The sequence below is a fragment of the Tenacibaculum sp. SSH1-16 genome (genome assembly GCF_040104435.1).
GTDB lineage: Bacteria > Bacteroidota > Bacteroidia > Flavobacteriales > Flavobacteriaceae > Polaribacter > Polaribacter mesophilus.
The window spans coordinates 1-230,686 of record NZ_JBECOV010000005.1; the positions used below are offsets into that span (position 1 = coordinate 1).

At 31.2% G+C, this 230,686-nt stretch carries 218 protein-coding genes, 12 tRNA genes and 1 pseudogene (1 of these 231 cut by a window edge); 116 read left to right on the top strand and 115 right to left on the bottom strand.

The window, feature by feature from the left end; genetic code table 11:
- Window positions 1-180 precede the first annotated feature (180 nt).
- Genes pta through ABMY20_RS08225 form a run of 3 tightly spaced genes read left to right on the top strand, consistent with a single transcriptional unit; the run spans window position 181 to window position 4,271 of the window.
- A complete protein-coding gene (gene pta / locus ABMY20_RS08215) occupies window positions 181-2,274 on the top strand; it encodes a phosphate acetyltransferase (RefSeq protein ID WP_349265054.1) in 2,094 nt (697 codons plus the stop codon).
- A gap of 22 nt (window positions 2,275-2,296) precedes the next feature.
- Window positions 2,297-3,478 (top strand): acetate kinase, encoded by a 1,182-nt coding sequence (locus ABMY20_RS08220; protein WP_281980559.1) that lies wholly within the window; start codon window positions 2,297-2,299, stop codon window positions 3,476-3,478.
- A gap of 1 nt (window position 3,479) precedes the next feature.
- Window positions 3,480-4,271 carry a tRNA pseudouridine(38-40) synthase TruA gene (locus ABMY20_RS08225; RefSeq protein WP_159616322.1) on the top strand — a complete coding sequence of 264 codons (792 nt, stop codon included), beginning with the start codon at window positions 3,480-3,482 and terminating at the stop codon, window positions 4,269-4,271.
- 13 nt (window positions 4,272-4,284) lie between these two features.
- Here the strand turns inward: ABMY20_RS08225 and ABMY20_RS08230 are convergent, their stop codons facing one another.
- From ABMY20_RS08230 to ABMY20_RS08245, 4 genes are all read right to left on the bottom strand, one after another.
- On the bottom strand, window positions 4,285-5,937 hold the full coding sequence (locus tag ABMY20_RS08230) for a glycosyltransferase family 39 protein (protein WP_349265055.1): 1,653 nt from the start codon (window positions 5,935-5,937) through the stop codon (window positions 4,285-4,287).
- A gap of 3 nt (window positions 5,938-5,940) precedes the next feature.
- Window positions 5,941-6,810, bottom strand: coding sequence for a lysylphosphatidylglycerol synthase transmembrane domain-containing protein (locus ABMY20_RS08235; protein ID WP_349265056.1), 870 nt, complete (start codon window positions 6,808-6,810; stop codon window positions 5,941-5,943).
- Complete coding sequence (locus tag ABMY20_RS08240) at window positions 6,803-7,753, bottom strand: glycosyltransferase family 2 protein (RefSeq protein WP_159616328.1); 951 nt, start codon at window positions 7,751-7,753, stop codon at window positions 6,803-6,805. Before ABMY20_RS08240 ends, ABMY20_RS08235 begins: the two co-directional genes overlap by 8 nt.
- 102 nt (window positions 7,754-7,855) lie before the next feature.
- Window positions 7,856-8,998, bottom strand: a complete 1,143-nt coding sequence (locus tag ABMY20_RS08245; RefSeq protein WP_047790258.1) for an acyl-CoA dehydrogenase — start codon at window positions 8,996-8,998, stop codon at window positions 7,856-7,858.
- 92 nt (window positions 8,999-9,090) lie between these two features.
- Between ABMY20_RS08245 and ABMY20_RS08250 the strand changes: the two genes are divergently transcribed.
- The 30 genes and pseudogenes from ABMY20_RS08250 to ABMY20_RS08395 all read left to right on the top strand — a co-directional run.
- Entirely contained in the window at window positions 9,091-10,155 is a 1,065-nt protein-coding gene (locus ABMY20_RS08250) for an anhydro-N-acetylmuramic acid kinase (RefSeq protein ID WP_349265057.1), read from the top strand.
- A 180-nt stretch (window positions 10,156-10,335) separates the two neighbouring features.
- Window positions 10,336-11,562 carry a Glu/Leu/Phe/Val dehydrogenase dimerization domain-containing protein gene (locus ABMY20_RS08255; protein ID WP_253680846.1) on the top strand — a complete coding sequence of 409 codons (1,227 nt, stop codon included), beginning with the start codon at window positions 10,336-10,338 and terminating at the stop codon, window positions 11,560-11,562.
- Window positions 11,563-11,734: 172 nt separating this feature from the next.
- Window positions 11,735-12,418: a MotA/TolQ/ExbB proton channel family protein gene (locus tag ABMY20_RS08260; protein WP_047790255.1), complete on the top strand. Its 684-nt coding sequence runs from the start codon at window positions 11,735-11,737 to the stop codon at window positions 12,416-12,418.
- The gene (locus tag ABMY20_RS08265; protein ID WP_047790254.1) at window positions 12,418-12,810 is read left to right on the top strand and encodes a biopolymer transporter ExbD; all 393 of its coding nucleotides are present in this window, start codon (window positions 12,418-12,420) and stop codon (window positions 12,808-12,810) included. Before ABMY20_RS08260 ends, ABMY20_RS08265 begins: the two co-directional genes overlap by 1 nt.
- On the top strand, window positions 12,811-13,629 hold the full coding sequence (locus ABMY20_RS08270) for an energy transducer TonB (protein WP_253680844.1): 819 nt from the start codon (window positions 12,811-12,813) through the stop codon (window positions 13,627-13,629).
- Window positions 13,630-13,660: 31 nt separating this feature from the next.
- Window positions 13,661-14,869, top strand: a complete 1,209-nt coding sequence (locus tag ABMY20_RS08275; protein ID WP_349265058.1) for a folylpolyglutamate synthase/dihydrofolate synthase family protein — start codon at window positions 13,661-13,663, stop codon at window positions 14,867-14,869.
- A gap of 70 nt (window positions 14,870-14,939) precedes the next feature.
- Window positions 14,940-15,014 (top strand) — tRNA-Val (locus tag ABMY20_RS08280).
- 28 nt (window positions 15,015-15,042) lie between these two features.
- Window positions 15,043-15,117, top strand: a tRNA-Val gene (locus ABMY20_RS08285).
- A 108-nt stretch (window positions 15,118-15,225) separates the two neighbouring features.
- Complete coding sequence (locus ABMY20_RS08290; RefSeq protein ID WP_349265059.1) at window positions 15,226-16,506, top strand: nucleotide sugar dehydrogenase; 1,281 nt, start codon at window positions 15,226-15,228, stop codon at window positions 16,504-16,506.
- Window positions 16,506-17,438, top strand: a complete 933-nt coding sequence (locus ABMY20_RS08295; RefSeq protein WP_349265060.1) for a Gfo/Idh/MocA family oxidoreductase — start codon at window positions 16,506-16,508, stop codon at window positions 17,436-17,438. The genes ABMY20_RS08290 and ABMY20_RS08295 overlap by 1 nt, the downstream gene beginning before the upstream one ends.
- A gap of 31 nt (window positions 17,439-17,469) precedes the next feature.
- The gene (locus ABMY20_RS08300) at window positions 17,470-18,795 is read left to right on the top strand and encodes a UDP-glucose/GDP-mannose dehydrogenase family protein (RefSeq protein WP_349265061.1); all 1,326 of its coding nucleotides are present in this window, start codon (window positions 17,470-17,472) and stop codon (window positions 18,793-18,795) included.
- On the top strand, window positions 18,795-19,811 hold the full coding sequence (locus ABMY20_RS08305) for an NAD-dependent epimerase (RefSeq protein WP_159494521.1): 1,017 nt from the start codon (window positions 18,795-18,797) through the stop codon (window positions 19,809-19,811). Before ABMY20_RS08300 ends, ABMY20_RS08305 begins: the two co-directional genes overlap by 1 nt.
- A gap of 94 nt (window positions 19,812-19,905) precedes the next feature.
- Window positions 19,906-22,260 carry an SLBB domain-containing protein gene (locus ABMY20_RS08310; RefSeq protein WP_349265062.1) on the top strand — a complete coding sequence of 785 codons (2,355 nt, stop codon included), beginning with the start codon at window positions 19,906-19,908 and terminating at the stop codon, window positions 22,258-22,260.
- A 13-nt stretch (window positions 22,261-22,273) separates the two neighbouring features.
- Window positions 22,274-23,365: a Wzz/FepE/Etk N-terminal domain-containing protein gene (locus ABMY20_RS08315; RefSeq protein WP_349265063.1), complete on the top strand. Its 1,092-nt coding sequence runs from the start codon at window positions 22,274-22,276 to the stop codon at window positions 23,363-23,365.
- A gap of 404 nt (window positions 23,366-23,769) precedes the next feature.
- Window positions 23,770-24,834 carry an acyltransferase gene (locus tag ABMY20_RS08320; protein ID WP_349265064.1) on the top strand — a complete coding sequence of 355 codons (1,065 nt, stop codon included), beginning with the start codon at window positions 23,770-23,772 and terminating at the stop codon, window positions 24,832-24,834.
- Window positions 24,815-26,077, top strand: coding sequence for a flippase (locus tag ABMY20_RS08325; protein ID WP_349265065.1), 1,263 nt, complete (start codon window positions 24,815-24,817; stop codon window positions 26,075-26,077). Before ABMY20_RS08320 ends, ABMY20_RS08325 begins: the two co-directional genes overlap by 20 nt.
- Before the next feature lie 108 nt (window positions 26,078-26,185).
- Window positions 26,186-27,094, top strand: coding sequence for an ATP-grasp fold amidoligase family protein (locus ABMY20_RS08330; RefSeq protein ID WP_349265066.1), 909 nt, complete (start codon window positions 26,186-26,188; stop codon window positions 27,092-27,094).
- Between the two features lie 37 nt (window positions 27,095-27,131).
- Window positions 27,132-28,358: an O-antigen ligase family protein gene (locus tag ABMY20_RS08335; protein ID WP_349265067.1), complete on the top strand. Its 1,227-nt coding sequence runs from the start codon at window positions 27,132-27,134 to the stop codon at window positions 28,356-28,358.
- Window positions 28,355-29,089 (top strand): glycosyltransferase domain-containing protein, encoded by a 735-nt coding sequence (locus tag ABMY20_RS08340; RefSeq protein ID WP_349265068.1) that lies wholly within the window; start codon window positions 28,355-28,357, stop codon window positions 29,087-29,089. The genes ABMY20_RS08335 and ABMY20_RS08340 overlap by 4 nt, the downstream gene beginning before the upstream one ends.
- Before the next feature lie 9 nt (window positions 29,090-29,098).
- A complete protein-coding gene (locus ABMY20_RS08345) occupies window positions 29,099-29,977 on the top strand; it encodes a glycosyltransferase family 2 protein (protein ID WP_349265069.1) in 879 nt (292 codons plus the stop codon).
- Between the two features lie 140 nt (window positions 29,978-30,117).
- Window positions 30,118-31,200 carry a CapA family protein gene (locus ABMY20_RS08350; protein ID WP_349265070.1) on the top strand — a complete coding sequence of 361 codons (1,083 nt, stop codon included), beginning with the start codon at window positions 30,118-30,120 and terminating at the stop codon, window positions 31,198-31,200.
- A 124-nt stretch (window positions 31,201-31,324) separates the two neighbouring features.
- Complete coding sequence (locus tag ABMY20_RS08355; RefSeq protein ID WP_349265071.1) at window positions 31,325-32,170, top strand: ATP-grasp fold amidoligase family protein; 846 nt, start codon at window positions 31,325-31,327, stop codon at window positions 32,168-32,170.
- A 2-nt stretch (window positions 32,171-32,172) separates the two neighbouring features.
- Complete coding sequence (locus ABMY20_RS08360; RefSeq protein ID WP_349265072.1) at window positions 32,173-33,276, top strand: glycosyltransferase family 4 protein; 1,104 nt, start codon at window positions 32,173-32,175, stop codon at window positions 33,274-33,276.
- Window positions 33,273-34,148, top strand: coding sequence for a glucose-1-phosphate thymidylyltransferase RfbA (gene rfbA / locus ABMY20_RS08365; RefSeq protein ID WP_349265073.1), 876 nt, complete (start codon window positions 33,273-33,275; stop codon window positions 34,146-34,148). Before ABMY20_RS08360 ends, rfbA begins: the two co-directional genes overlap by 4 nt.
- A 2-nt stretch (window positions 34,149-34,150) precedes the next feature.
- A complete protein-coding gene (gene rfbC / locus ABMY20_RS08370) occupies window positions 34,151-34,705 on the top strand; it encodes a dTDP-4-dehydrorhamnose 3,5-epimerase (protein ID WP_349265074.1) in 555 nt (184 codons plus the stop codon).
- Between the two features lies 1 nt (window position 34,706).
- Window positions 34,707-35,573, top strand: coding sequence for a dTDP-4-dehydrorhamnose reductase (gene rfbD / locus ABMY20_RS08375; protein ID WP_349265075.1), 867 nt, complete (start codon window positions 34,707-34,709; stop codon window positions 35,571-35,573).
- Window position 35,574: 1 nt separating this feature from the next.
- Window positions 35,575-36,627 carry a dTDP-glucose 4,6-dehydratase gene (rfbB, locus tag ABMY20_RS08380; protein ID WP_349265076.1) on the top strand — a complete coding sequence of 351 codons (1,053 nt, stop codon included), beginning with the start codon at window positions 35,575-35,577 and terminating at the stop codon, window positions 36,625-36,627.
- Window positions 36,628-36,692: 65 nt separating this feature from the next.
- On the top strand, window positions 36,693-37,814 hold the full coding sequence (locus ABMY20_RS08385; RefSeq protein ID WP_349265077.1) for an MraY family glycosyltransferase: 1,122 nt from the start codon (window positions 36,693-36,695) through the stop codon (window positions 37,812-37,814).
- Between the two features lie 136 nt (window positions 37,815-37,950).
- A complete protein-coding gene (galE, locus tag ABMY20_RS08390) occupies window positions 37,951-38,958 on the top strand; it encodes a UDP-glucose 4-epimerase GalE (protein ID WP_349265078.1) in 1,008 nt (335 codons plus the stop codon).
- A gap of 46 nt (window positions 38,959-39,004) precedes the next feature.
- Window positions 39,005-39,244, top strand: a pseudogene (locus ABMY20_RS08395) (GDP-mannose 4,6-dehydratase); the annotation flags it as partial.
- Window positions 39,245-39,301: 57 nt separating this feature from the next.
- Here ABMY20_RS08395 and ABMY20_RS08400 read toward each other — a convergent pair.
- The 5 genes from ABMY20_RS08400 to porV form a co-directional block, all read right to left on the bottom strand.
- Window positions 39,302-41,131 (bottom strand): LysM peptidoglycan-binding domain-containing protein, encoded by a 1,830-nt coding sequence (locus tag ABMY20_RS08400; RefSeq protein ID WP_349265079.1) that lies wholly within the window; start codon window positions 41,129-41,131, stop codon window positions 39,302-39,304.
- Window positions 41,132-41,161: 30 nt separating this feature from the next.
- Window positions 41,162-42,697 carry a glutamine-hydrolyzing GMP synthase gene (gene guaA / locus ABMY20_RS08405; RefSeq protein WP_047790235.1) on the bottom strand — a complete coding sequence of 512 codons (1,536 nt, stop codon included), beginning with the start codon at window positions 42,695-42,697 and terminating at the stop codon, window positions 41,162-41,164.
- A 71-nt stretch (window positions 42,698-42,768) separates the two neighbouring features.
- Entirely contained in the window at window positions 42,769-43,833 is a 1,065-nt protein-coding gene (locus tag ABMY20_RS08410) for a 3-oxoacyl-ACP synthase III family protein (RefSeq protein WP_159615358.1), read from the bottom strand.
- A gap of 175 nt (window positions 43,834-44,008) precedes the next feature.
- Window positions 44,009-44,491 (bottom strand): cytidine deaminase, encoded by a 483-nt coding sequence (cdd, locus tag ABMY20_RS08415; protein ID WP_047790233.1) that lies wholly within the window; start codon window positions 44,489-44,491, stop codon window positions 44,009-44,011.
- Window positions 44,492-44,572: 81 nt separating this feature from the next.
- Window positions 44,573-45,667: a type IX secretion system outer membrane channel protein PorV gene (gene porV / locus ABMY20_RS08420; protein ID WP_073184702.1), complete on the bottom strand. Its 1,095-nt coding sequence runs from the start codon at window positions 45,665-45,667 to the stop codon at window positions 44,573-44,575.
- Between the two features lie 375 nt (window positions 45,668-46,042).
- On the opposite strand from porV, the gene gldJ reads away from it, so the two are divergent.
- The gene (gldJ, locus tag ABMY20_RS08425; protein WP_047790231.1) at window positions 46,043-47,743 is read left to right on the top strand and encodes a gliding motility lipoprotein GldJ; all 1,701 of its coding nucleotides are present in this window, start codon (window positions 46,043-46,045) and stop codon (window positions 47,741-47,743) included.
- A gap of 63 nt (window positions 47,744-47,806) precedes the next feature.
- Window positions 47,807-49,060, top strand: a complete 1,254-nt coding sequence (murF, locus tag ABMY20_RS08430; RefSeq protein WP_349265080.1) for a UDP-N-acetylmuramoyl-tripeptide--D-alanyl-D-alanine ligase — start codon at window positions 47,807-47,809, stop codon at window positions 49,058-49,060.
- On the opposite strand, the gene ABMY20_RS08435 is transcribed toward murF, so the two are convergent.
- The 13 genes from ABMY20_RS08435 to ABMY20_RS08495 all read right to left on the bottom strand — a co-directional run bounded on the left by ABMY20_RS08435 (window position 49,057) and on the right by ABMY20_RS08495 (window position 61,687).
- A complete protein-coding gene (locus ABMY20_RS08435; RefSeq protein ID WP_159615364.1) occupies window positions 49,057-49,908 on the bottom strand; it encodes an N-acetylglucosamine kinase in 852 nt (283 codons plus the stop codon). The two genes, murF and ABMY20_RS08435, sit on opposite strands and share 4 nt — an antisense overlap.
- Window positions 49,909-49,982: 74 nt before the next feature.
- Window positions 49,983-50,498 (bottom strand): DUF2892 domain-containing protein, encoded by a 516-nt coding sequence (locus tag ABMY20_RS08440; protein ID WP_349265081.1) that lies wholly within the window; start codon window positions 50,496-50,498, stop codon window positions 49,983-49,985.
- Between the two features lie 61 nt (window positions 50,499-50,559).
- Window positions 50,560-53,706, bottom strand: a complete 3,147-nt coding sequence (gene ccsA, locus ABMY20_RS08445) for a cytochrome c biogenesis protein CcsA (RefSeq protein ID WP_281980528.1) — start codon at window positions 53,704-53,706, stop codon at window positions 50,560-50,562.
- 105 nt (window positions 53,707-53,811) lie between these two features.
- Window positions 53,812-54,690: a phosphatidylserine decarboxylase gene (locus ABMY20_RS08450; protein ID WP_253680826.1), complete on the bottom strand. Its 879-nt coding sequence runs from the start codon at window positions 54,688-54,690 to the stop codon at window positions 53,812-53,814.
- Complete coding sequence (locus ABMY20_RS08455; protein WP_253680825.1) at window positions 54,687-55,910, bottom strand: IPT/TIG domain-containing protein; 1,224 nt, start codon at window positions 55,908-55,910, stop codon at window positions 54,687-54,689. Before ABMY20_RS08455 ends, ABMY20_RS08450 begins: the two co-directional genes overlap by 4 nt.
- A 10-nt stretch (window positions 55,911-55,920) precedes the next feature.
- Window positions 55,921-57,984, bottom strand: a complete 2,064-nt coding sequence (scpA, locus tag ABMY20_RS08460) for a methylmalonyl-CoA mutase (protein ID WP_349265082.1) — start codon at window positions 57,982-57,984, stop codon at window positions 55,921-55,923.
- The gene (locus ABMY20_RS08465; protein WP_349265083.1) at window positions 57,977-58,624 is read right to left on the bottom strand and encodes a hypothetical protein; all 648 of its coding nucleotides are present in this window, start codon (window positions 58,622-58,624) and stop codon (window positions 57,977-57,979) included. Before ABMY20_RS08465 ends, scpA begins: the two co-directional genes overlap by 8 nt.
- Window positions 58,617-59,963 carry a methylmalonyl-CoA mutase subunit beta gene (locus tag ABMY20_RS08470; RefSeq protein WP_349265084.1) on the bottom strand — a complete coding sequence of 449 codons (1,347 nt, stop codon included), beginning with the start codon at window positions 59,961-59,963 and terminating at the stop codon, window positions 58,617-58,619. Before ABMY20_RS08470 ends, ABMY20_RS08465 begins: the two co-directional genes overlap by 8 nt.
- Window positions 59,963-60,280, bottom strand: coding sequence for a septum formation initiator family protein (locus ABMY20_RS08475; protein ID WP_121148165.1), 318 nt, complete (start codon window positions 60,278-60,280; stop codon window positions 59,963-59,965). The genes ABMY20_RS08470 and ABMY20_RS08475 overlap by 1 nt, the downstream gene beginning before the upstream one ends.
- 1 nt (window position 60,281) lies before the next feature.
- Window positions 60,282-60,887 (bottom strand): uridine kinase, encoded by a 606-nt coding sequence (gene udk, locus ABMY20_RS08480; RefSeq protein ID WP_047790269.1) that lies wholly within the window; start codon window positions 60,885-60,887, stop codon window positions 60,282-60,284.
- A gap of 98 nt (window positions 60,888-60,985) precedes the next feature.
- Window positions 60,986-61,059, bottom strand: a tRNA-Thr gene (locus tag ABMY20_RS08485).
- A 175-nt stretch (window positions 61,060-61,234) separates the two neighbouring features.
- A tRNA-Pro gene (locus tag ABMY20_RS08490) sits at window positions 61,235-61,309 on the bottom strand.
- A gap of 147 nt (window positions 61,310-61,456) precedes the next feature.
- Window positions 61,457-61,687 (bottom strand): hypothetical protein, encoded by a 231-nt coding sequence (locus tag ABMY20_RS08495; protein ID WP_047790221.1) that lies wholly within the window; start codon window positions 61,685-61,687, stop codon window positions 61,457-61,459.
- Window positions 61,688-62,053: 366 nt separating this feature from the next.
- Here ABMY20_RS08495 and ABMY20_RS08500 point away from each other — a divergent pair, with 366 nt between their 5' ends.
- Window positions 62,054-62,665, top strand: coding sequence for a DUF1684 domain-containing protein (locus tag ABMY20_RS08500; protein ID WP_349265085.1), 612 nt, complete (start codon window positions 62,054-62,056; stop codon window positions 62,663-62,665).
- Between the two features lie 26 nt (window positions 62,666-62,691).
- Here the strand turns inward: ABMY20_RS08500 and ABMY20_RS08505 are convergent, their stop codons facing one another.
- From ABMY20_RS08505 to ABMY20_RS08520, 4 genes are all read right to left on the bottom strand, one after another.
- Window positions 62,692-63,396 carry a crotonase/enoyl-CoA hydratase family protein gene (locus tag ABMY20_RS08505; protein WP_073184674.1) on the bottom strand — a complete coding sequence of 235 codons (705 nt, stop codon included), beginning with the start codon at window positions 63,394-63,396 and terminating at the stop codon, window positions 62,692-62,694.
- A gap of 54 nt (window positions 63,397-63,450) precedes the next feature.
- Window positions 63,451-63,843, bottom strand: coding sequence for a fluoride efflux transporter CrcB (gene crcB / locus ABMY20_RS08510; RefSeq protein WP_047790268.1), 393 nt, complete (start codon window positions 63,841-63,843; stop codon window positions 63,451-63,453).
- Window positions 63,844-63,991: 148 nt separating this feature from the next.
- On the bottom strand, window positions 63,992-64,963 hold the full coding sequence (locus tag ABMY20_RS08515) for a BT_3928 family protein (protein ID WP_253057100.1): 972 nt from the start codon (window positions 64,961-64,963) through the stop codon (window positions 63,992-63,994).
- A 16-nt stretch (window positions 64,964-64,979) separates the two neighbouring features.
- Window positions 64,980-65,525, bottom strand: a complete 546-nt coding sequence (locus ABMY20_RS08520; RefSeq protein ID WP_349265086.1) for a DUF1599 domain-containing protein — start codon at window positions 65,523-65,525, stop codon at window positions 64,980-64,982.
- A gap of 80 nt (window positions 65,526-65,605) precedes the next feature.
- Between ABMY20_RS08520 and folP the strand changes: the two genes are divergently transcribed.
- Both folP and cdaA read left to right on the top strand, forming a co-directional pair.
- Window positions 65,606-66,424, top strand: coding sequence for a dihydropteroate synthase (gene folP / locus ABMY20_RS08525; RefSeq protein WP_349265134.1), 819 nt, complete (start codon window positions 65,606-65,608; stop codon window positions 66,422-66,424).
- An 80-nt stretch (window positions 66,425-66,504) separates the two neighbouring features.
- Window positions 66,505-67,287, top strand: coding sequence for a diadenylate cyclase CdaA (gene cdaA / locus ABMY20_RS08530; RefSeq protein ID WP_047790215.1), 783 nt, complete (start codon window positions 66,505-66,507; stop codon window positions 67,285-67,287).
- 48 nt (window positions 67,288-67,335) lie between these two features.
- Here cdaA and ABMY20_RS08535 read toward each other — a convergent pair whose 3' ends face one another.
- The 3 genes from ABMY20_RS08535 to truA form a co-directional block, all read right to left on the bottom strand.
- Window positions 67,336-67,779 carry a hypothetical protein gene (locus tag ABMY20_RS08535; RefSeq protein ID WP_047790214.1) on the bottom strand — a complete coding sequence of 148 codons (444 nt, stop codon included), beginning with the start codon at window positions 67,777-67,779 and terminating at the stop codon, window positions 67,336-67,338.
- Between the two features lie 68 nt (window positions 67,780-67,847).
- Entirely contained in the window at window positions 67,848-69,614 is a 1,767-nt protein-coding gene (locus ABMY20_RS08540) for an ABC transporter ATP-binding protein (protein ID WP_349265087.1), read from the bottom strand.
- A complete protein-coding gene (truA, locus tag ABMY20_RS08545; protein WP_047790212.1) occupies window positions 69,614-70,348 on the bottom strand; it encodes a tRNA pseudouridine(38-40) synthase TruA in 735 nt (244 codons plus the stop codon). Before truA ends, ABMY20_RS08540 begins: the two co-directional genes overlap by 1 nt.
- A 142-nt stretch (window positions 70,349-70,490) precedes the next feature.
- On the opposite strand from truA, the gene ABMY20_RS08550 reads away from it, so the two are divergent.
- On the top strand, window positions 70,491-70,988 hold the full coding sequence (locus ABMY20_RS08550; RefSeq protein ID WP_159494549.1) for a metallophosphoesterase family protein: 498 nt from the start codon (window positions 70,491-70,493) through the stop codon (window positions 70,986-70,988).
- Here the strand turns inward: ABMY20_RS08550 and ABMY20_RS08555 are convergent.
- From ABMY20_RS08555 to ABMY20_RS08570, 4 genes are all read right to left on the bottom strand, one after another.
- Window positions 70,971-72,770 carry a tetratricopeptide repeat-containing sensor histidine kinase gene (locus ABMY20_RS08555; protein WP_073184665.1) on the bottom strand — a complete coding sequence of 600 codons (1,800 nt, stop codon included), beginning with the start codon at window positions 72,768-72,770 and terminating at the stop codon, window positions 70,971-70,973. The two genes, ABMY20_RS08550 and ABMY20_RS08555, sit on opposite strands and share 18 nt — an antisense overlap.
- Before the next feature lie 9 nt (window positions 72,771-72,779).
- Entirely contained in the window at window positions 72,780-73,448 is a 669-nt protein-coding gene (locus tag ABMY20_RS08560) for a hypothetical protein (protein ID WP_073184662.1), read from the bottom strand.
- Window positions 73,449-73,709: 261 nt separating this feature from the next.
- Window positions 73,710-74,366: a response regulator transcription factor gene (locus ABMY20_RS08565; RefSeq protein ID WP_073184660.1), complete on the bottom strand. Its 657-nt coding sequence runs from the start codon at window positions 74,364-74,366 to the stop codon at window positions 73,710-73,712.
- A 219-nt stretch (window positions 74,367-74,585) separates the two neighbouring features.
- Window positions 74,586-75,020, bottom strand: a complete 435-nt coding sequence (locus tag ABMY20_RS08570) for a DUF4293 domain-containing protein (RefSeq protein WP_349265088.1) — start codon at window positions 75,018-75,020, stop codon at window positions 74,586-74,588.
- 199 nt (window positions 75,021-75,219) lie between these two features.
- On the opposite strand from ABMY20_RS08570, the gene rho reads away from it, so the two are divergent.
- A complete protein-coding gene (gene rho, locus ABMY20_RS08575) occupies window positions 75,220-76,839 on the top strand; it encodes a transcription termination factor Rho (protein ID WP_047790207.1) in 1,620 nt (539 codons plus the stop codon).
- 48 nt (window positions 76,840-76,887) lie between these two features.
- On the opposite strand, the gene ABMY20_RS08580 is transcribed toward rho, so the two are convergent.
- Genes ABMY20_RS08580 through ABMY20_RS08595 form a run of 4 tightly spaced genes read right to left on the bottom strand, consistent with a single transcriptional unit; the run spans window position 76,888 to window position 78,971 of the window.
- Window positions 76,888-77,436: a 5-formyltetrahydrofolate cyclo-ligase gene (locus tag ABMY20_RS08580; protein ID WP_349265089.1), complete on the bottom strand. Its 549-nt coding sequence runs from the start codon at window positions 77,434-77,436 to the stop codon at window positions 76,888-76,890.
- Between the two features lies 1 nt (window position 77,437).
- Window positions 77,438-77,998 (bottom strand): hypothetical protein, encoded by a 561-nt coding sequence (locus ABMY20_RS08585; RefSeq protein ID WP_047790205.1) that lies wholly within the window; start codon window positions 77,996-77,998, stop codon window positions 77,438-77,440.
- Window positions 77,995-78,360, bottom strand: a complete 366-nt coding sequence (locus ABMY20_RS08590; protein ID WP_349265090.1) for an MmcQ/YjbR family DNA-binding protein — start codon at window positions 78,358-78,360, stop codon at window positions 77,995-77,997. The genes ABMY20_RS08585 and ABMY20_RS08590 overlap by 4 nt, the downstream gene beginning before the upstream one ends.
- The gene (locus ABMY20_RS08595) at window positions 78,360-78,971 is read right to left on the bottom strand and encodes a DUF4230 domain-containing protein (protein ID WP_047790203.1); all 612 of its coding nucleotides are present in this window, start codon (window positions 78,969-78,971) and stop codon (window positions 78,360-78,362) included. Before ABMY20_RS08595 ends, ABMY20_RS08590 begins: the two co-directional genes overlap by 1 nt.
- Before the next feature lie 148 nt (window positions 78,972-79,119).
- On the opposite strand from ABMY20_RS08595, the gene ABMY20_RS08600 reads away from it, so the two are divergent.
- From ABMY20_RS08600 to ABMY20_RS08625, 6 genes are all read left to right on the top strand, one after another.
- Complete coding sequence (locus ABMY20_RS08600) at window positions 79,120-80,217, top strand: HAMP domain-containing sensor histidine kinase (protein ID WP_173359692.1); 1,098 nt, start codon at window positions 79,120-79,122, stop codon at window positions 80,215-80,217.
- 5 nt (window positions 80,218-80,222) lie between these two features.
- Window positions 80,223-81,548 (top strand): sigma-54 dependent transcriptional regulator, encoded by a 1,326-nt coding sequence (locus ABMY20_RS08605; protein WP_349265091.1) that lies wholly within the window; start codon window positions 80,223-80,225, stop codon window positions 81,546-81,548.
- A gap of 183 nt (window positions 81,549-81,731) precedes the next feature.
- Window positions 81,732-81,899, top strand: a complete 168-nt coding sequence (locus tag ABMY20_RS08610) for a hypothetical protein (protein WP_156167091.1) — start codon at window positions 81,732-81,734, stop codon at window positions 81,897-81,899.
- Between the two features lie 44 nt (window positions 81,900-81,943).
- Window positions 81,944-83,245: a Glu/Leu/Phe/Val dehydrogenase gene (locus tag ABMY20_RS08615; RefSeq protein ID WP_047790200.1), complete on the top strand. Its 1,302-nt coding sequence runs from the start codon at window positions 81,944-81,946 to the stop codon at window positions 83,243-83,245.
- Between the two features lie 11 nt (window positions 83,246-83,256).
- Window positions 83,257-83,676 carry a GreA/GreB family elongation factor gene (locus ABMY20_RS08620; RefSeq protein ID WP_047790199.1) on the top strand — a complete coding sequence of 140 codons (420 nt, stop codon included), beginning with the start codon at window positions 83,257-83,259 and terminating at the stop codon, window positions 83,674-83,676.
- Between the two features lie 10 nt (window positions 83,677-83,686).
- Window positions 83,687-84,073: a hypothetical protein gene (locus tag ABMY20_RS08625; protein ID WP_047790198.1), complete on the top strand. Its 387-nt coding sequence runs from the start codon at window positions 83,687-83,689 to the stop codon at window positions 84,071-84,073.
- A 99-nt stretch (window positions 84,074-84,172) separates the two neighbouring features.
- On the opposite strand, the gene ABMY20_RS08630 is transcribed toward ABMY20_RS08625, so the two are convergent.
- On the bottom strand, window positions 84,173-85,171 hold the full coding sequence (locus ABMY20_RS08630; RefSeq protein WP_349265092.1) for an AraC family transcriptional regulator: 999 nt from the start codon (window positions 85,169-85,171) through the stop codon (window positions 84,173-84,175).
- A gap of 182 nt (window positions 85,172-85,353) precedes the next feature.
- On the opposite strand from ABMY20_RS08630, the gene ABMY20_RS08635 reads away from it, so the two are divergent.
- The 5 genes from ABMY20_RS08635 (at window position 85,354) to ABMY20_RS08655 (ending at window position 91,364) form a co-directional block, all read left to right on the top strand.
- Window positions 85,354-85,686: a hypothetical protein gene (locus ABMY20_RS08635; protein ID WP_239180025.1), complete on the top strand. Its 333-nt coding sequence runs from the start codon at window positions 85,354-85,356 to the stop codon at window positions 85,684-85,686.
- Between the two features lie 2 nt (window positions 85,687-85,688).
- Window positions 85,689-85,982, top strand: a complete 294-nt coding sequence (locus ABMY20_RS08640) for a hypothetical protein (RefSeq protein ID WP_073184632.1) — start codon at window positions 85,689-85,691, stop codon at window positions 85,980-85,982.
- Between the two features lie 20 nt (window positions 85,983-86,002).
- Window positions 86,003-87,574 carry a PepSY-associated TM helix domain-containing protein gene (locus tag ABMY20_RS08645; RefSeq protein ID WP_349265093.1) on the top strand — a complete coding sequence of 524 codons (1,572 nt, stop codon included), beginning with the start codon at window positions 86,003-86,005 and terminating at the stop codon, window positions 87,572-87,574.
- A gap of 130 nt (window positions 87,575-87,704) precedes the next feature.
- On the top strand, window positions 87,705-90,068 hold the full coding sequence (locus tag ABMY20_RS08650; protein WP_349265094.1) for a TonB-dependent receptor: 2,364 nt from the start codon (window positions 87,705-87,707) through the stop codon (window positions 90,066-90,068).
- A 48-nt stretch (window positions 90,069-90,116) separates the two neighbouring features.
- On the top strand, window positions 90,117-91,364 hold the full coding sequence (locus tag ABMY20_RS08655) for a DUF4374 domain-containing protein (protein ID WP_159495272.1): 1,248 nt from the start codon (window positions 90,117-90,119) through the stop codon (window positions 91,362-91,364).
- 124 nt (window positions 91,365-91,488) lie between these two features.
- Here ABMY20_RS08655 and ABMY20_RS08660 read toward each other — a convergent pair whose 3' ends face one another.
- The 7 genes from ABMY20_RS08660 to ABMY20_RS08690 all read right to left on the bottom strand — a co-directional run bounded on the left by ABMY20_RS08660 (window position 91,489) and on the right by ABMY20_RS08690 (window position 98,093).
- On the bottom strand, window positions 91,489-92,901 hold the full coding sequence (locus tag ABMY20_RS08660; RefSeq protein ID WP_349265095.1) for a DUF3526 domain-containing protein: 1,413 nt from the start codon (window positions 92,899-92,901) through the stop codon (window positions 91,489-91,491).
- A 2-nt stretch (window positions 92,902-92,903) separates the two neighbouring features.
- On the bottom strand, window positions 92,904-94,307 hold the full coding sequence (locus ABMY20_RS08665) for a DUF3526 domain-containing protein (protein WP_349265096.1): 1,404 nt from the start codon (window positions 94,305-94,307) through the stop codon (window positions 92,904-92,906).
- A 2-nt stretch (window positions 94,308-94,309) separates the two neighbouring features.
- Window positions 94,310-95,026 carry an ATP-binding cassette domain-containing protein gene (locus tag ABMY20_RS08670; RefSeq protein ID WP_047790177.1) on the bottom strand — a complete coding sequence of 239 codons (717 nt, stop codon included), beginning with the start codon at window positions 95,024-95,026 and terminating at the stop codon, window positions 94,310-94,312.
- A gap of 591 nt (window positions 95,027-95,617) precedes the next feature.
- Window positions 95,618-96,319, bottom strand: coding sequence for a DUF2490 domain-containing protein (locus tag ABMY20_RS08675; protein WP_073184619.1), 702 nt, complete (start codon window positions 96,317-96,319; stop codon window positions 95,618-95,620).
- Between the two features lie 3 nt (window positions 96,320-96,322).
- Window positions 96,323-96,958: a class I SAM-dependent methyltransferase gene (locus ABMY20_RS08680; protein ID WP_349265097.1), complete on the bottom strand. Its 636-nt coding sequence runs from the start codon at window positions 96,956-96,958 to the stop codon at window positions 96,323-96,325.
- Between the two features lie 80 nt (window positions 96,959-97,038).
- Complete coding sequence (locus ABMY20_RS08685) at window positions 97,039-97,902, bottom strand: AraC family transcriptional regulator (RefSeq protein ID WP_047790173.1); 864 nt, start codon at window positions 97,900-97,902, stop codon at window positions 97,039-97,041.
- Window positions 97,903-98,018: 116 nt separating this feature from the next.
- A tRNA-Pro gene (locus ABMY20_RS08690) sits at window positions 98,019-98,093 on the bottom strand.
- A gap of 224 nt (window positions 98,094-98,317) precedes the next feature.
- On the opposite strand from ABMY20_RS08690, the gene trxB reads away from it, so the two are divergent.
- Window positions 98,318-99,256 (top strand): thioredoxin-disulfide reductase, encoded by a 939-nt coding sequence (gene trxB, locus ABMY20_RS08695; protein ID WP_047790172.1) that lies wholly within the window; start codon window positions 98,318-98,320, stop codon window positions 99,254-99,256.
- 54 nt (window positions 99,257-99,310) lie between these two features.
- Here trxB and ABMY20_RS08700 read toward each other — a convergent pair whose 3' ends face one another.
- From ABMY20_RS08700 to ABMY20_RS08765, 14 genes are all read right to left on the bottom strand, one after another.
- Window positions 99,311-99,922 (bottom strand): aspartyl/asparaginyl beta-hydroxylase domain-containing protein, encoded by a 612-nt coding sequence (locus tag ABMY20_RS08700; RefSeq protein ID WP_349265098.1) that lies wholly within the window; start codon window positions 99,920-99,922, stop codon window positions 99,311-99,313.
- Window positions 99,923-100,039: 117 nt separating this feature from the next.
- Window positions 100,040-100,960, bottom strand: coding sequence for a hypothetical protein (locus ABMY20_RS08705; RefSeq protein WP_349265099.1), 921 nt, complete (start codon window positions 100,958-100,960; stop codon window positions 100,040-100,042).
- A gap of 210 nt (window positions 100,961-101,170) precedes the next feature.
- Complete coding sequence (locus tag ABMY20_RS08710; protein WP_047790170.1) at window positions 101,171-101,581, bottom strand: nuclear transport factor 2 family protein; 411 nt, start codon at window positions 101,579-101,581, stop codon at window positions 101,171-101,173.
- A 5-nt stretch (window positions 101,582-101,586) separates the two neighbouring features.
- Window positions 101,587-102,111, bottom strand: coding sequence for a TetR/AcrR family transcriptional regulator (locus tag ABMY20_RS08715; RefSeq protein WP_349265100.1), 525 nt, complete (start codon window positions 102,109-102,111; stop codon window positions 101,587-101,589).
- A gap of 316 nt (window positions 102,112-102,427) precedes the next feature.
- Complete coding sequence (locus ABMY20_RS08720; RefSeq protein WP_253057082.1) at window positions 102,428-103,222, bottom strand: cation transporter; 795 nt, start codon at window positions 103,220-103,222, stop codon at window positions 102,428-102,430.
- A gap of 1 nt (window position 103,223) precedes the next feature.
- Entirely contained in the window at window positions 103,224-105,407 is a 2,184-nt protein-coding gene (locus tag ABMY20_RS08725) for a TonB-dependent receptor (protein ID WP_173359715.1), read from the bottom strand.
- Between the two features lie 67 nt (window positions 105,408-105,474).
- A complete protein-coding gene (locus tag ABMY20_RS08730) occupies window positions 105,475-105,885 on the bottom strand; it encodes a transcriptional repressor (protein ID WP_073184592.1) in 411 nt (136 codons plus the stop codon).
- 958 nt (window positions 105,886-106,843) lie between these two features.
- Window positions 106,844-107,272: an META domain-containing protein gene (locus tag ABMY20_RS08735; protein WP_349265101.1), complete on the bottom strand. Its 429-nt coding sequence runs from the start codon at window positions 107,270-107,272 to the stop codon at window positions 106,844-106,846.
- A gap of 11 nt (window positions 107,273-107,283) precedes the next feature.
- Complete coding sequence (locus tag ABMY20_RS08740; RefSeq protein WP_349265102.1) at window positions 107,284-108,285, bottom strand: PliI family lysozyme inhibitor of I-type lysozyme; 1,002 nt, start codon at window positions 108,283-108,285, stop codon at window positions 107,284-107,286.
- A gap of 275 nt (window positions 108,286-108,560) precedes the next feature.
- On the bottom strand, window positions 108,561-110,369 hold the full coding sequence (locus ABMY20_RS08745) for an acyl-CoA dehydrogenase family protein (RefSeq protein WP_125344665.1): 1,809 nt from the start codon (window positions 110,367-110,369) through the stop codon (window positions 108,561-108,563).
- Window positions 110,370-110,403: 34 nt separating this feature from the next.
- A complete protein-coding gene (locus ABMY20_RS08750; protein WP_349265103.1) occupies window positions 110,404-110,760 on the bottom strand; it encodes a four helix bundle protein in 357 nt (118 codons plus the stop codon).
- 33 nt (window positions 110,761-110,793) lie between these two features.
- Complete coding sequence (locus ABMY20_RS08755; protein WP_125344664.1) at window positions 110,794-111,984, bottom strand: acetyl-CoA C-acyltransferase; 1,191 nt, start codon at window positions 111,982-111,984, stop codon at window positions 110,794-110,796.
- Between the two features lie 85 nt (window positions 111,985-112,069).
- On the bottom strand, window positions 112,070-114,475 hold the full coding sequence (locus tag ABMY20_RS08760) for a 3-hydroxyacyl-CoA dehydrogenase/enoyl-CoA hydratase family protein (RefSeq protein ID WP_125066917.1): 2,406 nt from the start codon (window positions 114,473-114,475) through the stop codon (window positions 112,070-112,072).
- 17 nt (window positions 114,476-114,492) lie between these two features.
- On the bottom strand, window positions 114,493-114,957 hold the full coding sequence (locus ABMY20_RS08765; RefSeq protein ID WP_159613799.1) for a MarR family transcriptional regulator: 465 nt from the start codon (window positions 114,955-114,957) through the stop codon (window positions 114,493-114,495).
- A 189-nt stretch (window positions 114,958-115,146) separates the two neighbouring features.
- Between ABMY20_RS08765 and ABMY20_RS08770 the strand changes: the two genes are divergently transcribed.
- The 5 genes from ABMY20_RS08770 (at window position 115,147) to ABMY20_RS08790 (ending at window position 120,264) form a co-directional block, all read left to right on the top strand.
- On the top strand, window positions 115,147-116,076 hold the full coding sequence (locus tag ABMY20_RS08770) for an ABC transporter ATP-binding protein (RefSeq protein ID WP_159493713.1): 930 nt from the start codon (window positions 115,147-115,149) through the stop codon (window positions 116,074-116,076).
- 3 nt (window positions 116,077-116,079) lie between these two features.
- A complete protein-coding gene (locus ABMY20_RS08775) occupies window positions 116,080-117,399 on the top strand; it encodes an ABC transporter permease (protein WP_173359721.1) in 1,320 nt (439 codons plus the stop codon).
- 81 nt (window positions 117,400-117,480) lie between these two features.
- On the top strand, window positions 117,481-118,422 hold the full coding sequence (locus tag ABMY20_RS08780) for a mechanosensitive ion channel domain-containing protein (protein ID WP_073184568.1): 942 nt from the start codon (window positions 117,481-117,483) through the stop codon (window positions 118,420-118,422).
- 185 nt (window positions 118,423-118,607) lie between these two features.
- Window positions 118,608-119,771, top strand: coding sequence for a sigma-54 dependent transcriptional regulator (locus tag ABMY20_RS08785; protein ID WP_047790067.1), 1,164 nt, complete (start codon window positions 118,608-118,610; stop codon window positions 119,769-119,771).
- Window positions 119,772-120,045: 274 nt separating this feature from the next.
- Window positions 120,046-120,264 carry a hypothetical protein gene (locus ABMY20_RS08790; protein ID WP_349265104.1) on the top strand — a complete coding sequence of 73 codons (219 nt, stop codon included), beginning with the start codon at window positions 120,046-120,048 and terminating at the stop codon, window positions 120,262-120,264.
- A gap of 306 nt (window positions 120,265-120,570) precedes the next feature.
- Here ABMY20_RS08790 and ABMY20_RS08795 read toward each other — a convergent pair whose 3' ends face one another.
- The 4 genes from ABMY20_RS08795 to katG all read right to left on the bottom strand — a co-directional run bounded on the left by ABMY20_RS08795 (window position 120,571) and on the right by katG (window position 123,883).
- Window positions 120,571-120,774 carry a hypothetical protein gene (locus ABMY20_RS08795; protein WP_047790069.1) on the bottom strand — a complete coding sequence of 68 codons (204 nt, stop codon included), beginning with the start codon at window positions 120,772-120,774 and terminating at the stop codon, window positions 120,571-120,573.
- A complete protein-coding gene (locus ABMY20_RS08800) occupies window positions 120,758-121,120 on the bottom strand; it encodes a phage holin family protein (RefSeq protein WP_159493717.1) in 363 nt (120 codons plus the stop codon). The genes ABMY20_RS08795 and ABMY20_RS08800 overlap by 17 nt, the downstream gene beginning before the upstream one ends.
- Entirely contained in the window at window positions 121,120-121,479 is a 360-nt protein-coding gene (locus ABMY20_RS08805; protein ID WP_047790071.1) for a YtxH domain-containing protein, read from the bottom strand. Before ABMY20_RS08805 ends, ABMY20_RS08800 begins: the two co-directional genes overlap by 1 nt.
- A 211-nt stretch (window positions 121,480-121,690) precedes the next feature.
- The gene (gene katG, locus ABMY20_RS08810) at window positions 121,691-123,883 is read right to left on the bottom strand and encodes a catalase/peroxidase HPI (RefSeq protein WP_253057077.1); all 2,193 of its coding nucleotides are present in this window, start codon (window positions 123,881-123,883) and stop codon (window positions 121,691-121,693) included.
- A 288-nt stretch (window positions 123,884-124,171) separates the two neighbouring features.
- Here katG and ABMY20_RS08815 point away from each other — a divergent pair, with 288 nt between their 5' ends.
- The 3 genes from ABMY20_RS08815 (at window position 124,172) to ABMY20_RS08825 (ending at window position 125,474) form a co-directional block, all read left to right on the top strand.
- Complete coding sequence (locus ABMY20_RS08815; RefSeq protein ID WP_047790073.1) at window positions 124,172-124,813, top strand: peroxiredoxin; 642 nt, start codon at window positions 124,172-124,174, stop codon at window positions 124,811-124,813.
- 92 nt (window positions 124,814-124,905) lie between these two features.
- The gene (locus ABMY20_RS08820; RefSeq protein ID WP_047790074.1) at window positions 124,906-125,214 is read left to right on the top strand and encodes a thioredoxin family protein; all 309 of its coding nucleotides are present in this window, start codon (window positions 124,906-124,908) and stop codon (window positions 125,212-125,214) included.
- Between the two features lie 2 nt (window positions 125,215-125,216).
- Entirely contained in the window at window positions 125,217-125,474 is a 258-nt protein-coding gene (locus tag ABMY20_RS08825) for a hypothetical protein (RefSeq protein ID WP_047790075.1), read from the top strand.
- 61 nt (window positions 125,475-125,535) lie between these two features.
- On the opposite strand, the gene ABMY20_RS08830 is transcribed toward ABMY20_RS08825, so the two are convergent.
- Window positions 125,536-126,429, bottom strand: coding sequence for a LysR family transcriptional regulator (locus ABMY20_RS08830; protein WP_047790076.1), 894 nt, complete (start codon window positions 126,427-126,429; stop codon window positions 125,536-125,538).
- 109 nt (window positions 126,430-126,538) lie between these two features.
- On the opposite strand from ABMY20_RS08830, the gene ABMY20_RS08835 reads away from it, so the two are divergent.
- The gene (locus ABMY20_RS08835) at window positions 126,539-127,162 is read left to right on the top strand and encodes a LysE family translocator (RefSeq protein ID WP_159613818.1); all 624 of its coding nucleotides are present in this window, start codon (window positions 126,539-126,541) and stop codon (window positions 127,160-127,162) included.
- A gap of 45 nt (window positions 127,163-127,207) precedes the next feature.
- Here ABMY20_RS08835 and ABMY20_RS08840 read toward each other — a convergent pair whose 3' ends face one another.
- The 5 genes from ABMY20_RS08840 to ABMY20_RS08860 form a co-directional block, all read right to left on the bottom strand.
- On the bottom strand, window positions 127,208-128,560 hold the full coding sequence (locus ABMY20_RS08840) for a potassium transporter TrkG (RefSeq protein ID WP_073184557.1): 1,353 nt from the start codon (window positions 128,558-128,560) through the stop codon (window positions 127,208-127,210).
- A 187-nt stretch (window positions 128,561-128,747) separates the two neighbouring features.
- Complete coding sequence (locus ABMY20_RS08845) at window positions 128,748-129,248, bottom strand: cupin domain-containing protein (protein ID WP_047790079.1); 501 nt, start codon at window positions 129,246-129,248, stop codon at window positions 128,748-128,750.
- On the bottom strand, window positions 129,226-129,399 hold the full coding sequence (locus ABMY20_RS08850) for a hypothetical protein (protein WP_164505159.1): 174 nt from the start codon (window positions 129,397-129,399) through the stop codon (window positions 129,226-129,228). The genes ABMY20_RS08845 and ABMY20_RS08850 overlap by 23 nt, the downstream gene beginning before the upstream one ends.
- Window positions 129,392-130,987 (bottom strand): sodium:solute symporter, encoded by a 1,596-nt coding sequence (locus tag ABMY20_RS08855; protein WP_083574845.1) that lies wholly within the window; start codon window positions 130,985-130,987, stop codon window positions 129,392-129,394. Before ABMY20_RS08855 ends, ABMY20_RS08850 begins: the two co-directional genes overlap by 8 nt.
- A gap of 63 nt (window positions 130,988-131,050) precedes the next feature.
- The gene (locus tag ABMY20_RS08860) at window positions 131,051-131,683 is read right to left on the bottom strand and encodes an NAD(P)H-dependent oxidoreductase (RefSeq protein ID WP_167714198.1); all 633 of its coding nucleotides are present in this window, start codon (window positions 131,681-131,683) and stop codon (window positions 131,051-131,053) included.
- Window positions 131,684-131,896: 213 nt separating this feature from the next.
- Here ABMY20_RS08860 and ABMY20_RS08865 point away from each other — a divergent pair, with 213 nt between their 5' ends.
- Together ABMY20_RS08865 and ABMY20_RS08870 are read left to right on the top strand one after the other, a co-directional pair.
- Complete coding sequence (locus tag ABMY20_RS08865; protein WP_349265105.1) at window positions 131,897-133,168, top strand: DUF2851 family protein; 1,272 nt, start codon at window positions 131,897-131,899, stop codon at window positions 133,166-133,168.
- A gap of 64 nt (window positions 133,169-133,232) precedes the next feature.
- Window positions 133,233-134,003 carry an SH3 domain-containing protein gene (locus ABMY20_RS08870; protein ID WP_047790082.1) on the top strand — a complete coding sequence of 257 codons (771 nt, stop codon included), beginning with the start codon at window positions 133,233-133,235 and terminating at the stop codon, window positions 134,001-134,003.
- 82 nt (window positions 134,004-134,085) lie between these two features.
- Here ABMY20_RS08870 and ABMY20_RS08875 read toward each other — a convergent pair whose 3' ends face one another.
- The 22 genes from ABMY20_RS08875 to uvrA form a co-directional block, all read right to left on the bottom strand.
- The gene (locus tag ABMY20_RS08875; protein ID WP_159613824.1) at window positions 134,086-136,539 is read right to left on the bottom strand and encodes an alpha-ketoacid dehydrogenase subunit alpha/beta; all 2,454 of its coding nucleotides are present in this window, start codon (window positions 136,537-136,539) and stop codon (window positions 134,086-134,088) included.
- A 117-nt stretch (window positions 136,540-136,656) separates the two neighbouring features.
- Window positions 136,657-139,479 (bottom strand): aminopeptidase, encoded by a 2,823-nt coding sequence (locus tag ABMY20_RS08880; RefSeq protein ID WP_349265106.1) that lies wholly within the window; start codon window positions 139,477-139,479, stop codon window positions 136,657-136,659.
- A gap of 109 nt (window positions 139,480-139,588) precedes the next feature.
- Window positions 139,589-140,299, bottom strand: coding sequence for a TIGR00730 family Rossman fold protein (locus ABMY20_RS08885; protein WP_047790084.1), 711 nt, complete (start codon window positions 140,297-140,299; stop codon window positions 139,589-139,591).
- Between the two features lie 507 nt (window positions 140,300-140,806).
- Window positions 140,807-140,950 carry a hypothetical protein gene (locus tag ABMY20_RS08890; RefSeq protein ID WP_159432124.1) on the bottom strand — a complete coding sequence of 48 codons (144 nt, stop codon included), beginning with the start codon at window positions 140,948-140,950 and terminating at the stop codon, window positions 140,807-140,809.
- Between the two features lie 18 nt (window positions 140,951-140,968).
- Entirely contained in the window at window positions 140,969-141,148 is a 180-nt protein-coding gene (locus ABMY20_RS08895) for a hypothetical protein (RefSeq protein ID WP_047790085.1), read from the bottom strand.
- A 244-nt stretch (window positions 141,149-141,392) separates the two neighbouring features.
- Window positions 141,393-141,584, bottom strand: a complete 192-nt coding sequence (locus ABMY20_RS08900) for a hypothetical protein (RefSeq protein WP_047790086.1) — start codon at window positions 141,582-141,584, stop codon at window positions 141,393-141,395.
- Window positions 141,585-141,656: 72 nt separating this feature from the next.
- Entirely contained in the window at window positions 141,657-142,946 is a 1,290-nt protein-coding gene (locus ABMY20_RS08905) for an HlyD family efflux transporter periplasmic adaptor subunit (protein WP_349265107.1), read from the bottom strand.
- 63 nt (window positions 142,947-143,009) lie between these two features.
- On the bottom strand, window positions 143,010-143,240 hold the full coding sequence (locus tag ABMY20_RS08910; protein WP_349265108.1) for a hypothetical protein: 231 nt from the start codon (window positions 143,238-143,240) through the stop codon (window positions 143,010-143,012).
- An 18-nt stretch (window positions 143,241-143,258) separates the two neighbouring features.
- The gene (locus ABMY20_RS08915; protein WP_349265109.1) at window positions 143,259-143,465 is read right to left on the bottom strand and encodes a hypothetical protein; all 207 of its coding nucleotides are present in this window, start codon (window positions 143,463-143,465) and stop codon (window positions 143,259-143,261) included.
- Window positions 143,466-143,483: 18 nt separating this feature from the next.
- Window positions 143,484-143,666, bottom strand: a complete 183-nt coding sequence (locus ABMY20_RS08920) for a hypothetical protein (protein ID WP_349265110.1) — start codon at window positions 143,664-143,666, stop codon at window positions 143,484-143,486.
- Between the two features lie 105 nt (window positions 143,667-143,771).
- The gene (locus ABMY20_RS08925) at window positions 143,772-143,990 is read right to left on the bottom strand and encodes a hypothetical protein (protein ID WP_349265111.1); all 219 of its coding nucleotides are present in this window, start codon (window positions 143,988-143,990) and stop codon (window positions 143,772-143,774) included.
- A 14-nt stretch (window positions 143,991-144,004) separates the two neighbouring features.
- A complete protein-coding gene (locus ABMY20_RS08930; protein ID WP_349265112.1) occupies window positions 144,005-144,232 on the bottom strand; it encodes a hypothetical protein in 228 nt (75 codons plus the stop codon).
- Window positions 144,233-144,587: 355 nt separating this feature from the next.
- Window positions 144,588-144,773, bottom strand: a complete 186-nt coding sequence (locus ABMY20_RS08935; RefSeq protein ID WP_239180074.1) for a hypothetical protein — start codon at window positions 144,771-144,773, stop codon at window positions 144,588-144,590.
- A gap of 2 nt (window positions 144,774-144,775) precedes the next feature.
- Window positions 144,776-144,991, bottom strand: a complete 216-nt coding sequence (locus tag ABMY20_RS08940) for a hypothetical protein (RefSeq protein WP_159613842.1) — start codon at window positions 144,989-144,991, stop codon at window positions 144,776-144,778.
- A gap of 83 nt (window positions 144,992-145,074) precedes the next feature.
- Window positions 145,075-147,261, bottom strand: coding sequence for a peptidase domain-containing ABC transporter (locus ABMY20_RS08945; protein WP_349265113.1), 2,187 nt, complete (start codon window positions 147,259-147,261; stop codon window positions 145,075-145,077).
- 57 nt (window positions 147,262-147,318) lie between these two features.
- A complete protein-coding gene (locus tag ABMY20_RS08950; protein WP_156167083.1) occupies window positions 147,319-147,507 on the bottom strand; it encodes a hypothetical protein in 189 nt (62 codons plus the stop codon).
- 11 nt (window positions 147,508-147,518) lie between these two features.
- Entirely contained in the window at window positions 147,519-147,755 is a 237-nt protein-coding gene (locus tag ABMY20_RS08955; protein ID WP_047790091.1) for a hypothetical protein, read from the bottom strand.
- A 13-nt stretch (window positions 147,756-147,768) separates the two neighbouring features.
- Window positions 147,769-147,924, bottom strand: coding sequence for a hypothetical protein (locus ABMY20_RS08960; protein ID WP_349265114.1), 156 nt, complete (start codon window positions 147,922-147,924; stop codon window positions 147,769-147,771).
- Window positions 147,925-147,926: 2 nt separating this feature from the next.
- The gene (locus ABMY20_RS08965) at window positions 147,927-148,088 is read right to left on the bottom strand and encodes a hypothetical protein (protein WP_349265115.1); all 162 of its coding nucleotides are present in this window, start codon (window positions 148,086-148,088) and stop codon (window positions 147,927-147,929) included.
- A 115-nt stretch (window positions 148,089-148,203) separates the two neighbouring features.
- Window positions 148,204-149,802, bottom strand: coding sequence for a thioredoxin domain-containing protein (locus ABMY20_RS08970; protein ID WP_159493728.1), 1,599 nt, complete (start codon window positions 149,800-149,802; stop codon window positions 148,204-148,206).
- A gap of 116 nt (window positions 149,803-149,918) precedes the next feature.
- Window positions 149,919-150,602, bottom strand: a complete 684-nt coding sequence (locus ABMY20_RS08975; RefSeq protein ID WP_047790093.1) for a response regulator transcription factor — start codon at window positions 150,600-150,602, stop codon at window positions 149,919-149,921.
- 139 nt (window positions 150,603-150,741) lie between these two features.
- Entirely contained in the window at window positions 150,742-153,567 is a 2,826-nt protein-coding gene (gene uvrA, locus ABMY20_RS08980) for an excinuclease ABC subunit UvrA (protein ID WP_349265116.1), read from the bottom strand.
- A 113-nt stretch (window positions 153,568-153,680) separates the two neighbouring features.
- Here uvrA and ABMY20_RS08985 point away from each other — a divergent pair, with 113 nt between their 5' ends.
- The 24 genes from ABMY20_RS08985 to ABMY20_RS09100 all read left to right on the top strand — a co-directional run bounded on the left by ABMY20_RS08985 (window position 153,681) and on the right by ABMY20_RS09100 (window position 175,082).
- Complete coding sequence (locus ABMY20_RS08985; RefSeq protein WP_047790095.1) at window positions 153,681-153,908, top strand: hypothetical protein; 228 nt, start codon at window positions 153,681-153,683, stop codon at window positions 153,906-153,908.
- Window positions 153,905-154,909 (top strand): potassium channel protein, encoded by a 1,005-nt coding sequence (locus ABMY20_RS08990; protein WP_047790096.1) that lies wholly within the window; start codon window positions 153,905-153,907, stop codon window positions 154,907-154,909. Before ABMY20_RS08985 ends, ABMY20_RS08990 begins: the two co-directional genes overlap by 4 nt.
- Window positions 154,909-155,808: an SDR family oxidoreductase gene (locus ABMY20_RS08995; RefSeq protein WP_253680769.1), complete on the top strand. Its 900-nt coding sequence runs from the start codon at window positions 154,909-154,911 to the stop codon at window positions 155,806-155,808. The genes ABMY20_RS08990 and ABMY20_RS08995 overlap by 1 nt, the downstream gene beginning before the upstream one ends.
- Window positions 155,809-155,893: 85 nt before the next feature.
- Window positions 155,894-157,585 carry an alanine/glycine:cation symporter family protein gene (locus tag ABMY20_RS09000; protein ID WP_047790098.1) on the top strand — a complete coding sequence of 564 codons (1,692 nt, stop codon included), beginning with the start codon at window positions 155,894-155,896 and terminating at the stop codon, window positions 157,583-157,585.
- Between the two features lie 12 nt (window positions 157,586-157,597).
- Window positions 157,598-158,497, top strand: a complete 900-nt coding sequence (locus ABMY20_RS09005) for a helix-hairpin-helix domain-containing protein (protein ID WP_073184518.1) — start codon at window positions 157,598-157,600, stop codon at window positions 158,495-158,497.
- A gap of 31 nt (window positions 158,498-158,528) precedes the next feature.
- Window positions 158,529-159,695 (top strand): acyl-CoA dehydrogenase family protein, encoded by a 1,167-nt coding sequence (locus tag ABMY20_RS09010; RefSeq protein WP_159493732.1) that lies wholly within the window; start codon window positions 158,529-158,531, stop codon window positions 159,693-159,695.
- A 232-nt stretch (window positions 159,696-159,927) separates the two neighbouring features.
- On the top strand, window positions 159,928-160,125 hold the full coding sequence (gene rpsU / locus ABMY20_RS09015; protein ID WP_028892869.1) for a 30S ribosomal protein S21: 198 nt from the start codon (window positions 159,928-159,930) through the stop codon (window positions 160,123-160,125).
- A gap of 82 nt (window positions 160,126-160,207) precedes the next feature.
- Window positions 160,208-161,095 (top strand): tyrosine-type recombinase/integrase, encoded by an 888-nt coding sequence (locus ABMY20_RS09020; RefSeq protein ID WP_349265117.1) that lies wholly within the window; start codon window positions 160,208-160,210, stop codon window positions 161,093-161,095.
- Window positions 161,096-161,109: 14 nt separating this feature from the next.
- Window positions 161,110-161,418: a ribosome-associated translation inhibitor RaiA gene (gene raiA, locus ABMY20_RS09025; RefSeq protein ID WP_047790102.1), complete on the top strand. Its 309-nt coding sequence runs from the start codon at window positions 161,110-161,112 to the stop codon at window positions 161,416-161,418.
- Between the two features lie 97 nt (window positions 161,419-161,515).
- A tRNA-Thr gene (locus ABMY20_RS09030) sits at window positions 161,516-161,589 on the top strand.
- A gap of 40 nt (window positions 161,590-161,629) precedes the next feature.
- A tRNA-Tyr gene (locus ABMY20_RS09035) sits at window positions 161,630-161,712 on the top strand.
- A gap of 21 nt (window positions 161,713-161,733) precedes the next feature.
- Window positions 161,734-161,806: transfer RNA gene (locus tag ABMY20_RS09040), tRNA-Gly, on the top strand.
- An 11-nt stretch (window positions 161,807-161,817) separates the two neighbouring features.
- A tRNA-Thr gene (locus tag ABMY20_RS09045) sits at window positions 161,818-161,890 on the top strand.
- Between the two features lie 75 nt (window positions 161,891-161,965).
- Window positions 161,966-163,153: an elongation factor Tu gene (tuf, locus tag ABMY20_RS09050; RefSeq protein ID WP_047790103.1), complete on the top strand. Its 1,188-nt coding sequence runs from the start codon at window positions 161,966-161,968 to the stop codon at window positions 163,151-163,153.
- A gap of 58 nt (window positions 163,154-163,211) precedes the next feature.
- A tRNA-Trp gene (locus ABMY20_RS09055) sits at window positions 163,212-163,284 on the top strand.
- Window positions 163,285-163,336: 52 nt separating this feature from the next.
- Window positions 163,337-163,528 carry a preprotein translocase subunit SecE gene (secE, locus tag ABMY20_RS09060; RefSeq protein WP_073184511.1) on the top strand — a complete coding sequence of 64 codons (192 nt, stop codon included), beginning with the start codon at window positions 163,337-163,339 and terminating at the stop codon, window positions 163,526-163,528.
- A 2-nt stretch (window positions 163,529-163,530) separates the two neighbouring features.
- A complete protein-coding gene (nusG, locus tag ABMY20_RS09065) occupies window positions 163,531-164,079 on the top strand; it encodes a transcription termination/antitermination protein NusG (RefSeq protein WP_047790161.1) in 549 nt (182 codons plus the stop codon).
- Window positions 164,080-164,143: 64 nt separating this feature from the next.
- The gene (gene rplK / locus ABMY20_RS09070) at window positions 164,144-164,581 is read left to right on the top strand and encodes a 50S ribosomal protein L11 (RefSeq protein WP_047790105.1); all 438 of its coding nucleotides are present in this window, start codon (window positions 164,144-164,146) and stop codon (window positions 164,579-164,581) included.
- 20 nt (window positions 164,582-164,601) lie between these two features.
- Window positions 164,602-165,291, top strand: a complete 690-nt coding sequence (gene rplA / locus ABMY20_RS09075; RefSeq protein WP_047790106.1) for a 50S ribosomal protein L1 — start codon at window positions 164,602-164,604, stop codon at window positions 165,289-165,291.
- A gap of 21 nt (window positions 165,292-165,312) precedes the next feature.
- Entirely contained in the window at window positions 165,313-165,831 is a 519-nt protein-coding gene (gene rplJ, locus ABMY20_RS09080; RefSeq protein ID WP_047790107.1) for a 50S ribosomal protein L10, read from the top strand.
- Window positions 165,832-165,881: 50 nt separating this feature from the next.
- Entirely contained in the window at window positions 165,882-166,256 is a 375-nt protein-coding gene (gene rplL / locus ABMY20_RS09085) for a 50S ribosomal protein L7/L12 (protein ID WP_047790108.1), read from the top strand.
- A gap of 239 nt (window positions 166,257-166,495) precedes the next feature.
- Entirely contained in the window at window positions 166,496-170,305 is a 3,810-nt protein-coding gene (gene rpoB, locus ABMY20_RS09090; protein WP_047790109.1) for a DNA-directed RNA polymerase subunit beta, read from the top strand.
- Between the two features lie 98 nt (window positions 170,306-170,403).
- Window positions 170,404-174,678 (top strand): DNA-directed RNA polymerase subunit beta', encoded by a 4,275-nt coding sequence (gene rpoC / locus ABMY20_RS09095; RefSeq protein WP_047790110.1) that lies wholly within the window; start codon window positions 170,404-170,406, stop codon window positions 174,676-174,678.
- A gap of 92 nt (window positions 174,679-174,770) precedes the next feature.
- The gene (locus ABMY20_RS09100; RefSeq protein WP_047790111.1) at window positions 174,771-175,082 is read left to right on the top strand and encodes a DUF3467 domain-containing protein; all 312 of its coding nucleotides are present in this window, start codon (window positions 174,771-174,773) and stop codon (window positions 175,080-175,082) included.
- Window positions 175,083-175,116: 34 nt separating this feature from the next.
- Here the strand turns inward: ABMY20_RS09100 and ABMY20_RS09105 are convergent, their stop codons facing one another.
- Window positions 175,117-175,803, bottom strand: coding sequence for a Crp/Fnr family transcriptional regulator (locus ABMY20_RS09105; protein WP_159493735.1), 687 nt, complete (start codon window positions 175,801-175,803; stop codon window positions 175,117-175,119).
- A 104-nt stretch (window positions 175,804-175,907) separates the two neighbouring features.
- Between ABMY20_RS09105 and ABMY20_RS09110 the strand changes: the two genes are divergently transcribed.
- The 11 genes from ABMY20_RS09110 (at window position 175,908) to ABMY20_RS09160 (ending at window position 187,416) form a co-directional block, all read left to right on the top strand.
- Complete coding sequence (locus ABMY20_RS09110) at window positions 175,908-178,280, top strand: heavy metal translocating P-type ATPase metal-binding domain-containing protein (protein ID WP_349265118.1); 2,373 nt, start codon at window positions 175,908-175,910, stop codon at window positions 178,278-178,280.
- Window positions 178,281-178,284: 4 nt separating this feature from the next.
- Entirely contained in the window at window positions 178,285-178,950 is a 666-nt protein-coding gene (gene deoC, locus ABMY20_RS09115) for a deoxyribose-phosphate aldolase (protein ID WP_349265119.1), read from the top strand.
- Between the two features lie 39 nt (window positions 178,951-178,989).
- Entirely contained in the window at window positions 178,990-179,688 is a 699-nt protein-coding gene (deoD, locus tag ABMY20_RS09120) for a purine-nucleoside phosphorylase (protein WP_159613869.1), read from the top strand.
- A 50-nt stretch (window positions 179,689-179,738) separates the two neighbouring features.
- Window positions 179,739-181,103 (top strand): oxygen-independent coproporphyrinogen III oxidase, encoded by a 1,365-nt coding sequence (gene hemN, locus ABMY20_RS09125; RefSeq protein WP_349265120.1) that lies wholly within the window; start codon window positions 179,739-179,741, stop codon window positions 181,101-181,103.
- Window positions 181,104-181,226: 123 nt separating this feature from the next.
- Window positions 181,227-181,391 (top strand): cbb3-type cytochrome oxidase assembly protein CcoS, encoded by a 165-nt coding sequence (gene ccoS, locus ABMY20_RS09130; RefSeq protein WP_073184498.1) that lies wholly within the window; start codon window positions 181,227-181,229, stop codon window positions 181,389-181,391.
- Window positions 181,392-181,424: 33 nt separating this feature from the next.
- The gene (ccoN, locus tag ABMY20_RS09135) at window positions 181,425-183,626 is read left to right on the top strand and encodes a cytochrome-c oxidase, cbb3-type subunit I (protein WP_073184496.1); all 2,202 of its coding nucleotides are present in this window, start codon (window positions 181,425-181,427) and stop codon (window positions 183,624-183,626) included.
- Window positions 183,627-183,631: 5 nt separating this feature from the next.
- On the top strand, window positions 183,632-183,799 hold the full coding sequence (locus tag ABMY20_RS09140; protein WP_047790117.1) for a cytochrome c oxidase subunit IV: 168 nt from the start codon (window positions 183,632-183,634) through the stop codon (window positions 183,797-183,799).
- A 14-nt stretch (window positions 183,800-183,813) separates the two neighbouring features.
- Window positions 183,814-184,737 (top strand): cbb3-type cytochrome c oxidase N-terminal domain-containing protein, encoded by a 924-nt coding sequence (locus tag ABMY20_RS09145; protein WP_159493739.1) that lies wholly within the window; start codon window positions 183,814-183,816, stop codon window positions 184,735-184,737.
- A gap of 36 nt (window positions 184,738-184,773) precedes the next feature.
- Window positions 184,774-186,195 (top strand): cytochrome c oxidase accessory protein CcoG, encoded by a 1,422-nt coding sequence (ccoG, locus tag ABMY20_RS09150; protein WP_159613875.1) that lies wholly within the window; start codon window positions 184,774-184,776, stop codon window positions 186,193-186,195.
- 76 nt (window positions 186,196-186,271) lie between these two features.
- Window positions 186,272-186,718, top strand: coding sequence for a FixH family protein (locus ABMY20_RS09155; RefSeq protein ID WP_047790120.1), 447 nt, complete (start codon window positions 186,272-186,274; stop codon window positions 186,716-186,718).
- A complete protein-coding gene (locus tag ABMY20_RS09160) occupies window positions 186,718-187,416 on the top strand; it encodes a sulfite exporter TauE/SafE family protein (protein ID WP_073184492.1) in 699 nt (232 codons plus the stop codon). Before ABMY20_RS09155 ends, ABMY20_RS09160 begins: the two co-directional genes overlap by 1 nt.
- Before the next feature lie 30 nt (window positions 187,417-187,446).
- Here the strand turns inward: ABMY20_RS09160 and ABMY20_RS09165 are convergent, their stop codons facing one another.
- The gene (locus ABMY20_RS09165) at window positions 187,447-188,742 is read right to left on the bottom strand and encodes a hypothetical protein (protein ID WP_349265121.1); all 1,296 of its coding nucleotides are present in this window, start codon (window positions 188,740-188,742) and stop codon (window positions 187,447-187,449) included.
- A gap of 129 nt (window positions 188,743-188,871) precedes the next feature.
- Between ABMY20_RS09165 and ABMY20_RS09170 the strand changes: the two genes are divergently transcribed.
- Window positions 188,872-189,708 carry a universal stress protein gene (locus ABMY20_RS09170; RefSeq protein WP_173359748.1) on the top strand — a complete coding sequence of 279 codons (837 nt, stop codon included), beginning with the start codon at window positions 188,872-188,874 and terminating at the stop codon, window positions 189,706-189,708.
- 67 nt (window positions 189,709-189,775) lie between these two features.
- Here the strand turns inward: ABMY20_RS09170 and ABMY20_RS09175 are convergent, their stop codons facing one another.
- The 7 genes from ABMY20_RS09175 to ABMY20_RS09205 all read right to left on the bottom strand — a co-directional run bounded on the left by ABMY20_RS09175 (window position 189,776) and on the right by ABMY20_RS09205 (window position 199,113).
- A complete protein-coding gene (locus ABMY20_RS09175; RefSeq protein WP_047790124.1) occupies window positions 189,776-190,480 on the bottom strand; it encodes a DUF4369 domain-containing protein in 705 nt (234 codons plus the stop codon).
- Window positions 190,481-190,520: 40 nt separating this feature from the next.
- A complete protein-coding gene (locus ABMY20_RS09180; protein WP_159613885.1) occupies window positions 190,521-191,828 on the bottom strand; it encodes a DUF819 family protein in 1,308 nt (435 codons plus the stop codon).
- Between the two features lie 42 nt (window positions 191,829-191,870).
- Window positions 191,871-192,530: a DUF2490 domain-containing protein gene (locus ABMY20_RS09185; protein ID WP_047790162.1), complete on the bottom strand. Its 660-nt coding sequence runs from the start codon at window positions 192,528-192,530 to the stop codon at window positions 191,871-191,873.
- A 140-nt stretch (window positions 192,531-192,670) separates the two neighbouring features.
- The gene (locus ABMY20_RS09190) at window positions 192,671-194,590 is read right to left on the bottom strand and encodes an alpha/beta fold hydrolase (protein ID WP_349265122.1); all 1,920 of its coding nucleotides are present in this window, start codon (window positions 194,588-194,590) and stop codon (window positions 192,671-192,673) included.
- Window positions 194,591-194,634: 44 nt separating this feature from the next.
- Entirely contained in the window at window positions 194,635-197,829 is a 3,195-nt protein-coding gene (locus ABMY20_RS09195; protein WP_349265123.1) for a hypothetical protein, read from the bottom strand.
- A gap of 96 nt (window positions 197,830-197,925) precedes the next feature.
- On the bottom strand, window positions 197,926-198,093 hold the full coding sequence (locus ABMY20_RS09200; protein ID WP_073184483.1) for an Arc family DNA-binding protein: 168 nt from the start codon (window positions 198,091-198,093) through the stop codon (window positions 197,926-197,928).
- 159 nt (window positions 198,094-198,252) lie between these two features.
- On the bottom strand, window positions 198,253-199,113 hold the full coding sequence (locus tag ABMY20_RS09205) for an SPFH domain-containing protein (RefSeq protein WP_349265124.1): 861 nt from the start codon (window positions 199,111-199,113) through the stop codon (window positions 198,253-198,255).
- Between the two features lie 122 nt (window positions 199,114-199,235).
- Here ABMY20_RS09205 and ABMY20_RS09210 point away from each other — a divergent pair, with 122 nt between their 5' ends.
- The 4 genes from ABMY20_RS09210 (at window position 199,236) to ABMY20_RS09225 (ending at window position 203,907) form a co-directional block, all read left to right on the top strand.
- Window positions 199,236-200,024 carry a S1/P1 nuclease gene (locus ABMY20_RS09210; RefSeq protein ID WP_349265125.1) on the top strand — a complete coding sequence of 263 codons (789 nt, stop codon included), beginning with the start codon at window positions 199,236-199,238 and terminating at the stop codon, window positions 200,022-200,024.
- A 129-nt stretch (window positions 200,025-200,153) separates the two neighbouring features.
- Entirely contained in the window at window positions 200,154-200,666 is a 513-nt protein-coding gene (locus ABMY20_RS09215; protein WP_173359752.1) for a TlpA disulfide reductase family protein, read from the top strand.
- A gap of 6 nt (window positions 200,667-200,672) precedes the next feature.
- The gene (locus tag ABMY20_RS09220; protein WP_173359753.1) at window positions 200,673-201,293 is read left to right on the top strand and encodes a thioredoxin family protein; all 621 of its coding nucleotides are present in this window, start codon (window positions 200,673-200,675) and stop codon (window positions 201,291-201,293) included.
- Between the two features lie 115 nt (window positions 201,294-201,408).
- A complete protein-coding gene (locus tag ABMY20_RS09225) occupies window positions 201,409-203,907 on the top strand; it encodes a M14 family metallopeptidase (RefSeq protein ID WP_349265126.1) in 2,499 nt (832 codons plus the stop codon).
- An 84-nt stretch (window positions 203,908-203,991) separates the two neighbouring features.
- Here ABMY20_RS09225 and ABMY20_RS09230 read toward each other — a convergent pair whose 3' ends face one another.
- Window positions 203,992-204,897 (bottom strand): hypothetical protein, encoded by a 906-nt coding sequence (locus tag ABMY20_RS09230; protein WP_349265127.1) that lies wholly within the window; start codon window positions 204,895-204,897, stop codon window positions 203,992-203,994.
- Window positions 204,898-205,162: 265 nt separating this feature from the next.
- On the opposite strand from ABMY20_RS09230, the gene ABMY20_RS09235 reads away from it, so the two are divergent.
- Window positions 205,163-205,318, top strand: coding sequence for a YqaE/Pmp3 family membrane protein (locus ABMY20_RS09235; protein WP_073184478.1), 156 nt, complete (start codon window positions 205,163-205,165; stop codon window positions 205,316-205,318).
- A 113-nt stretch (window positions 205,319-205,431) separates the two neighbouring features.
- Here the strand turns inward: ABMY20_RS09235 and pafA are convergent, their stop codons facing one another.
- Entirely contained in the window at window positions 205,432-207,069 is a 1,638-nt protein-coding gene (pafA, locus tag ABMY20_RS09240; RefSeq protein ID WP_173359756.1) for an alkaline phosphatase PafA, read from the bottom strand.
- Window positions 207,070-207,188: 119 nt separating this feature from the next.
- On the opposite strand from pafA, the gene ABMY20_RS09245 reads away from it, so the two are divergent.
- The 8 genes from ABMY20_RS09245 to ABMY20_RS09280 all read left to right on the top strand — a co-directional run bounded on the left by ABMY20_RS09245 (window position 207,189) and on the right by ABMY20_RS09280 (window position 217,040).
- Window positions 207,189-207,929 carry an ABC transporter permease gene (locus tag ABMY20_RS09245; protein ID WP_047790134.1) on the top strand — a complete coding sequence of 247 codons (741 nt, stop codon included), beginning with the start codon at window positions 207,189-207,191 and terminating at the stop codon, window positions 207,927-207,929.
- On the top strand, window positions 207,929-208,693 hold the full coding sequence (locus ABMY20_RS09250) for an ATP-binding cassette domain-containing protein (RefSeq protein ID WP_047790135.1): 765 nt from the start codon (window positions 207,929-207,931) through the stop codon (window positions 208,691-208,693). Before ABMY20_RS09245 ends, ABMY20_RS09250 begins: the two co-directional genes overlap by 1 nt.
- A gap of 133 nt (window positions 208,694-208,826) precedes the next feature.
- Window positions 208,827-208,899: transfer RNA gene (locus ABMY20_RS09255), tRNA-Lys, on the top strand.
- 47 nt (window positions 208,900-208,946) lie between these two features.
- Window positions 208,947-209,029, top strand: a tRNA-Tyr gene (locus ABMY20_RS09260).
- Window positions 209,030-209,143: 114 nt separating this feature from the next.
- Window positions 209,144-211,543, top strand: coding sequence for a TonB-dependent receptor (locus tag ABMY20_RS09265; RefSeq protein WP_173359757.1), 2,400 nt, complete (start codon window positions 209,144-209,146; stop codon window positions 211,541-211,543).
- A 70-nt stretch (window positions 211,544-211,613) separates the two neighbouring features.
- Window positions 211,614-212,726, top strand: coding sequence for a C1 family peptidase (locus ABMY20_RS09270; protein ID WP_173359758.1), 1,113 nt, complete (start codon window positions 211,614-211,616; stop codon window positions 212,724-212,726).
- A 213-nt stretch (window positions 212,727-212,939) separates the two neighbouring features.
- Window positions 212,940-215,441 carry a hypothetical protein gene (locus tag ABMY20_RS09275; protein ID WP_349265128.1) on the top strand — a complete coding sequence of 834 codons (2,502 nt, stop codon included), beginning with the start codon at window positions 212,940-212,942 and terminating at the stop codon, window positions 215,439-215,441.
- 150 nt (window positions 215,442-215,591) lie between these two features.
- Window positions 215,592-217,040, top strand: a complete 1,449-nt coding sequence (locus tag ABMY20_RS09280) for a DUF389 domain-containing protein (RefSeq protein WP_047790139.1) — start codon at window positions 215,592-215,594, stop codon at window positions 217,038-217,040.
- A gap of 132 nt (window positions 217,041-217,172) precedes the next feature.
- Here the strand turns inward: ABMY20_RS09280 and ABMY20_RS09285 are convergent, their stop codons facing one another.
- Genes ABMY20_RS09285 through pdxH form a run of 3 tightly spaced genes read right to left on the bottom strand, consistent with a single transcriptional unit; the run spans window position 217,173 to window position 219,244 of the window.
- Complete coding sequence (locus tag ABMY20_RS09285) at window positions 217,173-218,069, bottom strand: exopolyphosphatase (RefSeq protein ID WP_073184470.1); 897 nt, start codon at window positions 218,067-218,069, stop codon at window positions 217,173-217,175.
- Window positions 218,070-218,077: 8 nt separating this feature from the next.
- Entirely contained in the window at window positions 218,078-218,566 is a 489-nt protein-coding gene (locus ABMY20_RS09290; protein ID WP_125066999.1) for a histidine phosphatase family protein, read from the bottom strand.
- 30 nt (window positions 218,567-218,596) lie between these two features.
- Window positions 218,597-219,244: a pyridoxamine 5'-phosphate oxidase gene (pdxH, locus tag ABMY20_RS09295; RefSeq protein ID WP_047790142.1), complete on the bottom strand. Its 648-nt coding sequence runs from the start codon at window positions 219,242-219,244 to the stop codon at window positions 218,597-218,599.
- Between the two features lie 235 nt (window positions 219,245-219,479).
- On the opposite strand from pdxH, the gene ABMY20_RS09300 reads away from it, so the two are divergent.
- The 3 genes from ABMY20_RS09300 to ABMY20_RS09310 all read left to right on the top strand — a co-directional run bounded on the left by ABMY20_RS09300 (window position 219,480) and on the right by ABMY20_RS09310 (window position 222,890).
- Entirely contained in the window at window positions 219,480-221,636 is a 2,157-nt protein-coding gene (locus ABMY20_RS09300) for a TonB-dependent receptor (RefSeq protein WP_349265129.1), read from the top strand.
- 120 nt (window positions 221,637-221,756) lie between these two features.
- Complete coding sequence (locus tag ABMY20_RS09305; RefSeq protein WP_239180124.1) at window positions 221,757-222,176, top strand: DUF2141 domain-containing protein; 420 nt, start codon at window positions 221,757-221,759, stop codon at window positions 222,174-222,176.
- A gap of 87 nt (window positions 222,177-222,263) precedes the next feature.
- Entirely contained in the window at window positions 222,264-222,890 is a 627-nt protein-coding gene (locus ABMY20_RS09310; protein ID WP_349265130.1) for a hypothetical protein, read from the top strand.
- On the opposite strand, the gene ABMY20_RS09315 is transcribed toward ABMY20_RS09310, so the two are convergent.
- The 7 genes from ABMY20_RS09315 to ABMY20_RS09345 all read right to left on the bottom strand — a co-directional run bounded on the left by ABMY20_RS09315 (window position 222,887) and on the right by ABMY20_RS09345 (window position 226,561).
- Complete coding sequence (locus ABMY20_RS09315; protein ID WP_349265131.1) at window positions 222,887-223,468, bottom strand: SGNH/GDSL hydrolase family protein; 582 nt, start codon at window positions 223,466-223,468, stop codon at window positions 222,887-222,889. The two genes, ABMY20_RS09310 and ABMY20_RS09315, sit on opposite strands and share 4 nt — an antisense overlap.
- A gap of 19 nt (window positions 223,469-223,487) precedes the next feature.
- Complete coding sequence (locus tag ABMY20_RS09320; protein WP_349265132.1) at window positions 223,488-223,763, bottom strand: hypothetical protein; 276 nt, start codon at window positions 223,761-223,763, stop codon at window positions 223,488-223,490.
- 239 nt (window positions 223,764-224,002) lie between these two features.
- Window positions 224,003-224,638 carry a nitroreductase family protein gene (locus tag ABMY20_RS09325; protein ID WP_349265133.1) on the bottom strand — a complete coding sequence of 212 codons (636 nt, stop codon included), beginning with the start codon at window positions 224,636-224,638 and terminating at the stop codon, window positions 224,003-224,005.
- An 11-nt stretch (window positions 224,639-224,649) separates the two neighbouring features.
- Window positions 224,650-225,072, bottom strand: a complete 423-nt coding sequence (locus ABMY20_RS09330) for an organic hydroperoxide resistance protein (RefSeq protein ID WP_047790147.1) — start codon at window positions 225,070-225,072, stop codon at window positions 224,650-224,652.
- Window positions 225,072-225,500 carry a MarR family transcriptional regulator gene (locus tag ABMY20_RS09335; protein WP_047790148.1) on the bottom strand — a complete coding sequence of 143 codons (429 nt, stop codon included), beginning with the start codon at window positions 225,498-225,500 and terminating at the stop codon, window positions 225,072-225,074. Before ABMY20_RS09335 ends, ABMY20_RS09330 begins: the two co-directional genes overlap by 1 nt.
- Window positions 225,501-225,615: 115 nt before the next feature.
- Window positions 225,616-226,173 (bottom strand): hypothetical protein, encoded by a 558-nt coding sequence (locus tag ABMY20_RS09340; RefSeq protein WP_083574841.1) that lies wholly within the window; start codon window positions 226,171-226,173, stop codon window positions 225,616-225,618.
- A gap of 10 nt (window positions 226,174-226,183) precedes the next feature.
- The gene (locus ABMY20_RS09345; protein WP_253057024.1) at window positions 226,184-226,561 is read right to left on the bottom strand and encodes a nuclear transport factor 2 family protein; all 378 of its coding nucleotides are present in this window, start codon (window positions 226,559-226,561) and stop codon (window positions 226,184-226,186) included.
- 307 nt (window positions 226,562-226,868) lie between these two features.
- Here ABMY20_RS09345 and ABMY20_RS09350 point away from each other — a divergent pair, with 307 nt between their 5' ends.
- Window positions 226,869-227,468 (top strand): leucine-rich repeat domain-containing protein, encoded by a 600-nt coding sequence (locus ABMY20_RS09350; protein ID WP_073184449.1) that lies wholly within the window; start codon window positions 226,869-226,871, stop codon window positions 227,466-227,468.
- A 27-nt stretch (window positions 227,469-227,495) separates the two neighbouring features.
- Here ABMY20_RS09350 and ABMY20_RS09355 read toward each other — a convergent pair whose 3' ends face one another.
- The 3 genes from ABMY20_RS09355 to ABMY20_RS09365 form a co-directional block, all read right to left on the bottom strand.
- Window positions 227,496-228,074, bottom strand: coding sequence for a sugar O-acetyltransferase (locus tag ABMY20_RS09355; RefSeq protein WP_073184447.1), 579 nt, complete (start codon window positions 228,072-228,074; stop codon window positions 227,496-227,498).
- Window positions 228,071-229,969 (bottom strand): family 20 glycosylhydrolase, encoded by a 1,899-nt coding sequence (locus ABMY20_RS09360; protein ID WP_047790152.1) that lies wholly within the window; start codon window positions 229,967-229,969, stop codon window positions 228,071-228,073. The genes ABMY20_RS09355 and ABMY20_RS09360 overlap by 4 nt, the downstream gene beginning before the upstream one ends.
- A gap of 261 nt (window positions 229,970-230,230) precedes the next feature.
- Window positions 230,231-230,686, bottom strand: partial view of a hypothetical protein gene (locus ABMY20_RS09365; RefSeq protein WP_253057023.1) — the 3' portion only. It continues 477 nt past the right edge of the window; the window shows 456 of its 933 coding nt (coding positions 478-933); its start codon lies beyond the right edge, outside the window; the stop codon is at window positions 230,231-230,233.

The following is a 230,686-nucleotide window of genomic DNA, read 5'->3' on the forward strand; positions in this document are numbered from 1 at the left end:
GATGGTACTGCCAATGGTGGGAGAGTAGGTCGTTGCCTTTCTTTATCAAACCTCAATCTTTTAAAGATTGAGGTTTTTTTTTGATCTTATTTTTAGGATTGCTGTATCTCGTAGTTTTTAATCCTTTGCCCGTTATTTTTATAATTATAAAAGAAGTAATTTTGCTTTAAAAGCAAGAATATGAATAAAGCAATTTATATCGCAGCGAGTGATGCAAACTCTGGAAAATCTATGCTAAGTTTGGGTTTGATGCAGCTGTTACTTCGTAAAAAACCTAAAGTAGGATACTTTAGACCCATAATTGATAATCCGATAGGTAATAAGAGAGATAATCACATAAACACAGTTCTTAATTATTTCAATTTAAAAAGTGAGTATGAAGATTGTTATGCTTTTACACGCTCAGAGCTTATTAGAAAATTGAATGATGACAGAGAGGATGAAATAATTAATATAATCATTGAAAAGTATAAGAAACTAGAAGAAGAAAATGATTTTGTAATTATTGAAGGAACTGATTTTTCTGATCATGGAGCTGTAATAGAAATGGATTTAAATGTACTTATTGCCAAAAATATTGGAGCGCCTGTAATTATAGTTTCAGGAGGAGTGAATAAATCACTTGAGGACTTTATTCAGAGCTTACGATTAACTTATGATTCTTTTGTAAACAAAGATGTACAGGTTATTACGGTTGTGGCAAACAAAGTACAAGAAAAGAATATTCCAACGATAGTACAAGAAGTAGGTGTAAATTTACCAAAGTCAGTTTCAATAAATGCCATTCCGATAGATCAAAAATTAAATAACCCAACAATTAAGGAGTTCTTAATGGAAATTGAAGGAAAAGTTCTATTTGGAGAAGGATTGCTAAATAATACTACAGGTGATATTAAAGTTGGAGCTATGCAACTATCTCATTTTTTGCATCATTTGACAGATGATAGCGTTGTGGTAACACCAGCAGATAGATCTGATATATTATTAGGTACCTTACAAGCCAATATTTCTAGTAATTATCCATCTATAGCTGGGATTATTCTTACAGGAGGAATGGAGTTAAATTCTTCAATCATTAAACTTATTGAAGGTCTAGAAAAAGTGGTGCCTATTCTTTGGGTTAAAGATGGAACATTTAGTATTGCTTCTAGATTAGGAGCTGTTCGTTCTCATATTTATGCCGAGAATATTGATAAAATAAAAATGTCTATCAATATGTTTGAAAAACATGTTGATGTTGCAAGCTTGAATGAAAAGTTAGTTAGTTATAAAGGATCAGAAGTGTTAACTCCAAGAATGTTTCAATATAACTTATTAAAAAAAGCTAAAGAAGTGCGTAAACACATTGTATTACCTGAAGGAAACGATGATAGGATTTTGATAGCCGCTTCTCAACTACAAAAAACAGATGTTGTTAAGTTAACAATATTAGGTAAAAAAGTAAATATAGAAGCTTCAGTTAAACGATTAAATATTCCTTTTGATTTCGATAAAACTGTAATTATTAATCCAATAGAATCTGAATACTTTTCAGATTTTTCCAATACGTTATATGAATTAAGGAAACACAAAGGATTAAGTCCTGCTATGGCAGAAGATTTGATGGCTGATGTTTCTTATTTCGGAACTATGATGGTATACAAAGGGTTAGCTGACGGAATGGTTTCTGGAGCAGCACATACTACTCAACATACTATAAAACCAGCTTTACAGTTTGTAAAAACAAAACCAGGATTTTCAGTAGTTTCATCAATTTTCTTTATGTGTTTGGAGGATAGAGTTTCAGTGTTTGGTGATTGTGCTATTAACCCAAATCCAACAGCAGAAGAATTAGCAGAAATAGCAATTTCTTCAGCAGATTCAAGTATTGCTTTTGGTATAGCCCCTAAAATAGCGATGTTATCATATTCATCAGGTGCTTCAGGTAAAGGTGAAGATGTAGATACTGTAAGAAGAGCTACTGAAATTGTGAAGGAAAAACGTCCAGACTTAAAAGTAGAAGGACCAATTCAGTATGATGCAGCAGTTGATCCTTCCGTAGGAAAAAAGAAATTACCAAATTCGGAAGTAGCGGGGCAAGCCAATGTGTTAATCTTTCCTGATTTGAATACAGGAAATAATACTTATAAGGCAGTACAGCGAGAAACAGGAGCTTTGGCTATTGGACCAATGTTGCAAGGGCTAAATAAGCCTGTAAATGATTTAAGTAGAGGTTGTACCGTTGATGATATTTTTAATACCGTAATTTTAACTGCAATTCAAGCACAAGAATAGCTTGTTTATTAATAAAAAATAGATGAAAGTTTTAGTCATAAATTCAGGAAGTTCCTCAATAAAATATCAATTATTTCAAATGCCTCAGCAAGAAGTACTTTGTTCAGGGTTGATAGAAAGAATTGGTTTAGAACTTGGAAAAGTTCACTATAAATCTAACAATATAAAAGTAGAAAAAGAAGTAATTATCGCAAACCATAAATCTGGTTTAGAAAAGGTTGTTGATTTATTATTGGATAAAAAAGTAGGAGTAATTTCTTCTACAGATGAAATTAAAGTTGTTGGGCACAGAGTAGTGCATGGTGGAAGTACTTTTACAAAAACGGCTATAGTAACTGAAGAGGTTAAAAAGAAAATAGAATCGTTATTTTCATTAGCACCTTTACACAATCCTGCAAACTTGGAAGGGATTAAGGTTTCTGAGTCTATTTTTAAAGATGCACAACAAGTAGCGGTTTTTGATACAGCATTTCACCAAACCATACCGGTTGAAGCGTATAAATACGCAATACCTACTAAATTATTAGAAGAGTATGGAATACGTTTGTACGGTTTTCATGGAACAAGTCATAAATATGTGTCAGAAAAAGCAAATGAGTATCTTCAAAAAAAACATTCAAAAATTATTACGATTCATTTAGGAAACGGATGTAGTATTACTGCGGTTGAAAATGGAAAAAGTATTGACCATAGTTTAGGTTTTAGTCCTGTAACAGGTTTAATTATGGGAACAAGATCTGGTGATATTGACCATTCTTTAATTTTTTATCTAACAAATAATTTGGGATATGATATTAATGATGTTAATAACATGTTGCAAAAAGAAAGTGGAATGTTGGGTTTAACAGGGTTTAGTGATTTACGAGATATTGAAGCTGCTGCTGCCAAGGGTAATAAAAACTGTCAATTAGCCTTGGAAATTAATGCTTATAGAATTAAAAAATATATAGGTTCGTATGTTGCGGTAATGAACGGTTTAGATGCAGTTGTTTTCACAGCAGGTATTGGAGAAAATTCTTATGTAATTAGAAAGTTAGCCTGTACTAATATGGAATATTTCGGAATTGAATTAGATGATGAAAAAAATGTTATTAGATCTAAACAAATAAGAGAGATAAATAAAGAAACTTCAAAAGTAAAAGTGCTAGTAATTCCAACTAATGAAGAGTTAGAAATAGCAAAGCAAGCGTACGAATTATTATAATATGAATTATAACTACTCTTATTTAGTACGGTTTCAATATTTAGGGTTTCGTTTACACGGTTGGCAAAAACAACCTAATTTAAAAACAGTTCATTTTTTTGTTGACAAGACATTAAAGTTTGTGTGTAAAGGAATTCGATGTAAGTCGGTAGGGGTTGGGAGAACGGATGCAAAAGTTTCATCGACTGACTATTGTTTTCAGTTGTTTATTGATGAAAAATTAGACGAATCTTTTTTTATTGAAGATTTTAATCGCAATTCACCTTCTGATATTCGAGTATTAGTTATAGAGCAACTTCACGATGAAGAGTTCAATATTATTCAACATCCAAAAATTAAAGAGTATCGTTATTACTTTTCTTTTGGAGAGAAAAATCATCCCTATTGCGCCCCTTTTTTAACGGGGTATTTAGATGAATTAGATGTTGAGTTAATGAAAGAAGGTGCACGATTGTTTGAAGGCTTTCATAATTTTAAACATTATTGTACGAAGCCATCTACAGAAACCAGAGTAGAGCGTACTATTGAAGTGTGTAAGATTGAAGAAAATACTGAATTATCTGCTTCTTTTTTTCCGGAGAAAAGTTATGTGTTAATTATTAGAGGAAGTGGATTTTTACGGAATCAAATTCGTCTAATCATGGGAGCTTTAGCTGAATTAGGAAAAGGAAATTATGATTTGGAGTTCATCAAAAAAAGTTTGAGTCCTGAAAATAGTGATATAGACTTTATGAAAACCATCGCACCAGCTTCTGGACTACATTTACATAAAGTAGAATTTAAAAAAGAGTAAGCGGTAAATTATATTAGGTGTCTTTTTTTGACGCTATTTTTAATAAATACGCACTTCCTAATTTTGATTCCCTAGTTTTAGGATTCAAAAATTTTAAGTTAAGTCTTGTTACTCTAAAATGATCAACTCTGTGTTTCTCCTTTATAATAAACCCTTCTTTTTTTATTTTTTCAAGAGAAATATTTCTAATAACAATCCAAACATCATCGTCTATATTTTTTAATTCTTCTTTTGTAATGTGAGGAGTATTTCTCTGCGTATAAAAATCTAAAGGCCAAGAATAATCATTCTCATAAAAAAAGATATCCTTTACATTAATGGTGTTATTTTGATTAACAATGTTTGCTAGTTTAATTCCACCTTGATATTGTAATAATTCAGGGTAGAAGTAAGAGTTAAGTACTACATTTATAAATACCATTAGCAATACTGAGTTGACAACAATTTTTTTACTAAAATCTTCTTTTTGAATTACGTTAATGAGTACTATTAATAATAGAATGGCACTAAACACTATAATTAAAATAGAAGGAGTGTTAAAAGTGCAACATAAAATTAAAATAACTGCAATAGTTAACACTAAAACCATAAAATAAATAACACCTAAGAATATTTTCAGTGTTTTTTGTTGATTGTCCTTTTGAAGATTGTATAAAACTCCTGCTGTAAAAACAGCTAATAAAGCTAATAATGGATTTAAATAATGTGGTAATTTAAATTTTGAAAAACTAATAATAAATAAGGTAATTAATACTCCACCTATAGTTAATAATTCTATACCTTGTACAGGTTTAAATTTGTTTACAATTAACTTTTTTATTTGATAATATAAGCCATAGTACATTAAGAAAGCCCAAGGTAAAAAAGTCCAAAGTAGAGAATGAAAAAAGAAAAAGTAATCAGGACTGTTTTGCTTGAAACCAGTAGCTGTTATTCTCTCAACATTCTGACTCCATAGAATAAAATTCACACCATCCATTCCAAACTGAACATAGTAAGCATATACTACAGGTGTAATAGAAAGGAAAAAAGAAACCAAACCTATAAGAACTTTATAAGAGAATATTGTATTAAATTTTCTAGTATAAAGGATGTGTGAAACTGTGGCAAAACAAATAATACCAACTCCATAAAATCCTTTAGTAGAAAAGGAGATTCCCATACCAATAGCTCCTAAAATAATAGGAACTAGTTTTCTTGTTGAAACATATTCAAACAATTGCCAAATAGCAAAAATAGTTACTCCAGTTAAGACAGCATCAGTACGAACATCGTGGTTAGCTAAAATGATAGATTGACTAGTTAAGAAGATCAGAGAACCAAAGTGAGCAACACTTTTACTATATAACTTTCCTGTTAATTGATAAATAGAATAGGCTCCTAAAATAGTAAATAATAAAGCTGGAATTCGATAAGCCCATTCGTGTAAACCAAATAGTTTAAATGAAATGGCAGATAACCAAAAATGCATATGTGGTTTATCTAAATAAGGATTAGGACCTTTTAGAAGTTCAAAAAAGTTGTCACTTAAATACATGCGCATAGCCATAGTGGCATGTTGTGCAGAATCATTAGCCATTAAAGGAATAAATAATCCTATAACATAAACGATTGCCACTAAAAAATAGAGGTATTTAATGTTTTTTTGCTGGTAAAAAAAGTCCATAAACTATTTATTATTTATTGAAACAGTTGTTAACCGTACCTTATTTATAATAAAAGCCAATCCTATTAAAGAAATTAAAGCCGTAATAATATTAAATGAAAGTCCAATACTTGTAGCTATTGTTTCTTGGGTATTTAAAAAAGTTGAGGCTTTTAAAAAAATATACTCTCTTGCTCCAAATCCTGCAAAAGAAACTACTGAAAGTACTGATGAAATTAGAAAAACAAAGCAGTAACTAATAATTCCAACTACTTTTAACTGAAAGGCTTTGATAATGCAAACAATAACGCCAACTTGTAATAATTGAATAACTAATGAATAACCAAAACTATAGTTATAATAAGTATTACTGTTTTTAAAAACTCTTATCATAATAAGCTTTGCAATAAAAAAAGAAGCTAAAGCAATAACGATACTTACTAAGAATAATAATGAGTTAGAAAAAAACAAATACCCTCCCATTAAAATTAATAGAGAAAAAATTGCTAATAAACCAATAAGTCTATCAACAAATACACATTTAGTCAACTGTTTTGGTTTCCAACCAAATTGCTTACTCAATATGTATACTTTGTATGCATCCCCACCCACACCTCCAGGTATAAAGAAGTTATAAAACATTCCAACAAAATACAACTTTAAATTGCTAACTTGACTTAGATGAAATTGATTTTGATGAAAAATATAATTTAACCGTAAGGATGAAATAAACTGTGAAGCCATAAATAATAAAATTGCCAATGCTAAATAAAAAGGATTGGATGTTTCATATAATTTGATGACTTGATTAAAGTCAATTTTTGTAAATACCAAGTATAAGAGTAAGATACTTACTCCTATTTTGGCTAGAGTTTTAACAATTTTGTTATTCACTTACATGAATTTTTCTAATAGTATAAGGGCGCTTTTTTTGCGACTCGTAATAAGTTCTCATTAATAAGTCAGTAATAATCCCTACAGTAAAAAATTGCAAGCTAATAATAACGAGCATAACACCAACAATTAATAAAGGTCTGCCCCAAATATCTTGTCCCAATAACTTTAATACTAGTAAGTAGAAATTAATAGCCAGTCCAAAGAACATAAAAAACAACCCAAAATTACCAAAAAGATGTACAGGACGCTGCATGTATTTTCTTTGGAAAATAATTAAAATGATGTCATTGATAACTTTTACAGTTCTTCCTAATCCATATTTAGATTGTCCATGGATTCTCGGATGATGTTTTACAGGAACCTGAGTAATTTTTGCCCCGTTTAGGTGAGCTAAAAGATTGATAAATCGGTGCATTTCACCGTACAAGTTTAAATCTTTAGCTATTTCTTTTTTAAATACTTTTATCGCACATCCTTGATCTTTTAAATCTAAACGAGTAGCTCTTCTAATTAAAAAATTTGCAATTTTAGAAGGAATTGTGCGAATAAAAGAGTCTTTTCTTTTTGCTCTAATTCCTGTAACTACATCCCAATCTTCAGATTCAGCTTTTTCAATCATATGAGGGATATCTGATGGGTCGTTTTGCATATCTCCATCAAGAGTAACGATGTAATCACCTTTAGCTTGGTCAAAACCAGCAGCTAATGCTAAACTTTGTCCATAATTTTTGCGTAACTCAACCAAAACAACTCGAGGGTTGTTCATGTTAACAACATTTTTCTTTGTGTTATCGGTTGAAAAATCGTCAATGTAAATGATTTCATAATCAAATCCTTTTAAACTATCATCAATCTGTTTAGTTAAAGGAACTACATTGTCTTCTTCATTGTAAACAGGAACAATTACAGATATAAATCCGTAGGATTTTTTATTTGACATAGGTGGTTATTTATTGGGCAAAGTTACTACAAAGAATTTAAAAAAAGTAAAAGCTCATTTTTTAAATGAGCTTTTACTTAAATATAATATCGAAGAGAAAAACTAATCTCTAATTAAACTTCTTGAGATTACAATTTTCTGAATTTCTGAAGTTCCTTCATAAATTTGAGTAATTTTAGCATCACGCATTAAACGCTCTACATGGTATTCTTTTACGAAACCATTACCTCCATGAATTTGAACAGCTTCAACAGTTTGTTCCATTGCTACTTTAGAAGCATATAATTTTGCCATAGCACCTTCACGATCATAGTTTTCACCAGCATCTTTTTTGCAAGCAGCAGCCATTACTAAGTGACGAGCCGCAGCAATTTCTGTATACATATCAGCTAATTTGAATGCAATAGCTTGGTGGTTACAAATTTCAGTACCAAAAGCTTTACGTTCTTTAGAGTATTTTAACGCTAATTCGTAAGCTCCTGACGCAATACCTAATGCTTGAGCAGCAATACCAATACGTCCACCAGATAACGTTTTCATGGCAAATTTGAATCCGAATCCGTCTTCGCCAATACGATTTTCTTTAGGAACTTTTACATCGTTAAATTGTAACGTGTGTGTGTCAGAACCACGAATACCTAATTTATCTTCTTTAGGACCAATGTGGAAACCTTCCATACCTTTTTCAATAATAAAAGCATTGATTCCTCTATGACCTTTAGCTCTATCTGTTTGAGCAATTACTAAATAAGTATCAGCACGTCCACCATTAGTAATCCAGTTTTTAGTACCATTTAATAGGTAGTAATCACCTTTGTCTTCAGCAGTAGTTGCTTGTGAAGTGGCATCAGAGCCAGCTTCTGGTTCGCTTAAACAAAACGCACCTATTTGCTCACCAGTAGCTAATTTTGTTAAATATTTTTGTTTTTGTTCTTCAGTACCATAAGCTTCTAAACCATAACATACTAATGAATTGTTTACAGAAACCATTACTGAAGCAGAAGCGTCAATTTTTGATAATTCTTCCATAATTAATACGTAAGAAACAGCATCCATTCCACTTCCTCCATATTTAGGATCTACCATTACTCCCATAAATCCTAACTCACCCATTTTGCGAACTAGTTCATTAGGAAACTCTTGTTTTTCATCTCTTTCTATAACTCCTGGCAATAATTCGGTTTGAGCAAAATCACGTGCAGCATCACGAATCATTAAATGCTCTTCTGTAAGGTTAAAATCCATTATCTATTTTATATTTTGTTAAATTCGTAAAAAATGTGTTCAAAGATACTTTTTTAATAGCAATTTTTCAATAGACTTGTTATTTTTACTTTATGCAAGACAACTATATTTATTGTATTGGATTAATGTCAGGAACTTCTTTAGATGGAATAGATTTGGCATATATAAAAATGCATGAAAATTTATACGAAGATTTTAGAATTATACAGGCAGAGACAGTATCATATTCTAATGAATGGAAGAAAAAACTGCAAGAAGCTATAAATTACGATGAGAAAGATTTACAAATTTTAGATGTTAATTATGGTGAATTTTTGGGGAGTATATTGAATAACTTTATAAGAGAACACCGTATTTCTAAATTAGATTTTATAGCATCTCACGGGCATACAGTTTTGCATCAACCAGAAAACGGAATTACCTTACAAATAGGAAATGGACAAGTCATATCAAATGTTACTCAGCAAAAAGTAGTATGTGATTTTAGAACTCAAGATGTAGCGTTAGGTGGACAGGGAGCTCCTTTAGTGCCTATTGGAGATAGGTTATTATTTACTGATTATGATTACTGTTTAAACTTAGGAGGTTTTGCTAATATCTCTTATGAAGAAAATAAACAAAGAATAGCTTTTGATATTTGTCCTGTGAATATTGTACTGAACTATTATACACGTAAAATAGGTTTAGAGTATGATAATGAAGGGAAAATAGCTTCGGAAGGGAAAATTAATATGGGGTTATTAAGACGATTGAACGAGCTTTCCTTTTATCAAGAGCTTCCTCCAAAATCTCTAGGATTAGAATGGGTACAGTCAACTATTTTTCCTTTAATAGATAAAGAGGAAGCAGATATATCAACTATTCTAAGAACTTTTGTAGAACACGTAGCGATGCAAATAGGTAATGTTGTTAAAAATGATGCTACTATTTTAGTAACAGGAGGAGGAGCGTTCAATACGTTTTTAATGAAGAGAATAGAGTTTTTTGCACAGACAAAAATAAAACAAGTAAGTACAGAACTTATTGATTACAAAGAAGCTTTAATTTTTACGTTGTTAGGAGTGCTAAAGACCCAAAACAAAGTAAACTGTTTACAGTCAGTTACTGGGGCAAAGAAGGATCATTCTTCAGGTAATATTTTTTATCCGCAGAAATAATTTAAAGTATTTGAGTAATGTAGTTTTTTATGATAAATTTGTTCGGTAACAACTACACACTAAAACCTATAGTATAATGAATCAACTTTAGCTTCCCCACAGGGGAATAATTACAGCGAATTTTTTGAATATGAAAAAGAAACAAGTAAAGTTGAAAATCATCTATTATAACATTAAACAATGAAAGAATTATTAAAGCAATACGAAGAAAAGCAACCAGAAATAGTATTTAATTGGAAAGACCCTGAAACAGAAGCAGAAGGTTGGACAGTTATTAATTCATTAAGAGGAGGTGCTGCTGGTGGTGGTACACGTATGCGTAAAGGATTAGATAAATACGAAGTAATGTCACTTGCTAAAACTATGGAAGTGAAATTTACGGTATCGGGTCCAGCAATTGGAGGAGCAAAATCAGGGATTAATTTCGATCCGCACGATCCTCGTAAAAAAGGAGTTTTAGAGCGTTGGTATAAAGCTGTTGCTCCATTATTAAAAAACTATTATGGAACAGGAGGAGACTTAAATGTTGATGAAATTCATGAAGTAATTCCGATTACAGAAGACAGTGGAGTTTGGCACCCGCAAGAGGGAGTTTTTAATGGACATTTCAAGCCTACCGAAGCAGATAAAATTAACCGTATTGGTCAGTTACGTCATGGAGTTATTAAAGTGTTAGAAGATGAAAGTTTATCACCAAGCGTAGCCAGAAAATATACCGTAGCCGACATGATTACTGGATATGGAGTTGCTGAAGCAGTTCGTCATTACTACGATATTTATGGAGGAACAGTAGAAGGAAAGCGTGCTGTAGTACAAGGTTTTGGTAATGTAGGTTCAGCCGCAGCGTATTATTTAGCACAAATGGGAGCTAAAGTAGTAGGAATTATTGATCGTGTTGGAGGAGTTATTAAAGAAGAAGGATTCTCTTTTGAAGAAATTCAAGAAATGTTTTTAAATAAAGATGGGAATACGTTAGTATCTGAAAACATGATTCCATTTGAGGAGATGAATGAGCGTGTTTGGAATCTTCCTTGTGAAGTTTTCGCACCGTGTGCAGCTTCAAGGTTAGTTACTCAAGAGCAAATTAACCAGATGATAAATTCAGGATTAGAAGTTATTTCTTGTGGAGCAAATGTTCCATTTGCAGATAAAGAAATTTTCTTTGGATCTATTATGGAAGATACTGATAAAAAAGTGAGTTTGATTCCAGACTTTATTTCAAACTGTGGTATGGCAAGAGTATTTGCTTACTTTATGGAACGTAGAGTAGAAATGACAGATCAAGCTATTTTTGAAGATACTTCAAATACTATTAAAAAAGCGTTACAAAGAGCACATGCTAAGAGTGCTGCAAAAACACAAATAAGTGAAACAGCTTTTGAAATTGCATTAAAAGAACTAGTATAAAGTTCTTTTTTATGACTTCAGAAATACTGTTATTAAGTAATTAAGCATAATAAAAGTAAAAGTCTTCCTTCGTTGTTAAAAGTAGGGAAGACTTTTTGTATCAAACAATTTTAAATAAAAGAAATCGTTAGTTAAATAGCGAAAACATAATATAAATTCTAATTTAGTATTCATGCTATTATTTCAAGAAACTCAGGAGTTGGTAGAGGAAGTACCTCAAGAAAAAACGTTATCAATCTATAATTTAATTATGGACGGAGGTGTAGGCGGTCAAATTATTATCGCTTTGTTATTCGTGTTGTTAGCCGTGGCTCTTTACATTTATTTTGAACGTTTTTTTGCTATTAAAGAAGCATCAAAAGTAGATGTTAATTTCATGGACCAAATTAGGGATCATGTAACGAACGGAAGAATAGATAGTGCTAAATCACTTTGTGATAATACAGTTACGCCAACAGCCAGATTAATAGGGAAAGGAATTTCTAGAATAGGAAAACCTCTTGAAGATATTAATACTGCAATAGAAAATGCAGGAAAACTAGAGGTTTATAAACTAGAAAGAAATGTGTCAGTATTAGCAACAATAGCAGGAGCTGCTCCAATGATAGGGTTTTTAGGAACTGTAATTGGAATGATTGTTGCAATTCATGAAATAGCAAATTCAGGAGGACAAATAGATATTAAAATGTTATCGGATGGTTTGTATACAGCAATGACAACGACAGTTGCAGGGTTAATTGTAGGGATTATAGCATATATAGCTTATAACCATTTAGTAGTTCGTACCGATAAGGTTGTTTATCAAATGGAAGCAAAATCTGTTGAGTTTTTAGATTTATTAAACGAGCCAGTATAATGAATTTACGAGGAAGAAATAAAGTCAATCCAAACTTCAATATGTCATCAATGACTGATATTGTTTTTTTGTTGTTGATATTTTTTATGTTAACATCAACATTGGTTACAGTAAGTGCCATTGATGTCTTGTTGCCTAAAGCTGGAGGTAAAACAGAGAATAATACATCAGTAGCGGTAACTATAACTAATGATGCGTTGTTTTACATAGATAAAACAAAAGTTAGTAACGTAAATTTAGAAAGAGAGTTGTTAACTAAGGTAGGCGTAGATAAAAAGAAAACAGTGGTTATTCGTGGTGATCAAAATGTGCAGTATAAAAATGTAATGCAGGTGATTGATATTGCGAATAGAAACAAGTTAAAAATGATTTTAGCTGTTAAAGGTAAATAAATGACAGTTTTAGATACCCAACATAAACGTAAATCAGCTGTGATAACAGCAGTTATTCTGATATTATTTGTTATTGGAATATTCAATTACGGAATGAAATATCTCGATCCACCAATTGAATATGGTATAGCGATTAATTTTGGTACCTCTGAAGTAGGAAGTGGAGAGCCTGTTGAAAAAACTAAAGCACAAGCAACACCACAACTAGAAGAGGTTGTTGAAGAGCAAGTAGAAGAAACCCCAGAGGAAACAATAAAAGAAGAAATTATTACAAGTGATACTGATGAAGAAGTTCCAGTGGTTGAAAAAAAGGTTGAAAAGAAAGAGGCTGTAAAAGAAACTTCCAAAGAAGAAAAGCCTAAAGAAAAACAGAAGCCTAAGCCATCAAAAGAAACAACTGATGCTTTAAATAGTTTGTTAAACGGAACATCAAAAGATGGAGCGAATTCTGGCGAAGGAGATGATAAAAAATCTGGTGTAAAAGGAAATGAAAATGGAGACCCAAATTCAGATAAATATTACGGGAATTCAGGAAGTGGTTCAGGAGGTAATTATAACCTAGCAGGAAGAAAAGCTTTGTCAAAACCTATTCAAAAACCAGACTGTCAAGAAGAGGGTACGGTAGTGGTAAGTATTGAGGTTGATCGAAATGGAAAAGTAATTAAAGCAACTCCAGGAGCTAAAGGAACTACAAATTCAGCATCATGTTTATACGATGCAGCAAAAAAAGCAGCATTAAAAACAAAATGGAATGCAGATAATAATGCGCGAGTAAAAGAGATAGGAACAATTATCTACAAGTTTTCTCTTTCAAAATAAATACATCTATTTTTTACACTAAAATATTAAGATGACTTATCAACAAGTATTAGATTGGATGTTTGCTCAGTTACCAATGTATCAACGTCAGGGACAAACAGCGTTAAAAAAAGATTTAACTAATATCATAGCATTGTGTGATGAGTTAGATAATCCACAAAAAAAGTTTAAAACCATTCATGTAGGAGGAACGAATGGCAAGGGATCTACTAGTCACATGGTAGCTTCTATATTACAAGAAGCAGGTTATAAAGTAGGATTGTATACTTCACCTCATTTAAAAAACTTTACTGAACGAATTCGAATCAATGGAAAAGAAATTTCAAGAGATTCTGTGGTTAAGTTTATAGAAAAGAATAAGATCTTTTTAGAAAAACAAGGGTTATCTTTTTTTGAAATGACGGTAGGAATGGCATTTGAAGAATTTGCGAATCAGAAAGTAGATGTTGCTGTTATAGAAGTAGGTTTGGGAGGAAGGTTAGATTCTACTAATATTATTATGCCAGAAGTTTCGGTAATAACCAATATAGGACTGGATCATACTCAGTTTTTAGGAGAAACATTACCAGAAATAGCGTTTGAAAAAGCAGGGATTATAAAAGAAAATGTTCCAGTAGTTATTGGTGAGCGTCAAAAAGAAACGGAAAATGTTTTTAACACTAAAGCAGAAGAATGCGAAGCACCAATAGTTTTTGCTTCTGATAAAACTCAAAACTATACAACGGATTTACTAGGAGACTACCAAAAACACAATGTAACGACGGCGATAACTACGATTCAGCAATTAAAAGAATTTGAAGTTTCTGAAGAAAATATTAAAAACGGATTGTTAAATGTGGTAAAAAACACCAACTTAAAAGGACGTTGGCAGGTGTTGCAAGAAAAACCAAAAGTGATTTGTGATACAGCACATAATAAAGAAGGATTGTTTTATACATTGGAGCAATTAAAAAAAGAAAATTATAAGCAATTACATATTGTTTTAGGTGTTGTTTCAGACAAGGATTTGAGTGAAATTTTACCAATGTTTCCTGAAAAAGCAAAATATTATTTCTGTAAACCAAATATTCCTCGCGGGTTGCCAGTAGATAAATTAAAAAAGCAAGCAAGTGAGTTTGGATTGATGGGAGAGGTGTTTTGTTCTGTAAGTCAGTCACTTGAAAAAGCAAAAGTAAATGCATCTAAAGAAGATATGATTTACGTGGGAGGGAGCACATTTGTGGTAGCAGAAATTTTATAGAAAAAAATGTAAAAAAGTTATTGTTAATCTCTAAAACTGTTATATATTTGCACCCGCAATTGACAAGTAAGGGCGCGTAGCTCAGTTGGTTCAGAGCACTTGGTTTACACCCAAGGGGTCAGGGGTTCGAATCCCTTCGCGCCCACAACTCTTACAAAAGTTTAATTGCAAACGGGCGCGTAGCTCAGTTGGTTCAGAGCACTTGGTTTACACCCAAGGGGTCAGGGGTTCGAATCCCTTCGCGCCCACTGTAAAGTCTCATCATTCTTGATGAGACTTTTTTATTTTATAATCATCTCATTCATGCAATTTTTTGTAGTTTTGTGAACTTGAACAATCTTTAAAGAGACTACGTAGTGAATAAGAAAATAGCAATAATTGGGTTAGGGTATGTAGGATTGCCATTAGCAAGGTTATTTGCGATGAAGTATTCTGTGGTTGGGTTTGATATAAATAAAACAAGAGTAGAAGAACTTAATAAAAGTATTGATGTTACTAAGGAAGTAGATTCAGAAGAACTGTTGTCTGTAATACAAAGTGAAAAAACAGAAGAGAAAGGTTTGTTTTGTACATCTCAAGTTGACGATATTAAAGACTGTACTGTTTTTATAGTAACAGTTCCTACACCAGTTGATAAAAATAACAGAGCGGTTTTAACCCCGCTGATAGATGCAAGTAAAACTGTAGGAGGAGTTTTGAAGAAGAATGATGTTGTTATTTATGAGTCAACAGTGTATCCCGGGGTTACAGAAGAAGTGTGTGTACCTGTGTTGGAGGAAGTTTCAGGGTTAAAGTTTAATAAAGATTTTTTTGCAGGATATTCCCCTGAAAGAATTAACCCTGGAGATAAAAAGAATACCATTGAGAATATTTTAAAGGTTACTTCTGGTTCAACATTAAAAATTGCAAAATTTGTAGATGATTTATATAGTTCAGTAGTTACTGCAGGTACTCATTTAGTTTCGAGTATAAAAGTAGCTGAAGCTTCAAAGGTAATTGAAAATTCTCAGAGAGATATTAATATTGCTTTTATGAATGAATTAGCGAAGATTTTTGGGTTTATGAACATTAATACTCAAGAAGTCTTGGAAGCTGCAGGAACAAAATGGAATTTTTTACCATTTAAACCAGGATTAGTTGGAGGGCATTGTATTGGAGTAGATCCATATTATCTAGTGCAAAGAGCAGAAGAGTTAGGGTATCATCCTGGAATTATTTTAGCAGGAAGAAGGATGAATGACGGAATGGGGGAGTATGTAGCTTCTCAAGTGATTAAATTAATGATAAGTCGTGATATCAAAATAAAAAATGCTGATGTCTTAGTTTTAGGCATTACATTTAAAGAAAATTGTCCAGATGTTCGTAATACTAAAGTGGTAGATGTGGTTCGTTCGTTAAAAGAATATGGAGCAAAGGTGACAATTTATGATTCTTGGGCAAATATTGATGAGGTTAAAAAAGAATATGGATTACAATCAACAAACAAATTGCCAAGTAAAAAGTACGATGCTATTGTGTTAACAGTAGCACATGAAGAGTATAAAAAAATAGACATTCTTTCTTTAAAGAAAAAAGATTCAGTAGTTTATGATGTTAAAGGGATATTGTCAAAAAAAGTAGTAGATAAAAGTTTATAGTGAAGAATTTTGCACTCATAGGAGCAGCTGGTTACATCGCTCCGCGACATTTAAAAGCCATAAAGGATACTAATAATCTGTTGATTGCTGCATTGGATAAAAATGATAGTGTAGGAATTATTGATAGTTATTTTCCTCAAGCAGATTTTTTTGTGGAATTTGAACGGTTTGATCGTCACGTAGAAAAACTGAAAAGACAGCAAAATATTCAGTTAGATTATGTGAGTATATGTACCCCAAACTATTTACATGATTCTCATATACGTATGGCATTACGTAGAGGAGCAGATGCTATTTGTGAAAAACCTTTAGTGTTGAATCCATGGAATGTAGACGCTTTAGAAGCAATTGAAAAAGAGTCAGGAAGTAAAATTAATACAATACTTCAGTTACGATTACATCCTAGTATAATAGCACTGAAAAATAAAATTGAAAGAGAGAAAAAGGAAGAAAAGTATGATGTAGATTTAACTTATATAACTTCACGAGGAAATTGGTATGATATTTCTTGGAAAGGAGACGAAAGTAAATCAGGAGGGATTGCAACAAACATTGGAGTTCACTTTTTTGATATGCTCTCATGGATTTTTGGAAATATACAAGAGAATAAAGTACATCTCAGAGAAAAACATAAAGCTTCAGGTTATTTAGAGTTTGAAAAAGCACGTGTGCGTTGGTTTTTGTCAATAGATGAAACCAGTTTACCAAAACAAATTCAAGAAAAAGGACAACGTACCTATCGTTCCATAACAGTGAACGGAGAAGAAATTGAATTTAGTTCAGGTTTTACAGATCTCCATACTATAAGTTATCAAGAAATATTAAAAGGAAATGGTTTTGGTTTACGAGAAGCAAGACAATCAATCGAGATAGTACATGATATTCGTAATTCTAAATTAATAAATACGGGAGAGAAGCATTATCTTTTGTAATATATATATTTGTATAAAAAAATAGAAAGAAATGAAAGTAACTGTTATTGGAACAGGATATGTAGGATTAGTATCGGGAACATGTTTTTCAGAGATGGGGAATAAGGTGGTTTGTGTTGATATTGATCAAGAAAAAATAAATAAGCTTCATCAGGGAATTATTCCCATTTATGAACCAGGCTTAGAAAAAATGGTATTGAAAAATGTAGAAAAGCAGAACTTATTCTTTACTACTAAGTTAGAAGAAGCAATTAATGAATCTGAAATTGTTTTTATAGCAGTTGGAACTCCAATGGGAGAAGATGGGTCTGCAGATTTACAATATGTATTAGCTGTAGCTAAAGAGATAGGTCAGAAGATGAATGACAGATTGATTGTTGTTGATAAATCTACTGTACCAGTAGGAACAGCAGATAAAGTAAAAGCAACAATACAAGCAGAATTAGATAAAAGAAACTCAACGCTTGAATTCGATGTAGTGTCTAATCCTGAGTTTTTAAAAGAGGGGGATGCTATCAATGATTTTATGAAACCTGATAGAGTGGTAATAGGAGCAGAATCTGATTATGCTTTTGATAAAATGCGTCAACTATATACGCCTTTTACTATGTCGCATGAACGTTTTATTGCTATGGATGTTCGCTCAGCAGAAATGACAAAATATGCAGCAAATGCAATGCTGGCAACAAAGATATCCTTCATGAACGAAATGGCAAATATCTGCGAGCGAGTTGGAGCTGACGTAAATAATGTTCGAGCAGGAATTGGTTCAGACTCAAGAATTGGTTATAGTTTTATTTACCCAGGCGCAGGATATGGAGGTTCTTGCTTTCCAAAAGATGTAAAGGCCTTAAAAAAGATAGCTGAAGAGAATGGATATGAAGCAAAATTGATTACGTCTGTTGAGGAAGTAAATAATCGTCAGAAATTTGTGATAGCTGATAAAATCATCAATAAATTTGGAGAAGATTTATCAGGAAAAACTTTTGGTCTCTGGGGGTTGGCATTTAAGCCAGGAACGGATGATATGCGTGAAGCGCCTGCAATTTATGTGGTAAAAGAACTAGTAAAGAGAGGAGCTAAAGTACAAGCATATGATCCTAAGGCTATGGAAGAAGCACAACACTTTTATTTAAAAGATGTAGAGAATGTTGACTATAAAAATGCAAAGTACGAGGTGCTAGATAATGCAGATGCGTTGATTTTATTGACAGAATGGAAAGAGTTCCGTTCACCAGATTTCTCTGAGATTGAAAAACAACTGAAAGCTCCAGTTATTTTTGATGGAAGAAATCAATATACTACCTATGGATTGGAAGAAAAAGGATTTGAATACTATCAAATAGGAAAAAACTAATGAAAATTTTAGTTACAGGAGCAGCAGGCTTTATTGGATTTCATCTAAGTCAAAAACTATTAGAGTTAGGGCACACAGTTGTAGGAATAGATAATATCAACGATTATTATGATGTCAATTTAAAGTATGCTCGATTAAAAGAGTTAGGAGTTGAAAGAAAAAGCGCTGAGGTATACTACAAAGAAATAACTAGTAGCACTAGTGAAAAATTTAAGTTTATCAGACTAAACTTAGAAGATAAAAAAGAATTATTTCAGTTATTCACTACAGAAAGCTTTGATGTTGTATGTAATTTAGCAGCACAAGCAGGTGTTCGTTATAGTATTGAAAATCCTAATGCTTATATTCAAAGTAACATTGTTGGTTTCCTAAATATTTTAGAATCTTGTAGGCATCATGAGATTAAACATTTAGTGTATGCAAGTAGTTCAAGTGTTTATGGAATGAATAAAAAGGTACCTTTTTCAGAAGAAGATATAGTTGATAATCCTGTGAGTTTGTATGCTGCAACAAAAAAAAGTAACGAATTGATGGCACATACCTACAGTCATTTATATAAAATACCAACAACAGGATTACGTTTTTTTACTGTATACGGGCCTTGGGGAAGACCTGATATGGCACCGATACTATTTGCCGATGCCATTTCAAATGATCGTCCAATCAAAGTGTTCAACAATGGTGATATGGAGCGCGATTTTACTTATATAGATGATATAGTAGAAGGAGTGAAAAGAGTAATAGAGAAGCCTGTTGAAGAAAGAGACTTGTATAAAGTTTATAACATAGGAAATAATGATTCGGTAAAATTGTTAGAATTTATTACTCAGATTGAAACGAGTATAGGAAAAGAAGCTACTAAAGAAATGTTACCTATGCAAATGGGGGATGTGAAAAAAACTTGGGCAAATGTTGATGGATTAATTAAAGATTATAATTACAGTCCTAATACAAGTTTAAGTAAAGGAATAAAAGAGTTTATTAATTGGTTTAAAGTTTTTTACATTGGAAGTTAAAATGTTATTTAAGAGAATTCTGTTACAAATATTTCTAGCTACTTTTTTGGTGTTAGCTAGTGCTGAGGGACAAGCCCAAAATATTCAGAATCAAATGAGTCAAATAGAAGTTGATGATTTATCTGATGAACAAGTAGCTAAGTACTGGGAAAAAATAAAAGAAGAAGGATATACTCTAGATCAGGCTTTAGCAATAGCAAAAACAAGAGGAATGTCCGAATTACAAGCTCAAAAGCTTAGAGCAAGAATAGAGACGCTTAAAAGTAAACCACTAAATAAAAAAGAGGAAAATGAAGAAGAACTACAAGAAGAAGTAGATAGTACTCAACTTCTTTTTGGGTTAACAGGAGAAGAAGAAAAAAAGGAAGAAAAAAAAGAAGAACTCTTCGGATATGACTTTTTTAATAATCCAAATATTTCGTTTACACCAAATTTAAATATAGCTACACCAGAGAATTATATAATAGGAGCGGGAGATGTAGTTTCAATTGATCTTTGGGGTGCTGCAGAGGTAAATTATGAGAAAAAAGTAAACAAACAAGGAGCAATAAATGTAGAAGGTGTTGGTTATATTCAATTAATAGGATTACCAGTTAGTGCTGCAAAATCTAAAATAAAAAATTACCTAAAAAGAATCTATGCAGGAATAGGAGCTTCTTCTAGTAGTTATAATAAAGTAAATATAGCTGTTTCTATAAAAGAAGTAAGAAATGTTCAAGTGAATATCGTAGGAGAAGTGAAGGTCCCAGGGTCATATTCAATTAGTGCTTTATCCACAGTATTAAATGCTTTATATGCAGCAGGAGGGCCAACAAAGAATGGTACTTTCAGAAGGATCCAGCTTTTTAGGAGAGGAGTGAAGGAAGCTGATTTTGATTTTTATCAGTTTTTAGTAAATGGTTCAGAAGAAGGAAACATAACGGTTCAAGATCAAGATGTTATAATAGTAAAACCTTATGAAAGTAAAATTACTATTGAAGGAGCCGTTAAAAGACCAGGTATTTTTGAGATGAAAACTGAAGAAAGTGTAAAAGACTTATTAAATTATTGTAGTGGTTTTACCTCAAATGCATATAGACAAAAAGTTGTTATAGAGAGAATTAAAGGGGTTCAAAAAGAGATTGTAGAGGTTTCAAAAGATAATTTTGATTTAGTTAAAATAAAAGACGGAGATTATATCAAAGTAAATGAAATAGTAGACGAGTTTTTGAATAGAGTAAGTGTAGGTGGGGCTGTTTTTCAACCTGGTAATTATGAATACAAAGAAGGAATGACAGCTTCTAACTTGTTGTTAAAAGCTGAAGGAGTAACCAAAGAAGCCTTTTTAGACAGAGGTATAATTGTAAGAACACATGATAAAAGTGATAAGGAAACATTATCTTTTTCTCCGAGAAAGGCAATGGAAAATAAAGAACATATACTCTTAAAGGAAAGTGATAGTATTTACATTTTCACAAAAGAAGAGTTGAAAGAAAAAGAATTTATTACTATTAATGGAGCAGTGAATAAAGAAGGGGAGTTTGACTTTATGAAAGGAATGCGTGTAGAGGATTTAATAGTATTGGCGGGAGGATTGAAAGATGGAGCGGATGCAAGCATGATTGATGTATCTAGAAGATTGAAAGATGGAAGTTTTGAAACGGTTAGTGAAAATTTTGATTTAAGTGCAAGTAAAAATCTAGGTACTGATCATTTAGATAATTTTGTGCTAAAACCGTTTGATATTGTTTCTGTAAGATACTTAAAAGGGTATACAGAACAAAAAAGAGTAACTATTACTGGGGAAGTTAATTTTGAAGGAGAATATTCAATTGGTCAAAAAAATCAAAGAATTTCTGATTTAATAGAACAAGCTGGAGGTTTAACAAAATATGCGTATATAGAAGGAGCCTTTTTAACTAGAAAGAATAACGAAGAGGAAGATGAAAAGCAATCAGACTTTATAGCTGACTTTGCCCAAAGAGATTCATTATCTAGTAATGTTGAACAGCGTATAAAAAAGAAGAAAGATTTTAAGATTGGAATAGAGTTACAAAAAATATTAGCCTCAGGAGGAAAAAAGTCAAAATATGATATAATTTTAGAAGAAGGAGATGAGTTATTTATTCCTTCTGAAAGACAAACCGTAAAGGTTGAAGGAGAGGTATTGTCACCATCATTGGTGAGATATGAAAAAGGGAAATCATTTAAACATTATATAGAAAACTCTGGAGGTTTTTCTGAAAATGCGAAAAAGAGTAGAGCATATATAGTGTATGCAAATGGAGATATTAGAACAACAAAGAGGTTTTTATTCTTTAAATCATATCCAGATGTAAAACCAGGCGCAGTTATTTTAGTTCCTAAAAAGCCTGAGGTAACAAATAAAGTTACAACCCAACAAGTAATAGCTATAACTACAGGGTTGGCAACCTTAGGAGTATTGATAAAATCATTGACAGATAAATAACTTTATAAAAGATATGGAAAGTAAAGTTAAACAGGATCCTCAAGAGGAAATAGATTTATTAGAGATATTTAAAACCATATGGAAAGGACGAAAAACTATTGTTAAGCTTTTTATAGCTTTTGTTATAATAGGTCTGTTTATAGCTATTTTTTCTGCTAAAGAATATACAGCGACAACAATTGTTTTACCACAGACTTCAGATAATAAAGTAGGGGGGAATTTAGGAGGATTGGCAGCAATGGCAGGGATTAATTTAGGAGGTGGTGATTCTGAAGGTATTCCACCTAGTTTATATCCTAAAGTGGTTCAAAGCATTCCCTTTCAAAAAGAACTTTTAGAGGTGCCTTTGAAGTTTTCGAACTTAGAAAAAGAAGTAACTTATAAAGAATATTATACATCTTATCAAAAATTCAATTTGTTATCAGTAATTAAAGAATATACTATTGGGTTGCCTGGAAAAATAATAAATTTGTTTAAAGAGGGAAAAATAGTGCAGACAGAGAAAACACAAGATTCAATATATATAATATCCGAAGAAGAAAATGAACTATTCGATTTATTACAAAGTCAGCTTGTAATTAATGTTAATAGTAAAGAGGATTTTGTTCAAATTTCTTTTTCAATGCCTGAAGCGATACCTGCAGCACAAATGACAAAAAAATCTCAAGAGTTATTACAAAAGGCAATAACGGAGTTTAAAATACAAAAAGCTCAAGAACAATACAAATTTATAGAAGAGCGCTATAACGAAGTAAAGAAGGACTTTATAAGTAAGCAATCTATACTGGCTAATTTTAGAGATAAAAATCAAGGTTTAATATTATCTCGTTCTCAATCACGCTTAGAGCAGTTGCAATCTGATTATAACTTAGCATATGGAGTGTATTCAGAATTGGCCAAACAGCTAGAAACTCAAAAAATTAAACTTAAAGAAAATACCCCTGTTTTTACAGTAATAGAACCAGTAAGCGTACCTGTAGAAAAATCAAAACCTAGACGTGTTTTAATTCTGATTATATGCGGTGTATTAGGGGGGGGTGTGGGAGTTAGTATAGTTTTTCTCAGAGAATGGACTAAAAAGTTTAGAAAAGAAATAAGTAGATAATGAGTGTTACAAAGTTTATATAATATTTCCTGCCTTAAAATAAAGTAAAATTAATAAAAAAGTGTATTTGCGCCTCCTTTAATAATAAAGAAATAATTTTATTAAGGATACGTAAAATGAATCAAAAAAATGATATTAGTAAGCTTTTAACATTGATCTTAAGAGTCATAAAGACAAGTTTCATTATAATTTAGATTTTTACTTTTCGTATCTGTCAGTTTTTATCATCGACCATTAGGTGTGTCAATTTTTGTGAAAAAAGAGAAGCAAGATAACAATAACAGTTGTTAAATAGTAATTAACCGATAAATAAATTTTACGTAGTCTTTATATATTAAGAAAGAATAGAACAATAAGGTTTTAATCAAGGTTAAGAAATTAAAGGACTTAAATAAATAAGTTTAATGGAAAATAATAGAATATTAATTTTAGATGATTTGCGAGGGTTAGCGATTTTAACTGTAGCTTTTTATCATTATTTTTTTGTATATTATCTAGATAAAGATACTTCACATCAATTTTTAAATGGATATAAGTTTTTTAATGATTATTTGAACCTAGGTTCGTTTGGTGTGTCTTTGTTTTTTATTACTAGTGGATTTGTAATAGCCTTGTCTTTAAAAGGAGAGGGGAATATTTATAGTGTGATTAATTTTGCCATTAAGAGGTTTTTTAGATTGTACCCTACTTATTGGTTTGCAATTATTTTTATCGTTTCTTCTATTTATTTATTAAAAGGAGAAAACAATTTTTCCCTAAGACAGATATCAATTAATTTTACGATGTTTCAAGATTTGTTAAAAGTAAAACATATAGATGGTGTTTTTTGGACTTTAGCAGTTGAATTGAAGTTTTATTTTATAGCAGCAATACTTTTTTATTTTAATCTATTAAAACGTATTAAAGCTATTGTTATTATATTTTTTATTATATCAATTATAACACTTTGTTTAGGATATTTAAAATTATATAATACCTATTTTGGAAATGGTTTATGGACCAATCTAATGCTAATGTTTTTAGGAACTGCGTTGTTTTTTCATTACAAGAAACAATTAAAAGATAAAGATTTGAAAATTTTAGTAGTATTAGTTTTTTTATATTTCAGTTTCAATTTTTATTTTTTACCATATACAGAGCATGGAGGTAATTTAGGATACTCGGTCGCTAAATTATTAGCAATATCTGTCTTTATAATTTCTCTAAAATATAAAAATAAAACCTACAGATTTACAAGGTTCTTGGGGAAAGTAAGTTACTCTTTTTATTTAATTCACCAAGTGGTAGGATTTGCAATTATATCTGTTTTAATACCATATATAGCTATGCCTTTTTCTCAGATTATTACTTTTATAGTTCTAGTTTATATATCTTTGCCAATCAATAAATTTATTGAAATCCCTAGTAATAATTTAGGTAGAAAAATTATTTCAAAAAAATATAAACGATATGAAATTAGTAAAGGGTAAATATTTAATTTACAATTTCATTTCTCTTTTTACATTACAGGGATTAAACTACATATTGCCGCTAATAACAGTACCTTATTTGTTAAGAGTTTTGGATGTAGAGCTTTTTGGTTTGCTTTCATTTGCAACAGCATTTGTTATGTATTTTGTTGTGTTGACAAATTATGGATTTCAACTTACAGCTACAAGAATGATTTCTATACACAGAAATGATAAGGATAAAATTAATGAAATTTTCAGTTCTGTGATGATGATAAAGTTTTTTCTTTTATTACTTAGTGTATTACTTTTATTAATAATAGTTTTTAGTGTTAAGCAGTTACGGATAGATATGTATGTTTATTTTTTAGCATTTGGCACTGTTATAGGGCAAGTTTTATTCCCAGTTTGGTTTTTTCAAGGTATGGAAAGAATGAAGTATATAACGTATATTAATATTATATCAAAATCTTTTTTTACTTTGCTTATGTTTGTCTTTGTAAAAAATAAATCAGACTATTTATTGGTTCCTTTTTTTACTTCTATGGGATTTATTGCCTCAGGTGTACTTTCATTAATAATAATTCGGTTAAAGTTTAATGTTCAATTTCACCTGCAAAAATTTTATACTTTGAAAGAATATTTATATGATGGTTGGCATGTTTTTGTTGCCAATGTTTATACAAATTTATATTCAACAACCAATGTTGTTCTTTTAGGTTTTGTTACTAATAACACTATAGTTGGTTATTATTCGGTAGCAGAAAAAATTACAGGAGCTGTTTCTGGTTTGTTCCTTCCTGTAAATCAAGCTCTTTATCCTTATTTGTCACGGGTGTTTTCCCAAGATAAAAAAAAATTTATCTTTTTAACAAGAAGAATATCTCTAGTTTTATTAGTCTTATCACTATTGTTTTTTACAATATCATATTATTTTACGCCAGAATTAGTTTATTTAGTTTCAGGAAAATATAACGATATTATTAATTTTATACTTTCAGTTTTGTTATTCAGAGTATTAAGTTCGCCTTTTTCTAATCTTTATTCAAACATATTAATTATTATGAAAGAGAAATCAAAGTATATGAAAGTGATGAATATTACAGTTTTACTTAATTTTTTATTTGTATTTCCATCTATTTATTTATTTCATCTAAATGGTTTTTTAATAGCATTTGTACCTCTATTGTGGGTGCATACAGCGTTATTATATAAGTATGTAAGAGAGGTAAGAGGTGAAAAACAATTTTTTAAGATTAAATAAAAAAGCTATTGATCAATGATAAACAATATTGTTAATGTTTGATATGATTTAATGTGAGTTATTTAGAGAAATGTTAGCTACTATATTAAAAAAAAGATAATAAAAACGATGAACTCAATAAAAGAATTTTTAAAGAATATTCCATATGTTGGAAGTGAAATAAAATTTATTAAAAAAACACATATATCTTTTTTAGGTAAAGAGAAATATATAAAAAAGAAGTGGTTAAGAGAATTTGGTTATCCTTTAAACATCAAGAACCCTATCACATTTAATGAAAAAATACAGTGGGAGAAAATATATTCAAATAATGAATTAGCTAAACGATGTGTAGATAAAATAGAAGTGCATAATTATGTGAAAGAGCTGATAGGTGAAAAATATCTTAATAAAATTATTGGTGTTTATTCAAATATAAGAGATATAAGGTTTGAGAATTTACCTGAAAAATTTGTAATTAAAGCCTCTCATGATAGTGGTTCTGTGTTAGTTGTAGATAATAAATCTAATATTAATCAACAAAAATTAAGGCTCATAAACAAGAATTTGAAATTAAATTATGGAAAGGTTTCCAAAGAATGGGTTTATGATGACATAAAGCCACGAATTTTAGTTGAAAATTTTTTAGAAAGTGGAGATGAAAAGTCATTAAAAGATTATAAAATATTTTGTTTTGAAGGTAAACCTAAATTGATTCAGGTAGATTTTGATCGTTTTGAAGAGCATACTCGTAATTTTTATGATATGGATTGGAATAGATTAGACTTTGAAATTTTATACAAAAATGCCGATTACGATGTTGAAAAACCAGAACTGCTAAATGAAATGATAAAACTTTCAAGTATTTTAGCTAAACCATTTAATCATGTTAGAGTAGATTGGTATATATCTCAAAATAAACTTATTTTTGGAGAGATGACTTTTTTTCCTGAAAGTGGTTTTGGGTCTTTTAGTTCAAAAGAATGGGAGAATAAATTAGGAAGCTATTTTAATATTTCAAAAGATTTATCTTATTAGGTGATAAATGTCAAAAAAACTTTAGGAGAGAACTGATATGAAAGAAATATCCAAAAGAAATTTTTATATAACTTCATTTATATTTTCTGTCATTATTATTTTTTTTGGGAATATGCAGTTAAGAACATATTTAATGTGGTTGCCTTTGATTTTAATCATTTGGTTAGCTGCTTTATTCTTAATGAAAAGATTAAAGGTTGAGAAAGTTTTTTTGAAAATTTTATTTATAAATGTACTTTGGCTACTTTATACCTTACCATTCACTTTTTCAGTATTAAGACCTGATATTCATATTAAAGCTGTTTTGGAAACATTATTGTATGTTTTGGGATTAACTATAATAATTTCCTACATTACAAATAGGAGGAGTTTATTTAATGTATTAATTTTTTTGGTCAACGTATATGTATTTGTTTCTCTTTTGATGTTAGTATTACAAATAGTTGGAATATATAATGATGGAGGAGCATTTTCGTCATTATACTCTAATAGAAATGTATTTGCTTTTATGTCTTTGGTCTTTCTTGCAATTATATTAAATATGCCTAAGTCTATACGAAATAGAAATAAAAAAAAACAAATAGTAATGTTAATTGTATTTATAATGATGACTGGATCTACCAAAGGACTCCTAGGGATTTTAATTATATTTTCTATCTATATGTTTTTTAACTATAAGTTAAGTAATGGTGTACCTCTTTTGGTTTTATTTTTTGCTGTATTTAGTGGTTTGTTAATGATATTTAATGATTCGACAGAAAGATTAATGAAAAAGGTTAATGTTTTAGAAAACTATGACGTTACTTACACAGCAGAAAATATAGGGAATGATAGTGGTGCTATTAGAATGGTTTTGGCAATTGATGCAATCAATATTTTTTTAGAACACAAGTTAAAAGGAGTAGGGGTTAATAATGGTCAATACTATTTAACGCTTCCCAAGGCTTTTAGGTCACAAATGAATTCAATTAATAGCCAAAATAATATAACCGAAATGTTATTAAATGCTGGGATTCCTGGTTTCTTACTTTATTATTTTCCATTAATATATCTTCTTTACAAAAGTAGTAGGAGTAAAACAAAACATAAAGAAATAAAAGTAATGATAATTACGTTAATTACTCTAAAATTATCTATGGATATTGGTATGAAGAGTTACAATGATGCAGCTCATGTTTTTTCTATTATTTTGGTTTGGAGTTTGTTTTATAGATACATCAAGAATGATGTGTCTCCATATAAAATTCAAAATAAAAATAAATGAAAGGAAAACTTATTATATATACTGCCATCTTTGGTGATTATGATGATTTAATTGAACCAAAGAAACACTATGAAAACTGTGATTTTATTTGTTTTACAGATCAAGAGTATTTAAAATCAAGTGTTTGGGATGTTAAGTTAATTACAGATTCTGATTTAAAACCCAATATGATGAATCGTAAATATAAAATATTACCTCATGAGTTTTTCCCTAATTATGATTACAGTCTATATATTGATGCTAATGTGGCAGTAACTGAGAATCCTTATGATTTATTGGAGAAATATATGAAACAAAATATGATTTTTGTACCACATCACCCAAAAAGGAATTGCTTATATCAAGAAGCAAAAGCATGTGTTGCGTCAGGAAAAGCGAATGTTTTTGATGTAAGGAAACAAATAAATAAATATAGATTAAAGAATTTCCCTAAAGAATACGGGTTAGGAGAAAATAACATTATTCTACGTAGGCATAATGAATCTAAGGTAATTAAAGTAATGTCAGATTGGTGGCAAGAAATGAATAAAGAAACGCAAAGAGATCAATTGAGTTTTGCTTATGTTTTGTGGAAAAATAATTTAAAGTTTACTTTTATGGACGAATCCTCAAAGAATAATAGTGAGTACTTTGATTACACTTTACATAAAGGAGCATCATCTAGATTTTACATGTGGAAAAATAAATTTTTAATAATCTTAAGAAGGTTGACAATTACAAATTTAGTTTAAAGAGTAAATATGAAAGTATATGGAGTATTAGTTACGTATAACCCTGATTATAATGAGTTAGAGGAAGCAGTGGAAAGATTGTTAGAACAAGTAGACAAATTGGTGATTGCTAATAATTCAAAGTATGATGTTTTTTTTAACCATGAAAGAATTTATATTTTTAATTTTGGAGAAAATTTAGGTATTGCTAAAGCACAATCTATTGCAATGAAATGGGCATTTATTGACGAGAAAGCCGAGTTTATTGTACAGATGGATCAAGATAGTATTATTCCGGTAGATATGGTTAAACAGCTACTTAATAAGTATCAAAAACTATCAAGTTTAAATATGCGAGTTGGAATCATTGGGCCTAAGCATTATGATAAAACAACAAATCAAGTAGATAAGAGTAGGTTAATTAAGGGTGATAATATAGAGAATGAAAATTGTACCATTGTCAAAGCAACAATAAGTTCAGGTAGTTTAATACCCAGAGAGGCTTATTTGACTATTGGAGGAATGGATGACGGACTGTTTATTGATTTTGTTGATTGGGAATATTCATGGCGATTAAAACAGCATGGTTGGCTAACTATCCGTGCAAATGGTATATTACTTGGGCATCAAGTCGGGGATGGTAAACAGAAAATCTTAGGGAAAATAGATGCTCGCATTCCTGCACCTATAAGACATTATTACCATACTAGAAATATTTTTTTGTTACTACCTAGAGATTATGCCCCTCTAAAGTGGAAAATAAAAGAATTATATAAATTATTTTTTAAACTAATTATATACCCTTTTGTTTTTTCAGATGGTTTTTTCCGTTGTAAATATATTCTCAGAGGTATTAAAGATGGTGTTTTGCAGAGGTATGGTCGTATTGATCAACTTTATAGAAGGTGAACCTAAAAGAAAGTAAAAATAAACAGACAAGAAACACTGGTGACATAGAGTTTGAGTGTGAAAGTTTGATATACTATAATATTAGTAGGTTTATTAAGTTTTAGTCAATTAGCGGGTAGTAGTAATTAAGATATAAGTAGATGAAAATAGCATTTTTAGGTGACGTAGCTCTTTTTGGAAGATTTGATATTGTAAATAATCCAGAGGTTTTTGAATATTTTTCAGAATTAAAAAACACATTAAATAATGTGGATTATATTGTAGCTAACTTAGAAGCTCCTTTTTTGAATGATGGAAAGAAAATGGGCTCTAAATCCGCCTATTTAGCAGCGAAGAAAAGTAATATTGAAATACTAAAATTTTTAGGTATAAATGCCGTGTCTCTAGCTAATAATCATGTTTTTGATTATGGGTTGGAGGGGTGCCAATCCACCATAGAACTACTAGAAGAAAATAATATTGAATGGTTTGGTTGTGCAGGTAAAGATCTTTTAATAGATAATAATGAAAAATTAGTATTTCATGGTTATTGTTCTTATGATACTAATTTACTAGGAGCGAGAAAAGATAATTTACCACAAGGAGTAAATATATTAGACGTTGATGATGTAAAGAATAAAATGAAAGAATACCAAGAGAAAGGGTATTTTAATTTTATTAGTGTTCATTCAGGGATAGAACATGTAAATATACCTAGTCTTGAAAGCATACAATTTGCCCATGCTTTAAGTGAGTTGATGCCTTATGTATACTATGGTCATCATCCACATGTTATGCAAGGTGTTGAAAATATAAATGATAGTGTTATTGCTTATAGTTTGGGTAATTTTTGTTTTGATGATGTAATTGATGATAGGACAGGGCAGAAGTTAGTAGAGCTTAATGAAGATAATAAGAGTTCTTTGATTTTGACAGTAGAATTACATGAAGGAAAACTTGTTAATTCAGAAAAAATAGGGTTATATCAGGGCGAAGATAGGTATGAGGTCCATAGTATAAAATCAGAACAATTATTAGAGAATTATTCTGATTATTTAAAATTAACCAACGACGAATTGTTAAAAAAACGCCATGAACAGATATCAGAGTTATATGCTAAAAGAAATGCTGTTAGAAATTTTAAATGGTTACTATCACGTTTAAACTTTGAAACTATACAGAGGCGCTATGAATTAGTAAGGAATGCAAGATTAAATAAAAAGCATTTTTTAAATAAGCTTTAATATACTGTAAAATTGTCATACGTTATAAGTAGATAAAAAGTTAATGGAGTCTAATATAGGAAATAGATTAAATATTTAGTTAAACATAAAGAGTTTAAAACTAATTAAAAAACATATTGATAATATGATTAAAGAGTTTATAATTAACCTTCTAGGTTTTTTACCAGATGAAATATTTTGTAGGTTAACATTTTTAATTAAGCATAAAAGATTACCAAATCTTAAAAGCCCTAAATATTTTAACGATAAATTATTGTTTTTGAAATTAAATGTTAGAGATAAAAGACAATCGAAATTAGTTGATAAATATGAAGTTAGAAACTATATTAAAGAAACAATAGGAGAGGAGTATTTAATTCCACTAGTGGGCGTTTACAATAAGGTTGAAGATGTTGTAATAGATAATCTTCCACAAAAATTTGTTATAAAGATGACAAATGGGTCTCAAAATAATATTATCTGTAAAGATAAAAGTAGATTTAGTTGGAATAAATCACAGATTAAACTAAACAAATGGTTAAAATATAATTATTATAAAAGAACTAGAGAATGGCCTTACAAGAATGTGAACAATAGAATAGTAATTGAAGAGTTTTTAGAAACTAAAGATGACAATTTAATAGATTATAAATTCTTTTGTTTTGAAGGTATACCAAAGTTTATTCAGTTAGACATAGATAGGTTTAAAGGACATAAAAGAGACTTTTATGATATGAGTTTTAAAAAAATTGAAAGATTTAATATAACATATGTAAATTCGAACTCTAAACTAGAAAAACCTAAAAACTTTGACGGAATGGTTAAATTAGTAAAAAAACTAGCTAAACCATGGAAGTTTGTTAGGATAGATTTTTATAATATAGAAGGAGCAATTTACTTTGGAGAAATTACTTTTTATCCAGGAAACTGTAATGAACCAGTTAATCCTGTGGAGAAAAGGATAGAATTAGGTAGTTATTTAAAAATTTAATTATGAATGTAGGTATTTTACTTAATACTTCGTGGTACATTTACAATTTTAGAAAAAAATTAATTAAAAAAATTTTAGAAGAAGGTTATAATGTAGTTGCGATAGCTCCAAAAGATGAATATTCTAAAAAGCTTGTAGATTTAGGATGTGATTTTGAGCATGTTAAAATGGATTCAAAATCTAAAAATCCAATTAAAGATATTAAGCTTTCGTATGAGGTTTATAAAATACTCAAACGAAAAAAAATAGATGTACTTTTAAATTTTACTATAAAGCCTAATGTTTATGGTTCATTTGCCTCACGTTTTTTAAATATTAAGTGTATTAATAATGTAGCTGGAATGGGAACTTTATTTTCTGAGGGAGCTATTTCAAGATATATATTTAAAGCGTTATTTAAATATTCACAAAAGAAAGTAGATTGTGTGTTTTTTCAAAACCCAGATGATTTAGAAGAGTTTTTGTCAAATAAAATTATTGAAAAGAAGAAAGCTAAATTATTACCAGGATCTGGGGTGAATTTAGAAGAGTTTGATTACAAACCTAGTAAACAAAATGATAAGGTAGTTTTTTTATTAGTAGCTAGAATGATCTATCCTAAAGGAGTTGTTGAATTAGTTGAAGCAGGGAAAAAAATAAGGGAAAGAGGATATGTGAGTTTTGAAATTCAACTATTAGGTGAATTAGGTGTTAATAATCCTAATGCGATAGAGAAAAGCGAATTTGATAAAATATGTTCATATGATTTTGTAAACTATCTAGGTAAGACAGATAATGTAAGAAAAGTTTTAGAAAAAGGTAACGTAATAGTACTACCTTCTTACTATAGAGAAGGAACACCAAAAAGTTTATTAGAAGCATTGGCTGTAGGAAGACCAATAATTACTACCAATATGCCAGGTTGTAAAGAAACTGTAGTAGATGGTCTTAATGGCTATATATGTCACCCCAGAAATATTAACTCATTAGCAGAAAAGATGCAAAAAGTATTAACGCTTTCGTATGAAGACCGATTAGAAATGGGAAAACAGTCAAGAATGATTGCAGAGAAAAAATTTGATGAAAGAATTGTTATAGATAAGTACTTAAAAGAAATAAAAAGATGAAAGGAATAATACTAGCAGGAGGAAGTGGTACACGTTTATACCCTATTACCAAAGGAGTATCAAAACAATTACTACCTGTTTATGACAAACCAATGATTTATTACCCTTTATCGGTTTTAATGTTAGCAGGAATAAAAGAAATATTGATAATATCAACTCCTGAGGATTTACCGAATTTTAAAAAGCTTTTAGGAGATGGTAATGATTTAGGAATAAATCTTTTTTACAAAGAGCAACCTAGTCCTGATGGTCTAGCGCAAGCATTTATTATTGGTGAAAAGTTTATAGGTAATGATGATGTGTGTTTAATTTTAGGGGATAATATTTTTTATGGACATGGGCTAACTGAAATGCTACAAAATGCTAAAGCTAATGTAGAAAAAGAAAGAAAAGCTACTGTGTTTGGATACTATGTTAATGACCCCGAACGTTATGGAGTTGCAGAGTTTGATTCAAATGGAAATGTTACGTCTATTGAAGAAAAACCAAAAGTGCCAAAATCTAATTATGCAGTTGTTGGCTTATACTTTTATCCTAATAATGTTGTAGGAATAGCAAAAAATGTAAAACCATCATATAGGGGAGAGTTAGAGATAACTTCAGTAAATCAAGAGTATTTAAACAAAGAATCTTTAAAGGTAGAACTAATGGGAAGAGGGTTTGCATGGCTAGACACAGGTACACACGATTCATTAATGGAAGCAGGACAGTTTATTGAAACAATTGAAAAGCGTCAGGGATTAAAAGTAGCATGCCTAGAAGAGATAGCTCTCTATATGGGGTATATAACGAAAGGAGAGGTGAGGAAATTAGCTGAACCACTTAAGAAAAATAATTATGGGCAATATTTATTAAACTTAGTTAATAAGTAGTTATGAATTTTATCAAAACAGAAATACCAGAAGTGGTAATTATTGAGCCTAAAGTTTTTGGTGATCATAGAGGGTATTTTTTTGAATCTTTTAATCAGAAAGAATTTGAAGAAAATATTAAAAGAATATCTTTTTTACAAGATAATGAGTCCAAGTCTAAAAGAGGAGTTTTAAGAGGGTTGCATTTTCAAAAGCCACCTTTTGCCCAAGCTAAATTAGTACGTTGTATTCAAGGAGAAGTGGTAGATGTCGCAGTAGATATTAGAGTTGGTTCCCCTACGTATGGAAAACATGTAGCAGTAGTTTTATCTGGAGAAAACAAGAGACAATTATTCGTTCCAAGAGGTTTTGCACATGGTTTTGCAGTATTGTCAGAAGAAGCAACTTTTGCTTATAAGGTGGATAATTGGTATGCGCCTGATCATGACTGTGGAATAAAATGGAATGATAATAACTTACAAATTGATTGGAAAGTAATGCAAGAAGAAGTTCAATTATCGGAAAAAGACATGGTATTAACTTCTTTAGAAGAGTTAAAAAGTCCTTTTAAGTACTAAGATGAATATATTAATAACGGGAGCAACTGGTCAGTTAGGGTCAGAAATAAGAGAATTATCTTCAGATTATATGGAATATAATTTCTTTTTTGAAAACTCTATGGGATTAGATATAATAGATTACAGTAATGTTAATTCTTATATTAAGTCAAATAAAATAGATGTAATAATTAATTGTGCTGCCTATACAGCTGTAGATAAAGCAGAGGAAGCTAAAGAAGAAGCTGAAGCTGTTAATAGTATAGGGGTTTATAATTTAGCAAAGTCAATTAATAATGTTGGAGGGAAACTAATACATATTTCAACAGATTATGTTTTTAGTGGAGACAACTATATTCCTTATAAAGAAGAAGATGAAATAAATCCAATTGGAGTTTATGGAAGCACTAAAAGACATGGAGAAGAGTTTTTTATAAATTCTGAAGTAGAAGGAATAGTTATAAGAACTTCTTGGGTTTATTCTAGCTATGGAAATAATTTTGTTAAAACAATGTTACGTTTAGGTAGGAGTAAACATAATTTAAATGTAATTTTTGATCAAGTAGGTTCTCCTACTTATGCAAGAGATTTAGCTAAAGTATGTCTTGATTTAGTGAAAGAGGACCTAACGAATAAATCAAAAATTTATCATTATTCAAATGAAGGGATTGCATCTTGGTATGACTTTTCAAAAGCAATAATGGAGTTTGATAATAATATCACTTGTGTGATTAACCCAATTGAATCGAAAGATTATCCCACACCAGCTAAAAGACCTCATTATTCAGTATTAAATAAAGGAAAAATAAAAAAAGATTTTAACATAGAAATACCGTATTGGAGAGATTCGTTAAACCAATGTGTTAAAAAGATAAAAAAAGACAGATAGTATGAAAAATATATTAATTACAGGAGGAGCTGGTTTTATAGGTTCACATGTTGTGAGATTGTTTGTAAATAATTATCCTGACTACAATATAGTTAATTTAGATGTTCTTACGTATGCAGGTAATCTTGAAAACTTGAGGGATATTGAAGACAAACCTAACTACACATTTGTAAAGGCTGATATTTGCAATTATGAAGTAATAAAAAGTATATTTTCTAAATATGATATTGATGGTGTTATTCATTTAGCAGCTGAATCACATGTAGATAGATCTATAAAAGATCCGTTTTCTTTTGCCAGAACGAATGTAATGGGAACTTTGAGCTTATTACAAGCGGCAAAAAATTATTGGGGAGAAAGCTTTGAAGACAAGTTGTTTTATCATGTATCCACTGATGAAGTTTATGGTACTTTAGGAGATAAAGGTTTTTTTACAGAAAATACTTCTTATGACCCTCATTCGCCATATTCAGCATCAAAAGCTTCTTCCGACCATTTTGTAAGAGCTTTTTACGATACTTATGGCTTGCCAATTGTGATATCAAATTGCTCAAATAACTATGGAGCATACCAATTTCCTGAAAAATTAATTCCACTTTTCATTAATAATATATGTAATAATAAACCTCTTCCTGTATATGGGAAGGGAGAGAATGTTAGAGACTGGTTATTTGTAAATGATCATGCTAGAGCAATAGATGTTATTTTTCATAAAGGTAAATTAGGTGAAACCTATAACATTGGTGGCTTTAACGAATGGAAAAATATCGATTTGATAAAGGTTCTTATAAAAACTGTTGATAGCCTCTTAGGAAGAGAAGAAGGTACTTCTGAAGAGTTAATTACCTATGTTAAAGATAGAGCGGGACATGACTATCGTTATGCCATTGATTCATCTAAGTTAAAAAATGAATTAGGTTGGGAGCCTTCTTTACAGTTTGAAGAGGGTATAGAAAAAACAGTAAAATGGTATTTAGAAAATGAAGAATGGATTAATAATGTAACAAGTGGAGAATACCAAAAGTATTATAAAGAAATGTATCAAATCAAATAAAAAAGAATAATTAATTTTTTAATGCCACAAACTTTCTTAATTTTGCGTTAAAATTCTATGCTGTTATGTTATTAGGTTTACTAAGTGTTTTTTTGTTAGGGGCTTTTTTAGCGACTTACTTTATTATACCTAAAATAATTAAAGTAGTATTTTATAAAAAGTTGCTAGATGAACCTAATAAAAGAAGCTCTCACACAAAGGTTACACCAACCTTGGGCGGTGTAGCTTTTTTTATTACCCTAATATTATCTTTTTTCTTTTTAAAAAAATGGGACGAGGAAACTATAAGTTTAAGCTTAATGGTGAGCTTAACAGTTTTGTTTATTATTGGTTTAAAAGACGATTTAGTAGCTTTATCAGCTACTACTAAATCTATAGCTCAATTATTGGCAATTACATTTTTGGTGTATGATAATAATCTATTAATAGAATCTCTAGGAGGTTTTTTGGGAATAACTCAATTAAATTATTGGGCATGTTTATTCTTTATTTACTTTTCTACTTTCTTTATTATAAACTCATTTAATTTAATTGATGGAATAGACGGTTTAGCTTCTTCGATTGGAATAACAATATTTACATTTTTTGCAGTTATTTTTTATTTTTTAGGGCAAAATTATTACCTATTTCTATGTGTTGTTTTAGTAGGGACATTGTTAGCTTTTTTGACTTATAACTTGTCGGAAAAGAAAAAGATTTTTATGGGAGATACAGGGTCTATGATTATAGGTTTTTTAATAGCGGTTCTTGCATTTAAAATATTGACACATCAAAAAGAAATCGAAGTTATAGGTGTATTACCAGAAAACTTACCTATAATACTAACTTCGATAATATCAATACCTATTCTAGATACAATAAGAGTTTTTATTATTAGAACAGTAAATAAAAGAAGCTTTTTTATAGCAGATAGAAATCACGTGCACCATATTTTTGTGGATAGAGGTTTTACTCATAAAAAAGCAACACTTTTTATAGTTATAATAAATATGATAATCACATCATTAGTGTATTTATTGTCAACTAGGCTAAATAGCTTTTTTTTACTATTGTTTTTTATTTTTTTATCGATAATTTTTTACTTGGCAATTTTTTACTTGTTAAAAAAAAATGAGTCTAAAGAACTAAAAAAAAACTCTAACTTGTTATATAGGGTGGCTGACTCTATTCTAAGTATTTTTTTATAAAAGAATACTATTCTTGAATATCAAATATACATGATACACATTGTGTTTGTAATTATTTTAGCTGCCTTATATAAGACGGTGTATGTTATATTTCTTATCAAAAAACAATTATTTATAGATTTAGTTTCTTTTTAAAATGGAAAAAATACTAGTAACAGGAGGTTTAGGTTTTATAGGATCTCATGTCGTAGTAGAGTTACAAAACTCAGGTTTTGAGGTAGTGATTATCGATGATTTATCTAATTCTAAAATAGATGTATTAGAACAAATTACTAAAATATCCAATATTAAACCAGACTTTTATCAGATAGACTTACGAGATAAAAAAGCAGTACGTAGCTTTTTTAATGATGGTACAATTGATGGAGTAATACATTTTGCTGCTTTTAAGGCTGTAGGAGAAAGTGTTCAAAAGCCATTGGATTATTACGAGAATAATATCAACGCTTTAGTTTATCTGTTACAAGAAATGAAAAATAGGAATATTGATCATTTTATTTTTAGCTCATCATGTACGGTTTATGGACAAGCAGACGAGTTACCTATTACAGAAGACGCTCCAGTAAAGATTGCTGAATCTCCTTATGGTAATACTAAGCAAATAGGAGAAGAAATTATTAAAGATAGTTGTAAGGCTTATGATATGAACGCTATAGCTTTACGATATTTTAATCCTATAGGAGCTCATGAATCTATAAAAATAGGAGAGTTACCGTTAGGTGTTCCACAAAATTTGATTCCATTTATCACGCAAACGGCTGCTGGTATTCGAGAAGAACTAGCTGTTTTTGGAGACGATTACCCAACATCAGATGGAACTGCTATTCGTGATTATATTCATGTTGTAGATTTAGCAAGAGCTCATGTAAAAGCATTACAGCGTTTGTTGAATAAAGAAAATAAAGAAAATTTTGAGTTTTTTAATGTGGGAACTGGCAAAGGAAGTTCTGTGATGGAGATTATAAAAACTTTTGAAAAAGTTACTCAACAATCGTTGAATTACAAAATAGTAGGAAGAAGAGAAGGAGATATCACAGCAGCATATGCAGATACAACTAAAGCGAATGAAGTTTTAGGATGGAAGCCTCAAGAAACATTAGAAGAGGCTTTACTATCCGCCTGGAAATGGCAACAGAAAGAATAGTTAAAAAAATATTTTATCATATTTCTACAGATAAGTTATAAGGTTCTTAGGGAGATAAGAAGGAGCATCAGAAGAACTAATCACTCACGTAAAAGATAGAGCAGGTCATGATTTTCGTTATGCAATAGACGCATCAAAGCTTAAGAATGAGCTAGGATGGAAACCTTCTTTACAATTTGAAGAAGGAATAGAAAAAACAGTTAAATGGTATTTGAAAAATAAAGATTGGGTTAAGAATGTCACAAGTGGAGAGTACCAAAAATATTACAAAGAAATGTATGGGTAATACAAAAGCCAAAACTTTTTAGTTTTGGCTTTTGTATTATAAAATTTAGATTAGATTTTATCTAAGTCTACTTAAACTTAAATCTTCATTGTATTTAACAATAAATAAACCTTGATTTCCACTGCTCCCAAACATCTTTTTATGGTAGTTAAATTTATTTTCAACACGTAAAGAAACACCTTTTTTAAAGGTGTCTGTAAGTTCATTTCCTGAAGCCAAACGCATTAAAACATCATATGTTATATCAAAACCTTTAATAGCATAGTCTGAAGGAATAGTGTTGTTTTTTTGTAAATATTTATTGTTAAAATCTTTAGTTTCTATGGCATTTTCGTCTGAATAAGTATTAGAAACATAAGTGAAATTTATACTAGCAAGTTTATTATTATCAATCTTATCGTAAGCATTGCCTTTACTAATAGCAAATACCTGAACTTTAGTTTCGTCAGGTAAACTAATCATACTATTTAGAGCATCAGCAACTACTACATTGTCGTCAGAAGCAATTATAACCCAGTTATGTCTTTTAGAAGACATCTTACTTGTAAAACGCGTTCTCTTTATATAGCCTTTTTCAGGCTTTAAGACATGTATATTATTAATACTATCATGTTTTTTTAGTTCAGATATAATTATAGAAACTTTTGAATTTGTGTCTTTCTTTTCGTCACTGACAATAAATATTTCTTGATCTTTATAACTATCTTTTAAATAAGATGCTAAGTATATCTGATAGCTGTTTTTTTCAGGAGCTGTCTTAATTAACTTAGGTGAAGAAAATTTATCTTGTTTATTAGAGTAGTGTGGAAAAACGACTTTAGAGTTTACATTACGAGCAATAACTTCTGCTTTATCAGAATAAAAAGGACCAATAATTACATCTGTATTTTCTAATTTTTTATTTTCAAGAATTGTGGTTACATTCTTTCCTCTATTTCCTGTATCAAAAACGTTAACATTTACTTTAACTCCTTGTCTTTTTATAGAATCAATAGCAATTTCTGCTCCCATATAGAAGTCAGTTACCATATTAGTTAAAGGGTTGTCATCAAAAATATCTTTATTTGATTTTTCACTATATTCATCAGCCTTGAAAGGAAGTAAAATAGCAAGATTAATAGATGTGTTAACTTGAATAGAATCTTTGTAAAAAGAATAGTTTTCTCTTTTACTAACCTCTTCAATAGGTTTTATTTTTAATAATTGACCTACTGATAATTTATTGTCAGCCAAATCTGGATATTCTGGGTTCAAGCGTAGTAAGTCCTCTTTAGATACATTGTAAAAACGAGTTAAACTATACATAGTTTCTTTACTCTTAACAGTATGCGTTAAGAATTTTTCTAAAACTTCATTTTTATTAATGGTAACTGTTTTTTCTAAAGCCTTAACCTTTAATATCTGACCAATACTTAAATTATTACTTTGAATATTGGTGTACTCAGGGTTAAATTTAATTAAATCCTCTTTTGTTATACCATATTGTTTTGTAATACGATACACAGTTTCTCCCTTTTGAACTTCGTGAGTTTCATACTCAACAACTGTTTGTTGAAAAACAGTATCATCTTCTTCAGTTTCAATAGCCGTACCTTTGTTATTATTAGTATCGGTAGTATTTACCTCTTCTTCAGCTGAGGTAGTAGACGAAGAAGTACTCTTTTTAATTTTAGGGTTTGGTATTACAATTACTGTGTTAGCTTCAGGACGTCTTCCGACATCAGGGTTTAAACGTAATAAATCTTTCGTTTTTATGTCTAAACGATCCGCAATGTCTCGCATCGTTTCACCTTCTTGAATTTTGTAGGATACATAACGTTTTTGCTGGCCACAAGAAACGGCAAAAGTTAAAACACAAACTAATAGTAAAAACTGTAATTTCTTCATCTACTCTTTTTTTATATTAATGGTGGATTTTTATTCCCACTCAATTGTTGCTGGTGGTTTAGAGCTAATGTCATATACAACTCTGTTTACACCTTTTACATTATTAATTATTTTATTTGATGTTTTTTGTAAAAACTCATAGGGTAAATTTACCCAGTCAGCAGTCATACCATCAGTGCTTTCTACAGCTCGTAAAGCTACCACTTTTTCGTAGGTTCTTTCATCTCCCATAACCCCAACAGAATTTATGGGTAATAAAATAGCACCAGCTTGCCATACTTTATCATACAACCCACTTTCTTTTAATCCGTTGATGAATACAGCATCTACTTCTTGTAAAATACGAACCTTTTCAGCTGTAATATCTCCTAAGATTCTAATAGCTAAACCAGGCCCAGGAAAAGGGTGACGACCTAATAATTCTTTATCAATTCCCATAGAAGCACCAACCCTACGTACTTCATCTTTAAAAATCATACGTAAAGGCTCAACAACTTTCAATTTCATGAAATCAGGTAAACCACCTACATTATGATGACTTTTAATAGTAGCTGAAGGACCTCCATTAACTGAAACTGACTCAATTACATCGGGATAAATTGTTCCCTGTGCTAACCATTTGGCATCTTCTATTTGGTGTGCTTCATCATCAAAAACATCAATAAAAACCTTACCAATAGCTTTACGTTTTGCTTCTGGGTCACTTAATCCAGCTAGTTCGTCCAAAAAACGTGCCGAAGCATCGACCCCTTTAACGTTTAATCCCATACCTTCGTATTGTTTTAATACGTCGGTGAACTCATTTTTACGTAACAATCCGTTGTTTACGAAAATACAGTGCAAATTACTTCCAATTGCTTTGTGTAATAAAACTGCAGCTACGGTAGAATCTACTCCTCCAGATAAACCTAAAACAACTTTGTCATTACCAATCTTAGCTTTTAATTCAGCTACAGTTTCGTCAACAAAAGAATCTGGTGTCCATGTTTGAGCTACCCCAGCTATATTAACTAAAAAGTTTTGTAATAATTGTTTACCATCTGTAGAATGATATACTTCTGGATGAAATTGGATAGCATAAGTAGTCTCTCCATCAATTTTGTATGCTGCATTTTGTACATCATGAGTACTTGCTAATAATGTTCCTCCAGTAGGTAACTCTTTAATTGTGTCTGAATGACTCATCCAAACTTGACTTCCTTCAGAAATATCTTTAAAGAATTCTTCTCCTTCTTCAATAAAAGATAAGTTAGCTCTACCATACTCACGAGTATTAGAAGGAGCTACTAAACCACCAGAAAAATGAGCTAAATATTGTGCGCCATAGCACACTGCTAATAATGGTTTCTTACCTCTGATTTCAGACAAATCTGGATGAGGAGCCTCTTCTGAACGAACTGAAGATGGGCTTCCTGAAAGGATTACAGCTTTAAAATCGTTTAAATTTTGTGGTATTTTGTTGTAAGGGTGAATTTCACAATAAATATTTAATTCTCTTACACGGCGCGCAATTAACTGTGTGTATTGCGATCCGAAATCTAATATAAGTACGTTGTGTTGTTGCATGCGCAAAAATAGTACTTAGATTTTATATTTGCGAGAATATTTAGTAAGAAATTAAAGAGTTTTTTAAACTATTAAATCTTGTAAACTATAGCATTAATATTCATACCAGCACCTACTGATGCTAAAATAATAACATCTCCTTTTTTTACTTCTTGGTTTTCAATATTTCCTTTTAAAACTAAATCGAGTAGGGTAGGTACGGTTGCTACTGAACTATTTCCTAATTTATGAATGCTCATTGGCATCACACCTTCAGGAATTGGTTTTTTGTACAAACGATAAAAACGTTTAATAATAGCTTCATCCATTTTTTCATTGGCCTGATGGATGAATATTTTTTTTACATCATCAATAGCTACACCACTTTTATCTAAAGCAGTTTGCATAGCTTTTGGAACATTGGTTAAGGCAAATTCATAAATTTTTCGTCCATGCATCTTAATGTAGCGTACGTCTTTGTCTTTGTTTTTATCGTTTGAATTTCCAAAAAATAAAAAGTAGGCTTCATCTTTAGTAAAGGTTTGTGAAGCATGGCTTAAAATTCCACTATCATTTTTATCAGTAGCTTCTATGATACAGGCACCAGCACCATCACTATAAATCATAGAGTCACGGTCATTCATGTCAACAACCCTTGATAAAGTCTCACCACCAATAACTAAACATTTTGTAGCAATTCCTGCTTTTATAAACGCTTGTGCTTGAATGACACCTTCAACCCAACCAGGACAACCAAATAAAATATCGTAGGCAACACAGTTAGGTTTTTTTATTTGTAACAAATGTTTTACACGAGTAGCTAAACTTGGAAGAATGTCACTTTGAATGGCATTCTTTTTAACATCACCAAAATTATGAGCAAAAATAATATAATCTAATTCTTCTTGATTAATTTTAGCATCTTTAATAGCTTTTTGCGCAGCAAAAAAACCTAAATCTGAAGCTTTATATTCATCTTTAGCGTAACGACGTTCTTCAATGCCAGTAATGGATTTGAATTTTTCAATAATTATAGGGTTAGGGTTGTCAAAAGATGTTCCATCGGCATTTAAAAATGAATGATTATTAAAGTTAGCATTTTCCTTTTTGATAGATGGGATAAATGAACCTGTTCCTGTAATTACTGATTTCTTCATTGAAATAAATGATTTTTTTAGGGTTGGTAATTACAAATAAAATATTTTTATTGATGATAACCGTTTTATTTACATTCAATTTCAAATATTTGTTATGTTTTTAAAAAAAATAAGTTAAATTGTTTTTTTTAAAATCAGAGGTGCTTTTTTTTGTGATTTTGATACTCGGTGGTTGTTACAAATATGAGCTATCAAATGAAAAAGGTAATAATGAAAGTAACGATTCCGTTTTTACTATTTGTCCAACTTCTCCTGTAAATAGTATTTCAATTGGTTGTTTTTGGTTGATTTCATATTCTGATAATGTTTGACGACAAGCTCCACAAGGACCAACAGGTTTATCTACCGTAGAGTTTTCAGAAGCAGCAGTAATGGCTATTTTTAGTACTTTCATGTTAGGGTATTCAGAGCCCGCTTTCCAAATAGCTACTCGTTCTGCGCACATACCTGAAGGATAAGCAGCGCTTTCTTGATTGTTTCCTAAAACAACTTGACCATTGTCTAGTAATACAGCAGCTCCAACATTAAATTTAGAGTAAGGAGCGTAAGCTTTTTGTCTTGCCTCGATAGCTTTTTGAATTAAAAAAGCATCTTCAGTTGATAATTGTGATATATTATCAAATACAGTTGCTTTAGTAGTTACGTCAATTTTCTTCATCGTAAATAAATTAGTCAAAAAAAGCAGTCGGTAAGACTGCTTTTGTATTCTGATACGAATTTATAAAAAAAATACCACTTTTTAATATACTTCATATAGTTCTCCTAAATCAAAAGATAAAGAAAACCGTAATGTATTTTCTAACGGGTTGTTAACAGCTGCAGTATTTATTAAATAAGATAAATCTAAAGTAAAAGCTCTAGCAGTAAATCCTGTACCTAAGGTAAAGTATTGACGTTGTCCTTTTTCTTCACTCTCATGAAAATAACCAGCTCTAAGAGCAAAGGCATTGTTATACAGATATTCTGCACCTAAAGCCCATGTAGTTTCTTGCAATTCTTCACTAAAACTTCTATCTCCTAAAGATGTAAACATTCCTTCAAACCAACTTCTCTCTGAGTTAGGACTTGAAGGAACAAGTAATTTTGTAAGTTCCAAGTTAAGTCCCAAAATGTTTTTGTCATCAAAAATGAAATCAAAACCACCACCAATTTTTGCATTGGTTGGGATGAAGTTAGGAACACCAGGACTATATTCTACTTTTGGGCCAATATTAGCGATATTAAAACCTAATCGGTAACGACCATTAAAGCTTCCAAAGTTTTTTTCCTTAGATTGATAATAACCAGAAACATCAACTGCAAAAGAATTAACTGCATCTAAGTTGGAGTCATTACTTCTGATTTTATAATTAGAATGAATATACTTTAAACCTATACCCATAGAAAAATTTTCACTCAACTTTAATGAATAAATACCAGTAATAGCTAATTCATTAGGGTTTTCAATTCCATTAGAACCGCCATTAGTATCTGTTAAATTAACTTCTCCAAGAGAAAAGTATTTTAAGTCAACACCCCAAGCAGATTTTTCACTGTACCTATTAACGTAAGAGCCTCCACCAACAAAAATATCGTCAGTTAAGTTTCTAAGCCAAGGCGTGTAATTGAGTCCTATGCTAATTTTGTTTTGATTAAATGCAGTTTTTGCAGGGTTATGAAAAATTGAATAAGCATCTGAAGAGGTAGCTACTCCAATATCTCCCATACCACCAGCACGAGCATCAGGTGTAATCAATAAGAAAGGCATTGCCGTTGTGTTTATTGATGTTTGGGCTTGCGCTTTATTTTGAAGGGTAAAGCACACAAAAAATAATACGATAGATAATTTTTTCATGTAAAATTTGATTAATTGTTTAGCAAATATATAATTTTTCTTGAGGGAGTTTATAACTAGTAACTTTTTTTAGATTTCGTATAAATAAAACTTAATGGTTTATTTATTAGTTAACTAACTAAACGAGTTTGCTTAAACAATATTATATATTGTATACGTAATAATGAAAAAAATATTTTTACGCTGTTAAAAAATAATAAACTTTAATGGTCTGTTTTTTAATCTTTTTCTTAGATTCGTAATACTAAAGTATAAAAACTGTCGTTTGTAATCTAGCATAGATAAGGTTACTAAATGTGAATTTATAAATAAATTAGTTGTAAGAAATTAGAAATATTGTAAATTGCGACACCCTTAAAAAACAGTTAAAAATACATGAAAAGTACGTTGAAATTATTTAGTTTATTGGCGATCACTAGTTTATTAATTACTTCTTGTAAAAGTAATGGAGGTGGGTCGAGTAAATCTTCATTAACTGGTTGGAACTTTAATGACCCAAACTATGGAGGATATTTAAAGGGAGAGTATAAAGAAGGAAAAAATGTACCTCCAGGGATGGTTCACATAGAAGGAGGTACTTTCACCATGGGATTAGTACAAGATGATGTTATGTTTGATTGGAATACAACTCCACAAAAAATGCATGTTCGTACTTTTTATATGGATGAAACAGAGGTAACGAATGCAGAATATGGGTTATTTATGCAGTATACTAAAGATGTTTTTCCTCCAGAAGATCCACAGTTTAAAAACATTTACCCTTCGGTATTACCAGATACTTTGGTATGGAGGAAAGGTTTAGGGAATACGAATCTTTTATCAGAGAGTTATTTAAGACACCCTTCTTATGCTGAATATCCAGTTGTAGGTGTTAGTTGGATTCAAGCAAATAAATATTGTAAGTGGCGTACCAATGCTGTTAACTTGAAAATTTTAATGGATAAAGGTGTTATAAAAAACATTTTTAAAGAAGATTCTATAAGCTTTAAAGGAGAAAATAATTTTGATACCGATACTTATTTAACAGATCCTTACGCGATATTCGACGGAGACTCTACAATTTATAAAAAGGGTATACCAGTTCCAAAGGTAAAAGGAGAACCAAAACCAGAAAAAGGAACCTTCACAGGTAGACAGGTTACATCTTCAGATGGTATTTTATCTCAAAAATTCAGACTGCCTACTGAGGTAGAATGGGAATATGCTGCAAAAGCTATTTTTGAAAACCGTGAATATAATAATATTAGAGGAAGAAAAAAATATGCTTGGAGTGGAAAGTATACTCGTGACAGAGATAAGAGAAGAAGAGGAGATCAATTAGCTAACTTTAAGCAAGGAAAAGGAGATTATAGTGGTATTGCTGGATGGAGTAGTGATGGATCAGATATTCCTAATGCAGTAAGAAGTTACCCTCCTAATGCTTTTGGACTATATGATATGTCTGGTAATGTTTCTGAATGGGTAGAAGATGTGTATAGACCAATTATCGATTCTGAAGCAAATGACTTTAATTATTTTAGAGGTAACATTTTTACTAAAAAATTAATCAATGAAGAGGGTAAAGTTGTTATTGTGGGTGATGGTGAAGTAGAGTATGATACTTTAGAAAACGGTAGAATTGTTCCTAAAGATTTACCGGGAAGTGTTAAGTATATTCCTATTACTAAAGAAGATACTTACATGAGAAGAAATTATAACTTAGCTAACAATTCTAGTTTAGGTGATGGAGATCAGGCTTCTTCTAAGTTCTATGGATTAGATAAAGATCAATTAGATCGTACAAAAAGAATGTATAACTCTCCTCAAAAGCCAGAAGCTGAAATTGACACATTAGGTAATGTGGTTAATAATTATAAATATGATGATAAGAGAAGAACTACATTAATTAGTGATAAGTCTAGAGTATATAAAGGTGGTTCTTGGGCTGACAGAGAGTACTGGTTAGATCCAGCTCAAAGAAGATATTTCCCAGAATATATGGCAACAAACTACATAGGGTTTAGATGTGCTACAGATAAAATGGGACCAATGGTGCTAAATAAAAGAAAAACAGCTACACCAGATAGAGCTAGATAATAAAATAGTATTTTATACAACAAAACCTCATTGAATTTCAATGAGGTTTTTTATTTTTACTTTATGAAGATAGAAGAGTTATACAGTTTATATATCACACATGGTTTAGTAGATACAGATACTAGAACTATTAGAAAAAACACACTTTTTTTTGCATTAAAAGGAGAGAATTTTAATGGAAATATGTTTGCCGAAGAGGCAATAACTAATGGAGCTAGTTACGCAATAATTGATGAAGCTGATTATAAAACTTCAGAAAAATTAATTTTGGTTGATAATGTTTTGGAAACTCTACAAAAACTTGCAAATCATCATAGAAATCAATTAGGAATTCCTGTAATCGCATTAACAGGAAGTAATGGGAAAACAACAACAAAAGAATTGATAAATTCAGTTTTATCAAAAAAATATAAAACTACAGCAACTTTAGGAAATCTTAATAATCATATTGGTGTACCATTAACTTTATTGTCAATGAATAAGAATACAGAAGTTGGCATTGTAGAAATGGGAGCAAATCATGCTAAAGAAATTGAGTTTTTATCAGAAATAGCAAACCCTGATTATGGGTATATAACAAATTTTGGAAGCGCACATTTAGAAGGTTTTGGTTCTTTAGAAGGTGTGGTAAAGGCTAAATCAGAATTATATGATTATTTGAGAGCCAAAAACAAAAAAGTTTTTGTTAATCCCAATGATGAAAAGCAGATAGCTAAAACAAAAGATATAGAGAGTATTACCTTTGATGAAAGCATAAAGTTTTTAGAGGCTAATCCATTTGTAAAGTTGTCGTATAATAATACAGAGATATTAAGTAATTTAATAGGAGCCTATAACTTTGCTAACATATCAGCGGCGATAACTATTGGTAATTACTTTAATGTAACAACAGAATTAATAAAAGAGGCAATTGAAAGTTACGTCCCTTCTAACAATAGGTCTCAGGTAATAAATACAAAAACTAATAGAATAATTCTAGATGCTTACAATGCTAACCCTACAAGTATGAAAGCAGCCTTAGAGAGTTTTAGTAAGCTGCAAGCTAATAATAAAACAATAATTTTAGGAGATATGTTTGAACTTGGAAAATATAGTTCAAACGAACACCAGAGTATTGTAAATTTTATAAAAGAATTAAACTTAGACGAAGCTTTCCTTATAGGTGAGAATTTTTATAAAACCACGACTAAGTATAAAAGGTTTAATGGGTTTTATGAGTTTGAAGAATATATAAAGAACAACCAAATTGAGAGTAGCACAATTTTAGTAAAAGGCTCTAGAGGTATGGCTTTAGAAAGAGTTGTAGCGCTTTTTTAAAAAGAATTATTTCGGTGAAAGTTAACCAAATTATCAATAGGACGTTGAATTACATTAGTAATAGATAAATTATTTTTAGAGGCGACATTGTCTAATATATCCTGAAAGTAATAAGCAATTGATCCGATAAAATAAATTGGTGTTTGACTATTTTTTTCAAAAGGAAGAATACGATACTTGAAAAACTCTTGAACTCCTTTTTTTATCATTTTTCTGACGTATTTTTCATCTCTATACTCCAGCATAAATTTAGCAAAAGAAGCTAAATACATATTTGGATATGGTTTTTTATATAGGTTTATTTTTACGGTATCAGTATCAAGTTCAAAAGAAGTTTTAAATGCTGAAGCTATTTTTTTTGGCATTTTATTATAATAAAAATCACGTAATAATTTTTTGCCAAAATAATTCCCGCTAGCTTCATCCATAATAGTGTAGCCAAGTGATGGAGCTGTAGTAATCATGTCTTTTCCATCATAATAACAGCTGTTAGAACCTGTTCCTAAGATACACACAATACCAGGGTTTTTACCAGTACTAGCATAAACAGCGGCTAAGGTATCTTCAGAAACAAATACAGTTGCTTTTTTAAAGATAGATTTTAGAACATTTTGTAAACTTTTAGCAGCTTTAGGACTTCCACAACCAGCTCCATAAAAGTGGACTTGTAAAGTGTCGTTTTGTATTTTTAATAAGTTGTTAGCACTATTTATTGTGCTAAGCATTTCATCTTTTGTTAAAACAGACGGGTTTAGACCTAGAGTAGTTGTTCTAAAAACTTCTTTTTTAGTATCATCGAGAGCTATCCAATCAGCTTTAGTAGAACCACCATCGGCAATTAAAACCATTTCTTATTTTCTTTTTTAAGCTAAATATATAATTAAAAGAGTTTAAGAGAAATATGAAAAAATAAGAAGAAGCATTAAATCTTCTTCATTTGCTGTTTCATCATTTGCATTTGCTCTTTAAACATGCCATGTTTATCTAGCTTTTTAGCTTCTGCCATTAAGTTTGTAGCTTCTCTTTTTCTACGTTTAGTCATTGCTATTCCTGCTAATTGTAATTTAGCCATGGCTAAGTCATGATCCATAGCTAGACCTAACTTAACAGCTTTCTTTAAAAACTTTTCGGCTTGAGTAATGTTAGTTTGAGATAGCATAATACCATGTAGGTAATTATAATACCCTTCTTGCTTTTTTGTTAATGCAGTAGATGGGTTTTTAATATACCCTAACCATTTTTGAGCTCCAGCAAAATTTTGTTTACGTAGTTGTAAGAAAGCTAAAAGAATAAACTCGTTTTTAAAATAAAATAAAATAAATAGTCCAGCAAGTAATAGTATTGATATACCGTTCATAATGTGCCCTTGTATGAACTCATATACAGACCATATAGTAATTAAGGTAGCTAAAACTAATTTTATATTTTTATCGAACATAATTGTCTCTTCTTTTTATCGGTTTGCAAAAATACATTTTTTTAACAGAAAACCTATCAACTTATTTTTTGTAATACTTTTTGTTTTTTATCCAAGCAAGAGTTCCTAAAACAGCAACAAAAGCTAAAGAATAATAAACTGATGCTGGCGTAACTACTTTATCACCACTTGCATAAGAATGTAGGCCAGATAAGTAAAAATTAACCCCCATGTAAGTCATCATAATTGATGAGATGGCTAAAATAGAAACTAAATTGAAAGTGTATCTTCCTCGTAAACCTGGTATTAAACGCATATGTAATACAAAAGAATATATCATAATAGAAACTAAAGCCCAAGTCTCTTTAGGGTCCCATCCCCAATAACGTCCCCAGCTTTCATTTGCCCACATTCCACCTAAAAAGTTACCAATCGTAAACATTACTAAACCAACAGTTAATGCCATTTCGTTTATAATAGTTAATTCTTTAATGTGTAAATCCATTTTCTTTTTGTTCTTCTTGTTGGTGAAAACGATTAAAAACAAAGCAAATACACCAAGAATCATTCCTAAGAAGAAAGGTCCGTAAGCAGCAACAATTATAGAAACGTGTACATATAGCCACCAAGAGTTTAATACTGGTTGTAAGTTAGCAATCTCAGGGTCTAACCAATTTTGGTGAGCAAAAGCTAAAATAATCGAGACTAAAAATGTTGTAGCAGCTATGGTTAATGAAGATTTTTTTCCTAGAATTAACCCAAATAACATAGTTGCTAAACCTACAAAAATAATGGACTCATAAGCATTACTCCAAGGGGCATTGCCACTAATATACCATCTAGCTGTTAATCCTAATACATGAAAAACGAAAAGGAAAATAACAATTCCTATAAGTATCTTAACTATATAGTTAACCCATGGTTTGTTATTAAAAATTTGTAAGAAAACAAAAACAATTAAAAGTAAACTTACGTATCCGTAATATTTAGAAAGTTTTACAAAAATATTTAACTTATTGTAAGCTATTTCTAAATCGATTTTGTCTTTAGAAGGAATAACTTCTGAACCAAATTTTTGTTGGAATTTCTTAATTCCATTTAAAACCTTATTGGTTTCAGTATAATCTCCCGATTTTTTTGATGCTTGTAATAACTGTAAATATACGGGTAATGACTGACGAACAAAAACAGAATCTGTTCCTTTAAAATTTGCCTGTAGTGTTTCGGGCTGCGAAACCCATTTGTTATTTTCGTCGTTAGGAATTGGATAAATACGTAATATACCACCTCCTAAAGCTTGCGATAACAACCAAACTCTTCTTTCAATCTTAATAGCATCTTGTTCAAATTTATTTTGAATCCTTTTCTTCTCAGCTTCAACAACAAGTTTGCTAATTTTTGAAGAGCCATCAGGGTTGTAAAAATCAATAAAACGAGCATATTCAGTATCTTCAGAAAGCCCTAAAATTTCTCTAATTTGTGTGTTTCCTTTTTCCAGATACACAAAGGGAACGTTTAACCAAAGCATCGGACTTTCTGTAATTGAAAGTAAAATCTGGCTAGGATCCATGTCTTTAAATTTATCTACATGGGCTACTTTTCTAACTAATTCTGAAGCAAAGGTGTGGGCAGGCTTCATACGTCCACCAGCATCTTGAATAACTAAAGAACTAAATAAATCAGCATGTTTATTATCTACTTTATTTGCGATTAAAATAGAATCAATTTGGGCTTCAGAAACTTGTTTTGGTTCATGTTGTTTATGTTGCGTATAACTAGCTAAAGAAATAAATAAAGCAATTAGAGATAGCTTGGTTTTCTTGTTTCGTATTTTAACTAATGATTGTTTTAAGTCGTAAAAACGAGTATTTTTAACAAATAAAGAAGCAGTTAAACCAAAGAACAATAAGAAATAACCAATGTAAGTGACCCAAGTACCCCAAAAATCGTGATTTACAGATAAATGTGTTTGCTCGTGTTCACCGTCAATTTTATAACTTGATTGGAAAAATTTATATCCTCCGTAATCTAAAATATGGTTCATAAATATTCTATAATCGAATGTTTCGTTAGGAGCAATTACAGTAACTTCACTAGCATAAGCTGCGGCACTTTCTGATCCTGGATATTTTTCTAATTGAAAATCATTTAATTTTACGCTAAAAGGGGTTTGTAACAATTTAGATCCATACCAAGCTCTAAAATTTAAATTTCCAATACTAAATTGTTGTTGGTTGTCTACATTAAACTTGCCTCCATAAAACTCAACACGTTCAGTTTCTCCATTTGTAGTTATATCAAAAATTACGGTGTCATATTTTTTATCATCTTTTTTACCCCTAACTGTTTTAATCTCTCCTTTTTCTGGAGACTTAGGGACTACAAATTGTAATCCATTTACGTTGTGAAGTGTTAATAATTGAAAATGTTGAGCACTATCTTTAACTATTAAACCTTTCTTTTGATCAGCCATTCTAAACCAATCTCCATTATTTTTAGAAATCATTTTTAAGCTACCGTCTTCATAAAAGAAGTTAATTGAAGCAGCCTCTTTATTAGGAGCTTCAAAGCCTACTAAAATATTATGAATATTTTCAATAGTTCCTCTCTTAATGTAATGCTCGTGTCTGCTTCCATCAGAACTTTCTACAAAAAATAAATGTTCTGTTCCGTTTTCGTCTAAAACCATTTTTGTTTCAGACCAAGGAATATAGTCAACTAAATTAAAAGAAACCGTATGATTTTTTCCTGCCTTTTTAGGTTGAAAGTTTTCTTCAAAACTTGCAGAGTTTTTACCCCAAGCAGATAAAAGTAATTTGTTTGCAGTAGTTTTTTGAAATTCACCATTGTCAATAATGACATTTAAGTAGGTGTGCTCAGAATAAAATTGATTGGTTGTTTCTCCTTCATCAATAACCATTAAACCTTCATAACTAATATAACGAGTAATACCGGCGCCTATTAAGATTAATAGAAATGATATATGAAATAATAACACAGACCATTTTTCTTTTTTGTATAATCTGTACTTAAAAATATTTCCAAAAAAATTGATAACAAAGAACACCATAATCAACTCAAACCACCAAGTATTGTACACTAATGCTTTAGAGGTTTGGGTTCCGTAATCGTTTTCAATAAAAGTGGCAATTCCCATGGCAATGGCAAAAACAAAAAATAATACAGCCATTAAACGGGTAGAGTAGAGAATATCTAAGATTTTTTTCATCAGTAAATCTGCTAAGTATAAAACGTTGCAAATTTACGGATTAAAGCTCGCTTTTTTGAAAGAATGAGTGTTATTTTGAGAAAAGAATTGTTAAAATTAGCATAATTAAATACCTATCTTTTCTCCCATTTTAACAAAGGTTTCCATCTTGTTTTTGGTGTTGGTTAAAATATCTTCATCAATAGTTATTTTGGAACTATTAACTAATAACACAATAGTTGAACCGCCAAAAGCAAAATATCCCATTTCATCGCCTTTTTTTATTTCGGAATTAGGTTTGTAGGTTTCAATAATACTTCCAACCATGGTCGCTCCAACGGGAGCAATTATAATATCTCCTTTGTCTTGTGTTGCCAAAGTACAGTACTCTCTTTTGTTTTCGCAGAATACTCTAGTGAAGTTAGCAGCCAAAGCGTGCGGAGAAACTGAGAAGTAGCGTCCTTTAATTTTGGTTACTTCGGAAGGAGTTCCGTTGTATGGAAAATGATACCTGTGGTAATCATTTGGAGCGAGTCGTAAAATAATTAAAGAATCGTTTTTATGTTTTGTGGCTAGCTCTTTATTGCCTAGAAATTCCTCTAAGGTAAATTTTCTTCCTTTGATAAAGAAGTTATGAATATCAGAAATGCTTTTAAATGCTAACATTTTTCCGTCACCAGGAGAAATAAAGCCTTCCTCAATAGGGCGTGCACCAGGTTTTAATTTTCGATAGAAAAAGTCATTGAAAGAAATGTAGTCTTCAGATGGTCTTTCGGCTTCACTCATGTCGATTTGAAGTTCTCTAACAAAACTGTTTATTTTGTTAATAGAATTAGGTTTGTTCATGAGCTTACCATACCACGATGACAAAAATTTACGTTTAACTAATGGTAATAAAGCCATTTTTCCAAACGGATTGTTGTAAAGTAATTTTAAATACCCTTCTCCAGGAGGGGTTTCGGTAATTATTTTACCTGTTTTTCTATCAATAAATTTTATTTTCATAACTCTATTATGTCAATAATTGTTGGAGAAGTAAAACTAGTTTTTAAAGGTCTAAAAAGTATTTTTTCTTCTTGATAAGAGGGTGTGTTGAATTTGTACAAGCTATTATAAGTTGGTTGATTCCCTGAACTATTCTCTATTGAGAAATCTTTGTAAACTCCAATATATTCATCATTTTTTTTGTCAAAAAAACCATATCCTAAGCGATTAGAGTAGTAAAGCTTACTTTCAGATAATTGTGTGATCTTAACTGTTTCCTCATTAAATTTGACTAGTTGCCCTAAAGAGTTTCCATAATCTTTTAAACAAATTATTTCACTGGAAGAGTTTAAACTTGGTTTAGTGATGGAAAATTCTTCATTATTGGTAGATAATTTTTCTATTGAATAATTAGTTAAGTCTATTTTAGATAAATCATAAGGAGAAGTAGAAGAGAATAAGAAAAGGTAATTGTTTTTTACTATATGGGAAGAAATAAAGGAATGATTAAAAGATATGTTTAAGTCTTTTATTTGGCCATTAATAGGGTTTATTTCTATTAAGTGGTGTTTGGCAGCGTTAGTGTTGTGTATATTTTCACTAACTAGACCAATTAAAGTATTATTTGTGATATTCCAATTAATAGCTGTTATTCCTCCTGTAATAGATGGTGGTAAAGCTAAAGGAGTAAAACTTGATGTTTTTGTATTTAAATTATAGGTTAAGAGGCTGTGTTCAGGATTGTTTGAGAAATCAATTAAGTAAATTAAGTCATTTCTTTTTAGAAAACCATACATGCTATTTTGTGTGGGGGTAGGTATAGGTAGTTGATTAATAAAGTTAATAGTACCAGTGTTATTACCTATTTTAAATAGTTTGGCGTTCCAGTTATCATATATTAAGTATTCATAATCGTCTATGATAGCATTGAAAGAACCAATTTCTACAGGAGCTTCGTTGTTGTAAACTAATTTGATAGAATTGTTCCCTTTCGTTACTTTTTCATGTACAATAGCTTTTATTTCAGTAGTTGATTTTTGAATTAGCTTAGTTTCAATGTCAAGTAAAGTTACTTTTATATTTGAAGGAAAGTTTTTTCCCAGAATAGTAATTGTGTCACCAATATATCCATTTTTAGGAGTATATGATGAAACTGTTGGGTGAGGTACTTCAGTTTCATTTTGACTACAGGAAAAGATAAAGACTATTAAGCTTAGTGTTAAAAAGATTTGTTTTTTCATTAAGTTTATTTTATTCTTCGATACTATCAATTAAAATAGTTAACATATCAATGGCAGCTTGCGCAATTTTAGTTCCAGGGCCAAAAACACCTACAGCACCAGCGTCAAATAAGAATTGGTAATCTTGTGCTGGAATTACACCCCCAACAATAACCATAATATCTTCACGGTCATATTTTTTAAGTTCAGCAATAACTTGCGGAACTAACGTTTTATGTCCTGCAGCCAATGATGAAATACCTAAAATATGTACATCATTTTCTATAGCTTGTTTGGTGGCTTCTTGTGGTGTTTGGAATAATGGACCTATATCTACATCAAAACCTAAATCAGCATAACCAGTAGCAACTACTTTAGCACCACGATCGTGACCGTCTTGTCCTAATTTAGCAATCATAATTCGAGGACGTCGTCCTTCTAATTCTGAAAACTTATCAGCTAATTCGGTAGCTTTTTTAAATAACTCGTCGTCTTTTATTTCTTTACTATACACGCCAGATATGGTTTTATGTACTGCTTTATGACGTCCAAAAATAGTTTCAAGAGCGTCAGAAATTTCACCTAAAGTAGCTCTGTTTCTTGCAGCTTTTACCGCTAAATCTAATAAATTTCCTTCACCTGTTTTAGCAGATTGAGTTAAATCATGTAAAGTTTTATCTACTTCAGCTTGATTCCTTTTCGATTTTAAGTCGTTTAATCTGTCGATTTGAGATTGACGAACAGCTTCGTTGTCAACTTCTAAAATATGTAGAGGGTCTTCTTGTTTTAATTGGTATTTGTTTACGCCAACAATTACATCTTGACCACTATCAATTTTGGCTTGCTTTTTAGCAGCCGCTTCTTCAATACGCATTTTAGGAATCCCCTTTTCAATAGCTTTGGTCATTCCTCCTAATTCTTCAACTTCTTGAATTAGCTCCCATGCTTTATTAGCAATTTCTTCAGTAAGTTTTTCTACATGATAACTACCTGCCCAAGGATCAACTGTTTTTGTAATATGGGTTTCTTGTTGTAAGTATATTTGTGTGTTACGAGCAATGCGTGCTGAAAAATCGGTAGGTAAAGCAATTGCTTCATCTAAAGCGTTGGTATGTAAACTTTGTGTTCCTCCAAAAGCAGCAGCCATAGCTTCAATTGCAGTACGAGCCACGTTGTTAAAAGGATCTTGCTCAGTTAAACTCCACCCACTGGTTTGACAGTGAGTTCTTAATGCTAATGATTTTGGATTTTTTGGGTTGAATTGTTTTACTAGTTTTGCCCATAGCATTCTTCCTGCACGCATTTTGGCAATTTCCATAAAATGATTCATTCCAATAGCCCAGAAGAAAGATAAGCGAGGAGCGAAGGTGTCAATGTCCATTCCTGCTTCTAACCCTTTTTTAATGTATTCCAATCCGTCAGCTAAAGTATAAGCCAATTCAATTTCTGCAGTAGCACCAGCTTCTTGCATATGGTACCCTGAAATAGAGATTGAATTAAATCTAGGCATATTTTCAGAAGTATATCTAAAAATATCAGCAATAATTTTCATTGATGGAGTAGGTGGGTAAATGTAAGTATTACGCACCATAAACTCTTTTAAAATATCGTTTTGAATAGTTCCTGATAATAATTCAGGAGCTACACCTTGTTCTTCAGCTGCTACAATATAAAAAGCCAAAATTGGTAAAACGGCACCATTCATAGTCATGGAAACGGACATTTTATCTAATGGTATCTGGTCGAACAAAACTTTCATGTCTTCCACAGAATCTATAGCAACACCAGCTTTTCCAACATCACCTTGTACACGTTCGTGGTCTGAGTCGTAACCACGGTGTGTAGCTAAATCGAAAGCAACTGATAATCCTTTTTGACCAGCAGCTAAATTTCTACGGTAAAAAGCATTGCTTTCTTCAGCTGTAGAAAAACCTGCATATTGACGAATTGTCCAAGGTCTACGAACATACATGGTAGAGTAAGGTCCACGTAAGTTAGGTGCAATACCTGCAACAAAATCTTCGTGTTTAAAGTTTTTGTTTTGCTGTTCTTGGCTTTTATCTATTTGTATGTTTGATATATCTTTTCTACTCATTTTTGTTCAAGGTGTTTAAAACGGTATAATACAGTTCGAATGCAATAAAGGTTTTCAAAGAAGGATCTTTGTAGTTTTCTTTATTTATGTATGTAAAAGCAAAAGCACTTGACTGAGGAGATGTGTCAGGCATATCTCTTAAGGTTGTTAGCACCTCCTTTAAATCGTTAACTTTTGTTTCTTTAAGTAGTTTACCTGAATATTCATCAAAATAATTCACTCCTAACTTGTTAGTGTATAGAGGTTCTGAGTTACCTCTCTCGTCTTTAATTTCGGTTATCTGAATTTGTTCTTTTTCTTCAGTGTTTTTTATAAATCGTTCAAATTTTTCTTTATCAGTTACCCAGATATATTTTTTTAAAGTTTCATTAGAAATCTTTAAAAGTTCTAGCTCTTCTTTAGAAGTTAAGTCGTTTATGTTAATTTTGTTAGAATTAAAATCATTTACATACTTAAAAAAAGCTTCACTAGAATTTTCTTTGTTGATTGAATAGTAATTGCAAATTTGATTCTCGAATGAGTCAACCATCAATTTAATAAGCTCAGTTTTTGGAATGTTACTCAAGTTTTGAGCATTTAAGGCTAGTGTTTCGGAAAGTAATGTAATGAAAACGGATATGTAAACTAGTTTTCTACTCATTTTCTAAACGTTCTTGTTCTAGCTTTTCAGCTAATCGTTTTTGAATAATAGGTTGAATTAGTGTTTTTTCGTTACGAATTTTCAAGAAAGGAGAAACTTCTAAGTCGTTTTTCATCTTGTCGTTTTCGTTTTGAATTTTGTTTGTTCCAAGTAACACTAATTCTCCTGAGTCAAATAATTGTTGTTCTTTATCTGCAGATTCTTTTATTTTTCGTTGGATAACTCCTTCTTTTAGTTGTTTTAAGAAACCACCGCCTTTTTCTATTAATTTAAAAACTTCTAGTGCTTTTTGGGCAAGTTGTTGAGTAATTGTTTCAATGTAGTATGCACCGTCAGCAATATTTTGAGCTTCTGCTAGCTCACTTTCTTGCTGTAAAATTAGTAGCTGGTTTCTAGAAATGCGTTCCCCAAATTCATTTGAGTGGTGGAAAATTTTATCATAGGAACTATTAGCTACAGTGTTGGTTCCTCCTAAAATAGCACTCATACACTCAGAGGTAGTGCGTAGCATGTTTACATTGTAGTCGTATATAGTTTTGTTACGTGAACTTGGTTGTGTAAAAATATGAGCAGTAGCTTTGGTGTTGTATTCGTTTAATAAAGAATCCCATAAAATCCTAAAAGCTCTTAGTTTGGCAATTTCAAAAAAGTAATTACTTCCTACAGAAAAATTAAAGTGAATATTGTTTGCAATTGAGCTTCCAAAATGATTCAAGTATTCGTTTGCGTGTGCAAGTGCATATGCTAATTGTTGAACTATGGTTGCTCCTGCATTTTGATAAATGGAAGCATTAACGCAAATAGCATTTTGAGTAGCTTTTGCTATTTCTTCTAATTGTGTATGATCGCTTTTAATATTAGAGTACCAGTTTCCTGAGCTAGCTAAGTTTCCTATAATATCTATATTGAAGTAACACTTGTCCGAGTTTGTGAAATCAGCTAGTTTTTTTACAAATTGTGATGATAAAAAATTAAAAGTAAAGTAAAGTAAGGTTTTTTGAGTGTCAATTCCTTTTAATAAAATGTTGTAGTCAAATTCTTTTCTTGCGTTGAATTGTATGGCGTTTGCTCCTCTTTTAATTGAGTCGATAGCAAATGCATTTGCTTCTTCTTCGTTTTCAATGTTAATAGATTGACAAATGGCAAAACCTTTATTAGGGGTGTTAATCTTAATATTGGTTCTGTCTTCTTTAGTGTAAAAAGGCTTTACAGTAATACCTTCTTCGGTTTTCCATAAAAGTGTATCGTTATAATCGGCACCTTTAAGGTCTACTTGTATTTTTTGTTTCCATTCTGCAGGGGTAACACCTTGAAATTCGTCAAATAAATAGTTACTCATTACTTTTTTATGGTATCAAATTCAATAATATAAATATCTTCATCTTCTTTCTTCATTAAGTACTTTTCTCTAGCATAGCGTTCTAGTTGAAGAGAGTCTTGTAGTTGTTGAATGGTTTTTTTGTCTTTCTTGATTTTTTTTTCATGATAATCAATCCAGCTCTTTAATTCATTAATCTCTTTATTAAACTCTCTATGGGTAAGGTAAGAATTTTCATCAAAAAAAAGCATCCAAACCACAAAAACAGTGAGTATAATCACATAAATATTAGTGGCTATTTTAAAGGAAGGTTTGTTTTTTATTGATTTAAAACTCATGTTATAAACGGTCGTTAATTACAGTTCTTACAATGTCTATAGCTACAGTATTATATCTATCGTTAGGTATAATAATATCGGCGTAATTTTTTGTAGGTTCAATAAATTGCTGATGCATAGGTTTTAAAGTACTTTGATAGCGGTTTAAAACTTCATCAACATCTCTACCTCGTTCTTTAATGTCTCTTCTTACACGTCTAATTAAGCGTTCGTCAGCATCGGCATGAACAAAAACTTTTATATCACACAAGTTACGAAGTTCTTTGCTATTAAAAATCAAAATACCTTCAATTATAATAACTTTTCTGGGGTGTGTTTTTATAGTGTCTTTGGTTCTGTTGTGGGCAACGAATGAATATACCGGTTGTTCAATAATGCATCCGTTTTTTAATTCAGATAGGTGATCTACCATTAAATCAAAATCGATAGCTCTAGGGTGATCAAAGTTTATCTTAGTACGTTCTTCGTAAGTTAGGTTATCTGTTTGTTTGTAGTAAGAGTCCTGTGAAATAACGCAAACTTCATCTGCAGGAAGTTCGTTAATAATTTGGTTTACTACCGTGGTTTTTCCACTTCCTGTACCTCCAGCAATACCAATAACAAATATATTTTTCATTAAGTTTTTGTAAAAATAGAGTTATGACAAATTTAGCAAAATAAGCGCATAAAAAAAGCGCTAACTTTTTGTTAGCGCTTTTAGTTTTGAGCCGATGGAGGGACTCGAACCCACGACCTGCTGATTACAAATCAGCTGCTCTAGCCAGCTGAGCTACATCGGCGTTTGCCTCAAAAGCGTGGCAAATATATAATGTTTTTTGAAACTGAAAAAACTTTTTTTTATTTTTTTTAAAAGGTGTTTTTTGTAATGATTTTAGAAGTTTTTTAAGTTGTTGAATTTTAGTTTGTTTTGATTATTTAGAGAGGTAGAATTTTTTTGAAAAAAAATAAAAGAAGTCGGGATGAGTGGATTCGAACCACCGATCTCTGGTCCCCCAGACCAGCACTTTAACCGGACTAAGCTACATCCCGATGTTACAAATATATTTAAAAAAGAAAAGTTCTAAGTAATTTTACTTAGAACTTTATCAAGAATAAATATTATAATGAGAGTGGTAGTTGATGAAACTACTATTCCTATTGTGTATACTGTAAACGAGCTTAAACATTATTTATTGTTTAAGCTGTTAAAGGTTTTCCTTTTAAACGTTTTTCAATGCGTTGTTTTACAGCTGTTAACCGTTTCATTAAATCCATTAATGCGCTGTCTTTTGTTTGTTTATATACCTCATTAATCTCTAGTATAAGAGCTTTTGCTTCTCTAGCGGCTAGTATTCTATCACTAGTAGTAATAAACTTGAATTTTCTGTTTTCAAATTCTTCCGCCTTATTGATTAATTCTGAATTCATAAAATTTACCAATTTAATTTAAAATTTCTTTATTAGGTTTTGTCTGATAAAAAAGATATGTGCCTAAAAATAACTGGGGCGACAAATATATGGGAAACTTTCTGTTTCTAAACAAATAAGCTTATCAATTTGGTTTATTAGTTAATAAGTTTTTCTTATAAGACTAAAATATTTTCTAGCATTATCGTATTATCAGTTATAAGTATTATCTATAAATATAAAAGTAACGATTTTATTTTGCTATTTCAAATTATTAATAGAAAATTAACAGTTTTAGCTGGTTAATTTAGTGAATTTTTAAGGAATGAGAGAGTTTTTAGTTATTATGCAGTACTTTTGCGTTTATATAGACGTTAAAGTAGGAACATGAGAAAGTTATTATTCTTAATTTTTGTTGTTTTAATATTTTCTTGTAACAGTCAAGGAAAAAGAAGTGTTTTAGGAGATTCTAATTTTCAAAAGGAAATGAATGCTAAGTTTAAAGATGCTTCAAGATCTCCGCTTACAAAAAAAGGGTTAAAGAAATTTAAAGGCTTAGATTTTTTCCCTATTGATAAAAAGTACACTGTAAAAGCTAACTTAGAAAAGACGTTTAATACTCCTATTACTAATTTTCCTACAACAACAAACAGGTTGGTAATGTATAGAAAATATGGAGTTTTATCTTTTTCTATTGATGGAGAAGACTTTAAACTTACTATTTATCAAGATGTAAATCCTACTCCTGAGTATGCAAATCATTTGTTTTTACCTTTTTTAGATAAAACAAATGGAAAAACATCGTATAAAGGTGGTCGTTTTATAGATATTTATACGACCGATATACAGGAAGATGGAACTATAGAGGTAGATTTTAATAAAGCTTACAATCCTTACTGCGCTTACAGTGATAGGTATTCTTGTCCAATTACGCCAAGTGATAATTACATAAATACAGAAATTAAAGCAGGGGTAATGGCATATAAAAAACCAAAATAAAAGAGTCCTGCAATTGCAGGACTCTTTTATTTTGAAGGAGGTGTTAAACCTTCTTCACTGTCTTGTTTAATTGCTTTTATTAACGAATCCAAATATGGTTTTCTTACCTTGAGTTTAGTTTCTTTATGAGCTTTCTTGTTTAGTTTAGAAAACATTGAAGCTACTTTGATTGCAGTAGGTAATAGATGTTCTTGAGGAACAATTTTATCTAAAAAACCAGCGGTAATAGCATCTTGTGGATTGTAAATTTCAGAGCAACTAACACTTCTTTCAAAATAAACAGGGGTTAAACGTGCTTTAGCTATTTCAATACCGGCATTGTGCATGGTCATACCGATTAAAACTTCGTTTAATCCAATTTTAAAATCACCTTCAATTCCCAGTCTGTAATCAACAGATAGGAGTAAAAAAGCTCCTTTAGCTACTGCATGTCCAGAACAAGCTGCAATTATAGGGTAAGGAAAAGACAACATTCTATGCGATAAATTAGAGCCTTTGGTAACTAATTCTAAAGCTGATTCAGGAGATTGAGTCATGCTTTTTAAGTCGTAACCAGCAGAGAATATTCCTGGTTGTCCTGTTAGTATTACTGGTTTTTCTTCTTTTTCAGCTTTGTCAAAAGAGGTGTTTAAAGCATCAATCACTTCATGAGAAATAGCATTAGCTTTTCCGTTAGTAATAGTGATGATTACATAGTTTTCTTCTGATTTGTATTGTATAAGTTCACTCATTTGTTATATAAATTTACTCACAAAGTGAGATTTGTTTTTAGGGTAAAGTGTAGTTTAAATAGTTTGTGAATTCGTCCAAAAATAATTTACTAAGTAAATTCCTGCGAAAACAGCTAAAAATCCGATGATAAAGCTAGTAACAGTATATAGCGCAAAAGAGGCGAAATCTCCAGATTTTAGAAAGATATGATTTTCATAGGCAAAGGTTGAAAAAGTTGTAAATCCACCACAGAAACCAGTAGCTAATAATAAAGTGTGGTTTTGTGTTATGGTTTCGTTTTTAGTAGCAAGTCCTAAAATAATTCCAATAAGTAAACTACCAAGAATGTTAGCAACAAAAGTTCCGTACGGAATTCCTGTTTGAGAGCTGTTTAGAGCTTTTCCGATAATATATCGTAAAACGCTTCCTGCTCCACCACCTATAAAAACTAATAATAACTGTTTCACAAAAAATACTTCTGGGTTAATAGCCAAATTTTGCTCTTTTATTGAATGAGATGTTGTAAGAATCTCTACAGGAGCTTTTCATGTCATTGCGAAAATAAGAAAACCTCACAAATTTGTGAGGTTTTCTTTATATATATGTTATAGCGGTTTATAGTTCTACATCGTCAGCATCTGTCCAATTCCATTTTCCTGAAATGATTCCCTTTTTTACAGTAACAATACCAGGGTTAGCTCTGATTACGGTTTTTAGAGCAGTTTCATCACAAAAACCAAAGGTGTAAGGAAGGCCATATTCTTTTTGGGTAGCAGCTAAATCTTCAATGTAAGAAGCGGTTAATACATAAACTTCATAACCTTGTTCGCTAGCTTGTTTTGCAATCTTAGAAACATCAGCGATACCTTCTTTTTCTGTTTTCTTTAAATTAGACATAATAACAAGCATTGCTTTTTCTTTTGCAAGCATTTCTTCTAACTTATCTCCTTCGTCTGTCTCTATCATGAAATCATGTATAGGAGGAAGTTCGTCGCTATCTTCTGGGTATTCCATTCCTTTGGCAATATCTGTACCTATAGAATAAGCTCTAAAATCAATAATTGGTAAATGTTGTAAAACATAATAAGTTATAATTAATGATAGAAAAACAGAGCTAAAGGTTGTTAAAGAAGCAAATTTATTTGAAACTAAAGGTTTAATGTGTTTAACTCCAATAATAAGAATCACAATAAAAATCATAAAAACAACATTCTTGTAAAATGTTTCTTTAGGTGTAAGTTTTAAAGCGTCACCAAAACATCCACAATCTGTAACTTTGTTGTAGGTATAAGAGTACCAAGTTAAAAATAAGAAAACTAGGTTTAAACCAAATAAGCTCCAAACAGTAAGTTTAGGTTTGTAACCTACTAAAAGCATAATACCTAAAACCAATTCGGTAACAATTAAAAGAATTGAAAAAGGTAAAGCGAAAGGAATTAAGAATTCTAAATTTAATACATCGGCGCCAAAATATTCTTCAAATTTATATTGAGATCCGATTGGATCTATCAATTTTACAAATCCAGAGTAAATAAAAAGAAGTCCTACAAGTACTCTTGAAATATGAGTTAGCATTTTTAAAATCATAGGGGTGTTTTTTAGGTTAATTATCTGATTCAGAAAGGTGAATCATGGCAAAAATAGCATAATTAATCATATCTTGATAATTAGCATCAATTCCTTCAGAAACTAAAGTTTTGCCTTGATTGTTTTCAATTTGTTTTACACGAAGTAGTTTTTGCAGAATTAAATCGGTTAACGAAGAAACTCTCATGTCTCTCCAAGCTTCACCATAATCATGGTTTTTGTTTTCCATTAACTCTTTGGTGTTTTTTATGTGTTTATCGTATAAAGTAGTAGCCTCTTCGGTAGTTAAATCAGGTTGCTCAACAATACCTAACTCAATTTGAATTAATGCCATTACCGAATAATTGATAATGCCTATAAATTCTGATTTTTCTCCTTCATCAACTTTTCGCTCAGTATTTTCTTGTAATTGGCGTATACGTTGAGCTTTGATAAATATTTGATCGGTTAATGATGGAAGTCTTAAAATCCTCCAAGCACTACCATAATCGCTCATTTTTTTTATAAATAAACTTTTACATTCTTCAACTACAGCATCATACTGTTTTGAGGTATCTTGCATCTTTCCTGTTTAAAAGTATTCGACCAAAAATAGTAAATATTACAAGCTTTTCATTTATTTTTACTTGGAAATTTAGCATGATGACAATTAATTGTAAAGGAACCTTGGTGGATTTAACTAAGCCTAAGGTTATGGGGATTTTAAATGTTACTCCTGATTCTTTTTTTGATGGAGGAAAGTATAAAAATGAACGAGATATCCTTGTACAGGCAGAAAAGATGTTGAGTGAAGGGGCTACGTTTATTGATGTAGGTGCATATTCTTCAAGACCAGGAGCAAAGCATATTTCGGAAGAAGAGGAACTACAAAGAATGCTTCCTGTGGTGGAGTTGTTGGTTAAAAATTTTCCTGAAATTATTATTTCGGTAGACTCATTTAGAAGTAGAGTAGTGGAAGAGTCGATAAATGCAGGTGCTGGAATTATAAATGATATTTCTGGTGGAAAGATGGATGCGCAAATGTTTGAGACAGTGGCAAAATTACAAGTTCCATATATTATGATGCATATGCAGGGAACACCGCAAAATATGCAACAAAATCCTCAATATGAAAATGTGGTTACGGAAGTAGTTTCTTTTTTTGCAGAACAGCTTTTTAAATTGCGTCAGCTAAAGGTTAATGATGTAATTATAGATGTTGGTTTTGGTTTTGGAAAAACACTTAATCAAAACTATGAGTTGCTTAAAAGGTTATCAATGTTTAAAAGTTTAGATGTTCCTATTTTAACTGGGGTTTCTAGAAAATCTATGTTATATAAATTGTTAGGAATTACATCGCAAGAAGCTCTAAATGCTACTACTGTAGCAAATACAATTGCTTTGCTAAACGGAACGCATATTTTAAGGGTGCACGATGTAAAAGAAGCAGTTGAGGCGGTTAAAATTGTGGAACAGTTGTAATAAAATCCTTACATTTACTTATTAGGTAAAGACAAAATGCCTAAAAGCTTGTTTTAAAGTTAAAAAACTTCAAAAAATTAATGAATTTAGATTTCATCAACTTTTCGTTTCTTGATGTGTTAGATATTTTTTTGGTAGCTGTGTTGCTTTTCTATATCTATAAGTTGTTAAAAGGAACCGTAGCGATTAACATTGTAATAGGAATTGCATTTATATTTTTAATATGGAAAGTTACTCAAGCCTTGCACATGGAGATGTTAAGTGGTATTTTAGGTTATTTACTTTCTGGTGGTGTTATAGCATTGATTATTGTGTTTCAACAAGAAATTCGTAAGTTTTTATTAATGATAGGAACTACTAACTTTTCTACTAAAAAGGGGTTTTTAAATCAGTTGAAGTTTCTAAAAACTGAAATTCATTCAGAAACAGATGTTGAAACTATTTTAACAGCTTGTGTTAACTTGTCAAAAACTAAAACAGGGGCATTATTAGTCATTGAAAAAACAAATAACCTTGATTTTTTAATTAATACGGGAGATAAAATGAATGCTTTGGTGAATGAAGCAATTATAGAGAGTATTTTTTATAAAAATAGCCCGTTACATGATGGAGCAACAGTTATTCGTGATAATTATATTGTAGCTACTCGAGTAATACTACCTATTTCTAGTAGTACTAAAATACCTTCTAGGTTTGGGTTACGCCATAGAGCAGCTATTGGGGTTAGTGAGAAAACAGATGCCCTTTGTTTATTGGTTTCAGAAGAAACAGGTGAGCTTTCTTATATAAAAGATGGTGAATTTGTGTTGTATAAGTCGCTGGAAGAACTTCGTAAAAAATTAGAAAAAGATGTCATGGCATAAAAAAAGCTCGCAACTTGCGAGCTTTTTTTATGTTCTGTCCAAAAAAGATTATTGAGCAGGAGCCATTTTAGATTGAATAGCAGTCATAACTTGGCTAAACTTAACAGCATCATCTTGACTTAAATTACCAAGAATTTCTTGTGATTTACTAGCTAATTCAACACCTTTTTGAGCTAATTCAGAGTTTTTTACTACATCTCCTTTTGCTTCTATGTATGTTTTAGCATACTCAGTATAAGACTGTAAGTATTCACCTACTTTTGGATCTTCAAATTCAGGAATTTCGATACCTTCAATTGCAGACTCTACAGCTTTAACAGCTTCTTCAGTAGTTTCTTCAACTTCCTTAGCAGCTTCTTTAGTTTCTTCAGTAGCTTTGTCTACTGTTTCAACAGCTTCTTTTTTAACGTCTTTAGCTTCTTCTTTTGTGTTTTTACAAGAGGTTGCTAATAAAGAAGCAACTACAAATGCAGATAAAATTACTTTTTTCATCGTTTTTGATTTTTAATTTTTAGATTGAATAACAAATGTACTATTTTGATTGATGTAAACAAATTTATTTACACTACCGTTTCATTATTAAACTGTTTTTCGTACAAATTCTTATAATAGCCGTCGTGTTTTTTTAATAACTCTATGTGATTTCCTTTTTCGACTATGGATCCTTTGTCCATAACTATAATCATATCAGCCTTTTTAATAGTTGCTAAACGATGAGCAATTACAATAGAAGTTCTATTTTTTGTAATTTCATCCGTAGCATATTGAATCATTTGTTCTGCATGTGCATCAACTGAAGAAGTAGCTTCGTCTAAAATTAAAATACTAGGTTTACTAACATATGCTCGTAAGAAAGCAATTAATTGGCGTTGACCAGATGATAACATACCACCACGTTCTTTTACATTATAATAGTAATTGTTAGGAAGACTCATAATAAATTCATGAATTCCTATTTGTTTAGCGGCAGTTTGTACTTCTTTGAGAGAAATTTTATCATTTTTAAGAGTGATGTTGTTTAAAATACTATCAGAAAATAAAAAAACATCTTGTAATACCACAGCTATTTTTTGACGTAAAGAAGTTATTTTGTAATCTTGAACAGGAATATTGTCAATATATATTTCACCACTATCTATTTCGTAAAAACGATTTATAAGATTAATTATAGTTGATTTTCCGGCTCCTGTAGCCCCAACAATGGCAACGGTTTGTCCTTTTTTAACACTAAAATTAATACCTTTTAAAATTTCTTCCCCTTTTATATAGCTAAATTTTACATCTTTAAAATTAATAGCTCCTTGTATGTTGTTAGCAATAATTGATCCATTCTTATCTATAGAGCTCTCAGTGTCTATTATGTTAAAAACACGTTCACCAGCAACAATCCCCATTTGTAACTGATTAAATTTGTCAGCTATTTGTCTTAAGGGTCTAAAAAGCATTTGAGCCATTTTTATAAAACCAATAATGGCACCAACACTTGCAGCTTTGTTTTCAACTACTTGTAAACCACCATACCAAACAATTAAACCTATTGCAATTGAAGATAAAATCTCTGCGATAGGGAAAAAAATAGAATAATACCAAACTGTTTTAACATGTGCTTTTTTATGTTTGTTATTAATATCAATAAAGTTTTTATACTCTATCTTTTCTCTATTAAAAAGCTGAACTATTTTCATTCCCGTAACTCTTTCCTGAACAAAGCTGTTTAGGTTTGCTACTTGGTTTCTTACATCTTGAAAAGTAGATTTTATGGCTATTTGAAATAATTTAGTAGCATAAATTAAAACAGGTAAGGTTGCAAGTGCTATTATTGCTAGTTTCCAATTGGTATATAGCATTACGACTATTACCACAATCATTTTCAAAACATCGCTAACGATCATAAAAACACCTTGTGTAAAAAAATTAGCAATAGTTTCTATATCAGAAACAACACGAGTTACTAATTTTCCAACTGAAGAGTTGTCAAAATATCCCATTTTAAATTGGAGTATTTTTCTAAAAGTGATAGCTCTTATGTCTCTAATAATATGTTGTCCAACCCAGTTAGCGTAGTAAATAAAACTAAATTGGAAAAAGACTTGAATTAATAAAACCACAATCATGGCTATTGTGAAATACAATAGTCTAGAAAAATCTTTGTTTGTAATAAAGTCATCTATGGCTGCCATTAAAATGACAGGGGTTAGCACAGCAAATCCTGCTAGTAAAATAGTAGATAATGCTGCAATTATAAATCGTATGCGATACTTTTTTGCAAAACTCATTAGTCGTGCAAAAATTTTAATATCGAATGCTTTTCCTGTTGTTTTACTCACTATATATATTCGTATTTTACTTTTGTTAAAAATAAACCTTTTGCAGGAACAGATACGCCTGCTTTACTTCGATTTTTACTTTCTATGATTTTTTTGAAATCATTTACAGTTATTTTTTCTAAACCAACGTCAATTAAAGTTCCAACAATAGCACGAACCATGTTTCTTAAAAAACGATTGGCACTGATATGAAACGTTAACTCATTACCATTTTTAATCCATTTAGCATTGGTTACAGTACAGTTAAATGTATGTACATCTGTCTTTACTTTTGAAAAGCATTCAAAATTTTCATAATCATATAGAGTTGCAGCGGCTTTATTCATTAACTCTATATTTAATTGCTGGTGGTGTAATTGCCAAGTAGTATTTAATAAAAAAGGATTTCTACCTAGCCAAATTTTGTACTCATAGCTTCTACTAAGTGCATCAAAACGAGCATGAGCATCGTTATGTACTAGTTGAGTATTAAAGATAACGATGTCATTAGGTAAAATAGCGTTTAACTTGTAGGTGAAATTACTGTTTAGTGGGGTTTCTACATCAAAATGAGCAAACATTTGAGATGCATGCACGCCAGCATCTGTTCTTCCTGCACCTACGATAATTATTTCTTTTCTTAAAATAGTGCTAATAGCCTTATTTATTTTTTCTTGAACGGATATTGCGTGTGGTTGTATTTGCCATCCATGATAATTTTTTCCGTTGTATGCTAATTCAATGAAATACCTCAAGAAGTGTAAAGATTTTAAATAGCTAAATTATAAAATTATAACTTGAAATGTACTAGATATGAGGTAAAATAATGTTTTAAGTTTTACTAAAATACTTATAAGTTAATAATGTGTTGGTTTGATTTTTATTAGTTTTGTTTCAATGAAGAAAATTTTATTACTTTCCGATACACATAGTTTTATAGATGAACAAATTTTAAAGTTTGTAAAACAAGCTGATGAGGTTTGGCATGCAGGTGACATTGGAAACCTACAAGTTACTGATAGTATAAAAAAGCTAAAACCACTGAGAGCAGTGTATGGAAATATTGATGATAAAAGTGCTCGGGCAGAATTTCCGTTAGATAATAAATTTATAATAGATGGTGTTTCGGTTTGGATAACTCATATTGGAGGCTATCCGAATAAATATAATCAAAGGGTTCGAGAAGAGTTAAAAAGTAATACACCACAACTGTTTATTTGTGGACATTCGCATATATTAAAAGTTCAGTATGATAAGAATCTGAATTTGTTACATTTAAATCCAGGAGCAGCAGGAAATCATGGATTTCATAAAGTTAGAACGATGTTACGTTTTGAAATAGATAATAGTAATATAAAAAATATGGAAATTATTGAATTAGCTAACAGAGGTTAACTTGTTAAAGTTGTTTTCTTTTCTTAATATTGGAACTATAATTTGTATTGTAGTGCCTACATTTATTTGAGACTTTATGGTTAGTTTGCCATCCATCATGTGAACTCTAGCTTCAACTTGGTTAAGTCCAATACCATCAGAAAAAGAAGAAGACGAGGTAGAAAATCCTACCCCATCATCCTTAACGAGAACGGTTAGTTGATTCTTCTCTTCTTTTAAATCTATTTGTGCATGTTTGGCTTTACTATGTTTCAAGATATTATTGATTAATTCTTGAATCACATTAAATATTTTTATTTCAAATTCTTGATTATATCTATTGATGTTTTTTGCGGAAACCTCAAGTTTTAATTGGCTATTAGAATATTTTTTAACAACATCTTTAATAGCATATTCTAGCCCAAATTTTAAAAGGATAGAAGAAACTAAGTTATGAGATAAGTCTCTAACTTTTTGAGAGGCTTCTGAAATAATAGCTTGTGTTTTTTCTATTTCTTGTGGTGTACCTCCGTTAAATTGTTTTTTTGTGGCTGTTAAATGCATATTAGCAGATGAAAGTAAAGCACTAACATTATCGTGTAATATTTCTGCGATAAGTTTTCGTTCAGTTTCTTTTCCGTCAATCGTAGCATTAAGAATCTTAATTTGAGCTTCGGATCTTACTTTCTCAAGGTTTTGTTGTTGTATAAGTTTACTTTCAGATAACTTGAGGCGTAAGTTTTTTTGACGAAGTTTATAGTTATATATAATTACTCCTGAAACAATTAATACTAAAAAACTTAAAGCACCAAAGAGCATAGAGGTTTTAGCTTCTTGTGCTTCTTCTAGTTTACGTTGTTCTTCGACTAAATTAACTTTTTGTTTCTCTAAGTCAACTTTATGTTTTTCAAAAACTCCTTTAACAATTCTTCGCATTTCTCTATCAGTTAAAGTATCTTTTATTATGTAGGACTTTTCTTGATATTCATAGGCTTTATAATCTTTCAATAAATACAATGCCCATGCAATATTATAATATATGTCTTGTTTGTGTTTTATTGCATCTAGGCTACTATCGTTTCTTATTATGTTTATTGCTTCAAAATATGTCTTTTTAGCTAATTCATATTTTTTTTCATTCAATATGATATTGGCTAAATTGGTAAGGGCTTTTGATTCTGATAACCTTTTATTATTCTGCCTATGTATTTCAATAGATTTTTTGATGTATTCTTTCGCAAGCTCATAATTTGATTCTTGTATGTAAGTTGCTGAAAGATTATTATATGCTTTTCCTTTTATGTAGGTCAAGTTTTTATTGAGTGGATCTAATTCTGTAATTTTTCTGTAATAAAGTTTAGAGCTGTCTCTGATACCTAGTATAGAATATTGTACACCTATTCTTAGATAGGTATTAGCTAATGTTGTGTCATTCGGAAATTTATTATAATCATTACTGTCGATTAAGGATTTCTTCGTCAAGATTTTTAATGATTGATTAAAGAAATTTAGGGCCTTTTCATGATTGTTTCTTTTTTTGAAAATGTTTCCTATTAGAAACAAACATTTGTATTCCATCTCTAAATTTTTTCCGCTCACTGATTGAGATAAATCTAATAATTGCTCGAGTGCTTTGGAGTACTCTTCATTATTGTACAATTTTAAAGCACTATCATACCTTGAATTTTCATTTGATGGTTTATTTTCCTGAAAATAGACAAAATAATTACATGTTCCTGCTTTTATATATAAAGCAGGAAGAATTATAAAAAAAAGAGAAAATATGTTTTTTCTAAAGTCCAAAATTTTTGATTAAGAGGCTATGTCCCATACTACTTTAGGTTTTTCTACTATGGTAGATTCCTCGCCTCTACTTAAATATTTATGATTTACAAAATTTAACTTAATCAAGTTAGAGGAATTGACCTGTAACTGTCTCGAAAACCTGTTCTCTACTACTGATTCTCCGTTGGCTAAATGCACTTCGTAGGTTTCTGTTTCTTTGTTGTATACGAAGTCTGTAGTTACATTATTATTTACAGTAAAATCTAATTTATAAGTACCATCTCCATTTGCTGTAATACTATACGAATTTAAAAATTCTGTAATTCCTTTAGCAAAGGTAATATTTTCGTCTTCAATGTAAATATTAGTCCTTTTTCCGTTCCTGGTTTCTAGGAAACCAATTTTTAAATGATTGTTTTCAATAGAAAAATCATTAGAGTGTTTTGTAGATGTTTTTTGTGCAGTTTCAGCTAAAATAATCTCTTTAGAATTGTCTGTATTAGTCAATGTAGTTACATCGGTATTATTAGCTGTATTAAAATCAATAGAGTAGGCCCCAGTTGCATCTCTTTTAAGTGTATATGATTGTAATAAACTTTCTGGATTATTCTCTATAACTTCTGCTTCGTTAGAAGAACAAGAAGCAAAAATAACACTAAGACTCAAAGCTAGTAAATAAGGAGTAAAGTTTTTCATGACTTGTATATTTATTGAGATTAGATTTTTTAAAAAATAGCGATGTACTTAGGATAGATGTTAAGAGACGGGGGACAATATCTCTTAGGGGATAAAAGAAAACAAAATGAAGGGGTTTTCTATACTATGTTAAATAACGCGTACATCGCTATTGGGTTTATTATTAGTAGCAGTTGATTAGCGATGCATGAAGTGAATAGACTCGGGGGGCTTCTTCTTAATCTGGGGGACTAAAGAAAATTTGAAGGGTTGATTATGTCTTTACACTATTTTGTTTCTCACAGCATACATCGCTAAACCTACTACATTTTTTACTTTTAATTTTTTATATAAATTACTTCTATATGTTTCTACTGTTTTAATACTAACATTTAGTTTTTTTGCTATTTCACTAGAGCTTTTTTCTTTTGCTATTAATCTTAATACAGCAATTTCCCTCTCGGTTAAATCTCCATGCAAAAACTCTGGTTCATCTTCGTCTTTTGCATCTGAAGCATATAAGTCTAATAACTTTACTTTAATGTCTTCGCTAATGTATTGTATACCATTGTGAACGACTTTTATAGCGTCAATTATTTGCTCATTAGCTCGACTTTTATCAACAAAACCATTGGCTCCTAATGCAATCATTTCTTGAACAAGTTTTGGATCACTCAAACCAGAAAGAATTATTGTTTTAATAGTTGTATTACGTTTTCTAAACGTTTTTAAAACTTCAATACCATCCATTTCAGGCATGTTTATGTCTAAAACTAATACATCAGCTGTGTTTTTTGAAGACCAATTTACTACTTGCTTACCAGTTAAAGAATAGCCTTCAACTTCAATGTTATCTTCAGTATTTAATAAAGCAATGACACCGTCTATTAATATCTTATGGTCATCTGCTATGTGAACTTTTATCTTGTTGTAATTCATGATTGTTATTACAGTTACAAATTTATGAGGTTAAAAGAGTGTGTACAATACACAGTATCCCTAATTGTTTTATTAGTGACTCAGGGAAAACCCTGAGTTTTTTTTAACATTTCTTTAACATTTAAGGCTAGAGGGCTTGAATAGCCTACGGAATCAAAAATAAAAAACCGAGATTTAATTCTCGGTTTTTTTCGCACTAAATATACTAAGATGTTAGGTTTATCGTAATCTATCTACAGATTTTACAAGATCTTCATCCTTCTTAATGGCTCTATTTGCTAAAACTAATAGCAAAATAACAATGATAGGAAAGAACATCCCAATACCTTTCTCAGAAACCAAAGCTTCTCCAGATAATGTTTGTGATAAATAAATCAATAGTCCTAATAAAAAAAGGTTTATCAATATGTTTAACCGGTTTAGTACAAATTGTAACTGACGATTTTTAAATAGAAATATTGTTACAATAGCTACTAAAGCCGAAATAAAAAATAAAACAGGAATACTTTTTTGTAAGATTGAGTTCTCAGAAAATAAATCTAAAACATAAATAGGATTAGTTTGGGAGTTACTCCAAAGACTAACTATAAAAGTCAATCCTCCAGAGATAATTCCTGCTACTAATAGGTATATAGATTGTATTCTTTGTATCATAATTTTTTATCGGGTAGCAAATGTAATACTTCTTTTTTTAAAAAGAAATATTAGAAGTTAAAATATTTGTATATATTTGCCTTGTATGTAACCGCACAGAATTATTATATAGCCCCTATATAATTAGCACTCAAAACAAAACTTAATACAAAACAATTCTTTACAAATAAGGAATTTTAGTAACTTAATTATTTAACGAATGTTCGATATTTCGGAATTAAAAACTAAAAAATTAGCTGATTTACAAGTTATTGCCAAATCAATAGGATTAACAAAGATTAGTCAACTAAAAAAACTAGACTTAGTATACAAAATTTTAGATGCGCAAGCAGAAGCAAGTGCTAATGAGGCTAAACCTAAACCTGCTGCACCTAAAGCAGACAAGCCTAAAAGGAAAAGAATAGCTAAAACAGAAGCTAAAACTACTGCAGAAAATCCAGAAAAGGTTGTTAACGAAACTGAAGTGAAAAAAACTCCAGAAAAAGTAACTCCAGAAAAAAAGGAAGTTGTTAATAAGCCTAAGAAAAGACAAGAAGAGAAGAAGCAAGTTCAAGCTTCAGAGGATAAAAAGCAACAACCTCAACAGCAAAAGCAGCAGCATAATAAAAACCACAATAATAGAGGTAATAAGCATAATAAAAATCAGAATACTAATAAGCAGCATCATAAAAGTGGTAATAAGTACCGTGACCCTGATTTTGAGTTTGATGGTATTATTGAAAGTGAAGGTGTCTTAGAAATGATGCCTGATGGATATGGTTTTTTACGTTCTTCAGATTACAACTATTTATCATCACCTGATGATATTTATGTGTCACAGTCTCAAATAAAGTTATTTGGATTAAAAACAGGTGATACAGTTAGAGGTAACGTACGTCCTCCAAAGGAAGGAGAAAAGTACTTCCCGTTAATTAGAGTATCAAAAATTAATGGATTAAATCCTAACATCGTAAGAGATCGTGTATCTTTTGAACACTTAACACCATTATTTGCTAATGAAAAGTTTAACTTAGCAGAAAAAGGAAGTTCATTGTCAACTAGAATCATTGATTTGTTTTCTCCAATAGGAAAGGGACAACGTGGTATGATTGTGGCGCAACCTAAAACGGGTAAAACAGTATTGTTAAAAGATGTAGCAAAAGCAATTGCAGCAAATCATCCTGAAGTTTATCAGATTGTTTTATTAATTGATGAACGCCCAGAAGAGGTTACTGATATGCAACGTAGTGTACGTGGTGAGGTAGTTGCATCTACTTTTGATGAACCAGCGGATAAACATGTTCGTGTGGCTAATATTGTGTTGGAAAAAGCAAAACGTTTAGTAGAGTGTGGACATGATGTAGTAATTTTATTAGATTCTATTACACGTTTAGCAAGAGCATACAACACCGTGGCACCAGCATCTGGGAAGATTTTATCAGGAGGTATTGATGCTAATGCATTACACAAACCAAAACGTTTCTTTGGGGCAGCTCGTAACATTGAAAATGGAGGTTCTTTAACTATTATTGCTACTGCACTTACTGAAACTGGTTCGAAAATGGACGAGGTTATCTTTGAAGAGTTCAAAGGTACGGGTAATATGGAGTTACAATTAGAGCGTAATATTGCTAATCGCAGAATTTACCCTGCAATTGACTTAATTAAGTCGAGTACACGTCGTGATGATTTATTATTAGATGAAAAGACTGTACAACGTATGTGGGTATTACGTAAGTATTTAGCTGATATGAACCCTATTGAAGCAATGGAGTTTATTCAAGACAGAATTAAAAGATCTTTAAATAACGAGGAGTTCTTGATTTCAATGAACGGATAGTCGTTAGTTTATATAAAATAAAAAAATCCCGCTAGATGTGGGATTTTTTTATTTTGGGTATATCACAGAATCTAATGGAACATCAAACTTATGAGTATCTTTTATCTTTTTGATAGGGGGAAAGAAGTTAAGTCCAATGGTGCGAGCATCTTCTCTACATTCAGATAAAAATCGATCATAAAAGCCCTTTCCGTAACCAACCCTATAGTTCTGTTCGTCAGAAATTAACATAGGAACAAAAACTAAATCAATATCTTTTACATTAGCTTCTTCCGCATTTATAGGTTCCGGAACTCCAAATTTATTGAGTTCTAGCTCAGTGTCTTTTTCAAAATAGAAATGTGAAAGAGTATCATCTTCGAAATTACAACGACTAACAATAATTCTTTTTCCTTTGCCTCTAAAAAAATCAATGATGGGCTTCGTGTCTATTTCATTAAACTTTCGCATGGATAAAAACAAATGTACAGTATGAATATCATCAGTTTGTAACTCGAATATTTGTTGGTAAATGCTCTCTTGTAATTTTTCTTTTTCTGTTTGAGTAAGCGTATTTCTCTTTTGTTTGTATAGTTTTCTAAGGTCAGATTTGAGCATGTTAGCTGATTTTATTTTGATTCATTTTTCGTTGAATTAAGAAAATCACAATTGCAGTAATCGCTGAAGAAGGAATGACTACTTGAGTGAGACTTAACTTAAAGTAATCGGCAGTGAATCCTATTATTACTAGAAGTAAAACTGTTAAGACTATACCGTAAGAAATATAACTCAACGTGGATTTTTTTGAAGTTTTTACAAACTCTTTGTTAAGTATGAATAAGTTTTTTCTTTGTAAAAGACTGTTTTTAAAGTTTGTGATGAATCTATTCCAACAATTTATTTCTGCTTGTGAAACAAACTGATTAGAAGGATCAACAAGTCCTTTTACAAAAACTAGATTGTTGTCAAAAGTTATTTGAAATTGACTTTTCCATTTAAGAGGGTTGAGAACAAGTCCGTTTTTTAACTTTGATCCTTGTTTAAACTCTAATTGAAAAAAGTTTTCTTCACTCTTAAACTTACCTTCTTTAAAATATTCTTTTGTCAGTTTATAGTTTAATTCTGTAGAGTTAGGAGTTATAAGTTCAAAGGAGTATTCTAAACTATCTTGTTCTATCATAAATTTCGTAATTCTTCTTGAAGTTTTTTTGTTAATCCTTTCACTATAAGTTCGTATGAATGGTTAATTAATTCAAAAGCAAAAGTATCAGAAACATCATTGTTCAAAGTAACTGTGTTCCAGTGTTTTTTACTCATATGAAATCCTGGGTTAATACTTTCATATTCAGTTCGTAATTCTAAAGCACGCTCAGGCTCACATTTTAAATTAATTTTAGGTTCATGTTGCTCCCAACTATTTAAACCCGATAAAGCAAACATTTTATTCATTACTTTAAATACTAAAACATTATCATCAAACGGAAAATGTTCAGTTACTCCTTTTTTGGTAATGCAATAGTTACGAAATTCTTCAATATTCATTATTCAATTAAATTTTGAGTTGATTCAGGAATTTTTAAAGCAGTGTAGTCTAGTTTCCATCCAATAGTTTCCACTAAATTTTGCATTAAGGTAACTGCTTCTAGGGCTTCTTTGTTTGCTGTTTGCATTAAATTACTTTCAGGTATTTTTTGAAGAATGTGTTCTCTCGCTTCTTTATTTACTTCAGTTAAATCTTCAGAACTAAACTTGTTAAGTAATCCGTTTTGAATATCATAGAAACGTAAATTAGGCTCTATTGAAAATACTTCAGGTTGAGGAAATTCAGAAAGAACTAATACTTTTTTCTTAGTATCTGTATGCATTTTTATTTTCCTAAAATCAAAACCAATATGCACTTTAGCATTAATTAGAATAATGGCTTTTTTCTTACTGGTAACAAGTCCTAAAAATTTTTCTTTGGTGTTTTCATGGTGATATATTTCGGCAAATTCTCCTTCAACAGTAATTAATTTAGATACTTTTTTTATTTTATCTAACAAAACTACCGATTGTTTTTCGGTCAAATTTTTTCTTTTTACTGAGGTGAATTTTTTAAAAATATAATAGGATATAATGGCTCCTCCTGCCAAACCTATAAAAAGTAATTCCATAACTACGAATTTACATAAAATAGGTAAAGCATAAAAAAGAATATATAATGTAAGAGTTTTTAAAGACAAAGTGAGCAAAGGAGAGTTATTTTGTATTTTTATTCCCAGAAAGAGCAAGAGTTTATCAGAGCTTAATAAAAACTAATCAATGAGGTCAGTAAGTACAACAGAAAAAGAACTAAAAGAGCGTATAAAAGAGTTAACCTGTCTTTATGAGGTAACATCTTTAATAATAAACGCTAATCTTGATCAAGTTGATGTAACTTTAAAAGCAATAACGAAAAGTTTAAAAAAAGCATTACAGTTTCCAAAAAGCACCCAAGTTTTTATCGATATAGAAGAGTATTCTGAAGAGAAAAGTAAAACAAAGAAAGAGCTTTGTATAATTTCAAGTACTATTCTGGTATTTAACATACCTAAAGGAAAAATATCAGCATTTATAAAAGGAAAAGAACTTAAGGATAATCTATATTTAAAAGAGGAAAAAGAATTATTTGATACAGTTGCTATAAAAATAGGGGGACTTTTAGAGCGTATTGAAATAAAGAACAATGAGCTGTCGATGAGGCGTAAAATGGAACACGCCGATCGTTTATCAATCTTAGGAGAATTAACCGCTGGTATTGCCCATGAATTAAATACCCCGCTAGCTAATATTTTAGGTTACTCAGAATTATTGAAAGCAGATATGTCTAGTAATGAAAAGGCTTTGGCAGATGTAGATAAAATTATTCAAAGTACAATTTTTTCAAGAGAAGTAGTAAAAAAACTCATGTATTTTGCTTGTGAAATGCCACAAGAAATGAAAAAAGTAAATATTATTCCGAGTATAAAAGATGCAATAAACTTATTGGATGCTACTTTTAGAAGACAGTCTGTAAAATACCTAGTGAAAGTGGAAGAATCTGAGTTGTGGTTACGGGCAGATACGGTTCAACTTACTCAGATTATTTTCAATCTTATTATTAATGCTATTTACTTTTCACCTAAAAATGGACTGGTGACTATTGAAACATTTCAAACGGATAAAGAAGTGATATTAAGAATTTCTGATGAAGGGATAGGATTAAGTGACGAAGGTCTTGAAAAAGTATTTCAGCCTTTCTATACAACGAAGCCAACAGGAGAAGGAACAGGGTTAGGGTTAAGTGTTGTGCATGGTATTGTATTGAGTCATAAAGGAACAATAACAGCTAAAAATGGCATTGAAAAAGGTGCTATCTTTGAGGTTAGATTACCAAAATAAAAGAAATGCCGTTAAAAAAGGAAAATATATTAATAGTAGATGATGATGTTCATATCTTAGAGTTGTTACATCGACATTTACAATCTTGGAATTATCATACCTACAAGGCAGTATCAGTTAAAGAAGCAGTTACAATTTTAAGAGATACCCCAATTGATTTACTAATAACCGATTTAAAAATGCCAGAAGTGGATGGCTTTGAGCTTGTAAAATTTGTTTCAGAACACTATCCAAAGTTACCTAAACTTATAGTAACAGGATATCCATCTGTTCAAGATTCATTAGAAGCCATTAAGTCAGGAGTAGTAGCATACCTAACGAAGCCTTTTACAAAAGATGAGTTGAAAACAGCAATGGATGATGCTTTAAAAAAAGCAGAAAAAAGTCATAAAAAAACTACTCAAGAAAAAGAGAAAAAGGACTTTTATGGAGATATGATAGGGGCTTCAGAAAAGATTAATGAAATTTTTCAAATAATAGATCGAGTAAAAAATAATAAAGCAACAGTTTCTATTAAAGGAGAAAGTGGAACAGGTAAAGAGTTAGTGGCTCGTGCAATACATTATGAAGGGAAATTTGCTAAAGGACCATACATAGCGGTAAACTGTGGAGCAATTCCTGAAAATTTATTAGAGTCTGAGTTGTTTGGTTATATAAAAGGCGCTTTTACAGGAGCAGATAGTAACAGGAATGGTTTTTTTCAAGCGGCTAATGGAGGAACTATTTTTTTAGATGAAATAGGAAATGCTTCGTTAAATGTACAATCAAAGTTATTAAGAGCTTTACAAGAAAAAGAAGTGGTGAAGGTTGGAGCTCAAAAAACAGAGAAAGTAGACGTAAGAATTATTGCTGCTACCAACAATAATTTAAAAGAAATGATTCAAAAAAGAACATTTCGAGAAGATCTGTTTTATAGGTTGACAGTAGTAGAAATAGAAGTACCACCTTTACGAGAAAGAAAAGAAGATATTTCTATGTTAGTAGAAAAATTTCTGTTTAAATATGGGGTAGAATATAAAGATAGGTTCGTAAAAATAAGCCCTAAAGCCTTAGCTATACTACAAAGATATAATTGGCCAGGTAATATTAGAGAGTTAGAAAATATAATACAACGTGCGGTAATTATGTGTGATCGTATAGTAGAAGTAGAGCATTTACCTGATTCACTAAAGTATAATGTCGATTTTTCTGAGGAAAGATTAATCCCCTTAAAAGAAATGGAAAAACGTCATATACAATATGTATTAAACGCAACTAATAACAATAAAACAAAAGCAGCAAAAATTCTTCAAATAGACCGTAAGACATTACGAGAAAAGCTGAAAGAATAACAAAACTTTTTATGGGTGTTTTTTCTCCACTTGAGGAGAAATTACCCGTTTTTATTTTAAGTAAAAATTTATAAAAACTTCCAGAGCCTCTTGTTTGCAAGGGGTTGGGAGTTTTTCTTTTTTTTGGCATCATTAACGGTATATCATTTGCTTTTAAGAGAGAGAATAAAATAAATATAATTTATGAATGCTAACCCTTTTAATATTTGTCCATCATGTACAGAGATAAATATATGTGTGTTAACCAAATTTAAAGAAAAGGTATGGTCGTGTAGTGAGTATAATGAGGTAGATGTAAAAAAAGAAAAAAAACAGGCAGTCATTATAGAAAAAGAAATGCAAGCTGTATAAAAACAGAAAAAATTAAAAGCAACATAAATTCAAACATAAGTGAGATGACTTTAACTAAGGAATTAAAAAAACCAGTGAAGCGAAAGAATGCTAGAGGGATGGTTGATAATGTACTAGAGCAATTTAATAGTGCGTCTGATCAAATTGGTTTACACCCTAATATTCGTAAAATATTAAGCATTACGAATAACGAAATTATTGTTAATTTTCCTGTAAAGATGGATAATGGAGACGTTGAAATTTTTCAAGGATATCGTGTACAGCATAACAATGCTTTGGGACCATATAAAGGAGGTTTACGTTACCATCCAACGGTAGATATTGATGCAGCCAGAGCATTAGCTATGTGGATGACATGGAAAACATCTCTTGCTGGCTTACCATACGGTGGAGGTAAAGGAGGAATTCAAATAGACCCAGCAAAATATTCAAAAGATGAATTAGAGCGTATTACCAGACGTTTTACGTTTGCATTAGGAGATAATATTGGACCAGAGCATGATATTCCTGCTCCAGATGTTAATACAAACGCCCAAACTATGGCGTGGATGGCTGATACGTATATGAGCACCAAAGCACCAGCAGAACGCTCAATGAATCAACATGTAGTTACTGGAAAGCCAATAGGTAGTGGAGGTCTTGAAGGGAGAGATAGAGCTACAGGTTATGGAGTTTTCTTAACCATCAAGTTTTGGGTAGAAGAAAATAACCAAACTTTAGAAGGAAAAACTTTTATTGTTCAAGGGTTTGGAAACGTTGGGTATTGGGCGGCTTACTTTTTAGAACAAGAAGGAGCAAAAATGATAGGGGTTCAAGATGCTTATGGAAGTATTCAAAATACGAACGGAATTAAAGTAGATGACCTTTTCAATTATACAAAAGCTAATAATGGAAGTTTGGTAGAGTACCCAGAATCAATAGCAATAGAGAAGGAAGATTTTTTTGCTACTGACTGTGATATTTGTATACCAGCAGCATTGGGTAATCAGATAACTGAAGATAATGCACACTTAATCAAAGCTAATTTAATAGCTGAAGGAGCAAACGGACCTATAAATGTTGAAGGAGAAAAAATTCTTTTAGAAAAAGGAGTAACAATTATACCTGATATACTATGTAATTCAGGAGGAGTAATCACTAGTTATTTCGAGTGGCTTCAAAACCGTAACGGAGAGTTGTGGAATATGGAAGAAGTAATTACGCGATTAGACAAGAAGCTAAAAGACTCCTATACTAGAGTTTCAGATTATGCTAAGTTAGAAGGTGTTGATATGCGAAAAGCAGCTTACTGTATAGCGATACAACGTATTGAAAAAGCGTATGTTCAACGAGGTATTTTTCCATAAAAAGGAGTAAAATGAAACACGGAAGTTTAGTTTTAGAGAAAAAAGAGTATGTATACATTAAGAGTTTACTTAATGTTTCAGCGCATACTGAAGAAAGTAAAGTACAAACATCATTAGGCAAGTTTGCTGAGGAGTTAAAAACAGCAAAAATTTTAGATGAAGAACAAATGTTTGATGATGTCATACGCTTAAATACTGTTGTGACTATAGCTTCTGGAGATGTTTGGGAAAAAACTATTCAGATTGTAAGACCAACTGAAAAGGATTTGAAAACCAACAAGGTTTCTATTTTAACGCCAATAGGTATAGCTTTATTTGGTTATGCTCTAAATGATGTAGTTCATTGGGATTTACCAGGAGGGAAGAAAGAAGTTAAAATTTTAAAAGTAGTTCAAGAAAAAAAGAACGAAAGTTTCAGTACCTTAATTTAAAGATAAAAAAATGACACTTAATAATCACGGTAGCGATATAGATGTAGTACATAAATACAACCATGTAGAATTAAAAGGATGGGTAGATCAGTTACAGTATATTAATAAAGAGATTGAGAACCTTTTAAGCTTGCATGAATACTCTTTAGTCAATAAAACTATTTCTAAAGAAATACTAGAACTCTTTTCTAAGAGAAAAAAAGTAAATAATGAGCTTTATAAAACTGTTTTATCATATTCAAATACCTATGTAAATGTAGCAGAATGTGACGATATACAGTGCGATATGGCTTATTTAGAAGAGTACGATAGGTTACGTGAGAATTATCAAAATAATTTAGAAGCTTATCAAAAACTTAAAGACAAATTTTTTGATGAAGTCTTATTAAAAGAATAGCATTCTTGTTAAGCAAGTATGTTAGATTTGTAGAGTTAGTTGTAAAACCTTGGAATCATGTAGTTCCAAGGTTTTTTTGTTTTAAAAAAGAAGTACTTATTAATTTTTTATATCATAAAAACTTAGTTCACTTAAAAATTTACTAGGAGAAGTACCAAACTTCTTTTTAAAGGCAGTAGAAAAGTGTTGTGGGTTTTTATAACTTACCTTTTCAGAAACCTCATTTACGGTATGGCCTTTTAATAAAAGTTCTTTAGCCTTATTCATTCTTAAATTAGCAATAAATTTAAATACGGTAATACCAAATGTGGTTTTAAACCCTTTTTTTAAGGCATATTCATTGGTGCCAATTTCTTTACATAACAAAGATAAGGTTAGCGGAGATGTATAATTATTAAGTATATATTCATAAACCCTTTCAATTTTATTAGCTTCAGTAGTAGTTAGCTTTGTTGTGTTTTTTTTAGGAGTACTAGGTTTAAACTGATAAAGTTGTAATAAAAGAAGATCTAATATTTTAGAGGTAATATGTATTTTTCGAAAATGATTATCCCATTCAGAGGCAATAACTTCTTTTATCAAAAAATGCATTCTTGAATTTATTAAGCAGTTTTCTGAATTAAGTTTACCAAATTTTTTATCACTAATGATTTTTTTAAAATCATCAAACCTAATATCATCGGGTAAATACTGAATGAAGAATAAAGGAGATAAGTTAAGGCGTACAATAAAAGATTCTGAAGATTCACACTCTAAAAAGCCTTTTGTATTGCTATAAAAGTTAATATTATGTGAGTTAGAGTTAAAAAAATACTTACTTTCTATTTCAGGTATATGTATAGTAAACTTCCCTTTTAAGTTAAATAACATTTCTATACTTTCTCCTTTAATATTAAAAGATATTTTATAGCCTTTTATAGTTTTTATGGAGCCAAAACCTATTTTGAAGTTTTCAAATACATGCTCCTTATACCAACCTTTAAAATTATCTTCATTAAAGTTAGTTACTAAGGTTTTGTAAAAATTATCATTTATATTTTTAATATTAGATAGCTTATCAAAAATAGCTTCTTCATTATTATATATGGTAACCTTCATGCTTTCTTATTCCGTTTAACGTATGTTTTTTATCCGTTTAACGTATCCCCCGATTTTCGAATAAAAATTAGTTTTGCAGAAGACAAAAATAATTTATTTTTATTTAGTCTTAATAAGTAAAATTAGTTTTAACATAAAAAATGACAAAATCGATTTTAGTTATAACTTATAAAAAAAATAGCATGTTAACAATTATAGGCTGTTTAGCTCTCATAGGTTTTTATTTTTTATACAGTACTTCAAATAGAGCAGATTTAACATTTTATTTACCTCTTCAAAAATGGATTAATGAGAATAAAATAAAAGGAAAGTATATAGGTGTAGTCTTGTTAATTATTGGTTTAACTAGCGCGATTTTATATTTAGGTTTTGGCGCAGGAATATTTTCATATTTAACTCTATTAATGTTAGTGTCAAGTTTAGTTGTTTTAATTGAACCTTTACGCTTTTTAAAATTCTCAATATTAGTTGTTATGATGATTTTATCACTATTACTTGAAGTTTATCTTAAATAATTATGCCAGCAAATAAAAAATATTTGACAAGTTCACCTATCCAGCGTATTGCAAAAATAAGTGCTGGTTTTGTAGGAGGATATGTTGTAACAGAAACCTTTCACATCATGTTAATGACTTTTTTAAACATACCAAATGTAATAATGACACTACGTTTTTTTGGATTTATTATGTGGGCGGTTTTAATGATTTTAGCCTTTTTAGCCAAAAGTGCATGGAAAATATGGGCACTTTATACCCTTGTTAGTCTTCTATTTATTATAGTCATTTACTTAAATAATCCAAATCAATTATAATAAAATATTAAAATACCATTATGGCTAAGAGAGTATATAATATAATGTTTCATACACATACCATTAGTGGTATTGTTATAAGTGCAGCATTATATGTAATTTTTTTTACAGGATCTATTTCTTTTTTAAGAGATGAAATAATAGCTTGGGAAAGAAATGAGCCCGTTGAAAAAAACTTTTTTTTAGAAGGAGATTTTGATGCTTTATTAAATAATTTAGGAGAAGAGTATTACCTAAAAGGTAGAGACATTTCTTTTTATAGAAATATAGAAGGACAAAATGTAATCACCAGAATGGGGCAGTCTAAAGATACATTGGCACCAAAAAAAGAGCCTAAAAGAGCTTTTTTTTATACAAATTTAAAAACCTTTAAAAAAGCAAATTATAACCAAAACTATTCTTTAGGAGAATTTTTTTACAGGCTACATTTTTTTGCACAATTAAATTTTTATGGACGATCTGGGTATGTTTTTGCTGGTTTAATAGCTTTTTTCTTTTTGTTTGCAATTATAACAGGAATTATCGTTCACTGGAAAAAAATAGTACCTAATTTTTACCAATTTCGACCAAAAACGAAATGGAAAACTATTTGGACAGATGCGCATGTTGCACTGGGTGTAATAGGACTACCATATCAGTTTATATTTGCTGTTACAGGCGCATACCTAATTATTGGTTATATGGTAATGCTAGCACCTGTGCAAAACTATATTTTTAATGATAATTCTAAAGCTTTAACAGAAGCATTGAATTACGAAAAAGATATAAATTATGAGTACAAAGCAGTAGAATTAGAAAAAACTATTTCTATTAATGATTTTTTAGTTAAAACAAAAAAAGAATACCCAAGCTTACAATTAAATAGTGTCGAAATATTTAATTATGGAGATGCAAATATGCATGTAAAAGTAGGAGGATACCCAAAGTATAAGGATAACTTTTTAAGTTCAGGGTCAATCACATTCAAAGCTTCAGATGGATATATAGTGCAAACAAAAGATTCAAAAAATAGCTTATCATATGTAGAAGGAGCTACAAATCTTTTAAAAAGATTACACTTTGGAGATTTTGGTGGTTATGGAATGAAATTAATTTACTTGGTTTTGGGTTTTATTACCTGTTTTGTAATCATATCTGGTGTACTTATTTGGTTAGTTGCAAGAGATAAAAAAAGCGTACCTAATTACAAACGTAAATTCAATAGTTGGCTAGTAAATATTTATATGGCTATATGTTTAAGCTTATATCCAATAACTGCTCTTGTTTTTATTACCGTTAAGTGTTTTTCAGACAGCAATGGAGACAATAGAAAAGTATTTATTTATCAGATATTTTTCTGGGGATGGCTTATACTAAGCTCACTTTTTATCGTAAAAAAAGACAATTACTTTACCAATAAAATATCACTTTTATTAGGAAGTATTTTAGGATTTCTAGTACCTATCTCAAATGGTGCTATTACAGGCAATTGGCTATGGATTTCTTGGCAAAAAGGATATTCACAAATTTTTGTGGTAGATGCTTTTTGGTTGCTACTTTCAATAACATCATTTAGTATTTTCTTCAAAATAAAAAGAAATAAAAAGCTTTAAAAGAATCATCTTAATAATCAGTATTATTTACTCCGTTTAGCGTAGCTAATTATCCGTTTAGCGTATAAAGCTTACAGTTTTATAGGAGTAATTTTGTTTTTAATTTCAATTAAGTCTAAATAAAAACAAAGTGAATATATTTAAGAAATCAATAAGTTTTATAACGATTAACCTTCTATTTTTATTCGTAGGATATACACAATCTAAATTATCCGGAACAGTAGTAGATGCGTGGAAAAAACCAATTCCTGGAGCAACAGTTATTATAAAAGACACGAATAAAGGAGTTTCAACTGATATAAATGGTCATTTTCTTTTTAAAGGTAAGCTTAAAGGAAAATATGTACTTAAAGTTTCTTTTGTAGGCTTTAAAACTAAGGAACTATTTTTTAAGATAGAAGAGGGAGAAGAGCTAGTATTATCAATACAATTAGAAGAATCATCAGTAGAGTTAGATGAGGTACTTGTAACAGGAAAAAGTATCGTAAAAAAAGTAAAAGAAAAAGCATATAATGTAGGTGTTGTTGATGCTAAGCAGTTACATCATACCTCTTTAGATTTAGGACATGCGTTAGATAGAGTAGCAGGAGTACGCATTAGAGAAAGTGGAGGAGTTGGTTCTCGAATGAATTTTTCACTTAACGGTTTTAGAGGAAATCAAGTTCGATTTTTTATTGATGGATTACCCATGGATAATTTTGGTTCATCTCTACAAATTAATAACATTCCAATAAGTTTAGCAGAACGCATAGAAATATATAAAGGAGTAGTACCTATAGGTTTAGGAGCAGATGCATTGGGAGGAGCTGTAAACATTATAACACAACAGCATAAAAAAAGTCATTTAGAAGCTTCGTATTCTTTTGGTTCGTTTAATACTCATAGATCACATGTAAATGCTGTTTATGTAGCAAAATCTGGGTTTACTGCGCAATTAAATGCTTTTCAAAACTATTCTGATAACAATTATAAAGTAAACGTTGATGTATCTGATTTAAACACCGGAGAATATTTTCCCAACCAAAGAGTAAAACGTTTTAATGATACTTACCATAACGAAGTAGCCATTTTTAATGTAGGTTTTGTAAATACTGAGTTCGCAGATCAATTATTATTTGGTATAACCCTAGGCCAGAGTTATAGAGAAATTCAAACAGGAGCAAGAATGGTAAGCGTGTTTGGTGCTTGGCATACAAAAGGTAATATTATAATGCCTAGTGTAAAGTATAAAAAGAACGACTTTATATTTAAAAACTTAGATTTTAAGTTAACCGCTAATATCAACTTGGGAGAAGAAAAAAATATTGATACGTTACATAGGCGTTACAATTGGTTTGGAGATTTTAAAGAATATGATGGCCCTGGAGGAGAGCGTTCGTATTCTTTATATAAATACAAAAATAACGCAGGTATTACAACAACAAGCTTAAACTATAAGTTGAATGATAAGCATAAAATTACATTTAGTAATACTCTTAATACGTTTGATAGAGTAGGGCATAATGAGTTAAATCCAGGTAACGAAATTTACGAACACCCCAAAAAAGTTATGAAAAATGTGATGGGTTTAGGCTATGATTTTAAAAGTTCAAACTGGAATACTTCAGCTTTTATAAAAAAATACTATCAACGAAATAAGTTTGCAGAGGCATATAATCCTAGTGGAAACTACGGAGATGTAGCGTATAGAAATCAAGTTAATAAGTTTAATCATACAGGGTATGGGCTTGCTGCAACATATTTTGTAAACGATGATATACAATTAAAAGCTTCTTATGAAAAAAGTTATCGTTTACCAGAAGCAAATGAACTTTATGGAGATGTAATTAATTTAGAAGGAAACTTAAGTCTAAAACCAGAAAGTAGTAATAATTATAATTTAGGAGTTAGCCTTTGGAAGCATACAAGCAGTAATCACTCTTTTAATTTTAATGCAAATGGTTTTTATAGAGATGCAAAAGATTTCATTAGACCTACACTTAATAAAAATCAAAGTAGGCAAGTTATGGATAATTTAGCGAGTGTAACCAACCTTGGTGTAGAAGCAGAGGCAAGATATAACTTTAATAATCAAGTCTCACTAGGAGCAAACATAACTTATCAAAACTTAAGAAATAACACAAAATATGAAGATAATCAAACAGAAGTTAGTGTTGTTTACAAAGATCGAGTTCCTAACGAGCCTTATTTATTTGGAAATGCTGATGTGAGCTACACTTTTTCTAATCTATGGAATAAAGAAGACAAATTAAATGTAGTCTATAACTTGTTATTTGTTCATGATTTTTATTTGTACTGGCCAAGTTTAGGAAGTAATAAACTTGAAATTCCTCAACAAATATCACATGATATAAGTTTTACATACTCATTAAACAAGAAACTACAATTTACTTTAGAATGTAGAAACTTGTTAAATGCTGAGCTTTATGACAATTTTAGTTTACAAAAACCTAGTAGAAATTTTACAGGAAAAATTAAATACACTTTTTTTTAAGAACACATATATAGAAGATAATTAAATAACAATTATAAATTAAAACAAATGAAGTACAAAAACCTTTATTCAGCTTTATTTATTGCAGCGGCAATTTTTACGTCATGTAGTGATGATAATACTCCAAAACAGGGAGAAACACCTCAAAAAGGAGCAAAATACTTAATAACTGCGACACCAAAAGCATCAGAAGGAGTTGCAGATTATATACTTACAACAGATAATTTAACCCAAGGAAAAATTAGCACAGTAGGAAACGGTATTGAGCAAGATGGAACATATCGTTATTATGTAACTAGTAATAATAAGTTTTTTAGTTTATTATACGGACAAGGAAACCCAGGAGCTGTTACAACCTATCAGTTAGACGATAAAGGAGCATTAGAAAAGTTATCTAACTTCCAATCAGAAACTGTACAAGCGTTTGCGCCAGTTAAAGACGATTTACTATTAATAAAAATATCAAGAAGTTCTGACTCCCCTATAGCTTCTTGGTACCGTCTTGATACCAGAACATCACAATTTGTAGCCGAAGGACAAATTAATACTAAGGACTTAGCAAATAAGGAAAATGGTGAGTTAGCTTTCTTTACTTGGATAACTCAAGTCGGTGATTATGTGTATTTGCCTTATTTTACAATTAAAGGAAATTCTACAGATAGATTTGGAACGAACTACCCTAACGAAGCCAATATTGCAGTGTATTCTTATCCAGAAATGGAGTATGTAAAAACGATTCATGACGATAGAACTAGTCATATTGGACGTTATTTTAACAATGGTTTGTCTGTAGATGAAAAAGGAGATACATATGCTTTTTCTTCTTCTGTAGCAACAACTAATGGAGAAATAACATCTACAAAACCATCAGCAATAACAAGAATAAAAAAAGGAGAAACAGCATTTGACCAAGCTTTTTATTATAACATTGAAGAAGCTTCAGGTAATAGATATGTTACTTCTCATTTATATTTAGGAAATGGTAAATTTTTAGTAAACTTGCACGATACAGCTTCAAAAGGGACATATAGTTCTGGAAAAGATTTGGCTATTGTAGATGTATATGCAAAAACGTTAACAGATGTAACTGGGCTTCCTACAAAAGAAGAAATAGAAAGTATTGCATCAAAAGGGCATTATGTGTCTAAAGCTGAAGGAATAGTTTATATTGGTATAACAACAAAAAACGGGAGCTATGTTTACAATATAGATGCTAGAACAGCAAAAGCTACACAGGGAATCGAAGTAGAAGGAGGAACGATTACAGCAATTAATAAATTAGATCCTGCAAATTAATATTGTTTTTATTATAGGAGTATTATTAAAATATTTAGTTTATCCAAAAAAACCTTGGCACTTTCCAAGGTTTTTTAATTTTTATACTAATGAAGTCTATACCCTTTTTTAGGAAGGTAAAAGACTAACTAAAATAAGATGTTTTTTTCTTAATAAGAAAACCAGTGAGTATCACTACAGAAGTCAACATTAAAATAGCTATTAAGTTTTTTGTTGTTTTCTGTTCTAAAGGTTTAAATATAAAAGTAGGACGACTCTCATAGGTTTCTATTGTGTATTTTTTGTTTTTAAATAAAAGCGGAACAATGTGGTCTCTCCATTTATTGGAGAAAGATACTACTTGTTGTTTATAATTTTCGTAATCGTTAGCTGAGGTTCCAGCAATTTTATTTAAAGCTTCTTGCATGAGAATAGCTGGAGATGTATATTTAAAATAATCAACAACCTGTTGTTGTTTTTTTAAAGCCTTATTATAGTTTAATAATAAAGGAGAAAGTTGTTGTTCAAGTAAATCTTGTGAGGCAAAATAACGATGCCAGAAAGTAAAATTTTTATTTTCTTTATTAGCTAACTCAGGATGATCTCGTAAATACCCATCTAAAATTTCATCTTGTTTTTTCTCAATTTCTCTATTTGCTTCTCTAATCTCATTAATCATATTTAAGCGAGAAGGTGTAGGGTATATAGAGGTACTAATTTGATTAGCAGTTGCAGGAATAACTAAAACAATTAGTAACCACAGACCAATAAGAGATAAAGCATTTTTAGAAGAATTATTGATCTTTAAATTAACAATACCTGCTAGCGAAAACCAAAAAGCTTCGTAAGCAATTAATAACATAATAGTAGCAAATAATTGAGAAAAGTTTAAAAGAGCATTTTTTGTAAAAATTAAAATACAAACTAAAAAAACAACTAAAGAAATACTAGCAAATAAAATAAAACGAAAACCTAATTTTTGAATCAACCACTTTCTAATTGTTAAAGGTTGAGATCCGATAAGCCTTAATGTACCTAGTTCTTTTTCTCGGGATAAAATATTATAGGTAAATGCAATGATTAATAATGGTAGTATGAAAATAAATACAAAAGAAATATCAAACGTACCAAACAATAATTGGACAGGGTTAGCAATTTCTGTATAATCTAGTGCAAAATTATTGCCAAATATGCTTGGCTTCATAAAATGAGTGTATAAATCACTTTGACCTGTAGCAATAAAAGATAGAGGTTGAGCATCCATAGCAACAACCCTAGGGTGTCTTGTACCAACAGTTGAAGGATTGTTAGGGAGCATCCAATAAGGGAGTCCTGTGTCTATACCGTTTTCAATATCAAGAATGTTTTTTAGCATTTTAGTATCACTCTCTACCAAGTTTTGTTTTACTTTAATAATATCGTCGGTACGTTGTTTTACTTTTTTTTGTCCATTATATGTAGCAAAACCTATAATAGAAAGAAGTATTACAGTTAAAAGTGTAATCCATCCATTTCTAAATAAAATTTTCAATTCGTAATTTATGGTTTGGAAAAACATAATTATAATTTTTTAGAGAAAGTAATTAGTAAATAAAAAGGTACAAGCAACCAAATAAAAAGAATAAAAAAGTTCTTAAAGTTCCAGGTAATGATAGTAGATAAATTTGGAGTATGATATTTAAATTCGGGTAGTTTTGAAAACTTATCAGCTTCGGTTTTGTAGCTCCAGTCTCCTGTTTTTGAATTGTTTTTGAAATCATCATTTAAAAACTTCTGAGTATTAACCCTATAACTTTCGGCTGCATCGGTAAAGTTCCAATGCGCTATATAACCAGTATTGGCAATATCCATAGAAAGAATTCTAATAGGTATAAAAGGAGAAATTACGGCTAGTTTTTGATAAGTAGTGTTTTGATTTTCAAAAACCTCTTTTAAAAAACCATAATGTTTTTTGTAAACTCTAGCTTCATGTTCTTCTCCTTTTTGCATTCTGTAAGCATCGTAATTAAAAGGCAGTTGCTGAATATTATCTACACCGTACTCTTTTAATGTTTTTTCTTTTAAAATTTGAGCCTCTTTACTCCATGGATTATGACCATCTAGTCCTTTTTCTTTATCTTGTTTAATGCTAGCTTGAAATTGTTGTTTCGTTGGGTAAGGATGAAAGTCGTTTGCTAAGTTGGTAGCTATTTTCGGTGTAATGAAGCAAAACAGGATCCATAAAGACATATTTACAACTAAAGAAATTCCTGAAGATTTACTAATTGATGATATAAGTATAGTTATGGTAACAATAATCATATAATAAACTAAGTAAGAGGTATAAAGTAGACTTAAATTGTTCCAACTAAAAAGACCTGTAAAACTGTTGGAAGAAAGGAATATGCCAACAACAAGAAAAACTATTGTATTTAATATGAAAACTGGAATAAAGATAGAAAACCATTTACCTAAAGCTAGTTTTACAGGTGAAACACCTTGACTTTTTAACAAACGTAGTGTATCTAATTCTTTTTCTTTAGTAAAAGTATTGTAGCCCATTAATAATATAAGCAGAGGAATCAAATACAACAGTACAAAGTTGAGAGATAATGTACCAAACCTTGCTAGTTCTGTTTGATCCGAAGCTTCACTATAAGCAGCTTCATTTCTTTTATGAGCTTCTAAGAAAATAGAGTTTCCTGTATATTTATTCACACCATTATCAAATAATGATAAAGCAAACTTAGGTTTAAAAGCATATGTGCCGTAATGAGCAGCAGAGTGAGGATTTTTATCTCCTTGTGTATCCCACATACTCCTTTCCTTTTCTTTAGAAATACTATATTGTTTATTTATAGTTTTAAATTGATTATAACTAGTAATACCAGCAATTAAAAGGAGTATAAGTATTATGATTATAGAAAACCCAAAGCGTCCATCTCTCCGTAGTTCAGTAAGTTCTTTACAAATAATAGTTTTCATAATTAAGCTGTTACATTTTTAAAATTCATAATATCTAAGTACAATTTCTCTAACTCTGATAATGTTATTTCATCAGAAGCTTTAGTACTTTGTAGTGTGCCATTACGCATAATGCTTATGTGAGTAGCAATATCTTTTGCACGAAACAAATCATGAGTAGCCATTAAAATAGCAACTCCTTCAGATTTCATTTTTAATAAAAGATCAGAGAATTCATTACTAGATTTAGGATCTAAACCCGATGTAGGTTCATCTAAAAGTAGAACTTTAGATTCTTTAGCAATTGCTAAAGCAATTCCAACTTTTTGTCGCATTCCTTTAGAAAATGTATTGACATATTTATTATGAGCTTCTTTTTGTAAACCTGCTTCTTCTAAAAATAAACTAAGTTCAGGCTTGTCAATTTTTTTTCCAGAGAGTTTTAAAAAATAATCTAAATTTTCTATAGCAGATAATGAAGCATATAGCATTAGATTTTCTGGAATATAAGTAATGAAATTTTTAGTTTTGATTGGATGTTTAGTAACCTCCAAACCATTAATTTTTGCAATTCCAGATGTAGGATTAATAAAGTTTAATAACATGTTAATTGTTGTAGATTTACCAGCACCGTTGGCACCAAGTAAACATAAGATTTCACCTTCATTAACCTGTAAGTCTAAATTATTTACAGCAATAAAATCACCATATTTTTTTGTCAGCTTGTTTGTTTGTATCATGTATATGTAAGTTTTAAGTAACTAATTCTATTAATATCTAGTACTACTACAGTAATTAATAAACTCTAAAAAATAGAAATATTAATTATGTAGTAATGTTTTGTTTTTTAGTATCTTATTTTAAGATAAACTACCAGTGTTTAATTCTGTATTTTAATAAAGAACTAATAAATAGGAGGGGGTCTGGAAAAAAGAGAATAGTTTATAAAGTCTTTGAAGTATATAGTAATTTTGAAAAAAACACTATTAAAAATAGGTTTATTTACAGCAGTGAAATTTATAGTGATTGTTTGAAGGTAAATAATAGGAGTTTTATTACCTACTATAACGTATTCACAACTGCTACAATCCTCCACTGTACTATCTTCATGAGTAAGAGCATGTAATCCAACCAGCTTAACACTAATAAAGACTGTTAAGAAAATAAGGGCAATATGTGCTTTAAAGCGTTTCAAGCTATGTGTTATTTTAATGACTAAAATAATAAAATCTTTATATATAAGTATGTATTGCTTAGTTAAAAAAAACAATCTCAAAAAACATTAAAAAGAGATATTTAAGAGATAATAATTTATATTATAAGAGAATATGTTAGAGTTTTTTTCTAAAATCAATTTTGTGAGAAAGTTTAATCATTAAAGTATGGTCGTTTTCAATACGGTTTTCTTTTATAATTATGTATTGATTCATGTATCCTAAACTTAATGTAAAAGAAGCATCTAGGGGAATATCGAAAGCTCCATAAATTCTATTTTGACTAAAATTTTTATTATTTGCATATCTATCAACATCTAAAAATACTTGATTAGAGAATGACAAGCCTATTATTGTTTTACCCTCTTTAGATCGTATGATTGGTGTTTTTGCACCAAATATTAATCGTAATCTATGTCTTGTTTTGTCTTCCATAATACGCTGTTCTAGTAGCATTCCATAATTGACGGAAACTTTTTTAATTTTATTTTTTACGGTGAAGTACTCATAAATACGATGTTCAGTTCTTTTTGTAGGAACGGGATGTGCTCCATAAGGAAAGAGCACTACCCATTCATATCCAGCACCAAAACTTAGATTTTTTAAGTAGTCATAACTTGTGCCAATCCTTAACTTTGATTGCTGCCAATCCTTAACAAAATTATGTCTACTCCAAGAGTATAACGTTTCAATATTAAACTTTTTAGTTAATTGATACTTACCAGAATAATACCACCATGAATTAAACTGGTCGACTTTTTGGGCATAACTCTTAAAAATTACAAATAAAAATACTGTAGCTAGTAATTTTTTCATCATTGTCTAGAGTTTTTTACCTATAAAACGAATCACACTTCCTTTACCGTTGTGAGAATTTCCTTCATTCAAAAAGACTTCTTTTTCTTCTAAAAATTGAATTTCAAAACCAGTAAAATCTTGTTGTATTTGTTCTACAGAAAAAAGCATATCTACATCTTTTGGACCACCTATTTTAGGATTGTTTTTCTGATAATTTAGATGATTTTTACTAAAAGCTTCAAAAATTATATGCCCATTAGGTTTAAGAAGTGTAGTCAATTTTTGATGAATACTAGAAATTTTCCAAGCAGAAAAATGTGCGTAAATTAAACCAATAACATCAAAAGACTCTCTTGGAAATTCAAGATCTTGTATATCGCCTACAATATATTTTAGAGGCACACCTGATTCGTTGGCTAATTTTTGAGCCTTATTCTTTCCTTCAATACTTAAATCGGTTGCAGTAACATTCCATCCTAATTTGGAAGCATATACACCATTTCTACCTTCTCCATCAGCAGGCAGTAAAATAGTTCCTGTTTTTAATTTTTGAAGTTCTTCTTTAAAAAATAAGTTAGGCTTTTTACCATAAGCAAAATCTAAGTTTTGATACCTTTCATCCCAAAATGCTGTATATTTTATATCGCTTTTTTTCATCATATTTTGATTTAAATTATATGATGTAAAAGTATAGTGAGTTTAAAATTTTATGATAGGATAAATGTAAAGTAGTATTGTACTTATTTTAGTTTTTTTCTATATGCATCAGGAGAATAACCTGTATGTTTTTTAAAAAATCTAATAAAATAAGAAACATCATCATAACCTAAGTGATATGCTATTTGGTTTATTTGATTGGAAGATGCTAAAAGATATCTTTTGGATTCTAATATAATTTGCTCGTTTATAAGTTCTGAAGCTGTTTTACCTAAAGTCTGTTTTGTTATAGTGTTTAATTGATAGTTAGATAGATTTAACATGCTAGCATATTTTGAAACTTGTTTTATACTAGTAATGTTTGTTTCTAATAAATGTAAAAATTTATCAAGAGATTCTTGAATATACAGATCTTTAGTGTTAGGAGTTTTATTGTTGGTATTTCTTAGCCTCAGTAATTCTATAAAAAAAATATGAAGATTAGATTTTATAACTTCTTTATATGCTTCAGTTTTATCCTTGTATTCTGAAAAAATAGATGTCAATAAAAAATTAATTTTTGAAAAAAGGTCTTCCTCTAATTGATAATAATTTGAAGCGCTTACTTTTTGTAATAGAGAATTCATTCTTTTATTAAAAGGATAGTAAAAATCAGTATTAAACTGAATCATAAAACCCTCACTATTACTTCTTAGTTCTAATTCGTGCACTTGACCAGGTCGGATTATAAAAATAGTATGATCTGTAACATCATAATTAACAAAATCTATTTCGTGATTTCCAGTGCCTTTTTTCAATACTAAAAAGAAGAAAAAATCATGTCTATGAAGCTCGTGAACCATATCTTTTCCATTAAGAAGTTCCTGAAGATTTTTAATCATAAAATCACCAGATAGGTTAGGTTCTTTTTGAGAAGTTTTTAAATGTCTTACAGGGATGGTTTTCATGAGGTTAGAATCTAACTAATGTAATACAAATTTAAGTAGAAAAAGAGCAAGGAATAATAAGTAATTCTAAAAAATAAAAAAGTCCTATAAATTATATAATTCATAGGACTTTTAAGTCGGGGTGGCAGGATTCGAACCTGCGACCTCCTGCTCCCAAAGCAGGCGCGATGACCGGGCTACGCTACACCCCGAAAAGTGTAAAAATCGTAATGTAGTTTATCTCGAGTAAAACGAGAGGCTACACCCTGTTTTTAATTGGGACTGCAAATGTAGAAAAAAAAAGTGAACTACAAATAAAAAAAAGAAACAATTATTAAATAATTTGACCTTATAAGGTAATAGTTAAAATATATTTAAAAGGATATAACTAGAAATAAAAAAAAATTACATTTGTAACTTCAAAAAATTCAAGATAATGGCAGAAAAAATTAAATGTTTGATTATTGGGTCTGGTCCAGCAGGTTACACAGCAGCAATATATGCAGCAAGGGCAGACATGAAACCAGTTATGTACACAGGAATGCAAATGGGAGGACAGTTAACAACCACTACAGAAGTTGATAATTTTCCAGGTTATCCAAAAGGTACTGATGGTACAGCAATGATGGAAGATTTAAAAAGTCAAGCAGAGCGTTTTGGAACAGATGTACGTTTTGGAATGGTAACTAAAGTAGAGTTTTCTAACGAAGAAGGAGGAATTCATAAAGTAATTGTCGATGAATCAACAGAAATAGAAGCTCAAACTGTTATTATTTCTACAGGAGCTACTGCTAAATATTTAGGTTTAGAAAGTGAGCAACGTTTAATTGGTGGTGGAGTTTCTGCTTGTGCTACTTGTGATGGGTTCTTTTATAAAGGACAAGATGTTGTTGTTGTTGGAGCAGGTGATACCGCAGCAGAAGAAGCAACCTATTTAGCTAACATTTGTAGTAAAGTTACCATGTTAGTTCGTAAAGATTATATGCGTGCTTCAAAGGCAATGCAACACCGCGTAAACAAAACAGAAAATATTACTGTTATGTATAACACTGAAATTGATGAGGTATTAGGTGAGAATGTTGTTGAAGGAGTTCGTGCTGTGAATAATGAAACAGGTGAAAAAACGGAGATTCCAGTAACAGGTGTATTTATTGCAATTGGGCACAAACCAAATACTGAATTGTTTAAAGATGTTTTAGACATGGATGAAACAGGTTATTTAATTACTAAAGGAAAATCTACTAAAACTAATTTACCAGGAGTTTTTGCTGCAGGTGATGTGCAAGACAAAGAATATCGTCAAGCTGTAACAGCCGCAGGTACAGGATGTATGGCAGCTTTAGATGCTGAACGTTACTTGGGAGCATTAGAATAAAACATAAAGTATATAAAATTAAAAAAGGGTACGTATTAGCGTACCCTTTTTATTTTATTTAGAATTTTGTTCGCTTTCACGAATAAGCTGTCGAATCCAATCATTAGGAATCATATCAATAGTAAGGTTTATGCGTTCCTCATCACCATTATTAATAACTTTATGAGGATCGGTAAGTCGCATATACCAGCATTCCCCAGGTTTCATGAGCACGGGAGTGTTATTCAAATAAAAAGTTACATTTTCATTATTTAAGATAGGAATAGTAAGTCGTATTACTGATTTTTCAACCTCCAAACCTAAGGTAGGATCTGTGTGTTCTTTAACTGTTGAGTGTGGAGCCAGTCGAAGTAACCTAACTAAATTAACAGTAGTATTCTCTTTAAAAAAATCGATAACACTAGTTAAATACGGAGACTTTTTTAAGGCATTAGTATCTAGCCAATCTGTCCAAGAACCATCAGCATAATCTTCAGCAGGAGGCGGAAAAGGTAATGAGGTATCCACTAAATGTGCAGGTGACCGTAAAGGAATTACATCATAATATTCAAAATTATCTAGCTGTAAAGCTTTAGCCTCTTCAAGCATTTTAGCGGTATTAAAGTTAAGAGGTAGCTTAATACGATCACTAAAAGCATTACTTGTCCTAGTAGTAACTGTTTCCATAGACCTATGTTTATAAAAGTTTGAGTTAGTATATTGTAAAACTACAAAAAAGTAGAATTTTGTTCCTAAGTGTTACATTTTTATAAAGTTACCTCTTTTATTTTAACCATTTGTAATTTATAAGCAAGTGTCACTTAATTTTTGACTATCAGATTTATAAACAGTTGGTATTGCTTGGTCTGCATTAATTTCAATACAAGTTAAATCAGGATTTCTGTCTACTCTTAAATCTTCAAGTTTCAAATTAGAACTAACATCTAAATTAGTAAGTAAATTACTAGTGATGTACAGATGTTTTAAATTGATAAATGAATGAATATTAATAGCATTTATTTGATTGTCTGAAGCTAAAAATGTTTCTAAAGGGCTAATGTCATCAATACTAATAGAAGTAATTTTATTACTTGTTAATACAACACTTTTTAATTTTGAGGTGTCTTCTGTTTTAAATGAAGTTAGTAAATTGTTAGTTACCGTTAATTCTTCTAAAGAATTATTAGATATATTTAAATGAGTTAATTTATTAAAAGATAAATTTAATATTTTAAGCTTACCAGCTTTTTCCAAGCCTGTAATAGTCGTAAGGTCGTTAGAATGAATATCTGCTAAAAGAAGATTAGGATTATTACTAAGATCAATAGTAGTTAAGTAGTTTGCGTTTAAATATAAGGTATCTAACTTTGTGTTAGAGCTTAGGTTAATAGCTTTAATCTTTTGTCCAGCAGCAGATAAATACGTTAAGTTTGAAAAAGCTTCAATACCAGTTAAGTCACTCGTTTCACCAAAACTACCATCTAAGTTTAAGTTTAAACGAGTAATTTTTTTTGCATCTTCTATTGATATTTTTTGATTAATACTACCATCACTATCTAACTTTTGTTCTACTAATATTGCCTCAAAATGTTTATCAGGTATGCTAATATAAACATCATTTCCAGTATCAGGAGTCTCATCGTCACTAGAACAAGAGGAAAAAAGTAATAGAGCTAAGGCAAGTGTAGTGTAAGCAATTTTATATTTTAAAAATAAAGATTTCATAAGCTGTTTAATTTTTTAAGCGTAGTTTTAATTTATGAGATATTGTTATTATTTTAATTTTTAGGAGCAAAATACAGCGAGTAAGATTTAGGAATAGGAGTTTTTTAAAATTAACTTTTCCAATTTTTATTCAAGTTATAAAAATACAAAAAGTGACTCTGATGATTTATCAGAGCCACTGTTATTTTTATGCTAAAAAAATTAAGGATATTAAAGATACCTATCAGTTTCCTCTATTTCAAGATCATTAATACTGGCATATCTTTTTTTCATTTGTCCGTTATTGTCAAACTCCCAGTTTTCATTACCATAAGCTCTATACCATTTGCCTTCTTTGTTCTGATATTCATATTCAAAGCGTACAGCAATTCTATTTTCACTGTGAGCCCAATATTCTTTTTTTAGTTTATAATTAAGCTCATTTTGCCACTTTTTACTCAGGAAGTTAATAATTTCTTCTCTACCATTTACAAAAGTGTCTCTATTTCTCCATTCACTATCTATAGTGTAAGCTAATGCAATTTTTTCAGGATTTTGAGAGTTCCAAGCATCTTCTGCTAGTTGAATTTTTTGTTTAGCTGTTTCAAGAGTAAAAGGAGGGAGTGGATGTTTCTGTTCCATAATAATTATAGTAAGTTTTGTATTATTTTTTTTGATTTATATACTATTTCATTTGATTTGAAGAGTTGACTTTCTATGATAGCACTTTCAAAAAGTAGGTAAATATGGGTAGCTAGTAATTCGTTATCTGTTAACTCCTGAAAAAAATTATTCAATTCTTTTTTATGAGATTGAATCACTAGGAGTATAGTTTCTTGCTCTTTTGATATTTCTGATAGAATATTCAAAAAACTACACCCCCTGAAATCCTCTTTTGTATTCATATGAGCTACAAAATCAAAAGAAAGGAGTATTGTGTCTTTTGAATTTTTACTTTTTGAAGTAAACTTAAATAGTTCTTTAAACCAAAATTCGTGTCTATTGTTTAAGAAGTCGACACACAAAGCATCTTTTGATTTAAAGTACTGATAAAAACTTGCTTTGGCTACTTTAGCTTCTTTAATAACTTGGTTAATACCCGTGCTGTTGTAACCTTGTTGATGAAATAAATGCGCTACAGTTTCTAATATACGTTCTCTAGGGCTACTCATATTCTTAATTTTTGTCAAAGTTATATGAATTTTTAAGAACAGACAAGTCTGTTCGTAGTTTTAACATTTTTAGTTTAATAAATAAACTAATTCTGTGGAAGTTATTTATACTTCCACATTTTTTATATGCCAAGAGTTAAATCATTTAATGAAGAAGAAGCATTAACCAAAGCAATGTGTTTGTTTTGGAAACGAAGGCTATTCAGCAACTTTTGTTTAAGATTTGGTTTACCATTTAGGAATTAATAGGGCTAGTTTATATGATACTTTTGGAGATAAAAAAGAGCTATCAAACTCTATCAATGTAGCCTTGTCTTTACTTACTTAGTTTTAAAATTCGAAAAGCTCCTTGAATTACTAAAACAAAAACAATGGTTCCAATAATCAAATCAGGTTTGCTCGAACTTAACCAATTTACCAAAAGTCCAGCGATTATAACTCCTAAATTGATAATCACGTCATTCGAGGTAAAAATCATACTCGCTTTCATATGTGCCTCTTCTTTGCTTTTTGACTTTTGCAAAATGTAAAGACAAATTCCGTTTGCGATAAGTGCAAAAATCGAAACGATAATCATTGTCGAAAAATCGGGAAGTTTCTCGTCTCCGAAAAATCTTCTTAAAACTTCCACAAATCCAATAATCGCAAGTGTGATTTGAAAATATCCAGCAAGTTTTGCAATCCGCTTTTTCTTAATCAACGTTCCGCCAACTGCAAACAAGCTAATTCCGTAAACGAAACTGTCGGCAAGCATATCCAGGCTGTCGGCAACAAGTCCCATTGATTTTGAGATTATTCCTGTTGTCATTTCGATAATAAAAAAGACAAAATTTATCGCCAGTACAATCCAAAGTAGCTTTTTTTGGTTGGTGTTTTCTACAAAATCTTTTTCGTTGGTTTCTTCGGTCGAGATTTTCTTTCCGCCTAATTTTAATTCGATAATTGACTTTTCAATTTGGTCGTTATGACCATCGTGAAAAACGGTCAATTTTCGGTTTGGAATGTCAAAATCAAGATTTTTGATTTCTTGAATTCCGTCCAGTTTCATTCGGATTAGATTTTCCTCTGAAGGACAATCCATCTTACTGATTTCAAATATCGTTTTGTTCATTTTAGTCGTCATCTTCGTTTCCAAAAGGTTTGATAATTACTCCAACGCTAAATATAAAACCGTCTGTTGGTGCATATATTTCGGGAAATTCTGGATTGTCGTGTGGTGGCAAAACCAAAGGCGAGAACCTGCTTTGTCTTCTATCGGTAAAGTTTTCAAAATTCACAAAAGTTGTTCCCCATTTAAAATTTCGCATTGCCACAAAACCCATTGTTATGAAGTCGGTTGTTTCTGTTCCATTAGACAAAAATTGCTTTCCTGTGTAAAACGTTTCATAACCGATTCGCCATTTTTCAGATTCGTACATCAAAACACTTCCTGCGTTATGTTTTGCTGTCAAAGGTTTTTGAGGATTGCCAGCTAAATAGTTCAACCTTGTGTCAATGAGTGCATAATTTAGGAACCACCTAAAATCTTTATAGGTAAACTTGATGTTTGTTTCAGCACCTTTGCTCAAAATTTCATCTGTTGCATTCTCAAATTGGAAAAATCCATTATCAGTTGAATTTAACAGTAATGCATCATTAATCGCAGTTACATAAAACAGTTGATTAATAGAAAAACCAACAGTTTCAAATAAACGTGTTTGATAGTTGAAATCAAGATTTACACCATAAGAACGTTCCGCATTTAGTGAAGATTTATCAATACCAAGTACATTTCTAAAATTGATAAATTCCGCCTCTTCTGTAAAAATATCTGGAATTTTGTAACCTAATCCACCACCAATTCTGCTCGAAAATCCACTATCGTTTTTGTATAGCAATGAAACTCTTGGAAGCGGAAAGAATCCAAAATCAGTATTGTAATCTGCTCGTAATCCTGTTTCCAAAATCCAATTATCCGAAATGTCATAAATATTATTTACAAATGCTCCGAATGTTATGTCTGTTTGGTCACGTTGCAAAGTCACATTATTATTTTCATCAAAAGCAGAAGTATAGAGATTTGCACCAAAAATCCAATCTGTTTTATTGGCGGACTTTTGATAGTTTATTTCCGTGAATGTATTGGTTTGTTTACCATCAAAAACAAAATCGGGAATGGTTAGTTTTCTATCAAAGAATGAGATGCTGTTTTTAATATTTAATGAACTAACCGAATCTAATTGAGTTTCGTAAACCGCTTGACTGCTCAACCTTTTTGATAGATTTTCTTCGGTATATTGATGGATGCCATTTGCGCCACTTTCAATTTTTGTGATGTCGCCACCAATTCTGTCGTCATACGTTCCGTTTAAGCTAAACCAAAATGTTGTTTTTTCTGATGGATAATAAAAGAATTTTGGGTTGAAAGAAATAGATGTTGTTTGTGGTAAATTACTAAAGCCATCATCTTCTGGGTCGTAAGCCTTTTGATAATGACCTGAACCGTATAATGAAACTCCAAATTTTTCATTTCGTTTGCTATAAAATACATTAGCTGTACTTCCTAATGCTTGTGTTTGTGTCAACATAATATCCAAAGTTGGCTCTTCGTCAGGTGTTTTTGATACCATATTTATCAAACCTCCAATTGCTCCACCACCATAAAGTGTTGATGAACTTCCTTTAATGATTTCAAATTGTTTTAAGTCCAATGGCGGAATTTGCAGAATACTCAAACCGCTTGAAAATCCGCCATAAAGTGGAAATCCATCTCGTAAAAGTTGTGTGTAACGTCCATCAAGACCTTGAATTCTAATGTTGGTATTCGCACTACTTAAAGAAGTTTGTTGCATCTGTATTCCTGTACTTTCCCGAAGTACCATTGAAATATTGGTTGGGTTCATTACCGCTTTTTCGCCTAATTCTTCCGCTCCAATAAATTCAATTCGAGTTGGAATTTTTCTAACAGTTCGTGTACTTCTTGAAGATTGTATGACAACTTCGTCAAGTTCATTACCTCCAGATTCGAGCTTGAAAGCGAACTCCTTTTTTGTTCCAACATCAATAGTAGTTTCTATGGTTTTGAAGCCTATGTATGAAATTTTTATAATATGGTTTCCATTTGGGATTTCTGTAAATGTGGCAATTCCGTCAAAATCTGTTACTGCTCCTTTTTCTAATTCTTCAAAATAGACCGTAGCACCCAATAATGGTTCGTTGGTTTCTGCATCGCTAACAGAAATGGAAATATCGCTCGTCTGTGCGAAAGATATAATTGATACGAATAGAAATAATGTGTTTAAAAATATGTTTTTCATCTGCTTATTCTGGTTTAAAAGAATAATGCAAATGTATTTAGGATTTACTGCAACTCGATTGCAAAGATTACTTGTTGCAGTTGTCGCACAAGCCTTTTACGACCATATTTGCTTGTTGTAACTTAAAGTTTTCGGGAAGTTGAATTTTTGGAATAGGAACATCAAAAAGGCAGAATGTTTTATCGCAGTTTGTGCAATAAAAATGATAGTGCAAATCCTTTGGGTCGCAGTTACAGCCTTTGGCACAAACCGCATATTTGGTCATTCCAGAACCATCTTCAATGCTGTGGATGACTTTGTTTTCCTCAAATGTTTTGAGTGTTCTGAAAATCGAACTTCTGTCCATGTATGCCAATGCGTTTTCAATATCTTTTAAAGATTGGGCTTTTTCTTGGCTCAAAAGATGACGTAAAACCACAGTTCTGACTGCGGTGTTTTTCACTTTTTTTATTTTTAGGATTTCTTCTTCGGTTTGCATTTTCCTAATGTATCATTTTTTTCGAGCGTTGGCGAAAAACAGCTCTTTTATTTTTTTCAGCGGTGGCTTTTTGCGGTTGGAAAAAAATAAATGTGCTGTTTGTGCGGTTGGCTTTTTTAGTTCAAATGTTCAATTTTAGCACGGTTTTTTGCATTATGCACAACTAGTTTATATACGTAATAAAATTACTTATATATTCCTTTTACGGTAAGATATGCGGAACTTTTAGCAATTTTATTAACACTTTCAAATATAAAGAAATAAGATAAAAAAGTGCAACTTTTTTATCGGGACTACAAACGAAGCCTAATCGGTTGTCTTCCTTCTTCAGTAATAGGAGCAACTTTAAACAAGTTGACACACTTTATTGAATACTCCCCGTTAATCGGGCGCTAATATCACGGCATGCTCCGAAGACACCACGGCATGGGTCGCTGATATCACGGCGTGCTCCGCAGACACCGCGGCATGGGTCGCTAATATCACGGCATGCTCCGAAGATACCACGGCACGGGTCGCTGATATCACGGCGTGCTCCGTTGACACCGCGGCATGGGTCGCTGATATCACGGCGTGCTCCGCAGACACCACGGCACGGGTCGCTGATATCACGGCATGCTCCGAAGACACTACGGCATGGGTCGCTAATATCACGGCGTACTCCGTTGACACCACGGCACGGGTCGCTAATATCACGGCATGCTCCGCAGACACCGCGGCACGGGTCGCTGATATTACGGCGTGCTCCGCAGACACCGCGGCATGGGTCGCTAATATCACGGCATGCTCTCTGCTTTTACATCAGTACAGATTCAACCCAACATTCACTGTATACTTATTAGCGGACGTTGCCTTTGGCAGTAAAAAATAAACCTCATACCAACAAACCAAAAAAAGGCTGTATAGTATGAGGTTTCCCCTAAGTTATTAATTCGTTTAAAGTAACAACTATCGTGAATTATTTTTCAGTAGTTACTTTTTTAAAGCGCATCATGGTTACATCGTCCATCAATAAGTTTAGTTTTCCTTCTAAGTCAAAACTATACTTGTTTACTTTTTTAATGGTTTTTAAAAACTCTTGTTCTCCTTGTCCGCAGTACATCATAGTTGTTGGTCCTGGTTCTCCAAAAGAAATCGCATTTTCTTCTCCTAACGTAAATTCAGCAGCATAACCGTTACAACCATTATTTCCTGTAGCTTTCTTTGTTTCTTTATCAAACGTAAGTTGTGGCTTTTTATCAGGAAACAATCCTTCAAAAGCAATTCTAGGTCCAGAAATGTATTCTAGTTCCCAAGCGGTTCCGTATAATTGTTCAGCAGTATCTTTTTTAGCACAAGACACTGTAATTAATAGAATTACTGCGACTACAAATGATAGTTTTTTCATACTATGTAAGTTTAGTTATTAGTATTAAATTCAGTTGAGTTTTTTACTACAAATTTTCTTGATGCTTCACCATCTACCAATTTGTATGTAATTTGTCTGGTACCTCCTGTTGGGTTAGCATTAGAATCTTCTTCTTTATAAATAGGAAAACGTTGCGCTAAGGTTGTTTCAATAATGGTAAATTCATCGTGCCCCATATATCCCTTACTTAATTCTTTATTATCGGTAATAGGAGGGAAGTATATTTGACTCATCGATTTTTTATTGTTTACTGAAAATCCTATTACATTTCCGTAGCTTCCACTTCCGTCAGATTTTGTATAGATTAATACTTCTGGAGAACCATCAGAGTTTAAATCTTCAATTTCAGCATCAACAACACTACCATCAATTGTTTGAGTAACGGCAGAATTGTCAATTTCTAATCCGTAAGGAGTAACTGTTAATTCAGTTTCCATTCCATTTTTTTTAGTAGCAATGCTAAAACTAATTCCTTGTAAGGTTACATTTTTTCTAAAAATGGTTTTGTCTATCTGTGTTTGGTCAAGGTTTCCTTCAATTTTATGATAAGAACCCGCAAGACTTCCTCCACCTGAACAGTAAAAGTTTAATAAACTGTTATCTTCTTTGTTTGCCGTTGCAATAGAAATTTGTTTGTTTTTAAAAGAAAAAACTACAGTTTTACCATTTATGTCAGCTGTATACGTGCTGTCATTTGCTTTTTTAGCAAGAGCGTCAAAAGTACAAGTAGGTTTTTTCTTGTCAGCACGTGAGCGAACAGCAATTTTTATATTGTCATTTGCGGCTGGTTTTACAGCAACTGAAACCCAATCGTACCCTTCGTTTCTTTTTTCGTATTCTGAAGAAACGTAGTTTCCTGTAACATCAGTAATTGTAGCTACAGTTTCTTGTTTTGTGGTTTCTTGTGTATCTGTTTTTTTTGCTTCGTTTTTACAGCTAACGATGGCTAAAAATGCTATTACTAGTAGTGCTGAATTGGTAAGTTTTATCATGCTATTTTATGTTTTTTGCTTCTAAATAACAATAAATATACCATTAAAGATATGAAAAAACGTTTTAAGAAAACCTTAAGATTCTTGATTTTTTAGTAGGTTGATATTGTAGCGTATAGGTTTATCAACGTTTTTTGAGGGTATAAAAAAAGACCGCCAAAACCTAATTTGACGATCTTTTAAACAAACAACTAAATTCTAAAACCTATAAAAGTTGAAGAAAGTTTTAAAAAACTACCTATGCTTGTTAGCAACATTAGGTAGTTTTAATATGTTTAGAAGCAGTATTTATTTTCTGCTTTTAATTTTTCTGCGATTGTATTACGTAATTCAACTACGTTAGGGTAGTTTGCATACTTTGTAAAACGCTTAAGTCCCATTAACATCATGCGTTGCTCATCACCTTCAGCGAAAGAAATAATTCCTTCTCTTGCACTTTTGGTAATAATTTCAACAGCATTGTATAAGTATAACTTCGCCATTGCAATCTGTTCTTTTTGAGCATCTTCACCAAAACGCTTAGCGTTCTTCTCAGTTCTTAAAATTCCAGATTCTGCCATGTATATTTCAATCAAAATATTTGAAGCAGCAGTTAATAACTGTTGGTGTTGCTCTAACTCTGGTCCAAATTTTTGTAAAGCAGCACCTGCAACCATTAAGAATACTTTCTTAAGTTTAGCAAGAATTTCTTTTTCTTCTGAGAATAATTCAGAATAATCTGGAGTATCGAAAGAAGGAATTCCCATTAATTCGTTTTGAACTGCCATTGCAGGATTTAATAAATCTACATGACCTTTCATTGCTTTTTTAACTAACATTCCTACCGATAATAAACGGTTGATTTCGTTAGTTCCTTCGTAGATACGTGCAATACGAGCATCTCTCCAAGCAGACTCCATTGGAGTTTCTTCAGAGAATCCCATACCTCCAAAAATTTGGATTCCTTCATCAGCACAATTTTGTACGTCTTCTGAAACTGCTACTTTTAAGATAGAACATTCAATAGCGTATTCTTCAACACCTTTTAATTCTGCTTCTTGATGAGTGTTTCCTTCAGATTCACGAATAGCGATTCTGTCTTCAATATTTTTAGCAGCTCTGTATGATGCAGACTCACCAACATAAGCGTTAGTAGCCATTTCAGCTAATTTCATTTTAATAGCTCCAAACTCAGCAATAGGAGTTTTAAATTGCTTACGCTCGTTTGCATAGTTTACAGCATGAGTTACAATTCTTCTTTGAGAATCTAAACAAGCAGCAGCTAACTTAATACGACCAACGTTTAAAGCATTCATGGCAATTTTGAATCCACCACCACGAACAGATAACATGTTTTCAACAGGAACTAAGGTATCGTTGAAAAATACCTGACGAGTTGAAGAGGCACGAATACCTAATTTGTGTTCTTCTTCTCCTAAAGTTACTCCGTTAGGATTGTTTTTATCATATTCTAAGATAAAACCAGTAATGTTTTTATCGTCTTCGATACGAGCAAAAACGATGAAGATTTCAGCAAAACCTGCATTCGAAATCCACATTTTTTGTCCGTTAATTTTGTAGTGTTTTCCGTCTTCAGTTAACTCAGCAGTAGTTTTTCCTGAGTTCGCATCCGATCCTGCTCCTGGTTCTGTTAAACAGTAAGCTCCAAAACGCTCTCCCATAGCTAAAGCAGGAACGTATTTTTGCTTTTGCTCTTCAGTACCGTATAAAGTAATTGGCATCGTACCAATACCTGTATGTGCACCAAAAGCTGTACTAAAAGATCCTGTTCCACTAGAAATGTAATCACAAGTTAACATGGTAGAAACGAATCCCATTCCTAATCCACCATAAGCTTCAGGAACAGCCACACCTAAAAATCCTAATTCACCAGCTTTACGCATAGTTTCTTCGGTAAGTGCATAATCTTTCTTTTCGAAACGTTCTTTATGAGGAATGATTTCACGGTCGTTAAATTCTTTAACCGCATCACGCATCATTGTTTGCTCTTCTGAAAAATCTTCAGGAGTAAATATATCTTCACATTTTGTTTCTTTTACTAGGAACTGCCCTCCGCGTAAAAGATCTTTTGTTAATTCTGACATAGTATATTAGATTTTAAGATTCAAGAGCCAAGAGTCAAGACTTATTCAGACCAGATTGGAAACTTGAAATCATTTTTTGTATTGACTTAATTTTTTGTTCTAATTCTTTAAACTTTTCTTCAGATAGGTAGCTTTCATTAAAAGCAATAATTAATTGTGTTTTCCATTCAAATGAAGAACCTAAGCTATCTTCTAAATATTTATTAAAATGTTTGTTAGTGCTTTTACTTGAACCCTCAGCTATGTTAGAAGGAATAGAAACAGCACATCTATTCATCTGAGAAACCAAGCCAAACTTTTCAAAGTCTGGAAAGGTTCTAGTTAATTTATAAGAATCAGAAACTAAATTCATGCTTTCAGTCCAAATTTTTAATTTTTTGAAATTGTGCATCGTCTTGTTTCTTGATTCTAATAGTCTTGTTTCTTAATTTAGGAATTCAAAAATACCAGCAGCACCTTGACCAGTACCTACACACATGGTTACCATTCCGTATTTGTTATTCATGTTACGCTTACGCATTTCATCGAATAACTGAACAGATAGTTTACCACCAGTACATCCTAATGGGTGACCTAAAGCAATTGCCCCACCATTTACGTTAACGATATCCGGATTTAATCCTAATTCGCGAATAACTGCTAACGATTGTGAAGCAAACGCTTCGTTTAGCTCAATTAATTCAATATCACTTTGTTGTAAACCTGCTTGTTTTAATGCTTTTGGAATTGCTGCTACAGGACCAATTCCCATAATACGAGGTGGTACTCCTGCTGCTGCATAACTTACTAAACGAGCTTCTGGTTGAATACCTAACTCTTTTACCATATCTTCACTCATTACCATTACAAAGGCAGCTCCATCACTTGTTTGTGATGAGTTACCAGCGGTAACAGAACCGTTAGCAGCAAATACTGGACGTAATTTTGCTAAGGCTTCTACGCTGGTTCCACGACGTGGACCTTCGTCTTTAGTAACGGTGTAATTTCTTGTAGCGCGTTTTCCGTTTCCATCAATGTAAGTTTCTTCTACATCAATTGGTGCTATTTGATCTTGGAAACGATCGCTATCTAATGCTTTTAAAGCTTTCATGTGCGATTCGTATGCAAATTGATCTTGATCTGCACGAGATACATTGTATTGTTGCGCTACTGCTTCAGCAGTATTACCCATTCCCCAATAGTAATCTTCGTGACCTGCATTTACGATATCGTAGTTTAATTCTGGTTTAAAACCTGTCATTGGTACAGAACTCATGCTTTCTGCTCCACCAGCAATAATACACTCTGCCATTCCAGATTGAATTTTTGCTACTGCCATACCAATAGTTTCTAATCCTGATGAGCAGAAACGGTTTACGGTAACTCCAGGAACATCCACAGAATCTAATCCGATTAACGAAATAATTCTTGCCATGTTTAATCCTTGAGAACCTTCTGGCATTGCGTTACCAACAATAACATCGTCGATACGCTTTACGTCGAATTCTGGCAACTTTGTCATCATATACTTGATGGTTTCAGCAGCTAATTCGTCAGCTCTTTTAAATCTGAACACACCTTTTTTAGATTTCCCTACGGCGGTTCTATATCCTTTTACTATATATGCTGTTTTCATATTTTCAAGTTTTTAGTGTTTAGTTTTAAGTTTTTAGTGATTATTAATTGATCACTTATAACTGAAAACTAATAACTCGCAACTTTTAGTTGCGTAAAGGTTTACCAGTTTTTAACATATGCTGAATACGCTCTAACGTTTTTCTTTCAGTAGTTAAACTTAAGAAAGCTTCACGTTCAAGGTCTAATAAATACTGCTCAGTAACTTTTGTTGGTTCTGATAAATCTCCTCCAGCCATTACATAGGCTAGTTTGTTTGCAATTTTCTGATCGTGTTCAGAAATATATTTAGAAGCTTCCATAGAGTCTGTTCCTACTAAGAACATTCCTAAGGCTTGCTTACCTAATACTAAAACATCTTTACGTTTTACTGGTTGTGTATAACCTGCTTCAGCTAATAACACAGCGTGCTTTTTAGCTTCTGCAATTTGACGGTCTTTGTTTACAACCACAACATCTTTTCCTTTTTGTAGTAGGTTTAAGTCGTATGCTTCATAAGCTGAAGTTGCAACTTTAGCCATACCAATAGTTAAGAAGTGCTCTTGTAATACGTTTAATTGAACATCACCAGTGTGGAATAAGTCCTGAGCTCTTAACGCCATTTCTTTAGATCCACCACCACCAGGAATTACTCCAACTCCAAACTCTACTAATCCGATGTAGGTTTCAGCAGCAGCAACTACTTTATCAGCGTGTAATGATAATTCACATCCACCACCTAATGCCATTCCGTGAGGAGCAGCAATGGTAGGAATTGCAGAGTAACGCATACGCATCATGGTATCTTGGAAATATTTGATCGCCATGTTTAACTCATCGTACTCTTGCTCAACAGCCATCATAAAAATCATTCCGATGTTGGCACCTACAGAGAAGTTTGCAGCTTGGTTACCAATTACTAATCCTTGGAAGTCTTTTTCAGCTAAATCAACCGCTTTGTTTAATCCAGCTAAAACATCACCACCAATAGTGTTCATTTTAGATTGGAATTCACAGTTTAAGATTCCGTCTCCTAAATCTTCAATAACAACTCCAGAGTTTTTGAATACCTCAGTAGTTTTACGAATGTTGTCTAAGATGATAAATGAATCTTGTCCTGGCTTTTTAACTTGTGCTTTTGCAGGTACATCGTAGTAATATGTTGCACCGTCTTTAACTGTATAGAAAGATTTTTCTCCTTTAGCTACCATTTCTGTAACCCAAGCAGCTGGTTCCTTTCCTTCAGCTTTCATTAATTCGATACCTTTTTCAACTCCTACAGCATCCCAAATTTCGAAAGGACCATTTTCCCATCCAAAACCTGCTTTCATGGCATCGTCAATTCTGTATAATTCATCAGAAATTTCTGGAATTCTATTTTGAACATACGCAAACATTGCTGCGAAGTTCTTACGGTAGAATTCTCCTGCTTTATCTTTTCCGCCAACTAATACTTTAAATCGGTCAATTGGCTTATCGATTGTTTTTGTTAATTCTAAGGTAGCAAATTTTGCTTTTTTAGACGGACGGTATTCCATCGTATCTAAGTCTAAAGCTAAAATTTCACGTTTTCCTTCAGCATTGGTTGTTTTTTTATAGAAACCTTGCTTGGTTTTGTTACCTAACCACTTATTTTCCATCATCGTGTTGATGAAATCTGGCAACTTAAATAAGTCGTGAGCTTCGTCGTTAGGACAGTTTTCGTAGATTCCGTTAGCAACGTGTACTAAAGTATCTAATCCAACAACATCAACGGTACGGAAAGTAGCTGATTTAGGACGTCCAATAACTGGTCCTGTTAATTTATCAACCTCTTCAATAGTTAGTCCTAATTCTTTTACTTGGTGGAATAACGATTGGATTCCGAAGATACCTATACGGTTTCCAATAAACGCTGGAGTATCTTTTGCTAATACTGAAGTTTTTCCTAAGAATTTAGAACCGTAATCCATTAAGAAGTCTGTAACTTCTTGTTTACAGTCAGGTCCTGGAACAACTTCAAATAATTTTAAATAACGAGGAGGGTTAAAAAAGTGTGTAACCGCAAAGTGTTTACGGAAATCTTCACTACGTCCTTCGTTCATAAACTTAATAGGAATACCTGAAGTGTTGGTAGAAATAATAGTACCAGGAGTACGATATTTTTCAACTTGCTCAAAAACACTTTGTTTAATGTCTAAGCGTTCAACAACTACTTCCATAATCCAATCTACATCTTTTACTTTGTGTAAATCGTCCTCAAGGTTCCCAGTAGTAATTCTATCTGCAAATTTTTTATTGTAGATAGGTGATGGTTTCGACTTTAATGAAGCAGTCAAAGCATCATTTACCAAACGGTTACGAACTACTTTGTCTTCTAAGGTTAATCCTTTTGCTTTTTCTTTGTCGTTAAGCTCTCTTGGAACGATATCCAAAAGCAATACTTCAACGCCAATGTTAGCAAAATGACATGCAATACCTGATCCCATGATACCAGAACCGATAATTGCTACTTTTTTAATTCTTCTTGCCATTTGTTTGTTGGTTTGTTTTATACAGCTTTATTGTCAATATTTTCTTCTTCGTATATTAACTTATCTGTAATTAGTTTGTTTATTGTTGTTGTTACTTTGAAGAAGGTTTGTAATTCTTCTTCAGTAATATGTTCTCTTACTTTATTATTGAATTGGTATACATGCCCTTTTGAAACTTCACGCATTTCTTTACCATATTTAGTAAGCTTTAAAATAACGCTTCTACCATCATTAGGATTTTTCTCGCGACATATAACTCCTTTGTCTTCCATTGTCTTTAACAAACGAGAAAGACTTGTAGGTTCCATTCCCATTAACGGTCCCAGAGCAGTTGAAGGAGTACCGTTTTCAAAATCTATATTCAATAAAGCAAAAGCCGTAGCCATTGTGCTATCATGCTTTGCAGCTTGCTCGTTATACATTTTAGCAACGGCTTGCCACGTGGCTCTTAATTGGTGATCTATTGATTTATCCTTATCCATGAATGCCAAATATATAAAATTTTATTATGCATGCATAGTATTTTGTAAAAAAGTTATGCATGCATAATAAAATTAACAAAAAATTAATCTTGTAACGTTTAGAGAGAAGCGTATACTAATTGAGTATAAAAATATGTAAGTTTGTCACTACTGTTTTTAAATAAACGGTAATTAATCAACTATAAATCTATGAACAATTTATTAGAAATTAATAATGTAGTAAAGCGTTATGGCGATTATACTGCATTAAATAATGTTTCAATGCACATTCCTAAAGGTAGTGTTTTTGGTTTGTTAGGGCCTAACGGTGCAGGAAAGACCTCGCTTATTAGAATTATCAACCAAATAACAATGCCTGATGCTGGTGAAATTATTTTAGATGGAGAGAAGTTAGCTCCAAATCATATAGAACATATAGGATATTTACCTGAAGAAAGAGGATTGTATAAAAGTATGAAGGTAGGAGAGCAGGCACTATATCTTGCTCAATTAAAAGGGTTGAGTAAATCGGAAGCTAAAAGACGATTGAAATATTGGTTTGATAAATTTGATATTGGAGCTTGGTGGAATAAAAAGATTGAAGAGTTGTCTAAAGGGATGGCTCAAAAGGTACAGTTTATAGTAACGGTATTACATCAGCCTAAATTATTAATTTTTGATGAGCCTTTTTCTGGTTTCGATCCTATTAATGCTCAACTAATAGCTAAAGAAATTTTACAGTTGCGTGATGAAGGAGCTACCATTATTTTTTCTACTCATAGAATGGAGTCTGTAGAGGAAATGTGTGATTATATAGCGTTGATTAACAAGTCGAATAAAATTTTAGATGGTAAGCTAGAAGATATTAAAAAGGAGTTTAGAACAAATACTTTTCAGGTTGGATTAGCTACTTCTAATTCAAAAGAAGTGGAGCAAAAGCTTAAAGAAAACTTTGAGGTTTTACCAGCAGATTTTAAATTGTTAAATGAAGGGTTAAAATTAAATGTAAAACTTACCAACGGAAGTTCTCCAAACGATTTGTTATCGTATTTAACAACTCAGGGACAAGTACAACATTTTGTAGAGTTAGTGCCAAGTGCCAACGATATTTTTATTCAAGCAATCCATAAAAACAGTTAAGCAATGAAAAGATTACGATTAATTATAGAACGCGAGTTTATTGCTAAGGTTAGAAATAAGTCGTTTATCGTTATGACTTTCTTAAGTCCATTGTTAATGATTGGTATGGGGGCTTTAGTATTTTTCTTAATGAAGAAGAACGATGAAAAGGTTAAGAAGATAGTATATGTTGATGAGTCTGGAATGTTCTCTAAAGATATTTTTAAAGATTCAAAAACAGTAAAGTATGAAGATTTTACAGCCTTAGGAATTGAAAACTCTAAAAAAAAGGTCGAAGAAGGAGATTACTACGGAGCTTTATACATTCCGAAACAAGATAGTTTAGAAATGTTGGCAAAATCGATTGAGTTTTTCTCTAAAGATTCGCCAAGTATGTCTATCATGGAACGTTTAGAAGATAAAATTGATAAGGAGTTACGTCATAAAAAACTAACAAGCTTCGGAATTGATATTGCGCATATAGAAGAGTCTAAAATTTCATCAGAAATTAAAATGTTGAATTTCTCTGGTGAGAAATCTTCAAAGTTAATCAACGGATTAAAGATTGGTGTAGGAGCTATTGCAGGATATTTATTAATGATGTTTGTAATGATTTATGGAACATCGGTAATGCGTAGTGTTATTGAAGAAAAAACAAGTAGAATTATTGAGGTGATCGTTTCTTCTGTAAAACCTTTTCAATTAATGTTAGGAAAGATTATTGGAAATGCATCAGCTGGATTGTTACAATTCTTTATTTGGGGGATTTTGTTCTTAATAGTTGGAGTTGTAGTGTCATTAGTTTTGGGTATTAATGTGACCGAATTTTATGGAGGAAAATTAAACGCTGATCAAATTGAAAGTGCTAAAAGTGTTATAGGTGATGGAACAAATGTTTTAATTGAAGTAAGAAAATTACCATGGCTTAAAATGTTCTTCTTATTCATTTTCTATTTCTTAGGAGGGTATATGTTATATAGCTCGTTGTTTGCAGCAGTAGGTGCAGCGGTAGATAATGAAACGGATACACAACAATTTATGATGCCTATTATGCTACCGTTAATTTTGGCAGTTTATGTAGGTTTTGCAACGGTTATTAACGATCCTCATGGTCCGGTTTCAGTAATATTTTCTTATATACCTTTTACATCTCCAATAGTGATGTTAATGAGAATCCCGTTTGGAGTTGCTTGGTGGGAAATAGCCATTTCTATGTTGCTATTAATTCTTACTTTTATGGTAATTGTATGGATTGCCGCTAAAATTTATCGTGTAGGTATTTTAATGTACGGTAAAAAACCAACCTACAAAGATTTATGGAAATGGATTCGTTATAATGGGTAATTAACACTTTTATGAAATTACTTAATATTGTTTAAAAGTGTTGATTATAAATTGTGTGTAACGATTATAACATAAACTAGGATGAAAGAAATAATAAAAGAAATAACGGATTTTCTAAACTATAGAATACCAATAGGAGGAAAAGATATCGAGTTTACAGTAAAAACAATTTTGTTTTTAATAGTAGGTTTACTTTTAGTGAAACTTTTGTTGAAATATTTAAAAGTACTAGCAAAAAGTAAACTAGAACAGGAAGACAAAAATAAATTTGATACTATTTTCTCATTTACTAGTTGGTTAGTATATGTAATTGTTTTTTCAATAGGTTTAAGTTCAGCAGGAGTCGATTTAAGTGCGATTTTAGTAGCGTCTTCTGCTTTGTTAATAGGTATTGGTTTGGCGTTACAAACCTTTTTTCAAGATATAATCTCTGGAGTTTTTATTATTCTTGATAAAAGTGTTCATGTGGGAGATATTATTGAACTAGATGGAAAAGTTGGTAGGGTGGAAGAGATAAAACTGAGAACCACTAGAGCCGTAACAATCGATAATAAAGTATTGGTTATTCCTAATCACAAGTATTTATCTAACAGCCTATATAACTGGACGCAAAATGGTACTACAACTAGAGAAAGTGTAACAGTGGGGGTGGCCTATGGTAGTGATGTAGCTTTAGTGAAAAAATTATTGTTGCAAGCGGCCAGTGAACATCCAAAAGTATACCAGCATCCAGCTCCTTTAGTACTTTTTGAAAATTTCGGAGATAGTTCGTTAAATTTTAAATTAATTTTTACGTTAAATGATAGTTTTCAGGCAGCGATACCAAAAAGTGATATACGGTTTAAAATAGACGAGCTGTTTAGAGAGCATAATATAAGTATTCCGTTCCCTCAAAGAGATATACATATTGTAGATGCCAAAGGGTTGCATTTTGAACCTCCAAAAAAAGAGGTACTCCAAAACAATCAGAAAGAAATTGAAGGTAAAGAGGAAGGAAATTCTAAAGAAGAACTAAATAATTAAGCTGAAAAATGTTTGGCTTGCTTTTTGAGTTGTAACCACCAATGGTTCTTTCTTGTTGTAAAGAATGTGTTAATAAAGTAACGTTAATAGGTTCAGAAAACGAAGTAGGTGAGCTCCAAAAAATGATTTCTGATTTCAAGAATTTATTAAACTAGCCTTTTTAATATCTAAAAGACTAAAAAAATATGAGTAAAATATTAATAATAGAAGATGAAGCTGCAATTCGCAGAGTATTAAAAAAAATTATTTCTGAAGAAAACGATTCCTATGAAGTAGAAGAAGCTGAAGATGGTTTGCAAGGAATTGAAATGATAAAGAAAACAGATTACGATTTGGTTTTGTGTGATATTAAAATGCCAAAAATGGATGGTGTTGAGGTGTTGGAAAAAGCTAGAAAGTTAAAACCTGAAATACCAATGGTAATGATTTCTGGTCATGGTGATTTAGATACTGCAGTAAACACCATGCGCTTAGGAGCCTTTGATTATATTTCTAAACCGCCAGATTTAAATCGATTATTGAATACTGTAAGAAATGCTCTAGATAAAAAGGAGTTGGTAGTAGAAAATAAGCGTTTAAAGAAGAAGGTGAGTAAGAATTATGAAATGATTGGAGAGAGCGATGCTATTACTCATATTAAAGATATTATTGAAAAAGTGTCTGCAACAGAGGCAAGAGTTTTAATTACCGGACCTAATGGAACAGGAAAAGAGTTAGTAGCGCATTGGTTACACGAAAAATCTGACCGTTCTAAAGGTTCTATGATTGAAGTAAACTGTGCAGCTATACCTTCTGAGTTAATAGAAAGTGAATTGTTTGGGCATGTAAAAGGGAGTTTTACAGGAGCTAACAAAGATAGAGCAGGAAAGTTTGAAGCAGCTAATGGAGGAACCATTTTCTTAGATGAAATTGGAGATATGAGTTTGTCGGCACAAGCGAAAGTATTACGAGCATTACAAGAAAATCGTATTCAACGAGTAGGTTCGGATAAAGATATAAAAGTAAATGTACGTGTAGTTGCTGCAACAAATAAAGATTTAAAGAAGGAAATTGAAGAAGGACGTTTCCGCGAAGATTTATATCATCGTTTAGCAGTGATTTTAATTAAAGTTCCTGCATTAAACGATAGAAGAGAAGATATACCGTTATTAGTAGATTTCTTTGCCAAGAAAATTTCTGAAGAACAAGGGATGCCTAAAAAAGGTTTCTCGGAAGATGCTATTAAATTGTTACAAGAGTATGATTGGACAGGAAATATTAGAGAATTACGAAATGTAGTTGAACGTTTACTTATTTTAGGAGAAAAAGAAGTTTCTAAAAATGATGTAAAACTATTTGCTAGTAAATAATTAATAACGTTTTAAATTTTTGAGTTAATAATCACAGCAATAGAGTTAATTTATATAGATGCTTGTTTTTATTTTTATACAAAACAATAAAAATTATGAACATACAAGCATACTTAGCATTCAGAGGAGAATGTCAAAACGCATTAAATTTTTATGCAGACTTATTTAATGCAAAAATTGTAAATAAACAAACGTACAAAGACTCAAAGAGAGATATTCCAGAGGATTACAGGCATAAAATACAACATGCAGAATTGAAAAAGGGATTCACATTATGGCGTATGATGTTTCTCCAGATACTCCGCTAAATAGTGGTAATAATATTCAAATGAGTGTTGATTTAGATGATGAGGAGAAAGCTACTGTTGTTTTTAATGAGTTGTCTAACGGAGGTATAGTTCATACTGAACTATTGGAAACGGAATGGAACGCACTGTATGGGGCTTGTACCGATAAATTTAATATACGTTGGATGGTAAACTGTAAGTTATAGTAAGTAGTTTACAATAATTGTTATATAAATAAAGGTGAGGTTGTATTAGAAAGAAGCTAATACAATTTCATCTTTGTTGTTTTGTAAAAGTTCATAAAAGCTAACAGAATTAAGGGGGTATGAAGCTTTTAAAAAAACACAAAAAAAGAAAATAAATATGAAGCAATATTGAGTACGTAATGAGTAAAGCTTATAATTAAAAAACCATCTGAAGAAGATGGCTTTTTAATTATAAGAGGAAAGAAGTTATATGTCTTACACCTAAATTAAAGCTTTGTAGCTATTCAAGATTGAGTTAAAAAAAGATTATTTTAAAAATTTCCTAGCTAAAGTATATATTCCAAACTTACCAACTGTTTCAAATATAGTTTGAAACCAATTCCCCACAGATAAATCTTCTTTAAATTGTTCTTTTACAAGTTTAATTTCTTCTAAAGAAATATCTCTTTTAAGCTTCAGTAATTTTAGTTCTTTAGTTATTTCTTTACTATTATTATAGGTTTTCTTCATCGTCAAAATACTTTTTAGATAAATTTTTAATTACAAAATTCTCTACATTTGTTCTCATACTATATGCTATTAAAGCGAAAATTATAAAAAGTAAAGCTACTAACAAGTATCCTAAAACAACATTGTTTAAATAATTACCTATGGTTGCCGATATTGTTACAGCCAAAAAAACAAAAGCAATAAGTAGGAATATACCTATAATAGCAAAATTGAAAATCATGCTTAAAGAAGAGGTTAGTATATAAAATACTTTTAATTTAAAGTATTCTTCAGAATTCTTTATAAAGCTTTCGCCTTTTTCAATTGCTTTTTCAGAGTTGGTATGTATTGATTTGAATATCGACATTATTTAGTTTGTAATTTTTTGTTTTTAGCCTTTAATACTTTTAGTTTTTGTTCTAATTGGGTTATAACATCTTCAGCTTTATAGCTAGCATCAGTTACAATAGTTTCTAATTTTTCTTCTAATGAGTTTGTTTTGCTGCTAAGAGATTCAGCCACATTATTTTTTAAGCTTTCAGCTTTATGCTTAACTTCTTCTTTAAGGTGTGTTGCTTCTGAAGTAATAGTGTCTCTTGCAGAGGCTGCTCCGTCTGCTATTTTTTTTCGTGTATTACTCCCTTTGTCAGGGGCAAATAATATACCTAATCCTGCTCCTACAGCTACTCCTGCTAATAAGCCTAAAATACTTTTATCGTTGCTCATAATATATTTGTTTTTTAATTATTAAATGATTTCTGTAACAAAAATACTTTGATAGCTGATGTTTCTTTAGCTCAATAAATTTAAATGTTAACTCAATTGCTATTAATGACTTATGAGGAAGAAAGAGGGAGTGGTGATTAAAGTGTAAAAAAATAAGCTAGATTCTTTAATTAAAAAAATCTAGCTTAAAATATTATCATTTAGTTGTGATTTATACTACATCAAACCTGTCTGCATTCATTACTTTAGTCCAGGCAGTTACAAAATCTTTCACAAACTTTTTCTTGTTGTCGTCTTGTGCGTATACTTCTGCATACGAACGAAGAATAGAGTTAGAACCAAATATCAAATCCACTCGTGTAGCTGTCCACTTAGTGTTTCCTGTCTTACGATCAACAATATTGTATAAGTTTTCCCCTGAAGGCTTCCATGAGTATTTCATGTCGGTAAGATTAACAAAGAAGTCGTTACTTAACACACCTTCATTTTCTGTAAATACACCATGTTTAGTTCCTCCGTAGTTAGTTCCTAGCACACGCATTCCCCCAACTAGAACAGTCATTTCAGGAGCGGTTAACCCCATAAGTTGTGTTCTGTCTAATAATAATTCTTCAGGTTTTACTACATAATCTTTCTTTTGCCAATTTCTGTATCCGTCATGTAGAGGCTCTAAAACATCAAAAGATTCAGTATCTGTCATTTCAGCGGTTGCATCACCTCTTCCAGGGGTAAAAGGAACTTTAATGTCAACACCACCATCTTTAGCAGCTTTTTCAATAGCAGCACTACCTCCTAAAACAATCAAATCAGCAATACTAACTTTTTTACTTAAACTAGCTTGAATTTCAGCAAGCTTATCTAATACTCTTTTTAGTCTTGTAGGTTCATTTCCTTCCCAGTCTTTCTGAGGAGCTAAACGAATGCGTGCTCCATTAGCACCACCTCTAAAGTCTGATCCTCTATAAGTTCTAGCACTATCCCAAGCAGTATTGATAAGTTCAGTACGAGTAAGTCCACTGTTTAACAGTTTTTCTTTTAATTCTTCAACTTCAGTATCGTTTAAAGTATAGTCTACAGTAGGAACAGGATCTTGCCATATAAGTGTTTCTGTTGGAGCATCAACCCCTAAATAACGTGTATTAGGGCCCAAATCACGATGTGTTAGTTTAAACCAAGCACGTGCAAAGGTGTCAGCAAAATAGGCTGGATCTTTATAGAACTTTTCAGATATTTTTCTGTATTCAGGGTCCATTTTCATTGCCATATCCGCATCAGTCATTATTGGGTTTCTTTTAATGTTCGGATTGTGAGCATCTACAGGTTTATCTGCCTCATCAATATTAACAGGTTCCCATTGCCAAGCACCAGCAGGACTCTTTGTTAATTCCCAATCATGATTTAACAACAAATGAAAGTACGTATGGTTCCATCTATCGGGGGTAGTTGTCCAAGCTCCTTCCAAACCACTAGTAACAGTATCTGCAGCATTTCCATTCCCTTTAGGGTTTATCCAGCCAAAGCCTTGATCTTGAACTTCTGCACCTTCAGGGCTTTCACCTAAGGCTCCTGCGTCACCATTACCGTGTGCTTTTCCTACAGTGTGTCCACCAGCAGTTAAAGCAACGGTTTCTTCATCATTCATTGCCATGCGCTTAAAGGTTTCTCTTACGTCTTTTGCGGTTTTTAAAGGATCGGGTTTTCCGTCAACCCCTTCAGGGTTTACATAAATTAATCCCATCATTACAGCAGCTAATGGGTTTTCTAAGTCTCTGTCTCCAGAATATCGAGAACCTTTACTCCCTGTTGGCGCTAACCATTCTTTTTCAGATCCCCAATAAATATCTTTCTCAGGATGCCAAATATCTTCACGTCCGCCGGCAAAACCAAAAGTTTTGAAGCCCATTGATTCATAAGCCATATTACCAGCTAAAATTATAAGATCTGCCCAAGATAGTTTGTTTCCGTATTTTTTCTTGATAGGCCATAACAATCGTCTTGCTTTATCTAAATTACCATTATCAGGCCAACTATTTAATGGAGCGAAGCGTTGGTTGCCTGTATTACTACCACCTCTACCATCAGCAACTCTATAGGTACCAGCAGCATGCCACGCCATACGAATCATTAAACCACCATAATGTCCCCAGTCGGCAGGCCACCAATCTTGACTATCGGTCATTAAGTCTTTAAGGTCATTTTTAACTGCTTCTAAATCTAATTTTTTAAATTCTTCAGCATAATTAAAATTACTGTCTAAAGGATTGGTTTTGGTATCGTGTTGATGTAGTATATCTAAGTTTAATGATTTTGGCCACCACTCCATGATGTTATCATGTATTTCTGTGTTTGCACCTTGTGAAAAAGGGCATTTACCTTTCGAAGAATGTGAGTTTGTGTTTTTCATTTTATTATAATTTAATAGGTTAGAATAGGGCAAAGCTACTATAAAACAGTGAATAATTTTTATCTATATTTTTTATTTTAAAATAACAAATAACTATAGTTTTTGTTTTTGTGTTTTATAATGTGTTGGAATATAAAGGTATATTTTTTTTAGTGATTTAAAAATATGTTAACTATTGGTTATAGTTATAGTGAAATAAAAAAATATTTTTAGATTCACACTTTAAATGAGAAGAAACAAAATACATTTGTGCCTGTAAAAAAATATTAATCAATAAAAAACTATAAAATGGCTACAGCAGTAGGAAAAAAATTTCCAAGTTTAAACGTAGATGCAATGAACGAAATGGGGGACACGTTTAAGTTAAATGTATTAGAAGAAGCAGTTAAAAACAAGAAAAAAGTGTTGTTGTTTTGGTATCCGAAAGACTTTACTTTCGTTTGTCCAACTGAGTTACATGCTTTTCAAGCTGCATTACCAGAATTTGAAAAAAGAAATACCATTGTAATTGGAGCTTCTTGTGATACTCCTGAAGTACACTTTGCTTGGTTAAACCAATCTAAGGATAATGGAGGTATTGAAGGTGTTACTTACCCATTATTAGCTGATAGTAATCGTAATTTATCATCTATTTTAGGTATCTTAGACATCTCTAACGAGGTTTATGATGAAGCTACAGGAACTGTACAGGTTGAAGGAGATAATGTAACTTATAGAGCTACATATTTAATAGATGAAGAAGGAACTGTTTTTCATGAAGGAATAAACCATATGCCAGTTGGTCGTAATGTAAATGAATATTTACGTTTAGTAGATGCTTATACTCACGTACAAGAAAAAGGTGAGGTATGTCCTGCAAACTGGGAAGAAGGTAAAGAAGCGATGCAAGCTAATGCAAAAGCAACAGCAGAATATTTAGCAGCAAACTAATTAGACATAATTAAAGAAAGGAAACAAGTTCGTGTGAGATAAGTGAAGGGGTCGAGCACGAGCTCCTTTCGAAATGGATAATAATTAAAGAAATGGTACAAGAATTAAGTCAAGACAATTTATCTGAAGTTGTTGCAGGTAATAAAAAAGTTGTAGTTCAGTTTTCAGCTTCATGGTGTGGTAACTGCCGTATTATGAAACCTAAATTTAAAAAGTTGTCTTCTGAGAATGAAGATATGGTTTTTGTAATAGCTGATGCCGAAAAATTTCCAGAGAGTAGAAAACTTGCTGATGTGAGTAACTTGCCTACTTTTGCTACTTATATTGATGGAAAATTAGTAAATCAAACTCAAACCAATAAGTTTGATGTATTGAAGGATTTAGTAAATGAAGTAGCTTAGTTATGAAATTACCAGTAATTAAACATTTAACTTCATTTATTGAAGAAAATGACCAAGATTATGTACTAGAAACTATTGAGACGCTTGAAGCTTTAACAGAGGTTCCATCGTTAAAAGATGAAGAGCTAGACGTTATAGGAGAGTTAATCTCTAATATGTACGGAGCAATTGAAGTTAATAAAATGATTAAAGATGGAACACCTAAAAAAGAAGCGTTAAATAATTTTATGAAACGTGTTTTAGGTTCGATTGATAAATAGTTACTTGTACGTATACAAATAAACAAAAACCTGAACATTTTCTAATGTTCAGGTTTTTGTTTTATACAAACTTTCGGTTGTAGTTTTTGCCTAATTTTACAGAATATTCAATAACACTTTTAATTACTTTTCTATGGTCGTTCTTGCGCCAATTGATATATAATTCTGTGCTTTCGGGTAGTGTAATAAACCGTATGTTCGTATTTAAAGAAAACTGATATGAGTAAGGTAAAATAGATATTCCTAAACCTCTACCAATTAAGTTTAATATCATACTCCCAAAATCAGATTCAATATGAGTTTGAGGTTCAAAACCATAAGTGTTAAAAATATTGCGTAGTAATGAGGAAAAATAAGTAGTATGATGTAAACCAGAAAGGATAAATTTTTCGTCTTTTACGTCTCTTAAATCAACAAAAGAATCTTCTGTTATCCAATGATCTTTTGGAACCACAAGGCAAACGGGTTCAGCATACAATCTTTCAGATAAAATAGAAGCATTTAGAACTTCATTTCTGCTAAAAGCAAAATCTATTTGATAACTAGAAAGTAATTTTTCAAGTGTAATATCAGTAGGCTCCATAAGTTCTACTTTTAAATCTGGTTTCTCTTCTGAAAATATTTTGAGTAATTCAGGTAAATAGTTGTAAGAGATAGAGCCAGGGTAGGCAATACTAACAAGTCCAGAAGAACCTTCATCAATTTTTTTAGCATGTTGATGTGTACGATCGAACTCGTCTAATAGAACATCCCATTTTTTTTTAAGGAATACACCAGCTTCAGTAAGTTTTACATTTCTTTTATCTCGCTCAAATAAAGTAATACCTAATTCTTCTTCTAAAGATTGAATTTGCCTACTTAATGACGATTGAGAGGTGTAAACTTTTTCTGCTGTTTTCCAAAAATGTAATTCTTCTGCTAGAATTAAAAAATATCGAATCTGTTGAATAGTCATTTTAATGCGTTTTTTGCATTAATCAGTCAAAAATAAGTATTTTTTAATAAAGAGAACTGCTGTTGCTTTGCATAAAAAACTTTGTAATCATTTTTAAAGAAGTAACGAAATGGGAATTGAGAATTTTATAGCATTTTTAGTAGCAACTATTCTTTTTGTTTTGACACCAGGAATAGAAACCGTCTTTTTAATTAATAAGTCAATTAGCCAAGGAAGAAGATCTGGTGTATATACTAGTTTTGGTTTAAACACTGGGGCTCTAGTACATACTTTGTTTGGAGCATTAGGTTTGTCGATTATGGTAGCTAAATCAGCAATATTCTTTGCATTGATTAAATATTTAGGAGCAGCTTATTTAATTTATTTAGGTGTAACAAAAGTGATGTCAAAAAAAGGGCTGATTGCTAATACAAACGAAGAACAAAAGAAAAATTCAGCAAAAAGCAGTTTTACATCAGGGTTTGTAACAAATATATTAAATCCGAAAGTTGCATTATTCTTTATAGCGTTCTTTCCGCAGTTTATAAGCCCAACAGAGATAGAAAATCCAGTTCCTTTTATAATAATGGGAGTAATTTATGCGGTAATGACTACCATTTGGTACTTGGTTTTAACATCGTTTGCTGGGATATTTTCAACTAAGATTAAAGAGAATGAAAAAATAGGGGTAAGGTTAAATAAAATTTCAGGTGTAATATTTGTATTGATGGGCTTACAGATAGCGTTTATGTAAAATTATAAACCGATAGCGATTAGTGTTTCGCTATCGGTTAAAAAACTATACGGCTAAATCGTCAGATTTTATTTTTTCTAATTCGTTTTGTTTCTGTTGTAATAAAGCAAAACCAAAAGTTAAAACACCAACTCTTCCTATGAACATTAGAATAATTATGAGGAATTTGCCTAGGTTTGATAAGTCCCCAGTAATTCCAGTACTTAATCCAACGGTGCCAAGAGCAGAAGCAACTTCAAACAATATTTTGTCAAAAGAGAAGCTTTCACTATATGAAAGTAAAAAAGAGAATAAAAAAATTAAACTGGTATATAACATAAAAGTAGAGGTTGCTATGTAAATTCTATCAAAAGGTATAATCCTGTTTAAAAACGTAATCTTTTTTTGTCCTAATAATCTACTTTTTAATATAGAAATCATTGCTGTTAAAGTTGTGATTTTCATTCCTCCAGCTGTCCCAGATGGTGATGCACCTATGTACATTAAAAAAGTAAGTAGTAATAATATTGGTAAAGAAAAACCACCAATAGGTACAGTATTAAAACCAACTGTTGTCATTGCAGACATTGTTTGAAAAAAAGAAGTCATTAACGAATGGTTGGAGTTTAGGTTTAAAGAAGGTTCTGATAGGTACGTAAGTAATGTTCCTGAAAGTAATAAGAATATAAATCCGTAGACAATAATTTTTGTTGTGAAGGATATTTCTTTAGTCTTTCCAGAAAGACGATACCATAAATCGGTAACAACAATAAAACCTAAAGAACCTGCTATAGCTAAAATAGAGATTGTTGTATTTATAAAAACGTTATCGTGGTATTCTTCAAAGCCATTGTTGAATAAACCAAAACCCGCAGTGCAAAAAGATGAAACGCTATGGAAAATAGCAAACCAAATGGCTTTTAAGTTTTGCATACCAGAATTGGTAAAAGCAATATAAAACAGTATAACTCCAATAGTTTCCATAATTAAAGTAAAGACAATAACACTTTTAATAAAATCTTTTATTTTAATACTATTAGGTAACGTAAATTCTGTTCCTAATAATTTACTATGCCAATGCGTTATTTTTTTTGTGATAAATAACAAGTAGTAGGTTGTTAGTGTCATGTAGCCAATTCCACCAATTTGTATGAGCATCATTATAATAAACTGTCCGAAGAAATTATAGGAATCAAAAATACTGATAGTAACTAGCCCTGTAGTTGATATTGCTGATGTTGAGATAAATAGATTGTCTAAAAAAGATACATCTGCTTTATGAAACAGAGGAATTGATAGTAAAATAAAACCGATAAAGGTATATAAGAAGAATCCCCAAACTAAATTCATTTGAGGTGTTTTGCTAATTTGGAATTTTTTATACCAAATAGATAGCTTTTTGTATGTATTATTTTTCATTTTTTTTAAGTAAAATAACGGCTAAGTATTTCGTTACTTTTATAATTGAAGTTTTTTTTAGTATCTGTAGATAGGTAATACTAAGTAACAAATTTAATCAATTAATAGATGAAAAGGAAATGTAAAAGAATCTTACTTCTTATACACTATATAGTAGATTTGTATATAGGTAGTGAGGAAGAATTATTTAAAAATGTGTTAGTTTAGTTATGATTTCTTTATGTTGTGGGAATAGTTGTATTAACTCTTCTCTTTTAGGTAAAACAAAATCGTTGAAGTCAAATCCAGGAGCAACAGTGCAACCAGTAAAAGCATATGAGTTTTCTTTACTAACTTCAGCAGCAAACCAGTAACCAGCCGGAACTACAAATTGTGGTTGCTCATCATTTTCTATATTATTTCCAATCAATACAAAAGAATAGTTTCCTTTGGGAGAAATCATATGTAGTTTTAAGGTACTTCCTTTATAAAAATGCCAAATTTCATCTTGATTGATTTTATGAAAGGCAGAAAATTTTTCAGAAGTTAATAAAAAATAAATACAAGTACTGTAATTTCTATCACCTACAAAGTTAGAATTTAAGTGTTTGTTTTTAATAATTCCGTTGCTTCTATAGGTTTCTTTATAAAAACCACCTTCAGGATGTTCCGTTAAGTCAAACTTTTTAATTATTTGTTGAGCTGTCATTTTCTTTTTGTTCGTTAACTTTTTTAATAATGGCTTTTAAACGTTCTTTGGTACGTTGTTTTTCCAAACGAAGTTTGTTTTCTTTCTGCTTCATTAAGCGTGTATGTTTCGCTTTGTTTACAGTATTTTTAGCTTTTCCTTTTTTAGGCATTATGCTTGCTTTTTAATCTAGAGATAATAATACTGAGCCAAGTAAAACCTAAAATTAGGAATAATATAGCTCTCCAGTCTTCAAATCCATTCAATATAGCTCTTAGAAAACCAAGAAGAGACATAATTATAGGCAGAATTGCTGATTTACTTTGTTTATTATTACTTATCAAAAGTAATCCTAAAAAAGTTAAGAATCCGTTTAATATCAATACAAAAAAACCAAAATCAAACCCAAACTTTTCCTTGCTGTAAAAGCTAATAATATAAGTTATAATAGGAGCCATTAAACAAATGATAGGAACTAACTTGTCTTTTATGTTTAATTTAGTAAACAGTCCGAAAGCATATAAACCTAGTAACGGACCGTAAGTATAACCAGCAAATTGGAATATTTTAGCAATTACACTCTCATCAGCAATAAAATATTTAAAAATTAAGATAGTAGCCACTAAAATAAATGAAAACAGCACATGAATTTTCTTTCGTGTTTTTTCTCTTTCTTGCTCATTATCTTTTTTGTCAATTTCAAGAATATCAATACTAAAAGAAGTAGTTAACGAAGTTAAAGCACTATCAGCACTTGAGTATGCTGCTGCTATTAAACCGAGAAGGAAGAATAGGGAAGTAGCTATACCTAAATCACCACTCATTGCTATGGTAGGAAATAAGTTGTCTTTATGAGCGTTTAGTTCATTTACTGTAGCGTAATCAGTTAACAGGATTCCTAAAGCTAAGAAAAAGAAGTTAACAATAACGAGTACTATAGTAAACCAAAACATGTTTTTTTGAGCATCTTTTAAATTGCGGCAAGTCAAGTTTTTTTGCATCATGTCTTGATCTAAACCTGTCATCACAATTGAAATAAAAGCTCCTGAAAAGAATTGTTTCCAAAAATAGTTACCAGCCTTTACATCGTCAAAAAAGAAAGTTTTAGATAAGCTATTGTCTGTTACATACGAAAACAAATTATCAATTTGCATTTCATCTTTTATCATTACAATACAAACTCCAACAGCAATTAGCATAAACAACGTTTGTAAAGTGTCTGTCCATACAATAGTTTTTATGCCTCCTTTAAAAGTATATAGCCATATAAGTAAAATGGTAATTGTTACTGTTACCCAAAACGGAATTCCATAAGCATCAAACAAAATTAACTGTAATACATTTGCCACTAAAAACAAGCGAAAGGCAGCACCAATAGTTCTTGAAAGTAAGAAAAAAGAAGCCCCAGTTTTGTACGAATATCTACCAAAACGTCCTTCTAAATAGGTGTAAATTGAAGTTAAATTTAATCGGTAATAGAGTGGAAGTAGTACCAATCCAATAACGGCATAACCTAATACGTACCCTAGTACCATTTGCATATAACTCATTTTGTCACCTTCAACCCAACCAGGAACCGAAATAAAAGTAACTCCAGATAATGATGCTCCAATCATACCAAAGGCAACTAAATACCAAGGAGATGAGTTGTTTGCTTTAAAAAATGTTTGATTGTTTGCCGATTTACCTGTGATGTATGAGATAAGAATTAATACACCAAAATAGGCTAAAATAAGGAGTAGTATATGTAACGGTTGCATATAGTTAAATTATGAATTACGAATGTACTAAAATTATCAATCGTAATTCATAATTAGTGTTGTCTAAGAAAGCTCAATAACGACATCTTCTGTTTTTCTACGAACTTTTTTTAAGTCTTTCATGTAGTCATCTTCTGCTCTAAAACCAACAGGTAATACTAAAACTGATTGTAAGTTGTATTTATCTAATTCTAAAATTTCATCATATTTTTCAGGAACAAAACCTTCCATAGGGCAGCTGTCAATTTTTTCATTTGCAGCAACAGTCATTAAGTTTCCTAAAGCAATATATGCTTGGTTTTTCATCCAATGGAACAATACTTCAGGAGATTTATTCTCTATATCGTTAGTTAAAAACTCTTTGAAAGGATTTAAAATTTCATCGGGTGTGTTTCTTATGTCTTTTACTAATTTAAAATAGCTCTCAACATCTTTAGTAGTAAGTTCTTTTGGGGTACACAATACCAATAAATGAGAAGCCTGTGCAACTTGGTGTTGATTCCAAGAATGTGCCACCAATTGTTGTTGTAAATCTTTGTTTTTAACCACAACCATTTTTACAGGTTGTAATCCATAAGAAGTAGCAGTTAAATTAAATGCTTCTTTTAAAAGATTAATTTGTTCTTCGGAAAGAAATTTATGCTCGTCAAATTTTTTAACAGCGTAACGCCATTGTAAATTTTCTATACTATTCATGTGGTTTAATTTTTACTCGATAATTGAGAGTTAAAATACTTCAAGGTTTATCTCTAAATTAAAAACGTGCCCTTACATTGTTTTCCTGTAAGTTTACCTATAGTAATTTATTTTGACAAAAATAGAAGAATAAAAAGTAGTCTAAAAATACTTCGAATAATTAATATTGATAGTATCATAAAAATATTTTGTACATTGAAAATAAAAAAATGTATGAAAGAAGAGTTCTTGCACTTTATTTGGCAGTATAAACTATTTAGCAAAGCAAATTTAATATCAGTAAAAGGAGAAACCGTTGAAGTATTAAACACAGGGAGTCATAATACGAATTCAGGACCTGATTTTTTGAATACAAAATTGAAGATTGATGGGCAGCTATGGGTTGGAAATGTTGAAATTCATATAAAGTCATCAGATTGGTATGCGCATCATCATGAAAAAGATATGAATTATGATGCGGTTATTTTACATGTTGTGTGGGAATATGATTCTGATGTGTTTATGAAAAATAATCATCCATTACCAACGGTTGAATTGCAAAAAATTGTTCAAGAAGATGTATTGGTAAATTATAGAAAATTGTTTTTAAAAGAACGACGATGGATTCCTTGTGAAAAGCAGATAGGAGAAATCAATTCTTTTTTATTAAATAACTGGTTAGAACGTTTGTATTTTGAACGATTAGAGAATAAATCGGTGGTAATAAAAGAGCTGTTACAAAAATCAAATAATGATTATGAAGCGGTGTTGTTTCAGTTATTAGCTAAGAATTTCGGATTGAAAGTTAATGGAGCAGCCTTTCTAGAACTAGCACAATCGTTTGATTTTTCTGTGTTACGTAAAGTTCGATTTAACGAAGAGCAGCTATCTGCTTTACTGTTTGGACAGGCAGGTTTTTTAGCTGATGAAATAGAAGAGAGTTATTATAAGCAACTTAAAAATGAGTATGTTTATATAAAGCACAAATACAGGCTACAATCATTAATAAAACACCGTTTTCAATTTTTTAGAATGCGCCCCAATAACTTTCCTACGATTAGAATAGCGCAATTAGTGGCTTTATATAATAAATATGAAAGCTTATTTTCAAGGTTAATGGATGTAAATAAAATAGAGGGTTTTTATAATTTATTTACAGTTGAAGTAAATGAGTTTTGGAAAACTCATTATACGTTTGGTTCTGAGTCAAAAAAATCAGTTAAAATACTTACAAAATCATTTATTGACTTGTTGATTATTAATACAATTATTCCTTTAAAGTTTGTTTATGAACAAGCTAGAGGAGAGGTTAATGAAGAAAGTTTGTTAAAATTGATACAACAAATACACCCAGAAAAAAATTCAATTATAAATAAGTTTGATGAGTTAAAAATTAAAGCAAAAAATGCTTTTGAATCTCAGGCTTTATTAGAGTTGAAAAATAATTATTGCCAAAACAAAAAATGTTTAAGCTGTAATGTTGGGAATTTTATTTTAAACAAATAAGTAAATAAAGCATGTTAAATTATTTAATTAATAAATGATATATTTGCGTAAAAAATTTATAATAATGAAAAAAATATTAATTGCTATTGCATTAGTGTCTACTATTTGTATAGGTTGTAAAGACGACAAAAACTCAGAAAACAAAGGAGATACTTCAACAACTGAAAAATCTATTAGTGAAAAAGAAGAAAAGTCTACTTCAGCAATTTGTTTATTAGATAAATTATCTATTAGAGAAAGTGCTTCTGCAAAAGGGAAATGGATAACTTCTATTAGTTTAGGAGAAAAAGTAACCTTAACAGGAGAAGAAACTATAGATTCTGTTTCTAAGAAAGAGTATTACAAAGTAAAGTTGATTGACGGAAAAGAAGGATGGACTAGATCTACCTTTTTAGCTGTTAATGGTAAAGTGGGAGCTATGTTAGAAGAGGCAGTAGTTTACAAAAGGCCAGATTTACTTACTAAAACAGAAAAAAAGTACAGCGTTATGGATATTATTGCTGTGACTGAAACTCAAGGCGATTGGATTAAAGTTAAAGGAAAAAGATCTGAAGGGAAGTATATAGAAGAAGGTTGGGTAAAAACTTCTAATATTACAAATGATCAAGTTGATATAGCAACAGCTAAATTTGCAGGAATAGCAAATACTCAACCAACAATGACAGAAAGAATAAAGGCATTGAAAGATGTTATAAATAATTCAGATCTATCTTCTTCTAAGTTTATCCCAGTTATAGAGAATAAAATAGAAGATTACGAGTCAAAAAATCAGCCTTTAGATACGCAGGAAGCAGAAGCGGCTACTGAGGCGGTAGCAGAAAAAGTAGCTGAATAATTATATAAAAAAGCGAATAAAAAAACGATTTTAGAATATTCTAAAATCGTTTTTTTTATTTTAATTATTTTAAAATTAATTATTAATACAAACTCTTGAATTTAGAAGGGTTTGCTTCGTTCATAATTTCGTATACTTTTTCAAAAATATCTTCTGCAGATGGTTTAGAGAAGTAATCTCCGTCGGTACCATAAGCAGGTCTATGTGCTTTTGCTGTTAATGTTTGTGGTTTACTATCTAAATGTCTATAACCATTTTGATTTTCAACAATTTCTTGTAATAAATAAGCTGAAGCTCCTCCAGGAACATCTTCGTCAACAACTAATAAACGATTTGTTTTAGCCACTGATTTAACTGTATCGTGATTAATATCAAAAGGTAATAAACTTTGAGCATCTACAATTTCTACATCTATACCTACTTGTGCTAAATCTTTAGCAGCTTCTTCAACAATTCGTAGGGTAGAACCATAAGAAACAATGGTGATATCGTTTCCTTCTTTGATAGTTTCAACAACACCAATTGGAGTTTTAAAATCTCCTAAGTTTGTTGGTAATTCTTCTTTTAAACGGTATCCGTTTAAACATTCTACGACTAAGGCAGGATCATCTCCTTCCAATAAAGTGTTATAGAACCCAGCGGCTTTAGTCATGTTACGAGGAACTAATACATGAATACCTCTAATATTGTTTATAATTCCACCCATTGGTGAACCTGAGTGCCAAATTCCTTCTAAACGATGCCCACGAGTACGGATAATTAAAGGAGCTTTTTGTTTACCAAACGTACGGTAACGTAACGTAGCTAAATCGTCACTCATAATTTGTAAAGCATACAGTAAATAATCTAAATATTGAATCTCAGCAATTGGGCGCAAACCACGCATTGCCATACCAATACCTTGACCTAAAATAGTCGCCTCACGAATTCCTGTGTCAGAAACACGTAACTCACCAAACTTTTCTTGTAAACCTTCTAACCCTTGATTAACATCACCTATATACCCAGCATCTTCCCCAAAAATTAACACTTCAGGGTGTTTTGCTAAAATAGCATCAAAGTTATCACGCATAATAATACGTGCATCTACCATATTTTTTTCAGAAGCATAGGTTGGAGCTTCGGCAGAAATATTTTCAGTAGCTAATTCAGTTTCACTTAATAAATGAGCTGAATATTTTACAGCAGCTTTATCAATTGAAGTTTTAATAAAGTTTTGAAGTGCAGTTTTTTCAGTGAAATCTTCATCTCTTAAGTAACGTAACGTTTTACGTGCTGCTACTAAAATATCTTTTCTGATAGGTTCAGCAATTGCCGCTAAATCGTTTTTGTATTTTGAAATGAAAGAACCGTTGTTACTTTTTTGTGCAATGGTATCTAACAAAGCAATAGCTTCGGCTACTTCTGCTTTTATTTCGTTTGTATATGCGCTCCAAGCATCACGTTTAGCTTTACTAACTTCTTTTTTCGCTTCTTTTTCAATATTGATTAAATCTTCTTCAGAATCAATAAATTTTAAAGTCTCTCCATCTTCATTTTCTAGTTCAAATTCTAAAATCCACTTACGCATTTGAGCAATACAATCAAACTCTTGTTCCCATTGTAAACGTTCTTTTGATTTGTAACGTTCGTGAGAACCTGAAGTAGAGTGTCCTTGAGGTTGTGTTAATTCTTTTACATGAATTAATACAGGTATATGTTGCTCTCTAGCAATTTTAGAAGCTTTGTTGTAAGTGTCAATTAACTGAACATAATCCCAACCATTCACTACGAAAATTTCATACCCATTACTTTCATTTTCACGTTGGAATCCTTTTAATATTTCTGAAATACTTTCTTTAGTAGTTTGGTGACGTGCATGAACTGAAATTCCGTACTCATCATCCCAAACATTCATTATCATTGGAACTTGTAAAACACCAGCAGCATTGATAGTTTCAAAAAACAATCCCTCACTTGTACTAGCATTACCAATAGTACCCCAAGCAACTTCGTTACCGTTGATTGAAAAGTTAGTATGCTTTTCTAAACCTTTAACATTTCTATAGATTTTAGATGCTTGTGCTAATCCTAATAAACGAGGCATTTGTCCTGCAGTAGGAGAGATATCTGATGATGAATTTTTTTGAGCGGTTAAATTTTTCCAGTTACCGTTTTCATCTAAAGAATGTGTTGCAAAATGTCCTCCCATTTGACGACCGGCAGACATAGGCTCAATATCAATATCAGTATGTGCGTATAATCCTGCAAAAAATTGTTGTGGAGTTAATTCTCCAATAGCCATCATAAAGGTTTGGTCACGATAATAACCTGATCTGAAATCTCCATTTTGAAAAGCTTTAGCCATAGCTAACTGTGGTACTTCTTTACCATCTCCAAAAATTCCAAATTTAGCTTTACCTGTTAAAACTTCTCTTCTTCCTAATAAACTACATTCTCGACTAATACGAGCAATTCTATAGTCCTTTAAAACTTCATTTTTAAAATCTTGAAAAGAAAGCTGTTGAGTATTAGCTATTTCGGTATTTTGCGTCATAATCATCTAATTTAGGTATGGTTACAAAGATAGGTTTTTTAGTTGATATTTAAAAATTTCTATTTTCGTTGAATATTCTTCAAAAAAACAACTAAAATAAAGTAATTATTGAGATATTTATAATACACCTCTTCTGATAAAATTATAAATTCTATCAATATCTGTTGTAATGATGAATCTAATTTTTGAAGGATAGGCTCTTTTATTGATTTCAAAACCTTCATTGGTGTAAATAGGAAGATAAAATTCAAATATTTCAGGAAGGAAGTTTAATCGAATACCGTTTTCATAAAAAAACTTTGGAGAGGTATTTTTGTTTTTTAACATGGCAACGTCATTATAAATTTCTGCCCACTTCCATACGCTTACACTGGTATTAATAGATGTTATAAGCTGATTAGCAAAGTATGGTTCTTTAAATTTAGATTTAAAACCTCCTTGACCAACGACAAACTGCTGACTAAAGATACCTTCACTTTCTGAGCGACCAAATAAATTTTGCTCAAACAAGTAATCATTTCCGCGATTTAATCCAAAGCTAAAGTAATTTCCTTCTGTTTTGTTTGATAAGAAGAGTCCGCCAAAAAATCGGACTTCAAAACTTTCATTAGCAGTAAAGAACTTTCTATAACGAAAATCGGTTGAAATTTTACTGAAATTAGAGTTTATTTCAAGGTTAGCAGCATACTGTATTCTGCGTATAGCATCAAATTTGTTGTTGATATAGCGAAGGTTAAAAATATTATACTTGTCTTGATCACTCTGAGTATTGTTAGGTGCAACTTCTTTATTAATACTAACCATTCGAGCTATTAAGAATTTTGAACCTATATCGCGGAGTGTATTTCTTCTAAATTGAAAATTAATAAATGGACTTAAAGTATTATACCCTAATTCAGGTGCGTAATGAAAGTTACTTCCTGAAATTCCATATCGTATTTTATAAATCTTAGAGTCTCTTAAAAAATGATTATATGCTACAGAAAAAGATCCTGTAAAGTTTCTACTTTTTAGACTATAGTTTGGGGTTAAACTAAATTGAAAATTATGATTAACCAGTGATCTGTTATTTATATTAACGCCAAGTATTAAACCATCGTATAGATTATACTTAATGTCAGGATAATAAAATAACTGATTATAATAGGGGTTTTCAAAATCTTTAAAAAAACGAAATTGGAGAGGCTTGCTTATAAAGCTATTATTTACATTTCTAAAATTGTTAAGAGAGTTAAATTCAGGATAGTTGTTTTCATAGTTTAAAGCTAGTTTATTGAAGTCGCCTCTTTTAATTTTAACTGTTTTGGTAGAGTCTATATTAGTAATCCAAGTTTTAAATTTTATATCTTTATTTTGGATGCCATATAGTGCAACAGGAGCTTTAAACGTTCTTTTATTTTTAATTGTAACAATTAGAGAGTCTTTATTTTTGGTATAAGCTACCTTTTTTATTTTGTAATCAATTTTTTTATCGGTAGTAAGATAATCTCCAAAGAACCATTGCAAATCTTTTGAAGTGTTTTTTTGAAGTATATGAGCAAAGTATTTACTACTTGAGGGCTTTAATTGATTTTGAATATAAAATTCTTTTACTGATTTTTTTAAAATACTATCGCCTACAAAATCGTGTAAATACTTAATACCTAAACCTGCTTTGTATTTACTAACAACTTTTCTGTTAAAATTAGAAAGAGAATCACTAGAGGTTATTAAAGATTGATCGTAAAATTTTCGAGAGCTAAACTGATATACTAGAGGGTATTTGTCATTCTGCTTTAATTGAGCAATGTTATATGTTTTTATTGGCCAATACTTAGAGTATTTTCCTAGAAAAGTAATTTCAGGATAGTATTTTTTTACATACTCCATCATTAAAAAAGTTTGCAAGCCATCAGTAAGCCAATAATCTTTTCTTGGGTTTTGAATAATAATATCGTCGAAATATTTCTGAGTAAGAGCTTTAAAGAACCCAGTTTCCCATCTAAAGTTTTTAGGAAAAGGTTTCAACCAGCTTGGAAGCCCATAAATTTCATGTAATGAATTTTTATTAATAGTTCGAGAATCTACAAAAATTTCAGGGTGAGGGTGTTTACCTATAAAGTCTTCTATAAATTGTATTTGTTTATTTATAATTTTGGTAGTCTCTTCATTCGTGATTTTTTTAAGGTAGGCATCAGTTTTAATTTCTTTATCCTTTAGCTTAAAAGATTTAAAAGTTTTAATAGTGTCAATATGGAGTATAATATCCTTTTTTTGGGCGCCAACTAAATAATAGTTTGTATAGCTATTGTGTTCAGTTTTATATTGATACAAATTACTTTCAATATGATAATTCTTAGGAATATCTATAGAAATAGAGTAATTAGAGAGCTCCTCGTATAGATCGTCTAAATTTAAGTTGCTCATCAGTTGCCATTTTTTATCATATACGGCAGGAGTTAGATACCAAAAACGTAAATGGTATCCAGTTTTTGTTTTTCCATATCCTGTATATTTTGCATTTGGAATTTTTACAGAATATGAGGTACGTATTATTAAGCTGTCTTTTGGTTTTAAAGGTTTGTTGAGTAGTACTTTAATAATATCTTGTTGATTTTTATTCTCTTTGAATGAAACTTGTTTAAAGTTAACAGTTAAGTTTTTTATTTTACTGTAACCTCTATCTTTTTCTTTTGAAAAGTAAAAGTTTTTTTTGTAATCTTCAATAAACCGTTTTGCTAAGGGAGTATCATCGTTTTTATAACCATTTGCCCAGTTATGTAAAAAAATATAATCTAGATTAGAAGAAGAGTGATTGTAAAAAGTTGTTTTTTGTAGAATATGAATAACATCGTTGCCTATATCTAATTTAGCTTTTATTTCAACAGAGTTTTCTTGTGCTACTATTTTAAAGCAATACAAGATGGAAGTACATACTAAAAGGAGTATTTTCTGTTTCAATATTATATAATGCGAGTTTAAAAGTTTTACAGAAAACATTAAGTTTCATAAACTTTGTGAAAATAAAAAAGCTCGTTGTAAATACAACGAGCTTTAAAGATAAAAATTTTTAGAAATTTGGTTTTAGCTGATATTTAGCATAAAACTTATTAAAGTGTTCAACTGCTTCATCAGCAGTGTCAACAACTCTAAATAAATTCAAATCTTTTTCACTAATATTTCCTTCCTCTAATAATGTGTTCTTAATCCAATCAAGTAGGCCTCCCCAAAACTTTTTACCCATAAGTACAATAGGGAAACGTCCAATTTTGTTAGTTTGTATTAGTGTTATAGCTTCAAAAAGTTCATCCATAGTACCAAATCCACCAGGCATAACAACAAAACCTTGTGAGTATTTAACAAACATAACTTTACGAACAAAAAAGTAATCGAAGTTTAAGTTTTTGTCATGGTCAATCCATGGATTGTCATGTTGTTCAAAAGGAAGTTCAATATTTAAACCAACAGAGGTTCCTTTTCCTCGGTGCGCTCCTTTATTACCAGCTTCCATAATACCAGGACCTCCTCCTGTAATAACACCAAATCCGCTTTGAGTTAGTTTAAAAGCAACTTCTTCAGCTAATTTATAATAAGGATCGTCTGTTTTTGTACGGGCAGAACCAAAAATAGATACACAAGGACCAATTTTACTTAGTTTTTCATACCCATCAACAAACTCAGACATAATTTTAAATATAGCCCAAGAATCGTTGGTTTTTATTTCATTCCAAGTTTTTTGTTGTAGTTTTTCTCTAATTTTTCTGTCATCATTCGGACTCATAATTCTTCTACTTTTATATTAAATAACAAATTAAATAGCTAAAATTTAATTTTTAGCAAGCTTGCTAATTTAGTGGTTTTTTATGGATAGATACAAGATAAAAATAAAAAACTACCTTGAAATCAAGGTAGCTTTTTATACGTAAAACTTTAATCAAGTTTGAGCTTTATAAGATTCATTAGCATAAACACGAGGTTTTAGAAGTAATAAAAAGAAATTTTCTCACATAAAAACAGTTAGTTACACAACTGAACCAAGAAAATTACAGTTTTATTTACCTCGACTTTTTTCGCTTTCTCTAATCCTATAATTGGTTTTTTATGATAATAAGTTAAAATTGATTAGTTGTTAAATTCTTTAAAGACACTCAAGGTTTTGTGTTTATTCTTTGTAAAAGAAATTTTACTAGTATTATGCTTTTTAACAAGGCTATATTTTTTTAATAAGCAAACAGCTAGAAGTTATGATTCTAGCTGTTTGTAATTAATATAGCTTTAATTAAAAAGCTTATAAACAGTTTGGCTGCCATTTGTAGCAGTGGCGTTGAATTGGATCCCAGTCTAAACAGCATCTAGGAACTCTTCCTCCAAAGGTATTCTTTTGAGTAGTTTTATTTAAAACTTTTCCTAAGTTTAAGATTGATTTTTTCATAACTTAAAAGTTTTAAATTTAATACCAAATACATCCAAATCTGTCACATCTACCAGCATCACATATAGTATGTCCTCCTGGACTAGTTTGACAACATTTTCTACCATCTTGATAACAACTATTGGCAGCACCTCCATTAATTTGTTTTTGATTGGCTTTTTTTAAAGCTTTACCTAATTTTAAGATTGATTTTTTCATGATTAAAAAATTTAAATATTTAATAATCCTTGAATTATTTAAAGACACTCAAGGTTTTGTGTCTATTCTTCGCGAGTAAATATTATTAATAATGAGTTGTTCTATTAGGGTAAATTTATAATCTATATTGGCTTGATAGTCTACTTGTGTATAATCTAAATTTATCCTAGGTTTAAACCTACTTTATTCTTAATTGGTTTAAACCTAGGAATGATTCAATTAAAATAATAGTAAATGAACTCTCTTATTGAGGAACATCTTCTCCTAAACAAGCATGTGTTTCATACGATCCTAAGCAACATCCGTTAGGTAAAGAGAAACCACCACAAGCAAAGCACTCTGCTGGTGTATAAATTACACAACCAGTACCTCCGTTAACTTGTTTTTGATCAGCTTTAGTTAAAGCTTTTCCTAGATTTAAAATTGATTTTTTCATAATAGAAAAATTTCGAGGGTTAATAAATTCCTTGAACATTTATAGACACTCAAGGTTTATGTCTGTTTTTTATTATTTGATAATATTTTTTAATTGATAAAAGAAACGTTCTATTAAACGTAAATCTTCAGTTACTATATCCGCAGCACCTTTCATTTCTTGTCTAAAAGGAATAGTTTTATTGTATGTTGTTATTAATTTTTGTGGTAACTCTACATTAATTAAGTAATTACCTTCCTCATCAGGAGTTAAAGAAATTGATTTAACTCTTCCATTTAATTCGCCAAATTCATCAGATGGATAATTTAAAAGTTTAATCTGAACTTTTTGACCTTTCTTTATTTTACCAGAATTAGCAGCAGGAGCTTCAATTTTACCGATAAATGAATTCCCTTTATTAGGAATAATGGTGAATATTAAATCACCCGTATTAACCGTTTGATTTTTATTCCAAAAAGATAAGAAGGAAACTTTACCATTTATTGAAGAAGTTAGAGCATATTGTTTTTCCCAGTCTTTAATAGCCTTTTTTAAGTATAAAAAAGATTGAATAGCTTTCTTTTTTAAACGAGTATCTTGTTGTGTTTTTTTTATAGAAGTGCCTTCTAGGTTTTTAGCAGAGTTATTGATTAATTCTCTTATTTGAGAAATTGATGATTCAAGGGTTTTATATGAGCGTTTTGCTTGTAAGTATTCAATTTCTTTTTGATCTTTTTCTTTAGCAGATATAACCCCTTGGTTAAACATTTTTCTACTACGATCAAGATCTTTCTCTTTAAATTCTAGTTCTTTAAGATTTAAATCTTTTTGAGAAAGTAAAATTTGTAGTCTGCCTCTAGCTTCTATAACAGACATTTGGTTAGCGAAATTTTCCGATTTAAACGGAGTTAGTTTTTCGTTTAAGGTATATTCAGAATAATCATTTTCAAATTGAGAGTAGCTAGAGGTTATATCTCCTAAAATTAGTGGAGGAACTTTATCAATAGGGAAAAAGAACTTTTGTTGATTTACTTCGATAGTATCGACAATACTCTTCAGTAGTAAAACATCTTTGTACAAAGCACTGTTTTCAATTACAGCTAAAACATCACCTTCAGACACGCTTTTCCCTTCGCTTGTTAAAAAGGTTTCGAATTGACCGGTAGACTTTGCATAAATTTTTTCAGGAGGAGTAGAGGTAGTAACCATTACTTCGGTGGAAATAACGTCAGGGTATTTTACAAACCATGAAATGAATAATAACATTATTATGAGTCCAAGAAGCAAGGTGTTACCCCAACGAATCATCCAGTTAGGTATGTGAGTTAAAATTTCTTGAACTTCTTCACTTCTAATTTCTATATCTTGAGTATTGTTTGGCATCTTTTAGTTTGTAATAAAGGGAGAGTTAGTCCCTCCCTTTATGTTTTGTGGATAATTATGGTTTTAAAAAGCGAAGCACATAGGAGGGTAAGGGGAATTAAACCCATAGTCAGGTTGAGCAGGGCACATACTTACCCCGTCGCAAGGAGCGTGACCGACAAGTAAAGGTTCGTTATTATTGTTAGGGTCTGGAACTAAACAGTCTCCCATCGTTGTACCACCAAAACCACCATTAATATTTTTTTGTTTAGCTTTATTTAAAGCTTTTCCTAAGTTTAAGATTGATTTTTTCATAATTATTTATTTATAAGGTTAAGCAGGGCAACATTGTCCATTTTTTATAATACCTCTATTAGCGCCTCCCATTCCATTTGGTACAGCACAAGCATCTCCTTCTTCACAATTTAAAGCACAAAAAAAGTAGCTTGAGCAAGGAAAATCAATTACTTTTCCTCCATTGATTTGTTGCTGTTTAACTTTATTTAAAATTTTACCTAAGTTTAAAATTGATTTTTTCATAATTAAGGTTATTAAATATTAGCAAGGAACATAACAAGGGCAAGAACTAAAAGCAGAACAGCCATATCTATCAATTTGGTCTTGTTGTTCTTCACGAGATACACTACAAAACTTTTTACAAGTATATATGTACCCTCCATTGATTTGTTGTTGTTCTAATTTGTTTAGGGTTTTTCCCAAGTTTAAAATTGATTTTTTCATGATTAAAAAATTTAAGTATTTAATTAATCCTTGAACATTTAAAGACACTCAAGGTTTGTGTCTATTCTTCGCGAGAGATTTTTATGGTGTTAATTTTAGAACTTTCTATCTAGGAAAACATTCGTAACTTACTAAAACTCTACCTTTACATTCTTGCGGGAGACTGTTGTAATCTTGACAAGAACCACAATGAATAGCATCATCCAAAGGATCAGGAGGACCAAAATAACAACTTGTCGAGGGGCAAGGTTCATTACTTCCGTTAATTTGTTTTAGTTGTATTTTGTTTAGGGCTTTACCTAAATTTAAGATTGATTTTTTCATAATTATTTTTTAGATTAAACACCAGAGCAATAAACCCCAACTCTAACTCTGTTTTTACAGATACTAGGGAGGTTAGTGTAGTCGCTACAATTACCACAATATACTGCACCACCATATAGTTGTGTGTCGATATTTCCATAGTAACAATTAATTGAGGGACAAGGTTGATTACTACTACCATTAATTAACTGTTGCTCAGATTTGTTTAAAGGTGTTCCTAAGTTTAAGATTGATTTTTTCATTTTAAAATAATTTAAATTTGACAAAAATCCTTTAGAGATTTAAAGATATTTAAGGCATGTATCTGTTCTTCGCGAAAGATTTCTTGTTCTATTATTGTTTTAATGCTTTGTTTAAGCTTTTAAACTAATTTTAGAAAGATTAATATAGTTAAAGTTAAAGTCCTCCTGCGCAAGGGTTAAAATGGGGTTAGCGACACCAATAGCATTGATTAACACAGGAATACCATATGCCATCATTACTTTCACAGTCCTTTGAGTTATTATATGGAAGAATTTTGCCTCCACTTACTTGTTTTTGCTCAGTTTTATTTAAAATTGTACCTAAGTTTAATACTAGCTTTTTCATAATTATCTTTTATAAAGGGCAACATTTTCTATATCCACTTTGTAACCAGCAAGATTCAAAATCCCATAGACATTGGTTACACCTACTACTAGTCCAACCTAAATCTTCACATGTGGCTTGCATGTATCCACCACTAATTTGTTTTTGTTCAACTCTGTTTAAAGTTTTACCTAAGTTTAAGATTGATTTTTTCATGATTAGGCTATTTTTATTTCTTCATTAACTGTACAATGTCTTCCATAAACATCTTCACCATAACCACTACAGTCTTCACTAGAACCAGTTACACAAGCACCACAGCCCCATGCATTACAACACTGGTAACCCCCATGTGCTGAGATTCGACCTCCTTTAATTAATTTTTGATCAACTTTGTTTAAAGCTTTTCCTAGGTTTAAAATTGATTTTTTCATTTTAAAATAATTTAAGTTTGATAAAATCCTTGAACAGTTTAAAGACACTCAAGGTTTATGTCTATTCTTCGCGAGTGAATATTTTATTTACCTAAATCTAGTTGGTTTTTAACTAGGTGGTAATAACTTCCTTTTAATTTGATTAATTCTTCATGATTTCCTTTTTCAATAATTTTTCCTTTTTCAAGGACAACTATTTGATGCGCGTTTTTAACAGTACTTAGTCGGTGTGCTATTACAACAGCTGTTTTGTTAGCAAAGAATTCATTAAGTTTGCCCATAATAATTTTTTCATTATTTGCATCAAGTGCACTAGTAGCTTCATCAAAGAACAAGAATTTTGGATTTTTATATACCGACCTAGCAATAAGTAATCGTTGTTTTTGACCAGTACTTAAGCCACTACCTTCACTACCAATTTTGGTATTATATCCTAGCGGTAATCCCTCAATATAATCGTTGATATTTGCTACGTCTATTGCGTGAGCTAGCTTTTCTTTGTCAACATAATCTTCGCCCACAGCAATGTTTTTAGCTATAGAATCATTAAAGATATATCCTTCTTGCATAACAACACCGCAGTTTCTTCTCCATTCTTTTTGAGAAATGTTTTTTAAGTTAAAGTTGTTTATCATAATATCTCCTTGATCAACTTGATAAAAACCAAGAAGTAATTTCATTAATGTGGTTTTTCCACTTCCACTAACCCCTACAATTGCGGTTGTTTTATTTGCAGGGATTTCAAGAGATAAATCTTTCAAAACAGGCTCTAAACCACCAGTGTACCTGAATGAAATATTATTTAGTCTTATAGATGCGTTATCTGGAATGATGGTTACTTTTTCATCACTAGGTTTTTCTTCATCTTCCATGTTGTGTATTTCACCTAATCTATCTAAGGAGATTTGTGCATCTTGTATATCTCTCATAAAGTTTATTAGTTGTGTAATTGGTCCGTTTAGTTGTCCGACGATGTAGCTAATAGCCATCATCATACCTAAGGTAATTTGTCCATCTATTACTAGTTTAGCAGAAAGTATAGTAATGAACATATTTTTAAGTTCATTGATAAAGTTAGAACCTACACTTTGTGTTTGTTCAAGAGCAAGGCTTTTAGTAGCTACTTTAAATAAACGAGCTTGTACATATTCCCAATTCCATCGCATGCGTCTTTCAGCATTGTGAAGCTTTATCTCTTGCATTCCATTAATAAGTTCAATTACTTTACTTTGTTCTTGACTTACTTGAGAAAAACGTTTATAATCAAGCTCTTTTCTCTTTTTGAAGAAGAATAATACCCAACCAAAATATAAAACACTTCCTAACACAAAAACACCAAAAATTTGCATGCTATAATACCCTAAAACTAAACTAAAAATTATGAGATTGAAAAAAGAGAATAAAACAGTTAAAGAAGAAGTGGTTAAAATTCGTTCAATACGCTTATGATCGTTGATTCTTTGTAATAAATCTCCTGTCATTCTTACATCGAAGTAAGAGATAGGTAATTTCATTAATTTGATAAAAAAATCTGAAATTAAAGATATGTTGATTCGAGTACTAAGATGAAGTAAAATCCAACTTCTAATAATTTCTAAAGAAGCTTTTCCTATGAATAAAAATAATTGAGCAAATAAGATTAAGTATACAAAGTTTAAATCTTGGTTTTTAATACCAACATCAACAACACTTTGAGTTAAAAAAGGTAAGATTAATTGTAATAAACTACCAGCTAGGAGCCCAATTATTAATTGAACTATAAACTTTTTGTATTTATATAAGTATTTGAAAATAAATGAAAAACCAAATTTTTCATCTTCTTCAAACTCTTCTTGATAGAATTTGGGAGTTGGTTCTATTAATAAGGCAATACCTTCTTCTGTATTTTCATCGGCATTATTACCAATCCAATGTTGGATAAACTCCTCTTTAGTAAAAGAGATGAGCCCATGAGCTGGGTCAGAAATATAAACAACATCTTTTTTTATTTTGTAAAGAACCACATAATGATTTTTATTCCAATGAATAATACAAGGAAATGGGGCTTCTTTAAGTTTGTTAAAGGCTAATTTTATACCTAAAGACTTAAAGCCTATAGACTCGACAGCTTCACTAAGACCTAATAAGCTACTGCCTTCACGTGTTGTTTCGCTTAGGTTTCTTAATTGTTGAGTATTGATAGTTTTACCATAGTGTTTGGCTATGATTTTAATACAAGTAGGTCCGCAATCTTTTGCTTCTGTCTGTTTATAGTTTGGGAATTTTTTCAAGTTCAGTTTAGATATGAAATAAGTTAGAGAGTTAGCCCTCTAACTTATTTGAAGTTATTAATTATTACATAATCTTCTATAGGCTTCTCCTTCCATGCATATTCCAATATAAGGAGGGTTTTTACAACATCCCATTTTTTGGGGACACTCGGCATGACTATAGCAGGCAATAATAACAGAACCGTTAATTGATTTTAGTTCTTTCTTGTTTAGAATTTTACCTAAGTTTAAAATTGATTTCTTCATAAGAAATATTTTTAGTAGATACAACAAGTGTCGAATTCGTCAATACAAAACCTGTGAGGGTTTCTACAGTCTTTATTAGGGTCGCTTCCCCCATTACCAGAACCGTTATCTATACATAAATGACCATCGCAATAACTACCTATAGGACAGTTGCCATTTGCGTCACAGAAAATGGCATTACCACCATTAATTGTTTTTTGTTCTGTTTTATTTAAAGTCTTACCTAAGTTTAAAATTAGCTTCTTCATGATTAAAATTTTATTATGAAACAAAACTACAATAAAACTCTGCGCAGTGTCTTCCATGGTCTTCACAGATACCATCCCTATTTTTATCACATTGTTTTCTGCCTCCGTTAATTTGAGCTTGTTCTGTTTTTTTTAAAGTCTTACCTAAGTTTAAAATTTTCTTTTTCATAATTATAAAGGCATTAATATGCGACAATATGTTTCTGCACATTTCCAACCGAAGTCTTCACAAACACGGTCTCTATTGACATCACATTGCATTCTACCTCCATTAATTTTAGCTTGTTCCGCTTTTTTTAAAGCTTTACCTAAATTTAGAATTTGTTTTTTCATAATTAAAATATTAAGGTTACTTTTGCGGCGAACATTTAAAGACACTCACCAATGTGTCTATTCTTCGCGAGAGAATTTTGTTCAAAATGCAAAGCCCTTTTTGGGCTTTGTCTTTTTATACTGTTTTTAATGAAACATCAGAAGCTTCTATATTTTCTTCTAAATCTTCAATAAATAAAATTAAATCAGTTCTGTTATATTCCTTAGGAAATGATTTACCGTTTACTAAAATTTCAGGAGTAAAGTTGATGCCATTTTGATTACACCAATTCTTTTCTTTTTCTAGCTCCAATGTATAAGTTTCTTTATTAGAGCACTCACCCCATTTTTTTAACCAAGCAGCTGGTTTTTGCCCTTCATAAATAGCATCCATGGCTTGAAGACATTCTTTTTCTCCTTGTGTATTATATATTTCTATGAGTCTACTGGTAATTTTAACGACATCACTATCTTTTTTTTCTACACTTACATTAAAGCGTACTTTAATTTTTGCATTGTTATGGTATCTTTTAATAATTTCATCAACATGAGCGTGAACAGGTTTACAGTGTCCACAGAAAGGATTGGTGATTATTGTAATTTCAAGGCTGGAGTTAGGGTTTCCAAAAACAATTTCTTTACTATCAGTTAATTGAGTGTCAAGTTGAGGTGATTTTTGTAATAAACTATCAAACAAAGCATAGTTTCTCTTAAATTTAACACTTGCTATCTTTTCTTTTTTTAGTTCTTGAACTTCAGTAAATAAAGGTTTAATATAATTCCAAGCTAACCACGTAAAAGAAGCAACGATACCCAAGGTGACAAAATCTTTAATTATAAAGGTGTTAATGTAATTATTTGTCAATACTGGAGCCAGTGCTTGTAGCCAAAGAACTCCAACTATACTTAAGCATAAAAGACACCACTTTTTTACTACTGCATATTGATAATATAGCGAGTATAGAGTAATAGGTATAGCAAGTAAACTAATAGTATATGAAATTACAGGATTAGAAATTTGAGTAAAAGTTAAAAGAGATAACCCAATAAAATAAAGCATGCTAAAGTCACTTAATTTATATCCTTTTAAAATTTCCGCTCCTTTTGAGGTTAATACAGCGTCACAATCTTTTTTATCATCAGCTCCTGAACAAAAAGCATCACCAATAGCGGTTTTCAATCCAAGTTCTTGTTTTACAATTGCGATACTGATAATTAATCCTGTTACTGATAGTAAGAAATAAAAAGTATTGTACCATGAAGTTGAACTATAAAAAACAAAAAATAACGTAAAAATACTAAGAAGAGAAAAACCGATAGTTTTAACTAATTTGGAGTTATTTTTAGTTGTTTGATAACCTTCAGTTTCTTCAACAGCAACAATAATTCCTGTAAATTTACTTAGAAACTCATTTTCAGATAACTTCGTTTTTTTGTTTTCAGAATCATAAATTATATAATCTGATTTTTTTCTTTCTACTACAATTAAATCTTGACCATGTTCACTGTTTATTTGAGCAATAAAACAGCCGGGGAGTTGTAAAAGTGTTTCTGAATTAACAGGAACGTCAGCTGCCACATTTTCAATGTTAAAATGGTCTAATACTCCAGTAATTGCATGTAAACTAGGGTAAGAAGGGTGACTTTGAATTTGAAAAGCCAATTCTTCCTTATCAAAAGAAATACTATTTTTCTTAAGTAAATTTTGTACTAAATTGATTAATGTGTCTTTCAAAAGTAAAAAGTTTTTAAGGATAGTTATTTTCTGTTTCCCCAAAGCTATATTTTGATAGTTGTTTTTTTATAGAAAAAACCATAAAAAAAGTAAGGGAAAACCGTAATCGTTTTTTTTTAAATAAAGCCCTTTTCTTTGGCTGTTAATATTAACTCTCGGTCTCCTTTAGCTTTAACATTGAATATTTTTTTTAGATGTCGTTTTCTTTTTTCAATACTAGCTGCGGAAAGAGGTATGTAATTCGGCATATCTTTCATTTTAGAGCCTAATGAAAGTTCGTATAGTATTTGTCTGTCTATTGCGTCAATGGAAAAATTATTAGAAACTTCTTTTCTTAAGAGGCTTAAGACAGTTTTACTATAATAAGGTATATTGTTTGTTACATTTTTTATTGCATTTTTTAACTCTTTTGAAGTTAAATCGTTCTTAATAAGAAAACCTTCAGGATTTAAGCTTTTAAAAATGTTATAAATTCTGTAATTATCATTACAATCAGTAGAAACAATCAGTCTTGTGTTTGGAAGTAATTTTCTTATTAAAAGCCCTAAATCTTCACCAGATAAGATTTTTCTATTCTTAGCAGGAGAAAGTTTTAAGTCTAAAACAACAAAGCTAAGTGAAGTTTCTTTTTCAATTGTTTTTTTTATAATGTCGTAAGCTCCATTACAATTATAGGTAATGTCTGTGTTAAAATTAAAACTTGGGTTTAACCTAGCTATTTTAGATATTATGTTCTTGTACGTTTCACAAATAAGCGGGCAATTATCTGCTAACAAAGCAGATTGTTTTTCTTTTCTCATGTTTAAATAATTTCGGGGGGAAATACTATTTAACTGATTTCTTTTTTTTAAATCAGTTCATAAATTTATATAAATTAATTTGAAATCAAAAAAAAATATATAAAAAACAAATTATCTACTTATGGAAAATGTAGTTATGTTACTTTTTTAACTCTTTTTTTAAGAATTTTGCTGTATAGCTTTTTTTGTGGATGGAAACTTCTTCAGGAGTTCCAAATGTTAAAACTTTACCGCCTTTTTTACCACCTTCCATACCAATGTCAATAATGTAATCGGCGAGTTTGATAACATCTAAGTTGTGCTCAATAATTAAAACGGTGTTTCCTTTATCTGCTAACTTGTTTAATACTTCCATTAATACACGGATATCTTCAAAATGAAGCCCAGTTGTTGGTTCGTCTAATATATAAAAGGTGTTTCCAGTATCTCTTTTTGATAATTCAGAAGCTAATTTAATGCGTTGGGCTTCTCCTCCGGAAAGAGTAGTGGATTGCTGTCCGAGTGTAATGTATCCTAAACCAACATCTTTAATTGTTTTTAACTTTCTATAGATTTTAGGAATATGTTCAAAAAATGCTGTAGCTTCGTTAATTGTCATTTCTAAAATATCAGAAATTGACTTTCCTTTATAACGAATTTCTAAAGTTTCTCGGTTAAAACGTTTTCCTTGGCAAGTTTCACACTCTACGTGAACATCTGGTAAGAAATTCATTTCTATTACACGAACACCACCACCCTGGCAGGTTTCACAACGTCCACCTTTTACATTAAAACTAAAACGACCGGGTTTATACCCTCTGATAGAGGCTTCTGGAGTTTTTGCAAATAAACTACGTATTTCGCTAAACACCCCTGTATAAGTAGCAGGGTTTGAACGTGGAGTTCTACCAATAGGAGACTGGTCAATATCAATAACTTTATCAATATGTTCTAAGCCTTCAATTTTTTTGTAAGGCATTGGTTTTTTTACTGCTCGGTAAATGTGCGCGTTTAAAATAGGGTATAGGGTCTCATTAATTAAGGTAGATTTCCCACTACCAGAAACACCTGTGACACAAATCATTTTACCTAAAGGAAATTCAACGGAAACATTTTTTAAGTTGTTTCCAGAAGCGCCTTTTAATGAGATTGTTTTTCCGTTTCCATCACGACGTTTTTTAGGAACCTCAATTTCTTTTCTTCTCGATAAATAGTCAGCAGTAAGGGTATCGTGACTTTTTAAATCGTCAAAGTTGCCTTCGCTAACAATTTCTCCTCCATGTCTACCTGCACCTGGACCAATGTCTAAAACAAAATCAGCATTCTTAATCATATCTTCATCATGTTCAACCACTAAAACAGAGTTTCCAACATCACGAAGTTTAATTAAAGAGTCAATTAATTTTTGATTATCACGTTGATGTAAACCAATACTAGGCTCATCTAAAATATATAAAACACCTACAAGTTGTGAACCTATTTGTGTTGCAAGTCGAATACGTTGGGCTTCTCCACCAGAAAGAGATTTTGAAGTTCTGTCTAATGTTAAATAATCTAACCCAACATCCAATAAAAATTGAATGCGTGTGCGAATTTCTTTTAAAATTTCAGAAGCAATAGTTAATTGTTTTTCTGATAATTTTGTGCCAACTTCCTGAAACCAATTAGCCAACTCTAGCACATCCATTTGGGCTAAATCACTAATATTTTTATCAGTGATTCTAAAATGAAGCGCTTCTTTTTTTAAACGCTTTCCATCACAAACCGAACAAGTAACTTCATCCATAAAACCTTTTGCCCAACGTTTGATTGATGTGCTTTCTGAGTTTTTATATTGATTCTCAATAAAGGCAATGATACCTTCGAAATCAATCTCATAATTTCTGGTAACTCCCGCAGTTTTTGATTGAATTTCAAATTTTTCTTTTCCTCCATGAAGAATAATCTCCATAGCTTCTTTAGAAATACTTTTTATAGGGTCGGTTAGTTTAAAGTTATAACGCTCAGCAATAGTTTGAAGTTGTTTAAAAATCCAACTGTTTTTTTGTTCACCCAAAGGTGCAATTCCTCCATTTTTGATAGAAATGCTATCGTCTGGAATTACTTTTTGATGATTTATCTCGTTGGTAATCCCTAGTCCGTTACAGTGAGAACAAGCTCCTTTTGGTGAGTTGAACGAAAAAGTGTTAGGTTCAGGATTAGGGTAAGCGATTCCCGTAGTAGGACACATGAGTTCACGACTAAAATAACGAGGCTTTTCATCATCAACATCAATTACCATTAAAATATTATCACCCGTGTACAAGGCAGTTTTAATAGTCTCTTCTAGACGTTTTTCAGCAGCATCATTCACGGCTAATCGATCGATAACGACTTCTATATCGTGCGTTTTGTAACGATCGAGTTTCATGCCCTTTTCAATTTCTCTAATTTCTCCATCCACACGAACACGAACAAAACCTTGTTTAGAAATTTGTTCGAATAGTTCACGATAATGCCCTTTTCTCGATTTAATTAATGGTGCAAGAATGGCAATACGTTTGCCGTCAAAATCTTTTAAAATTAATTTTCTAATTTGTTCGTCAGAATAACTTACCATTTTTTCACCTGTATTGTATGAATAAGCATCTGCTGCACGAGAAAATAGTAAACGAAGAAAATCGTAAATTTCAGTAATGGTTCCTACAGTAGAACGAGGGCTTTTGTTTGTTGTTTTTTGTTCAATAGAAATTACAGGAGAAAGTCCGTCAATTTTATCAACATCAGGTCTTTCTAATCCGCCCAAAAATTGACGCGCATATGCAGAGAAAGTTTCAATATAACGACGTTGTCCTTCAGCATAAATGGTGTCGAAAGCTAAAGAAGATTTCCCGCTACCACTTAAGCCAGTAATTACAACTAGCTTTTCACGAGGAATTTTAACATCAATATTCTTTAAATTATGAGCTCGAGCTCCGTAAACTTCTATGTATTCTTGTTCTTTCAAAGTGAGGATTTTACCAAAAACAGCAAAGTTACCAAAACCAAATTTATTTTGAAGTAGCGATTATCAACAAATAAACTGAAAATAGTATATTGCGAATAAAACTTAATTAATAAATGAAATTTATAGATTTTGTAAGGCTTTTTTTTGAGCGCCATGGTTTTAACGTGTCTTCCAGGTTTGCTGATAGATTGGGTATGCGAGCCACTAATGTACGTTTGTTTTTTATTTATATATCATTTGTAACAGTAGGTTTGTCTTTTGGATTATATTTAACAATGGCTTTTTTACTAAGATTAAAAGATATGATTTATACTAAAAGAACATCTGTTTTTGATTTATGATAAACACAGTGTTTCAATCAAGGTTATATAGAGCTATAATTTATTCTGTCTTAATAGTCATGCTAGGAGTAACAGGTTATATGTTACTTTTTGATTATTCCTTTATTAACGCTTTGTACATGACGATTATAACCATTAGTACCATTGGTTTTGGAGAAGTACATCCTTTTGGTACGGGGGAAAAACTATTTACTATCGGATTGATAATATCTAGTTTGTTTGTTTTTGGTTATGCAGTTTCTTCATTCTCAGAGTATTTAATTAGTGGGCAATTTTTTCATCAGTTAAAAATAAAAAAAGTGCAAAAACAAATAGAGCAGTTACAAGGTCATACCATAGTTTGTGGTTATGGTAGAAATGGTAAACAAGCTATTTCGAAATTGAAAAACTACAAGAAACAAGTTGTAGTGGTTGAAAAATTTAATGATGTAGTGAGGCAGTTAGATGAAAAAGGAGTGTTAACTATTCAAGGAGATGCAACGCTTGATGAGACTCTATTAAGAGCAGGTATTATGAATGCAGAAAATCTAATAACAGCGTTGCCTTCTGATGCCGATAATTTATTTGTAGTGCTAACAGCAAAACAATTAAATAAAAATTGTAAAGTAATTAGTAGAGCATCTAAAGAAACATCATATAGTAAGTTAAAAATAGCAGGAGCAGATAATGTAATTATGCCAGATAAATTAGGAGGTTCTCACATGGCATCTTTAGTTGTAACTCCTGATGTTATTGAGTTTGTAGATAGGCTAACTATTGAAGGAGAAACAACTGCTAACTTAGAAGAAGTAGCAATTAATGACTTGCCAGAAAAATACATTGATAAAACAATATTAGATTTAGATTTACGAAAAAAAACAGGTTGTACAATTATAGGATATCGTACTCCAAATAAAGATTACATTATCAACCCAGAAGCTTCGGTGAAATTAGAAATAGGAGGAAATTTGATTGTTTTAGGACGTCCTGAACAGATAGAAACACTTAGAAAAGTTTTTTAATGAAGAAAGTTGTAATAACTGGAAGTAATGGTTTACTTGGGCAAACTTTAGTAAGCCTTTTATTAGAAGAAAAAGAAAGATATCAGGTAATAGGTTTTTCAAGAGGAGAAAATAGAAGTGGTAGAGGTGACTTTAATTATGTTTCAATTGATATTACAGATGAAGATTTGCTTTACAAAAAACTGTCTGAATATAAGCCAGATGTTATTGTGAATACAGCAGCAATGACAAATGTTGATGCTTGTGAAACAAATAAACAAGCTTGTGATAATCTAAATATAGATGTAGTTCAATATCTTAAAAACTATTCAGAAGAAAATAAAACTCATTTAATACATATTTCAACTGATTTTATTTTTGATGGGAAAAATGGACCATACAAAGAGAGTGATAAGCCAAACCCATTGAATTATTATGGGCTCTCCAAATTAAAATCAGAAGAATTATTAATAAAGTCTAAGGTAAATTATGCTATTTTACGTACCATATTAGTATATGGAAAAGTATATGATATGTCGCGCACTAATATAGTATTGTGGGTGAAGAAAATGTTGGAAGACAGGAAAGAAATAACTATAGTAGATGACCAATTTCGTATGCCAACTTATGTAGAAGATTTGGCATTAGCGTGTAAATTATCAATAGATAAAAAAGCACTAGGAATTTTCAATATTTCCTCAAAAAGAATGATGAGTATTTATGAAATTGCACAACAAATAGCAGAAGCTTTTAGGTTAGATAAAAGCTTAATAAAACCAATTTCTACAGATGTTTTAAATCAAACAGCCTTACGGCCTGCTATTACGGGTTTTGATTTAACAAAAGCCCAAACAGAATTAGGATTGCGACCAAAATCTTTTAAAGAAGATTTACATAAATTTAAAGAAAAGCTAATGTAAAAACCATATTTAACAACGAAAACTTGTTGTAAGTGCATTTTTTTATGATATTGCGGGCTACTAATTCAAAAATCTAATACATATTATGAATAAAAAACTACTTGCATTGCTGTTTTCAATAACACCAATGTTAACATTTGCACAGGAAAAAGGAATTGATCAAATGATTGATGAAGCGTTTAAACCTTTTTCTGATTTTTTTAGTAGTGTGATTTTTTTTCCAGTATTTGGTACCCCTTTTGTATTGATTTTGTTAGTGGCTAGTGCCGCTTTTTTTACGCTCTATTTTGGATTTCCAAATATCCGTCACTTCTTTACTGCAATAAATGTTGTAAGAGGGAAATATGAAGATATTGAAAAACATGGTGCGCAATTATTGTATGGTGAAGATGGTATAGCTCAGGGAGTAGATATGAATGAAGTTGACGATATTGAGGAGCATATTGAAAATATAGAGAGCTTACATAGTGACTTAGAAATTGATGGAGATATTAAAGATACTATTCGCGATGAAAGTCATGAAGGTGAAGTTTCTCACTTTCAGGCATTAGCAACAGCGGTTTCTGGTACAGTTGGAAATGGTAATATTGCAGGAGTTGCATTAGCAATTGCTTTAGGAGGTCCGGGAGCAACTTTCTGGATGATTATTTGCGGTTTGTTAGGGATGTCAACAAAATTTGTAGAATGTACATTAGGAGTACATTATCGTGATGTAGGAGAAGACGGAACAGTGTATGGAGGTCCTATGTATTATTTATCTAAAGGATTAAAAGAAAAAGGTTTTGCAACACTAGGAAAAATAGCAGCAGGAGCATTTGCAGTTTTCTGTATTGGAGGTTCTTTTGGAGGTGGTAATGCAGCTCAATCTAACCAAGCAACAATAGTTATTAAAGAGTTGTTAGGTTTAGAGAGTACAGCAGCTGGAGCTATCATAGGTATTGTACTAGCCATTTTAGTAGGTATTATAATTATTGGAGGTATCAAAAGAATCGCTTCTGTAACAGAAAAAGTAGTTCCTTTTATGGCATTGCTATACCTATTGGCTTGTTTGTATATTTTAGGGGTTAATTTCTCTTTAATAGATGATGCTATTTCTTTAATTATAACAGAAGCTTTCAATCCTACAGCGATAGGTGTTGGTGGTGTTATAGGTGTTTTATTAGTAGGGTTTAAAAGAGCAGCTTTTTCTAATGAAGCTGGAGCAGGTTCGGCTTCAATTGCACACTCTGCAGTGAAAACAAAATATTCTGCATCAGAAGGTTTAGTGGCATTATTAGAGCCGTTTATTGATACTGTATTAATTTGTACAATGACAGCTTTAGTAATTATTATCTTTAATTTTGGAGGAGCTTTTGAATATGGAGGAGATGGTACAGGATCTGTATTTATTGACGGTGTGGCTTATGAGGGAGCAGGAATTACTTCAAGAGCATTTGCAGCTTACATTCCATACTCAAATGTATTTTTAACTGTAGCAGTTGTTTTATTTGCAGTTTCTACAATGATTTCTTGGTCGTATTACGGATTGCAGTCTTGGAAATTTTTATTTGGTAGAGGAAAAAAAGCGGATTTAACATATAAAATTTTGTTCTTGACTTTCGTAGTAATTGGAGCAGCAGCGAGTATGAAGTCTATTTGGGATTTTTCAGATGCAATGATTTTTGCAATGGTGTTCCCTAACATGGTAGGTTTATACTTATTGATGCCAGTGGTTAAAAAGCAACTAAAAAGATATTTAGATGCTATTAACCTTAAAAAAGAAGCAGTAGAAGAATAAAAAACAAAACGAATGAAAATATTTAAACCCCATTTCTGGTATAATAAACGCCAAAGAAATGGGGTTTTCTTTTTATTATTTTTAATAGTTGTTTTACAATTTATATATGTGTACATAGATTTTTCTTCAGAAAAAATAGAGGGTATAAATAAGAAAGAGCTAGTAGCTCTTCAAAATACTATTGATAGTTTGAAAAGAATTGAATTGATTAAAAGAAAACCTAAACGATATCCATTCAATCCAAATTATATAACAGACTTTAAAGGTTATCAACTAGGAATGTCTGTAGAGGAAATAGATAGATTACACAATTACAGAAAACAAAATAAATGGATTAATTCGGCTAAAGATTTTAAACAAGTAACAAAAATATCTGATAGTCTTTTGAACAGAATAGCTCCTTATTTTAAATTTCCAGATTGGGTTGTAAAAGAAGAAAACCAAAAGAAGAAAAGTAAAATAGAGTTAGGTTTAAGTGAAAGGCATACATATAATAAGGTATATAAAATTTCTACTAATGATATTAATAAAGCCACTCAACAAGATTTTGAAACTATTAGTGGTGTTGGAGAAGTATTATCTTCTCGAATTATAAAGTATAGAAAGAAGTTACAAGGGTATTCATTCTCAAAACAATTATATGAAGTTTGGGGAATAAATAAAGCTGCAGCAAACAAAGTCATGCAAACTTTTACTGTAATTAAAAAACCAACTATTAAAAAAGTAAATGTAAATACAGCCAAATTCAAAGAAGTGTTAAAAAATCCATATATTGATTATGAGTTATGTAAAAAGATATTTGAATATCGAGATGAAGTAGCTGAACTACAAGATATATCAGAATTAAGAAATATTAAAGATTTTCCACTAAATAAATACGATAGAATAATCTTATATTTGAAAGCAGAATAAACAAGCAACAAAATTTAATAAACAAACCACTATGAATAGTATGTACTTTACCGAAGAGCATGAAGCCTTTCGTCAGAGTTTTAGAGATTTTTTACAAAAAGAGGTAGTTCCTCATATAGATAAATGGGAGAAAGAAGGTACGGTAGAGCGTTTTATCTGGAAGAAGTTCGGTGAAATGGGATACTTTGGTTTAAATCAACCTGAAGAATATGGAGGATTAGGTTTAGATCTTTTTTATACAGTTATTTTTTTAGAAGAACTACAAAAAATAAACTCAGGAGGTTTTGCAGCTAATATGTGGGCACATGCTTATTTAGCAATGACACATGTAAATAAAGAAGGAGATGATCGAATTAAGAATGAATATTTAACACCAAGTATAGAAGGAGATAAAATAGGGTGTTTATGTATTACAGAACCTTTTGGAGGAAGTGATGTAGCAGGAATGCGTACTACAGCAATAAAAAAAGGAGATTCATATGTGATTAATGGATCTAAAACGTTTATCACAAATGGAGTATATTCTGATTACTTAGTAGTAGCAGCTAAAACTAACCCTGATGATAAACATAAAGGAATGAGTATTTTTATAGTTGATAGAGATACTCCAGGAATATCGTCAACTAAGTTAGATAAATTAGGATGGAGAGCTTCAGACACTGCTGAAATAGCTTTTGATAATGTGGTAATACCTGCTGAAAACTTAATGGGAGAAGAAGGAAAAGGATTTCCATATATAATGCAACACTTTGCTTTAGAAAGATTAGTAATGGGAATCAATGCTCATGCGCGTGCGGAATATGCTGTTGATTATGTAGTACAATATATGAGTGAACGTGAAGCTTTTGGAAAAACATTAGATAAATTTCAAGCTTTACGTCATAAAGTAGCAGAAATGGCCAGTAGAGTAGATATGTGTAGAGAATATAACTATTCCATTGCAAAACGATTAAATGATGGTATTTATGTGGTAAAAGAAGCAAGTATGAGTAAGCTATTGTCTACTAAAATGGCAGATGAGGTTATATACGATGCTTTACAGTTACTAGGAGGTTATGGTTATATGGAAGAGTATCCAATGGCACGTTTATTACGTGACAGTCGATTAGGACCGATAGGGGGAGGTACTTCAGAAATATTGAAAGAAATTATTGCAAAAATGGTAATAGATAAGAAAGAATATAGACCAGCTACCTAATGCCTCCTATTTTGTAAAAATGATTCTTGATAAATATTTAAGTAAAAATCCTGTGAAAGCAGGATTTTTATTTGCCTCATTTTTAAACTAAAAAGAAATAAAATAGTGTTTTTAAAGAATACTTTGTATCTTTGCCGTCCAAAAATGAAATAAATTAGTATAATTGATTGATATACTGAACGTTGTCAATTTTTAAAGATATAGAAACTACGATGAAAGGAGGTGCAAAAATATGTTAATCATTCCAGTTAAAGAAGGAGAGAATATCGATAGAGCGTTAAAACGTTATAAACGTAAATTTGATCGTACAAAAACGATGAAGCAATTACGTAACAGAAAGCAGTTTACTAAGCCATCTGTGGCAAAACGAGCTCAAATGATTAAAGCATCTTATGTTCAGAGATTAAGAACTCAAGAAGAAGTAGGATAGTAATCATCCTAAAAAGTGAAAAACCTGTATTGATATCAATACAGGTTTTTTTTGTATCTTCAATTAATAAATAAGATAGATAATGCTAATAAAAGCTTTTTTAGAGTATTTAGAGTTTGAGAAAAAGTATTCAAAAAACACAATTCAAGCATATAAAACGGATTTAATAGCGTTTAAAGATTTTTGTGAGGTTGAGTTTGATCAAGAGGATTTAGAGAGTATTCATTATAACCAAATTAGAACATGGATTGTTAGTTTGGTAAATGATAATATATCAAATAGAAGCGTAAATAGAAAAGTAAGCTCTTTAAAGACCTTTTATAAGTTTCTGCAAAAAATAGGGGAAGTAACAGTGAATCCGCTTTCAAATCATAAGGCGCTAAAAGTTCAAAAAAAAATACAAACTCCCTTTGATCAAAATGAAGTAGAAGAAGTTTTAAAACTAATAAAAGAGAGATCTGATTTTGAATCAGTAAGAGATAGATTGATTGTGGAAATGTTGTATTCAACTGGAATGAGAAGGATTGAGTTAATAAATATTAAAGAAAAAGATATAGATCATACTAGTAGAACAATAAAAGTATTAGGAAAAAGAAATAAAGAAAGGTATGTAACGATCTTGCCGTCAGTGTATAAAACTTTACAAGAATATTTAAGACAAAAAAGAGGAATTGAGGATGTAGATTTAGAGGTGCTTTTAGTGACTAAAAAAGGCGTTAAAATTTATGAAACCCTTGTTTACCGAATAATAAATTTGTACTTTAGTAGAGTGTCAACAAAAGCAAAAAAAAGTCCACATATATTAAGGCATGCTTTTGCTACACATTTACTTAACAACGGTGCGTCGTTAAATTCGGTTAAAGAATTACTAGGGCATTCAAGTTTAGCCTCTACCCAAGTTTATACGCACAATAGCTTGGAGCAAATAAAAAAAGTGTATAACAAGACTCACCCTAGAGGGTCAAATTAAAAGATCGAAGAATTATGAAGGTATTCACACAATCAGTAAATTTCTCAGCAGACCAAAAATTAATAGACTTCATTGAGAAAAAAATAGGAGGATTAGAGAAGTTTCATGATAAGATCGTTGATGCAGAAGTGTTTTTAAAAGTGCAAAAAACGAGTGAAAAGGAGAATAAAATAACTGAAGTAAAAATTAATATACCAGGAAGCGAATTAATGGTGAAAAAGCAAACTAAGACCTTTGAGGAAGGTATTAGTGTGTCTGTAGAATCTTTAAAAAGACAGTTGCAAAAATCAAAAGAAAAATCAAAGGATGCCTTAGTCTCATAAAAACGATAAAAAATAATTAAAAAAGTTTTAAAAATTAAAAATTACTTTTTACATTTGCAGTCCGTTAGAAATAGCGGATTGTTTTTTTATAACAAAAGCCGATGTAGCTCAGCTGGCTAGAGCAGCTGATTTGTAATCAGCAGGTCGTGGGTTCGAGTCCCTCCATCGGCTCTAAAAAATAAAAGTTCATTAAAATATTATTTAAGGTTTAGGGGAGATTCCAGAGCGGCCAAATGGGACGGACTGTAACTCCGTTGTCTTACGACTTCGCAGGTTCGAATCCTGCTCTCCCCACTATCTTAATGAAATTTTATTGCGGGAGTAGCTCAGTTGGTAGAGCGTCAGCCTTCCAAGCTGAATGTCGCCAGTTCGAACCTGGTCTCCCGCTCTAAATTCGTTGCCGACATAGCTCAGTTGGTAGAGCGCATCCTTGGTAGGGATGAGGTCACGGGTTCAAATCCCGTTGTTGGCTCTATTTTAGAGTTTATTTGACAAGAGTTTAAAAATAACACTAAATATATTTAACTAAGAATTAAAATTAATAATCATGGCAAAAGGAACTTATGATCGTTCGAAACCGCACTTAAACGTAGGTACTATTGGTCACGTAGATCACGGTAAAACTACTTTAACTGCTGCAATTACTAAAGTATTAGCAGATGCTGGATTTTCTGAGCAGAGAGCTTTTGATCAAATCGATAACGCTCCAGAAGAAAAAGAAAGAGGTATCACAATTAACTCTTCTCACGTAGAGTATGCAACAGCTAACCGTCACTACGCGCACGTTGACTGTCCAGGTCACGCCGATTACGTAAAGAACATGGTAACTGGTGCTGCACAAATGGATGGAGCTATCTTAGTAGTAGCTGCTACTGATGGTCCAATGCCACAAACTCGTGAGCACATCTTATTAGGTCGTCAGGTAGGTATTCCACGTATCGTTGTTTTCTTAAACAAAGTTGATATGGTTGATGACGAAGAGTTATTAGAGTTAGTAGAAATGGAAGTGAGAGATTTATTATCTTTCTATGAGTATGATGGAGATAATGGTCCTGTAGTTTCTGGTTCTGCTTTAGGTGCATTAAACGGAGAGCAAAAGTGGGTTGATACAGTATTAGAGTTAATGGAAGCTGTTGATACTTGGATCGAAGAGCCACCAAGAGATACTGAAAAAGATTTCTTAATGCCAATCGAGGATGTATTCTCTATTACTGGTCGTGGTACAGTAGCAACTGGACGTATCGAAACTGGTATCATTAATACAGGAGACCCTGTTGAGATTATCGGTATGGGAGATGAAAAATTAACATCTACTGTAACTGGTATCGAGATGTTCCGTCAAATCTTAGATAGAGGTGAGGCAGGAGATAACGCGGGTATCTTATTAAGAGGTATTGAAAAGACTCAAATTAAGAGAGGAATGGTAATCTGTAAGCCAGGTTCTATTACTCCACACGCTAAGTTTAAAGCTGAGGTGTATATCTTAAAGAAAGAAGAAGGTGGACGTCACACTCCATTTCACAACAACTACCGTCCACAGTTCTACGTACGTACAACTGACGTAACAGGTAACATTAACTTACCAGAAGGAGTTGAAATGGTAATGCCAGGTGATAACTTAACTATTACTGTTGACTTAATCCAACCTATCGCATTAAACACAGGTTTACAGTTCGCAATCCGTGAGGGAGGTAGAACAGTAGGAGCTGGTCAGGTAACTGAAATCTTAGACTAATTATAGTTTAATAATAAAGTATAAGGAGTCTCTTTTTAAAGAGAGACTCCTTTAAAATACGGGTTTAGCTCAGTTGGTAGAGCACTGGTCTCCAAAACCAGGTGTCGGGAGTTCGAGCCTCTCAACCCGTGCAAAACTAAAACGAGTTGTGGTGAAAACTGCAACTCGTTAAAAGGATAAAATATGAGTAACTTTATACAATACATTAAAGATTCTTTTGAAGAATTAAATACCAACATGACTTGGATTTCTCGTGAAGAAGCTCAAAAGTCTACTGTAGTAGTTGCAGCATTTACAATTGTATTTGCTTTAGCTGTAGCGGGGATAGATAAGGTTTTTCAAACAGGGTTAGATAACTTCTTTAAAATGTTTTAATGATGGCTGATTCGGTGATGAAGTGGTATGTGGTAAGAGCTATTGGAGGTCAAGAAAATAAAGTGAAAACTTACATTGAGACTGAAATTGCTCGTCATGGGTTGTCTGATTTTGTGAACCAAGTAATTGTTCCTACAGAAAAAGTTATTCAAGTAAGAAACGGAAAGAAAATAAACAGAGAAAGAGTTTACTTTCCTGGTTATGTGATGGTTGAGGCTAATTTAGCAGGGGAAGTTCCTCACGTAATTAAATCAGTAACAGGAGTTATTGGTTTTTTAGGTGAAACAAAAGGAGGAGATCCCGTACCAATGCGTAAATCAGAAGTAAACAGAATGTTAGGGAAAGTTGATGAACTTTCTGTTAAAGATGAAAATATCGCAATTCCTTATTCGGTTGGAGAAACTGTAAAAGTAATTGATGGACCTTTCAATGGATTCGATGGAACTGTTGAAAAGGTAAATGAAGAAAAGCGTAAGTTAGAAGTAATGGTAAAGATTTTCGGAAGAAAAACACCATTAGAGTTAAACTATATGCAAGTAGAGAAAATATAATTGTTACACCTATATTTTGATGGGTTTAAGCTTCCAATTTAAACACATCGTTAAATCTTAAACAATGGCAAAAGAAGTAAGTAAATTAGTTAAACTACAAGTTAGGGGAGGTGCAGCGAATCCGTCGCCACCAGTTGGACCCGCTTTAGGTGCTGCCGGTGTTAACATCATGGAGTTCTGTAAGCAGTTTAATGCTCGTACACAGGACAAACAAGGTAAAGTATTACCTGTTGTTATTACAGTTTATACAGACAAATCATTTGAGTTTGTTGTAAAAACTCCACCAGCTGCAGTACAATTATTAGAAGCGGCCAAAATTAAGAAAGGTTCAGGAGAACCTAATAGGAAAAAAGTAGCAAGCGTTTCTTGGGATCAAATTCGTGGAATTGCAGAAGACAAAATGGTAGATATGAATGCCTTTGAAGTAGAGTCTGCAATGAGAATGATTGCTGGAACAGCTCGTTCTATGGGATTAACAGTAACAGGTGATGCACCTGCTTAAACTTTAAAAGATATTTAGAAATGGCAATTACTAGAAAGCAAAAAGAAGCTCGTGCTAAAGTAGATAGCTCTAAAGTTTATAGCTTACAAGATGCATCAGCATTAGTTAAAGAGATTACAAATGTAAAGTTTGACGCATCTGTAGACTTAGCAGTACGTTTAGGAGTAGATCCTCGTAAAGCTAATCAAATGGTTCGTGGTGTTGTAACATTACCTCACGGAACTGGTAAAGATGTAAAAGTTTTAGCATTAGTTACTCCAGATAAAGAAGCGGAAGCTAAAGAAGCTGGTGCTGATTACGTTGGATTAGATGAATACCTTCAAAAAATTAAAGGTGGTTGGACTGATGTTGACGTTATTATTACTATGCCAAGCGTTATGGGTAAATTAGGTCCTTTAGGACGTGTATTAGGTCCTCGTGGATTAATGCCTAACCCTAAAACTGGTACAGTAACTATGGATGTTGCAAAAGCAGTACAAGAAGTAAAAGCAGGTAAAATTGACTTTAAAGTAGATAAAACTGGTATTGTACATGCTGCAATCGGAAAAGCATCTTTTGATGCTGCTAAGATTGAAGAAAATGCAAACGAGTTAATTCAAACATTAATTAAATTAAAGCCAACAGCGGCTAAAGGAACTTATATTAAAAGTATTTTTATGTCTTCTACTATGAGTCCTAGTGTAGCTGTAGATGTTAAAACAGTATCGTAAGGCAGTTAAAACTTTTTAATTATGACTAGAGAGGAAAAATCACAAGTAATACAAGATTTAACAGCACAATTAGCAGATACTAGCACGATCTATTTAGCAGATATTTCTGGTTTAGATGCAGCTACTACATCTAACTTACGTAGAGCATGTTTTAAAGCGAACGTACAATTGGCTGTTGTTAAAAACACATTGCTTTCAAAAGCAATGGAAGCTTCTGATAAAGATTTCGGAGAATTACCAGAGGTATTAAAAGGTAACACTTCAATGTTAATTGCTGAAGCAGCAAATGCACCAGCAAAAGTTATCAAAGAGTTCAGAAAAAAATCAAAAGATCGTCCTTTATTAAAAGGAGCGTATGTAGAAGAGGCAGTTTATATTGGAGATGACCAATTAGATGCTCTTGTAAACATCAAATCTAGAGAAGAACTTATTGGAGATATTATTACCTTATTACAATCTCCTGCTAAGAATGTTGTTTCAGCATTACAGTCAGGTGGAGGTAAATTATCAGGTATCTTAAAGACATTATCAGAAAAATAATTTCGCGCACTAATAAACTAAATAAATAAAATTTTTAAAAAACAATTAAAATGGCAGATTTAAAAGATTTCGCAGAACAATTAGTTAACTTAACAGTAAAAGAAGTTAATGAATTAGCTGATATTTTAAAAGAAGAGTATGGTATTGAGCCAGCAGCAGCAGCAGTAGCAGTAGCAGGACCAGCAGCAGGTGGTGGAGATGCAGCAGAAGAGAAAACTGAGTTTGATGTAATCTTAAAAGCAGCTGGAGGATCTAAATTAGCAGTTGTAAAATTAGTTAAAGAATTAACTGGATTAGGATTAAAAGAAGCTAAAGGTATTGTAGATAGCGCACCAGCACCAATCAAAGAAGGTGTATCTAAAGATGAGGCTGAAGGTCTTAAAAAGTCTTTAGAAGAAGCAGGAGCTGAGGTAGAGCTTAAGTAAGCTATACTCCCGAATTATAGAAAACGGGAAAAAACAATAAAGGTTTAGGTACTAAAGACTCATGTTTTTAGGCCTAAACCATTTTGTGTATATATTCGTTCTTTATTTTTCACATTTTTTGTATTTGTGAATTTACGATTATAAAGTGCTGATTTTTAATCAGTAAGAGCAATTAAAATTGCAGTATTGAAACAATTAAGTTTCAAAAATAATATTTTTAATTAAAAATAGCATCTCTTTTGGCAACGATAAATACTACTGAAAGAATTAACTTCGCGTCATCGCAGTTAGGAGCTGATTATCCAGACTTTTTAGATATTCAGGTGAAGTCTTTTCAAGATTTCTTCCAATTGCAAACTAAAGCTGAAGAGCGAGGAGAAGAAGGTTTGTATAAAACTTTCATGGATAACTTCCCGATTACAGATACACGTAATCAATTTGTATTAGAATTTTTAGACTACTTTGTAGATCCTCCAAGGTATAGCATTCAAGAATGTATCGAGCGTGGATTAACTCACAGTGTACCTCTAAAAGCACGTTTAAAATTATATTGTACTGACCCAGAACACGAAGATTTCGAAACAATCGTTCAAGATGTGTATTTAGGTACAATTCCTTATATGACAAACTCTGGTACCTTTATTATTAATGGTGCAGAAAGAGTTGTAGTGTCACAATTACACCGTTCACCAGGTGTATTCTTTGGGCAATCTTTCCACGCTAATGGAACCAAGTTATACTCTGCAAGAGTAATTCCATTCAAAGGTTCTTGGATTGAATTTGCTACCGATATCAATCAAGTAATGTATGCTTATATTGATAGAAAGAAAAAATTACCAGTAACAACGTTATTCAGAGCCATAGGTTTTGAAAGAGATAAAGATATTTTAGAGATTTTTGATTTAGCTGAAGAAGTAAAAGTTTCTAAAGCTGGATTAAAGAAAGTATTAGGGCGTAAATTAGCAGCAAGAGTATTAAAAACTTGGCATGAAGATTTCGTAGATGAAGATACAGGAGAAGTTGTCTCTATTGAGCGTAACGAAATCATTTTCGACCGTGATACTATTATAGAAAAAGAACATATTGATGAAATAATTGAAGCAGGTGCAAAAACAGTCTTGTTACATAAAGAAGACAATCAGCAAGCAGATTATGCCATCATTCACAATACATTACAAAAAGACCCTACAAACTCTGAAAAGGAAGCTGTAGAGCATGTATATAGACAATTACGTAATGCTGAACCGCCAGATGAGGAAACTGCAAGAGGTATTATTGAAAAATTATTCTTCTCAGAGCAACGTTATAGTTTAGGTGAAGTAGGACGTTTTAGAATGAATACTAAACTTCAGTTAAATGAAGATTTAGATCAAAAAGTATTAACTAAGAATGATATCATTACAATCATTAAGTACTTAATTGAATTAATCAATTCAAAGGCTGAAGTAGATGATATCGATCACTTATCTAATCGTCGTGTTAGAACTGTTGGTGAGCAATTAGCAGGTCAATTTGGTGTAGGTTTAGCTCGTATGGCACGTACTATTCGTGAGAGAATGAATGTTCGTGATAATGAGGTGTTTACTCCAATCGACTTAATTAACGCTAAGACATTATCTTCAGTAATTAACTCTTTCTTTGGTACCAACCAGTTATCTCAATTTATGGATCAAACAAATCCATTAGCAGAGATTACTCATAAGCGTCGTTTATCAGCTTTAGGACCTGGAGGTTTATCACGTGAAAGAGCAGGTTTCGAGGTTCGTGACGTTCACTATACGCATTATGGTCGTTTATGTCCGATTGAAACACCTGAAGGACCAAACATTGGACTTATTTCTTCTTTAGCGGTTTATGCTAAAGTAAATAATATGGGATTCATTGAAACCCCATACAAAAAGGTAGATAATGGTTCAGTCTCTTCTGAAGAACCAATTTATTTATCAGCAGAAGAAGAAGAAGGAATGAAAATTGCTCAATCTAATTTACCAGTAGCAAATGATGGTAAAATAGAGAGCGAAAGAGTTATTGCACGTGAAGAAGGAGATTTTCCAGTGGAAAACCCTGAAGCAATTAATTATATGGACGTTGCTCCTAATCAAATTGCTTCGATTTCGGCATCATTAATTCCTTTCTTAGAGCATGATGATGCGAACCGTGCATTGATGGGATCGAACATGATGCGTCAAGCAGTTCCATTATTACGTCCAGAGTCTCCAATTGTTGGTACTGGTTTAGAACGTAGAGTAGCAAAAGATTCTCGTATCTTAATCAATGCTGAAGGAGCAGGAGTTGTAGAATATGTAGACGCCAATAAAATAACAATTAAGTACGATAGGACAGAAGAAGAGCGCATGGTTAGCTTTGATTCTGATGAAGTGTCGTACGACTTAATTAAGTTTAGAAAAACAAACCAAGGTACTAATATCAACTTAAAACCGATTGTAAAAGTAGGTGATAGAGTTGAAGAAGGTCAAGTACTTTGTGAAGGATATGCAACACAAAAAGGAGAATTAGCTTTAGGTAGAAACATGAAAGTAGCCTTTATGCCTTGGAAAGGGTATAACTTTGAGGATGCGATTGTGATTTCTGAAAAAGTAGTTCGTGAAGATATCTTTACTTCTATTCATATTGATGAATATTCATTAGATGTTCGTGATACTAAATTAGGAGCTGAAGAATTAACAAACGATATTCCTAATGTTTCTGAAGAGGCTACAAAAGACTTAGATGAAAATGGAATGATTCGTATTGGAGCAGAAGTAAATCCTGGTGATATTTTAATTGGTAAAATTACACCAAAAGGAGAATCTGACCCTACTCCAGAAGAAAAGTTATTACGTGCTATCTTTGGTGATAAAGCAGGAGATGTAAAAGATGCATCATTAAAAGCGTCTCCATCATTAAGAGGAGTTGTAATTAACAAAAAATTATTCAAACGCGCAGTAAAAGATAAGAATAAGCGTGCTCGTGATAAAGAAGCAATAGCAGCTTTAGAAGCATCTTATGTGTCTAAATTTGAAGAATTAAAAGATGTTTTAGTTGAAAAGTTATTCAACTTAGTATCAGGAAAAACTTCTCAAGGAGTGTATAACGACTTAGGAGAAGAAGTATTGCCAAAAGGTAAAAAGTTTACACAAAAAATGTTAAACTCTGTAGAAGACTTTACACATTTAAGTGGAACTTGGACTACTGATAAAGACTTAAATCAATTAGTTGTAGAATTAGTTCACAATTACAAGATTAAAGTAAACGACCTACAAGGAGTTTTACGTCGTGAGAAATTTACAATCTCTGTAGGAGACGAATTACCAGCTGGTATCTTAAAACTTGCTAAAATTTACGTAGCTAAGAAGCGTAAGTTAAAAGTAGGGGATAAGATGGCAGGACGTCACGGAAACAAAGGTATTGTTGCACGTATTGTACGTCAAGAAGATATGCCTTTCTTAGAAGACGGAACACCAGTAGATATCGTATTAAACCCATTAGGGGTACCATCTCGTATGAACATTGGTCAGATTTATGAAACTGTTCTTGGATGGGCAGGTCAAAAATTAGGTCAAAAGTATGCAACACCAATTTTTGATGGTGCAAAAATTGATCAAATCAATGCTTTAACTGATGAAGCAGGAATACCACGTTACGGACACACATATTTATATGATGGAGGTACAGGTAAACGTTTCGATCAGCCTGCAACGGTAGGAGTAATTTATATGATTAAGTTAGGTCACATGATTGAAGATAAGATGCACGCGCGTTCTATTGGACCTTACTCATTAATTACTCAGCAACCATTAGGAGGTAAAGCACAGTTTGGAGGTCAGCGTTTTGGTGAGATGGAGGTATGGGCACTTGAAGCATATGGTGCATCAAGTATCTTACGAGAAATCTTAACTGTTAAGTCTGATGATGTATTAGGTAGAGCAAAAACTTACGAGTCTATCGTTAAAGGAGAAGCAATGCCAGAACCAGGTTTACCAGAATCATTTAACGTATTAATGCACGAACTTAAAGGTTTAGGATTAGACGTTAAATTAGAAGAATAATCACAGTGAAATGTCTCAGAGTGTAAGCTCTGAGGCAAATCATTTTTTCAATATCAGTCTTATTATAAGACATTTATTTTTAATTCGAATCCATTATCATGGCAAGAAAAAACGAAAAATACACTGTTAAGAAGTTTAACAAAATTTCAATAGGTTTAGCATCACCTGAGTCTATTTTAGAGGCTTCTAAAGGAGAGGTGTTAAAACCAGAAACTATAAACTACCGTACACACAAACCAGAAAGAGATGGATTGTTTTGTGAGCGTATCTTTGGTCCTGTAAAAGACTATGAGTGTGCGTGTGGTAAATATAAAAGAATTCGATATAAAGGTATCGTTTGTGACCGTTGTGGTGTTGAAGTTACTGAGAAAAAAGTACGTAGAGATAGAGTAGGTCATATTAACTTAGTAGTACCAGTTGCACATATTTGGTACTTTAGATCATTACCTAACAAAATGGGATACCTTTTAGGGTTACCATCTAAGAAGTTAGATATGATTATTTACTACGAACGTTACGTAGTAATTCAACCAGGTATTGCTAAGAATGCCGAAGGAGAACCATTACAAAAAATGGACTTCTTAACTGAGGAAGAATACTTAGATATCGTAGATGAGCTTCCACAAGAAAATATGTATTTAGAAGATTCTGACCCTAATAAGTTTATCGCTAAAATGGGTGCAGAGTGTTTAATTGATTTATTAGAAAGAATCGATTTAGACGAGTTATCATATCAATTGCGTCATAAAGCAAACACTGAAACTTCTAAGCAACGTAAAAATGAAGCATTAAAGCGTCTAAATGTTGTAGAAGCATTCAGAGATTCTCAAAAAAATAGAGAAAACAATCCAGAATGGATGATTATGAAGGTAATTCCGGTTATTCCACCAGAATTACGTCCATTAGTACCATTAGATGGAGGTCGTTTTGCTACTTCTGACTTAAATGATTTATACCGTCGTGTAATTATCCGTAACAATCGTTTAAAACGATTAATGGAAATTAAAGCACCAGAAGTAATTTTACGTAATGAAAAACGTATGTTACAAGAATCAGTAGATTCATTATTTGATAACACACGTAAATCATCAGCTGTAAAAACAGAGTCTAACAGACCATTAAAATCATTATCTGATAGTTTAAAAGGTAAGCAAGGACGTTTCCGTCAAAACTTATTAGGTAAACGTGTTGATTACTCTGCACGTTCGGTAATTGTTGTTGGACCAGAATTAAAATTATACGAATGTGGATTGCCAAAAGATATGGCAGCTGAATTATACAAACCTTTCGTTATTCGTAAGTTAATCGAAAGAGGAATTGTTAAGACAGTTAAATCTGCAAAGAAAATAATTGACAGAAAAGAACCAGTTGTTTGGGATATCTTAGAAAATGTAATTAAAGGACACCCTGTTTTATTAAACCGTGCCCCTACCTTACACCGTTTAGGTATTCAAGCTTTCCAACCAAAATTAATTGAAGGAAAGGCAATTCGTTTACACCCATTAGTATGTACGGCATTTAATGCCGATTTTGATGGGGATCAAATGGCGGTTCACTTACCATTAGGACCAGAAGCAATTTTAGAAGCACAGTTATTAATGTTAGCTTCTCATAATGTTTTAAACCCTGCAAATGGAGCACCAATTACGGTACCATCTCAGGATATGGTTTTAGGGTTATATTATATGACAAAAGAAAGAAAGTCAACTCCAGAAGTACCTATTAAAGGTGAAGGGTTAACTTTCTATTCTCCAGAAGAAGTAACTATTGCTTATAATGAGGAGCAAGTAGACTTAAATGCTGGAATAAAAGTAAGAACTAAAGACTTTAACGAGAATGGTGAGTTAGTAACTCAATTAATAGAAACTACTGTTGGTAGAGTATTATTTAACGAAGTGGTACCTGAACAAGCAGGGTATATTAATGAGGTATTAACAAAGAAATCATTACGTGGAATTATTGGTAATATCCTAAAAGTAACAGATATTCCATCAATAGGTAAGTTCTTAGATGATATCAAAGGAATGGGGTATAAATTTGCCTTCCAAGGTGGTTTATCTTTCTCATTAGGAGATATCATTATTCCGGAAGAAAAACATACCATGATTGCTGAAGCGAACGAAGAAGTGGATGGAATTGTTATGAATTATAACATGGGTATGTTAACGCAAAAAGAACGTTATAATCAGGTAATTGATGTTTGGGGATCTACCAACAACCGATTAACTGAATTATCTATGAAGCGTTTACGTGAAGACCAGCAAGGATTTAACTCAGTGTTTATGATGTTAGATTCTGGAGCACGTGGATCGAAAGAGCAGATTCGTCAGTTAACTGGTATGCGTGGATTAATGGCAAAACCTAAAAAATCGACCGCAGGAGGTGGAGAAATTATTGAAAACCCAATTTTATCGAACTTTAAAGAAGGGTTATCAATTTTAGAATACTTTATCTCCACGCACGGTGCACGTAAAGGACTTGCCGATACCGCATTAAAAACAGCCGATGCAGGATATTTAACACGTCGTTTAGTAGACGTATCTCAAGATGTTATCGTAAACGAAGAAGATTGTGGTACATTAAGAGGATTAGAAGTTTCTGCCTTAAAGAAAAACGATGAAATCGTTGAACCTTTAAGTGAAAGAATTTCAGGACGTACAGCATTATATGATGTTTATGCTCCAACTACAGATGAATTATTAGTTGAAGCAGGAGAGTTGATTACTCCAATTTTAGCTGACAAAATTGAAGCATCAGGCGTAGATAAAGTTGAAGTTCGTTCAGCATTAACATGTGAATCTGAAAGAGGAATTTGTGAGAAATGTTACGGACAAAGTTTATCAACAGGTCAAAAAGTTCAAAGAGGTGAAGCAGTTGGTGTAATTGCTGCACAGTCTATTGGAGAACCAGGTACACAGTTAACATTACGTACATTCCACGTTGGAGGGGTAGCAGGAAACATTTCTGAAGACAATAAGTTAATCGCAAAATTCGACGGTTCTGTAACTATTGATGACTTACGTACTGTAAAAGGTAAAGATTCAGCAGGCGAAGAAGTAGATATCGTAATTTCTCGTACTGCAGAAATTAAAATTACTGATAAGAAAACAGGCATCGTATTAAGTACTAACATAATTCCTTACGGTTCTATTATCTTTGATAAAGAAAGAAAGACGATCAAGAAAGGAGATGCAGTATGTCAATGGGATCCATTTAACGGAGTTATTGTTTCTGAATTTGGAGGTAAAGTTAAGTTCGACAATTTAGAACAAGGAATTAACTATTCTGTAGAAGTCGATGAACAAACAGGATTCCAAGAAAAAGTAATAACAGATTCTAAGAATAAAAAAATCATTCCTTCATTAATTATTGAAGATGCTGATGGTAATGCTTTACGTTCGTATAGTTTACCTGTAGGAGCTCATTTAATGGTAAATGATGGAGATAAAGTAGAAACCGGTAAAACATTAGTGAAGATTCCTCGTAAGTCTGGTAAAGCAGGAGATATTACAGGAGGTTTACCACGTGTAACTGAGTTATTCGAAGCGCGTAACCCTTCTAACCCAGCTGTAGTAGCACAAATTGATGGAGTTGTGTCATTTGGTAAGATTAAGCGTGGTAACCGTGAAATTATTATCGAATCTAAAACAGGAGAGATTAAGAAATACTTAATTAAGTTATCTAATCAAATCTTAGTTCAAGAAAACGACTTTATCAAAGCAGGAATGCCATTATCTGATGGAGCAATTACTCCTATTGATATCTTAAATATCAAAGGACCTTCAGCAGTTCAAGAATACTTAGTAAACGAGATCCAAGAAGTATACCGTTTACAAGGGGTAAAAATTAACGACAAGCACTTTGAAGTAGTAGTACGTCAAATGATGCGTAAAGTTAGAATTATTGATTCAGGAGATACTTTATTCTTAGAAAATCAATTAGTTCATAAAACGGATTTCATCAAAGAAAATGACGCTATTTACGGAATGAAAGTTGTTGAAGACTCAGGAGATTCTGCTAACTTGAAACCAGGACAAATAGTTTCAGCTCGTCAATTAAGAGATGAAAACTCTTTATTACGTAGAGAAGATAAAAACTTAGTAGTAGCACGTGATGCTCAACCAGCAACAGCTGAGCAAGTATTACAAGGTATTACAAGAGCATCGTTACAAACGAAGTCATTTATCTCAGCTGCATCATTCCAGGAAACAACTAAAGTATTAAATGAAGCCGCTGTAAATGGTAAAATTGATACCTTAGAAGGATTAAAAGAAAACGTAATTGTTGGTAAACGTATACCAGCAGGTACAGGAATGAGAGCTTACGAAGATATCGTAGTTGGACCTAAGGATGAGATTGAACAAAGTTTATAAAAACTTAAATTTATAAATAATATCAAGGGTTTAGAGTTCTTAGAACTCTAAACCCTTATTTTTTTAACTAAAACATATTAAGAGACTTAATTATGGAAGATAATAAGAAAGAGCCGCAATTAAATATAGAGCTAGACCAAGAAATAGCAGAAGGAACGTATAGTAATTTAGCTATTATAAACCATTCAGTTTCTGAGTTTATAGTAGATTTTATTAATATTATGCCAGGAGTTCCTAAGGCAAAAGTAAAATCAAGAATTATTTTAACTCCACAACACGCTAAACGTTTGTCAAAAGCGTTAGCAGATAATATTCGTAAGTTTGAACAAGCACATGGAGAAATAAAAGATTATGAGCAACCACCAATTCCAATGAACTTTGGTGGAACCACAGGGGAAGCTTAAAAAAAAAATCGTCTATATAGACGATTTTTTTGTTTTAAAAACCTTCCGAAAGCTCTTTTAAAGCTTTTAAATCGGTTATAAAAATTTCTTTACCCTTTAAATCAATTAGTTTTTTCTTTTTAAACTCTGAAAGTAAACGAATAGCACTTTCCGTTGCTGTTCCAATAATATTAGCCATATCTTCTCGAGATAAATTAATATTTATAGAGCCATTTTCGTTCTTGTCAAACTTAGAGTCTAAAAGTAAAAGAGTAGCAGCTAAACGTTGTTTTACGGTTTTTTGAGCCATATCTACTATAATATCATCTGCTTTCTTTAAAGAATTGGCCATTTTTTTCAAAATGTCCATAGAAAAGTTAGAGTTGTTTTCTAAATCTCTAATAATTTCTTCTTTAGGAATAAAACATACTTCCATATCATTAACGGCAATAGCTTTTAAATTGGAAGCTTCATTGTTAATCAAACTTCGCTCTCCTAAAATATCTCCTTTTTTTATTAAATGAATAATTTGGTCTCTACCATTATCACTCATTTTAGACACTTTACAAACACCGTCTTTAACACAAAAAACACCATTTATGTATTCGCCTTCATCAAAGAGAACTTCTCCTTTTTTTATTTTTTTAGACGTTTTACATCCTGTTATTCTTATCAATTCATCTTTTGTTAAAGCCTTTAAAGAATTAAATTCTCTGATGATACATTGCTCACACTTGCTCATAGATATGCCCTTTTTTTTGCTACTCAAATATACGGAAAACCTGACAATTATCATGTTTTAATTTGAGATGTTATCCGACATTTGTACTAGGCAAAAGAGTAAATATGGAAAGCACAACATGTTTTCATTGTGGTAACGAGTGCGACACAAAAACAATTACAAAAGAAGATAAATTTTTCTGTTGTAATGGATGCAAAACGGTTTATGAAATTTTTTCAGAGAACGATTTAACTTGTTATTACGATTTTCAAAACAACCCAGGAGCAATACCTGAAGAGATACAAGGAAAATATGATTTCTTGGATAATGAATCCATTGTAGATAAACTATTAGAGTTTAACGATGGTAATGTACAAGTGGTAAATTTATACATTCCACATATACATTGTAGTTCATGTATTTGGGTATTAGAAAACTTACACAAACTACAAGAGTTTGTATCTTCATCTCAAGTTAATTTCCCAAAGAAAACAGTACGAATTACTTACAATTCCGAAAAAACATCACTTAAAGAAATAGTATTACTGTTAAGTTCTATTGGTTATGAACCTTACATAAGCCTTGAAGATTATGAGGTAGGGAAAAAGAAGGTAGACCGTAGTTTAATTTATAAACTAGGAATAGCAGGTTTTGCTTTTGGAAATGTTATGTTTTTATCATTTCCGGAGTATTTTGAAGTATCAGAATATTGGTTAGAGCAATACAAAGGAATCTTCCGTTGGTTAATGTTTATATTTTCGTTACCTGTAGTGTTTTATGCAGGAGTTGATTATTTTATTTCAGCATACAAAGGAATTCGCTCTAAAATTTTAAACATTGATGTTCCTATTGCTCTTGGAATTTTAGTGCTATTTGTACGTAGTACAGCAGAGATTATGTTGGATTTAGGGACAGGCTTTTTTGATAGTTTAACAGGGCTAGTGTTCTTCTTATTACTAGGGAAGTTTTTTCAACAAAAAACTTATAATTTCTTGTCATTCGAACGCGATTACAAATCGTACTTCCCAATTGCAGTAACAAGAATAACTACGGATAAAAAAGAAGAAAACACGCAAATCTATGATGTCAATAAAGGAGACAGACTATTAATTAGAAACCAAGAATTAATTCCTGTTGATGGAATTTTAATTAATGGAGAAGCGAAAATAGATTACAGCTTTGTTACAGGTGAGGCTGTACCTGTAAATAAAAAGTCAGGAGATAAATTATTTGCAGGAGGAAAGCAACTGTCAGGAAGTATAGAGATGGAGGTACTAGCTTCGGTTTCACAAAGCTATTTAACACAGTTGTGGAGTAATGATGTATTTCAAAAAGATAAAAATTCATCGTTTAAAACGCTAACTGATAAAATCAGTAAGAATTTTACCATCATCGTATTGTCAATAGCGTTTTTGTCTACAGCATTTTGGTTATACTATGATTCAAGTGTAGCATTAAACGTATTTACGTCAGTACTAATTATTGCATGTCCGTGTGCCATAGCCTTAGCAGCACCGTTTACTTTAGGGAATATCCTACGAATCTTTGGGAGAAAGAAATTTTATTTAAAGAATGCTACAGTAGTAGAACAATTAGCAGCTATAAACTCAGTTATTTTTGATAAAACAGGTACGCTTACCACCAATAAAGAAAATACGATAACATATAAAGGTGAAGATCTAAATAAACTCCAAAAAGCGATATTAAAAAGCTCATTAAGAGCCTCAAATCATCCACTAAGTAGAATGTTATATGCTTCTTTAGAAGAAGAAATGTTACCAGTTGATAATTACCAAGAATATGTAGGAAAGGGAATTGAGACAAGTTATCAACAAACAAGATTAAAAATAGGTTCGTCTTCTTTTGTAAAAAATGCAGAAGAACGATTAAATTTTGATACTTCGGTTCATATTAGTGTTAACGAAGAGTATAAAGGAAAGTTTGTGTTTAAAAATGCTTATAGAAAAGGAGTTGAAAACCTGTTTTCAAGCTTAAATAAAAAATATGAATTATCTGTAGTTTCTGGAGATAATGAAGGGGAAAAGAAGTTTTTAGAAGAGTTATTACCTAAAGAAACAACATTTTTATTCAATCAAAAACCGCAAGATAAGCTACATTATGTAGAGGAACTACAAGAAAAAAACAAAAGTGTATTGATGATTGGTGACGGATTAAATGACGCAGGAGCGTTAGCTCAAAGCAATGTAGGAATAGCTTTATCGGAAAATATCAATGTGTTTTCACCTGCTTGCGATGCTATTTTAGATGCCACAAAGTTTAGTGAAATAGGAAACTATATAAGAGCATCGCAAAAAGCGATAAAAATTATTAAGTATTGTTTTTTATTATCTTTAATGTATAATGTTGTTGGACTTTATTTTGCGGTAACGGGGGAGTTGATGCCAGTAATAGCAGCTATTTTAATGCCGTTGAGTTCAATTAGTGTAGTAGTATTTACAACAATAGCTACCAATATTTTAGGTAGAAAAATAAAATAAAAAGATGCAGATTAATAAATATATAGATCATACTTTATTAAAAGCTACAGCAACTAAAGCAGATATAGTAAAGCTGTGTAATGAGGCCAAAAAACATAACTTTTATGCAGTTTGTGTAAATGGATGTTATGTAGAATTGGCAGCCAAAGAGTTAAAAGGTTCGGATGTAAAAATAGCAGCTGTAGTAGGTTTTCCTTTAGGAGGAATGACTGCCAAAGCTAAAATTTTTGAAGCCAAAGAATGTATAAAAAATGGAGCTTCTGAAATAGATATGGTTATCAATATAGGTAAGTTGTTAGATGGTGAAGAAAATTATGTAGAAAAAGAAATTCGGTTGATTAAAGAAGAAATAGGAGAAAATATATTAAAAGTAATTTTTGAAAACTGTTATCTATCTAAGGAACAAATAAAAATAGCAAGTCAATTAGCGGTAGAAGCCGGGGCTGATTTTGTAAAAACATCTACAGGTTTTGGTACTGGAGGGGCTACTTTTAAAGATGTAGCGATAATGGATAGTGTTGTAGATGGAAAAGCACAGATAAAAGCAGCTGGTGGTATTAGAGATATTGAAACAGCTAAGAGGTACATAGAAATGGGAGTAACTCGTTTAGGAACCTCGTCAGGTGTTTCATTAGTAACGAGTGGTATTTCAGATAAGAATCAGTATTAAAATAAGTTTTTAATAACTCAAAATCTAAAAGAACAAATAATGAGCGTACATATAGAAGCAAAGAAAGGAGAAATAGCAGAAACTGTTTTATTACCAGGTGATCCTATGCGCGCAAAATGGATAGCAGAAACATTTTTAGAAAATCCAACGTGTTACAATGATGTTCGTGGAATGCTAGGTTTTACAGGGACGTATCAAGGAAAGCGAATATCTGTTCAAGGAACTGGAATGGGAATTCCTTCCACATTAATTTATTGTCATGAATTAATTACAGAGTATGGAGTTAAAAATTTAATAAGAGTAGGTTCAGCTGGTTCTTATCAAGAAGATGTAAAAATTAGAGATATTGTTATAGCCATGGCAGCATCGACAAATTCTGGATTAAATACCATACGTTTCAACGGAGCCGACTATGCGCCGACAGCAAGTTTTGAACTATTCCAAAAAGCAGTTGATGTAGCAAAAAACAAAGGAATTCCGCTAAAATCAGGAAATATTTTAAGTTCAGATGAGTTTTATGCTGATGAATTTGAAAGCTATAAAAAGTGGGCAGATTATGGGGTGCTTTGTGTTGAGATGGAAACAAATGGATTATATACTGTTGCAGCAAAACACAAAGTAAATGCACTGTCAATTTTAACCATTTCAGATAGTTTAGTTACTGGAGAAAGAACAACCGCTGAAGAAAGAGAACAAACCTTTAAAGAAATGATTGAAATCGCTTTAGAATTGGCTTAATGTCACCTCGAGCGTAGTCGAGAGGTCTCACAATTTTTAACTTAATACATATGAAAAATTCACTTATTCAAAAATATAATATTCCAGGACCAAGATATACAAGTTATCCAACCGTTCCGTATTGGGAGAATGATAGCTTCTCAAAAGAAAAATGGATTAAAACTTTTAAACAATCGTTTATCGAAAGTAACTCATCAGAAGGAATTAGCTTATATATTCACTTACCATTTTGCGAGAGTTTATGTACGTTTTGTGCATGCCATAAACATATAACAAAACGTCATGAAATGGAAGGTCCGTATATAGAAACTGTTTTAAAAGAATGGCAGCTATATGTTAATTTGGTAGATGAAACACCTATAATAAAAGAAATCCATTTAGGAGGAGGGACTCCAACATTCTTTTCAGAAAAACAATTAAAAAGATTAATTGATGGGATTTTTATGAACGCAGAAAAACATCCCAATCATGAATTTAGTTTTGAAGGGCATCCAAACAACACCACAAAAGAACACCTACAAACTTTGTATGACTTAGGATTTACACGAGTAAGTTTTGGAGTGCAAGATTACAATCCAAAAGTACAAGAAGCAATTCATCGAATTCAGCCTTTTGAAAATGTTCAAAACGTACATAATTGGGCAAAAGAAATAGGATATACATCTATCAGTCACGATTTGGTATTTGGACTTCCGTTTCAAACCAAGGAAAATGTAATTCATACTATTAATAAAACAAAAGAGCTAGAACCTGATAGAATTTCGTTTTATAGTTATGCGCATGTTCCGTGGGTAAAAGGAGTTGGACAGCGAGGATTTAATGAAGATGACCTACCAAAAAATGAAGAAAAGCGAGAGTTGTATGAAATAGGAAAGAAATTGTTTGCAGAAATGGGTTACATAGAAATAGGAATGGATCATTTTGCATTACCTACTGATAGCTTATATGAAGCCACAAAAAAGAAAACGTTGCATCGTAATTTTATGGGGTATACCGCCAATAAAACACAATTAATGATTGGTTTAGGAATGTCGTCAATATCTGATTCTTGGTACGGGTTTGCACAAAATGTAAAAACGGTAAAAGAGTATGAAAGCGTTGTAAACGAAGGAGAAATCCCTGTGTTTAGAGGGCATATATTATCTGAAGAAGATTTAAAAATTAGAAAACATATTTTAAATATCATGTGTCACTTTTCCACTTCGTGGGAAGAAGAGCAGTTACAGATTGAAAATATAGAAACACATATAGAAAAATTAGAAGAAATGATGGCTGATGGTTTGGTTTCTATAAAAGGGAGTAAGTTAACCGTTCCAGAAAAGGCAAGACCCTATGTGCGTAATATTTGTATGGCATTTGATAAAAAGTTACACAAAAAACAACCTGAAACCCAACTGTTTTCAATGACAATTTAAACAACAAATAACTCGAAGATTTTTTCTTCGAGTTTTTTTGTGTAAAAAACTTGAAACATGACAAAAGTCATATTTTAAGAGAATCTTCACAAGTATCTTTGAACTATAATTATCAGGCAAGATATGAGCGTTATTTACTTACTATTATCACTAAGTATTTTAGTGGCTATTATTTTCTTTATAGCATTTATTGTTTCAGTAAAAAAAGGGCAGTACGATGATTCGTACACGCCGTCGGTTCGCATGTTGTTTGATGATGAATTGGTAAAAGAGGAAACAAAGAACTAACAATTAACAATAGATATTAAATTCAAATAGATTATGGAAATGCAACAATTTTATTACGATAATAAGATCGTAAAAAAATTCATCTACGCAACCTTACTATGGGGAATAGTAGGTTTTTCAGTGGGATTGTTATTGGCTTTTATGTTTTTATTCCCAAATTTAACTGACGGTATTTCGTGGTTAAGTTTTGGACGTTTAAGACCATTACATACGAACGCAGTAATTTTTGCATTCGTTGGAAATGCCATTTTTGCAGGAGTTTACTACTCACTACAGCGATTACTGAAAGCCCGTATGGCGAGTGATTTTTTAAGTAACTTTAACTTTTGGGGATGGCAGTTAATAATTGTTGCAGCAGCCATAACACTTCCGCTAGGGTATACCACTTCAAAAGAATACGCTGAATTAGAATGGCCAATCGATATTGCCATAGCCCTAGTTTGGGTGGCTTTTGGTGCTAACATGATTTGGACAATCTTACAAAGAAGACAACGTCATTTATATGTAGCAATTTGGTTTTACCTAGGAACTTTTGTAACCGTAGCAGTATTACATATTTTTAATAGTTTAGAGTTGCCAGTAAGTTTCATGAAAAGTTACTCAGTGTATGCAGGGGTTCAAGATGCACTGGTACAATGGTGGTACGGACACAACGCTGTGGCATTCTTCTTAACGACTCCGTTCTTAGGACTAATGTACTACTTTGTTCCTAAAGCGGCTAATCGTCCAGTATATTCATATAGGTTATCTATTGTGCACTTTTGGTCATTAATTTTTATCTACATCTGGGCAGGGCCTCACCACTTATTATATACATCATTACCAGATTGGGCTCAAAATTTAGGAGTTGCGTTCTCAGTAATGTTAATTGCACCATCTTGGGGAGGTATGATTAACGGATTGTTAACTCTTCGTGGAGCTTGGGATAAAGTAAGAGTAGATCCAGTATTAAAATTCATGGTGGTTGCAATTACAGGTTATGGTATGGCAACTTTTGAGGGACCAATGTTATCATTAAAGAATGTAAATGCAATTGCGCACTTTAGTGATTGGATTATCGCTCACGTACACGTAGGAGCCTTAGCTTGGAACGGATTCTTAACTTTCGGTATGTTATACTGGTTAGTACCAAGAATGTTCAAAACAAAATTATATTCTACAGCATTGGCTAACTTCCATTTCTGGATTGGAACTTTAGGTATTATTATGTATGCACTACCAATGTATGTTGCAGGATTTGTACAAGCTTCAATGTGGAAACAGTTTAATCCAGATGGAACGTTAACTTATGGTAACTTCTTAGAAACAGTAAACGAAATTATTCCAATGTATTGGATGCGTGCTATTGGAGGAAGCTTATTTATCCTTGGAGCATTTGTAATGTTATACAACATTGTTAAAACGGTAAGATCAGGAAGTGGAGTAACAGATGAACTAGCAGAAGCAGCGGCATTAACAAAAGTATCTAAATACAGAACTTCTAAAGAAGGTTGGCATACTTGGTTAGAAAGAAGGCCTGTAAAATTAACTATATATGCTACAGTGGCGATTTTAATAGGAGGAGTTGTTCAAATTATTCCAACATTATTAGTAAAATCTAATATTCCAACAATAACAAGCGTACAACCTTATACTCCTCTAGAATTAGAAGGTAGAGATATTTATATACGTGAAGGATGTGTGGGATGTCACTCACAAATGGTACGTCCATTTAGATCGGAAGTAGAACGTTATGGAGAATTTGCAAAAGCAGGAGAGTTTGTATACGACCATCCGTTTTTATGGGGTTCTAAACGTACAGGTCCAGATTTATTAAGAGTTGGAGGAAAGTATAACGATAGTTGGCATTTAAATCATATGTATGATCCACAAAGTACATCTCCAGGATCTATTATGCCAGCATACCAATGGTTAGTAAGAAATAAGTTAGATAAGAGTGATACCGAAAGCAAAATGAAAGCAATGGTTAGCTTAGGAGTTCCTTATACGGAAGAAGATATTGCAAATGCGCAAACAAGCATGGAAGAGCAAGGAGCTAAAATTCAAGAGAACTTATATGCTGATCCAGATTTTGCAACAAACTATGAAGCAGATAAAAAGTATGCTCAAGAAAATGGACAAACTTTCATAGAAATGAAAGATAGGGAAATCGTAGCCTTAATCGCTTATTTACAACGATTAGGTACCGATATTAAGATTAAAGATGTTCAAGACCAATTAAGCGCTAAAAACTAGAAATTATGTTAAAGTTTGTAAAAAATCATATGGAAACTATTGCAGGTATTGAAATATACCCAATTATTTCACTAACCATATTCTTTACATTTTTTGTAGTGTTGTTTTGGTGGGTATTTACAGCCAAGAAAGAATATATAAGTAGGGTAAGTGAATTGCCTTTAGATAATTAGTAAAATTTAAAAAGATGAAAAAATATTTTCAGTCTATAGTATATATCATTTTTGTTGCAGTAACCTTTTTTGCTATTGCTACTGCAATTAAATCATATCAAAATCCATTTAGTCTATATGAACACCCATTAGTTTGGATAGCGATTGTAGGGCTTATAACTGTTGTAGTTTTAAAAGAAGTTTTAAATATTGTGGCTCAGCAAAGAGCAGAACAACTTCAAATGGAAAAAGATGGAATTAAACCAGAAGAAGTTGATAAATGGGCTTGGGCTAAGAAACTTATTAGTAAATGGACAGAGGCTAAAGCAATTGAGCAAGAAGATGAAATTATTCTTGATCATAATTATGATGGAATTAAAGAGTTAGACAATAACTTACCACCATGGTGGCTATATATGTTCTATGCAACAATCATTTTTGCAGCAGTATATTTAGTAAGATATCATGTATTAGGAGCAGATAACCAAGAAATGGAGTATGCTCAAGCAGTAGCAGAAGCTAAAAGAGAATTAGCAGCATTTAAATCAAACTCAAAGGAAGCTATTATTGATGCTGAAACTGCTACAGTATTAACTTCTGATGCCGATTTAAGTAGAGGTAAAGCTGTATTTAATTTAAACTGTGCAGCATGTCATATGGCTGATGGAGGAGGAGGTATAGGACCTAACCTGACAGATGAGTATTGGATTTTAGGAGGAGGAATGAAGAATATTTTTAATACAGTTGCTAATGGAGGTAGAGACGGTAAAGGTATGGTTGCTTGGAACAAAACATTAAAACCTAAAGACATTCAAAAGGTTGCGAGTTATATAATTTCTTTACAAGGAACTACTCCAGCAAAACCAAAAGAACCTCAAGGAGAGTTATATAAAGAAGAAGGTCAAGCATCAACTGTTGCAGAACCAATAGAAGAGCAAGTAAAAGATAGTATTCAATAAAAATAGAAGTTACAAATTAGTTTTTAATAGTTGATTATGGAAACACCCAAAAACGAACAATTCAGAGATAGTATTGGTACTATAAATGATGAAGGAAAAAGGGCTTGGGTGTTTCCAAAAAAACCAAGCGGAAAGTTTTATAAGTATCGAAGCTATATAAGCTATTTTTTATTAGCGTTTTTATTACTAGCACCGTTTATTAAAATTAACGGAAATCAGTTTTTACTATTTAATGTTTTAGAACGTAAATTTAACATTTTCGGATTTCCTTTTTGGCCACAAGACTTTCATTTAATGGTGATTTCAATGATAATAGGAGTGGTGTTTATCATTCTATTTACTGTTGTTTTTGGTCGAATTTTTTGCGGTTGGATTTGTCCGCAAACTATTTTCTTAGAAATGGTTTTTAGGAAAATTGAATATTTAATAGAGGGAGATAGAGGAAAACAAATTCGTTTAGCAAAACAAGCTTGGAATGCAGAAAAAATAAGAAAAAGAGTCTTAAAATGGATAGTCTTTTTTATCATCTCTTTTATTATAGCAAACGTTTTCTTAGCATATTTAATAGGAAGTGATAAATTAATAAGTTACATAACAGGTAACCCATTAGACCATATTAGTACTTTAATATCATTGCTAATTTTTACAGGAGTTTTCTATTTTATTTTTGCATGGTTTAGAGAGCAAGTTTGCATTATAGCTTGCCCTTATGGTAGACTGCAAGGAGTGCTGTTAGATAATAAAACTATTAATGTGGCTTACGATCATGTAAGAGGAGAAGGAAAAGCAGGGAGAGGAAAGTTTAATAAAAAAGAAGATAGAGCAGCGTCTGGAAAAGGAGATTGTATAGATTGTTTTCAATGTGTGCATGTATGTCCTACAGGAATAGATATTCGAAACGGTACGCAATTAGAATGTGTAAACTGTACAGCTTGTATTGATGAATGTGACCATATGATGGAAAAGGTAGGATTGCCAAAAGGACTTATTCGTTATGCAAGTGAAGAAAATATTGTAAAGAAAGCACCTTTTAAATTCACTGCAAGAATGAAAGGGTACTCAGCAGTTTTGTTTATTTTAATAGGAATCTTAATAGGGATGCTGTTTTTGAGGAACGATGTAGAAGCAACAATTTTACGATTGCCAGGTCAGTTGTATCAACACAAAGAAAACGGAGTTATTAGTAATATTTACACTTTTAAAGTAGTAAATAAAACAACAAAACAAATAGATAATGTGAGTTATAAATTGTTATCTCATAAAGGAAAAATAGAAACAGTAACACATCAAGATTTTGAAGTACCTAAACAAGGATTAGCAGAAGGAACCTTATTTATAGAGTTACATCAGTCTGAAATGAAAAATGAAAAAGAAAAACTAAAAATAGGAGTGTATAGTGGAGATAAACTTATTGAAACTACTACAACCAACTTTTTAGGACCAAGAAGTTATAGATAAATCAGTCTAAAGTTCATTAGCTTTTAGGAGTAAGTATGAATAAAGATTAAGAACCAAAGACTAAAAACAAATTAAAATGAAACTAAACTGGGGCACGGGTATAGTAATAGCAATAATAGGATTTATAGGCTTTATTATGTATTTCGTAATTACGATGAGTACAGGTAAAAACTTTAATCACGATTTAGTAACTGAAAAATACTACCAACAAGAATTAGAATTTCAGAACAAATTAGATGCTACTAAAAATGCGAAAGCATTAAAAAAGAATATTAAAATAGAAAAAGTAACTGAAGGAATTAAAGTCCATTTTCCAACGGACTTTAACCCTAAAGATATAAAAGGAAAAGTGTTCCTATACAGACCATCTGATAAACAATTGGATTTCGAAATACCTATTTCGATCTCCGAAACATATTTGCTCGTGCCTGAGAAACGTTTGTTGGGTGGTCGTTGGAACATAACAGTTTCCTGGAACTACAAAAATAAAGATTATTTATTTCAGAAAGAGTTAGTGTTTTAATGTTTCTTTCAGCAATCATATTTGGTTTATTAGGTAGTTTTCACTGTATAGGCATGTGTGGTCCTATAGCCTTTATGTTACCTGTAGACAGAACGAATAAAGTAAAACAGTTTTTTCAAATAACTAGTTATCATTTAGGACGCTTATTTACTTATAGTTTAATAGGCTTTTTATTTGGTTTACTAGGTAAAGGGTTTTATTTTTTTGGGTTTCAGCAACAACTATCAATTATTGTTGGTGTATTAATGATTTTTGCAGTTTTAATACCTAAAACTTTTCAGAAATATAACTTTTCAAATCCAATAAATAAATTGGTAATGAAAGTAAAGTCTTCTTTAGGGAAAGAATTAAAGAAAAAAGGAAATGATACTTTTTTTACCATCGGTTTTCTAAATGGATTTTTGCCTTGTGGATTAGTTTATATGGCAGTTTTTGGAGCGTTGAGTACAACTAATATGTTATCAGGAAGCCTATATATGTTTCTCTTCGGATTAGGAACAATACCATTAATGACGGCAGTGGTTTATGTAGGGAATTTTGCAAATGGTTTGGTGCGAAAAAGAATTCAACAAGCAATACCTTATGTTGTAATTATTATTGGAGTATTGTTTATTCTTAGAGGACTAGGGTTAGGAATACCTTATGTTTCTCCACTTCCTGTATCTGATCTTCATAATTCAGTTGAAGGTTGCCATTAATCATAATTTTGAAAAGTGTAAAAAACTTGTTTAATAGTTGGTTATGTTAATTTCCTGTTTTATATAGTTTCCTTGATTGTCTATTATTACATTTCCTTTTAATGTAATAACATCATAAAAACTAAGAATTGTTTTGTTTGGTAAAAAAGTTGCATTCACAGTAACTTTACCATAAGCATTATTTAAAAAAGGATTGTTTTCTTCATTAAAATCCCATAGTTTATTTCCTGTTATAGTATCATATGCTGAAATGATATAAGGAGTTTCTTTTTTTATGTTGACTTTGTGTCTAATAACAACAACATTATTTCTATAAGAAATAATTTCAGCATTTAAAAAGATAGTTTCTTGTAAGGTAGTAGCTAGCTGTTTCTTTTTTGCATATAATTTATATCTATGTTCGTTTATGCGTCTTAGATAGTATGTGCTGTTAGTGTATTTGTATCTATCAGTAATTAAATTATCATCTGTATGCAAGTATAACACCTCACCGTAATTAGTTTTTACATAGACACTATTTTTTTGAGCAGGAGAATAACTTAATTCGGCAATACCACTTTTTTGATGTTTTTTGGGCATCATACGGTTTAAGTCTTCTTTGTTTTTTATAACCATGTTGCTGTTAACCATGTTAAAAGCTTTTATATAATTATTAGAAGTTTCAAATAACCATAAGGTATCTTTTGCACTAAAAACGTAAACATTATTGCCTGGAATAACTAATTTTTCAAATAAAACTGTATCTATTTTTTTAGTGTTAAATTTTCTTACAACTAAAAATGAAGAGTCATTGCTTACGGTTTTATGTTCTTTAATATAGTTACCTCTTATTTTTTGAACACCTATTTCCCAAATTTCATTATTAGGATTATATATGCGCTCTTTAAGTACATAATCACCTCTTTCATTGATGTTTAAAAAAGAATCAATATTTATGTATTTGGGCATAAAGTAGAAGCTAACAACAAGTAGTGTTAAAATAAAATCTCTTTTGGCTAATTGCGTGTTTTGTGCTTTAAAATTTAAAAATGTTGCAATAGCAGAAAATACTCCAAAGTAAAAAACTAAAGCAATAAAAATCACTAGAAGTAAGGGTAAGGCTACATATAAACCATCATTGTTTAATACAAAAAAATCAAAAGTCCATCCATTTTGTCCTGGTTTATATGAATAATGTGTACTGGTATATGCTATAGATCTATTAAAAAAAATACGATTGGGTATGGTAATAAAAAACTTTAATAAAATACCTAAAATAGAAACGACCATTAAAGAAATAAAGGCACGTACAACAACGCCTACAAATTTAGAAGAGTTTTTATCCATAACAAATGTAAAATTTAAGAAAGCAAATGTATAGAATATATAGTGGTTTATAAAGTGACAAAAATCATAGCTTTACTGACAAAATTTAGGTAACTTTATAGAAGACGTAGAACCTAAAAGTAATTAATCATGAAAAAAATTATAGTCCCAGTTGATTTTTCTAAATATTCTGAAAATGCTTTACAAACAGCAGCTTTTTTAGCAAAAAAGTCAGACGCTGAGGTGTTGGTAGTACATATGCTTGAGTTATCTAATGCTGTTTTAAGTAGATCAGAAAGTTATTTACAACAAGAAATGTTGTTTTATTTACAAATGTCTGAGAAAAAGTTAGCAGAATTTTTAGAGAAAGAGTATTTATCGGGTATAAAAGTAACTCCAATTATAAAGCATTTTAAAATCTTTAGCGAAATAGACCAGTTGGCAAGAAATGAAGGAGCAGATTTGATTGTTATGGGATCTAAAGGAGCTAGTGGTTTAAAAGAAATGTTTATTGGTTCTAATACAGAAAAGGTAATCCGTTATGCGCATGTACCTGTATTAGTAATAAAAGAGGAACCGATAGTAAAACAGATAGAAAAGATACTGTTTGCTTGTGATTTTTCTGATGACGATGTACAACCATATATGGAAGCGAAAGAGTTTCTTAAGAAGTTTAATGCAGATATGGAGCTGGTATATGTAAGTACACCAACGTCTAAGTTTAAAAGCACCGAAGAGTTAGAAGAAAGAATGAAGCATTTTTTTAATCAAACAAATGAAAGTTATGATGAAAACATTCATAAAGTAAAAATAATTTCTGATTATTCTGTAGAAAAGGGAGTGTTCTATTATGCAGACAAAATAAACTCAGATGTTTTAGTAGTAGCTACGCATGGTAGAAAGGGAATAGCACACTTTTTTGAAGGTAGTATTTCAGAAGATATTGCCAATCACAGTAAGTTACCAGTATTGTCTTTTAAAATTTAGAATATAAAAGTAAAAAAGCTCATTCAAACTGAATGAGCTTTTTTACTTCTTTTAAAGAAAAGAATATTTACTTTCCTTCTTTAGTTTTTATATCATCTACAAACTTTTGTAAACGTTTACCGTATTCAGAATTTTTAACTTTATCAGTTAAACTATTATTAATAGTATCTAAAAGCTGAATGTTAGCATCATATAGTTCAGATAATGCAATGTATGGTGCAGCTTCACTATCAGCGTTTGCAATAGCAAAGTTTGTAGAGAATAAGAAACGACGACGTACCATTTTCTTATAATCTGCTTCTACTTGTTCTAATTGTACCTCATCTTGAGCTTGACGAGCTTCTACTTCTTTTTTTACAAAATCTAGACGTTGCTCCATAAAACGTTGGTTTATTTTACGATACTCATTCATTACTTCTTGATTTTTAGAACCTTTAATTTCAGGTTTAAAACCAAACTCTTCAATTTTATCGTTGATGGTAATTTCACCTTCTTCCCCAAAAAACATAATGTGTTTATCTGTTGTATTACCATCAAAAGTTAAGTAATACATTACAGGAGACTCAACATTATCTGTTAATATAAATTTATCATCACCTAACAACGCCATAGAATCAACAGATACCAATAATGTGTCCTTCATCTTTTGAAGATATAAAGTACCTTTTTTTAATCCTTTAATCTGACCTTTAACAACCATGTTTCCTTCTTTTTTAGAGGAACAAGCAAAAGCAACAAGTGCAATTGCGAAAAGAGCAATAATTTTCTTCATTGAATTCAAAATTTGTCTGTTGCAAATATGCAGATTTCTCCTAAACTTTTGAGGCTATTTCCATTAAAATTGTACATAGGATTGCGCCTACGGTACCGATAGCGTACCCGAAAACAGCTAATAAAACACCTACAGTTGCTAAAGAAGGGTGAAAAGCTTGTGCTACAATTGGAGCAGAAGCAGCTCCACCAACATTTGCCTGACTTCCTACTGCTAAGAAGAAATATGGAGCGCGAATTAATTTAGCTACTAAGATTAATAATCCAGCATGAATTGCCATCCATACCAAACCAATAAAAATTAAATTGAAATTATCAAAAATTAGCGTTAAGTCCATTTTCATACCAATAGTTGCTACTAGTACGTAAATAAAAATACTTCCTAATTTACTAGCTCCAGCGCCTTCATAATTTTTAGCTTTCGTAAAAGATAAAACAACAGCAACAATTGTTGATATACTAATTAACCAGAAAAAGTTTGATCCTAAGAAAGAGAAAATGTTTTTTGTAGTTTGAGATTCCATAGTTGCTGTTAACGAAGCAAAAACGTCACTTAAATACGCTCCTGCAAAATGACCAAAACCAACAGTACCAAAAGCAATGGCAAGCATAATTATAAAGTCGGTTAAAGTAGGAGTTCTTTTTACACTTTGTGTAAAGTTAGAAACTCTTTGTTTTAAATCTTCAATAGCTGAAGTATCAGCTTTTAACCATTTATCTATTTTGTCTTTTTTACCAATTCCAATTAAAATGATAGCCATCCAAATATTAGCTACTACGATATCAACAAACACCATTCCTCCATATTTAGCTGGATTGTATTGATAAATTTCTAGCATAGCAGTTTGGTTAGCTCCACCACCAATCCAACTACCAGCTAAGGTAGAAAGTCCTCTCCAAACAGCATCAAATCCAGCTCCTCCTACTGTTTCTGGTGAAACAGCAGAAATTAATAAAATGGCAATTGGTCCTCCAATAACAATACCAACAGTTCCTGTAAAAAACATGATTAATGCTTTTGAGCCCAAGTTGAAAATAGCTTTTAAGTCAATACTTAATGTCATTAAAACTAAGGCAGCAGGTAATAAAAACCTACTAGAAACATAGTATAGTTGTGATTTGTTTTTTACGACTTCGCCAGCAGCACTGGTAGTTTCCCATTCTGGAGAAATAACTCCTAAAGTAGTAAATATTGCAGGGATAAAATAAGCCATGAATAAACCTGGGACTATTTTATAAAACTTAGGCCAAAATCCTGAGGTTTTTGATTCTGTATAAAATACAAAACCTAACGAAATCATTAAAATACCAAATACGATTGCATCGTTTGTAAAAAGAGGTGCTTCCATTTAAAAATAATTTGTCGCTAAAGTATGAAATATTAGTTAGTTCTATTTTCTATGATCTGTACTTATTGCAACTCCTAATTGAACTCTATTAAAGTTACCAACCTCGTTTACATGTATTAGTTGATATCCTGCTTGAAGCTTAACTACGTCAGATACTTTATATTTAAAACCAGCTCCAAACCAGTTTTGATTATAAGCTTCTCCCTCAAAATCTAAAAAGGTTTCATTGTATAGGTATGTAGACCATTTTTCATTGATAGGATGTCCCAATGCAAGTTGATATCGAAAGAAATTACTGGTAGTTGATTTAAAAAAACGTTGTTCACCTCTAAAACGATGTGCTAGGTTTAAACTAGCTATTTTATGATTTACATTTAGGTCTTCATAAATACGATGTTCGTTAAAATCGCCTGCATTAACATTAAAAGTTTCATCAGTGTTTAAGAAAGCATACCCTATAGTAGCGTTGATATTTTTATTGAACTTATAATTAGCTCCCAAACGCCCGATAAATTGCTGCATGTCATCTCCAACTTCAAAAAAGCGAAAATGTGCCATAGATTTTAAACCAAATTTATCTGAAATTTGGTGTGATCCGTTATACATGTACCAAACCCCTAATTCTTTGGTTGGATCAGGTTGATTTTGTGAAAAACTGTTTAATGAAAGTAAAGAGACAATTAATAAGAATAATTTTCGCATAATAATAGTGTTGTAGTTCTTTGTCATATTAAAAATCTCCCACATAAATAAATATACGGGAGATTTTATGTTGTATTGACAAAAATATAAACTCAATAATTTTTATGAAAAGTTATATTGTTAAAGTTCTTCGAGTTTATTTATAATTGGTCGTTTTTTATAGGTTCTTCTTTCTTTAAGTAGGTGTCTAAAAATTGTAAGATTCTACTATTAGCTTCTATTTGATTTTCCTTTTTAACAAAACCATGCCCTTCATCATCAAACAGCACATATTCTACAGGAACTCCATTTTTCTTAACACCAGCTACAATTTCATCAGATTCTACCTGTAAAACTCTTGGGTCTTTAGCTCCTTGTAATACCATTAATGGCTTGGTTACTTTGTCTGTATGGAATAAAGGAGAAATTCTTTTCAACCTTATTGAGTCTGCAGAGTGTGGATCTCCTAGTTCTTTATATAAAGCTTCTCTAAAAGATTCCCACCAAGATGGAATACTTTTTAAGGTGCGCATCCAGTTTGTAACTCCGTAAATGTTTACACCAACAGCAAATTCTTCTGGAGTGTATGTTAAAGCAGCCATGGTCATATAACCACCGTAAGATCCTCCAATAATACCTATTTTTTCAGCATCAATTTCTGGTTGTTTTGCTAACCAATTTTTCCCTTCTACACAATCTTGCAAATCTTTTTCTCCATGGTTTAAATCATCCATAGTAAAAAAGGTTTTACCGTATCCGCTACTACCTCGATTGTTAACCGCTAAAACAGCATAGCCATGGTTTACTAAATATTGAATTCTAGAACTGAAATTTTGACGTGATTGTCCTCCAGGACCTCCATGAACCCAAACTAAAGCAGGAACTTTAGTATCTTCTGAAGCTTGATGAGGTACATAGTAAATTGCAGGAATAGTTACTCCATCAAAAGAAGGGTAACGAATTACTTTCGCTTTTACTAAATCAGCAGGATTAATTTCTTTATTTAACACATCGGTTAGCTGCGTTTGTTTTTTTGTTTTTAAGTCATACACATATAAGTTTGAAGGAGTATTAGAACCACCAGCATAAAAACGCATCATACTTTCGTCTCTAGAAAAACCAACGCTAGTAATACTTTTTCCATCAACATTAGGAAGCTCAATATTTTTACCAGCTTTGACATCATAAACTTCAATGACGTTTTTAGCATCTTCATTAATATATGTTACTCTATAGGTACCATTGTTTGTAAAGTAGCTTCCGGAAATATCCCAATCTTTGGCTAATACTTTTTCTGTTTGGTTAGTGCTAATTGTATATTTCATTAAGGTAGCGAATTCACCTTCAGCATCTGTTGTATAGTAGAACTCTGTATCATCGATAGAAAAATCAGCAGCAGAATTACCGCTCAATGTTAGATTGATTTTGGTGATTACTTTGGTGGTTCTATCAAACAAAAATAAATCACTATCGTTAGTATTAACCGTTTTGCTTAGGGCTAGTATGTTTTTATTGTTTGATATTGCTGCTACGTTATAACCTTCTTTATTTTCATAAATCATTTTTGGAGTAAACGTTTCCACATCCATCTCATAGAGATCCATAAAACGATTGTCTCTTTCGTTTGAAGTGAAAAAGAAACTCTTTTCATCTTTAGTCCAACCAAAAAAGCCTGCTCTGGCACCTTTAGTTGGTGTTAAATCTTTAATATCACCGTTAAGTTCTCTTAAAAAGATATGATAAATTTCATCTCCATTGTTATCCATTCTAAATAACATTCTTTCATCCTTTGGGAAATAAGATGTTGCAAAAACGGAAGAACTATCTGATTTTGTAATAGGTTCAAATTCTCCTCCAGATGTTGAAACGGTGTACATGTTATAAATTCCCGAACGATTACTAGTTACTAGTAATTTAGAGTTATCAGGAGAAAAGCTTCCACCAAAAACGTTTTCGTTATCCATCATTTGCTCAATAGAATATTTTTTGGGAGCTGTACTGGTTTTAACAGATTCTTTTTTATCCGTTTTACAAGCAATTACCGAAACGGCAATGGCAAGTAATAAGAAATGTTTTTTCATAAGTGTGTGTTTGGGTTATTAATTTCGTTTTTTTGATAGACTTTTTATTCTAAGCTAAACTGCTTGGTTTCTTTAAAAGGAGATAAATCTATTTTCTCAACTTCTGCCTTATATTCTTTCCAATCTTTATTAAAGAAAGCATTGGTTTTTTCTAAAGCAGGTTTTAATGCTTCTTTAAATTGAATAATTAACTGTTTTTCTGTAGAAGTTTGTTCGCCAAATCTACTATTCACATATCTACTAGCAGTTCCTAAACGTTGAATAATATTTACTTCTGGATTTCGTGTAATCCCTTGTCTTTTATCTACCTTTCCTAAATAAATAGCTAAAAGTGTATCTATTTTCTTAATAATATCTTTAGAATCTTTAATTGATTCTTTATATAGCTTTTTATCTTTTTTAGATAGTTTTTGGTTGAAACTATTTGCAATATTTTTACTCTCAACTAACTGTTTTACTGCATCAGCTATAATTTTTTGCTGAGCTTCTAGATCTTTGGCTGCTGCATATTTTTGATTTATTGCATTCTGAGAAATATGCAGTCTTGGGTCAAACTTTACAGTAATATTTTGTTCTGATGTTTGATTACCAAACGTAGCTTTTATGCTGTAGGTTCCAGGTTTTACTCGAACACCTCTAGGTTCTCTTTTTTGTTTCCTGATAGTTCTAGAAGGTCTGGCAATACCTTTTTCACTCATAAACCAAACACCTTTATGGATGCCGTTTTCTTTAGGGGTTTTTCTTTTAAGGGTTCTAATAAGTCTATTACCATCAAACACCTCAAATTTGATAGAATCCCATTTTATGGTATTCTCGTCTTCTTTTTTAATAGAATTTTTGCCTTTTACTTCAGTTTTTTTTGTTGATTTTGGTTTATTCACATAAAATTGAACCAAAGCACCACGACCTCTGTTAGTTCCATTAAACATAGCGTCAGCACCAAATCGGCTACCAGTGGGTTGCTGATAGGCAGCTTGATAGGCTGTTGGCGGAGTGAATAATTCAATATTTTTGGAAAGAATGTTTTTGTCTTCAGCTATTGCTCTTAAAGGACGAATGTCATCTAACACCCAAGCAGCTCTACCAAAAGTACCAATAACTAAATCGTGTTCTCTTGGGTGAATTACTAAATCTTTTACAGGAACAGTAGGGAAGCCTTCCGTCCACTTAGTCCATTTTTTTCCTGCGTTGATAGAAATATATAAACCGTCATCAGTTCCTAAGAATAGTAAATTTGGCTCAATTGGGTCTTCAATAATACATTGTGTAAAGCTTTTTACATCGCTTTCATCAACAATACGTTCCCATGTTGCTCCGTAATCTTTTGTTCTGTAAGCATAAGGTTTATAGTTAAAACGACGATAATCGTTGGCAACTAGTAAAGCTTCTCCTTTATTTTTGTTAGATGCTTTTATTTGAGTAACCCAACTATTTTCAGGTAAACCTTTCAGGTTTTTGGCAACATTTGTCCAAGTTGTACCTCCATTTTTAGTAATATGTACTTGTCCATCATCCGTAGCAACCCATAACATATCTTTTTCTAGGGGAGAAGGTTCAATTACTAAGATAGTACAGTGATTTTCTGCTCCGGTAGCGTCCATGGTTAACCCACCACTTTCTGATTGCTTGAGTTTGCTTTTATCATTTGTAGTTAAGTCTGGAGAAATTACTTTCCACGTTAAACCTTTATCGGTTGATTTGTGTACAAATTGGCTTCCAAAATATAAAGTGCTGTTATCAAACGGGTCAATATTAATAGCTGCATTCCAATTAAAACGTAGTTTTATAGTAGCATCAGGGTGTGTTGGGCGAACAGTATAGTTATTACCTGTTTTGTAATCGTAACGAGATACATAACCTTGTTGACTCATAGACCAGCCATAACGCGAGTCGTCTTTGTCTGGAACAACATCAAAACCGTCACCAAAACTAATTTCTTGCCAATATGAATTTCGTATTCCTTGGTCTTTCCATACATAAGCAGGTCCGCGCCAAGAGCCATTATCTTGCATACCGCCATACACATTGTAAGGAAACTCATTATCTACATTAATATGATAAAATTGTGCAACAGGCAAATTCCCAATAAAACGCCAAGTTTTACCTCCATCTTTGGTAACATTCATTCCACCATCGTTTCCATCAATCATGAATTTTCCATTTTTAGGATGAATCCACCAAGCGTGATGGTCTGGGTGAATACCATTATCAACACCATAAGCAGGCATGAGTTGCTTAAAGTTCTTTCCTCCATCAATAGAAACATTTACATAGGTGAAAACAGTGTATAATTTGTGTTCGTTTTGAGGATCTACATAAATTTCTGAATAATAAAAAGGGCGATTTCCAATGCCTTTTTTATCATTAATTTTTTTCCAAGAAAAACCACCATCTTCACTTTTGTATAAGGCATTCTTTTTTGCTTCTACCAAAGCATAAATAGTGTTAGGGTTGGAAGGAGAGATTGCTACTCCAATTCTCCCCAATTCTCCTTTTGGAAAACCTTCTTTTTCGGTAATTTTTTTCCAGTTTTCTCCACCATCATGGGTAATGTATAAACCACTTCCTTTACCTCCTGATTTAAAAAACCAAGGATCGCGTTTGTGTTCCCACATAGCGGCTATTAGTTTATTAGGATTGGATGGATCCATAATTAAATCAGCAGCACCGGTTTTATTATTATTGAATAAAATTTGTTTCCAAGTTTTACCGCCGTTGGTAGTTTTATACACACCACGTTCTTTATGTTCACCCCAAGGTGATCCAATAGCACCAACGTAAACAATGTCTGGATTGTCTGGATGTATCACTACACGGTGTATGTGACGTGTTTTTTCTAATCCCATGGACTTCCATGACTTACCACCATCAAGAGATTTGAAAATTCCGTAACCACCATTTAAACTATTACGAGGATTTCCTTCACCTGTTCCCGCCCAAATTACACTAGGATTGGATTGTTGTATGGCTAAAGCACCAATAGAAGCAGTTACTTCTTTATCAAAAATAGGTTCCCATTTAATACCTCCTGAAGTAGATTTCCAAATACCTCCAGAAGCTGTACCAACAAACATAATATCAGGATTGGATTCAACAACATCAATGGCTGTGACACGTCCACTCATTCCACCGGGACCAATGTTTCTTGGTTTCATGTTTTTGACTAAATCCATTGAGAATTCTTGAGAAAAAGTAGCGCAAGAGAAGGTTATAAATAGTAGATAAAAAAGGTTTTTCATAAGAGTTAGTTGCTTGTAATTTAAGTTTGTACAATGTACAAAATAGAAAACGTCCAATAAAATTGGACGTTTTTTTTAACAAGTTCTTAAGATTTGTTATTCTTCTTCTTTCTTTTTAGGTTCTCTTTTGGCTTCTTTAAGTGCTTGCATAAGCATCCATTCAATCTGCCCATTAGTAGATCGAAACTCATCGGAAGCCCATTTTTCAATGGCTTTTAACATTTCTTCATTAATACGGAGTGCAAAAGCTTTCTTTTTTGCCATGTTGTGTTTTATAATAGTGTTTTTTGAAACGCAAAAATGGTTACAAAAATACAATTTCAAAATTCTTTTAGTTTATAGTAAAGAGCTCATAAAAATTAAGATATATACTATAATGGTGGTTATAATTTGTGTCACGTTAATTGATTTTGTGTTGATAACTTAATGGTTTAAAGTTCCAGCATTTACCACAGGAGAAGCTTCTTTATCTCCACATAAAATAACTAATAAGTTACTAACCATCGCAGCTTTACGTTCTTCGTCTAACTCCACAATTTCTTTTTTGTTTAGTTCTTCTAAAGCCATGTCCACCATATCAACAGCACCTTGTACAATTTTATGACGTGCCGCAACGATGGCTGTAGCTTGTTGACGCTTTAACATAGCGCTTGCAATTTCTTGTGCATAGGCTAAATAACCAATTCGTGCTTCTAAAACTTCAATACCTGCAATGGCTAATCGTTCTTCTAACTCTTTTTCTAAAGCTTCACTTACTTCATTTACACTAGAGCGTAGTGTAATGTCTTCTTCGTGTCCCTCATCAGCGAAATTGTCGTATGGATACATACTAGCTAGTTTTCGTACAGCAGCATCTGTTTGTACACGAACAAAATTCTCATAATTATCAACATCAAAAGCAGCCTTATAGGTTTCGGTAACTCTCCAAACTAAAATAGTACTTATCATCACCGGGTTTCCTAGTTTATCATTGACCTTTAAACGCTCACTATCAAAATTACTAGCTCTTAACGAAACAGTTTTCTTTTTGTATAGAGGATTAGCCCAGTATAAACCGTTTTGTTTTACAGTACCTACATATTTTCCAAAGAATAACAAAACTTTTGAAGAGTTAGGGTTTACTAAAATAAAGCCCAATGCTAAAATAAATGCTATTACAGACATTAATATAAATATTGGATTTTCGGTTTTAACGGTTAAAGCAATTCCGCCAATAAAAAGAATAAGTACAATAAAAAACATTAGGTACCCATTTGCTGGTTTGATAATTTTTTCTGCCTTCATATTTGTTTTAATTAAATTGATGTTAAAATGATATCATAAAGATATAAATTAAAATTTGTTAAATCCAAATTTTTGATGATTATATTTTATAATTTAGCTTCCGATTATAATTTAAACCATTCATGAAAACAAAATTTTTAATAGTACTAGTTGCATTGTCAGTGAGTATTTCATCAATAGCTAATAACGAAGATGTTTGGGGGCCAACAGGTCACAGAGCTACTGGAAAAATTGCAGAAAAACATTTGACTAAGAAAGCTAGAAAGAAAATTGAAAAATTACTACAAGGTGAGAGCTTAGCATTTGTATCTACTTATGCAGATGAAATAAAGTCTGATAGAAAGAAATATGGAAAGTTTTATACTTGGCATTATGTAAATATGCCATTAGACGCTCGTTATGAAGATACTGAAAAAAATCCGAAAGGAGATATGATTACTGGTATAGAGCAATGTGTAAAAGTGTTAAAGGATGAAAATAGTTCAATTGAAGACAAACGTTTTTACTTAAAAATGCTAGTACACTTGGTAGGTGATTTACATCAACCGATGCATGTTGGGCAAAAAGAAGATTTAGGAGGTAATAAAATTCAGGTTCAGTGGCATGGAAAAGGCTCTAATTTACACAGAGTTTGGGATGAAGATTTAATTAATAAATGGGACATGAGTTATGTTGAATTAGCTGATAATGCAAGAGATTTATCTAAAGAACAAATCAAAGTAATTCAAAAAGGAACTGTTGTAGATTGGCTACATGATACACATAAGATTACTAAAGAAGTATACAAATCTGCTGAAGTAGGAGAGAACTTACGTTACCGTTATTCGTATGTATACTTTCCTGTAGTGAGAGAACAGTTACAAAAAGGAGGTTTACGTTTAGCTAAATTACTGAATGAAATTTTTTGTTAGTACAACAAAATACAGTGATAAAATAAAGAGCTCGGAAATATATTTTCCGAGCTTTTTTCTTGTTAAGATTTAGTTAATTCTATCTTTTTAATACGATAAACAGTTAATTTTGAGAGAAATCGTTTTAAAATGCATAGAAGTAAATTCTTACTCATACTTATAATAACCGCTTTTTTTAGTGGAATAACAGCCAAAGCTCAGGTAAATGACACATTTAAAAAAGTTAAAATTACTACGTTAAATTACGAAGAGTTAAAACCATTTTTACATAAAAACAATGATAAAACGTATGTTGTTAATTTTTGGGCTACATGGTGTATGCCTTGTGTAAAAGAGTTACCTGCTTTTGAAAAACTTCATAAGAAATATAAAGATAAAAATGTTGAAGTTGTTTTGGTAAGTTTAGATTTTTCTAAGCAAATAGAAACGAATTTGATACCATTTATCAAAAAGAAAAAACTACAATCTAAAATACTTCATTTTGAAGATTCAAATGAGCAGTTTTGGATTAGAGATATTGCAGAAAGCTGGTCAGGTTCAATACCAGCAACCCTAATTTACAATAAGCAAAAAAGAAAATTTTATGAACGAACTTTTAGCTATGTAGAGTTACAAAACGAATTACAAACCTTTTTAAACTAAATAATTATGAAGACAATTAAAATAATATTGATGTTATTGGTGGTGGCATCTATTTCAGCATTTACTAGTGATAACTCTAGAGGTTATAAAGTAGGAGATGAAGCTTCTGATTTTACATTAAAAAATATAGATGATAAAATGGTTTCTTTGGCAGATTATAAAGACGCAAAAGGATTTATTGTTGTGTTTACATGTAATATGTGCCCGTATTCTGTAGCTAATGAAGATAGATTAATTGCTCTAGATAAAAAATATAAAAAGAAAGGCTTTCCTGTCATAGCCATCAATCCGAATGACCCAGAAGTATCAAAAGGAGATAGTTTTGAAGCAATGAAGGTACGTGCCAAAGAAAAAGGATTTACATTTCCTTATCTGTTTGATGAAGGGCAGAAGGTGTACCCTAAATATGGAGCAACAAGAACACCACATGTATATATTTTAAATAAAGAAAATAATAAATTAATTGTAGAATATATTGGCGCTATTGACGATAGTTCTCGTGATGAAAGCAATGTGAAAGAACGTTTTGTTGAAAATGCTGTAGATGCTTTGTTAAAAGGGGAAAAACCAACAAAAACAGATACAAGGGCTATAGGTTGTTCTATTAAAGATGAAAGAAACAGATAATTAACAGTTAAATATTTTAAAACTAATAAATCCCGCGGTTTATGCGGGATTTTGTCTATTAGTGCTATTAATTACCTAATTTTATAACGAATCGTAAAATGAAACCAAGAAAATAATGAAGAAATTTTTACTATCACTACTATTTATCAGTGCTACAGTAACGGCTCAAACTGTCGATTTGAGTTATTATTTACCAAAAAATGTTTCTTATAACCAAAACATTCCTACTCCAAAATCAGTTTTAGGACATGAAGTAGGAGAGTGGCATGTTACACATGATAAGTTGGTAGAATATATGAAAGCACTTGCGAATGCTTCAGATAGAGTAGTGCTTGAAAACAGAGGAACAACTTATGAAGGAAGACCTTTAGTATTGCTAACAATTACTTCCTCTAAAAACCATCAAAATTTAGAAGAAATACGAGAAAATCATATAAAAGCAACAAACGATGCTTTTATAGATGTTTCTAATAGTCCAATTGTGGTATACCAAGGGTTTTCAATTCACGGAAATGAAGCAAGTGGTTCAAATGCAGCCTTGGCAGCAGCGTATTATTTAGCAGCAGCAGAAGGGCAAAAAATAGAGGAATTATTAAATAACTCAGTAATACTTTTTGATCCAGCAATGAACCCAGATGGTTTACAACGTTTTGCATATTGGGCAAATACAAATAAGGCAAATAATATTAATCCTGATCCGAATGATAGAGAATATCACGAAGTTTGGCCTGGGGGAAGAACTAATCATTATTGGTTTGATATGAATCGCGATTGGTTACCAGTTCAATTACCTGAGAGTAGAGCTAGAATTAGAACTTTTCACAAGTGGTTACCTAATATTTTAACCGATCACCATGAAATGGGAACAAATTCTACCTTTTTTTTCCAACCAGGAATTCCGAGTAGAACAAATCCGTTAACTCCAAAAATGAATCAGGAGTTAACTAAAGAAATAGCAACCTATCATGCAAAAGCATTCGATAAAATAGGTTCAACCTATTATTCAGAGGAAAGTTTTGATGATTTTTACTACGGAAAAGGGTCAACTTTTCCAGATATTAATGGAGGAATCGGGATTTTGTTTGAACAAGGAAGTTCTCGTGGGCATGCACAAGAAAGTGAAAACGGAGTTTTAACGTTTCCATTTACTATTCGAAATCAGTTTACAGCAGCATTGTCAACACTAGAAGCTGCTAAAAACATGCGAACTAAAATCTTACAGTATCAACAAGGTTTTTATAAAAATTCAAGAAGCTCAGAAACAAACAAAGCGATAGTATTTGGTGATGAAAAAGATGCGACGAAAACAAATCACTTAGCTGAGGTTTTACAACGTCATCAAATAAAACTCCACGAGTTAAAAGAAGATTTTACATCGAATGGAAAACGTTTCAAAAAAGGGTATAGCTACGTAGTACCTATGAACCAAAAAAATCACAGGTTGGTAAAAGCAATGTTTGATGTACGAACTACATTTAAAGATAGTTTGTTTTATGATGTATCTGCTTGGACCTTTAATTATGCGTTTGGAGTTGATTATGCGGATAATGTATCATTATCGAAAGCAGGAGCTGAGGTGACTCAATTACAACCAAAACAAGGAACAATTCAACAAAAAAGTAGTGTAGGCTACTTATTTTCTTGGAATGAGTATAGCACACCTAAAGCGTTAAATACGATTTTAGAAAAAGGATTGCGAGCGAAGGTAGCGATGAAAAAGTTTGTAAACGATGGTAATTCGTATGATTACGGAACTATTTTTATTCCAGCTCAAAATCAAAAATTAAATGGAAAAGAGTTGTTCGATTTCTTAGAAAAAGTAGCCAATGAAAATCATATTGCAATTAAAGGAGTATCTACAGGGTTAAATGAAGGAATTGATTTAGGAAGTAGAAACTTTGAAGCTGTAAAAAAGCAAAAAGTAGCGATGTTGGTAGGAAAAGGAGTAACGAGTTATGATGCAGGAGAAATTTGGCATTTATTAGATCAACGTTACGACATGAAACTAACAAAGTTAGATACCGATTATGCTTCGAGAGTAAATCTTGATAAGTATACTACGATTATTGTTCCGAATAGTCGCTCTATTGATAAGAATTTAGTAGAGAAACTAAAAGTATGGGTACGTAATGGAGGAGTGCTAATCGGGTATAGAAATACAGTAAATTGGTTGTCTAACAGAGGGTTTATTAATGTAAAGTTTAATAAAGCTAAAATAGATTCTGTAAATAATGTATCATTTGAAAATCGTTCGTTGCAATCGGGAGCGCAAGTAATTGGAGGAGCAATTTTTGAAGCGAAGATTGATCGTTCTCACCCAATCAATTTTGGATATAAGAATGATAAGATAGCTCTGTTTAGAAACACCAAGCAATTTATTCAAGCGGATGCAAAAAGTTTTAATAATCCAATTCAGTACACCAAGAATCCGTTATTGAGTGGTTATATTTCAAAGGAGAATTTAAAGGAATTGAAAAACACCGTTCCATTTAAAGCAGGACGCTTAGGTAGTGGAAGGGTAATCGTTTTTACAGACAATACCAATTTTAGAGGTTTTTGGTTTGGAACGAATAAACTATTGATAAATGCGGTCTTCTTTGGAAAGTTGATGTAGTGGTTTGTGTAGGCTAGGTGGATATAAACTAGTAGTGTAATAGCTGCTTAATTTTAAGCAGCTATTATTTATGTTGATAAAGTATTAATTTTTATACTTATGAGTAATATTTAAATAAGTGTTTCTTCTTTTTCCAATTAAATTCAAAGAATCATTTTTTAACTCATATTTAAAACACAGTTCTATGGGTAGCGTATTTTTTCTGAAGTTATAATACTCTCGAATATTACTCTTAGTTTCTTTAAGATTATCTTCTTTAATAGTCAATTTTTTTAAACTATCTTGAATAAAGTTATAGGCTCTATCGGAGTAATGTTTTACTTTTAGCTTTAATTTTTTGTTTTTATCATCGAGTTCTATTTTTCCATAATAGAAATTATCAGATGTATCCCTAACCTTTACTCTATTGTTAAATTCAATATAAAGTTTGTCAATTTTGGTTTTAGTATTTCTTGGGGTAATCTCCCATACTCCAAAAAGCTCGTTTTTAACCATGTATTCTTCTTTGAGGTTATTGATGTGTATATACCCGTATAGTATCATACAAGGAATGATTAGAAATTTACCCCAATAAAAAACTTTTAGTTTAGTAGGTATTAATTCAGGAATAAGAGACTCTTTTGAGGTAGATTTTAAAAAGTAGTTTGTCAAGGCTTTCCAATCTGAAAGCAAAAGGAATAACCCCATGATTGTCAATCTAATTGACATAGGTTTAGCGCCATCAATTTCATAAAAGTAATTTATCAATAAGATATTAACCATGAAACTGAGAAAAAGTATGACTCCAATACGTTCAGTTTTTCTAAATAATAAGAATAAAGCTGATGCTATTTGAACGCCAGCAATGATTAATCCATAAGTTCTAGAATAACCATAATAATGCCAAGTGAGCATTAAACCATTAAAGCTGTTTACATTCTCATCAATGGTTGATGAAAAACCTAAATTAAATTGTGTTTTAAGGATTTTAGCAAATGCATAAGAAAACATTTGAAGGGCAATGTAGTACCTACAAAATACTCTTAATAGATACAAAATATTCTTTTTCGAAAATGTCAATTTTTTTGAATTTAAATTTAAATAATTCTCAAATATATTGACATTCCTATATCACAGCAAATAATTTCCTTTTAAAGCAGTTTGCATGCATCAGCAGAATATATTAGTTAGATTAAGTAAACTTATATGTTTTTAACACAAGTGTAACAAAATTCTAATTAACTCGTCTTTTAAGTATACTAACTAAAAAAGTACTATGAGTTTATTAAGAGTTTTATTAGCAATATTTTTTCCACCGTTGGCAGTGATAGGTAAAGGTTGTGGATCAATTATAATAGTGTTTTTATTAACACTTTGTGGATGGGTTCCAGGAGTAATTGCTGCACTTATCATATTAAACAATCCGAATTAAAAAGTGTAATAATTTGGGAAATGAATTAATTAAAAAAAAGCCATTTTGGTAACATCAAAATGGCTTTTTTTATAGTCTGCTTTCTTGTCTCTCTTTTCTCGCTTCTAAGTTTCCTATTCAAGAACTTCTTCAATAATCTTTCCAGAACATCCGTTAGGGAATTCTATCTGTAATAAATTAGAAATCGTTGGAGCAATATCTACAATTTCGTATTTCTTTTTAGAAACACCTTGTTTAATTCCATTTCCATAGAAAATCATCGGAATGTGAGTGTCGTACGAGTATCCAGAACCGTGTGTAGTACCTTTTCTTGAACTACTAGCAATAGTTGACGGATTTGGAATTAAAATAACATCACCCGAAAACTTTTGATTGTAACCATTTTGTAAAACATGTAAAATTCCGTTAGTAAACGTAGTAGTTTGCATGGTTCTAGCAGTTACCGATTTATAAATCTTTTTATGATTAATAGCTTCATCCGCTATAGTTTGTGCTACATTTTCATAGTTAAGGTTTAACTCTCTAATCTTATCTTTATTTAAGAACACTTGAAAGTTTGAAACATTTTCAATAATCTCATTAGATTTAAAATGTTTTAAGGTAATTTCATTTAAAAAGTTTTTGAAAGCAACAGGCTTTACATAACCAGCAGGTATTTTTAAAGACTCTAAGTATGAAGGAACTTGCACAGCAGCATGATCAGCAGTTAAGAATAGTGTATAGTTGTCTTTTCCAACCTGTGTGTCTAAAAACTTAAATAACTCTGCTAAATCTTGATCTAAACGTAAATAAGTGTCTTCAATTTCTTTAGAAGCAACTCCAAACTGATGTCCAACATAATCGGTTGAAGAATAACTAACCGCTAAAAAGTCGGTGTACTCAGATTTTCCTAAGTTTTCACCAATAATAGCCGCTTTAGCAAAATCAGTAGTAATAGAGTTACCAGCTGGAATACCTTTTATAATACTATAATTATTATTACTCTTTCTTAACGTTGGAATGTCGTGCGGAAAAACTGGCTTTTCTTCCCCTTTGAAAGTTACTTCAAAGTTATTATCATCATCAATACTTTGTGTATAGGTACTAATATCATATAAAGTTTCCCATGGTTTGCTTAAATATTCGTCAGCTTTTCCAGAAGCATTAAATTCTTGTACCCAAGTTGGTAATTCATTCAAATAAAAAGAAGAAGAGATCCATTGCCCTTTATCACCACCGTCAAACCAATAAGCAGCATTAGCTGTGTGTCCTGCAGGTAAAATAGCAGAACGATCTTTTATGGCAATACCAATAGTTTTACCATTCATGTTTTGAGCTAGTTTCAACTGATCGGTTACTGTAGTAGTTAACATTCTGTAAGGAGACTTTTTACCTCCTTCACCGTTATTACCAACAGTGTTGTAGTTATTATCATCAACACAATAAATAGTTTTCTTTAAATATTTATCATACCAATGGTTGCTAATAATTCCATGATTAGTAGGCGTTGTTCCTGTGTAAATAGAAGTATGCCCTACAGCAGTGTAAGTAGGAATATAATTGTAATGAGCGTTTTCTAAAGAGTATCCTTCTCTAAGTAAACGTTTAAAACCGTCGTTACCATATCTATTAGCAAAACGAGTAAGGTAATCGTAACGCATTTGGTCAACAACAACACCAACTACTAGTTTTGGTTTTTGAGTATTTGTTTTTTTATTAACAGAGCAGCTGGTTAAACATATTATAGCTGCTAAAAAAGCTATTTTTCTCATTTTGTTTTTTGAAAATTAAAACTCAAAGGTACATAAAAAGCAAGCTAAAACTTATAAATAAGGCGATGAGTTAATGGTTTTTTAATACTTTAGCAAAAAGAAAAAATATATTTCATTTAATGAATTACATTGAGCATATAGGTAAATACTTTTCAATGCTAAAACAGGTTTTTTCAAAGCCACAAAGAGCAAGAGTATTTCGGGAAGCTTTATTTAGAGAAGTAGATGAGTTGGGGCATAAGTCGATAGGAATTATAGCTTTTATATCGTTTTTTATTGGAGGGGTAATCGCCTTGCAAACAGCATTGAATTTAGAAAGTCCGTTTATACCAAAATCGTTGATTGGTTTTGCAGCAAAACGATCAGTAATTTTAGAGTTTGCACCTACATTTTGTTCTATTATTTTAGCAGGTAAAGTAGGTTCGTATATAACTTCAAGTATTGGAACTATGCGTGTTACAGAGCAAATTGATGCACTTGAGGTGATGGGAATTAACTCATTAAACTATTTAGTGCTTCCTAAAATAATAGCTACAGTTTTCTTTTATCCGTTTTTAATAATTCTAGGAATGTTTTTAGGAATTTTTGGCGGATGGATGGCAGGGGTATTATCGGGTTTGTTTTCTGGAGCAGATTATATAGCAGGAGTTCAATTAGATTTTGATCCGTTTCTTATAACCTATGCGTTGATAAAAACAGTGGTTTTTGCTTTTTTAATTGCTACAGTGCCTTCCTATCATGGATATTATGTAAAAGGAGGTTCATTAGAAGTTGGAAAAGCAAGTACACAGTCTGTAGTTTGGACTACAGTGCTTATTGTTATAGCGAACTATTTCTTAACTCAAATGTTATTAACCTAATGATAGAAGTAAACAATTTACACAAAGGATTTAATGGTGTTGAGATTTTAAAGGGGATAACAACTTCATTTAAACCAGGAGAAACAAGTTTAATTATTGGTCAGAGTGGTTCAGGTAAAACAGTATTTTTAAAATCATTAATTGGCTTACACACACCAGAGCAAGGAACCATTGTTTATGATGGACTTGCGAATACTGATATGACGATAGAAGATAAACGTCAATTTCGTCAAGAATTAGGAATGGTATTTCAAGGAAGTGCCTTGTTTGATTCTCAAACAGTAGAAGAGAATATAATGTTTCCTTTAAAAATGTTTACCAAACAACCCGAAAGTGAAATGCTAGACAGGGTGAATTTTGTGTTGAACCGTGTAAACTTAGAAAATTCAAATAAAAAGTTTCCTGCTGAATTATCTGGAGGAATGCAAAAACGTGTAGCAATTGCCCGTGCAATTGTAATGAAGCCTAAATATTTGTTTTGTGATGAACCTAATTCAGGTTTAGATCCGCAAACGTCTATTGTTATAGATAACCTAATTCAAGAAATTACTGATGAGTATAAAATTACTACAGTAATAAATACACATGATATGAATTCGGTGATGGAAATAGGAGATAAGATTGTTTTTCTAAAAAATGGAGTCAAAGCATGGGAAGGATCACATAAAGAAATCTTCAAAACAGATAATGAAGCAGTGGTAGATTTTGTGTATTCATCTAATTTATTTAAAAAAGTAAGAAAAGCATACTTAAATGATGTTTAGGTAACTTTCTGTTAATTAATAGGTAACAAAAAACATTAAAAAATTTTCAAAAAAACTTCTAAAAAATGTTTGTGGGAACAATAAAAGCTTCTATATTTGCACCCGCAAACGCAGAATAGCAAAAGCAAAAAATGACCGGGTAGCTCAGTTGGTAGAGCATCTCCCTTTTAAGGAGAGGGTCCTGGGTTCGAGCCCCAGCCCGGTCACTATAAAGCTTCTCTTAATAAATGAGAAGCTTTTTTTAAAAAGCTTTGGGGAGATTCCAGAGCGGCCAAATGGGACGGACTGTAACTCCGTTGTCTTACGACTTCGCAGGTTCGAATCCTGCTCTCCCCACGAAAACTCAATCATATCGATTGAGTTTTTTTGTTTGTATAATTATGTTGTTTAATATTTTTTGTTTTTTGTTAAACATAATGTGTGTTTTTGTTAAATCTTAAATATTTTGATATGAAAAAAGTGTTGATATTCTTAGTTTTACTTCAGTCGTTTACTGGAATGTCCCAAAATGAAGGAGGAATTTCAGGGAAGGTTATTGATTCTAAAACAAGAGAAGTGCTTCCTTTTGTAAATATTTTAGTACACGGAACAGAAATAGGGACAGTTTCAAATGAAAATGGAGAGTTTGAATTGAGTAATGTTCCTTTAGGGTATAATAAAATACAAGCATCGTTTGTAGGTTATAAAACGTTAATTTCTGACGAGTATTTAGTTACTAAAGATAATTCGCCATATATAACCTTGGAGTTAATTGAAGATGCAACACAGTTAAAAGAAGTTGAAATACAAGCACCACTATTTAAAGAGTCTGTAGATAGCCCTTTATCGCTTCAAAGTTTGGGTATAGCAGAAATAGAAAAGAACCCTGGAGGAAATAGAGATGTCTTAAAGGTTATTCAGTCTTTTCCAGGAGTAGCTTCTAATCCTGGATTTAGAAATGATATTATTATTAGAGGAGGAGCAACTTCTGAAAATAAGTTTTATTTAGATGGAATTGAAGTTCCAGTAATAAACCACTTCCAAACACAAGGAGCAACTGGTGGACCAGTTGGAATTATGAATGCAGATTTAATTCGTAAGGTAGATTTTTATTCAAGTGCTTTTCCTGCTAATAGGGGTAACTCTTTAAGTTCTGTTATAGAGTTTACTCAAAAAAGAGGAAACCCAAATTCACTAAATACAAGGGCAACTATTGGAACTTCGGACGCAGGAATTACCTTAGATGGTCCATTAGGAAAGAACACAACCTTTATGTTTTCTGCTCGACAATCGTATTTACAGTTTTTATTTAAGTTGATAAAACTTCCTTTTTTACCAACATACAGCGATTTTCAAGTGAATGTTAAATCGCAATTATCAAAAAACAGTGAATTATCAATAGTTGCTTTGGGTGCTATTGATGATTTTGAAATTAATAAAGAGGTAAATGATGGTGAAACAGATTTAGAAACGATAAAGAGAAATAAAGTTATTTTAAACTCTGTTCCCGTAAACAGTCAATGGAATTATACGGTAGGAGCCAGTTATAAGTACTTTGCTCCAAACTCGACACACTTAGTTGTATTAAGTAGAAATGAATGGAAAAACAAGGCAGTAAAGTACTTTTTAAATGAAGAAATACCAGCAAACTTATTGTTAGATTATTCATCTAAAGAAATAGAAAATAAATTACGATATGAAAATAGCTTTGAAACTGTTAACAAAATTGATTTTAACTTAGGTTTTAATTTAGAAACAGCGAGGTATACGAATAGTAATTATCAAAAAAACGCTAATTCAGATGGAGTTATTATTTATGATTTTAATTCAGCCATAGACTTTGTGAAATATGGAGTTTTCGGACAAGTATCAAAAAGATATTTAGATGAAAAGTTAGGAGTTTCTTTTGGTTTTAGAATGGACGGAATTGATTACAATTCAGAAATGAAAAACCCATTTAACCAATTTTCACCACGATTGTCGTTAAGTTATAATTTATTTGAAAAATGGACGGTGAGTTCTTCAGTTGGACGTTACTATCAATTACCATCGTATACAGTATTAGGATATAAAAATAATGTAGGTGAATTTGAGAACAAAAATGGATTGAAGTATATACAATCAGATCATTTTGTAAGTGGATTGAGTTATAAGCCTGATAGAAGCTCAAAAATAACTTTTGAAGGATTTTATAAAGGATATAAAAACTATCCATTTTCAATAAGAAACCAGATAAGTCTGGCAAACCTAGGTGCTGATTTTGGTATTATAGGAAACGAAGCAGTAAGTTCAACCTCTGAGGGTAGAGCATATGGTTTTGAGTTATTGGCACAAAAGAAATCGTATAGTGGATTGTACGGAATAGCGTCGTATACTTTTGTGAGAAGTGAATTTAAAGATGCACAAGGAGCCTATATTCCCTCAACATGGGATAATAAGCACTTACTAACAATTACAGCAGGTAAAAAATTAAATAGAAACTGGGAAATAGGAACGAAATTTCGATTAGTTGGCGGTAAACCTTATACGCCATACGATTTAGACGCTTCTTCTTTAAAAGATAATTATGATGTGCAAAACGGCGGAATTTTAGATTATACCAAACTAAACACAGAAAGATTAGATACGTATACACAATTAGATATACGTGTAGATAAAACATGGTTCTTAAAAAAAGCGGCTATTAACTTGTATTTAGATGTTCAAAATATATATGCTAGTAGCTCTAAACAGCAACCATTTTTATTACCTATTGAAGATGGAAATGGAAGAGTGACCGATCCTAATGATAGTTCAAGATATTTACTAGAAGAAATAGAAAGTACAACAGGTAGAGCCTTACCTCGTGTAGGTGTTATTGTAGATTTTTAACAGTTTTGAAGTTTAATAGTCTTTTAAAAAGAGTAAATTGCTTGCTTAAATTATCATAAGATTTTTAAATATGAAAAAAATTCTATTAGGAGCAGCATTCACTTTTTTAAGTATAACTTCAACTTCAGCACAAAAATATCAATTCTCAACAATAAAAGACATTGAAGATACAGAAGTAAAAAGCCAAGGAAGAACAGGAACATGTTGGAGCTTTTCTACAACCTCTTTTTTAGAATCAGAAATTATTAGATTGACAGGTAAAAGCATTGATTTATCTGAAATGTATACGGTTCGCAACACGTATTCAGATAAAGCAAATAATTACTTATACCGCCAAGGAAAAGCACAATTTAGCGAAGGAGGTTTGGCACATGATGTTATTAATTCTGTAGAAAAATACGGATTAGTACCTGAGCAAGTTTTTACTGGTTTAGATTTAGGACAAGATAGACATAATCACGCTGAAATGATTGCGGTATTAAAATCGATGTTGGATGCTTATATCAAAAATCCAGCAGGAGAATTAAGTCCAAAGTGGAAGCAATCAGTAGAAAGTGTTTTGGATGTATACTTAGGGAAAAATAAAAAAGAGTTCACTTTCGAAGGAAAAAAATATACTCCTAAAACGTTTGCAGAGTATGTAAAAATAGATCCTTCAAACTATGTAACGATTAGTTCTTTTGAGCATGCAAAAAAATATGATCAATTCATCTTAAATATTCCAGATAATTTTTCAAACGGAGCATTTTATAATGTTTCTTTAGATGAATTAGTTGCAGTAACAGAAAACGCAATTAAAAAAGGATACACCGTAGAGCTAGATTGTGATGTTTCAGAAAAAACATTTTCATCAAAAAATGGAGTAGCAGTAATTCCTGCAAGTAGCACAGAAAATGAAAAAGCATTAAAAGAAATAGTTGAAGAAAGAACTATTACATCAGGTTTACGTCAAGCAGAATTTGAAAACTTTAATACAACGGACGATCACTTAATGCATATTGTAGGTTTGGTAAAAGACCAAAAAGGAAATACTTACTTTAAAGTAAAGAATTCTTGGGGTAAAAATCAAGGAAATCAGGGATATGTGTATATGTCAGTCCCTTATTTTAAATTAAAAACAATATCTGTTTTATTACATAAAGATGCAGTTTCACCGAATTTAAAAAGTAAGTTAAAGATTTAATAGTTTTTAAACATTACTATAAAAATTAGTAGAACTTCAATAATAAATATAGGGCTTTTGGTAATACTCAAAAGCCCTATATTTTTGGATTTGTAACTAAATATGGTTTACGTATATTTTAATAACGTTCTGAAATTACTGTATTTTTGAAACTCAAAAAAAATGTTGCACGTCACAACTAACATTTAAATTAAAAACATATAAAATTAATATATGAAATCCTTTTTTACAATTGCTTTATTATTGTGTTGTATAACTATAGCTAAAGCTCAAAAAGACACACTTTGGTTAGATAAAAACTGGAAAGAAACCAATAAAGAAAATGCTTCTTTTTATAGAAACCCTATACAAAAGGAGGGAAAACTATATCGTGTTAATGACTTTTATATTGATGGTACATTACAAATGACAGGACTTTCTAAGTATAAAGATAGTATTTATTTGCAACAAGCCTTTTGGTATACTAAAGAAGGAAAACTTATAAAGAAAATGAGTTTTGATGATAAGCAACTAAAAGGAATATCTACTTATTATACAGAAAGTAAAGACAAAAAAACGACTATAGCAATCGAAGAGGTTACCTACGAGAATGGAAAAATAACAAAAAGAATATTTTTTGAAGGAGATAAAAAAGATATTCGTTATGAGCATTACTATGATAAAGGAAAAATAACTAAAGAAATATATTATGGTAAAAAAGGAAAAAAAATAGGACAGATAACTTATGATAAAAGAGCATATAGAGATGGGAAAAAAGTAAGCTATTATTATAACCCAATGCGTGTTAAATATATTGCAGAATATGAACAAGGAAATCCAGTTTTTACACAATACTTTTATCATAATGGAATTACTCGTAATCGTTTTAATAAAAGTACTTTAACAGAAACATTTTATGATGAACAAAACAACAAGTTAGGGGCTATACAATACAAGTATGAAGAAGAATTAAATTATAAAACTCCTTATGAAGGAAAGAAATACTTGTTTTTTTTCACCAAGACAGCAGTGGTAAAAAAAATAAATACTTATGAAAAAGGAAAATTAAAAAAGGTTGAAACATTTAACAAACAAGGTATTCTAATTAAAAAAGAAGAATTTGGAGATAAAAGGAACCTTGTTAAGGTAATAAGCTACGATGATCAAGGTACTCAAATAGGGGTGTTAGAACAAATAAATGATAAATTAGAAGGTAGAGTTGTAAAAAATAAAGGAGGTAATAAACAAGATATTACTTACAAAAATGGAATAGCAGAAGAAGTAGTTGAATATTATAAAGATACTACATTGGTATTTTCGCATTTAAAAAATTCGGAAATTACCTATTATGATATTTCAGGAAAGAAGTTAGGAAGACTAAAAGTAAAGCTAAAAGAAGGTTATTATAACTCTAGAGCTTTAGAAGCAGGTTATTACTCGCCAACTCCTATTGAAGGTACTCTGTATAAGAAAAACTATAGAAACAAAATTTCAGAAAAAGAGAGCTTTAAAGATGGAGAAGTAGTAGAAAGAACAAAGTATGATTATAAAGAAGATAACGCTCTTTATAAAGAAACAAGATTCTACGAAGATGGAAGTTTATCAAAAATCATTAGCTACTATATTAATGGAGGAAAAAAAAGTGAAGTAACCTATAAACTTAATTCGTACAGAAAAAAGTTAACAGCAATTTATTACGATAAAAGCGGAAAAGTTATCGCTAATTATAACTTTAAAACTAAAACAGGAACAGAATACAAGTATTTCTATAAAACAGATCAAATAGAAGAAGTTAAAGAGTTAAATAAAGGAAAACTTATAAAATCAAAAAGATATCAAAAAGTATATAACTCAAGGAATAATGAATATGTTTTAAGAGAAGATATAGATGTTAATTCGGAAGCTAAATTTTACTCTAAAGAAGGAAAATTAATAGGGCAAGCGACTTTTACCAATCAAAAACCTACAGGGGTTATGTATGATTATAAAGATCGAATAGAAATAAATGTAAAAAATGGATTAAAGGAAGGGGTTTATAAAAAGTTTGAATACGACGAAAAAACTTTAAAGGAAACTGGAAATTACGTTAACGATAAAAAGCACGGAACTTTTATTTATTATAAAAGAGGTGATAAACAAAAAGAAGAAAATTATTACGAAAATAAAAAAGAAGGATATAGTATTTATTATGATGAAAAAGGTAAAGAAATATCTCGATTATTATATAAGAAAGGAAAGTCTTTTGAAGGGCAAAAGAATGACCTTTATGGAACTAAAAAAACATATAAAAATGGTGCTCTAGTAAAGAAAATAGAACAAAATAAAAATCAAAAAATAATTACCGAATATATATCAGAAAAAGAAACGAGTACCACTGTTTACAATTTGCAAAACCAGCTGCTATTAACGTATAAGGAATTAAATAACCAATTAGAAGGAGAAGTTGTTCAATATGAAAAAAACAAACCTAAATATACTGCAGTTTTCTCAAAAGGTAAATTAGTAACAGGAATAGTATATTTAAAAGCCAACTCTAGATATCAATCTGAAGTATACTTAAAAATGAGTAAAGTAGACGAAATTATAACAATACAAACATATAATGAGGAAGGAAAGCTACTCTTTACAGGAGAAATAAACCCTAGCTTATACAAAGAGTACTCTGAACAAATATTACCATATAAATTGGGTATCAGAGAAATAGTTTATCATAACGATTTATTTATTTTAGAGTAACCTTAATTTTTTTAGTGAGGTTATTAAAAAAGATTAGTCTTTGTTACGAAATTATTTAAGTAAACTAAAATAGTTTGTCTCTCAGAGTTTTTTAGCCTTTACTAATTACTGAATTTCGTATCTTTCCAAAGTTAACAAAAATTAGAATTTATGGAAGAAAATAAACAAGAAGCAGCAGCGGAGCAATCGAAGCAAGCGATACAGCAAGATGCAAAAGGTTTATGGGAAAAAGTAAAAAAGTTTATTTTAGAGTTACTCGATTTTAGAGATGATACAGACCAAGAAGCAACAATAGAAGCAATAAAAAGTGATATTTCTTTTAAAGGAGCCACAGCTTGGATTTTAATCTGTTCTATTTTTGTGGCATCTATTGGTTTAAATGCAAACTCAACAGCAGTAGTAATTGGAGCCATGTTAATATCTCCACTAATGGGACCTATTTTAGGAGTAGGAATGTCTATTGCTATTAATGATATTGACACATTACGAAAATCGTTAATAAACTTAGCAACTATGATTGTATTGAGCTTATTAACTGCATTTCTATTTTTCTTTATATTTCCACTTCGTGAAGAAACTTCGGAGTTATTAGGTAGGGTAAGACCAGATATTCGAGATGTATTAATAGCTTTTTTTGGTGGTTTAGCATTAATTATTGCACGAACCAAAAAAGGAACAATTGCTTCTGTAATCTTTGGTGTAGCAATTGCAACAGCTTTAATGCCGCCTTTGTGTACTGCAGGGTATGGTTTGGCAATAGGTAATTTTGACTACTTTCTTGGTGCGATGTACTTGTTTACAATTAATACTATTTTTATCGCTTTAGCAACTTTCTTAGTATTAAAACTGTTAGGTTTTACTATGATTCGTTATGTAAATTCAGCTAAACGTAAAAGAATAGCGCAAATAGCGTCTTTTATAGCCTTTTTAGTAATGGTTCCAGCGGTATTTACTTTTGTAGGAGTGTATAATGAGAGTGTAATAGACGCAAACTATAAAAGGTTTTTAAAAGCAAAAGTATACGATAATCCTAACTTATGGCTACAGCGTGAAAGACTAGAAGTTAAAGATAAAACAATAAGCTTGTTTTTTAATGGTGATGTGAGTGATGCAACAGAGTCATTTTTACGTAACGAATTAAAGGCTTTTCCTAAAATAGATTCTTATTCTTTAGTTATAAATGAAAATAAAGCTAAAAGTGTTGATAGAGTAGTAGATGCTTATGATAGAGCTGTAAAAGAATTGGATGAAAAAGACAATGTTATAAAAGGTTTACATATGGAGATTGATGATTTAAAAAGAACCATATCTAATTTAAATCAAACGATTGAACAACAAGCTTTATATAGAGATAAGAATTCAATTCCTTTTAGTAAAATTAGTACAGAGGCAAAAATTAGATTCAATGATATAAAAGAAATGAGTTTAGCTAAAGTTCTATCTTCAAGCGACTTTATAAAAGTAGATACAGCAACAGTAGTATCAGTAAAATGGAATGCAAAGTTAAAGGACTCTATTCTTGTAAAAAATGAAAACGAACTGAGAAGTTGGATACAGAAAGAGTTAAAAACAGACAAAGTACAAATAAGAAGAAACTAAAATAAAAAACCGAGCAAATAGCTCGGTTTTTTTTGATTACTTGTTAGAGAAGTATAGTAAATAAAATATTACTTATACTTATTAAGACACTACAATTCCAAAAGAGTCACAAATAAAAAAGTAATAGTAAATCTAAAGTTTATTAAAGTATAGGCTTTTAATTATTCCGTCAGAAAGCCCAATTTTAGGAACGTATATTTTTCTTGCACCACTCCACTTCATGGCAGATAAGTATATTTTTGTAGCAGGAATAATTACATCGGCTCTATCAGGGTTTAAACTTAATTCCGAGATTCGTTCATGATAACTCATCTTTTTTAAGAATTGGTACTGAGCATTAAGATAAATGTATGAAATAGGTTTACCACTATCTCTACCAGACATTTTAAATAGCTTATTGATATTTCCTCCAGAACCAATTAAAGAAATACGTTTATAGTCACCAGTATTTTCTTCAATCCATTTTTGAACCTTTTTAAAAAGCGCTTTATTTTCAGGTTTTGTATTATTAAGTAAACGTACAGTACCTATTTTAAAAGATTTAGAGTTAATAATTTTTCCTTTAGAAAACAAAGTAAACTCTGTACTCCCCCCACCAACATCAACATATAAGTAAGTAGCATCAGATTCTATTAATTGATTTAAATCTGTTGAAGAAATTATAGCTGCTTCTTTTTTTCCGTCAATAATATCAATCTTAACATCAGTATTTTCTAAAATAGTAGCGGCAACTTCTTCTCCATTTTCAGCTTCTCTCATTGCTGAGGTAGCACAGGCTTTGTATTTTTCAACACCATGAATTTTCATGATTAATTTAAAGGCTTGCATTGCATCAAGCATTCTTTGAGTATTCGCCTCTGATATTTTTCCAGAAACAAAAGCGTCCGCTCCTAAACGAATAGGCACACGAACTAAGGATGATTTTTTAAACTGTGGTTCTTTATTTTTTTCTTCAATAACGTTGGCTACTAATAACCTTACTGCATTAGATCCTATATCAATAGCGCCGTACTTCTTTATCTTCAAAATGTACTGATTTATCTATGGTTTTTAGGAAATTCTACTAAAATTGTATTTCCTTTTTTAATATCTTTCCAGTGCTTTGTATCAAACTCTATTCCAATAACACCGCAAGTAGTTACATGTGCAATAGGTTTGTTTCCAAACTTGTTTACAAAACTATTTATACCATGGTCGTGGCTAAAAACAATAGCACTATTGAAACTATCATCAAGAGCTTTTACAGTTTTTACCAAATAACCATCACTAAAGCTATACAACTGACGCTTTATTTTGAGATTGGATAAAGGATATCCAAAGTTTTCACAAAAAATAACAGCTGTATGAAGCGCTCTGTTGGCACTACTAGAAAGAAATACGTCAGGTCTTTTTATTTCTTCCGCTAGGTACTTAGATAAAAGATGGGCATCGTTAATACCACGTTCTTTTAAAGGTCTGTCAATATCTTTAACGCTCTCATATTTCCATGATGATTTTGCGTGACGAACAATATAAAGTGTTTTCATTTAATTATAAAAAGCTATGTAAATATAAAACTAAGGAGCTAAACGTTCAAGTTTCCAAGAAAAATCTTTTTGTAAGGTGTATCGAATGCGATCGTGCATACGGTTAGGGCGCCCTTGCCAAAACTCAATAGAAACTGGTTTTACTAAAAAACCACCCCAATGTTTAGGTCTAGGGATTTCTTGATTCTCAAACTTTTTTTCAAAAGAAGCAAGATTGTTATCTAGCTCATTACGAGAGGTAACTACCTCACTTTGATTAGAAGCCCAAGCACCTAATTTACTTCCATCTGGTCTCGATTCAAAATACCCGTCAGACAAATTCTCAGCAAGCTTCTCAGCTTTTCCTTTAATGATAATTTGTTGTTCTAAACCAGCCCAAAAAAAAGATAGGCATACATGATTGTTATTTAAAATAGCCTTTCCTTTCTCTGAATTGTAATTGGTATAAAAAATAAAACCTTCCCAAGTGTATTTTTTTAATAAAACAACCCTGCTTTTTGGAAAGCCATCTAACCCGATAGACGCAATCGTCATAGCATTTGCTTCCTCTACCATTTCAGATTCGTCTGCAACAAAAAACCAATCCCTAAACAATTCAATAGGATTCTTAGGACAATTATTCTCTAGTAACTCTCTTTTTTCGTAAGATTTTCTATAGTCACTTAAATCGTGTGCCATTATTGTTAATTTATACTATGTAAAAGTACAACTTTATCAAAAGTATTGTAGGCCTTACATATTAAAATTTAGCAAGATTTGAATAAATAAAAGCAAGAAAGGTAAAATAAGGAGAGTTAAGTAATCTTAGTTTTGATTTGCAAAACAATTCATCCGTAAAATTATACAGTTGAGTATTTCTTTTTGTGTTAAAGTTTGAAAAGAAAGCAGTTTTGTGGTGTCAAAAACGAACAAAATGAAACATTTATTACTTATTGTATGTTTTTTAACGCATACATTATTAATTGCACAAACTACTATTAAAGGAAAAGTAACTGATACTAAAGGAAATCCTATTGAAGGAGCAAATGTATATTTAGCGGGAACTTATGACGGAACTTCGTCTGACGAAAAAGGAAACTTCTCTTTTACAACTTCAGAAGAAGGAGAACAAACATTAACAGTGTCTTTTATTTCTTTTGAAACGTATATAAAAACAGCTGAAGTATCAACGTTTAAGAATTTAAAAATAATACTTCGTGAAGATGTAAATACGTTGGATGCAGTAACTATAAATGCAGGAACTTTTGAAGCCGGAGATAATGCCAAAGTAACAGGGTTAAAACCTTTAGATGTAGTAACCACTGCAAGTGCTTTAGGAGACTTTGTTGGAGCCTTGCAAACACTACCTGGAACCTCTTCGGTTAGTGAAGATGGACGTTTGTTTGTGCGTGGAGGGGAAGCGGAGGAAACGCAAATTTTTATTGATGGAATTCGAGTATTTACTCCGTATAGTCCTTCGGCACGTAACATTCCTACACGTGGTCGATTTTCTCCGTTTTTATTTAAAGGAATTACGTTTTCAACAGGAGGATATTCAGCAGAATACGGTCAAGCATTGTCAAGTGTTTTATTACTAAACACGAATGACGAAGCAGTAAAAGAGAAGACAGATATCTCACTAATGACAGTTGGTTTGGGAGTAGGAAACACTCAGATATTTGGAAAAAGCTCACTAAGTGTGAACGCATCCTATATCAATTTAGCACCCTATCAAAAATTATTTCCCGATAGGAATACTTGGAATAAGCCAGTGCAATCATTAAACGGTGAAGCTGTATATCGTTTTAGATTTAAAAATGAGTCTTTGTTGAAGTTGTACGGAGCTTATAGTTATACTGATTTTGATATGATTCAAGAGGATATTAATTATGAAGATGGATTTCGTTTTGGGTTGAAAAATAGAAACTTGTATTTCAATGGATCTTATAAACAACATTTAGCTAATAACTGGACAGTTACAGGAGGAGTATCGTTTACTAATGATAATTCAAAGATAAACATATTGGATGATAAGGTTGTAGATAATGAAAACTCAGCTCATGTTAAGGCAACGTTGAAAAAGAGATTTTCAAACCGATTTAAACTGAATTTTGGTGCAGAATATTTTATAACCGATTTCTCTGAAGATTATAGAAGTGAAACGAATGGAAATACTACGTACGGACTTGACAATAATATCTTTGGAAGTTTTATTGAAGCAGATATCTTTTTTAGTAAAAAGTTAGCAACGAAAGTAGGAGTACGCATGGAAAACTCTGAATTGTTAGATGAGTTCACCATTTCACCAAGGGCTTCTATAGCTTATAAACCAGGAGAAAATGCACAGTTTTCATTTGCTTACGGACGCTTTTATCAAAATCCTAAAAATGAATACCTAAAATTCAACACGCAATTTAAAGCAGAGAATACTTCTCATTTTATAGCAAATTATCAGTATGTTAAAAACAAACAGATTTTAAGAATAGAAGGATATTATAAAAAGTATCAAGATTTAGTAAAATATGATACTGATAGAGCATTACCCTATTCAAATTTCTCAAACTTAGGAGAAGGGTATTCAAAAGGAATAGATATTTTTTGGAGAGATAATAAAAATGTAAAAAACACAGATTATTGGGTTTCCTATTCGTTTTTAGATACTGAAAGAGATTATAAAAACTACCCAGTAAAAGCTACACCAAACTTTGCATCAAAACACAACTTATCAGTCGTAGCAAAACATTGGATTGCAGATTGGAAAAGTCAAGTAGGAATGAGTTATAATTTTGCATCTGGACGAAGTTATACAAACCCTAATAAAGGTGGGTTTCTGAATCAGAAAACTAAAAATTATAATTCTGTAAGCTTAAATTGGGCATACTTAATTAGTCAGCAAAAAATTTTGTATTTCTCAGTAAATAATGTTTTAGGAACACAAAATGTGTTTGGATATAATTATAAAAACACACCAAATCCAGCTGGGACTTTTAATAGACAAGCTATAATACCATCAGCGGATAGTTTCTTCTTTGTAGGATTCTTTTGGACGATTAGTGATAATAAAAAGGACAACCAGTTAAATAACTTATAATAACAATTGAGTAATTAAAAATAACGATTCAGTATTCTTTTTTATATAATTAACGAAAATCAAAAGATATTTGAATAGTCAAAATAATAATCAATATTATCTAAAATAAATACGAGACAGATGAAAAAAACAATTTTAACAATGATAATTTTATTTGGGTGCTTAACAGCTATGGTAGCTCAAAATACACATACAGTTTCAATTGATTTTAAAGGGATAAAATCAGATAAAGGTGCATTATTTGTGGCATTATACAATACGGAGAAAAGTTTTTTAAAAGAAGGGTATAAGGGAGAGATCGTAAAGATTACTAATAAAAAGGCTAGGGTTGAGTTTCACGATATTCCAAAAGGTACATATGCGGTTTCTTGCTTTCATGATATAAATAATAATAAAAAAATGGATACAAACTTTATAGGAATACCAAAAGAGCCAATAGGAGTTTCTAACGATGCAAAAGGATTTATGGGACCTCCAAAATATAAAGACGCCAAATTCTTGGTAAATAAAGACATATCATTAGTAATTAATATAAATTAACAAAAGAAGAATTAGTTACTTGATAGAGTATTGAAGATACCCTATTTCCTGTAGAGTAATAAAAACAAAACAATTAAGATTAAAAAGATGAAAAAAATAATCACATTAGTACTATTAGTATTTACAATAAGTGTTTCAGCACAAAGTAAATACGAAAAAGGAATGACAAAGGCATTTGAGTTATGGGGAGCAAATAAAACAACGGAAGCAGCTCAATTATTCGAACGTATTTCTAAAGCAGAAAAAGACAACTGGTTGCCGTCTTATTACGCAGGAATGATTAACATTTTAGAAAGTTTTCAAATAAAAGAAGAAGCAACGTTAATAGCTAAATTAAATAAGGCACAAGAGTTTTTAGATACAGCAAAATCCATTTCACCAGAAAACCCTGAAATATTAATTACACAGGCATTATTACATGTTTCATATATGGCTTTTGATGGACAGAAATATGGAATGACCATGTCGATGAAAAATGCTACGTTGTATGAAAAAGCATTGAAAATAGCTCCTAATAATCCGAGAGTTATTTTAAGTAAAGCAGAGTCAGATATGGGAGCAGCTCGTTTTTTTGGACAATCTACAGAACCTTTTTGTAATAGTGTTAAAAGAGCTATTGAGTTAGGAAAGGAAGAAAAAATAAAAGAAAAATTTTATCCTAAATTTAATATACAAAGGGCAGAACAGGTGTTGAAAAAGTGTATGAAGTCCTAATACTTTTCTATTAACTGAACTAACAAGTTAAAAGAATCTTCATTAGCTACCCATTTTTTATACTTTTTAAAAGGGAGTTGTTGAAGGTTTTTTGTTGGATATAATTGATGAAAAATAGTAAGGGCAGCTGCAAAACTTCCAGTTGTTGAAGGATGAAAGTTATCTAAGCTATATAAAGACTCTTTGCCTTTATAAGTATTGTATTCTTTCCATAGATTACCTACAGGAAATAACAAAGCATTATTTTGTTTGGCGGCAGATTTGTGATTTTCAATTACTTTATCAAAAGTATGGTAATATATAACGGATGGCCATACCATAAAGTAACCAAGTTTGGTGTTATATTGCTCGCAAAAGGCTTTTATTGTAGCTCCATCTTGTACTAGCATTTTTTTTCCTTCTGCTTGTGAGGAAGGACCTTGTTGAATAATTAGATAATCGAATTGTTTTTTAGCTAGTAATTTTTGAAGTTTTCCTTCGTTAATATGATCAATAATAGCGTAATTAGGGTAACATAAGCTCTTGGTTTTAATAGTAACACCATGTTGTTTACCAATATACTCCAACATTTTAGGCATGTTGTTCATATAGGTTAAACTATTTCCAATGAATAATATTTGTTGTGCTTGAACTGGAAGTTGAAGAAAGAGAAGTAAGTAAAGTAGTTTTTTCAAAGAAGTTAGTATTATGTTTTATACCTCTATAATTTAACTTATTTTTCAATTCTATTCTACCAAAAGAGGTAATAATAATTTCTCTAGAGTTTGGTTTTTTACGTAACCAATCTTTTTTAATCATTGCTTTGAGAAGAGAAGCACCTAATGCTCCTGCAATGTGATGTTTTCTTTCACTCCAATCTAAACATTGATGCACAAAAGAACGTTTTTTTTTATTGAATAGATTAATAATGTGTTTTCTAAAGTGTTTATAGTTACTTACGTGTTTATTTGAGTGTAAAAGTACATGGCGTTTTTATATCTTATTTCATTGTAAAATGAAGTATGGAATTTATATTAATAAAAAACAAATGCTTTTCTATAAACAGGCAAAACTGTAAGAAAAGCATTTAGTTAAGTGTTTTACTTTTTAATAAAACGGTGTTTATTGCTGTACTATTTTACATCAATAACAAACTCATCTCTAGGAATTCTAACTTTTTTCATTGGTTTAATCCAGTCCTTTTCATTATCGGCATACCCAATGTACATCAATGATACACTTTTTAAGCCTATTTTATCTAACTCTAAAACTTTATCAACCACTTTATTGTCAAATCCTTCAGCAGGACAAGTGTCTACTTTTAACTCTGCTGCTTGTGCTAGAGCTAAGCCTAAAGCAATATAAGTTTGCCTTGAGGTATGTGCAAAATTAACTTCATTAGGAAGATTTAAATATGCTTTTTTAAGCATATCTGTATAACTGCTAAATCTTCCTCTAGGTAAACCTCTTTCATCAGTAGTAAAATCATATACTTTATCTATTCTTTCTGCGGTATAGTTATCCCAAGCAGCAAAAACTAATACATGTGAGCAGTCTTTCATAGAGTCAGGGTTTAAGGCTCCTTGTACTAATTTTTCTTTAACTTCCTGATTAGATATTGAAATGACTCTAAACTGTTGTAGTCCTGATGAGGTTGGTGCTAATCTAGCAGCTTCTATAATTTTTTCAATATGTTCTTCGCTTACTTTTTTATTTGGGTCAAAAGCTTTTACAGCATGTCTCCAGTTAAGGTTTTCTATTAATGACATTGTATTAATATTTAATTATTTGTTGTATTTAATGTTACTTCAATATTTCCTCTTGTAGCATTTGAATAAGGACATACTTGATGTGCTTTTTCGGTTAAATTTTTAGCTTCTTCTAAAGAAACTTCAGGAATATTTACATCTAAGGCTACTGCAAGTCCAAAGCCTCCATTTTCTATTTGGCCAATACTTACTGTTGCTTTAACGGTAGTTGTACCAGTGTTAATTTTAGATTTTTTAATAACTAGGTTTAATGCACTGTCAAAACAAGCCGAATATCCTGCTGCAAAAAGCATTTCAGGATTTGGATAGTCGTCATTAGCGCCTCCAAGGGCTTTAGGGTGTCTAACATCAAGTTCTAAAACTCCGTTTTCACTTTTTACATGTCCATTTCTTCCACCAGTTGCTTTGGCGCTGATATTATAAATTGTTTTCATTATTTATTGATTTGATTTAAAATATATTCTATTGTGTTTTTAAGCTCTATTAATTTTTCTGTAGAAACATTTAATGAAGTCATCATTTGATCAGGAATACAAGTTGCTTTTTTGTGTATGCTTTTACCTTTATCTGTAAGGTTAATTTTTACAACACGTTCATCGGTGGTTTCTCTTTTCCTTTCTATAAGGTGTTTTTGCTCTAGTCTTTTTAATAAAGGAGTAAGAGTGCCACTGTCTAAGTTTAGTTTAGTGCCAATTTCAGATACACTTTGATTGCCTTCTTCCCATAAAACCATCATTACTAAATATTGAGGATAGGTTAAATCTACCTCTTTTAATAAAGGTCTGTATAAACTAATAATTTCCTTGGCAAGTGTATATACAGGAAAACATACTTGATTTTTTAATTTTAATTGTTCTGACATAATTTACTTAAATAACAACACAAAAATACCCAGAAATTAAGTTGCGCACAATTTAATTGTGTTAATGTTACGTGAAAATAGTATTAACTAATTTAGTTCCTAAAAGTTTGGTGTGCTATTTAATTAGATAGGGCTTTCTTAACTCAATTTCCATTGCTCTTTTATAAAAGTTAGCAAACTCTTTTTCTCTATATTTTACTCTCATTGCAGCTAAAACATCAGGCAGCCCTAAGCTAAACCAATTCCAAAGCATGGTGTTAAAATTGTATTTATACATTTGTTTACCTACTTCATTTCTTATTTGCAAGATTTCAGGGGTAGAAATACCGTTTGTATTTAACAAGTTAATTATATTTAAATCATCTTCATGTGTATAAACTGTGTCAAGGTAAGGCTCTAACAGCCAATTCCAGTTTTTAGACTCTTTAAAGGTTGTAATATTGTTTTTTTTAACAAAACTTTTTAAAAGTTCAGCTTTTTCTTTTTGGATAAAAATTACTTCATCCTTAATTTTGATTAAAGGAGGATAAGATTGGTAGCATATAGCGTCTATTTCACAAGCTTTAATTTTTTTATTAGGAAATACTAATGAAGGTTTAAAGGGATACTTTACTATTTCTATTTCAGTACTTAAAATTTTAGACGTTCCAATTCCGCAAATCATGGTATTCATTTCATAGTTTTTATTTTTTTAATTCATTGACTAATTTTCTAGAAGTCACTGTGTCATAAATTATTTTTAGTTTCATTATTTTGTACTCAGAATCAAACTCAATAATATCAACAACATCAAATTCTACTTTTTTATTATTCTTTAAAGTCCATTTGTAAGTAAAGTAGAGTGCTAAATTATTAGAGTCATTTTGTTCAAAAATTCCTTTTATGAAAAGTTCAGAGTTAGAAGTGTCATTATTTAATTCAAGATAAAATTCGTCGGCTTTTCTTATTCCATAAATAGGTGATTCAACAATCCCATTACTATTAAATAAACTAATAATCTCTTTTATGTTTCCGTTTTGGAGATGCATTATATATTTTTTTGCTATTTCAATTTTATTCATAGATAAAAGTTTATTATTTCTTTTTTAACAATTTGTCGGTTTTTTACTTAAACTATTTAAATAATTTACATACCAGATTTTTTCCTTTGTTTTACTATCAGTTATTACAGAGCCTGATTCCTGATTAACTAAAAGAAAAATTTAAATTATAAGAAATATTGTTGTGAGTAGTTTTTTCATACTATAAAACAATATTTTTTGAAACGAATATAAAAACAATAGCAACGAAAACAAATTACTTTTCAAAAATCACTTTCTTCTATATAATTTTAGTATTTGTAATTATCAATAAAACAAAATAAACAGAATGAAAGAGCAGGTTACGATTTTAAAAAATGAAGAGTATTCTTTTAGAGAGTTCAACGGAGGTATTGCAATTTTAGATTATATAGGACAATCAACAAGTGTTGTGATGCCCGACTATATAAACAATAAACCTGTAACGTATATATTAAGGGAGGCTTTTGATGATAAAGGGCTCAAAGCAGTAATCTTACCAAAATTTTTAGAATATATAGACGAGGATGCCTTTTATAAAAATGAAATTAAAGAGTTAGTTATACCGTCAAAAGTTACAGAAATAAGAGGTGGAGCTTTTGGAAGAAATAAAATAGAAAAACTCATTATAAAAGGATCATTAACAACAATTCATATGTTTTGCTTTGTAGGAAATGCACTTACGAGTATAGATTTACCAAAATCGGTCACTAAATTATGTAATGATTGTTTTGCTGAAAATAATTTTGAAGAACTTACAATTCCAGAGCACATAACAACATTAGGGAGCGACTCCTTTAAGGATAGCAAAAAGTTAAAAAAGGTAACTTTACCTCAAAAATTAGAAGATAGTATTACTGGAGCTTTTAGAGGATCAGATATTGAAAATATTGATTTCGTAATATATTAAGGAATAAACTTCTTTATTTTTTAATAGTTAACTATCTAACTTTTTTCTTATTTCACATGGGTTGCCGAAAGCGAGCACATCACTGGGGATGTTTTTAGTAACAGTACTACCAGCACCAATAGTTACATTATTTCCAATAGATACTCCAGGAAAAATTATAGAATTACCACCAATCCAAACATTATCTCCAATAGTTACTGGTTTGGTTGAAGTTAGATAATGAGTTGTGTTATTGGAGTTAATAATACGATCAGAAGCTTTTATGGGGTGTGTAGCGGTATAAATTTGTACATAAGGAGCTATTAAACAATTTTTACCAATGGTAATTTTATTATTGTCTAAAAACATACAGTTAGTGTTTATAAAAGTATTTTCTCCTATAGAAATATTTTCACCATAATCACAAAAAAAAGGCGTTTCTATCCAAACTCCATTACCTTTTGAAGCAAAGAGTTCAGATAAAATTCTATCTCGTTCTAGTGTTAACTCTGAATTTAAGAAATTATATTCTTTTAATAACTTTCTGGCTTTGTGGTAAACTTTAATTAATTCAGGATCTCTTGAATTATAGTAGTCACCATTTAGCATTTTTTGTTTTTCTGTCATCCTTTTAAATAATTTAGTAAGTCTTCTAGTTTTTCGGTAGAATCTTGTAGCCCTCCTTTTCGGTTTCTAAGTAACCAAATTGTTTTATGGTTTTCTATTAAAGTTGTAAGTTCAGAAGCTAATTCCTTTCTTTTTTTCTGTGGAATATTTTTTGTAGCCGTATTTTTAGCTGTTAATCTTGCTAAACCTAAATCAATTCCAAAAAGAGCCAGTTTAGAAGCTTGTTCTAGTTCTTTAATAACGATTAAAGAATCTAAAGCTGTTGGTTGTGCTTTATGTAATAATGCGAGTCCTTTTTTAATTTCAACTTTAGAAGCTAATAAACCACTTTTGGTAATATGTTTGGTTTGGTAATGTCCTTTTATAGTCCATCTAAATCGTCTAATCATTAAATGAAAAGCGTTAGCATTTCCTTCAGGTATTTTAGCTTTTAAGTAAGAATTTCCTAAAGTTAAGACAGCTTTGGCAGCATAACCTGTAGCATCTTTAAATACAAACTTGTTTAAAAGAAAGGCTAAATTTTTTTCTGTTTTATCAGAGTAATTCCATGCATAATTAGCTCCTAAAATTAAGGAGGGATAACTGACAGATTTTGGTTGAAAATGTCCAAAATCTCCCCAATCTGTTATGAGATAACCTTTGGCTTTATATTTTTTTCCTGCTACTGCAGCTTTTTTAAGATTTATAAAGGCATTGGCGTTTCTACCAATTTCAGAACGCCAACTAGACGTACCAGGGCACACGTAAAAATTTAAGTTAGCTTTATGGAATTTAGCTAAATTTTTATCGAAAGGATAAGTAGCATCGTAACCCCAAACTAAAGCAGTCATATTTTTAGGAATATCCTTTATTAATTTAGGATGATTTAGTACAATATCACCCCAAAACTGAGTTTTTTTTCCATTTTTTATAATCTCAGTGTTTAACTTTTTTAAAAAATTTAAATATACTTTTCCTTTACCAATAGAGTCGCATAATGATTTTGATTTACCTAAACCTAACTCTAAAGTTTCATCACCTCCTATATTAGCATAATTGCTAGAAAAGTTGGGTAAAAGCTCTGCATATAACTCTTGTATTAATTTAAATGATTCAGGGTTTGTAGGGGCGAGGGCAGTCCTTTTTTTATTACCCCATTTTGTTTTACAATTGGTTTCACACTCACTTAAACTTAAGTATTCATCATGTTTTAACCAATTTTCCATATGTCCAAAAGAATTTTGGTTAGGTACTAAATCTATTCCTTTTTTTAAACAATAAAAATCGAGTTGTTGAATTTGGCTGGCTGTAAGCGGACTCGCATTTTTCCATACAATGGGATGATTACGATAAGCAAAAGTATGTTCTGTATAAAGTTGTAACTCGTTAATTCGCCATATTGCTAATTGATCTATTAACTGATATAAACTTTCCATTTTAGGTACTTTGTTCCGACTTATATCTAACATGTAACCTCTCTTTTCAAAATCAGCCCAATCACTAATTTTAAGGGTAGGCAATGAGTTGTGCTTATCTTTAGCGTAAGATATTAATTGGTTTAAAGTTTGTTTACCATAACGTAAAGCACTTATATTTTTAGCAGATAAATTAATTTCTGAAGCTTTAAGTTCTAGCTCATATGCATCTATATTTGGAAGACTATTATCTATTTCAAAACAAACTTTAAAATTTCCTCTGTTAGTTTGTATAATATGTTTACCTGTAAAGGCTTCATTATTACTTGTTTTTAAAAAATTATCTAAAAACATTATTTGTGCTTGTTCTACAGCAATAGTATTTTTCTTAATAGATATTTTTTGAGGTGTAAAAAGTAGGTGTTTTATAATTGTATCATTAGCAAAAGCCAAATAGTTTGAGAGTATAAAAATAAAAAAAACAACTCCTCTTAAATTCATATTAATATTATTTGCGATTAAAGTTTAAAGATACGTTTAATCTAGACTTTAGTTGTGTAAAGTAGTAAGATTTTAGCACTTTTAGTATCTGTTTTTTTGAAAATTTATAAGAAAAGAGAGTCAAAGTACTCTCTGTGTGAAGTTCTAATTGTTAATGATGAAGTTGTTACTAGAGCTTGTAAACATATTAATATTATAAGAATCCAATTAAGTTAAAAGAAGTAATCGAGGAAGTCTTGTAATAATTGCTATAATCAGTATTTATTTTGTCAATATCCAGTTTATTAGGTCTTTTTTGTCAACAATAGCCCAACTGTGAGGGTGTCGTTCACCATTAGCTCTATATCCTTTGTTTGTTGTAGGTATATACTCAACATTATTAAAACCTTTAGTTTTTAAACTCTCATATAGTTTTTTGATATAGAAAGCATTCATTTGGTCATAATCAGCCATTCTATTCTTTTTCCACCATAAAGTATCAGGTTCTGTGTAAAGTCTAATCTTAGTGCTTTTTAGTTTCTCTATGTTAGAAATATTGTCTGTATTAGAGGTAAAAACAGCCTTCTCCTCGTATTTTTTAATACTGTCTTTAGGATTGCCAAAGTTATTACCTAATGTTTCTAATAGCCAAGTACTTTCTAGAATTGCAGATTCTGAAAAGTTTCGCTCTATACTTTTTTCTGAAGATTTATACAAAGCAACCAAGTCTATTGGGGA

Excerpts from the sequence above, each read along its gene's own strand:
- pta (WP_349265054.1), top strand. The coding sequence starts at position 181 with ATGAATAAAGCAATTTATATCGCAGCGAGTGATGCAAACTCTGGAAAA.
- ABMY20_RS08220 (WP_281980559.1), top strand. The coding sequence starts at position 2,297 with ATGAAAGTTTTAGTCATAAATTCAGGAAGTTCCTCAATAAAATATCAA.
- ABMY20_RS08225 (WP_159616322.1), top strand. The coding sequence starts at position 3,480 with ATGAATTATAACTACTCTTATTTAGTACGGTTTCAATATTTAGGGTTT.
- ABMY20_RS08230 (WP_349265055.1), bottom strand. The coding sequence starts at position 5,937 with ATGGACTTTTTTTACCAGCAAAAAAACATTAAATACCTCTATTTTTTA.
- ABMY20_RS08240 (WP_159616328.1), bottom strand. The coding sequence starts at position 7,753 with ATGTCAAATAAAAAATCCTACGGATTTATATCTGTAATTGTTCCTGTT.
- ABMY20_RS08245 (WP_047790258.1), bottom strand. The coding sequence starts at position 8,998 with ATGGATTTTAACCTTACAGAAGAGCATTTAATGATTCGTGATGCTGCA.
- ABMY20_RS08250 (WP_349265057.1), top strand. The coding sequence starts at position 9,091 with ATGCAAGACAACTATATTTATTGTATTGGATTAATGTCAGGAACTTCT.
- ABMY20_RS08255 (WP_253680846.1), top strand. The coding sequence starts at position 10,336 with ATGAAAGAATTATTAAAGCAATACGAAGAAAAGCAACCAGAAATAGTA.
- ABMY20_RS08260 (WP_047790255.1), top strand. The coding sequence starts at position 11,735 with ATGCTATTATTTCAAGAAACTCAGGAGTTGGTAGAGGAAGTACCTCAA.
- ABMY20_RS08265 (WP_047790254.1), top strand. The coding sequence starts at position 12,418 with ATGAATTTACGAGGAAGAAATAAAGTCAATCCAAACTTCAATATGTCA.
- ABMY20_RS08270 (WP_253680844.1), top strand. The coding sequence starts at position 12,811 with ATGACAGTTTTAGATACCCAACATAAACGTAAATCAGCTGTGATAACA.
- ABMY20_RS08275 (WP_349265058.1), top strand. The coding sequence starts at position 13,661 with ATGACTTATCAACAAGTATTAGATTGGATGTTTGCTCAGTTACCAATG.
- ABMY20_RS08300 (WP_349265061.1), top strand. The coding sequence starts at position 17,470 with ATGAAAGTAACTGTTATTGGAACAGGATATGTAGGATTAGTATCGGGA.
- ABMY20_RS08305 (WP_159494521.1), top strand. The coding sequence starts at position 18,795 with ATGAAAATTTTAGTTACAGGAGCAGCAGGCTTTATTGGATTTCATCTA.
- ABMY20_RS08310 (WP_349265062.1), top strand. The coding sequence starts at position 19,906 with ATGAGTCAAATAGAAGTTGATGATTTATCTGATGAACAAGTAGCTAAG.
- ABMY20_RS08315 (WP_349265063.1), top strand. The coding sequence starts at position 22,274 with ATGGAAAGTAAAGTTAAACAGGATCCTCAAGAGGAAATAGATTTATTA.
- ABMY20_RS08320 (WP_349265064.1), top strand. The coding sequence starts at position 23,770 with ATGGAAAATAATAGAATATTAATTTTAGATGATTTGCGAGGGTTAGCG.
- ABMY20_RS08325 (WP_349265065.1), top strand. The coding sequence starts at position 24,815 with ATGAAATTAGTAAAGGGTAAATATTTAATTTACAATTTCATTTCTCTT.
- ABMY20_RS08330 (WP_349265066.1), top strand. The coding sequence starts at position 26,186 with ATGAACTCAATAAAAGAATTTTTAAAGAATATTCCATATGTTGGAAGT.
- ABMY20_RS08335 (WP_349265067.1), top strand. The coding sequence starts at position 27,132 with ATGAAAGAAATATCCAAAAGAAATTTTTATATAACTTCATTTATATTT.
- ABMY20_RS08340 (WP_349265068.1), top strand. The coding sequence starts at position 28,355 with ATGAAAGGAAAACTTATTATATATACTGCCATCTTTGGTGATTATGAT.
- ABMY20_RS08345 (WP_349265069.1), top strand. The coding sequence starts at position 29,099 with ATGAAAGTATATGGAGTATTAGTTACGTATAACCCTGATTATAATGAG.
- ABMY20_RS08350 (WP_349265070.1), top strand. The coding sequence starts at position 30,118 with ATGAAAATAGCATTTTTAGGTGACGTAGCTCTTTTTGGAAGATTTGAT.
- ABMY20_RS08355 (WP_349265071.1), top strand. The coding sequence starts at position 31,325 with ATGATTAAAGAGTTTATAATTAACCTTCTAGGTTTTTTACCAGATGAA.
- ABMY20_RS08360 (WP_349265072.1), top strand. The coding sequence starts at position 32,173 with ATGAATGTAGGTATTTTACTTAATACTTCGTGGTACATTTACAATTTT.
- rfbA (WP_349265073.1), top strand. The coding sequence starts at position 33,273 with ATGAAAGGAATAATACTAGCAGGAGGAAGTGGTACACGTTTATACCCT.
- rfbC (WP_349265074.1), top strand. The coding sequence starts at position 34,151 with ATGAATTTTATCAAAACAGAAATACCAGAAGTGGTAATTATTGAGCCT.
- rfbD (WP_349265075.1), top strand. The coding sequence starts at position 34,707 with ATGAATATATTAATAACGGGAGCAACTGGTCAGTTAGGGTCAGAAATA.
- rfbB (WP_349265076.1), top strand. The coding sequence starts at position 35,575 with ATGAAAAATATATTAATTACAGGAGGAGCTGGTTTTATAGGTTCACAT.
- ABMY20_RS08385 (WP_349265077.1), top strand. The coding sequence starts at position 36,693 with ATGTTATTAGGTTTACTAAGTGTTTTTTTGTTAGGGGCTTTTTTAGCG.
- galE (WP_349265078.1), top strand. The coding sequence starts at position 37,951 with ATGGAAAAAATACTAGTAACAGGAGGTTTAGGTTTTATAGGATCTCAT.
- ABMY20_RS08400 (WP_349265079.1), bottom strand. The coding sequence starts at position 41,131 with ATGAAGAAATTACAGTTTTTACTATTAGTTTGTGTTTTAACTTTTGCC.
- guaA (WP_047790235.1), bottom strand. The coding sequence starts at position 42,697 with ATGCAACAACACAACGTACTTATATTAGATTTCGGATCGCAATACACA.
- ABMY20_RS08410 (WP_159615358.1), bottom strand. The coding sequence starts at position 43,833 with ATGAAGAAATCAGTAATTACAGGAACAGGTTCATTTATCCCATCTATC.
- cdd (WP_047790233.1), bottom strand. The coding sequence starts at position 44,491 with ATGAAGAAAATTGACGTAACTACTAAAGCAACTGTATTTGATAATATA.
- porV (WP_073184702.1), bottom strand. The coding sequence starts at position 45,667 with ATGAAAAAATTATCTATCGTATTATTTTTTGTGTGCTTTACCCTTCAA.
- gldJ (WP_047790231.1), top strand. The coding sequence starts at position 46,043 with ATGAAAAGTACGTTGAAATTATTTAGTTTATTGGCGATCACTAGTTTA.
- murF (WP_349265080.1), top strand. The coding sequence starts at position 47,807 with ATGAAGATAGAAGAGTTATACAGTTTATATATCACACATGGTTTAGTA.
- ABMY20_RS08435 (WP_159615364.1), bottom strand. The coding sequence starts at position 49,908 with ATGGTTTTAATTGCCGATGGTGGTTCTACTAAAGCTGATTGGATAGCT.
- ABMY20_RS08440 (WP_349265081.1), bottom strand. The coding sequence starts at position 50,498 with ATGTTCGATAAAAATATAAAATTAGTTTTAGCTACCTTAATTACTATA.
- ccsA (WP_281980528.1), bottom strand. The coding sequence starts at position 53,706 with ATGAAAAAAATCTTAGATATTCTCTACTCTACCCGTTTAATGGCTGTA.
- ABMY20_RS08450 (WP_253680826.1), bottom strand. The coding sequence starts at position 54,690 with ATGAAAATAAAATTTATTGATAGAAAAACAGGTAAAATAATTACCGAA.
- ABMY20_RS08455 (WP_253680825.1), bottom strand. The coding sequence starts at position 55,910 with ATGAAAAAACAAATCTTTTTAACACTAAGCTTAATAGTCTTTATCTTT.
- scpA (WP_349265082.1), bottom strand. The coding sequence starts at position 57,984 with ATGAGTAGAAAAGATATATCAAACATACAAATAGATAAAAGCCAAGAA.
- ABMY20_RS08465 (WP_349265083.1), bottom strand. The coding sequence starts at position 58,624 with ATGAGTAGAAAACTAGTTTACATATCCGTTTTCATTACATTACTTTCC.
- ABMY20_RS08470 (WP_349265084.1), bottom strand. The coding sequence starts at position 59,963 with ATGAGTAACTATTTATTTGACGAATTTCAAGGTGTTACCCCTGCAGAA.
- ABMY20_RS08475 (WP_121148165.1), bottom strand. The coding sequence starts at position 60,280 with ATGAGTTTTAAATCAATAAAAAACAAACCTTCCTTTAAAATAGCCACT.
- ABMY20_RS08495 (WP_047790221.1), bottom strand. The coding sequence starts at position 61,687 with ATGAATTCAGAATTAATCAATAAGGCGGAAGAATTTGAAAACAGAAAA.
- ABMY20_RS08500 (WP_349265085.1), top strand. The coding sequence starts at position 62,054 with ATGAGAAAGTTATTATTCTTAATTTTTGTTGTTTTAATATTTTCTTGT.
- ABMY20_RS08505 (WP_073184674.1), bottom strand. The coding sequence starts at position 63,396 with ATGAGTGAACTTATACAATACAAATCAGAAGAAAACTATGTAATCATC.
- ABMY20_RS08515 (WP_253057100.1), bottom strand. The coding sequence starts at position 64,963 with ATGATTTTAAAAATGCTAACTCATATTTCAAGAGTACTTGTAGGACTT.
- ABMY20_RS08520 (WP_349265086.1), bottom strand. The coding sequence starts at position 65,525 with ATGCAAGATACCTCAAAACAGTATGATGCTGTAGTTGAAGAATGTAAA.
- folP (WP_349265134.1), top strand. The coding sequence starts at position 65,606 with ATGACAATTAATTGTAAAGGAACCTTGGTGGATTTAACTAAGCCTAAG.
- cdaA (WP_047790215.1), top strand. The coding sequence starts at position 66,505 with ATGAATTTAGATTTCATCAACTTTTCGTTTCTTGATGTGTTAGATATT.
- ABMY20_RS08535 (WP_047790214.1), bottom strand. The coding sequence starts at position 67,779 with ATGAAAAAAGTAATTTTATCTGCATTTGTAGTTGCTTCTTTATTAGCA.
- ABMY20_RS08550 (WP_159494549.1), top strand. The coding sequence starts at position 70,491 with ATGAAGAAAATTTTATTACTTTCCGATACACATAGTTTTATAGATGAA.
- ABMY20_RS08560 (WP_073184662.1), bottom strand. The coding sequence starts at position 73,448 with ATGAAAAACTTTACTCCTTATTTACTAGCTTTGAGTCTTAGTGTTATT.
- ABMY20_RS08565 (WP_073184660.1), bottom strand. The coding sequence starts at position 74,366 with ATGAATTACAACAAGATAAAAGTTCACATAGCAGATGACCATAAGATA.
- ABMY20_RS08570 (WP_349265088.1), bottom strand. The coding sequence starts at position 75,020 with ATGATACAAAGAATACAATCTATATACCTATTAGTAGCAGGAATTATC.
- rho (WP_047790207.1), top strand. The coding sequence starts at position 75,220 with ATGTTCGATATTTCGGAATTAAAAACTAAAAAATTAGCTGATTTACAA.
- ABMY20_RS08580 (WP_349265089.1), bottom strand. The coding sequence starts at position 77,436 with ATGCTCAAATCTGACCTTAGAAAACTATACAAACAAAAGAGAAATACG.
- ABMY20_RS08585 (WP_047790205.1), bottom strand. The coding sequence starts at position 77,998 with ATGATAGAACAAGATAGTTTAGAATACTCCTTTGAACTTATAACTCCT.
- ABMY20_RS08590 (WP_349265090.1), bottom strand. The coding sequence starts at position 78,360 with ATGAATATTGAAGAATTTCGTAACTATTGCATTACCAAAAAAGGAGTA.
- ABMY20_RS08595 (WP_047790203.1), bottom strand. The coding sequence starts at position 78,971 with ATGGAATTACTTTTTATAGGTTTGGCAGGAGGAGCCATTATATCCTAT.
- ABMY20_RS08600 (WP_173359692.1), top strand. The coding sequence starts at position 79,120 with ATGAGGTCAGTAAGTACAACAGAAAAAGAACTAAAAGAGCGTATAAAA.
- ABMY20_RS08605 (WP_349265091.1), top strand. The coding sequence starts at position 80,223 with ATGCCGTTAAAAAAGGAAAATATATTAATAGTAGATGATGATGTTCAT.
- ABMY20_RS08610 (WP_156167091.1), top strand. The coding sequence starts at position 81,732 with ATGAATGCTAACCCTTTTAATATTTGTCCATCATGTACAGAGATAAAT.
- ABMY20_RS08615 (WP_047790200.1), top strand. The coding sequence starts at position 81,944 with ATGACTTTAACTAAGGAATTAAAAAAACCAGTGAAGCGAAAGAATGCT.
- ABMY20_RS08620 (WP_047790199.1), top strand. The coding sequence starts at position 83,257 with ATGAAACACGGAAGTTTAGTTTTAGAGAAAAAAGAGTATGTATACATT.
- ABMY20_RS08625 (WP_047790198.1), top strand. The coding sequence starts at position 83,687 with ATGACACTTAATAATCACGGTAGCGATATAGATGTAGTACATAAATAC.
- ABMY20_RS08630 (WP_349265092.1), bottom strand. The coding sequence starts at position 85,171 with ATGAAGGTTACCATATATAATAATGAAGAAGCTATTTTTGATAAGCTA.
- ABMY20_RS08635 (WP_239180025.1), top strand. The coding sequence starts at position 85,354 with ATGTTAACAATTATAGGCTGTTTAGCTCTCATAGGTTTTTATTTTTTA.
- ABMY20_RS08640 (WP_073184632.1), top strand. The coding sequence starts at position 85,689 with ATGCCAGCAAATAAAAAATATTTGACAAGTTCACCTATCCAGCGTATT.
- ABMY20_RS08645 (WP_349265093.1), top strand. The coding sequence starts at position 86,003 with ATGGCTAAGAGAGTATATAATATAATGTTTCATACACATACCATTAGT.
- ABMY20_RS08655 (WP_159495272.1), top strand. The coding sequence starts at position 90,117 with ATGAAGTACAAAAACCTTTATTCAGCTTTATTTATTGCAGCGGCAATT.
- ABMY20_RS08660 (WP_349265095.1), bottom strand. The coding sequence starts at position 92,901 with ATGTTTTTCCAAACCATAAATTACGAATTGAAAATTTTATTTAGAAAT.
- ABMY20_RS08665 (WP_349265096.1), bottom strand. The coding sequence starts at position 94,307 with ATGAAAACTATTATTTGTAAAGAACTTACTGAACTACGGAGAGATGGA.
- ABMY20_RS08670 (WP_047790177.1), bottom strand. The coding sequence starts at position 95,026 with ATGATACAAACAAACAAGCTGACAAAAAAATATGGTGATTTTATTGCT.
- ABMY20_RS08675 (WP_073184619.1), bottom strand. The coding sequence starts at position 96,319 with ATGATGAAAAAATTACTAGCTACAGTATTTTTATTTGTAATTTTTAAG.
- ABMY20_RS08680 (WP_349265097.1), bottom strand. The coding sequence starts at position 96,958 with ATGATGAAAAAAAGCGATATAAAATATACAGCATTTTGGGATGAAAGG.
- ABMY20_RS08685 (WP_047790173.1), bottom strand. The coding sequence starts at position 97,902 with ATGAAAACCATCCCTGTAAGACATTTAAAAACTTCTCAAAAAGAACCT.
- trxB (WP_047790172.1), top strand. The coding sequence starts at position 98,318 with ATGGCAGAAAAAATTAAATGTTTGATTATTGGGTCTGGTCCAGCAGGT.
- ABMY20_RS08700 (WP_349265098.1), bottom strand. The coding sequence starts at position 99,922 with ATGGAAACAGTTACTACTAGGACAAGTAATGCTTTTAGTGATCGTATT.
- ABMY20_RS08705 (WP_349265099.1), bottom strand. The coding sequence starts at position 100,960 with ATGAAATCTTTATTTTTAAAATATAAAATTGCTTACACTACACTTGCC.
- ABMY20_RS08710 (WP_047790170.1), bottom strand. The coding sequence starts at position 101,581 with ATGGAACAGAAACATCCACTCCCTCCTTTTACTCTTGAAACAGCTAAA.
- ABMY20_RS08715 (WP_349265100.1), bottom strand. The coding sequence starts at position 102,111 with ATGAGTAGCCCTAGAGAACGTATATTAGAAACTGTAGCGCATTTATTT.
- ABMY20_RS08720 (WP_253057082.1), bottom strand. The coding sequence starts at position 103,222 with ATGAACAAAACGATATTTGAAATCAGTAAGATGGATTGTCCTTCAGAG.
- ABMY20_RS08725 (WP_173359715.1), bottom strand. The coding sequence starts at position 105,407 with ATGAAAAACATATTTTTAAACACATTATTTCTATTCGTATCAATTATA.
- ABMY20_RS08730 (WP_073184592.1), bottom strand. The coding sequence starts at position 105,885 with ATGCAAACCGAAGAAGAAATCCTAAAAATAAAAAAAGTGAAAAACACC.
- ABMY20_RS08735 (WP_349265101.1), bottom strand. The coding sequence starts at position 107,272 with ATGAAAAAACTATCATTTGTAGTCGCAGTAATTCTATTAATTACAGTG.
- ABMY20_RS08740 (WP_349265102.1), bottom strand. The coding sequence starts at position 108,285 with ATGATAAAACTTACCAATTCAGCACTACTAGTAATAGCATTTTTAGCC.
- ABMY20_RS08745 (WP_125344665.1), bottom strand. The coding sequence starts at position 110,369 with ATGTCAGAATTAACAAAAGATCTTTTACGCGGAGGGCAGTTCCTAGTA.
- ABMY20_RS08750 (WP_349265103.1), bottom strand. The coding sequence starts at position 110,760 with ATGCACAATTTCAAAAAATTAAAAATTTGGACTGAAAGCATGAATTTA.
- ABMY20_RS08755 (WP_125344664.1), bottom strand. The coding sequence starts at position 111,984 with ATGAAAACAGCATATATAGTAAAAGGATATAGAACCGCCGTAGGGAAA.
- ABMY20_RS08760 (WP_125066917.1), bottom strand. The coding sequence starts at position 114,475 with ATGGCAAGAAGAATTAAAAAAGTAGCAATTATCGGTTCTGGTATCATG.
- ABMY20_RS08765 (WP_159613799.1), bottom strand. The coding sequence starts at position 114,957 with ATGGATAAGGATAAATCAATAGATCACCAATTAAGAGCCACGTGGCAA.
- ABMY20_RS08770 (WP_159493713.1), top strand. The coding sequence starts at position 115,147 with ATGAACAATTTATTAGAAATTAATAATGTAGTAAAGCGTTATGGCGAT.
- ABMY20_RS08775 (WP_173359721.1), top strand. The coding sequence starts at position 116,080 with ATGAAAAGATTACGATTAATTATAGAACGCGAGTTTATTGCTAAGGTT.
- ABMY20_RS08780 (WP_073184568.1), top strand. The coding sequence starts at position 117,481 with ATGAAAGAAATAATAAAAGAAATAACGGATTTTCTAAACTATAGAATA.
- ABMY20_RS08785 (WP_047790067.1), top strand. The coding sequence starts at position 118,608 with ATGAGTAAAATATTAATAATAGAAGATGAAGCTGCAATTCGCAGAGTA.
- ABMY20_RS08790 (WP_349265104.1), top strand. The coding sequence starts at position 120,046 with ATGGCGTATGATGTTTCTCCAGATACTCCGCTAAATAGTGGTAATAAT.
- ABMY20_RS08795 (WP_047790069.1), bottom strand. The coding sequence starts at position 120,774 with ATGAAGAAAACCTATAATAATAGTAAAGAAATAACTAAAGAACTAAAA.
- ABMY20_RS08800 (WP_159493717.1), bottom strand. The coding sequence starts at position 121,120 with ATGTCGATATTCAAATCAATACATACCAACTCTGAAAAAGCAATTGAA.
- ABMY20_RS08805 (WP_047790071.1), bottom strand. The coding sequence starts at position 121,479 with ATGAGCAACGATAAAAGTATTTTAGGCTTATTAGCAGGAGTAGCTGTA.
- katG (WP_253057077.1), bottom strand. The coding sequence starts at position 123,883 with ATGAAAAACACAAACTCACATTCTTCGAAAGGTAAATGCCCTTTTTCA.
- ABMY20_RS08815 (WP_047790073.1), top strand. The coding sequence starts at position 124,172 with ATGGCTACAGCAGTAGGAAAAAAATTTCCAAGTTTAAACGTAGATGCA.
- ABMY20_RS08820 (WP_047790074.1), top strand. The coding sequence starts at position 124,906 with ATGGTACAAGAATTAAGTCAAGACAATTTATCTGAAGTTGTTGCAGGT.
- ABMY20_RS08825 (WP_047790075.1), top strand. The coding sequence starts at position 125,217 with ATGAAATTACCAGTAATTAAACATTTAACTTCATTTATTGAAGAAAAT.
- ABMY20_RS08830 (WP_047790076.1), bottom strand. The coding sequence starts at position 126,429 with ATGACTATTCAACAGATTCGATATTTTTTAATTCTAGCAGAAGAATTA.
- ABMY20_RS08835 (WP_159613818.1), top strand. The coding sequence starts at position 126,539 with ATGGGAATTGAGAATTTTATAGCATTTTTAGTAGCAACTATTCTTTTT.
- ABMY20_RS08840 (WP_073184557.1), bottom strand. The coding sequence starts at position 128,560 with ATGAAAAATAATACATACAAAAAGCTATCTATTTGGTATAAAAAATTC.
- ABMY20_RS08845 (WP_047790079.1), bottom strand. The coding sequence starts at position 129,248 with ATGACAGCTCAACAAATAATTAAAAAGTTTGACTTAACGGAACATCCT.
- ABMY20_RS08850 (WP_164505159.1), bottom strand. The coding sequence starts at position 129,399 with ATGCCTAAAAAAGGAAAAGCTAAAAATACTGTAAACAAAGCGAAACAT.
- ABMY20_RS08855 (WP_083574845.1), bottom strand. The coding sequence starts at position 130,987 with ATGCAACCGTTACATATACTACTCCTTATTTTAGCCTATTTTGGTGTA.
- ABMY20_RS08860 (WP_167714198.1), bottom strand. The coding sequence starts at position 131,683 with ATGAATAGTATAGAAAATTTACAATGGCGTTACGCTGTTAAAAAATTT.
- ABMY20_RS08865 (WP_349265105.1), top strand. The coding sequence starts at position 131,897 with ATGAAAGAAGAGTTCTTGCACTTTATTTGGCAGTATAAACTATTTAGC.
- ABMY20_RS08870 (WP_047790082.1), top strand. The coding sequence starts at position 133,233 with ATGAAAAAAATATTAATTGCTATTGCATTAGTGTCTACTATTTGTATA.
- ABMY20_RS08875 (WP_159613824.1), bottom strand. The coding sequence starts at position 136,539 with ATGACGCAAAATACCGAAATAGCTAATACTCAACAGCTTTCTTTTCAA.
- ABMY20_RS08885 (WP_047790084.1), bottom strand. The coding sequence starts at position 140,299 with ATGAGTCCGAATGATGACAGAAAAATTAGAGAAAAACTACAACAAAAA.
- ABMY20_RS08890 (WP_159432124.1), bottom strand. The coding sequence starts at position 140,950 with ATGAAAAAATCAATCTTAAACTTAGGAAAAGTTTTAAATAAAACTACT.
- ABMY20_RS08895 (WP_047790085.1), bottom strand. The coding sequence starts at position 141,148 with ATGAAAAAATCAATCTTAAAATTAGGTAAAGCTTTAAAAAAAGCCAAT.
- ABMY20_RS08900 (WP_047790086.1), bottom strand. The coding sequence starts at position 141,584 with ATGAAAAAATCAATTTTAAATCTAGGAAAAGCTTTAACTAAAGCTGAT.
- ABMY20_RS08905 (WP_349265107.1), bottom strand. The coding sequence starts at position 142,946 with ATGCCAAACAATACTCAAGATATAGAAATTAGAAGTGAAGAAGTTCAA.
- ABMY20_RS08910 (WP_349265108.1), bottom strand. The coding sequence starts at position 143,240 with ATGAAAAAATCAATCTTAAACTTAGGAAAAGCTTTAAATAAAGCTAAA.
- ABMY20_RS08915 (WP_349265109.1), bottom strand. The coding sequence starts at position 143,465 with ATGAAAAAATCAATTTTAAACTTAGGTAAAATTTTAAATAAAGTTAAA.
- ABMY20_RS08920 (WP_349265110.1), bottom strand. The coding sequence starts at position 143,666 with ATGAAAAAATCAATTTTAAACTTGGGAAAAACCCTAAACAAATTAGAA.
- ABMY20_RS08925 (WP_349265111.1), bottom strand. The coding sequence starts at position 143,990 with ATGAAAAAATCAATCTTAAATTTAGGTAAAGCCCTAAACAAAATACAA.
- ABMY20_RS08930 (WP_349265112.1), bottom strand. The coding sequence starts at position 144,232 with ATGAAAAAATCAATCTTAAACTTAGGAACACCTTTAAACAAATCTGAG.
- ABMY20_RS08935 (WP_239180074.1), bottom strand. The coding sequence starts at position 144,773 with ATGAAAAAATCAATCTTAAACTTAGGTAAAACTTTAAACAGAGTTGAA.
- ABMY20_RS08940 (WP_159613842.1), bottom strand. The coding sequence starts at position 144,991 with ATGAAAAAATCAATTTTAAACCTAGGAAAAGCTTTAAACAAAGTTGAT.
- ABMY20_RS08950 (WP_156167083.1), bottom strand. The coding sequence starts at position 147,507 with ATGAAGAAATCAATTTTAAACTTAGGTAAAATTCTAAACAAGAAAGAA.
- ABMY20_RS08955 (WP_047790091.1), bottom strand. The coding sequence starts at position 147,755 with ATGAAGAAGCTAATTTTAAACTTAGGTAAGACTTTAAATAAAACAGAA.
- ABMY20_RS08960 (WP_349265114.1), bottom strand. The coding sequence starts at position 147,924 with ATGAAAAAGAAAATTTTAAACTTAGGTAAGACTTTAAAAAAAACAGAA.
- ABMY20_RS08965 (WP_349265115.1), bottom strand. The coding sequence starts at position 148,088 with ATGAAAAAACAAATTCTAAATTTAGGTAAAGCTTTAAAAAAAGCGGAA.
- ABMY20_RS08975 (WP_047790093.1), bottom strand. The coding sequence starts at position 150,602 with ATGAGAAAAGAAAAACAATCTGCTTTGTTAGCAGATAATTGCCCGCTT.
- ABMY20_RS08985 (WP_047790095.1), top strand. The coding sequence starts at position 153,681 with ATGAAATTTATAGATTTTGTAAGGCTTTTTTTTGAGCGCCATGGTTTT.
- ABMY20_RS08990 (WP_047790096.1), top strand. The coding sequence starts at position 153,905 with ATGATAAACACAGTGTTTCAATCAAGGTTATATAGAGCTATAATTTAT.
- ABMY20_RS08995 (WP_253680769.1), top strand. The coding sequence starts at position 154,909 with ATGAAGAAAGTTGTAATAACTGGAAGTAATGGTTTACTTGGGCAAACT.
- ABMY20_RS09000 (WP_047790098.1), top strand. The coding sequence starts at position 155,894 with ATGAATAAAAAACTACTTGCATTGCTGTTTTCAATAACACCAATGTTA.
- ABMY20_RS09005 (WP_073184518.1), top strand. The coding sequence starts at position 157,598 with ATGAAAATATTTAAACCCCATTTCTGGTATAATAAACGCCAAAGAAAT.
- ABMY20_RS09010 (WP_159493732.1), top strand. The coding sequence starts at position 158,529 with ATGAATAGTATGTACTTTACCGAAGAGCATGAAGCCTTTCGTCAGAGT.
- rpsU (WP_028892869.1), top strand. The coding sequence starts at position 159,928 with ATGTTAATCATTCCAGTTAAAGAAGGAGAGAATATCGATAGAGCGTTA.
- ABMY20_RS09020 (WP_349265117.1), top strand. The coding sequence starts at position 160,208 with ATGCTAATAAAAGCTTTTTTAGAGTATTTAGAGTTTGAGAAAAAGTAT.
- raiA (WP_047790102.1), top strand. The coding sequence starts at position 161,110 with ATGAAGGTATTCACACAATCAGTAAATTTCTCAGCAGACCAAAAATTA.
- tuf (WP_047790103.1), top strand. The coding sequence starts at position 161,966 with ATGGCAAAAGGAACTTATGATCGTTCGAAACCGCACTTAAACGTAGGT.
- secE (WP_073184511.1), top strand. The coding sequence starts at position 163,337 with ATGAGTAACTTTATACAATACATTAAAGATTCTTTTGAAGAATTAAAT.
- nusG (WP_047790161.1), top strand. The coding sequence starts at position 163,531 with ATGGCTGATTCGGTGATGAAGTGGTATGTGGTAAGAGCTATTGGAGGT.
- rplK (WP_047790105.1), top strand. The coding sequence starts at position 164,144 with ATGGCAAAAGAAGTAAGTAAATTAGTTAAACTACAAGTTAGGGGAGGT.
- rplA (WP_047790106.1), top strand. The coding sequence starts at position 164,602 with ATGGCAATTACTAGAAAGCAAAAAGAAGCTCGTGCTAAAGTAGATAGC.
- rplJ (WP_047790107.1), top strand. The coding sequence starts at position 165,313 with ATGACTAGAGAGGAAAAATCACAAGTAATACAAGATTTAACAGCACAA.
- rplL (WP_047790108.1), top strand. The coding sequence starts at position 165,882 with ATGGCAGATTTAAAAGATTTCGCAGAACAATTAGTTAACTTAACAGTA.
- rpoC (WP_047790110.1), top strand. The coding sequence starts at position 170,404 with ATGGCAAGAAAAAACGAAAAATACACTGTTAAGAAGTTTAACAAAATT.
- ABMY20_RS09100 (WP_047790111.1), top strand. The coding sequence starts at position 174,771 with ATGGAAGATAATAAGAAAGAGCCGCAATTAAATATAGAGCTAGACCAA.
- ABMY20_RS09105 (WP_159493735.1), bottom strand. The coding sequence starts at position 175,803 with ATGAGCAAGTGTGAGCAATGTATCATCAGAGAATTTAATTCTTTAAAG.
- ABMY20_RS09110 (WP_349265118.1), top strand. The coding sequence starts at position 175,908 with ATGGAAAGCACAACATGTTTTCATTGTGGTAACGAGTGCGACACAAAA.
- deoC (WP_349265119.1), top strand. The coding sequence starts at position 178,285 with ATGCAGATTAATAAATATATAGATCATACTTTATTAAAAGCTACAGCA.
- deoD (WP_159613869.1), top strand. The coding sequence starts at position 178,990 with ATGAGCGTACATATAGAAGCAAAGAAAGGAGAAATAGCAGAAACTGTT.
- hemN (WP_349265120.1), top strand. The coding sequence starts at position 179,739 with ATGAAAAATTCACTTATTCAAAAATATAATATTCCAGGACCAAGATAT.
- ccoS (WP_073184498.1), top strand. The coding sequence starts at position 181,227 with ATGAGCGTTATTTACTTACTATTATCACTAAGTATTTTAGTGGCTATT.
- ccoN (WP_073184496.1), top strand. The coding sequence starts at position 181,425 with ATGGAAATGCAACAATTTTATTACGATAATAAGATCGTAAAAAAATTC.
- ABMY20_RS09140 (WP_047790117.1), top strand. The coding sequence starts at position 183,632 with ATGTTAAAGTTTGTAAAAAATCATATGGAAACTATTGCAGGTATTGAA.
- ABMY20_RS09145 (WP_159493739.1), top strand. The coding sequence starts at position 183,814 with ATGAAAAAATATTTTCAGTCTATAGTATATATCATTTTTGTTGCAGTA.
- ccoG (WP_159613875.1), top strand. The coding sequence starts at position 184,774 with ATGGAAACACCCAAAAACGAACAATTCAGAGATAGTATTGGTACTATA.
- ABMY20_RS09155 (WP_047790120.1), top strand. The coding sequence starts at position 186,272 with ATGAAACTAAACTGGGGCACGGGTATAGTAATAGCAATAATAGGATTT.
- ABMY20_RS09160 (WP_073184492.1), top strand. The coding sequence starts at position 186,718 with ATGTTTCTTTCAGCAATCATATTTGGTTTATTAGGTAGTTTTCACTGT.
- ABMY20_RS09165 (WP_349265121.1), bottom strand. The coding sequence starts at position 188,742 with ATGGATAAAAACTCTTCTAAATTTGTAGGCGTTGTTGTACGTGCCTTT.
- ABMY20_RS09170 (WP_173359748.1), top strand. The coding sequence starts at position 188,872 with ATGAAAAAAATTATAGTCCCAGTTGATTTTTCTAAATATTCTGAAAAT.
- ABMY20_RS09175 (WP_047790124.1), bottom strand. The coding sequence starts at position 190,480 with ATGAAGAAAATTATTGCTCTTTTCGCAATTGCACTTGTTGCTTTTGCT.
- ABMY20_RS09180 (WP_159613885.1), bottom strand. The coding sequence starts at position 191,828 with ATGGAAGCACCTCTTTTTACAAACGATGCAATCGTATTTGGTATTTTA.
- ABMY20_RS09185 (WP_047790162.1), bottom strand. The coding sequence starts at position 192,530 with ATGCGAAAATTATTCTTATTAATTGTCTCTTTACTTTCATTAAACAGT.
- ABMY20_RS09190 (WP_349265122.1), bottom strand. The coding sequence starts at position 194,590 with ATGAAAAAACATTTCTTATTACTTGCCATTGCCGTTTCGGTAATTGCT.
- ABMY20_RS09195 (WP_349265123.1), bottom strand. The coding sequence starts at position 197,829 with ATGAAAAACCTTTTTTATCTACTATTTATAACCTTCTCTTGCGCTACT.
- ABMY20_RS09200 (WP_073184483.1), bottom strand. The coding sequence starts at position 198,093 with ATGGCAAAAAAGAAAGCTTTTGCACTCCGTATTAATGAAGAAATGTTA.
- ABMY20_RS09205 (WP_349265124.1), bottom strand. The coding sequence starts at position 199,113 with ATGAAGGCAGAAAAAATTATCAAACCAGCAAATGGGTACCTAATGTTT.
- ABMY20_RS09210 (WP_349265125.1), top strand. The coding sequence starts at position 199,236 with ATGAAAACAAAATTTTTAATAGTACTAGTTGCATTGTCAGTGAGTATT.
- ABMY20_RS09215 (WP_173359752.1), top strand. The coding sequence starts at position 200,154 with ATGCATAGAAGTAAATTCTTACTCATACTTATAATAACCGCTTTTTTT.
- ABMY20_RS09220 (WP_173359753.1), top strand. The coding sequence starts at position 200,673 with ATGAAGACAATTAAAATAATATTGATGTTATTGGTGGTGGCATCTATT.
- ABMY20_RS09225 (WP_349265126.1), top strand. The coding sequence starts at position 201,409 with ATGAAGAAATTTTTACTATCACTACTATTTATCAGTGCTACAGTAACG.
- ABMY20_RS09230 (WP_349265127.1), bottom strand. The coding sequence starts at position 204,897 with ATGTTTTCTTATGCATTTGCTAAAATCCTTAAAACACAATTTAATTTA.
- ABMY20_RS09235 (WP_073184478.1), top strand. The coding sequence starts at position 205,163 with ATGAGTTTATTAAGAGTTTTATTAGCAATATTTTTTCCACCGTTGGCA.
- pafA (WP_173359756.1), bottom strand. The coding sequence starts at position 207,069 with ATGAGAAAAATAGCTTTTTTAGCAGCTATAATATGTTTAACCAGCTGC.
- ABMY20_RS09245 (WP_047790134.1), top strand. The coding sequence starts at position 207,189 with ATGAATTACATTGAGCATATAGGTAAATACTTTTCAATGCTAAAACAG.
- ABMY20_RS09250 (WP_047790135.1), top strand. The coding sequence starts at position 207,929 with ATGATAGAAGTAAACAATTTACACAAAGGATTTAATGGTGTTGAGATT.
- ABMY20_RS09265 (WP_173359757.1), top strand. The coding sequence starts at position 209,144 with ATGAAAAAAGTGTTGATATTCTTAGTTTTACTTCAGTCGTTTACTGGA.
- ABMY20_RS09270 (WP_173359758.1), top strand. The coding sequence starts at position 211,614 with ATGAAAAAAATTCTATTAGGAGCAGCATTCACTTTTTTAAGTATAACT.
- ABMY20_RS09275 (WP_349265128.1), top strand. The coding sequence starts at position 212,940 with ATGAAATCCTTTTTTACAATTGCTTTATTATTGTGTTGTATAACTATA.
- ABMY20_RS09280 (WP_047790139.1), top strand. The coding sequence starts at position 215,592 with ATGGAAGAAAATAAACAAGAAGCAGCAGCGGAGCAATCGAAGCAAGCG.
- ABMY20_RS09290 (WP_125066999.1), bottom strand. The coding sequence starts at position 218,566 with ATGAAAACACTTTATATTGTTCGTCACGCAAAATCATCATGGAAATAT.
- pdxH (WP_047790142.1), bottom strand. The coding sequence starts at position 219,244 with ATGGCACACGATTTAAGTGACTATAGAAAATCTTACGAAAAAAGAGAG.
- ABMY20_RS09300 (WP_349265129.1), top strand. The coding sequence starts at position 219,480 with ATGAAACATTTATTACTTATTGTATGTTTTTTAACGCATACATTATTA.
- ABMY20_RS09305 (WP_239180124.1), top strand. The coding sequence starts at position 221,757 with ATGAAAAAAACAATTTTAACAATGATAATTTTATTTGGGTGCTTAACA.
- ABMY20_RS09310 (WP_349265130.1), top strand. The coding sequence starts at position 222,264 with ATGAAAAAAATAATCACATTAGTACTATTAGTATTTACAATAAGTGTT.
- ABMY20_RS09315 (WP_349265131.1), bottom strand. The coding sequence starts at position 223,468 with ATGCCTAAAATGTTGGAGTATATTGGTAAACAACATGGTGTTACTATT.
- ABMY20_RS09325 (WP_349265133.1), bottom strand. The coding sequence starts at position 224,638 with ATGTCATTAATAGAAAACCTTAACTGGAGACATGCTGTAAAAGCTTTT.
- ABMY20_RS09330 (WP_047790147.1), bottom strand. The coding sequence starts at position 225,072 with ATGAAAACAATTTATAATATCAGCGCCAAAGCAACTGGTGGAAGAAAT.
- ABMY20_RS09335 (WP_047790148.1), bottom strand. The coding sequence starts at position 225,500 with ATGTCAGAACAATTAAAATTAAAAAATCAAGTATGTTTTCCTGTATAT.
- ABMY20_RS09340 (WP_083574841.1), bottom strand. The coding sequence starts at position 226,173 with ATGAATACCATGATTTGCGGAATTGGAACGTCTAAAATTTTAAGTACT.
- ABMY20_RS09345 (WP_253057024.1), bottom strand. The coding sequence starts at position 226,561 with ATGAATAAAATTGAAATAGCAAAAAAATATATAATGCATCTCCAAAAC.
- ABMY20_RS09350 (WP_073184449.1), top strand. The coding sequence starts at position 226,869 with ATGAAAGAGCAGGTTACGATTTTAAAAAATGAAGAGTATTCTTTTAGA.
- ABMY20_RS09355 (WP_073184447.1), bottom strand. The coding sequence starts at position 228,074 with ATGACAGAAAAACAAAAAATGCTAAATGGTGACTACTATAATTCAAGA.
- ABMY20_RS09360 (WP_047790152.1), bottom strand. The coding sequence starts at position 229,969 with ATGAATTTAAGAGGAGTTGTTTTTTTTATTTTTATACTCTCAAACTAT.